The 230,686-nt window shown below is 70.9% G+C and carries 180 protein-coding genes, 4 tRNA genes and 1 pseudogene (2 of these 185 cut by a window edge); 63 read left to right on the forward strand and 122 right to left on the reverse strand.

Annotated features, from left to right (window positions below; translation table 11 throughout):
- The 3 genes and pseudogenes from OG410_RS14665 to OG410_RS14675 all read left to right on the forward strand — a co-directional run.
- Positions 1 to 90: the 3' portion of a helix-turn-helix domain-containing protein gene (locus OG410_RS14665; protein ID WP_329299545.1), read on the forward strand. 744 nt of this gene lie to the left of the window's left edge; the window shows 90 of its 834 coding nt (coding positions 745–834); its start codon lies beyond the left edge, outside the window; the stop codon is at positions 88 to 90.
- The gene (locus OG410_RS14670; protein ID WP_329299546.1) at positions 72 to 266 is read left to right on the forward strand and encodes a DUF397 domain-containing protein; all 195 of its coding nucleotides are present in this window, start codon (positions 72 to 74) and stop codon (positions 264 to 266) included. The genes OG410_RS14665 and OG410_RS14670 overlap by 19 nt, the downstream gene beginning before the upstream one ends.
- A 17-nt stretch (positions 267 to 283) precedes the next feature.
- Positions 284 to 1,059, forward strand: a pseudogene (locus OG410_RS14675) (PIG-L deacetylase family protein).
- 20 nt (positions 1,060 to 1,079) lie between these two features.
- On the opposite strand, the gene OG410_RS14680 reads toward OG410_RS14675, so the two are convergent.
- From OG410_RS14680 to OG410_RS14695, 4 genes are all read right to left on the reverse strand, one after another.
- The gene (locus OG410_RS14680) at positions 1,080 to 1,751 is read right to left on the reverse strand and encodes a response regulator transcription factor (protein WP_329299547.1); all 672 of its coding nucleotides are present in this window, start codon (positions 1,749 to 1,751) and stop codon (positions 1,080 to 1,082) included.
- Entirely contained in the window at positions 1,748 to 3,151 is a 1,404-nt protein-coding gene (locus tag OG410_RS14685) for a sensor histidine kinase (protein WP_329299548.1), read from the reverse strand. The genes OG410_RS14680 and OG410_RS14685 overlap by 4 nt, the downstream gene beginning before the upstream one ends.
- A 138-nt stretch (positions 3,152 to 3,289) precedes the next feature.
- Entirely contained in the window at positions 3,290 to 3,700 is a 411-nt protein-coding gene (locus tag OG410_RS14690) for a protein-tyrosine phosphatase family protein (protein ID WP_329304128.1), read from the reverse strand.
- A gap of 169 nt (positions 3,701 to 3,869) precedes the next feature.
- Positions 3,870 to 4,610, reverse strand: a complete 741-nt coding sequence (locus tag OG410_RS14695) for a FadR/GntR family transcriptional regulator (protein WP_329304129.1) — start codon at positions 4,608 to 4,610, stop codon at positions 3,870 to 3,872.
- 269 nt (positions 4,611 to 4,879) lie between these two features.
- Between OG410_RS14695 and OG410_RS14700 the strand changes: the two genes are divergently transcribed.
- From OG410_RS14700 to OG410_RS14720, 5 genes are read left to right on the forward strand one after another with little or no spacing between them, the layout of a single operon-like run.
- Positions 4,880 to 6,508, forward strand: a complete 1,629-nt coding sequence (locus OG410_RS14700; protein WP_329299549.1) for an ABC transporter substrate-binding protein — start codon at positions 4,880 to 4,882, stop codon at positions 6,506 to 6,508.
- A gap of 19 nt (positions 6,509 to 6,527) precedes the next feature.
- The gene (locus OG410_RS14705; RefSeq protein ID WP_329299550.1) at positions 6,528 to 7,487 is read left to right on the forward strand and encodes an ABC transporter permease; all 960 of its coding nucleotides are present in this window, start codon (positions 6,528 to 6,530) and stop codon (positions 7,485 to 7,487) included.
- Positions 7,487 to 9,463 carry a dipeptide/oligopeptide/nickel ABC transporter permease/ATP-binding protein gene (locus tag OG410_RS14710; RefSeq protein WP_329299551.1) on the forward strand — a complete coding sequence of 659 codons (1,977 nt, stop codon included), beginning with the start codon at positions 7,487 to 7,489 and terminating at the stop codon, positions 9,461 to 9,463. The genes OG410_RS14705 and OG410_RS14710 overlap by 1 nt, the downstream gene beginning before the upstream one ends.
- 49 nt (positions 9,464 to 9,512) lie before the next feature.
- Positions 9,513 to 10,613, forward strand: a complete 1,101-nt coding sequence (locus tag OG410_RS14715; RefSeq protein ID WP_329299552.1) for an ABC transporter ATP-binding protein — start codon at positions 9,513 to 9,515, stop codon at positions 10,611 to 10,613.
- Positions 10,613 to 11,548 (forward strand): dihydrodipicolinate synthase family protein, encoded by a 936-nt coding sequence (locus tag OG410_RS14720; RefSeq protein WP_329299553.1) that lies wholly within the window; start codon positions 10,613 to 10,615, stop codon positions 11,546 to 11,548. The genes OG410_RS14715 and OG410_RS14720 overlap by 1 nt, the downstream gene beginning before the upstream one ends.
- A 23-nt stretch (positions 11,549 to 11,571) precedes the next feature.
- On the opposite strand, the gene OG410_RS14725 is transcribed toward OG410_RS14720, so the two are convergent.
- The 6 genes from OG410_RS14725 to leuA all read right to left on the reverse strand — a co-directional run bounded on the left by OG410_RS14725 (position 11,572) and on the right by leuA (position 19,963).
- Complete coding sequence (locus tag OG410_RS14725) at positions 11,572 to 12,798, reverse strand: sialidase family protein (RefSeq protein ID WP_329299554.1); 1,227 nt, start codon at positions 12,796 to 12,798, stop codon at positions 11,572 to 11,574.
- A gap of 187 nt (positions 12,799 to 12,985) precedes the next feature.
- A complete protein-coding gene (locus tag OG410_RS14730) occupies positions 12,986 to 13,663 on the reverse strand; it encodes a response regulator transcription factor (protein WP_329299555.1) in 678 nt (225 codons plus the stop codon).
- Positions 13,660 to 14,991 (reverse strand): sensor histidine kinase, encoded by a 1,332-nt coding sequence (locus tag OG410_RS14735; RefSeq protein ID WP_443063887.1) that lies wholly within the window; start codon positions 14,989 to 14,991, stop codon positions 13,660 to 13,662. The genes OG410_RS14730 and OG410_RS14735 overlap by 4 nt, the downstream gene beginning before the upstream one ends.
- Positions 14,992 to 15,090: 99 nt before the next feature.
- Positions 15,091 to 17,172 (reverse strand): MMPL family transporter, encoded by a 2,082-nt coding sequence (locus tag OG410_RS14740; RefSeq protein WP_329299557.1) that lies wholly within the window; start codon positions 17,170 to 17,172, stop codon positions 15,091 to 15,093.
- Between the two features lie 158 nt (positions 17,173 to 17,330).
- Positions 17,331 to 18,026, reverse strand: a complete 696-nt coding sequence (locus OG410_RS14745) for a TerB family tellurite resistance protein (RefSeq protein ID WP_329299558.1) — start codon at positions 18,024 to 18,026, stop codon at positions 17,331 to 17,333.
- Between the two features lie 185 nt (positions 18,027 to 18,211).
- Complete coding sequence (gene leuA / locus OG410_RS14750) at positions 18,212 to 19,963, reverse strand: 2-isopropylmalate synthase (protein WP_329299559.1); 1,752 nt, start codon at positions 19,961 to 19,963, stop codon at positions 18,212 to 18,214.
- A 320-nt stretch (positions 19,964 to 20,283) separates the two neighbouring features.
- On the opposite strand from leuA, the gene OG410_RS14755 reads away from it, so the two are divergent.
- From OG410_RS14755 to OG410_RS14770, 4 genes are all read left to right on the forward strand, one after another.
- Positions 20,284 to 21,354: a M4 family metallopeptidase gene (locus OG410_RS14755; protein ID WP_329299560.1), complete on the forward strand. Its 1,071-nt coding sequence runs from the start codon at positions 20,284 to 20,286 to the stop codon at positions 21,352 to 21,354.
- A gap of 55 nt (positions 21,355 to 21,409) precedes the next feature.
- The gene (locus OG410_RS14760) at positions 21,410 to 21,676 is read left to right on the forward strand and encodes a protealysin inhibitor emfourin (RefSeq protein ID WP_329299561.1); all 267 of its coding nucleotides are present in this window, start codon (positions 21,410 to 21,412) and stop codon (positions 21,674 to 21,676) included.
- A gap of 128 nt (positions 21,677 to 21,804) precedes the next feature.
- Complete coding sequence (locus OG410_RS14765) at positions 21,805 to 23,109, forward strand: GH1 family beta-glucosidase (protein WP_329299562.1); 1,305 nt, start codon at positions 21,805 to 21,807, stop codon at positions 23,107 to 23,109.
- Positions 23,106 to 24,368 carry an MFS transporter gene (locus tag OG410_RS14770; RefSeq protein ID WP_329299563.1) on the forward strand — a complete coding sequence of 421 codons (1,263 nt, stop codon included), beginning with the start codon at positions 23,106 to 23,108 and terminating at the stop codon, positions 24,366 to 24,368. Before OG410_RS14765 ends, OG410_RS14770 begins: the two co-directional genes overlap by 4 nt.
- A gap of 78 nt (positions 24,369 to 24,446) precedes the next feature.
- On the opposite strand, the gene OG410_RS14775 is transcribed toward OG410_RS14770, so the two are convergent.
- Positions 24,447 to 25,325 carry an NAD-dependent epimerase/dehydratase family protein gene (locus tag OG410_RS14775; RefSeq protein WP_329299564.1) on the reverse strand — a complete coding sequence of 293 codons (879 nt, stop codon included), beginning with the start codon at positions 25,323 to 25,325 and terminating at the stop codon, positions 24,447 to 24,449.
- A 119-nt stretch (positions 25,326 to 25,444) separates the two neighbouring features.
- Between OG410_RS14775 and OG410_RS14780 the strand changes: the two genes are divergently transcribed.
- The 4 genes from OG410_RS14780 (at position 25,445) to OG410_RS14795 (ending at position 29,883) form a co-directional block, all read left to right on the forward strand.
- A complete protein-coding gene (locus OG410_RS14780; protein WP_329299565.1) occupies positions 25,445 to 26,299 on the forward strand; it encodes a helix-turn-helix transcriptional regulator in 855 nt (284 codons plus the stop codon).
- Positions 26,300 to 26,602: 303 nt separating this feature from the next.
- Complete coding sequence (locus tag OG410_RS14785; RefSeq protein ID WP_329299566.1) at positions 26,603 to 27,079, forward strand: hypothetical protein; 477 nt, start codon at positions 26,603 to 26,605, stop codon at positions 27,077 to 27,079.
- A gap of 326 nt (positions 27,080 to 27,405) precedes the next feature.
- Positions 27,406 to 28,734 (forward strand): beta-xylosidase, encoded by a 1,329-nt coding sequence (locus tag OG410_RS14790; protein ID WP_329299567.1) that lies wholly within the window; start codon positions 27,406 to 27,408, stop codon positions 28,732 to 28,734.
- A gap of 123 nt (positions 28,735 to 28,857) precedes the next feature.
- The gene (locus OG410_RS14795) at positions 28,858 to 29,883 is read left to right on the forward strand and encodes a WxL protein peptidoglycan domain-containing protein (protein WP_329299568.1); all 1,026 of its coding nucleotides are present in this window, start codon (positions 28,858 to 28,860) and stop codon (positions 29,881 to 29,883) included.
- Here the strand turns inward: OG410_RS14795 and OG410_RS14800 are convergent.
- Positions 29,777 to 30,115, reverse strand: coding sequence for a P-II family nitrogen regulator (locus OG410_RS14800; protein ID WP_329299569.1), 339 nt, complete (start codon positions 30,113 to 30,115; stop codon positions 29,777 to 29,779). The genes OG410_RS14795 and OG410_RS14800 overlap by 107 nt on opposite strands.
- Positions 30,112 to 31,416: an ammonium transporter gene (locus tag OG410_RS14805; protein WP_329299570.1), complete on the reverse strand. Its 1,305-nt coding sequence runs from the start codon at positions 31,414 to 31,416 to the stop codon at positions 30,112 to 30,114. The genes OG410_RS14800 and OG410_RS14805 overlap by 4 nt, the downstream gene beginning before the upstream one ends.
- A 259-nt stretch (positions 31,417 to 31,675) precedes the next feature.
- Here OG410_RS14805 and era point away from each other — a divergent pair, with 259 nt between their 5' ends.
- A complete protein-coding gene (gene era / locus OG410_RS14810; protein ID WP_329299571.1) occupies positions 31,676 to 32,668 on the forward strand; it encodes a GTPase Era in 993 nt (330 codons plus the stop codon).
- 89 nt (positions 32,669 to 32,757) lie between these two features.
- Here era and OG410_RS14815 read toward each other — a convergent pair whose 3' ends face one another.
- Positions 32,758 to 33,111, reverse strand: coding sequence for a cytidine deaminase (locus tag OG410_RS14815; protein ID WP_329299572.1), 354 nt, complete (start codon positions 33,109 to 33,111; stop codon positions 32,758 to 32,760).
- 43 nt (positions 33,112 to 33,154) lie between these two features.
- The gene (locus OG410_RS14820) at positions 33,155 to 33,976 is read right to left on the reverse strand and encodes a helix-turn-helix transcriptional regulator (RefSeq protein WP_329304130.1); all 822 of its coding nucleotides are present in this window, start codon (positions 33,974 to 33,976) and stop codon (positions 33,155 to 33,157) included.
- 141 nt (positions 33,977 to 34,117) lie between these two features.
- Between OG410_RS14820 and OG410_RS14825 the strand changes: the two genes are divergently transcribed.
- A complete protein-coding gene (locus OG410_RS14825) occupies positions 34,118 to 35,689 on the forward strand; it encodes an MFS transporter (RefSeq protein ID WP_329299573.1) in 1,572 nt (523 codons plus the stop codon).
- A 27-nt stretch (positions 35,690 to 35,716) separates the two neighbouring features.
- Here OG410_RS14825 and OG410_RS14830 read toward each other — a convergent pair whose 3' ends face one another.
- The 5 genes from OG410_RS14830 to OG410_RS14850 form a co-directional block, all read right to left on the reverse strand.
- Positions 35,717 to 36,076: an MmcQ/YjbR family DNA-binding protein gene (locus OG410_RS14830; RefSeq protein WP_329299574.1), complete on the reverse strand. Its 360-nt coding sequence runs from the start codon at positions 36,074 to 36,076 to the stop codon at positions 35,717 to 35,719.
- On the reverse strand, positions 36,073 to 37,377 hold the full coding sequence (locus OG410_RS14835; RefSeq protein WP_329299575.1) for a hemolysin family protein: 1,305 nt from the start codon (positions 37,375 to 37,377) through the stop codon (positions 36,073 to 36,075). Before OG410_RS14835 ends, OG410_RS14830 begins: the two co-directional genes overlap by 4 nt.
- Positions 37,374 to 37,871 carry an rRNA maturation RNase YbeY gene (gene ybeY / locus OG410_RS14840; protein WP_261702645.1) on the reverse strand — a complete coding sequence of 166 codons (498 nt, stop codon included), beginning with the start codon at positions 37,869 to 37,871 and terminating at the stop codon, positions 37,374 to 37,376. Before ybeY ends, OG410_RS14835 begins: the two co-directional genes overlap by 4 nt.
- Before the next feature lie 12 nt (positions 37,872 to 37,883).
- Positions 37,884 to 38,942, reverse strand: a complete 1,059-nt coding sequence (locus tag OG410_RS14845) for a PhoH family protein (RefSeq protein ID WP_328668973.1) — start codon at positions 38,940 to 38,942, stop codon at positions 37,884 to 37,886.
- A 141-nt stretch (positions 38,943 to 39,083) separates the two neighbouring features.
- Positions 39,084 to 40,187 (reverse strand): carbohydrate kinase family protein, encoded by a 1,104-nt coding sequence (locus tag OG410_RS14850; protein ID WP_329299576.1) that lies wholly within the window; start codon positions 40,185 to 40,187, stop codon positions 39,084 to 39,086.
- Positions 40,188 to 40,620: 433 nt separating this feature from the next.
- Here OG410_RS14850 and OG410_RS14855 point away from each other — a divergent pair, with 433 nt between their 5' ends.
- A complete protein-coding gene (locus tag OG410_RS14855) occupies positions 40,621 to 41,916 on the forward strand; it encodes an MFS transporter (RefSeq protein ID WP_329299577.1) in 1,296 nt (431 codons plus the stop codon).
- Positions 41,917 to 41,971: 55 nt separating this feature from the next.
- Here the strand turns inward: OG410_RS14855 and OG410_RS14860 are convergent, their stop codons facing one another.
- From OG410_RS14860 to hrcA, 10 genes are all read right to left on the reverse strand, one after another.
- Entirely contained in the window at positions 41,972 to 42,985 is a 1,014-nt protein-coding gene (locus OG410_RS14860) for an adenosine deaminase (RefSeq protein WP_329299578.1), read from the reverse strand.
- An 85-nt stretch (positions 42,986 to 43,070) separates the two neighbouring features.
- Complete coding sequence (locus OG410_RS14865; protein ID WP_329299579.1) at positions 43,071 to 43,976, reverse strand: ribonuclease Z; 906 nt, start codon at positions 43,974 to 43,976, stop codon at positions 43,071 to 43,073.
- 6 nt (positions 43,977 to 43,982) lie between these two features.
- Entirely contained in the window at positions 43,983 to 44,360 is a 378-nt protein-coding gene (locus OG410_RS14870; protein WP_329299580.1) for a histidine triad nucleotide-binding protein, read from the reverse strand.
- Between the two features lie 108 nt (positions 44,361 to 44,468).
- On the reverse strand, positions 44,469 to 47,681 hold the full coding sequence (locus OG410_RS14875) for a S41 family peptidase (RefSeq protein WP_329299581.1): 3,213 nt from the start codon (positions 47,679 to 47,681) through the stop codon (positions 44,469 to 44,471).
- A gap of 73 nt (positions 47,682 to 47,754) precedes the next feature.
- Entirely contained in the window at positions 47,755 to 48,318 is a 564-nt protein-coding gene (locus OG410_RS14880) for a hypothetical protein (RefSeq protein ID WP_329299582.1), read from the reverse strand.
- Between the two features lie 145 nt (positions 48,319 to 48,463).
- Entirely contained in the window at positions 48,464 to 48,856 is a 393-nt protein-coding gene (locus tag OG410_RS14885) for a VOC family protein (protein WP_328452625.1), read from the reverse strand.
- Positions 48,857 to 48,907: 51 nt separating this feature from the next.
- Positions 48,908 to 49,657, reverse strand: coding sequence for a 16S rRNA (uracil(1498)-N(3))-methyltransferase (locus OG410_RS14890; protein ID WP_329299583.1), 750 nt, complete (start codon positions 49,655 to 49,657; stop codon positions 48,908 to 48,910).
- On the reverse strand, positions 49,654 to 50,748 hold the full coding sequence (locus OG410_RS14895) for a nitronate monooxygenase (protein WP_329299584.1): 1,095 nt from the start codon (positions 50,746 to 50,748) through the stop codon (positions 49,654 to 49,656). Before OG410_RS14895 ends, OG410_RS14890 begins: the two co-directional genes overlap by 4 nt.
- Positions 50,749 to 50,857: 109 nt before the next feature.
- Entirely contained in the window at positions 50,858 to 51,994 is a 1,137-nt protein-coding gene (gene dnaJ / locus OG410_RS14900) for a molecular chaperone DnaJ (protein WP_328668994.1), read from the reverse strand.
- Positions 51,995 to 53,011 (reverse strand): heat-inducible transcriptional repressor HrcA, encoded by a 1,017-nt coding sequence (gene hrcA, locus OG410_RS14905; protein ID WP_326787891.1) that lies wholly within the window; start codon positions 53,009 to 53,011, stop codon positions 51,995 to 51,997. It lies immediately after the preceding gene.
- Between the two features lie 178 nt (positions 53,012 to 53,189).
- On the opposite strand from hrcA, the gene OG410_RS14910 reads away from it, so the two are divergent.
- Positions 53,190 to 53,933 carry an MBL fold metallo-hydrolase gene (locus OG410_RS14910; RefSeq protein ID WP_329299585.1) on the forward strand — a complete coding sequence of 248 codons (744 nt, stop codon included), beginning with the start codon at positions 53,190 to 53,192 and terminating at the stop codon, positions 53,931 to 53,933.
- A gap of 184 nt (positions 53,934 to 54,117) precedes the next feature.
- Positions 54,118 to 54,924, forward strand: coding sequence for a DUF3097 domain-containing protein (locus OG410_RS14915; RefSeq protein ID WP_329299586.1), 807 nt, complete (start codon positions 54,118 to 54,120; stop codon positions 54,922 to 54,924).
- Positions 54,925 to 55,074: 150 nt separating this feature from the next.
- Here OG410_RS14915 and hemW read toward each other — a convergent pair whose 3' ends face one another.
- Positions 55,075 to 56,307: a radical SAM family heme chaperone HemW gene (hemW, locus tag OG410_RS14920; protein WP_329299587.1), complete on the reverse strand. Its 1,233-nt coding sequence runs from the start codon at positions 56,305 to 56,307 to the stop codon at positions 55,075 to 55,077.
- 209 nt (positions 56,308 to 56,516) lie between these two features.
- Positions 56,517 to 58,745: a SpoIIE family protein phosphatase gene (locus OG410_RS14925; RefSeq protein ID WP_443063753.1), complete on the reverse strand. Its 2,229-nt coding sequence runs from the start codon at positions 58,743 to 58,745 to the stop codon at positions 56,517 to 56,519.
- A gap of 456 nt (positions 58,746 to 59,201) precedes the next feature.
- Between OG410_RS14925 and OG410_RS14930 the strand changes: the two genes are divergently transcribed.
- Positions 59,202 to 59,786 carry a response regulator gene (locus tag OG410_RS14930; RefSeq protein ID WP_329299589.1) on the forward strand — a complete coding sequence of 195 codons (585 nt, stop codon included), beginning with the start codon at positions 59,202 to 59,204 and terminating at the stop codon, positions 59,784 to 59,786.
- Between the two features lie 171 nt (positions 59,787 to 59,957).
- Here OG410_RS14930 and OG410_RS14935 read toward each other — a convergent pair whose 3' ends face one another.
- Complete coding sequence (locus tag OG410_RS14935) at positions 59,958 to 61,829, reverse strand: AMP-dependent synthetase/ligase (RefSeq protein ID WP_329299590.1); 1,872 nt, start codon at positions 61,827 to 61,829, stop codon at positions 59,958 to 59,960.
- 224 nt (positions 61,830 to 62,053) lie between these two features.
- Positions 62,054 to 63,922, reverse strand: coding sequence for a translation elongation factor 4 (gene lepA / locus OG410_RS14940; RefSeq protein WP_329299591.1), 1,869 nt, complete (start codon positions 63,920 to 63,922; stop codon positions 62,054 to 62,056).
- Between the two features lie 315 nt (positions 63,923 to 64,237).
- On the opposite strand from lepA, the gene rpsT reads away from it, so the two are divergent.
- The gene (gene rpsT, locus OG410_RS14945; protein WP_261702665.1) at positions 64,238 to 64,504 is read left to right on the forward strand and encodes a 30S ribosomal protein S20; all 267 of its coding nucleotides are present in this window, start codon (positions 64,238 to 64,240) and stop codon (positions 64,502 to 64,504) included.
- Between the two features lie 415 nt (positions 64,505 to 64,919).
- Here the strand turns inward: rpsT and holA are convergent, their stop codons facing one another.
- The 8 genes from holA to leuS all read right to left on the reverse strand — a co-directional run bounded on the left by holA (position 64,920) and on the right by leuS (position 76,477).
- Positions 64,920 to 65,906 (reverse strand): DNA polymerase III subunit delta, encoded by a 987-nt coding sequence (holA, locus tag OG410_RS14950; protein ID WP_443063754.1) that lies wholly within the window; start codon positions 65,904 to 65,906, stop codon positions 64,920 to 64,922.
- Between the two features lie 368 nt (positions 65,907 to 66,274).
- Complete coding sequence (locus OG410_RS14955; RefSeq protein ID WP_328669008.1) at positions 66,275 to 66,520, reverse strand: hypothetical protein; 246 nt, start codon at positions 66,518 to 66,520, stop codon at positions 66,275 to 66,277.
- A 91-nt stretch (positions 66,521 to 66,611) separates the two neighbouring features.
- The gene (locus OG410_RS14960) at positions 66,612 to 67,442 is read right to left on the reverse strand and encodes an arylamine N-acetyltransferase family protein (RefSeq protein ID WP_329299592.1); all 831 of its coding nucleotides are present in this window, start codon (positions 67,440 to 67,442) and stop codon (positions 66,612 to 66,614) included.
- A gap of 4 nt (positions 67,443 to 67,446) precedes the next feature.
- Complete coding sequence (locus OG410_RS14965) at positions 67,447 to 70,116, reverse strand: ComEC/Rec2 family competence protein (RefSeq protein WP_329299593.1); 2,670 nt, start codon at positions 70,114 to 70,116, stop codon at positions 67,447 to 67,449.
- 299 nt (positions 70,117 to 70,415) lie between these two features.
- On the reverse strand, positions 70,416 to 71,246 hold the full coding sequence (locus OG410_RS14970; RefSeq protein WP_443063755.1) for a ComEA family DNA-binding protein: 831 nt from the start codon (positions 71,244 to 71,246) through the stop codon (positions 70,416 to 70,418).
- 564 nt (positions 71,247 to 71,810) lie between these two features.
- Positions 71,811 to 72,656: a DegV family protein gene (locus OG410_RS14975; RefSeq protein WP_329299595.1), complete on the reverse strand. Its 846-nt coding sequence runs from the start codon at positions 72,654 to 72,656 to the stop codon at positions 71,811 to 71,813.
- Positions 72,657 to 72,728: 72 nt separating this feature from the next.
- Positions 72,729 to 73,460, reverse strand: coding sequence for a hypothetical protein (locus OG410_RS14980; protein WP_329299596.1), 732 nt, complete (start codon positions 73,458 to 73,460; stop codon positions 72,729 to 72,731).
- Positions 73,461 to 73,585: 125 nt separating this feature from the next.
- The gene (gene leuS / locus OG410_RS14985; RefSeq protein ID WP_329299597.1) at positions 73,586 to 76,477 is read right to left on the reverse strand and encodes a leucine--tRNA ligase; all 2,892 of its coding nucleotides are present in this window, start codon (positions 76,475 to 76,477) and stop codon (positions 73,586 to 73,588) included.
- 407 nt (positions 76,478 to 76,884) lie between these two features.
- Between leuS and OG410_RS14990 the strand changes: the two genes are divergently transcribed.
- Positions 76,885 to 78,168, forward strand: coding sequence for a cytochrome b/b6 domain-containing protein (locus OG410_RS14990; RefSeq protein ID WP_329299598.1), 1,284 nt, complete (start codon positions 76,885 to 76,887; stop codon positions 78,166 to 78,168).
- A complete protein-coding gene (locus OG410_RS14995) occupies positions 78,165 to 79,784 on the forward strand; it encodes an NADH-ubiquinone oxidoreductase-F iron-sulfur binding region domain-containing protein (protein ID WP_329299599.1) in 1,620 nt (539 codons plus the stop codon). The genes OG410_RS14990 and OG410_RS14995 overlap by 4 nt, the downstream gene beginning before the upstream one ends.
- Before the next feature lie 132 nt (positions 79,785 to 79,916).
- On the opposite strand, the gene OG410_RS15000 is transcribed toward OG410_RS14995, so the two are convergent.
- The 10 genes from OG410_RS15000 to OG410_RS15045 all read right to left on the reverse strand — a co-directional run bounded on the left by OG410_RS15000 (position 79,917) and on the right by OG410_RS15045 (position 86,023).
- Positions 79,917 to 79,989, reverse strand: a tRNA-Ala gene (locus OG410_RS15000).
- 602 nt (positions 79,990 to 80,591) lie between these two features.
- Positions 80,592 to 80,825: a hypothetical protein gene (locus tag OG410_RS15005; RefSeq protein ID WP_037618755.1), complete on the reverse strand. Its 234-nt coding sequence runs from the start codon at positions 80,823 to 80,825 to the stop codon at positions 80,592 to 80,594.
- Positions 80,826 to 80,828: 3 nt separating this feature from the next.
- On the reverse strand, positions 80,829 to 81,002 hold the full coding sequence (locus OG410_RS15010) for a hypothetical protein (RefSeq protein ID WP_261702676.1): 174 nt from the start codon (positions 81,000 to 81,002) through the stop codon (positions 80,829 to 80,831).
- Positions 81,003 to 81,464: 462 nt separating this feature from the next.
- Positions 81,465 to 81,537, reverse strand: a tRNA-Ala gene (locus tag OG410_RS15015).
- A gap of 117 nt (positions 81,538 to 81,654) precedes the next feature.
- The gene (locus tag OG410_RS15020; RefSeq protein WP_329299600.1) at positions 81,655 to 82,341 is read right to left on the reverse strand and encodes a histidine phosphatase family protein; all 687 of its coding nucleotides are present in this window, start codon (positions 82,339 to 82,341) and stop codon (positions 81,655 to 81,657) included.
- Positions 82,338 to 82,781 (reverse strand): ribosome silencing factor, encoded by a 444-nt coding sequence (rsfS, locus tag OG410_RS15025; RefSeq protein ID WP_326787839.1) that lies wholly within the window; start codon positions 82,779 to 82,781, stop codon positions 82,338 to 82,340. Before rsfS ends, OG410_RS15020 begins: the two co-directional genes overlap by 4 nt.
- Positions 82,782 to 82,907: 126 nt before the next feature.
- Entirely contained in the window at positions 82,908 to 84,725 is a 1,818-nt protein-coding gene (locus OG410_RS15030) for an LCP family protein (RefSeq protein ID WP_329299601.1), read from the reverse strand.
- A gap of 17 nt (positions 84,726 to 84,742) precedes the next feature.
- Positions 84,743 to 85,474 carry a nicotinate-nucleotide adenylyltransferase gene (nadD, locus tag OG410_RS15035; protein WP_329299602.1) on the reverse strand — a complete coding sequence of 244 codons (732 nt, stop codon included), beginning with the start codon at positions 85,472 to 85,474 and terminating at the stop codon, positions 84,743 to 84,745.
- 68 nt (positions 85,475 to 85,542) lie between these two features.
- On the reverse strand, positions 85,543 to 85,704 hold the full coding sequence (locus tag OG410_RS15040; RefSeq protein WP_037618764.1) for a hypothetical protein: 162 nt from the start codon (positions 85,702 to 85,704) through the stop codon (positions 85,543 to 85,545).
- A 127-nt stretch (positions 85,705 to 85,831) separates the two neighbouring features.
- Positions 85,832 to 86,023, reverse strand: a complete 192-nt coding sequence (locus tag OG410_RS15045; protein ID WP_329304481.1) for a hypothetical protein — start codon at positions 86,021 to 86,023, stop codon at positions 85,832 to 85,834.
- 70 nt (positions 86,024 to 86,093) lie between these two features.
- Between OG410_RS15045 and OG410_RS15050 the strand changes: the two genes are divergently transcribed.
- Complete coding sequence (locus OG410_RS15050; protein ID WP_329299603.1) at positions 86,094 to 87,272, forward strand: M48 family metallopeptidase; 1,179 nt, start codon at positions 86,094 to 86,096, stop codon at positions 87,270 to 87,272.
- 105 nt (positions 87,273 to 87,377) lie between these two features.
- Here OG410_RS15050 and OG410_RS15055 read toward each other — a convergent pair whose 3' ends face one another.
- The 5 genes from OG410_RS15055 to proB all read right to left on the reverse strand — a co-directional run bounded on the left by OG410_RS15055 (position 87,378) and on the right by proB (position 92,665).
- A complete protein-coding gene (locus OG410_RS15055) occupies positions 87,378 to 88,445 on the reverse strand; it encodes an SCO2583 family membrane protein (protein WP_329299604.1) in 1,068 nt (355 codons plus the stop codon).
- Between the two features lie 122 nt (positions 88,446 to 88,567).
- Positions 88,568 to 89,173: an SCO2584 family spore wall biosynthesis protein gene (locus OG410_RS15060; protein ID WP_443063756.1), complete on the reverse strand. Its 606-nt coding sequence runs from the start codon at positions 89,171 to 89,173 to the stop codon at positions 88,568 to 88,570.
- A 237-nt stretch (positions 89,174 to 89,410) separates the two neighbouring features.
- On the reverse strand, positions 89,411 to 90,697 hold the full coding sequence (locus OG410_RS15065) for a glutamate-5-semialdehyde dehydrogenase (protein ID WP_329299606.1): 1,287 nt from the start codon (positions 90,695 to 90,697) through the stop codon (positions 89,411 to 89,413).
- A 61-nt stretch (positions 90,698 to 90,758) separates the two neighbouring features.
- Entirely contained in the window at positions 90,759 to 91,226 is a 468-nt protein-coding gene (locus OG410_RS15070; protein WP_443063757.1) for a hypothetical protein, read from the reverse strand.
- Between the two features lie 332 nt (positions 91,227 to 91,558).
- On the reverse strand, positions 91,559 to 92,665 hold the full coding sequence (gene proB / locus OG410_RS15075; protein WP_329304133.1) for a glutamate 5-kinase: 1,107 nt from the start codon (positions 92,663 to 92,665) through the stop codon (positions 91,559 to 91,561).
- 256 nt (positions 92,666 to 92,921) lie between these two features.
- On the opposite strand from proB, the gene OG410_RS15080 reads away from it, so the two are divergent.
- Positions 92,922 to 94,322 carry a polysaccharide pyruvyl transferase family protein gene (locus OG410_RS15080; RefSeq protein ID WP_329299607.1) on the forward strand — a complete coding sequence of 467 codons (1,401 nt, stop codon included), beginning with the start codon at positions 92,922 to 92,924 and terminating at the stop codon, positions 94,320 to 94,322.
- A gap of 61 nt (positions 94,323 to 94,383) precedes the next feature.
- Here OG410_RS15080 and OG410_RS15085 read toward each other — a convergent pair whose 3' ends face one another.
- From OG410_RS15085 to OG410_RS15135, 11 genes are all read right to left on the reverse strand, one after another.
- The gene (locus OG410_RS15085; RefSeq protein ID WP_443063888.1) at positions 94,384 to 95,574 is read right to left on the reverse strand and encodes a glycosyltransferase family 2 protein; all 1,191 of its coding nucleotides are present in this window, start codon (positions 95,572 to 95,574) and stop codon (positions 94,384 to 94,386) included.
- Positions 95,575 to 95,871: 297 nt separating this feature from the next.
- The gene (locus tag OG410_RS15090; protein WP_329299609.1) at positions 95,872 to 97,968 is read right to left on the reverse strand and encodes a hypothetical protein; all 2,097 of its coding nucleotides are present in this window, start codon (positions 97,966 to 97,968) and stop codon (positions 95,872 to 95,874) included.
- Positions 97,969 to 98,136: 168 nt separating this feature from the next.
- Entirely contained in the window at positions 98,137 to 99,636 is a 1,500-nt protein-coding gene (locus tag OG410_RS15095; protein WP_329299610.1) for a bifunctional cytidylyltransferase/SDR family oxidoreductase, read from the reverse strand.
- A gap of 192 nt (positions 99,637 to 99,828) precedes the next feature.
- The gene (locus OG410_RS15100; RefSeq protein WP_329299611.1) at positions 99,829 to 101,013 is read right to left on the reverse strand and encodes a hypothetical protein; all 1,185 of its coding nucleotides are present in this window, start codon (positions 101,011 to 101,013) and stop codon (positions 99,829 to 99,831) included.
- Positions 101,014 to 101,094: 81 nt separating this feature from the next.
- On the reverse strand, positions 101,095 to 102,645 hold the full coding sequence (locus tag OG410_RS15105) for an alkaline phosphatase D family protein (RefSeq protein WP_329299612.1): 1,551 nt from the start codon (positions 102,643 to 102,645) through the stop codon (positions 101,095 to 101,097).
- Positions 102,646 to 103,159: 514 nt separating this feature from the next.
- Positions 103,160 to 104,596: a GTPase ObgE gene (obgE, locus tag OG410_RS15110; protein ID WP_329299613.1), complete on the reverse strand. Its 1,437-nt coding sequence runs from the start codon at positions 104,594 to 104,596 to the stop codon at positions 103,160 to 103,162.
- Between the two features lie 225 nt (positions 104,597 to 104,821).
- Positions 104,822 to 105,076 (reverse strand): 50S ribosomal protein L27, encoded by a 255-nt coding sequence (rpmA, locus tag OG410_RS15115; protein ID WP_037618784.1) that lies wholly within the window; start codon positions 105,074 to 105,076, stop codon positions 104,822 to 104,824.
- Positions 105,077 to 105,092: 16 nt separating this feature from the next.
- Complete coding sequence (gene rplU / locus OG410_RS15120) at positions 105,093 to 105,413, reverse strand: 50S ribosomal protein L21 (protein WP_164320786.1); 321 nt, start codon at positions 105,411 to 105,413, stop codon at positions 105,093 to 105,095.
- 211 nt (positions 105,414 to 105,624) lie between these two features.
- A complete protein-coding gene (locus tag OG410_RS15125) occupies positions 105,625 to 105,930 on the reverse strand; it encodes an SUKH-3 domain-containing protein (protein ID WP_329304134.1) in 306 nt (101 codons plus the stop codon).
- Positions 105,931 to 106,107: 177 nt separating this feature from the next.
- Entirely contained in the window at positions 106,108 to 106,521 is a 414-nt protein-coding gene (locus OG410_RS15130; RefSeq protein WP_329299614.1) for a type II toxin-antitoxin system VapC family toxin, read from the reverse strand.
- Positions 106,518 to 106,787 carry a hypothetical protein gene (locus OG410_RS15135; protein WP_329299615.1) on the reverse strand — a complete coding sequence of 90 codons (270 nt, stop codon included), beginning with the start codon at positions 106,785 to 106,787 and terminating at the stop codon, positions 106,518 to 106,520. Before OG410_RS15135 ends, OG410_RS15130 begins: the two co-directional genes overlap by 4 nt.
- An 808-nt stretch (positions 106,788 to 107,595) precedes the next feature.
- On the opposite strand from OG410_RS15135, the gene OG410_RS15140 reads away from it, so the two are divergent.
- Positions 107,596 to 107,799: a hypothetical protein gene (locus OG410_RS15140; RefSeq protein WP_329304135.1), complete on the forward strand. Its 204-nt coding sequence runs from the start codon at positions 107,596 to 107,598 to the stop codon at positions 107,797 to 107,799.
- Between the two features lie 174 nt (positions 107,800 to 107,973).
- On the opposite strand, the gene OG410_RS15145 is transcribed toward OG410_RS15140, so the two are convergent.
- The 4 genes from OG410_RS15145 to OG410_RS15160 form a co-directional block, all read right to left on the reverse strand.
- A complete protein-coding gene (locus OG410_RS15145) occupies positions 107,974 to 108,309 on the reverse strand; it encodes a hypothetical protein (RefSeq protein ID WP_329299617.1) in 336 nt (111 codons plus the stop codon).
- 81 nt (positions 108,310 to 108,390) lie between these two features.
- Complete coding sequence (locus OG410_RS15150) at positions 108,391 to 115,365, reverse strand: polymorphic toxin-type HINT domain-containing protein (RefSeq protein WP_329299618.1); 6,975 nt, start codon at positions 115,363 to 115,365, stop codon at positions 108,391 to 108,393.
- 145 nt (positions 115,366 to 115,510) lie between these two features.
- Positions 115,511 to 119,131, reverse strand: coding sequence for a LamG domain-containing protein (locus tag OG410_RS15155; protein ID WP_329299619.1), 3,621 nt, complete (start codon positions 119,129 to 119,131; stop codon positions 115,511 to 115,513).
- A 260-nt stretch (positions 119,132 to 119,391) separates the two neighbouring features.
- Positions 119,392 to 120,894, reverse strand: a complete 1,503-nt coding sequence (locus tag OG410_RS15160; RefSeq protein ID WP_329299621.1) for a VCBS repeat-containing protein — start codon at positions 120,892 to 120,894, stop codon at positions 119,392 to 119,394.
- A 659-nt stretch (positions 120,895 to 121,553) separates the two neighbouring features.
- On the opposite strand from OG410_RS15160, the gene OG410_RS15165 reads away from it, so the two are divergent.
- Positions 121,554 to 122,156, forward strand: a complete 603-nt coding sequence (locus OG410_RS15165; RefSeq protein WP_329299622.1) for an acyltransferase — start codon at positions 121,554 to 121,556, stop codon at positions 122,154 to 122,156.
- Positions 122,157 to 122,301: 145 nt separating this feature from the next.
- Here the strand turns inward: OG410_RS15165 and OG410_RS15170 are convergent, their stop codons facing one another.
- From OG410_RS15170 to OG410_RS15205, 8 genes are all read right to left on the reverse strand, one after another.
- Positions 122,302 to 123,585 (reverse strand): nucleotide sugar dehydrogenase, encoded by a 1,284-nt coding sequence (locus tag OG410_RS15170; RefSeq protein WP_329299623.1) that lies wholly within the window; start codon positions 123,583 to 123,585, stop codon positions 122,302 to 122,304.
- Between the two features lie 9 nt (positions 123,586 to 123,594).
- Positions 123,595 to 125,274: a glycosyltransferase family 2 protein gene (locus tag OG410_RS15175; protein WP_329299624.1), complete on the reverse strand. Its 1,680-nt coding sequence runs from the start codon at positions 125,272 to 125,274 to the stop codon at positions 123,595 to 123,597.
- Positions 125,271 to 126,854 (reverse strand): glycosyltransferase family 4 protein, encoded by a 1,584-nt coding sequence (locus OG410_RS15180; protein ID WP_329299625.1) that lies wholly within the window; start codon positions 126,852 to 126,854, stop codon positions 125,271 to 125,273. Before OG410_RS15180 ends, OG410_RS15175 begins: the two co-directional genes overlap by 4 nt.
- Complete coding sequence (locus tag OG410_RS15185; protein ID WP_329299626.1) at positions 126,844 to 127,869, reverse strand: Gfo/Idh/MocA family protein; 1,026 nt, start codon at positions 127,867 to 127,869, stop codon at positions 126,844 to 126,846. Before OG410_RS15185 ends, OG410_RS15180 begins: the two co-directional genes overlap by 11 nt.
- Positions 127,866 to 128,981 (reverse strand): DegT/DnrJ/EryC1/StrS family aminotransferase, encoded by a 1,116-nt coding sequence (locus tag OG410_RS15190; protein ID WP_329299627.1) that lies wholly within the window; start codon positions 128,979 to 128,981, stop codon positions 127,866 to 127,868. Before OG410_RS15190 ends, OG410_RS15185 begins: the two co-directional genes overlap by 4 nt.
- 401 nt (positions 128,982 to 129,382) lie before the next feature.
- Positions 129,383 to 133,345, reverse strand: coding sequence for an Rne/Rng family ribonuclease (locus OG410_RS15195; RefSeq protein ID WP_329299628.1), 3,963 nt, complete (start codon positions 133,343 to 133,345; stop codon positions 129,383 to 129,385).
- A gap of 262 nt (positions 133,346 to 133,607) precedes the next feature.
- Positions 133,608 to 134,396, reverse strand: coding sequence for a TIGR03936 family radical SAM-associated protein (locus OG410_RS15200; RefSeq protein WP_329299629.1), 789 nt, complete (start codon positions 134,394 to 134,396; stop codon positions 133,608 to 133,610).
- A 48-nt stretch (positions 134,397 to 134,444) separates the two neighbouring features.
- Positions 134,445 to 135,674, reverse strand: coding sequence for a hypothetical protein (locus OG410_RS15205; RefSeq protein WP_329299630.1), 1,230 nt, complete (start codon positions 135,672 to 135,674; stop codon positions 134,445 to 134,447).
- 327 nt (positions 135,675 to 136,001) lie between these two features.
- Here OG410_RS15205 and OG410_RS15210 point away from each other — a divergent pair, with 327 nt between their 5' ends.
- Together OG410_RS15210 and OG410_RS15215 are read left to right on the forward strand one after the other, a co-directional pair.
- The gene (locus OG410_RS15210; protein ID WP_329299631.1) at positions 136,002 to 136,733 is read left to right on the forward strand and encodes a hypothetical protein; all 732 of its coding nucleotides are present in this window, start codon (positions 136,002 to 136,004) and stop codon (positions 136,731 to 136,733) included.
- A 226-nt stretch (positions 136,734 to 136,959) separates the two neighbouring features.
- Positions 136,960 to 137,133 carry a hypothetical protein gene (locus tag OG410_RS15215; RefSeq protein ID WP_326787821.1) on the forward strand — a complete coding sequence of 58 codons (174 nt, stop codon included), beginning with the start codon at positions 136,960 to 136,962 and terminating at the stop codon, positions 137,131 to 137,133.
- 131 nt (positions 137,134 to 137,264) lie between these two features.
- On the opposite strand, the gene OG410_RS15220 is transcribed toward OG410_RS15215, so the two are convergent.
- Positions 137,265 to 138,605, reverse strand: a complete 1,341-nt coding sequence (locus OG410_RS15220) for a hypothetical protein (protein ID WP_329299632.1) — start codon at positions 138,603 to 138,605, stop codon at positions 137,265 to 137,267.
- 409 nt (positions 138,606 to 139,014) lie between these two features.
- On the opposite strand from OG410_RS15220, the gene OG410_RS15225 reads away from it, so the two are divergent.
- Together OG410_RS15225 and OG410_RS15230 are read left to right on the forward strand one after the other, a co-directional pair.
- The gene (locus OG410_RS15225; RefSeq protein WP_329299633.1) at positions 139,015 to 139,341 is read left to right on the forward strand and encodes a carboxymuconolactone decarboxylase; all 327 of its coding nucleotides are present in this window, start codon (positions 139,015 to 139,017) and stop codon (positions 139,339 to 139,341) included.
- Positions 139,342 to 139,455: 114 nt separating this feature from the next.
- Positions 139,456 to 140,886 carry a DUF2252 domain-containing protein gene (locus OG410_RS15230; RefSeq protein ID WP_329299634.1) on the forward strand — a complete coding sequence of 477 codons (1,431 nt, stop codon included), beginning with the start codon at positions 139,456 to 139,458 and terminating at the stop codon, positions 140,884 to 140,886.
- A 33-nt stretch (positions 140,887 to 140,919) separates the two neighbouring features.
- On the opposite strand, the gene OG410_RS15235 is transcribed toward OG410_RS15230, so the two are convergent.
- Entirely contained in the window at positions 140,920 to 141,444 is a 525-nt protein-coding gene (locus OG410_RS15235; RefSeq protein WP_329299635.1) for a potassium channel family protein, read from the reverse strand.
- Positions 141,445 to 141,641: 197 nt separating this feature from the next.
- On the opposite strand from OG410_RS15235, the gene OG410_RS15240 reads away from it, so the two are divergent.
- The gene (locus OG410_RS15240) at positions 141,642 to 142,355 is read left to right on the forward strand and encodes a hypothetical protein (protein ID WP_329299636.1); all 714 of its coding nucleotides are present in this window, start codon (positions 141,642 to 141,644) and stop codon (positions 142,353 to 142,355) included.
- A gap of 100 nt (positions 142,356 to 142,455) precedes the next feature.
- On the forward strand, positions 142,456 to 142,926 hold the full coding sequence (locus OG410_RS15245; RefSeq protein ID WP_329299638.1) for a VOC family protein: 471 nt from the start codon (positions 142,456 to 142,458) through the stop codon (positions 142,924 to 142,926).
- A gap of 91 nt (positions 142,927 to 143,017) precedes the next feature.
- Here the strand turns inward: OG410_RS15245 and OG410_RS15250 are convergent, their stop codons facing one another.
- From OG410_RS15250 to OG410_RS15315, 14 genes are all read right to left on the reverse strand, one after another.
- Entirely contained in the window at positions 143,018 to 145,003 is a 1,986-nt protein-coding gene (locus OG410_RS15250) for a hypothetical protein (RefSeq protein WP_329299639.1), read from the reverse strand.
- 281 nt (positions 145,004 to 145,284) lie between these two features.
- A complete protein-coding gene (locus OG410_RS15255; protein ID WP_329299640.1) occupies positions 145,285 to 146,649 on the reverse strand; it encodes a glutamate decarboxylase in 1,365 nt (454 codons plus the stop codon).
- 362 nt (positions 146,650 to 147,011) lie between these two features.
- Positions 147,012 to 148,436, reverse strand: coding sequence for an APC family permease (locus OG410_RS15260; protein WP_329299641.1), 1,425 nt, complete (start codon positions 148,434 to 148,436; stop codon positions 147,012 to 147,014).
- A gap of 519 nt (positions 148,437 to 148,955) precedes the next feature.
- Positions 148,956 to 150,920: a TIGR03960 family B12-binding radical SAM protein gene (locus OG410_RS15265; RefSeq protein ID WP_329299642.1), complete on the reverse strand. Its 1,965-nt coding sequence runs from the start codon at positions 150,918 to 150,920 to the stop codon at positions 148,956 to 148,958.
- A gap of 134 nt (positions 150,921 to 151,054) precedes the next feature.
- Complete coding sequence (locus OG410_RS15270) at positions 151,055 to 152,563, reverse strand: CYTH and CHAD domain-containing protein (RefSeq protein WP_329299643.1); 1,509 nt, start codon at positions 152,561 to 152,563, stop codon at positions 151,055 to 151,057.
- A gap of 172 nt (positions 152,564 to 152,735) precedes the next feature.
- Entirely contained in the window at positions 152,736 to 153,932 is a 1,197-nt protein-coding gene (rodA, locus tag OG410_RS15275) for a rod shape-determining protein RodA (protein ID WP_329299644.1), read from the reverse strand.
- A gap of 34 nt (positions 153,933 to 153,966) precedes the next feature.
- Positions 153,967 to 156,225, reverse strand: a complete 2,259-nt coding sequence (gene mrdA / locus OG410_RS15280; RefSeq protein WP_329299645.1) for a penicillin-binding protein 2 — start codon at positions 156,223 to 156,225, stop codon at positions 153,967 to 153,969.
- Positions 156,226 to 156,439: 214 nt separating this feature from the next.
- Positions 156,440 to 157,111 carry a rod shape-determining protein MreD gene (mreD, locus tag OG410_RS15285; RefSeq protein ID WP_329299646.1) on the reverse strand — a complete coding sequence of 224 codons (672 nt, stop codon included), beginning with the start codon at positions 157,109 to 157,111 and terminating at the stop codon, positions 156,440 to 156,442.
- Positions 157,112 to 157,129: 18 nt separating this feature from the next.
- Positions 157,130 to 158,068 (reverse strand): rod shape-determining protein MreC, encoded by a 939-nt coding sequence (gene mreC / locus OG410_RS15290; RefSeq protein ID WP_329299647.1) that lies wholly within the window; start codon positions 158,066 to 158,068, stop codon positions 157,130 to 157,132.
- 217 nt (positions 158,069 to 158,285) lie between these two features.
- Positions 158,286 to 159,305 (reverse strand): rod shape-determining protein, encoded by a 1,020-nt coding sequence (locus OG410_RS15295; protein ID WP_328669105.1) that lies wholly within the window; start codon positions 159,303 to 159,305, stop codon positions 158,286 to 158,288.
- 440 nt (positions 159,306 to 159,745) lie between these two features.
- Positions 159,746 to 160,159: a nucleoside-diphosphate kinase gene (ndk, locus tag OG410_RS15300; protein ID WP_329299648.1), complete on the reverse strand. Its 414-nt coding sequence runs from the start codon at positions 160,157 to 160,159 to the stop codon at positions 159,746 to 159,748.
- A gap of 303 nt (positions 160,160 to 160,462) precedes the next feature.
- A complete protein-coding gene (locus tag OG410_RS15305; protein WP_329299649.1) occupies positions 160,463 to 160,834 on the reverse strand; it encodes a DUF4233 domain-containing protein in 372 nt (123 codons plus the stop codon).
- Positions 160,835 to 160,839: 5 nt separating this feature from the next.
- The gene (gene folC / locus OG410_RS15310; protein ID WP_329299650.1) at positions 160,840 to 162,375 is read right to left on the reverse strand and encodes a bifunctional tetrahydrofolate synthase/dihydrofolate synthase; all 1,536 of its coding nucleotides are present in this window, start codon (positions 162,373 to 162,375) and stop codon (positions 160,840 to 160,842) included.
- Positions 162,376 to 162,552: 177 nt separating this feature from the next.
- Positions 162,553 to 165,177, reverse strand: a complete 2,625-nt coding sequence (locus OG410_RS15315; protein WP_329299651.1) for a valine--tRNA ligase — start codon at positions 165,175 to 165,177, stop codon at positions 162,553 to 162,555.
- A 137-nt stretch (positions 165,178 to 165,314) separates the two neighbouring features.
- Here OG410_RS15315 and OG410_RS15320 point away from each other — a divergent pair, with 137 nt between their 5' ends.
- Positions 165,315 to 166,283: a hypothetical protein gene (locus OG410_RS15320; protein WP_329299653.1), complete on the forward strand. Its 969-nt coding sequence runs from the start codon at positions 165,315 to 165,317 to the stop codon at positions 166,281 to 166,283.
- 155 nt (positions 166,284 to 166,438) lie between these two features.
- On the opposite strand, the gene clpX is transcribed toward OG410_RS15320, so the two are convergent.
- The 5 genes from clpX to OG410_RS15345 form a co-directional block, all read right to left on the reverse strand.
- Entirely contained in the window at positions 166,439 to 167,725 is a 1,287-nt protein-coding gene (gene clpX, locus OG410_RS15325) for an ATP-dependent Clp protease ATP-binding subunit ClpX (RefSeq protein ID WP_151471405.1), read from the reverse strand.
- Between the two features lie 160 nt (positions 167,726 to 167,885).
- Positions 167,886 to 168,566 (reverse strand): ATP-dependent Clp protease proteolytic subunit, encoded by a 681-nt coding sequence (locus OG410_RS15330; RefSeq protein ID WP_261708770.1) that lies wholly within the window; start codon positions 168,564 to 168,566, stop codon positions 167,886 to 167,888.
- 117 nt (positions 168,567 to 168,683) lie between these two features.
- Positions 168,684 to 169,289, reverse strand: coding sequence for an ATP-dependent Clp protease proteolytic subunit (locus OG410_RS15335; RefSeq protein ID WP_060897745.1), 606 nt, complete (start codon positions 169,287 to 169,289; stop codon positions 168,684 to 168,686).
- 468 nt (positions 169,290 to 169,757) lie between these two features.
- Positions 169,758 to 171,146: a trigger factor gene (gene tig / locus OG410_RS15340; protein ID WP_329299655.1), complete on the reverse strand. Its 1,389-nt coding sequence runs from the start codon at positions 171,144 to 171,146 to the stop codon at positions 169,758 to 169,760.
- Positions 171,147 to 171,347: 201 nt separating this feature from the next.
- Positions 171,348 to 171,424 (reverse strand) — tRNA-Pro (locus OG410_RS15345).
- Between the two features lie 151 nt (positions 171,425 to 171,575).
- Between OG410_RS15345 and OG410_RS15350 the strand changes: the two genes are divergently transcribed.
- Positions 171,576 to 171,649: transfer RNA gene (locus OG410_RS15350), tRNA-Gly, on the forward strand.
- A gap of 246 nt (positions 171,650 to 171,895) precedes the next feature.
- On the opposite strand, the gene OG410_RS15355 is transcribed toward OG410_RS15350, so the two are convergent.
- Positions 171,896 to 172,090, reverse strand: a complete 195-nt coding sequence (locus OG410_RS15355; protein WP_189314022.1) for a hypothetical protein — start codon at positions 172,088 to 172,090, stop codon at positions 171,896 to 171,898.
- Between the two features lie 646 nt (positions 172,091 to 172,736).
- Here OG410_RS15355 and OG410_RS15360 point away from each other — a divergent pair.
- On the forward strand, positions 172,737 to 173,921 hold the full coding sequence (locus OG410_RS15360; protein WP_329299657.1) for an acyltransferase family protein: 1,185 nt from the start codon (positions 172,737 to 172,739) through the stop codon (positions 173,919 to 173,921).
- 106 nt (positions 173,922 to 174,027) lie between these two features.
- Here the strand turns inward: OG410_RS15360 and OG410_RS15365 are convergent, their stop codons facing one another.
- Complete coding sequence (locus tag OG410_RS15365; protein ID WP_328669120.1) at positions 174,028 to 174,483, reverse strand: HD domain-containing protein; 456 nt, start codon at positions 174,481 to 174,483, stop codon at positions 174,028 to 174,030.
- A 59-nt stretch (positions 174,484 to 174,542) separates the two neighbouring features.
- Entirely contained in the window at positions 174,543 to 175,715 is a 1,173-nt protein-coding gene (locus OG410_RS15370; RefSeq protein WP_329299658.1) for a PP2C family protein-serine/threonine phosphatase, read from the reverse strand.
- A gap of 171 nt (positions 175,716 to 175,886) precedes the next feature.
- Here OG410_RS15370 and OG410_RS15375 point away from each other — a divergent pair, with 171 nt between their 5' ends.
- On the forward strand, positions 175,887 to 177,116 hold the full coding sequence (locus OG410_RS15375) for a GNAT family N-acetyltransferase (protein WP_329299659.1): 1,230 nt from the start codon (positions 175,887 to 175,889) through the stop codon (positions 177,114 to 177,116).
- A 138-nt stretch (positions 177,117 to 177,254) separates the two neighbouring features.
- On the opposite strand, the gene OG410_RS15380 is transcribed toward OG410_RS15375, so the two are convergent.
- Positions 177,255 to 178,064, reverse strand: coding sequence for an Fpg/Nei family DNA glycosylase (locus OG410_RS15380; protein ID WP_329299660.1), 810 nt, complete (start codon positions 178,062 to 178,064; stop codon positions 177,255 to 177,257).
- A 113-nt stretch (positions 178,065 to 178,177) separates the two neighbouring features.
- Positions 178,178 to 178,672, reverse strand: coding sequence for a ribose-5-phosphate isomerase (locus tag OG410_RS15385; RefSeq protein ID WP_329299661.1), 495 nt, complete (start codon positions 178,670 to 178,672; stop codon positions 178,178 to 178,180).
- A 259-nt stretch (positions 178,673 to 178,931) separates the two neighbouring features.
- Here OG410_RS15385 and OG410_RS15390 point away from each other — a divergent pair, with 259 nt between their 5' ends.
- The gene (locus OG410_RS15390) at positions 178,932 to 180,428 is read left to right on the forward strand and encodes an amino acid permease (RefSeq protein WP_329299662.1); all 1,497 of its coding nucleotides are present in this window, start codon (positions 178,932 to 178,934) and stop codon (positions 180,426 to 180,428) included.
- A gap of 150 nt (positions 180,429 to 180,578) precedes the next feature.
- Here the strand turns inward: OG410_RS15390 and OG410_RS15395 are convergent, their stop codons facing one another.
- Positions 180,579 to 182,585, reverse strand: coding sequence for a protein kinase domain-containing protein (locus OG410_RS15395; protein WP_329299663.1), 2,007 nt, complete (start codon positions 182,583 to 182,585; stop codon positions 180,579 to 180,581).
- A 186-nt stretch (positions 182,586 to 182,771) separates the two neighbouring features.
- Here OG410_RS15395 and OG410_RS15400 point away from each other — a divergent pair, with 186 nt between their 5' ends.
- Positions 182,772 to 183,491: an LPXTG cell wall anchor domain-containing protein gene (locus OG410_RS15400; protein WP_329299664.1), complete on the forward strand. Its 720-nt coding sequence runs from the start codon at positions 182,772 to 182,774 to the stop codon at positions 183,489 to 183,491.
- Positions 183,492 to 183,673: 182 nt separating this feature from the next.
- Here OG410_RS15400 and OG410_RS15405 read toward each other — a convergent pair whose 3' ends face one another.
- A complete protein-coding gene (locus tag OG410_RS15405) occupies positions 183,674 to 184,258 on the reverse strand; it encodes a biotin transporter BioY (RefSeq protein ID WP_328669128.1) in 585 nt (194 codons plus the stop codon).
- Between the two features lie 563 nt (positions 184,259 to 184,821).
- Between OG410_RS15405 and OG410_RS15410 the strand changes: the two genes are divergently transcribed.
- The 6 genes from OG410_RS15410 to OG410_RS15435 all read left to right on the forward strand — a co-directional run bounded on the left by OG410_RS15410 (position 184,822) and on the right by OG410_RS15435 (position 191,885).
- On the forward strand, positions 184,822 to 186,048 hold the full coding sequence (locus OG410_RS15410; protein WP_329299665.1) for an ROK family transcriptional regulator: 1,227 nt from the start codon (positions 184,822 to 184,824) through the stop codon (positions 186,046 to 186,048).
- A gap of 549 nt (positions 186,049 to 186,597) precedes the next feature.
- Positions 186,598 to 187,698, forward strand: coding sequence for an ABC transporter substrate-binding protein (locus tag OG410_RS15415; protein ID WP_329299667.1), 1,101 nt, complete (start codon positions 186,598 to 186,600; stop codon positions 187,696 to 187,698).
- Positions 187,699 to 187,703: 5 nt separating this feature from the next.
- A complete protein-coding gene (locus OG410_RS15420; protein ID WP_329299668.1) occupies positions 187,704 to 188,732 on the forward strand; it encodes an ABC transporter permease in 1,029 nt (342 codons plus the stop codon).
- Positions 188,708 to 189,565 (forward strand): ABC transporter ATP-binding protein, encoded by an 858-nt coding sequence (locus OG410_RS15425; protein WP_329299669.1) that lies wholly within the window; start codon positions 188,708 to 188,710, stop codon positions 189,563 to 189,565. The genes OG410_RS15420 and OG410_RS15425 overlap by 25 nt, the downstream gene beginning before the upstream one ends.
- Entirely contained in the window at positions 189,562 to 190,944 is a 1,383-nt protein-coding gene (locus OG410_RS15430; protein ID WP_329299670.1) for an LLM class flavin-dependent oxidoreductase, read from the forward strand. The genes OG410_RS15425 and OG410_RS15430 overlap by 4 nt, the downstream gene beginning before the upstream one ends.
- Before the next feature lie 47 nt (positions 190,945 to 190,991).
- The gene (locus OG410_RS15435) at positions 190,992 to 191,885 is read left to right on the forward strand and encodes a TauD/TfdA dioxygenase family protein (protein ID WP_329299671.1); all 894 of its coding nucleotides are present in this window, start codon (positions 190,992 to 190,994) and stop codon (positions 191,883 to 191,885) included.
- A 68-nt stretch (positions 191,886 to 191,953) separates the two neighbouring features.
- Here the strand turns inward: OG410_RS15435 and OG410_RS15440 are convergent, their stop codons facing one another.
- Both OG410_RS15440 and OG410_RS15445 read right to left on the reverse strand, forming a co-directional pair.
- Positions 191,954 to 192,580 carry a histidine phosphatase family protein gene (locus tag OG410_RS15440; protein ID WP_329299672.1) on the reverse strand — a complete coding sequence of 209 codons (627 nt, stop codon included), beginning with the start codon at positions 192,578 to 192,580 and terminating at the stop codon, positions 191,954 to 191,956.
- A 159-nt stretch (positions 192,581 to 192,739) separates the two neighbouring features.
- Positions 192,740 to 193,408 (reverse strand): mycothiol-dependent nitroreductase Rv2466c family protein, encoded by a 669-nt coding sequence (locus OG410_RS15445; RefSeq protein WP_329299673.1) that lies wholly within the window; start codon positions 193,406 to 193,408, stop codon positions 192,740 to 192,742.
- Positions 193,409 to 193,600: 192 nt separating this feature from the next.
- Here OG410_RS15445 and pepN (OG410_RS15450) point away from each other — a divergent pair, with 192 nt between their 5' ends.
- From pepN (OG410_RS15450) to OG410_RS15460, 3 genes are all read left to right on the forward strand, one after another.
- Entirely contained in the window at positions 193,601 to 196,195 is a 2,595-nt protein-coding gene (pepN, locus tag OG410_RS15450) for an aminopeptidase N (protein ID WP_329299674.1), read from the forward strand.
- Positions 196,196 to 196,561: 366 nt separating this feature from the next.
- Positions 196,562 to 197,617 (forward strand): hypothetical protein, encoded by a 1,056-nt coding sequence (locus OG410_RS15455; protein WP_329299675.1) that lies wholly within the window; start codon positions 196,562 to 196,564, stop codon positions 197,615 to 197,617.
- A 189-nt stretch (positions 197,618 to 197,806) separates the two neighbouring features.
- Positions 197,807 to 198,373, forward strand: a complete 567-nt coding sequence (locus OG410_RS15460; RefSeq protein WP_329299676.1) for a cysteine hydrolase family protein — start codon at positions 197,807 to 197,809, stop codon at positions 198,371 to 198,373.
- Here OG410_RS15460 and OG410_RS15465 read toward each other — a convergent pair.
- From OG410_RS15465 to OG410_RS15475, 3 genes are all read right to left on the reverse strand, one after another.
- Positions 198,370 to 199,587 carry a serine hydrolase domain-containing protein gene (locus OG410_RS15465; RefSeq protein WP_329299677.1) on the reverse strand — a complete coding sequence of 406 codons (1,218 nt, stop codon included), beginning with the start codon at positions 199,585 to 199,587 and terminating at the stop codon, positions 198,370 to 198,372. The genes OG410_RS15460 and OG410_RS15465 overlap by 4 nt on opposite strands.
- A 91-nt stretch (positions 199,588 to 199,678) precedes the next feature.
- Positions 199,679 to 201,463, reverse strand: a complete 1,785-nt coding sequence (locus OG410_RS15470; protein WP_329299678.1) for a TIGR03767 family metallophosphoesterase — start codon at positions 201,461 to 201,463, stop codon at positions 199,679 to 199,681.
- Between the two features lie 279 nt (positions 201,464 to 201,742).
- Positions 201,743 to 202,651 carry a pyridoxamine 5'-phosphate oxidase family protein gene (locus tag OG410_RS15475; protein ID WP_329299679.1) on the reverse strand — a complete coding sequence of 303 codons (909 nt, stop codon included), beginning with the start codon at positions 202,649 to 202,651 and terminating at the stop codon, positions 201,743 to 201,745.
- Between the two features lie 109 nt (positions 202,652 to 202,760).
- Here OG410_RS15475 and OG410_RS15480 point away from each other — a divergent pair, with 109 nt between their 5' ends.
- Together OG410_RS15480 and OG410_RS15485 are read left to right on the forward strand one after the other, a co-directional pair.
- Complete coding sequence (locus tag OG410_RS15480) at positions 202,761 to 203,330, forward strand: CGNR zinc finger domain-containing protein (protein ID WP_329299680.1); 570 nt, start codon at positions 202,761 to 202,763, stop codon at positions 203,328 to 203,330.
- A gap of 244 nt (positions 203,331 to 203,574) precedes the next feature.
- Positions 203,575 to 206,883 (forward strand): S8 family serine peptidase, encoded by a 3,309-nt coding sequence (locus OG410_RS15485; RefSeq protein WP_329299681.1) that lies wholly within the window; start codon positions 203,575 to 203,577, stop codon positions 206,881 to 206,883.
- 177 nt (positions 206,884 to 207,060) lie between these two features.
- On the opposite strand, the gene OG410_RS15490 is transcribed toward OG410_RS15485, so the two are convergent.
- Both OG410_RS15490 and OG410_RS15495 read right to left on the reverse strand, forming a co-directional pair.
- Positions 207,061 to 207,864, reverse strand: a complete 804-nt coding sequence (locus OG410_RS15490) for a hypothetical protein (protein ID WP_329299682.1) — start codon at positions 207,862 to 207,864, stop codon at positions 207,061 to 207,063.
- Between the two features lies 1 nt (position 207,865).
- Positions 207,866 to 208,387, reverse strand: coding sequence for a sigma-70 family RNA polymerase sigma factor (locus OG410_RS15495; RefSeq protein ID WP_326787758.1), 522 nt, complete (start codon positions 208,385 to 208,387; stop codon positions 207,866 to 207,868).
- A gap of 311 nt (positions 208,388 to 208,698) precedes the next feature.
- On the opposite strand from OG410_RS15495, the gene OG410_RS15500 reads away from it, so the two are divergent.
- Entirely contained in the window at positions 208,699 to 209,718 is a 1,020-nt protein-coding gene (locus OG410_RS15500; protein ID WP_329299683.1) for an aspartate-semialdehyde dehydrogenase, read from the forward strand.
- Positions 209,719 to 209,808: 90 nt separating this feature from the next.
- Here the strand turns inward: OG410_RS15500 and pepN (OG410_RS15505) are convergent, their stop codons facing one another.
- The gene (gene pepN / locus OG410_RS15505; RefSeq protein WP_329299684.1) at positions 209,809 to 212,388 is read right to left on the reverse strand and encodes an aminopeptidase N; all 2,580 of its coding nucleotides are present in this window, start codon (positions 212,386 to 212,388) and stop codon (positions 209,809 to 209,811) included.
- Positions 212,389 to 212,500: 112 nt separating this feature from the next.
- Here pepN (OG410_RS15505) and OG410_RS15510 point away from each other — a divergent pair, with 112 nt between their 5' ends.
- Positions 212,501 to 213,007, forward strand: coding sequence for a DUF1203 domain-containing protein (locus OG410_RS15510; RefSeq protein ID WP_329299685.1), 507 nt, complete (start codon positions 212,501 to 212,503; stop codon positions 213,005 to 213,007).
- A gap of 38 nt (positions 213,008 to 213,045) precedes the next feature.
- On the opposite strand, the gene OG410_RS15515 is transcribed toward OG410_RS15510, so the two are convergent.
- Entirely contained in the window at positions 213,046 to 214,560 is a 1,515-nt protein-coding gene (locus tag OG410_RS15515; protein ID WP_329299686.1) for an FAD-dependent monooxygenase, read from the reverse strand.
- A gap of 209 nt (positions 214,561 to 214,769) precedes the next feature.
- On the opposite strand from OG410_RS15515, the gene OG410_RS15520 reads away from it, so the two are divergent.
- A complete protein-coding gene (locus OG410_RS15520) occupies positions 214,770 to 215,369 on the forward strand; it encodes a TetR/AcrR family transcriptional regulator (protein ID WP_329299687.1) in 600 nt (199 codons plus the stop codon).
- Positions 215,370 to 215,535: 166 nt separating this feature from the next.
- Here OG410_RS15520 and OG410_RS15525 read toward each other — a convergent pair whose 3' ends face one another.
- The 3 genes from OG410_RS15525 to OG410_RS15535 are packed head-to-tail and all read right to left on the reverse strand — an operon-like array spanning position 215,536 to position 218,257.
- Complete coding sequence (locus OG410_RS15525) at positions 215,536 to 215,775, reverse strand: hypothetical protein (protein WP_329299688.1); 240 nt, start codon at positions 215,773 to 215,775, stop codon at positions 215,536 to 215,538.
- 56 nt (positions 215,776 to 215,831) lie between these two features.
- Positions 215,832 to 217,988 (reverse strand): 4-alpha-glucanotransferase, encoded by a 2,157-nt coding sequence (gene malQ, locus OG410_RS15530; protein ID WP_329299689.1) that lies wholly within the window; start codon positions 217,986 to 217,988, stop codon positions 215,832 to 215,834.
- Positions 217,988 to 218,257 carry a hypothetical protein gene (locus OG410_RS15535; protein ID WP_326787752.1) on the reverse strand — a complete coding sequence of 90 codons (270 nt, stop codon included), beginning with the start codon at positions 218,255 to 218,257 and terminating at the stop codon, positions 217,988 to 217,990. Before OG410_RS15535 ends, malQ begins: the two co-directional genes overlap by 1 nt.
- Before the next feature lie 321 nt (positions 218,258 to 218,578).
- Between OG410_RS15535 and OG410_RS15540 the strand changes: the two genes are divergently transcribed.
- The 4 genes from OG410_RS15540 (at position 218,579) to OG410_RS15555 (ending at position 224,529) form a co-directional block, all read left to right on the forward strand.
- Complete coding sequence (locus OG410_RS15540) at positions 218,579 to 221,788, forward strand: beta-N-acetylglucosaminidase domain-containing protein (protein ID WP_443063758.1); 3,210 nt, start codon at positions 218,579 to 218,581, stop codon at positions 221,786 to 221,788.
- 154 nt (positions 221,789 to 221,942) lie between these two features.
- A complete protein-coding gene (locus tag OG410_RS15545; RefSeq protein ID WP_329299691.1) occupies positions 221,943 to 222,476 on the forward strand; it encodes a PadR family transcriptional regulator in 534 nt (177 codons plus the stop codon).
- A complete protein-coding gene (locus OG410_RS15550) occupies positions 222,473 to 223,192 on the forward strand; it encodes an ABC transporter ATP-binding protein (RefSeq protein WP_329299692.1) in 720 nt (239 codons plus the stop codon). Before OG410_RS15545 ends, OG410_RS15550 begins: the two co-directional genes overlap by 4 nt.
- On the forward strand, positions 223,189 to 224,529 hold the full coding sequence (locus OG410_RS15555) for an ABC transporter permease (protein WP_329299693.1): 1,341 nt from the start codon (positions 223,189 to 223,191) through the stop codon (positions 224,527 to 224,529). Before OG410_RS15550 ends, OG410_RS15555 begins: the two co-directional genes overlap by 4 nt.
- A gap of 120 nt (positions 224,530 to 224,649) precedes the next feature.
- Here OG410_RS15555 and OG410_RS15560 read toward each other — a convergent pair whose 3' ends face one another.
- On the reverse strand, positions 224,650 to 225,186 hold the full coding sequence (locus OG410_RS15560) for an HNH endonuclease (RefSeq protein ID WP_326787747.1): 537 nt from the start codon (positions 225,184 to 225,186) through the stop codon (positions 224,650 to 224,652).
- A gap of 270 nt (positions 225,187 to 225,456) precedes the next feature.
- Here OG410_RS15560 and OG410_RS15565 point away from each other — a divergent pair, with 270 nt between their 5' ends.
- Entirely contained in the window at positions 225,457 to 226,560 is a 1,104-nt protein-coding gene (locus OG410_RS15565; protein ID WP_329299694.1) for a mechanosensitive ion channel family protein, read from the forward strand.
- Positions 226,561 to 226,772: 212 nt separating this feature from the next.
- On the opposite strand, the gene OG410_RS15570 is transcribed toward OG410_RS15565, so the two are convergent.
- The gene (locus OG410_RS15570; protein WP_329299695.1) at positions 226,773 to 227,336 is read right to left on the reverse strand and encodes a hypothetical protein; all 564 of its coding nucleotides are present in this window, start codon (positions 227,334 to 227,336) and stop codon (positions 226,773 to 226,775) included.
- A 388-nt stretch (positions 227,337 to 227,724) separates the two neighbouring features.
- On the opposite strand from OG410_RS15570, the gene OG410_RS15575 reads away from it, so the two are divergent.
- The 3 genes from OG410_RS15575 to OG410_RS15585 all read left to right on the forward strand — a co-directional run.
- The gene (locus OG410_RS15575) at positions 227,725 to 228,936 is read left to right on the forward strand and encodes an ROK family transcriptional regulator (protein WP_329299696.1); all 1,212 of its coding nucleotides are present in this window, start codon (positions 227,725 to 227,727) and stop codon (positions 228,934 to 228,936) included.
- Positions 228,937 to 229,017: 81 nt separating this feature from the next.
- Positions 229,018 to 230,358, forward strand: coding sequence for an ABC transporter substrate-binding protein (locus tag OG410_RS15580; protein WP_329299697.1), 1,341 nt, complete (start codon positions 229,018 to 229,020; stop codon positions 230,356 to 230,358).
- A gap of 10 nt (positions 230,359 to 230,368) precedes the next feature.
- Positions 230,369 to 230,686 carry the 5' end (the start) of a carbohydrate ABC transporter permease gene (locus OG410_RS15585; RefSeq protein WP_329299698.1) on the forward strand. The gene runs 624 nt beyond the window's last position, so only the first 318 of its 942 coding nucleotides appear in the window; it begins with the start codon at positions 230,369 to 230,371; its stop codon lies beyond the right edge, outside the window.

Genomic DNA, 230,686 nt, shown 5'->3' on the forward strand with positions numbered 1-230,686 from the left:
CTCAGGGCCGCCGCGCTACCGCCGGACGCGTCCCTGTCTCTGATCGAATCGGCGACGGAGGACCACAGACGATGCGCGAGTACGACCTGAGCCTTCCTCAGTGGCGCAAAAGTACCTACAGCGACGACAACGGCGGCAGTTGCCTCGAAGTCGCCGACGGAGTCCCCGGTGTCGTCCCCGTCCGGGACAGCAAGCTGCCGGACGGCCCCGTACTGCTGATCGGCGCCGACGCCTGGGCCGCGTTCGTGGCCGGCGTCGAGGGCTGAGCGAGGGCGCCCCGGCGATGGTCCTTCCGAGCCTTCTCGCGGTGTTCGCGCACCCTGACGACGAGTCCCTGTCGGCGGGCGGGGTACTCGCCCGGCACGCGGCCTGGGGAGCCCGGACCGCGGTCGTCACGGCGACCTGGGCGGAGGGCACCGGCGTGCCGCGGAACTGGCCGAGGCGTTGCGCGTCCTCGGCGCGGGCCCGCCCCGGCTGCTGGGCTACGCCGACGGCCGGGTGCCGGAGTCGGCCCCCGGAGCCGTGCCGTTCCGCGACGCTCCGCTCGACGAATCGGTGCGGCGGCTGGTCGCGCACATCCGTGAGGTCCGCCCGGACGTCGTGGTCACGCACGACGCCTACGGCGGACTGCCCGGCCATCCCGACCATGTCCACACCCACCGGGTGACCGTGCTCGCGGTCGAGGCCGCCGGGCTGGACCGGATGTATCCCGACACCGGCGCCGCGTGGCGGCCGCGTTCGCTCCTTCTGGCCACGCACCCCGAGTCCGCGGCCCGCGCCCTGGGCCCGCAGCTGCTCAGGGAGGGCAGGCCGATGTTCAGCGTCCCGGACGCGTGGGTCGGCGAGACGGTCGATGTACGTCCCTGGCTGGACCGGAAGATCGAGGCCGTACTGGCGCACCGCTCCGAGGTGGAACGGGGAGCGCTGCCGGGCCGGATCGCCGCCCTCCCCCCGGCCGGCCGGGAGAGACTGCTGGCCACGGAGTGGTTCATCCGCCACGAGCTCTTCTCCGATTCACCGGCCTCCGCGTCACCGGCCCGGAGGGACCTGACCCTCTGAGAAAGCCGACCGGTCCGCGCTCACCGGTTCACCGACACCAGCCCCGCCTCGTACGCGATGATCACGAGCTGGACGCGGTCCCGCGCGTCCAGCTTCGCGAGCAGGCGGGTGAGATACGTCTTCGCCGTGGCCACGCTGATGAAGAGCCGCTCGGCTATCTCCGTATTGGACAGCCCGCTGCCGACCAGTGTCAGGACCTCGCGCTCGCGGTCGGTGACGCCCTTCAACTCGGATCGTCCACGGGCGAGTTCCGGGCGGGCGGCGGTGAAGTCCTGGATGAGCCGACGGGTGACAGCGGGGGCGATGAGTGCGTCCCCGGCCGCCACCACGCGGACCGCCGCGATGATGTCGTCCAGGCCCATGTCCTTGACCAGGAAACCGGACGCGCCCGCGCGCAGCGCCCCGTACACGTAATCGTCGTCGTCGAACGTGGTCAGGATGACGATCCTCGATTCACCGTTCGGCCCCGTGGTGTCCGCGGTGATCCGGCGGGTCGCCTCGATGCCGTTCATGCCGGGCATGCGGATGTCCATGACGACTACATCGGGGCGCAGTCGACCGGCGAGCGCCACCGCCTCCTCGCCGTTCTCCGCCTCCCCGACCACCTCGATGTCCTCGATGTCGGCCATGACCATGCGCAGGGCCGTGCGGATGAGCTGCTGGTCGTCGGCGAGGACCACGCGGACCGTCATCGGGCGCCCACCTGGCCCGTGGCCGGGAGCGGAAGGCGGGCGCTCACCCGGAAACCGCCCTCGGGACGCGGGCCCGCGGTGAACTCGCCGTGCAGCAGGGCGGCTCGCTCCCTCATGCCGATGAGACCGAACCCCGTGTCCGTGGTGCTGCCCCTGCCCCGGCCGTCGTCGGTGATCTCGACCGCGATCTCTGTGTCCCGGTGGTCGACGGTCACCCGGCACATGGTCGTCGCCGCGTGCCGCAGGACGTTGGTGATGGACTCCTGGACGATCCGGAACGCGGACAGGTCGATCTCCGGCGGGAGTTGACGCCGCTCGCCGGTCCAGCGGATGTCCACGCGAACCCCTGCCGCGGTCGCCGCAGCGGCCAGCCGGTCCAGGTCGGCCAGCCCCTCGGCGGGGCTCAGCGGCACGGCCCGCGCGATGCGGGACCCGTCCTCGCCGGAAGACGGCGGACTTCCCGTCTCTCCGGTGCCGTGTTCGTGGGACCGGCCCTGCGGGGCCGGTTCGCCGTCGCCACTTGGGCAGTCCGGCGCTTCGGACAGGCCGCCGCGCCCGTCCGGGTACCCCGACGAGCGGGGCCGCTCACCCCCCTCCGTCCCGCCGGCCTGCTCCCCGTGGTCCGCCTGGCGCAGCGCGACGAGCATGCGGCGCAACCCGGCGAGGGTCTCGCGGCCGGCCGTCTCGACCGCCGCCATGGCTTCGCGCGCGGCGTCCGGCTGGGTGTGCGCGACCCGGGCCGCCGCGCCCGCCTGGAGGGCGATGATGCCGATGCTGTGGGCGACCATGTCGTGCATCTCGCGGGCGATGCGCAGGCGTTCGTCGGTGACGGCCTGGGCCGAGGCCCGGATCCGCAGTTGCCCGGCGTGGACACGGGTGCGGTGGGAGGCGTCGCCGAGCAGCCAGGAGACGACGACGGTCAGCGCCACGGTCAGCTCGACGAGGGTGCCGATACCCCAGCCCTGTAACAGCCGTACCGACAGCCAGGCGACCAGGACGGCGAGCGCCATGGCGAGCCCGGTGACCCCGGTGCGGCGGGGGCGGGTGGCCGCGATGAAGTAGAGGGCCACGTCGACGGCCAGGTACTGGGCGAGCTGGATCGCCGCGACGGCGAGGTTGACGGTGAGCAGGGCGGCCGCCGCGAGCAGCAGGGTCAGGGCGGTCAGGGGACGGCGCCCGAGCCAGACGCCGCCGGCCAGGGCCAGGACGCATGCCACGGTGAGGAACAGCAGGCCGTCCCAACGGTAGAACTGGGCGGCGACCAGTTCGTTCGGCCCGCCCTGGCCGGGGAGCCGGATACGCGCGAGGACCGTGAACACGGTGCTGGCGCACCAGGCCAGGGCCACCCAGGCGCCGGGCGGGACACGCTTGAGCGGGGGAAGCGACGGCGTGACATGCATGCGCCCGATCGTAGGCAGGCGGTGCGGCGCGGACATCGGACCGGGGACGTACAACCGAGGTCGACAACGCTCCGGCTCACTCCACGTCGTCCCGCCTCACCCGCCCCCTGGGCCCGGGGGCCGGGACGGCTGTCCGGATCAGTCCCGGGCGCCGAAGCGGCCTACGTACGCGCGCTGCCACGGAGTCTCCACCGCGTGCCGGTCGTAGTGTCCGCGCACGTACGCCACCGCCTCGCGGGGCGGTACGCCGTCGAGGACCGCGACGCAGGCCAGGGCCGTGCCGGTGCGGCCCCGGCCGCCGAAGCAGGCGATCTCGACGCGTTCACCGGCGGCCCGCCGCCAGGCCTTTGTGAGCACCTCGCGGGCCTCCGCCCGGTCGGCGGGCAGCCGGAAGTCCGGCCAGCGCAGCCAGTGGGCCTCCCAGGGGACCGGGGGCGGCTCCTTGCCGAGCAGATACACGGCGTACGTCGGCTCGGGACCTCCGTCGGCCGGAAGCGGGCGGCGCAGTGCCCGGCCCCGGATCAGCCGTCCGGAGGGCAGCGCCAGCACCCCGGCGCCGTCCGGGTCCCAGGTTCCGCCGTCGGAGCCGGTGCCTGATCGCGCGCCGGGTTCGGTTTCGGGTTCGGTTTCGGGTTCGGTTTCGGCCACGGGACCAGCGTAGGCCGGTGCGTGGGGCCTGGAGCCCGGGGTCGGGTGCGGAGGCGAACGGGGTCTTCGGTCAGCTCACGCCGCGGGCGCCCTGGGCGGCGCGGGCCTCGATGCCCCGGAAGTGGTCCGACATCGCGCGCTGGGCGCCCTCGACGTCCCGTACCCGCAGGGCCGTGAGGATGTCGCGGTGGCGGCGGGCCGTCACCTCCGGGGTGATGTCGTCGGTCCAGCCGCGCACCACGGCGACCCTCCGGAACACGGTCCAGAACGCGCCGAGCAACTGGGGAACGAGCGGGTTGCCGAGCGAGGCGTACAGCAACTCATGGAACCGGCTGTCGAGTTCGGGGAAGGACCGGCCGTCGTCGCCCGCCGTCTCCATCTCCGTGACGACGGCTTCGAGCCGGTCCAGCTCCTCCTCGGTCAGCACCTCGGCCACCCGGCTTATCAGCCCCTCCTCCAGCACTTCGCGGACCTGGAGGATCTCGGCCAGCGCCGCGGTCGGATCGTCCGGACGGGCGAGTGTGCGGAAGGTCAGTCCGTCGACGAACGGCGTCATGGACGCCTCACCCACATAGGTGCCGTAGCCGTGCCGGATCTCGACTATGTCGAGCGCCTGAAGGGCCTTGAGCGCCTCACGGACCGAATTGCGGCTCACGCCGAGATCGCTCATCAGCTCGGTCTCGGTGGGCAGCGGCGCACCGGCCCGAAGCCCCTGGTCGAGGATCAACTGCATGACCTCGCGCTGGATCTGGCTGCTCACCCGGCGCTCGGGCCGGCGCCGGTTCCCGGTCTCCTCAGGCATGCGCCGCATCGTACGCTCGCTGGACATCGGACGTCCCACCTCCGGGCTGATTAAACGCCAAGTTCGGCCAACTGCCCTGTTTCATACCGCCATTGGTCGCACCTGTGGAAGATACGCCATTCGTGTGCGGGCCCTTGACCCTCTCCGCGCCCCCTCCTATGGTCGCGCTGCCCCCCATGACGTAGGACGTCGTATCTCCTGCTTCCCGGGCCGGCCGCACCGACCGCTCCACCGCCTCACCGGACCGCTCAACTGGACCACTCCTTGCTGGAGGAACCGTGCGCGACGTGAACCGCACTCCGGCGCCGCACCGCCGGTCGTTCCTGAAGTACACCGGGGCCCTGGGCGCGGCCGCCGCCCTCTCCTCGTCCCTGTCCGCCTGCTCGTCGGGGCCGGAGTCCACGAACGACACCGGCGGCTCGGGCGGCGGACAGAACGCCACCCTGACGGCCGTGATCGGCTACGGGAACGACGGAAGCTGGGATCCGACGCAGACCGCGTCGGCCTTCTGCATGGCCGCCAACAACCACATCTACGAAGGCCTGCTCGACACCGACCCGATCTCCCGCGAGCCCTACGCCGCGCTCGCCACCCAGGTACCCGCCGACCTCACCGGCACGTCCTGGAAGTTCACGCTGCGCGCCGGTGCCACGTTCCACGACGGGAAGCCCGTCACCGCCGACGACGTGGTCTTCGTCTTCGACCGGATCCTCGATCCGAAGACCCAGACGCTCGCCAAGGGCTTCTTCGCGAGCTGGCTGAAGGAAGTCCGCAGGATCGACGCGCAGAACGTCGAGCTGGTCCTCAAGTTCCCCTTCCCGGAAGGGGTCTCCCGGCTCACCCTGGCGAAGATCATGCCCAAGCACGTCTTCTCGCAGCCGGGCGCCTGGGACGACGCGATCAAGGGCAAGGCGATCGGTTCGGGACCGTACCGGCAGACCGCGCACCACCCGAAGTCCAACACGACCTTCGAGGCGTTCGCCGCCTACAACGGGCCCCGCAAGCCCGCGTTCAAGAAGATGAACTGGCTGACCATAGTGGACGCCGCGCCCCGCGTCGCGAAGATCTCCGGGGCGAGCGCCGGGGCCCAGATCGCCGACAACGTCCCGTACGCCAACATCACGCGGCTCCGCGAGGGCGGCATGACCGTCCAGGGCGGCGCCGGCATGAACAACCTGTTCCTGATGTTCAACACCCGGCACAAGCCGTTCGACGACGTGCGCGTCCGGCAGGCGCTGCGCTACGCCATCGACACCGACAAGATGGTCGAGGTCGCGCTCAAGGGGCACGGGAAGCCGTCGAGTTCCTTCCTCAACGAGGCCAACCCCTCCTACCGGCCGGCGAAGACCGTCTACGCCTACGACCCGGAGAAGGCGAAGAAGCTCCTGAAGGAGGCCGGGGTCAAGGGGCTGAAGATCGAGATCCTGTCGGTGAACGTGAGCTGGATCGTCGACTGCCTGCCGACCGTCAAGGCGTCCTGGGACGCGATCGGCGTGCAGACGACGCTGGCCCCGCAGGAGACCACGGCCGTGTTCACCAAGATGGACCAGAAGCAGGACTACCAGGTCGTCGCCGCCGCCTCGAACCCCAACCAGTTCGGCCTCGACGCCGACCTGATCATGCACTACAACTACGGCCCCCAGAACCTCTGGATGGGCTACGCCCGCTGGGCCGGTGACCCGGTCGCCAAGCAGCTCTTCAAGGACATGGACCGGGCGACCCAGGAACCGGACGCCGACAGGAAGAAGGCGATGATCCAGGACTACATCGACGTCGTCGCCGAACAGGCCGTGCTCTACCCGGTCGTGCACAACGAGCTGATGACGGCGTGGAATCCGCGCCGGCTCGCGGGGATAAGGCCTCAGCCCTATCCGGGCATCAACCTGCTGCAAGCCAAGTGGGTCTAGGCGACAAGGGAGTTCGTACGTGGTCGCCATCGTCAGGATCCTGCTGCGCCGCGTCGCGCTGCTCGTGCCGCTGATGCTCGGGATCGTCCTGTTCGTCTTCCTGGTGATGCGGTTCTCGGACGTCGACCCGGCGTCCGCGTTCTTCCAGGGCGCCAACCCGACCCCGCAGCAGCTCCACGACTTCAGGGAACGCAACGGACTGCTCGACCCCCTGCCCGTGCGCTACTTCGACTTCGTGGGTGACCTGCTGCACGGCGACATGGGCACCAGCGCGCTGACCAGGGCGCCGGTCGTCGAACAGGTCACCACCGCGCTGCCGCTCACGCTCCAGCTCACCTTCCTGGGGCTCGGCATCGCGGTGGTGCTGGCGCTCCTCGGCGGGGTCACGGCCGCGATCCACCGCGACCGGCTGCCCGACCAGATCATCCGGGTGGTGTCCCTGACCGGGGTCGCCGCACCGGGCTTCTGGCTGGCCCTGCTGATGATCCAGTACCTCGCCGTCGACCAGGGCTGGTTCCCGACCGGCGGCTACATCAACCCGGCCGACTCGCTGACCGGCTGGCTGAAGACCATGGCACTGCCCGCGCTCGCGCTCTCCCTGCCGGTCGCGGCCCAGCTCACCCGGATCGTCCGGACGTCCGTGGTCGAGGAGCTCGACAAGGACTACGTGCGCACCGCGATCGGCAGCGGGCTGCCGCCCCGGGTGGTCGTCGGCCGCAACGTCCTGCGCAACGCCCTGATGAACCCGCTCACCGTGCTGGGCCTGCGCGTGGGCTATCTGCTGGGCGGCGCGGTCGTCATCGAGACGATCTTCTCGCTGCCCGGCATGGGCAAGCTGATGATCGACGCCGTGCAGAACGGGGACCCGGCCGTCGTGCAGGGCGTCGTGCTGACCACGGCCATCGGCTTCGTGGTCGTGAACCTCGTCATCGACATCCTGTATCTGCTGGTCAACCCACGGCTGAGGGAGGCGACCTGATGTTCACGCGGAAGGATCTCGCGGGGGCCCTCGCCCGGCCCGGCGTCCGGCTGCGGGGCTGGCGCAGGCTGCCGCCGCTGTCGAGGATCGCGGTCGGCTTCCTGGCCGTGGTGCTCGTGGTGGCGGTGTTCGCCCCGCTGCTCGCCCCGCACGACCCGCTCGACCAGCAACCGCAGGCGGACGGCACCGGGCATCCCTCGGCGGACCACTGGATGGGGCAGGACAGCCTCGGCCGGGACATCCTCAGCCGGCTGATGTACGGGGCGCGCTGGTCCCTGGCCATCGGTCTCGGCGCCACCGCCCTGGCCCTGGTCGTGGGAGCACTGCTCGGTGCCCTCGCCGCGACCTCGCGGAAGGCGGTCGACGAGACGCTGATGCGCTGTCTGGACGTGGTGATGGCGTTCCCCGGCATCGCGCTCGCCGCCGTTCTCGTCGCCGTGTTCGGCGGCGGCATCACCGTACTGATCTGCGCGATCGCGTTCCTGTTCACCCCGCCCGTCGCCCGGGTCGTGCGGGCGAACGTCCTCGACCAGTACGGCGAGGACTACGTCACCGCCGAGCAGGTGATCGGCGCCCGCACCCCGCACATCGTGCTGCGGCACGTGGCCGTCAACTGCGCGGCCCCGGTCCTGGTGTTCTGCACCGTTCAGGTCGCCGAGGCCATCGTGTTCGAGGCCTCGCTGTCGTTCATCGGCGCGGGCGTGCGGCCCCCGGACCCGTCCTGGGGCAGTGTCATCGCCGACGGCAAGAACATGGTGCTGACCGGCGGCTGGTGGGCCACCGTCTTCCCCGGCCTGCTGATGCTGGTCACCGTGCTGTCGCTGAACATCCTCTCCGAGGGTGTCTCCGACGCGTGGGCCGCGCCGGCCGCCCGCGAGGTGTCCGTACCTCCCGCCGAGGACCGGCTGGAAGCCCCGGAGCCGGGCAGCGGCACGGTCGTCGAACTGCCGGGACTGGCACAGGCCGCGGCCCGGCTGCGCGCCCGGGCCCGCCCGCCGGTCACGGACGGGCAGCCCGTTCTCGCCGTCGAGCGGCTGGCCATCGGCTTCGACGAACGGCACGGCGGGGTGGACATCGTCGACGGCATCAGCTTCGAGGTGTATCCCGGCGAAGTCCTGGGCCTGGTGGGCGAGTCGGGCTGCGGGAAGTCGCTGACGGCCCTGACGGTGATGGGCCTGGAACCGAAGGGCGCCCGGGTGCGCGGCCAGGTCCGGTTCCGTCAGCGGCAGTTGGTCGGCGAGCCCATGCGGGTCCGGCGCCGGCTGCTGGGCCACGAGATGGCGATGGTCTACCAGGACGCGCTGTCGTCCCTGAACCCGGCGATGACGATCAGGGCACAGCTCAAGCAGGTGATACGGCGCGGCGGCAGGCGCACGGCGGCCGAACTGCTCGCCCTGGTCGGCCTCGATCCCGAGCGGACCCTGCGCAGTTACCCCCACGAACTCTCCGGAGGACAGCGCCAGCGCGTCCTGATCGCGATGGCGTTGTCCCGCGAGCCCGCGCTGATCGTCGCGGACGAACCGACGACGGCCCTGGACGTGACGGTCCAGGCACAGATCATGGAGCTGCTGCTGCGACTGCGGGCGGAACTGGACTTCGCCCTGGTCCTCGTCTCGCACGACCTCGCGCTGATCTCGGCGGTCACCGACCGGGTGGTCGTGATGTACGGCGGCCAGATCGTGGAGACGGGGGTGACGGCGGACCTGGTGGAGTCCCCGGCCCACCACTACACGCGCGGCCTGCTCGGCAGCGTCCTGTCCCTGGAGTCGGCGGCCGAGCGCATGACGCAGATCAAGGGGGTCGTCCCCTCCCCCGCCGACTTCCCGGCCGGCTGCCGGTTCGCCGACCGGTGTCCGATGGCGGACGACGTGTGCCGGACTACGGCGCCGGACCTCGTCGGCACGCACACGCACACGGCGGCCTGCCACCACCCGGCCGTCGACCTGGTGACCGCGGAGAGCGAGGCCGTGACGTGAGGATTCCGCCCGACGTGAGGATTCCGCCGACGGCGACCGAGGCCGTCACATGACCGCGCCGGTGCGGGAGGCCGGGGACCGCCGGACGGACGCGATCGTCCGGCTCACCGACGCGCATGTCGTCCACAAGGCGCGCAGCGGCGGTGTGTTCACCCGGGACCGGGTGTACGCGCTGACGGGCGCCGATCTCACCGTCGCGCCCGGCGAGACGGTCGGCGTCGTCGGCGAGTCGGGCTGCGGCAAGTCGACGCTCGCGAAGGTGCTGGTGGGGGTGCAGCGGCCGACCTCCGGCACGGTGACCTTCCGCGGCCGCGACCTGTGGTCCATGAAGCCGGACGAGCGGCGCACGGCCGTCGGCGCGAGCACAGGCATGATCTTCCAGGATCCCTCGACCGCCCTGAACCGCCGGCTGCCCGTGAGCCGGATCCTGCGCGACCCGCTGGATGTGCACCGGCGCGGCACGGCGGCCGAACGGGCCGAACGGGTCAAGGAGCTGATGTCCCTGGTAGGCCTGCCCCGGGCGCTCGCGGACGCCCTGCCCGGCCAGCTCTCCGGCGGTCAGCGCCAGCGGGTGGCGATCGCCCGCGCCCTGGCCCTGGACCCCGGCCTGGTGGTGGCCGACGAGCCGACGAGCGCGCTGGACGTGTCGGTGCGCGCGCAGATCCTCAATCTCCTGCTCGATCTGAGGGAACGCCTGGGCCTCGCCCTGGTGTTCGTGTCCCACGACATCCAGACGGTCCGCCGGATGAGCGACCGGGTGATCACGATGTACCTCGGCCGGATCGTGGAGGAGTCCCCGGCCGACGAGGTCACCGACCGCTCCCGTCACCCGTACACCCGGGCGCTGTTCTCGGCGACTCCGGGGCTGCTGGATCCGATCGAGCCGATTCCGCTGACCGGGCCGGTCCCCTCGGCGACGCGCCCGCCGAGCGGCTGCCCGTTCCGTACCCGCTGCTGGAAGGCGGACGGGGAGTGCGCGACCCGGATGCCGGAGTTCACGGCCGCGTCGGCGCCCGGCCACCGCTTCCGGTGTCACCATCCTGTCGAGGAGGGCCGGTCGACGCGCGCCCTGGTCGCGCAGGCCGAGGGCGCCGCGGAGGCCGCCGCCCTGGCCGACGTTCCGTTCCAGCAGCACATCAGGGAGCCTTGATGACCTTCCCCGCCCCGCTGACCGGTGTCGTACCGCCCGTCTGCACGCCCCTGACACCGGACCGCGAGGTGGACGTCCCGTCGCTCACCCGGCTGATCGACCATCTGGTGGACGGCGGGGTGCACGGTCTGTTCGTCCTCGGCTCGACGTCCGAGGTGGCCTATCTGACGGACGCGCAGCGCAGGCTGGTGGTGGAGACGGCGGCGGGGCACGTCGCCGGTCAGCTCCCCGTCCTGGCCGGTGCGATCGACATGACGACGCCGCGCGTCCTGGACCACGCGCACACCGCTGGCGACGCGGGCGCGGATGCGGTCGTCGTCACGGCCCCCTTCTACACCCGCACCCATCCCGCGGAGGTCGACCGCCACTTCCGCCTCGTCGCCGCCCGCGCGTCGCTCCCCGTGTTCGCGTACGACCTGCCGGCCTCCGTCCACACCAAGCTGAGCCCCGAACTGGTCCTCGGACTCGCCGCCGACGGTGTCCTGGCCGGTCTCAAGGACTCCAGCGGCGACCTCGGCGCCTTCCGCACGGTCGTCACCGGCGCTCGTACGCACCCCGGTATCGACGGCTTCAGCACCCTCACCGGCTCCGAGGTGGTCGTCGACTCGGCGCTGGCCCTGGGTGCGGACGGCGTGGTCCCCGGCCTGGCCAATGTGGACCCGGCGGGCTACGTACGGCTGTACGAGCTGTGCGCGGCGGGCGACTGGCAGCGGGCGCGGGCGGAGCAGGAGCGGCTGTGCGAGCTGTTCGCCATGGTGGGCGTCGGCGACCCGGCCCGGATGGGCGGCAGCTCCTCGGCCCTCGGCGCCTTCAAGGCCGCGCTGTCCCTGCGGGGCGTCATCGCCTGCCCCGCGACGGCGGAACCCCAGGTGCCGCTGTCGCAGGGCGAGGTGGAGCGGGTCGGGAAGTACCTGGCGTCGGCGGGACTCCTCTAGGACCTGTCCGGGGCCGGACAGCACTACCCCAGCAGTCCGCTCACCGGCAGGCGCCGGAACTCGATGGTCTCGTACGGTCCCGCGACGCCCGTCTCGTAGAGGATGCCGACCCGGAAGGCGCCGAGCTGGACGAGGTCCGAGTAGGCGGCCCGCTGCGTGGACAGGGTGGTCGCCTTCACGAAGGCCGCGCCGCCGGTCGTGCTGCGCCAGACGGCCATGGACTGGCGGACGGTGGGGACGGAGGGACCGGAGAAGAGGAGCGGGGCGAAGCGGCCGGTCAACTGGAGGACACTGCCCTGGACGACGGGGACGTCGTCCAGGGCGGGCTGGACGGCGAAGGGGCGGTCCAGGGTTTCGGCGCCGTCGCTGGAGTAGGAGTCGAGGCGGTTGCCGGTACTCGCGCCGTTCTGGTCGCGCGAGGTGAAGTAGAGCCGTCCGTCGGGGAGTTCGGCCACCGAGCTCTCGTTGGCGTTGTCGAGCCCGTCGTAGGAGTCGTCGACGAAGCCGAGCCGCCAGGTGAGCCCGCCGTCGTCGCTGTAGAGCGCGTGCGCCCCGTAGTACCTGGACTCCTGGCCGGTGTCGGCGGACCCGGCGGGCGGGGCGGCGGAGTGGTTGGCGGGCACGACCAGGCGCCCCGCGTGGGGTCCGTGGCGCAGGGCGATCGCGTGGCCGGGCCCGGTGGCGTACCAGCGCCAGTCCGGCAGCTTCGCCTGGTCCGTGATGTCCCGCGGGTCGGTGAAGTGCCGCCCGTCGTCCCGGCTGGTCTGGACGAAGACGCGTCGGCTCTGCTCCGCCGTGACCTCGCCGCGCATGATCTGCGCCTCGGTCACCGCACCGCTGTTGTAGGACGTGAGCAGGACGATCCGGCCGGTCCGGCGGTCCACCACCGGCGCGGGGTTGCCCCGGGTGTCGCCGCCGCCCGACGCGACGACCTGGAGCGGGCTCCAGGTGCAGCCGCTGTCGAACGAACGCCTGAGGACGACATCGATGTTCCCCGTGTCACCGGCGCCGCTGTGCCGCCCCTCGGCGAAGGCGAGCAGCGTACCGGCCCTGGTCGTGACGGTCGCCGGGATGCGGTACGTGTCGTAGCCGTCCTGGCCCGCGGTGTACGGGACGGAGGAGGTGCAGACCCCGCCGGCCAGGGGCGCGGCCGAGGCGGTGCCGCCGGTGGCGGTGAGGGTCGTGAGCGTCGTGAGGGTGGTGAGGAGTCCGGTGGCGGCGAACGCGACCATGCGGCTCATGCTGGCCATGACACTCCCTGGACTACGTCGACTGCATGACTGCGTCGACTGCATCGGAGATGGAACATGGAACATGGGACGTGGGATGTCCCGGTGAACCTAATGTGCCCCGGGAGCCGCGGCAATACCCGTGTTCTCACGGCATGCTGAGGTGACGTCAGTTCGTCGCACCACGCTGTGGGCGGCCCCCGCCGGGTCAGGTGCGGCCGGTGTCTCCCGGGGCCACCAGGCCCGACTCGTACGCCACGATGACGAGCTGGGTCCGGTCGCGGGCGCCGAGCTTGCCCATGATGCGGCTGACATGGGTCTTCGCGGTGAGCGGACTGAGCCCCAACACCGCCGCGATCTCGGTGTTGTTGAGGCCTCGCGCGACCAGGGTGAGCACCTCGCGCTCGCGCTCGGAGAGTCCCTCGGGGCCGCCCACCGCGAGCGCGGGGACCGAGGGGGTGCGCAGGAAACGGGCGACCAGGCGGGCGGTGGGGCCCGGAGAGAGCAGCGCGTCCCCGGCGGCCACCGTGCGGATCGCGTCGAGGAGTTCGGCGGGCCGGGTGTCCTTGACCAGGAAGCCGGAGGCGCCCGCGCGCAGCGCCTCCACGATGTGCTCGTCGGTGTCGTACGTGGTGAGGACGAGCACCCTGACTCCGGCCAGGCTCTCGTCGGCCGCGATGAGCCGGGTCGCCTCGATGCCGTCCAGGTCGGGCATACGGATGTCCATCACGATCAGGTCGGCCCGCTCGCTGCGCGCCAGCTCGACGGCCTGCCGCCCGGTGGCCGCCTGCCCGACCACCTCCATGTCCCGCGCCGACTCCACGAGCATGGCGAACGCGGCCCGCACGAGGTTCTGGTCATCGGCGAGGATCACGCGGATGGTCATCGGGGCTCGCCCCTTCCGGGCTCGGACACGGCTACGGAATCGAGTCCGGAGCCGCGTACGTCATCGGCATCCCGTACGTCCTCGGAAGCGCCCGGCGCTCCGAGCCGGTCCTCGCTGTCCGCCGCCGTCCGCTGCTCCGGCACCGTCGTACCCAAGGGCAGTACCGCCACCACCGCGAATCCGCCTTCCTCCCGCGTCCCGGTCTCCACGGTGCCGCCCACACTGCGGGCCCGCTCCCGCATCCCCACCAGGCCGAAGCCGGGCGGGCCGCCCGCGTCGCCGATGCCGTCGTCCGTGACCGTCACGCGCAGGGCCCAGCCGTCCGTGCTCAGGTCCACCCGGACGCCCACCCCGGGACCCGCGTGCCGTACCGCGTTGGTCAGCGCTTCCTGGACGATGCGGTAGGCGGCGGCGCCCACGGCGGAGGGAACGCCGTCCGCCCGTAGCGCGGTCGGCGTCTCCACCCTGGCGCCCGCCGAACGGGCCGCCGCCACCAGATCGGGTACCCCGTCGAGGCCGGGCAGGGGCCCCCGCCCGTCGCTGCCGCCGTGCTCGGAGTCGCGCAGCACCTCCAGCGTGGACCGCAGTTCGCCGCGCGCGCTCCGGCAGGTCTCGGAGATGTCGTCGAGGGCTTCGGCGACGGCCTTGCGGTCGAGGCGGTCGGGGTCGGCGGCCAGGACGTGCGCGGCGACGGAGGTCTGCACGCCGATCAGGGTGATGCTGTGGGCGAGCAGGTCGTGCAGGTCCCGGGCGATGCGCAGGCGTTCCTCGGCGACCCGGCGGCGGGCCTCCTCCTCCCGGGTGCGCTCGGCCCGCTCGGCGCGTTCGACGACCGAGGCGAAGTACTGACCGTGCACCCGGACGTAAACACCGAGCACGATCAACGCGACGATCCAGCCGGTGATGCGCAGCGCCTCGGCACCCTCGGAGGCGCCCTGCCCGAACTTGACCGCGAGCATGATGCCGATGACACCGGCGCCGATGACCAGGGAACGCAGCGGGCGCCCCGTGACGGCGACGGTGAACAGCGCGGTCATCGAGACGAGCAGCGGCGCTTCGTGGTCGAAGTCGAGCGCGTGGTACGGCCCTACGCAGGCGACGAGCGCGAGGAACGCGGCGAGCGGGGCGCGCCGCCGCCAGACCACCGCGACGTGCGCGGCGATCAGCAGGGTCCAGCCGAGCGCGTCCGGTCGCCGGCCGTCCATGGGCACGGTGAGCGCCACGGTGACATCGGCGATCAGCAGCACACCGGCGAGGAACGCGTCCTGGCGCAGGACCCGCGCCGGGTCGACGTTCCCCCGGTGTCCGAAGCCGGTGAGGTGCAGCATGCGTTTGACGTCCACCGCTTCGTCCTCCGTGAGGGGGCGCCCCTCCGGGAGAGAGGGGCGCCCGATGTCCGTTGTCTGCGCAGGGGGCTGCCGGACCGCTCAGCCTACGGCGACGGGCTCCTGCTTCCCGGCCGCCTCGGTGTCCGGCTCGCGCGAGAGGCCGCCCGGCCACCACATCTTCCGCCCCAGCGCCACGCTCGCGCTGGTCACCAGGTACGTACGGACGAGGAAGGTGTCCAGCAGTACGCCGACCGAGATGACGAAGCCGAGCTCGACGAGCTGGAGGAGCCCCATGTTGGTGAGCACCGCGAAGGTGGCCGCGAGGACGAGGCCGGCCGAGGCGATCACGCCCCCGGTGGTGCGCAGCGCGGTGAGCGCGGCGGCGGCCGGTTCGGCTCCGGAGAGGGATTCCTCCCGCATCCGGTGCATGAGGAAGATTCCGTAGTCGACGCCGAGGGCGACCAGGAACACGAAGGACAGCAGGCCGAGGCCGGGATCGGTGCCATCGAACCCGAACAGCGGGCCGAAGACGAGGCCGCCGATGCCGAGTGCCGCTCCCCACACCGCGATGACGGCGGCGACGAGCAGCAGCGGCGCCACGAGCGAGCGCAGCAGCAGGACCAGGATCAGCAGCACCGAGACGAGCACGATCGGGACGACGACGAGCCGGTCGCGGGCGTTGGTGTCCTGGAGGTCGATCTGCTCGGCGCTCGGGCCGCCGACGTACGATCCGCGGAGGTCCGCCCGCAGGGACTTGATCGTGGCGGTCTCGGCCGCCGACTGCGGGGCGCCGCGCGCGATGACGGAGATCTCCGTCCAGCCTCCGCCGCTGCGTCCGCGTTCGGCGCTCGCGACACCGGCGTGCCCGCGGGTGGCGGACAGCGTCGTGTCCGCCCGTCCGGTCGGGGTGATCACGGTGATCGGCTGGGTGCCCCGCCCCGGGTAGGCGCGGGCGAGCGTCTCCATGGCGGTGACCGAGTCGGGCCGGTGGGCGAAGGAGTCCTGCTGCTTGAGCGGTCCCGGCAGGTTCAGGGTGCCGAGGGCGAGCGCCCCGAGCAGGGCCGCTCCGCTCGCCAGGACGACGAGCGGCCTGCGTCCGGCCGAGGACCCCATCGCGGCGAACAGGCTCCGCCGCTGCCTGGGCTCGGCGCCGTGGACGGGAACGAGCGGCCAGAACACCCGGCGCCCGAGCAGGACGAGTACGGCGGGCAGCAGGGTCAGCATGGCGACGAGGGCGCAGAGCACCCCGACGGTGCCCGTCGGGCCCATGCCCCGGCTGCTGTTGAGGTCGGCCGCGAGCAGGCACAGCAGTCCGGCGGCGACCGTGCCGGAGGAGGCGAGCACGGCGGGCCCGCAGCCGCGCAGGGCCTCCTTCATGGCGTCGTAGGGCCGTTCCACGCGCCGCAGTTCCTCCCGGTAGCGGGAGATGATCAGCAGGGCGTAGTCGGTTCCGGCGCCGAAGACGAGGATCGTCATCACGCCCGAGCTCTGGCCGGAGACGCTGGTGCCGAACGCCTGGTGGAGTCCGTAGGCGACGCCCATCGACAGATAGTCGGCGACGCCGGCGACGGCGAGCGGTACGAGCCACAGCAGCGGGCTGCGGTAGATGAGGATCAGCAGGATCGCCACCACGGCGACGGTGGTGTAGAGCAGCGGTCCGCCGAGCGAGTCGTACACCTCGCCCGCGTCGGTGGCCAGGGCGCCGGGACCGCCGACGACGACGTTCATCCCGTCCGTCGGCCGGGCCACGTCGCGGACGTCGTTCACGAACGCGTCGCGCTTCTTCTCGTCGGTGCCGGGCGCGGTGCTGGCGACCGGGTACATCAGGGTGCTGCCGTCGTCGGACGGCACGGCACGAGGGGTGCCGGTGAGCGGGTTCGCCCGGGTGATCGCGGCGACCTGGCGGGCCGCGGTGTCCCGGTCGGCCGGACGGAGCCCCCCGTCGCGGTGGTAGACGAGCACCAGCTCGGTGGTCTCGCCGCCGGGCAGCCGGTCCTCGGTCTTCGCGACCCGGGTGGAGTCGGCGCTCGACGGCAGATAGTCGACGGCACGGTCGTGCTGCACGTCCGACAGCTTCGCCGCGAACGGGCCGACCACGGCCAGCAGCCCGATCCACAGCGCGAGCACCGCCCACGGCACGGCGCGTCGGCGTGACCGCGTACTTGTCTCCCCAGCCCCCATGGACAGGGCCTCCCTTCGCTCCGGTTGTCTGTTTTCCGTGTTCCAGACTTCCGGACCGGGAGATCCCTTTCGTCGCTCGAAGGACCGAGCCGGGCCCTACTGCGCCGGGTGTGCCGGGGCTGTCGTTACTCCCTGGGGAGTAGTGCGGCGGAGGGCGTCTACGACGGTGTCCGCGCCGTTGCCAGGAGGCGGGTCACGTCGTCCGAGCAGATCGTCAGGGCCGCGCCGACGGTGGCGAGGACGTCCCGTTCGGCGGGGGTGTAGGGGCCGTCGGCGAGGGCGATGCGGGCGCCCTGGAGGAGGATGGCCTCGCGGCCGGCCGGGGCGAGGTGCGGGGCCAGCGGGTCCAGGGCCTCGTGGAGCTCTATGGCCAGGCTCGCTCCGCAGGGCTCGCCGAAGAAGCGGCCCGTGTCGGCGGCGAGGGCGTCGACGAGGGCGCCGAGCTGGTCCTCGGTGCAGTCGTCGAAGCCGGCCGAGCGGACGGTCGCGGCGGCGGTCTCCAGGGACGCGCGGGCGCAGCCGCCGCCCGCCGCGAGGACCGCGAGGGCGACGGTGTGGACGGCGTCGCGGAGCATCGCGGAGAAGCGGGTGGTGGTGGGGTGGTCGAGGACGTCGGCGCCGTAGTGGCTGCTGCAGGCCGCGCACTCGACTACGGGCCCCGTCTCGCCGCGCGGGAGGACGGGGACACCCAGAAGGGTGAAGCGGCGCCGGCCGGTGAGCCGCTGATAGTTGCGGTCGCCCCCGCAGCCGGGGCAGAAGAACTCCCCGTCGCCGACGGTGCTCCACGCCGTACGGGTGCCCAGGATGCGGGGAACCTGAACTGCACGACCGTTTCGTCCCCATCCTGGCAGCACGTCGCACACCTCCGTAACGCCACGGCAACATCGCCGCGCTGGCGTGATGTTAGCCACATTGTTGAGGTGTAGTCAGTACCTGGGACGAGACCTGCTCGTGACCTGCACATGGATTGGCCGGGATACGACCGGGCCCCGCCCGCCTCGAAAGGCGGACGGGGCCGGAAAGAACCAGGTGAAAGAGGTCAGCGGGCCGCGCGGTTGACGGCGGAGACGACGGCCTTCAGCGAGGCACGTGTCGTATTCGCGTCGATGCCGATTCCCCACAGGACCTTGTCGCCGATCGCGCACTCGATGTAGGAGGCGGCCTGCGCGGAGGCTCCCTCGCTCATCGTGTGCTCCTGGTAGTCCAGCAGGCGTACGTCGACGCCGATGGACTGCAGGGCGTCGAAGAAGGCGGAGATCGGACCGTTGCCGGTACCGCTCAGGACGGTGTCCGTGCCGTCGACCGTGGCCTCGACGGTCAGGGTGTCGACGCCGTCCTTGTCCGTGGTGGACTGGCCGGTCCTGACCTGGATACGACCCCACGGGTTCCCGGGGTTGGGCAGGAACTCGTCCTGGAAGGTCGCCCAGATGTCCTTCGGCGTGACCTCGCCGCCCTCGGCGTCCGTCTTGGCCTGGATGATCTTCGAGAACTCGATCTGCATCCGGCGCGGCAGGTCCAGCTTGTGGTCGTTCTTCAGGACGTACGCGATACCGCCCTTGCCCGACTGCGAGTTGACCCGGATGACGGCCTCGTAGGAGCGGCCGACGTCCTTCGGGTCGATGGGCAGGTACGGGACGGCCCACTCGATGTCGTCGACGGTGACGCCCTTGGCGGCCGCGTCGGCCTCCATCGCGTCGAAGCCCTTCTTGATGGCGTCCTGGTGGGAGCCGGAGAAGGACGTGTAGACCAGGTCGCCCACGTACGGGTGGCGCGCGTGGACCTCCATCTGGTTGCAGTACTCCCACGTACGGCGGATCTCGTCGATGTCGGAGAAGTCGATCTGCGGGTCGACGCCCTGCGAGAACAGGTTCATGCCCAGGGTGACCAGGTCGACGTTGCCGGTGCGCTCGCCCTGGCCGAACAGGCAGCCCTCGACGCGGTCGGCGCCGGCCATCAGGGCCAGTTCGGCGGCGGCGACGGCGGTGCCGCGGTCGTTGTGGGGGTGGATCGACAGGCACACGTACTCGCGGCGGGACAGGTGACGGCCCATCCACTCGAAGCGGTCCGCGTGCGTGGAGGGGGTCGAACGCTCCACCGTGGCGGGCAGGTTGAGGATGATCTCGCGGCCCGGACCGGGCAGCCAGACGTCCATGACCGCCTCGCAGACCTCCAGGGCGAAGTCCAGCTCGGTGTCGGTGAAGATCTCGGGGCTGTACTGGTACCCGAACTCGGTCTCGGGACCCAGCAGCTTCTCCGCGTACTCGACGACCAGACGCGTGCCGTCGACGGCGATCTGCTTGATGTCGTCCTTGGAGCCGCGGAAGACGACGCGGCGGAAGACCGGGGCGGTCGCGTTGTACAGGTGCACGTTGGCGCGCTTGGCGCCCTTCAGCGACTCGACGGTCCGCTCGATCAGGTCCTCGCGGGCCTGGGTCAGTACGGAGATCGTGACGTCGTCCGGGATCGCGGTCTCGTCCTCGATGATCGAGCGGACGAAGTCGAAGTCCGTCTGGCCCGACGCCGGGAAGCCGACCTCGATCTCCTTGTAGCCCATCTTGACCAGCAGGTCGAACATCTCGCGCTTGCGCGCGGGCGACATGGGGTCGATCAGTGCCTGGTTGCCGTCGCGCAGATCCGTGGAGAGCCAGCGGGGGGCGACCGTGATCCGGTTGTTCGGCCAGTCGCGGTCGGGGATGTCGACCTGGTCGTACCGGCCGTACTTGTGGACCGGCATCGACGTGGGCCGCTGACGGTTGGCGCGGGTCTGCTCGCTGCTGTGGCTGTTCGCCATGATGCGTGGGCTCCTCAGGATGTCCGAAAGGACGGCCGACGGCGCAACGCCAGACTCCGCGGGGAGGGGGTCGGCCTCGACTACAGGCCCTCGCCGCGGCAGCTAAGGAGAAGCAGCCCGAAACGCATGATGCTCCGCAGCCTAGCGGAGCCGCGCTCCGTACGGAGGGCTGTATCAGTATGCGGGATCACGCGCCCCGAAAGGGACAAAACGTGCGCCATACCACTTCCAGCCGGAATCTCCGGCTCCTTATCCCCCCATTTCACCAATCATGGTTGCACGTAGTGACATACACATCACTCAGTGCAAGGGTGCCGGGCATGACGACCAACGGGGGCTTCGAGCCCGTCCACTGCACCATCGTTCCGCCCCATGTCCTCGACCGGCTCGCCCGGCACGAGGACCCCGCGCTCTCCGGTCCCGCGCGCCAGACCCTGGAGCGCGACGCCTACGAGCGCACCCACCGCCGGCTGACCACCGTCATCGGCGCGCCCGCCGTCGCCCCGCCCGCGGGCGCCCCCGACAACGCGCCGCACCGCACGATCTACGACGCCCGCCACCGCCAGGACCTCCCGGGCAAGAAGGTCCGCGGCGAGGGCGACAAGCCGGGCAAGGACGCCACGGTCAACCGCGCCTACGCCGGCCTCGGCGCGACCTTCGACCTCTACCTCAACGCCTACGGGCGCACCTCGATCAACGGTGAGGGCCTGCCGCTCGACGCCACCGTGCACTTCGACAGGGACTACAACAACGCCTTCTGGAACGGCGAGCAGATGGTGTTCGGCGACGGCGACGGCGAGATCTTCCTCGACTTCACCCTCCCGGTCGACGTCATCGGCCACGAGCTGACCCACGGCGTCACCCAGTACACGGCGAACCTCACCTACTACGGCCAGCCGGGCGCCCTGAACGAGTCCATGTCGGACGTCTTCGGCTCGCTGATCAAGCAGTACACGCTCGGCCAGACCGCGGGCGAGGCCGACTGGCTGATCGGCGCCGGGCTGCTCGCCTCGCGGGTCACCGGCACCGCCCTGCGCTCCATGAAGGCGCCGGGCACCGCGTACGACGACGACGTGCTCGGCAGGGACCCGCAGCCCGGGACGATGGACGGCTATGTCAGCACCGGCCGGGACAACGGCGGCGTCCACATCAACTCCGGCATCCCCAACCACGCCTTCTACCTCGTCGCCCAGGCCCTCGGCGGCCACGCGTGGGAGCGGGCCGGACAGATCTGGTACGACGTGCTGACCGGAGGGGAGCTGCCGGAGCAGGCCCTCTTCTCGGACTTCGCGCGGCTCACGCTCGCCGCCGCCCGGACCCGGTACAACGAGGGGGAGGAACTGCAGGCGGTGACGAAGGCCTGGGAACAGGTCGGAGTGCCGTCCGCGTAGGCCCGGCGGAAAGCGTCACGGCCCCGGGCGCCCGACTCGTACCAGAGAGGACCCCATGCGTATCGAAGTGCGGCGTACGGGCGGGTTCGCGGGCATCGAGCGCCGTGCCGGGGTGGACACCTCGGCACGGCCCGACGCCCCCGAGTGGCACGCCCTGGCCCAGCGGGCACTCGCCGCCGGACGGAACACGCCCCCGGCCGGCGTCCCGGACGGCTTCCACTACGAGATCACCGTGGACGGCAGGACCGTCCACGCCGCCGACCCGGTACTCACGGAGGACCAGCGCGAGCTGATCTCCCGCGTATTGAAGGAGGGGGCCTGAAGAAGGGGGCCTGAAGAAGGGGGCCTGAAGGGGCGTGACGAGGGATGTCCCGGGGCGGTGAGTGAACGGCGGCCGCGGGTTCACGCCGACCCGTTGACTTCCGTTACCGCGGGTACAGATGATCGCCCATGGCGACGAACCCCCTCCCGCAGTTCCCGGACGGCTTCCTCTGGGGCGTGTCCACCTCGGCCCATCAGATCGAGGGCGCCGTGGCCGAACGCGCCCCCTCGGTGTGGGACACCTTCACCGCCGGGCCCGGACACATCAAGGACGGCTCCACGGCGGCGGTGGCCTGCGACCACGTCCACCGCTACCCCGAGGACGTGGCGCTCCTCGCCGGCCTCGGCGTGGACGCGTACCGCTTCTCGGTCTCCTGGCCCCGGGTGAGCTCCCCCGGCGGCCTCGACTTCTACGACCGCCTGACCGACGCGCTGTGCGCGGCCGGCATACGGCCCGTGCCGACCCTCTTCCACTGGGATCTGCCGGCGGAGCTGGACTGGATGGACCGGGACACCGCCGAGCGGTTCGCCGAGTACGCCTCGGTCGTCGCCGGACGCCTCGGCGACCGCGTCAAGAAGTGGATCACCCTCAACGAGCCCGCCGAGCACACCCTGCTGGGGCACGCGCTCGGCGCGCACGCCCCCGGCAAGCGGCTCCTGTTCGACGCCCTGCCGGTGGCCCACCACCAGCTCCTCGCCCACGGTCTGGCCGTACGGGCCCTGCGCGCGGCCGGGGCGGGCGACATCGGGATCGCCAACTCGCACGGCCCGACCTGGGCGGCCTCGGACCGTACCGAGGATGTGGAGGCGGCCGACTTCTACGACCTCCTGCTCAACCGGCTCTTCGCCGACCCCGTCCTACTGGGCCGCTACCCCGACGGCATCGGCGAGTTGATGCCCGGCGACGTCGAGTCGGACCTGAAGATCATCGGCGAGCCGGTCGACTGGTACGGGATCAACTACTACCAGCCGACGAAGGTGGGCGCCCCCGAGGGAGCCGAGATCGAGTTCGGCGGACTCACCCTGCCCGCCGAACTGCCCTTCACCGTCAAGGAGCTGGAGGGGTACCCGGTCACCGACTTCGGCTGGCCGGTGGTGCCCGAGGCGCTCACCGAACTGCTGGTCGGCTTCCGCGAGCGCTACGGCGACCGGCTCCCGCCCGTCGTCATCACCGAGAACGGCTGCAGTTACGACGGCATCGACGACCAGGAGCGGATCGCCTTCCTGGACGGTCATGTCCGGGCGCTGCACCGGGCGTTGGAGCACGGCGTCGACGTACGCGGCTATTTCGTGTGGTCGCTGATGGACAACTTCGAGTGGGCGGAGGGGTACGAGCGCCGCTTCGGTCTCGTGCACGTCGACTACGACACGCTGGAACGGACTCCCAAGGCCTCGTACAACTGGCTGCGGGACGCCCTGCGGGCGCAGAGATGACCGCAGCCGACAGGGTCGCGCCCCTGCCCGCGCTCGCCGAGCCCGTCGAACGGGTCGGCCGGGGCTGGACCTCGGCGCTCTCGCTCGCCAACGGGGCGATCTGGGTGGGCTGGTACGGCCCGCTGCAGATCCTCCTCGCCTCCCAGGCGGAGGACTTCGCTCCCGGCACCGGCATGTCCAAGGAGACGATGCTGGCCTGGGTGACAGGTGCGGGCGCGGTCGTGTCGCTGGTCGCCAACCCGCTCTTCGGCGCGCTGTCCGACCGTACGACCGGACGGTGGGGGCGCCGCACGCCGTGGATCGTGGCCGGAGCGGCCGGGGGCGCGCTGTCCCTGCTGCTCCTCGCGGGCGCGGGCGGCGTCTGGACGATGGCGGCGGGCTGGTGTCTGGTCCAGCTCACCCTGAACGCCGCGTTCGCCGCCGTCACCGCGGCCGTGCCCGACCGGGTGCCGCGGCTCCAGCGCGGCAGCGTGGGCGGCTGGCTGGGGGCGGCGCAGATCCTCGGCGTGGTCGGCGGCACGGGGCTCGCGACGGTCGCCGGGGGCATCGGCGGCGGGTACGCGGCGTGCGCGGTGTTCACCCTGGTGGGCGTCCTGCCGTACGTACTGCGCCACGAGGACCTGCGGCTGCCGGTGTCGGCCCGGCCGCCCTGGTCGGGGCGGGCCTTCCTCGCCTCCTTCCGGCTGAGTCCGCGCGAACACCCCGACCTGGCGTGGGCCTGGCTGACCCGCTTCCTGATCAACCTCAGCAACGCCCTCGTGCTGCTGTACCTGCTCTACTACCTGCGTGACAGGCTGCGCCTCGACGACCCCGAGCAGGGGGTTCTCGTCCTCACCGCCGTGAACGGGATCACGCTCCTCGCCACGGTCGTGGTGGGCGGGGTCTGGTCGGACCGGCTCGGCCGCCGCAAGCCGTTCGTGATCTGGTCCGGCGTCCTGATGGCGGTGGCCACGGCGGCGCTGGCCTCCTGGCAGACCTGGCCCGGCGCGATCGCCGCCGCGGCCGTCCTCGGCATCGGCTTCGGTGTCTTCACCTCCGTCGACTTCGCCCTGATGACCGATGTCCTGCCGAAGGCCCTCGACCGCGGCAAGGACCTCGGCGTCATCAACATCGCCAACGCCCTCCCCCAGGTCGCGGCCCCCGTGCTGGCGGCCCCGATCGTGACGTACCTGGGGGGCTACCGGGTCCTGTACCTGGTCGCGGCCGTGATCGGCCTCGCGGGGGCGGTGCTGGTGGTGCGGATCAAGGGGGTGGACTGAGGGACCGGCCCGGATCCCCGGGACGGCCCCCGGGCCCGGTCACAGGGCCCGGTCACAGGGCCCGGTCACAGGGCCCGGTCACAGCGCTCCGGCGTCCCTGGCCGTCCACAGGGACGGGTACACCGGGCGGAAGCCCAGGTCGTGGCGGATGCGATCGGTGGACACGATGCCGTGCCAGGGGTCCGGGTCCGTGAGCTCGTACAGGGCGGGCGGTACCTCGACGCCGTTGATCAGGTGGAGGTCGACGGTGGTGACGGGGGCGTCGTCGGCGATGTTGTAAATCCGGTTGCCGTCCACCCCCGGGGCGTACAGCAGGCGGCACAGGCCCTGGGCGACATCCGCGTGGTGGACCATCTGGAGCCGTCGGCCGGCGGCCCAGTGCGCGGCCCACGTCATCGACGCGGCGAGATGGGGGTCGCCCTCGCCGTAGACGAAGGCCAGGCGGCCGATCCGGACGTCCATGTCGCCCTCCAGGGCGAGCAGACCGTCCTCCGCCGCCTTCTTGGACTCCGGGTACGCACCCCACATCTCGGCACCGGGGACGGTCGGGTCGTCCTCGGTCAGCGAGCGGCCCCGACCCTTCCCGTACACCAGATTGGTGCTGACCTGCACGAACCTGCGCACTCCGGAGGAGAGCGCGGCGCGGCCCAGCTCCAGCGCGGCATCGCGGTTGACCGACCGGGCCTCCTCGTCGGGCACTCCGCGGAAGGCGGCGGCGATGTTCACGACCGCGTCGACGCCCACGAGGGCCTTGCCGAGCGTCCCGGAGTCGCGCAGGTCCCCGACGGCGATCTCGACCCCGAGGCCGGTGGGGCCGGCGAGGTCTGCCAGAGCCGTCGCCCGGGACTCGTCCCGGACCAGGACCCTCACCCGGTCGCCGGGGGGTGCCTGCTTGAGGAGGCGGGGTACGAAGCGGCGTCCGACCTCGCCGGTGGTTCCGGTCACCAGTGTCAGCATGATCTGCTCCTCTCGTCGGCCTCCACCGTCCCCCCGTACCGGGCGGGGCGGGAGAGACCTCCTGATCCAGGGACCGGCGGTCCCTGGATGGGACCGCCGGCCTGCGTCACGCTGGAGGGGTGAACCGAACCGAGCTCGCCGACTTCCTGCGCCGCGGCCGCGCCCGGCTGGAGCCCTCCGACGTGGGGCTCCCGGCCGGTTCCCGGCGCCGCACCCCCGGCCTGCGCCGCGAGGAGGTGGCGGCGCTCACCGGCATGTCCGTGGACTACTACACCCGGCTCGAACAGGCGCGCGGGCCGCATCCCTCACGTCAGATGCTGGGCGCGCTGGCGCGGGCCCTGCGGCTCACCGGCGACGAGCGGGACCACCTCTTCCACCTGGCCGGGGAGGAACCGCCGCGCGCCACGAGCGCCTCCGCACACGTCCGCCCCGGACTGCTCCTGATCCTCGACCGGCTGCACGACGCGCCCGCGATGGTCATGACCGACTACGGCGACGTGCTGGCGCAGAACGCGATGGCGGTGGCACTGGCGGGCGAGGCGACGGCCGGGAGCAATCTCGTACGGCGGTTCTTCACCGACCCACGGGCCCGTGCCCTCTGCCCTCCCGAGGACCGCCCCGAGCACGCCCGCTCTCATGTCGCCAACCTGCGCGCGGTCACCGCGGCCCGCCCCGACGACCCGGCCCCCGCCGCCCTGGTGGCCGAACTCCGCTCCACGAGCGAGGAGTTCGCGCTCCTCTGGGAGTCCCACGAGGTCGCGGTGCGGCGCGCCGCGACCAAGCGGTTCCTGCATCCCACGGTGGGTCTGCTGGAACTCGACTGCGAGCTCCTGCTCAGCTCCGGCGACCACCAGCAGCTCATCGTCCACACGGCGCGCCCCGGCACCGAGTCGTACGAGCGCCTCCGGCTGCTGCGCGTGGTGGGCCTGCAGAACATGGCTCCGGCCGCCGGGCCGCCGACCGGTCCGAGGTGACGCCGGGCGCCCGCCCCGGGCCCGGGAGCCAACTTCGGCCACTTTTCCCAACCGTTGAAGGAAAGGGTCCCCTTCCCTTGCAATCGTGAGGCACCCGCGACTCAATGGAACCGCACGTTCCGACGGACCGTCAGTTACGCCTCCGCACGGCGTCCCGCACCCCACGAGCGGACGGTCCGCGTACACGTCTCCCCGCACCCTCACCGGGCACAGAGGTGAGGAGCCCGTGTGCCCGGACCAGGGCGGACGGCTCCGTCCCGACCATCCCCACATGGCAATTCCCCCACAAGGGAAGGGATTTCGATGAGAGGCAAGCGACTCGCAACGGTCTCGGCGTTAGCCGTCGGCACCCTGGCCGCGACCGGTCTGGCCTTCGCGCCGGCCGCCGCGGCCGTCACTCCCCAGTCGGCCACCATCAACGCGACCTGCACCATCGGTGGCGGCGGTGCGGCCACCCTCACGGCCACCCAGGACGGCACGGCCGCGACCATCACCCTCAGCTCCACCGCCATCACGGCCCCGATCCCCATCGCCGCGGACTCGGTCACCTCGACCCTCTCCCTGGTGAACGCGAACGGCGGGACCACCGCGTTCAGCGGCAAGAAGAACCCGGCGATGGCCGCCGGCAGCGGAGTGTCGGTGGGCCCCCTCGACGGCACCGTCGCCTCCGGTGACAGCCTGGAGTTCTACGGTGGCTCACTGAAGATGACCATCTACGGCATCACGATCACCTGTACGGCGGACGCTCCGCAGTCCCCGGGCCCGTTCGTCTTCGACTGATCCACCGAGCCCCGGCGTGAAGAGGGCCGGTGCCGCCCGCGCGCAGCGACACCGGCCCGGTCCGACTCGGCCCGGCCAGGTTCGAATCGGCCCGGCCCGGCCAGGTCCGACTCGGGCAGGCCCACCCGGTTCGGCTCTCCGCGGCCGTCTCGCGATTCACCAACTCCGCATCCAGCGAACCCAGTTGCTGACCATGACAGAAACTGATGGGCCATCAGTCACTGCACCGGGACTCCATTGACTTCTCACACGACCAGCACATCAATGTCCCCCTGGCGGCGCAGAAGAGCCGCTGCGCCCGCATCCCTCAGGAGGGGGCAACAGCCATGTCAACCACGGGTCCGACAACCCGAAGACGCCGCCTCGCGGCACTGCTCGGGGCGACCGTACTCGCGCTCACCGCGGGAGGTGCGCTGGCCGCCCCGGCCGGCGCCGCTCCCGTGAACGTGGACTTCGCCACGCACTGCATCCCACCGGCGATCGCGGGTCTCCCCCCGATCGACGGCACCACCACCGCGAAGATCACGGTGGACAACGGGAGTCCCAAGGTCGGCGACACGGTCACCGTGACCTACACGGTGGTCACGCCCGCCGCGAGCAACCCCACCGACCTCGCCCTGCCGGCCGACATCATGACGCCGACCGGCAAGGTCACCGTCGGCGGGGCGCAGACGGGCAGCGTCACGGTCGCGGGGCCGAAGAAGAACGACCCGGTGCCGGGGCGGGGCGCCTTCCCGTCGTTCTCCATGACCGGCACGTTCACGGTCACGGCGCCCGGCGCGATCACCCTCTCGCCCGGTGACTACAACATCCACACCAGCTACATCCTGGAACTGGACACCCCGTGCACGGTCACCAACCCGCCCGCCCCGGTGTCGGAGACGGTCACCGCGACCGGCGGCGGACAGACCAACACCCGGGCCATCCAGCTCGGTTCGGCCTCCGGGAACCCCGGTGACAGCGTGACCGTCACCGGAAGCGACTTCACCCCGGGTGCCAGCGTCACCCTCGCCGGACGGTCCGGGACCACCCAGACCGCCGACACGGCGACCGTGACAGCGAACGCCCAGGGCTCCTTCAGCGGCTCGCTCGTCGTCAACGACAAGACGACGACCGGCGTGGTCGCGTACGAGGGAGGAAGCTGGGACCCGGACACCGGAGCGGGTCCCGCCGCGTATGTCGTCGTCGACAACACACCCGTCCCCGACGGCAGCCAGAAACTCACCACCACGGTGAGGGCGGGAACCCTGTCGATGGCCCAGGCCGGGGACGCCGTCGCACTGTCGGCGGTCGACTACGGCACGGGCGGTGCCTCCACGGGCGCGCTGCGGACGGTGACGGTCAAGGACTTCCGCGGTGGCCCCGCGGGCTGGTCCCTGACCGGCAAGGTCACCGACTTCACCGGCCCCGGCGCGAAGATCGGCGCCGGTGCCCTGAGCTGGACCCCGGCCTGCGTCACCAAGGCCGGCAGCCCGAGCACCTGCCAGGCCGGCTCGTCCGGCACGGTCGGCATCTCGGGAGCGACCCTGGCGTCCACCCCCAACGGGACCCTCACCGGTGGTGAGTTCACCGTCGACGCCGGACTGTCGCTGAACGTACCGGAGTTCACGCCTCCCGGCTCCTACTCCGGTGTGCTCACGCTGACGCTCAGCTGACCGGTCCGCACCTCGACCGGTCGTCCGCACCCCGGTGGCCGGGCGCGCACCCGCCCGTCCACGCAGGGGTTGTCACGACGACAGCCGCCAGTCCGCCGATGCCGTCCGCGGGGGTCCGCACCCATGCGCAAGCCGTACGCCCTCCTCCTGAGCGTGTTCCTGGTCCTGCCCGCCCTCGTGACCCTCATGGCCACGCCCTCGTACGCGGCCGACAACGGGAGCTGGTCGGTCTACCCCGTCTCCTCGCGCATCGCCGCGCGGCCGTACTTCTATCTCTCCGCCGACCCCGGCCAGACCCTCCGGGACAAGGTCACCGTCGCCAACAAGACCGATGGTCCGCTGACGTTCCGGCTGTACGCCGCCGACGCCTACAACACCGCCCGCGACGGCGGTTTCGCCGTGCGCACCCTGGCGGAGAAGCAGCGCGGGGTGGGGGCATGGGCCCGGCCCGCGCGCTCCCGGGTCACCGTGCCCGCGCACGGCGAGGTCACCGTGCCGTTCACCCTGCGGGTTCCGGAGCGGGCCGAACCGGGCGATCATCCGGGCGCGCTGGTGGCGCTCGACGAACGGATCGAGAAGGGCTCCGGCTCCCTCTCGGTCGGGGTGCGCCGCGCCGTCGCGGCCCGGGTCTATCTCCGGGTCGGCGGGCCGACGGTCCCCGCCCTCGCGGTGGAGAAGGTCCGCCTCACCCACCACCAGCCGCTCATCCCCGGCACGGGCCCCGGCACGGCCACCGTCTCGTACACCCTCCACAACACGGGCAACGTCACGCTGAACCCGAAGGTCCGGCTGAGGGCCGAGGGGCTCTTCGGGCGGACCCTGCTGTCCCGCGAGCTCGACGGCATCCCCTCGGAACTGCTCCCCGGACAGCGGGTCCGGCTCACCGCGCCCTGGCACGGGGCTCCCCAACTCGACTGGGGCGACGTGACGTTGACGGCCAGCGCGGCCGGGACCAGGGAGTCGGCGCGGGTGTCGTTCCTCGCGCTGCCGTGGCTCGTGGCCGTGCTGACGGCGGCCGCGGCCGCCGCGGCCGTGGTGACGCTCAGAGTGCGTCGGGCCCGCGTTCGCCCGTCCGTACCCGGACGACCGTCTCCACGGGTACGGACCACACCTTTCCGTCCCCGATCTTCCCGGTCTGCGCGGCCCTGACCACCGCGTCGATGACCGCGTCGGCCTCCGCGTCCTCGACGACGACCTCGATCCGGACCTTCGGGACCAGGTCGACCTGGTACTCGGCGCCGCGGTACACCTCGGTGTGCCCGCGCTGACGCCCGTACCCGCTGGCCTCGGTGACGGTCATCCCGTGCACACCGAGCTCCTGGAGGGAGGACTTGACCTCGTCGAGTCGGTGCGGCTTGACGATCGCGGTGATGAGCTTCATACCTGGGGCTTGACCTTCTGCGTGGCGGGAAGGGACGACACCGGAGCGCCGTGGCCCAGGACCCCGTGATCGTAGGCGCTCTCGGCGTGCACCGTAAGGTCCAGGCCGGTCCGCTCGTGCTCCTCCTCCGCCCGCAGCCCCATGAGCCGGTCGATCACCGTGCCGATGCCGTACGTGGCGGCGAACGCGTACCCCCCGACGGCCGCCACCCCGACGAGCTGCCGGCCGAACTGCCCGAACCCTCCGCCGTACAGCAGCCCCTCGGCCCCGCCGGTCATCCCGTGGACGGCGAAGACGCCGATGAGCAGCGTGCCGATGACCCCGCCGACCAGATGGACACCGACGACGTCCAGCGAGTCGTCGTAGTTCAGCCGGAACTTCCAGCCCACGGCGTACGAGCAGACGGCGCCGGCGGCGAGCCCGACGGCGAGCGCGCCCAGCAGGGACACCACCCCGCACGACGGGGTGATGGCCACCAGACCGGCGACCGCGCCCGAGGCCGCGCCCAGGGTGGTCGGGTGGCCGTCGCGGCGCTGTTCGACGAGGAGCCAGCCGAGCAGGCCCGTGCAGCCGGCGGCGAGGGTGTTGAGGAAGGCCGCGGCGGCCAGACCGTTGGCGCCGAGGGCGGACCCGGCGTTGAAACCGAACCAGCCGAACCACAGGAGACCGGCGCCGAGCATGACCATGGGCAGGTTGTGCGGCCGCATGGCGTCCTTCTTGAATCCGAGCCGCGGTCCGAGCACCAGGCACAGCGCGAGCCCGGAGGCTCCCGAGGTGATCTCGACCGGCATACCGCCCGCGAAGTCGAGGGCGCCGAGTCCCTCGCGGATCCAGCCGCCCGGGCCCCACACCCAGTGCGCGACGGGAACGTATACGAGCAGGGCCCAGACGGGCACGAACACGAGCCAGGCCCCGAACTTCGCCCGGTCGGCGACCGCCCCGCTGATCAGCGCGGCGGTGATGATCGCGAAGGTGAGCTGGAAGGTGGCGAAGAGCAGGGTGGGGACACTCCCCCGGACGCTGTCCGGCCCGAGCCCGGCCATCCCGGCGTGCTCCAGCCCGCCGACGAGCCCTCCGAACGCGTCCGGACCGAACGCGAGGGAGTATCCGGCGGTCAGCCACACCACGGTGACCAGGGCGATCGATACGAAGCTCATCATCAGCATGTTGAGCACGCTCTTCGCGCGGACCATGCCGCCGTAGAACAGGGCGAGGCCGGGGGTCATCAGGAGCACGAGCGCGGTGGCGGCGAGCAGCCAGGCTGTGTCGCCGCTGTCGATCCGGGAAGCGGCCAGAGTCACGGTCTCTCCAACGGAGTGGGGGCACGAGGTGGGGGCGCCGTCAGAGCGTCGTGGGCGCGCGTTTCCGGTTGCGTTCGCCCGCGTTTCCGATGTGTTTCATTGCGCCGTCATTTCCGATTCCTCACCGTGAGGACACATGGCCCACGGCTCCGGAACGCCTCTCGCGCATGAACCGGAATGATCGCTTCACGCGTGCGGGGGCGACCGCTTCACGGCTGTCGAACACCTTGGTACGGCGGGCGCCCGACGATCAGGGACAATGGGCGCCATGAGCGTTCGCAACCAGTCATCCGAGCCGTCCGAGGACGGGGGCACCTCCCGCCCCCTCGATGCGGTGGGCGACCACCGTGCCGGCTTCGCCTGTTTCGTGGGCCGCCCCAACGCGGGCAAGTCCACCCTCACGAACGCTCTGGTCGGCCAGAAGGTGGCGATCACCGCGAACCAGCCGCAGACCACGCGTCACACCGTGCGCGGCATCGTGCACCGGCCCGACGCGCAGCTGATCCTCGTCGACACCCCTGGCCTGCACAAACCGCGCACCCTGCTGGGCGAGCGGCTCAACGACATCGTCCGCACGACCTGGGCGGAGGTCGACGTGATCGGCTTCTGTCTGCCCGCGAACGAGAAGCTCGGCCCGGGTGACCGTTTCATCGCGAAGGAACTGGCGTCGATCAAGAAGACGCCGAAGATCGCGATCGTCACCAAGACCGACCTCGTCGACAGCAAGACGCTCGCCGAGCAGCTCATCGCGATCGACCAGCTCGGCCGGGAGCTCGGCTTCGAGTGGGCCGAGATCGTCCCGGTGTCGGCGGTCGGCGACTCGCAGGTGGGTCTGCTGGCGGACCTGATCGTCCCGCTGCTTCCGGAGGGGCCCGCCCTCTACCCCGAGGGCGACCTGACGGACGAGCCCGAGCAGGTCATGATCGCGGAACTGATCCGCGAGGCCGCCCTGGAGGGCGTCCGCGACGAGCTTCCGCACTCCATCGCCGTCGTGGTCGAGGAGATGCTGCCGCGCGAGGACCGCCCCGCCGACAAGCCGCTCCTGGACATCCACGCCTTCGTCTACATCGAGCGCCCCAGCCAGAAGGGCATCATCATCGGCCCCAAGGGCAAGCGCCTGAAGGACGTCGGCATCAAGTCCCGCAAGCAGATCGAGGCCCTGCTGGGCACGCCGGTCTTCCTCGACCTCCACGTGAAGGTCGCCAAGGACTGGCAGCGCGACCCCCGGCAGCTCCGCAAGCTCGGCTTCTGAGAGGGCTCCGCCCCGGGGGAATCAGCTCCGCCCGGGGGGCAGCTCCGCCCCGGGGGGAGTGAGTCGACTCCGCCCCGGGGAGACCGTTCTCAGCCCGCGGTCACCGTCGTGTGCACGGCACCGTCGAGCCCGGCCAGCAGCACCGGCGTCGCGGGCCCGCCGAGATCCCGTACGGCCGCGCGGTCCGCGTCGGCGACGGCCCCGGCCTCGGACACCACGGCCGCCGACTCCAGGGACTTCGCCCCGGACGCCACGGCCATCGCCACGGCCGTCTGCAGAGCGCTCAGCCGCAAGGACTCCAGCTCCACGGTCCCGGCGACGTAGGTACGTCCCGTCTCGTCGCGAACGGCCGCGCCCTCGGGCACACCGTTGCGGGCCCGCGCGGAACGGGCCAGGGTGACGATCTTGCGGTCCTCGGGGTCGAGCGCGCTGCTGTCGGTCATGACCAGAGCATACGAAGTGCCGGTGCCCTCTCCCTCCGAAGGGTCAGCCGGCCACCGGATACATCGACCCCCGGCGCCCCTCGGGCGAGGCGAGCCACTCCAGCTTCGCGGCCGTGTTCGCCTCCGGCAGCGGCGTGTGCAGCACGATCGTGAGGTCGGGCCGGACCGGCACCTTCATCGCGGTGGACTCGACGGCGAGCAGTCCCACGAGCGGATGGTCGAGTTCCTTGCGGATCTGCCCGGCGTCCTCGATGTCCCGCCGCTCCCACAGCTCCGCGAACTCGGCGCTGGCCTCGGTCAGCCGGGCCAGCACCTCGCGGAGCCCCTCGTCGTCCGGCGCGGCGGCGCACGACGCGCGGAACTGGGCCACGACGGTACGGGCGTTGTGCTCCCAGGTGCGCGAACGGCCCCGGTAGAGCGGGTCGGTGAAGAAGTCGACGATGCAGTTCTGGGTGTTCTCCGGACGCATGCCGAGGACCACGGCGGCCGCGTCGTTGTACATGACGCAGTTGTAGTACGGGTCCATGATGTGCGCCGGAAACGGCATCCACGTGTCGATCAGCCGCCGCAGCCCGTCGCACATGTCCCGGTCCCCGGGGGCGACTTCGGGCGCGGGAGGGTTCAGTCCGGCCAGGGTGTACAGATGGCGCCGCTCGGTGTTGCTGAGCCGCAGCACGCGGGCTACGGCGTCCAGGACCTGCGGCGACACGGATATGTCCCGCCCCTGCTCCAGCCATTGGTACCAGGAGGCACCCACGCCCGCGAGGACGGCGACCTCCTCGCGGCGCAGCCCCGGTGTGCGGCGGCGGGCGCCGCCGTCCGGGAGCCCGGCCTCGGCCGGTGACACCCGTGCCCGGCGGCTCATCAGGAACTCGCGCAGTTCCGGGCGCCGTTGGGTCTTCGTCGCATCCTCCGCCACGTGTCTCCCCCTTCGGTGACTGGTGGTGCGGCCACCAGCATAAGTTGCGGCTCCCCACGGATATTCCGGCCGCCGCACGCTCTTGCCATGACCGCAGAGACGACCACAGACACGACCACGAAGACGACCGCGGAGTCCACCGCCCGCACCCCCGGCACCGGCACGCCGGGCATCGATCCGGGCACCACGAACGGCCCCCGGGCCGACACCTCCACCGCTTCCGCCGCCCGCCCGGAGGACGGCCGGCCACCGCGCCCGGACCGCCTGTCGCGGCGCGACGCCCTCGTGCTCTTCGTGCTGTGCGCCGCCCAGTTCATGGTCGCGCTGGACTTCTCGGTCCTGAACGTGGCGCTGCCCGTGCTCGGCCGGGACCTCGGCATGAGCCCGTCCGCGCTCCAGTGGGCGGTCACCGCCTTCGCGCTGCCCTCCGGCGGCTTCCTGCTCCTCTTCGGCCGTATCGGTGACCTGTTCGGCCGCCGGCGGCTCTTCCTCGCCGGGCTGACCGTGTTCGGGACGGCCTCGCTGCTCGCGACCTTCGCCTGGGACCCGGCGTCGTTCCTGGCCGGACGGGCCCTGCAGGGGCTCGGCGCGGCGGCGATCGTGCCGACCGGCATGTCGCTGCTGACCACGACCTTCCCCGAGGGTCCCGCACGGGACCGCGCCCTGGGCATCTCCGGCACGCTCCTGTCGCTGGGCTTCACCGTCGGCATGGTCGCGGGCGGCGTCCTGACCGACGTGCTGAGCTGGCGTTCGACGATGGGGCTGCTGTCGCTGTTCGCGCTGGTCGTCCTGCCGCTCGCCACCGGCCTGCTGCCCTCGTCCGGCCCGCGGCACACGGACGCGGCCGGTGCCGGTGCCCCGGACCGACCGCGCCTGGACATCCCCGGCGCGGTCACCGTCACCGGTGGCCTGCTGGCCCTGATCTACGCGCTCTCGACGGCGGCGGACCGCGGTTTCGGCGGCGCTGACGTCGTCACGACGCTCGCCCTGGGCGTGCTGCTGCTCGGCGCCTTCGTCCGGATCGAGTCCCGTGCCGACGCCCCGCTCGTCAGCCTGAGGATGCTGCGCCGCCGCACGGTGGCATGGGGCAACCTGGGCGGCCTGGTCACCTTCTCGATGATGTCGACGGTCGTCTTCGCGCTGACCCTGTACCTCCAGGAGACGCTCGGACTCTCGGCCTTCGAGACCGGCCTGGTCTTCGGCGCGCAGGGCGCGCTGTCGGCGGTCGCCGGGATGTACGCCCCGAAGGTCATCGGCCGCTTCGGCGCCCGGCGCACCCTGGCGGGCTCGCTGGCGGGCCAGGGCCTGTTCGTGGCGGGGATGCTGCTGCTGAACGCGCACACCTGGTCGGTCTGGATCGCCACCGCCGGGGTGTCGCTGGCCAGCATGTTCCACCTGGGCGCGATCATCTCGTACGGCCTGACCGTCACCTCGGGCGTCCCCGACGAGGAGCAGGGCCTGGCCACCGGGCTGGTGACCTCCACCCAGCAGGTGGGCATCACCGTCGGCATCCCGCTCCTCGGAGTCCTCGCGACCACGTCGGACGACCTGCTGGCCGGCGTCCACACCGTTCTCGCCCTGGACGCGGCGATCGTGCTCGCGGCGGCCGCGCTGGTCGCGGTCGGACTCGGGCGGCAGGGCGCGGCACGCACCCGCTGAGGGCGGCGCCGGACCGCGAGGGGTCGGTCAGGGACGGTCGAGGCGCAGCCGCTCGGCCCGCGGCAGACCGGCCACGACGAGATCGTACGAATCCTCGACGAGCTCCCGGACCAGGCGGTCCGGGAGCTCGCCGTCGACGGTCACCGTGTTCCAGTGCCGCTTGTTCATGTGATAGCCGGGGACGATCAGTCCCGGGTGCTGCTCGCGCAGCCGGATCGCGTCCTGCGGGTCGCACTTCAGGTTGACCTTGAGCGGGCGCGCGTCCAGGTTCGTCAGCGCGAAGAGCTTGCCCAGCACCTTGAAGACCGAGGTCTCGGGGTTGAAGGGGAAGTCCTCGACGGCGGCGTTGAAGGACAGACAGAACGCGCGCAGCTGCTGCGGGGTCACTCCGGTTTGTCCTCCTGAGGAGGCCCGGCCGGGCCGACCGGCTCGACGAGCACCGTGACGATCTTGTTCCGGCGGCCTGCGGCGGCCTCCGCGGTGAGCCCCAGCCGGCGTCCGTCGGGCAGTTCGACCACCGAGGAGGCGCCGGCGATGGGTACGCGTCCCAGTGCCTTGGCGAGCAGCCCGCCGACGGTCTCCACGTCCTCGTCGTCGTAGGCCTCGAAGCCGTACAGCTCCCCGAGGTCGCCGATGTCGAGGCGGGCGGTCACCCGGAAACTGTCGTCACCGAGGTCCTGGACGGGCGGGAGCTCGCGGTCGTACTCGTCGGTGATCTCGCCGACGATCTCCTCGAGGATGTCCTCGATGGTGACGATTCCGGCCGTGCCGCCGTACTCGTCGATGACGACGGCGACGTGGTTGCGCTCCTGCTGCATCTCGCGCAGCAGATCGCCGGCGTTCTTGGTGTCCGGCACGAACGTGGCCGGCCGCATGGCCGTGGACACCAGCTCGGACTCGGCGTCGCGGCTGATGTGGGTCTTGCGGGCCAGGTCCTTGAGATAGACGATCCCGACGATGTCGTCCTCGTTCTCGCCGGTGACGGGTATGCGCGAGAAGCCCGAGCGCAGGGCCAGGGTGAGGGCCTGCCGGATCGTCTTGTAGCGCTCGATGACGACGAGGTCGGTGCGGGGCACCATGACCTCGCGCACGAGGGTGTCGCCGAGCTCGAAGACGGAGTGCACCATGCGGCGCTCCTCGTCCTCGATGAGCGACTCCTTCTCTGCGAGGTCGACCATCGCCCGCAGCTCCGCCTCGGAGGCGAACGGGCCGCGCCTGAACCCCTTGCCGGGGGTGAGCGCGTTGCCGATGAGGATCAGCAGCGGCGGGATCGGGCCCATGATCCGGGCCAGCGGCAGCAGGACGTAGGCGGCCGCGGTCGCGGTGTTCAGCGGGTGCTGGCGGCCGATGGTGCGCGGCGAGACACCGACCGCGACGTACGACACGAGGACCATGACGGCGATGGCGACGGCCAGGGCCTGCCAGGTCTTGTCGAACTCCTTGAGGCAGGCGAAGACGACGAGCGCGGCGGCCGCCATCTCGCAGACCACGCGGACCAGCAGCGCCACGTTCAGATAGCGCGTCGGGTCCGCGGTGACCTGGGCGAGTTTGGCGCTGCCGCGCCGGCCGCCGCGGACCGCTTCCTCGGCGCGGAAGCTGGAGACACGCGCGAGGCCCGCCTCCGCGCAGGCGGCGAGCCAGGCGACGACGACCAGCACGATGGCACCGATGACCAGCTGTGGGCTCATGACACGGTCGGGGCCGGAGACGGACCCGTGATGCCCTTCTCCGCACGCCAGCCGTCCACGATGGCGGCCTGAAGGCCGAACATCTCGGCCTTCTCGTCGGCTTCCTCGTGGTCGTAGCCGAGGAGGTGCAGCACGCCGTGGACGGTGAGGAGCTGGAGCTCCTCGTCCATGGTGTGCTGCGTCGGGGCGTCCTTGCCCTGCTGCTCGGCGACCTCGGGGCAGAGCACGATGTCGCCGAGCAGCCCCTGCGGCGGCTCGTCGTCGTCCTTCGACGGCGGACGCAGCTCGTCCATCGGGAAGGACATGACGTCCGTCGGACCCGGCAGGTCCATCCACTGGATGTGCAACTGCTCCATGGCGTCGGTGTCCACGACGATCACCGAGAGCTCGGAGAGCGGGTGGATGCGCATCCGTGCGAGCGCGTAGCGGGCGATGTCGAGGATCGCCTGCTCGTCGACCTCGGTTCCGGACTCGTTGTTGACGTCGATCGACATGGCGGTGCTGGTCTACTTCCCTTTGTGGCCCCGGCTCTTGTGGGAGCCGTTCTCGGTGCCGTTCTCGCTGTCGTACTTCTCGTACGCGTCGACGATACGGCCGACCAGCTTGTGCCGGACGACATCCTGGGACGTGAGCCGCGAGAAGTGGACGTCGTCGAGACCCTCCAGGATGTCCTGGACCTGCCGCAGACCCGACTTCGTACCGCTCGGGAGGTCGACCTGCGTCACGTCACCGGTGATCACGATCTTCGAGTCGAAGCCGAGCCGGGTGAGGAACATCTTCATCTGCTCGGCGCTCGTGTTCTGGGCCTCGTCCAGAATGATGAAGGCGTCGTTCAGGGTGCGGCCGCGCATGTACGCGAGTGGCGCGACCTCGATCGTGCCCGCGGCCATCAGGCGCGGGATCGAGTCCGGGTCGAGCATGTCGTGCAGCGCGTCGTAGAGCGGGCGCAGATACGGGTCGATCTTCTCGTAGAGCGTGCCGGGCAGGAATCCGAGCCGCTCGCCGGCCTCGACCGCCGGGCGGGTCAGGATGATCCGGTTGACCTGCTTGTGCTGGAGCGCCTGGACGGCCTTCGCCATGGCGAGGTACGTCTTGCCGGTACCGGCGGGGCCGATGCCGAACACGATGGTGTGCTTGTCGATGGCGTCGACGTAGCGCTTCTGGTTGAGCGTCTTGGGGCGGATGGTGCGGCCTCGCGAGGACAGGATGTTCTGCGTGAGCACCTCGGCCGGAGTCTCCTGGCCGTCGCCCTCCCCGTTCTCGCTCGCCCTGAGCATGGCGATCGAGCGTTCCACTGCGTCCTCCGTCATGGGCTGCCCCGTGCGGAGCACCAGCATCATCTCGTCGAACAGGCGCTGGACGAGCGCGACTTCACCGGCGTCGCCCACCGCACTGATCTCGTTTCCCCGGACGTGGATGTCGGCCGCCGGGAAGGCCTTCTCGATCACGCGCAGCAGCGAGTCTCCGGAACCCAGAACGGTCACCATGGGGTGCTTGGCCGGGACGGTGAAGTGCGCGCGTGCCTGCCCCTGAGCGGGGCCGTGAGCTGTGGGTGTCTGAGTCATGGGCCGGCTCTGTAGGCCTGCGTATCCTCCTCGGTCGGCACGCTTGCCACACGGGCAGCCTTGCGTTTCCCAGCGTACGTCGCGGCGCTCACGGACCCGTAGGGCTTTTCCCGTGGTGACGAGGTCGTGACATGAGGACGCTCAGGCCGAGCGGCCGAAACCGATCGTCGGCACCGCCCGGCGCAGCGGCCAGGGGCGGGTGACCTCGGGGAGCCGGCCCTCCAGGAAGGCGTACCGGCTCAGGGCCGCGGGATCCTGGTCGGCGACCGACTGGACCCGGCGCCACCAGGCTGCGATCTCCGACCAGCCGGGCGCCGACAGCGATCCGCCGAACTCCTGGACCGAGAGCGCGGCGGTCAGCCCGGCGAAGGCGAGCCGGTCGGCGAGCGGCCAGCCGGCCAGGGTCCCCGTGACGAAGCCGGCGACGAAGACGTCCCCGGCGCCGGTGGGGTCCAGTGCCTCGACGGCGATCGCCGGGACCTCGGCGCTCTCCCCGGAGCGCCCGTCCACGGCGTAGGCGCCGTCGGAGCCGAGGGTGACGACCGCCAGCGGCACGTGCTCGGCCAGCGCGTGCGCCGCCGCGCGGGGGCAGTCGGCGCCGGTGTAGCGCATGGCTTCCTCGGCGTTCGGCAGGAACGCCTCGCAGTGCGCCAGATCGGCGAGGCCCGCCAGGTCCCAGCGGCCGGTGTCGTCCCAGCCGACGTCCGCGAAGATCCGGGTGCCCCGGCTCGCGGCCTGCTCGATCCAGGGCGCGGTGACCCCCGGGGTCAGCGAGGCGACGGCGGCACGCGCGTGCGGCGGGGAGTCCGGCGCGGGCTCCTCCGTGGGTGCCTCGTGCCCGTGGCTGACCATGGTCCGCTCGCCCTCGTACGCCATCGACACGGTGACCGGCGAGTGCCAGCCGGGCACGGTCCGCGACGCCGAAAGATCGATGTTCTCGCCCTGCTCCAGGGCGTCCCAGCAGTACTCGCCGTAGTGGTCGTCGCCGAAGGCGGCGGCGAGGGAGGTCCGCAGGCCCAGCCGGGCGAGGGCGGTCGCCATGTTGGCGACGCCGCCGGGGCTCGAACCCATGCCCCGCGCCCAGGACTCGGTGCCGCGCACCGGGGCGGAATCGAGCCCGGTGAAGATGATGTCCAGGAAGACCGTGCCGGTCAGGTAGACGTCCCAGGGCGGGTCGCCGGCCGTGCGCAGCCCGGCGAGCGGGTCGACATGGGCCTGGAGGAACGGTCCCTCGCCGTTGATCACGGTGCGCTCCCTGGGGTGGTGCGGATCTGGCCAGTGTGCACCACACCGGCCACGCGGGCCGTGCTTCACGCGGGGGTATCCGTGGTCCCGTGGGGCGGCCGGGGCACGTTCCGCCCGCCGCGCGCCCGGTGGCCCGCCCGTCCCGCGTCCGGGGCCCGCTCCGGCCCGCTCACCTGCCCGAACGCCTCCGCGTCCGCCCGCGCGCACGGCGAGGGCAGCGGCCCGGCGACGGGCTCCGCTTCGCGCCCGGCACCCCGAAGGGAGCGCGGCTACCCCGGCTCCGCCTCCGCAAACGAGAAGTGCCCCAGATCACACCGTCACGCCTTCTTCGCGGACCCCCACCTTGATACAAATTGCCCGCGCGTTCCTGTCCGTCGACAGCCGCCCCTCCCCCTCTCTTCTTGAGCCGCTCTCGCCTGCCCTGGGAACGCCCGTGTCCGCCCGCACCCCCACGCCCTGGCCCCTCGTCGCCCTTTTCACGGCCGGGTACCTCGCCGCGTATCTGCTCCCCACCACCGTCGGCCGCCTCGACGCGGGACTCCCGCTGTCGGCCACCCAGGCCGGAGCCGTCGGCAGCGTCCTGCTGCTGAGCTCGGCCTCGGCCGGATTCCTGCTCGCCTCCCGCGTGGACCGTTTCGGCCCGCGCGCGCTGGCCCGCGCCGGGCTGCTCCTCGCGGCCGCCGGCTTCGGTGCCGCCGCGCTCTCGGCGGCCGTCCCCCTGGTGGTCACCGGCGCGGTCGTCGGCGGCTTCGGCTCCGGTACGGCCACCACGGTCGCCGCGACCGGGATCGCCGGCCGGCGCGATCCCCACCGGGTCACCACGCTGGGTCTGCTCGGCGTCTCCGGCCTCGCGGGCGCGCTGTACCTGACCATCCCCCGTCTGGGCCCGGGGCACGGTCTCCCGCTCGCCGCGATCGCCTGCACGGCGCTGCTCGCGCTGTGCCTGACGGGACGGCTTCCCGCCCGCGCGCCGGCCGACCGCGCCGTGCGCGTCACCGCCCCGCTCCCGCACCGCCGTTCCGGCCTGCTCCTCGCCGGGGCCATGCTCTTCTGGTCCCTCGCGCAGAACTCCCTGTGGGGCGTGAGCGGCCGGATAGGCCTGACGCAGGCGGGGCTCACCGAGGTGAAGGTGGGCGCGGTCTTCGCGGTGGCGCTCGGCGCCGGACTGCTCGGGACGATCGGCGCGGGCGCCCTCGGCCCGCGACTCGGCCGGGCGCTGCCGATCGGTCTGGGCACGGCGCTGATCGCCGGCTGCATCGCGCTGAGCGCGGCGGCCACCGATCTGACGTCCTTCGCGACGGGCGAGATCGCCTGGAACGCGCTGTACCCGGTCGTGCTGTCGTACGTGATCGGCCTCGCCGCGTCCATGGACCCGCGCGGCCGGTGGGCGGTCCTCGTCGGTTCCGCCTCCTCGCTCGGCACGGCGTGCGGCCCGCTCACCGGCAGCCTGCTGTCCGCGTCGGCGGGTTACCCGGCGATGGGAACGGTCCTGGCGGCCGGTCTGCTGCTGGTCGGCGTCCCGATGACGCTCGTGGCCCTGCGCCCGCGCCGCGCCGGCCAGATCGTCGAGATCCCCGTGACGGAACTCCCCGTCGTGGAGATCCCCGTGGCCGAACTCCCCGTGGTCGAGATCCCGCTGGAGGGCGTGCCCGCCCAGCGGAAGGCGTACGGCACCGCGGGGCCCCTGCACACGGCGGCCGCGCCCGCGTCCGGCCCCGTGAGCGTCTGACTCCCGCGAGCGCCCGCCCGCCCCGAGGAGGGGAGGTGGGCGGGCGCTCGACGGGCTAGGGCCTGTCTGACAGGCCCTGGGGGAACTCGTACGCCTCGACCTCGGCGATGTACCGCGCGCGCCGCTCCTCGTCGTGCTCCAGGAAGGACGCCTCGAAGGAGTTGCGGGCCAGCTCCCGCAGCCGCTCCTCGCCGAGGCCGAGGGCCTCGCGCACGGCGCCGAAGTTGTCGCCGGCGTACCCGCCGAAGTAGGCGGGGTCGTCGGAGTTGACCGTGCACAGCAGCCCGGCGTCCATCATGGCGGGCAGCGGGTGCTCCGCCAGGACGTCCACGGCGCGCAGCCGCACGTTCGACAGCGGGCACAGGGTCAGCGGCACCCGTTCCCGGACCAGCCGTTCGACGAGCTCGGGGTCCTCCATGCAGCGCAGCCCGTGGTCGACGCGCTCGACGCCGAGGATGTCGAGGGCCTCGGTGATGTACGCGGGCGGCCCCTCCTCGCCGGCGTGCGCGACGCGCCGCAGCCCCAGCCCGGCGGCGGCCTCGTACACCGCGCGGAACTTGACGGGCGGGTGGCCGACCTCGGCGGAGTCGAGGCCGACGCCGACGATCCGGTCGAGGTAGGGCTTCGCGGCCTCAAGGGTGTCCATGGCGGACTCCGCGGACTCGTCGCGCAGGAAGCACATGATCAGCTGGGTGGAGACGCCGTGGGTCTCCTCGCTGCGCCCGAGCGCCCGCCACAACCCCTCGACGACCGTCCCCATCGGCACGCCCCGGGCTATGTGCGCCTGCGGGTCGAAGAAGATCTCCGCGTGGCGTACGCCCTGCGCGGCCGCGCGGGCGAGGTAGGCGTCGGCCAGGTCGGCGAAGTCCGCTTCCGTCCGCAGGACGGCCATGAGCTCGTAGTACAGGTTCAGGAAGGTCTGGAGGTCGTCGAAGAGGTACGCCTCGCGCAGCTCCTCGGTGTCCGCGTACGGCAGGGTGACGCCGTTGCGCGCGGCAAGCGCGAAGGCCAGCTCGGGTTCGAGAGTGCCTTCGATGTGCAGGTGCAGTTCAGCCTTGGGGAGGGACATCGAAGCATCGTACGGCCCCTCCCCCGAGGTATCGAAAACGGCACCTTCCCGGCACCGGGCGTCCCGGCCCCTGTCCGCCGTGTCCTCAGTGCCGCTTCGGGACCGGCACCCGCACCAGGTCGTGCGCCACGGTCAGCTCCCCGTCGAACCCCGCCGCGCGGGCCTCGCGCTCGAACTCGCCGGGGTCGGCGTAGCGCTGGCTGAAGTGGGTGAGGACGAGATGCCGCACCCCCGCCTCCTTGGCCACCCGGCCCGCCTGGCCTGCCGTCAGATGCCCGTGGTCGGAGGCCAGCCGGTGATCCCCGTCGAGGAAGGTCGACTCGATGACCAGCAGGTCGCAGCCCTCGGCGAGCGCGTCCACTCCCTCGCACAGCCGGGTGTCCATGACGAACGCGAACCGCTGTCCCCGCCGGATCTCGCTGACGTCGTCCAGGGTGACGCCCCGCAGTGAGCCCTCCCGTTGCAGCACCCCGACGTCGGGCCCCTTGATCCCGTGCTCCGCGAGCCGCTCCGGCAGCATCCGCCGCCCGTCCGGCTCGACCAGCCGGTACCCGAAGGACTCGACGGGATGGGAGAGCCTGCGCGCCTCCAGGGTGTACGCGGGGGTCGTCACGAGGACACCGTCGTCCGCGACCGGCGCCTCGGTCAGCGGGACGGTCTCGCGGTAGGCGGTGGCGTACCGCAGCCGCTCGAAGAAGTGCTGCCCGGAGAGCGGGTAGTGCGCGGTCACCTCGTGCGGAACGCGGTCGAGGTTGATGCGCTGGATCACCCCGCCGAGTCCGAGCGCGTGGTCGCCGTGGAAATGGGTGACGCAGATGCGGTGCAGGTCGTGCGCGGCGACCCCGGCACGCAGCATCTGGCGCTGGGTGCCCTCGCCGGGGTCGAAGAGGAGACCCTCACCGTCCCAGCGCAGCAGATAGCCGTTGTGGTTGCGGTGCCGGGTCGGAACCTGGCTGGCGGTGCCGAGGACCACCAGTTCACGTGCGGACAAGGCCGGCTATCCGGGGGGCCACTGCATGCCGCGGCCGCCCAGGAGGTGGGCGTGCGCGTGGAAGACGGTCTGGCCGGCACCGCTGCCCGTGTTGAACACGACGCGGTAGCTCTCCAGCTTCTCCTCGCCCGCGACCTCGCCGGCCTCGCGCAGGACGTCCGCCGCGACGGCGGGCTCCGCGGCGGCGAGAGACGCCGCGTCCGGGTAGTGCACCTTGGGAATGACCAGGATGTGGGTCGGCGCCTGAGGGTTTATGTCGCGGAACGCCACCGTCGTGTCGCTCTCGCGCACCAGCGTCGCCGGGATCTGCCCCGCCACGATCTTGCAGAACAGGCAGTCGTCCTGCGGCTGCCCGCCCGTGTCCCGCCTCGGCTCCTGCGCCATGCGTGTGCCTCCTCACGCCAGCCGATCATTACCTCCGCATGCTAGCGGCCCGGCGGTGCGGACGGCTCGCACGGGACTCGCCCCGCCGTACGCCCCGCCGGGCGAAGGTCACAGAGGCGGCAGCGTGGGCGCGGTCTTCGCCGGGTTCTCCTCCAGGGCGGCCAGCGCGATCCTGACCGCCTCGTCGAGCTGGGTGTCACGGCCGGCCGCGTGGTCCTGCGGCGCCTGGACGACCTCGACGTCGGGATCGACGCCGTGGTTCTCGACGTTCCACTCGTACCCCTCCATCCAGAAGGCGTACTTGGGCTGGGTGACGCTGGTGCCGTCGACGAGGTGGTAGCGGCTGTCGATGCCGATGACGCCGCCCCAGGTGCGGGTGCCGACCACGGGTCCGATGCCGAGCGCCTTGATCGCCGCGTTGACGATGTCGCCGTCGGAGCCGGAGAACTCGTTGGCGACGGCGACGACGGGGCCGCGCGGCGCGTCCTCCGGGTAGCTGTAGGGGCGCAGACCGCGGGGCAGGTCCCAGCCGACGATCCGCCGGGCGAGCTTCTCCACGACGAGCTGGGAGGTGTGGCCGCCGCGGTTCTCGCGGACGTCCACGACCAGGCCCTCACGGGCCACCTCGACCCGCAGATCGCGGTGGAGCTGCGCCCATCCGGCGCCGACCATGTCCGGCACGTGCAGATAGCCGAGGCGGCCGCCGGAGCGCTCGTGGACGTAGGTGCGACGGTCGGCCACCCACGCGTGGTAGCGCAGCGGCTCCTCGTCCGCGAGCGGTACGACGACCGCGTGACGCGGATCGCCGCCGCCCGAGGGCGAGACGGTCAGCTCGACGGGCTTGCCCGCGGTGCCGACGAGCAGGGGTGCGGGCCCGGCCACCGGGTCCACCGGCCGGCCGCCGACCGCGACGATCGCGTCCCCGGCGCGCACCGCGACGCCGGGCGCGGCGAGCGGGGCCCGCGCGTCCGGGTCGGAGGTCTCCGAGGGGAGGATCCGGTCGACGCGCCAACTGCCGTCCTCGTGGCGGGAGATGTCCGCCCCGAGGAGCCCCTGGGCGAGGTCGCCGCCGCGGTGTCCGCCGCGCGGGGTGACGTACGCGTGCGAGGTGCCGAGTTCGCCCTGCACCTCCCACAGCAGGTCGACGAGGTCGTCGTGGGTGGCGACCCGCTCCAGGACCGGCCGGTACCGGTCGAGGACGGCGTCCCAGTCGACGCCGCCCAGGTCCGGGCGCCAGAAGTTGTCCCGCATGAGGCGGCCGGTCTCGTCGTACATCTGACGCCACTCGGCGGCCGGGTCGACGCTCTGGCGCACCCGCGACAGGTCGACCGTGATGTTCGTGTCGCTCTCGTCGTCGTTCGAGGCGCGCCGGTCGCTGGGGACGACCTTGAGCTTGCCGTCGGTCCACAGCAGGACCCGCTTGCCGTCGCCGGTGACGGTGAAGTGGTCGGCGTCGGCGGCGAGGTGCTCGATGCGCTGCTGGGCGAGGTCGTACCGCTCCAGTTCGGTCTTGGGGTCCGGGTCGTCCGGGGTGGCGCGGGAGGCGCCGAGCACGCCCCGCACCGGGTGGCGCAGCCACAGCAGCCCGTCCTTGGCGGCGCGCAGCGTCGAGTAGCGGGCGGCCTCGACGGGGAACGGCACGATCCGGTCGGCGAGTCCGTCCAGGTCGATACGGGTGCTGGGGGCGCCCTCGCTGTCGGGTGTCTCGTCCTTGTCGGGGGCCTCGAAGGGCCTGCCGTGGCGCTGCGGTCCGAAGGGGGACGGGGTCGTCGCGGCCAGGGTGATCAGATACGGCCGGGAGCCGCCGACGAAGGCCAGGTCGAAGACGTGCTCGTCGTAGACGGGGTCGAAGGCGCGGGCCGACAGGAAGGCGAGGTGCTTGCCGTCGAGGGTGAACGCCGGTGCGTAGTCCCGGAAGCGCAGCGGGGTCGCCTCGGTCACCGACAGGTCGGTGGTGTTGGCGAGCTTGAGCTGGCGCAGCGGGCGCGGCCCGGGGTGTGACCAGGCGAGCCACGCGGAGTCGGGCGAGAAGACGAGGCCGGTGACGTCGCCGTCCTCGCTGCGGTCGACCTCGCGGACCTCGCCGCTCTCGCGCTCGACGAGGAGTACCCGCCCGTCGTGCGAGGCGACGGCGGCGCGGCTTCCGTCGGGCGCCATGGCGAGGCCGAGGACCCGGCCGAGGGCGCCGGCGGCGAGCCGTCGCGGGGTGGCTCCCGGGGCGACGCCGGTGGCGGGGGCGAATTCGAGGGCGTCGTCGCCCTCCGCGTCGGTCACCCACACCACGTGCTCCTCGCCCTCGGCGCGGAAGGTGCGGGGCAGCCGGGCGCGGACGCCCTGTTCGGCGGCGAGCGCGCGGGTGGGGCCGGAGCGGTGGGTGACCCAGTGGACGGCACCGCGCACGGAGACCGCGCTGCCGCGTCCGGTGTGGTCCGGCGCGGCGGCGGAGAACCAGCGCGAGGCGCTGACGGGGTGCGGCTGCTGGTCGACGCGCTGGCCGCCGAGCCGGATGTCGAGGCGGCGCGGCTCGGCGCCGTCGAGGCCGTCGAGGAGCCAGAGCTCACCGGCGGACGAGTAGACCACGCGGGTGCCGTCGGTGGCCGCGTGGCGGGCGTAGAAGGAGTCGAGGGGGGTGTGGCGCCGTAGGTCGGAGCCGTCGGCGAGGGAGGAGTACAGGGCCCCGACGCCCTCGTGGTCGGAGAGGAACGCGATCCGTTCGTCGGCCCAGAAGGGGTATTCGATGTTGCCGTCGATGTCCTCGTGCAGGCGGACGAACTCGCCGTCGCCGTCCCGGTCGATCCACAGCTTGCCGGCCGTGCCGCCGCGGTACCGCTTCCACCAGGCGGCCTCGCGTCCCATCGGGGCGGACAGCAGGACGACACCGCCCTCGCTGTGGGCGACATCACCGACGGGCCCGTACGGGAGCGTCGTCGCGGGGCCCCCGTCGAGCGGGACGGATCGGGCCCAGGTGCGGCGCAGGCTGGCCTGTCCCTGGGAGCTGAGGGCGAGCACCTGTCCGTCGGGGGTCCAGCCGCGCACCTGGGTCTTCGCGCTGCCCCAGTACGTCAGCCGTTTGGCGGGACCGCCGTCCAGGGAGGCCGCGTGGACCTCGGGGGCTCCGTCCCGCGTCGACGTCCAGGCGACGGTCGTGCCGTCCGGGGAGATGCGCGGATGGCTGACCGGGACGTTGTCGGCGCTGACCCGCCAGGCGCGACTCCCGCCGTCGAGCGGGGCGGCCCAGATGTCGTCCTCGGCCGTGAAGACGACCAACTCGCCGTGCAGATGCGGAAACCGGATGTACGCGGAGGCTGCGGACTCAGTCACCCGGTCACCCTACGCAGCGCGCGCGTGGCCCGACAGGGGTTTGGATCACTTGATCCCTGTACCGCCCGGCAGGTCACTTGCCCTGTGAGGGCCAGCAGGTGGGGTCGCCCTTGCACCACATCGTCCGGGTCACGGTGACGGTGACGGTGGGGTTGGGCTGCCCGTTCGTGGGGTGGTAGGTGACCGGCGGGGTGGGTCCCGCGTCGCAGTCGCCCAGGCCCTTGACGCGGAAGACCTGCCTGCCGCCGACGGTGGCGCGCAGATCGCCGCGTACGCAGGCGCCGTTGACGGCACGGGTGACCTTGCCCGTGACGACGATGTCCCGGCCGTCGCCGGTCTGGCCCTGGCAGTCGACGGTCGCCACGGTGTTCTCGCTCGGCGACGGCGACTTCCCCGGCGTGTAGGCCTTGCCGGCGTCGCCCAGGCGGGCGGTGCAGGTGAGCCAGCGCACGTCCACGTGCTGCCGTTTCAGTTCGCTGGTCGCCGTCTGGTCGGTCGTGTAGGCCACGGTCGCGGTGCTGAGTCCGTCCACGGGCTGGCACCCGGTCACCGCGAACACTCCGGCCGCGCCCAGCCCGACGGTCACCAGGACCCGCCCGTGCCTCGTGCGGCCTCTGAAATACCTCAAAGCCCCCATGGACGGCAGCGTCCCACCGCACGGCGACGCGCGGTAGACCGCATGCGGCCATCGGGGACACAAACACCCGAAGGAGTTGCCCGGCGGGCCGGGGAAGCCGTAAGGTCCCCGCTTCCCCGGCCCCGGGCGGGCTTCCGACCGCCCGTCAGCCGAGCAGCAGCAGCCACTCCTGGAGTTCCACCAGGTTGCCCTCGGGGTCCTTGAGGTGGGCGACGCGCATACGTTCCGTCATGGGCGCCGGGCCGTGCAGCAGGGTCGCGCCGCGCGAGACGACCTGTTCGCAGTAGGTGTCGAGGTCGTCCACCCGCAGCACCACCAGCGACCGGTGTCCGGCCACGGCGTCGCCGAGCTCACCCAGTATTTCCGTCATCATGGCCCGGTCCTGAAGCGCGATGCCCGCCGACCCGGTGACCGGACTGAACTTCTCGTACGGTCCCTCGGCCGCGCCCGACTGGGGCTTGAGGCCGAGGACCTCGGAGTAGAAGCGGTAACAGGTGGCGAAGTCGGAGACGAGCAGTCGTACCTGAGCTAGTTCCATGAATTCCCCGGTGAGGTGCGGACGGTGAGGTCGGGCCGGCGGGCCGGCGGGTCAGGACCAGCGGCCGGTGCGGGCCAGCAGCAGCGCCGTGGCCACGGTCCCGGCCGTCGAGGTGCGCAGTACGGTGCGCCCCAGGTGGAAGGTCTTCGCGCCGGCCTCGATGAACAGCGCGACCTCTTCGGCGGAGATCCCGCCCTCGGGGCCGACCACCAGGACGATGTCCCCGGAGCCGGGCAGCGCGGCGGTCGCGAAGGGCTCGGTGCCGAGGGCGGTGTCCTCGTGGAGCACGGCGGCGAGATCGGCTTTGGCGAGAAGTGCGGCAACCTGCTTGGTCGTCATCGCGTCCGCGACCTCCGGGAAGCGCGCCCGGCGGGACTGTTTGCCCGCCTCCCGGGCGGTGGCCCGCCACTTGGAGAGCGCCTTGAGACCCCGCTCGCCCTTCCACTGCGTGATGCAGCGGGAGGCGGCCCAGGGGACGATCGCGTCGACGCCGGTCTCGGTCATGGTCTCGACGGCGAGCTCGCCCCGGTCCCCCTTGGGCAGGGCCTGGACGACCGTGATGCGCGGCTCCTCGGGGGCTTCCTCGGTGACCGTGCCCATCCGTACGATCAGCCGGTCCTTGCCCTCGGTGCCGAGGACCACGCAGTCCGCGCGGCGCCCGGCCCCGTCGGTGAGCACGACGTCCTCGCCGGTGTGCAGCCGTTTCACGGAGACGGCGTGCCGTCCCTCGGGTCCGTCGAGGACATGGCGCCCCTCGCCGTCCGTGTCGAAGTGCTCGACCAGGAACACCGGTGCCGTCATCGGGCCGCACCCTCTTCCGGGATCTCGGCGGCGGCCGACAACGCTGTCTCGGCGGCCGCGATTTCTGCGTTCAGTACCTCCACGAGCTGCCCGGCGGGCAGGTCGCGGGCCATGCGGTGGCCCTGTCCCGCCCACAGTGCCATGCCCTGCGCGTCGCCCGCCTTGGCGGCCGCCTTGCGCAGCGGCAGGGTGAGGTGGTGGACCTCGGGATAGGCGGAGGGGGCGTACGGGCCGTGCTCGCGCATGAAGCGGTTGGCCAGCGCGCGCGCCGGGCGTCCGGAGAAGGCGCGGGTGAGTTCCGTACGTACGTACAGGGGGTCGGTCAGCGCCTGTTTGTGCACGGCGCTCGCGCCGGACTCGGGGGTGGCGAGGAAGGCGGTGCCGAGCTGGGCCGCGTTCGCGCCCGCGGCGAGGAGGGCGGCGATCTGGCTGCCGCGCATGATGCCGCCGGCCGCGACGACCGGGATCCCCACGGTCTCGCGGACCCGCGCGACCAGCGTGAGCAGGCCGACGCCCGTGCCGTCGGTCTCCGGGTTGTCCCGGTGGGTGCCCTGGTGTCCGCCGGCCTCGATGCCCTGCACGACGACCGCGTCGGCGCCGGCCCGCTGCACGCCGAGGGCTTCCTCGGCCGTGGTGGCGGTGACCAGGGTGAGGGTGCCCGCGCGCCGCAGCGACTCCAGCACCTCCGGCTTCGGGACGCCGAAGTGGAAGGAGACCGCCGCCACCGGGTTGTCGAGGAGGACGGCGAGTTTGGCGTCGTAGCCGTCGTCGCGGCCGCTGTCCGGATCGCCGAGCTCGGTCTCGTACCAGGCGGCCTCGCCGGCGAGCTGGTGGGCGTACACCTCGACCGCGGCCGCGTCCGCGTGCTCGGGCTGCGGCAGGAACAGGTTGACGCCGAAGGGACGGCCGGTCAGCCCGCGCAGCTGCTTGATCTCCTGGTACATGCCGTCGGCGGTCTTGTACCCCGCCGCGAGGAAGCCGAGCCCGCCGGCCTCGGACACGGCGGCCGCGAGCTGCGGGACGGAGACTCCGCCCGCCATGGGGGCCTGCACGATCGGGTGAGGGAAGAGATCGGTCAGCGCGGAGGACATGACGGCATGTTGTCACGTCCGCCGGACAAGTCAGAAACCGGTCGCCGGTCCGAATAGTGCCTCCGACATGGAGGGCACGGGGCGTGTCCCGCCCCGTGCCCCGCTTGGATCAGCGGCCGTTGAACGCGTCCTTCAGCCGGGAGAAGAGGCCCTGCTGACCGGGCTGGAACTGACCGGTGGGCCGCTCCTCGCCGCGCAGTATGGCGAGCTCGCGCAGCACCCGCTCCTGCTCCGCGTCGAGCTTGGTCGGCGTGGTGACCTCGACGTGCACGATGAGGTCGCCGCGGCCGCCGCCGCGCAGGTGGGTGACACCCCGGCCGTGCAGCGGGATCGACTGGCCGGACTGCGTGCCCGGACGGATGTCGACCTCCTCCATGCCGTCGAGGGTCTCCAGCGGCACCTTGGTGCCGAGGGCCGCCGCGGTCATCGGGAGGGTGACCGTGCAGTGCAGGTCGTCGCCGCGCCGCTGGAAGGTCGAGTGCGGCAGCTCGTGGATCTCGACGTACAGGTCGCCGGCGGGGCCGCCGCCGGGGCCGACCTCGCCCTCGCCCGCGAGCTGGATCCGCGTGCCGTTGTCCACACCGGCCGGGATCTTGACCGTGAGGGTGCGACGGGAACGGACCCGGCCGTCGCCCGCGCAGTCGTGGCACGGGGTCGGGACCACGGTGCCGAAGCCCTGGCACTGCGGACACGGCCGTGAGGTCATGACCTGGCCGAGGAACGACCGCGTCACCTGGGACACCTCGCCGCGGCCGCGGCACATGTCACAGGTCTGCGCGGAGGTCCCGGGCGCCGCGCCTTCGCCGTTGCAGGTGGCGCAGACGACGGCCGTGTCGACCTGGATGTCCTTCGTGGTGCCGAAGGCCGCCTCGTCGAGCTCGATCTCCAGCCGGATCATGGCGTCCTGGCCCCGGCGGGTGCGCGAGCGCGGTCCGCGCTGCGACGCCGTGCCGAAGAACGCGTCCATGATGTCCGAGAAGTTCCCGAAGCCGCCCGCGCCGAAGCCGGCGGCACCCGCGCCGCCCTGCTGGGACAGCGGGTCACCGCCGAGGTCGTAGACCTGCTTCTTCTGCGGGTCCGACAACACCTCGTACGCGGCGTTGATCTCTTTGAACCGCTCCTGCGTCTTCGGATCGGGATTGACGTCCGGATGCAGCTCGCGAGCGAGCCTCCGGAACGCCTTCTTGATCTCGTCCTGGGACGCGTCGCGGCGCACGCCGAGTACGGCGTAGTAGTCCGTGGCCACTTACGACTCCGCCAGGATCTGTCCGACGTACCGTGCCACCGCTCGTACCGCTCCCATCGTTCCCGGGTAATCCATGCGGGTCGGGCCGACCACGCCGAGTTTGGCTACTGCCTCAACGCCCGAACCGTAGCCGACGGAGACCACGGACGTGGAGTTGAGTCCCTCGTACGCGTTCTCGTGCCCGATTCGCACGGTCATGCTCGAATCCCCGGCCTCTCCAAGCAACTTGAGGAGCACGACCTGCTCCTCCAGCGCTTCGAGCACCGGCCGGATGGTGAGAGGGAAGTCATGTCCGAATCGCGTCAGATTGGCGGTACCGCCGATCATCAGCCGCTCCTCGGTCTCCTCGACGAGTGTCTCCAGCAGTGTGGAGAGCACCGTCGAGACCGTACCCCGGTCTTCCGCCTCGAAGGCGTCCGGGAGGTCCTGGACGAGCTGCGGGACGTCCGCGAAGGGGCGTCCCGCGACCCGGCTGTTGAGCCGGGCGCGCAGGTCCGCCAGCGACGTCTCACCGAACGGCGCCGGACAGTTGATCATGCGCTGTTCGACCCGGCCGGTGTCCGTGATCAGCACGAGCATCACCCGTGCGGGAGCCATGGACAGCAGCTCCACATGGCGCACGGTCGAGCGGGTCAGCGAGGGGTACTGCACGACGGCGACCTGCCGGGTGAGCTGCGCGAGCAGCCGCACGGTCCGGCCGACGACGTCGTCCAGGTCGACGGCACCGTCCAGGAAGTTCTGGATGGCGCGGCGCTCGGGCGCGGTCATCGGCTTGACGCCGGCGAGCTTGTCGACGAAGAGGCGGTAGCCCTTGTCCGTGGGGATGCGCCCGGCACTGGTGTGCGGCTGGGCGATGTACCCCTCGTCCTCCAGGACCGCCATGTCGTTGCGGACGGTCGCGGGCGAGACGCCCAGCCGGTGCCGCTCGGTGAGCGCCTTGGAGCCGACCGGCTCCTCGGTGCCCACGTAGTCCTGGACGATGGCGCGCAGCACCTCGAGCCTGCGTTCGCTGAGCATCGCGCACACCTCCAGAAGTCGACTCGGTGGCCTTCGTGGCCTTCGTGGCTTTCGTCTGGCACTCAGCGCACGCGAGTGCCAACGTTCCCCAGCTCAGTGTACGGCGGTGAGGCACGCCCCGGGCAAGGGCGGGCCTGCGATGTCGTGCACGGCACCTGGTCACCGTTAGCGTCGCCGCATGAGGCTGACTTGGGAAGGGCTCGGGTGGGAAAGGCTGGCGCCCCGGGTGGGGCGACGGCGGCTTCCGGGCTGGGACTGCACGGCCGGGCTCGTCGTCGGCGAGGGGGCGGCGCTGATGATCGACGCCGGGTCCAGTCTCGCGGAGGGCGCCGCGCTGTGCGCCGACGCGCGTGCCCTCACCGGCGGGCGTGTGACTCATATCGCGCTCACCCACCCGCATTTCGACCACGTGTTCGGCGCCGCGGCGTTCGCGGGCGCACGGATCCTCGTCGCGGACGGTTCGTCCGGGGCGTACGAGAACGGCCGCGACGAGCTCTGCGCGGACGCGGTGCGCAACGGTCTCGACCCGAGGGCGGCGGAGGAGGCGGCCGACACCCTCGTACGCCCCCGCGGCTTCGTCCGGAGCACCTGGGACCTGGATCTCGGCGGCGTCGAGGTCCGGCTGGTGCGGACGGGCGAGGGCCACACCGCCCACGACCTCGTGGCCGTCGTGTCCGGCGACCCGGCGGTGGTGTTCTGCGGCGACCTGGTCGAGGAGTCGGGCGAGCCTCAGGCGGGCCCCGACGCCGTACCGTCACGCTGGCCCGCGGCTCTCGACCGGCTGCTCGGACTGGGCGGCGAGAACGCGCTGTACGTCCCCGGGCACGGGGCGGTCGTGGACGCCATGTTCGTACGGACCCAACGGGACGCCTTGGCGGCACGTTTCGGCGCGACGACTTCCGGCACGGCGGGTTCCGGCTGAGCGCGTCCGGTACGCGGGGCCGGTACCACGGGTTCCGGCCTGGCAGGTTCCGGCCGAGCGCGTCCGGTACGGCGGGGCCCGGCGCGGCGGATTCCGGCCGAGCGCGTCCGGTACGGGGGTTCCAGCACGGCGGATTCCGGCGTGTCGTGGTGAGCGGCGCCGGGCTTCTCCTATCGTCATCCGAATGCGCCAGTACTCTCCGGACCTGACCCCGCCGTGGAAGAAGCCCCGGTCCGTGCCCGAGGTCCCGGCGGACCCGGGTCTGGTCGTCGAGGAGCCCGGCACCGGCTTCTGCGGCGCGGTGATCCGCTGCGAGGCGGGCACCGTGACCCTGGAGGACCGCTTCGGCAAGCACCGGGTGTTCCCGCTGGAACCGCGCGGCTTCCTCCTGGAGGGCAAGGTGGTGACCCTGGTCCGCCCGGCGCCCGCGGCTCCCGTACGCCCCAGCCGTACGGCCTCCGGCTCGGTGGCGGTACCCGGCGCCCGCGCCCGGGTCGCGCGCGCCGGGCGCATCTACGTCGAGGGCCGCCACGACGCCGAACTGGTCGAGCGGGTCTGGGGCGACGACCTGCGCGTCGAGGGCGTCGTCGTGGAGTACCTGGAGGGCGTCGACGACCTCCCGGCGGTCGTCGACGCGTTCGCCCCGGGCCCGGACGCCCGGCTCGGCGTCCTCGTGGACCACCTGATCCCGGGTTCGAAGGAGTCCCGGATCGCCGAGGCGGTCACGAGCGAGCACGCCCTGGTGCTCGGCCACCCGTACATCGACGTCTGGGAGGCCGTGAAGCCGTCCTCCGTGGGCATTCCGGGCTGGCCCCGGGTCCCGCGCGGCCAGGACTGGAAGACGGGCGTGTGCCGGGCCCTGGGCTGGCCGGAGAACACCGGCGCGGCCTGGCAGCACATCCTGTCCCGGGTCCACTCCTACAGGGACCTGGAACCGGCGCTCCTGGGCCGCGTGGAGGAACTGATCGACTTCGTCACCGCGCCGGAGTGACCGGTCGGCGGCCGGTTCCCCGGGTCCGGCGCCGGTGCCCCTTGATGTCCGGGTTCCCACCGGAGCCGGGTGCCACCGGGCAGATACGGTCGCGTCCTCGGCCGGCCATCCACCGGAAATCATGACCGAGAACCGTACGGGAACAGGTGTTCAGTCCACCAGATCCCGGACGACGGCGTCCGCGAGGAGGCGGCCGCGCAGGGTGAGGACGGCGCGGCCGGCGTCGTACGGACCGGCTTCGAGGAGTCCGTCGGACAGAGCGCGGCGGGAGGCCGCGAGGCCGTCGGGGCGGAGCAGCGAGAGCGGGCAGCCCTCGCGCAGCCGCAGTTCGAGGAGGATCCGCTCGACCCGGCGGTCCTCGTCGGACAGGAGTTCACGGCCGGCGCCCGGGGAGCGGCCCTCGGCCAGCGCCGCCGCGTACGCCCCCGGATGTTTCACGTTCCACCAGCGAACGCCGCCGACGTGGCTGTGCGCTCCGGGGCCCGCTCCCCACCAGTCGGCGCCGCGCCAGTACAGCTCGTTGTGCAGACAGCGGCCCGCCTCGGAGGTGGCCCAGTTCGACACCTCGTACCAGTCGAAGCCCGCCGCCGACATCACCTCGTCCGCGATGAGATAGCGGTCCGCGTGCACGTCGTCGTCCGTCATGGGGACCTCACCGCGGCGGATCCGGCGCGCGAGCTGGGTGCCCTCCTCGACGATGAGCGCGTACGCGGAGATGTGGTCGGGACCGGCGCCGAGGGCCGCTTCGAGCGATGCCCGCCAGTCGTCGTCCGACTCGCCCGGTGTGCCGTAGATCAGATCAAGGTTCACATGTGCGAAGCCGGCCGCGCGGGCCTCGGCGACACAGGCCTCGGGGCGGCCCGGGGTGTGCGTGCGGTCGAGCACCTTCAGGACGTGCTGCCGGGCGCTCTGCATACCGAAGGAGATCCGGTTGAAGCCGCCGGCGCGCAGGGTCGCGAGGTACTCCGGGTCCACGGACTCGGGGTTCGCCTCCGTCGTGATCTCGGCGTCGTCCGCGAGCCCGAACTCGTCCCGGATCGCGCCCAGCATCCGTACGAGATCGCCGGCCGCCAGCAGCGTGGGCGTACCGCCTCCGACGAAGACCGTGCGGACCGGGCGGGGGTCGTCGCCCAGGACCTTGCGGGCGAGCCGGATCTCGTCGGTCAGGGTGTCCGCGTAGTTGTCGCGGGAGGCGAGCACGCCCCCGCTGCCCCGCAGCTCGGTCGCCGTGTAGGTGTTGAAGTCGCAGTAGCCGCAGCGGGTCGCGCAGTACGGAACGTGGAGGTAGAACCCGAGGGGCCGATCGGCCGCCCCGTCCAGGGCGTGCGCGGGCAGCGCCCCGTCGTCGGGGACGGGCTCACCGTCGGGAAGTGCGGAAGGCATGCGTTCCATTGTCCAGCACGGCCGGGGTGGACGTGTCCGGCGCGGGCGGGGGACGTGCCAGGCGGGGCGGGGGCGTGTCCGGCAGGGGGGAGGGGGCGCGTGCCCTCGCCGGGGCGAGAGTGGGCCACCGAACACGCCTGAGGGGCGAGGGCCGGGCCACCGCACACGCCTGACGGGGTCCGGAGTCCCCGGGACCGCGACGGGCCCCGCTAGTCGGCCTGCAACACCAGCAGGGCCATGTCGTCCTCCGGCGGGCGGCTGCCGAACGCGTGCACCAGCCCGCGGATCCGTTCCGCGATCATCTCGGCGTTCAGGCCGGTGCAGCCCGCGAGGGCGTGCGCGAGACCGTCGTCGTCGTCGAACTGACGGGACCCGTCGCGCCGCTCCGTCACGCCGTCGGTGACGCACAGGAGGCTGTCCCCGGGATACAGCTCGAAGGACTCGGAGGCGTATTGGGGGTCCTCGAAGACGCCGAGCAGGGTCTGCGGCCGGGCCATCTCCCGAACACCGCCGTCGGGGCTCAGCAGCAGCGGCAGCGGATGCCCCGCCGAGGCGAGGGTGCAGCGCACTCCGCCGTCGAAGGGGACCAGCTCGCCGTAGAGCATGGACAGGAAGCGCGTCTGCGGGCCGAGGTCGGTGCCGAGCCCGGGTCCGCCCGCGGCCACGAGAGCGCGGGCCGCCGCGTCCGCGGCCTCCGTCGCGTCGTCGAGGAGGAGCTGGTTGAGACGGTCGAGGACGTCCGCGACGTCGTAGCCCTCACGCGCCAGCAGCCGCAGCCAGGGCCGCGCCAGGCCGATCACGACGGCGGCCTCGGGCCCCTTGCCCTGGACGTCGCCGACCGCGAAGCACCAGCGCCCGTCGCCCGCCGGGAACACGTCGTAGAAGTCACCGCTCGGCCCGCCCTTGTCGAGCGGCTCGTAGACGAGGGCGCTGCGCACCCCGGGGATCTCGGCGACCGCGCCCGGCAGCAGCCCGCGCTGCAGGACCCGGCTGATGGTGGCCTGGCGCGCGTACTGGCGGGCCGCTCCGATGGCCAGGGCGATACGGCGGCTGAGGTCCTCGACGAGTCCGGTGACCTCGTCGGGGAAGTCGGGCGGTCCGGCCCGCCCGATGACGAGTGTGCCCAGCGGCCGGCCGCCCGCGATCAGCCGGTACGCCAGCGCCGCCCCGCTCGCCCCGCGGGCGCCCAGCGCCTCGCCGGGCCAGGGCACCGGGACGGCCCGGGAGCGCACCGCGTCGGGCAGCCGCGGCGGGTCCTTCTCCAGGGCCTGACGCAGTCCCTCGATGAGGTTCTCGCTGCCGTGCCAGACGCGGGCGAGGCGGGGGCCGAGGGCCAGACCGAGACCGCCGGCCCGGTCGGTGGCCTCGTCCTCCAGCCATACGGCGCACCAGTCGGCGAGGCGCGGGACGAGGAGCTGACCGGCCAGCGCGGCGACCAGGTCCTCGTCGAGCTGTCCGGCGAGCAGGTCGGAGGCCTCGGCGAGAAAGGAGAGGGCTCCCCGGTCGAGCCAGTCGTGGCCCGACCCGGTGCTCCGGTTCGCCCCCGAGGCGGACAGGGCACGGTACGGCTCGACGCCGGCCCCCGGCCCGTACCCGGGGAGCGGCCCCTCGGCGTACGCGATGGCCCCGGCCCCGGTCGGCTCCGAGTCCTCCGCCTCGCCGGTGAGCCCGTCGGCTGCGGCGAACCCGCTCGTTCCCGCGAGCCCGTCGGCGTCCCCGAATCCCCCCGGCCCGGCAGGACCGCCCGCGGCCGCGAATCCCCCGGGCCCGGAAAGGCCGTCGTCGTCCGCGAACCCGCCCGGCACGGAGAAACCGCCCGCACCCGCGAACCCGCCCGGTCCGGCGAGTCCGCTCACGTCGTCGAAGCGGCCCGGCAGGCGCGGGTCGTCGGCGTCCGCGAAGACGCCCGCACCCGGCAGAGCGCCGGCGGCCCCGTCGACCAGCAGCCTCGACCACACGGTCTTGACGCCCGGACGATAGGTGATGCCCCAGGCCTCGGAGAGCGCGGAGACCAGACGCAGGCCCCGCCCGTACTCCGGTGTCCCGTAAGCCGGTTCGGCGCCGTCCTCCCGTATGGCCCGCGAGGGATGCCGGTCGGAGACCTCGACGACCAGCGGTCCGGGCGGGCCGTCGGCCGGGCACTCCAGGCGGCACAGCAGCTCGACGTCGGTACCCGCGTGCACGACGGCGTTGGTGACCAGCTCGCTGACCACCACGGCCGCGTCGCCGGTGAGCCGGTCGTCGATGATCTCGGTGCCGGGCAGGGCCAGTTCGGCCCAGCTCAGGAGTGTGTCGCGGAGGAATCGGCGCGCGGCCGCGGGGGCGAGCGGAGTGCCGGGCAAGGATGTACGCGACACGACGTCCCGGCCGGCGGGGTGGTGCGCGAGCACGTCCGGTGCGCATGGCGTGGAATCCCGTTGCGTCGGAATGGCCCCCACTGTGCGGCTCCCTGGGCAGTTCGGACGAAGACACCTCGGACGATGCGGCCAGGGTGACAGACTGGCGGCGCTCATAAGCACCGAGTCACCGAAGTGGGCCGGCATGAGTGAGAACAGTGGTATGGATGTGCTCGAAGACGGACAGAATCGAGCATCCGATCCGCGTCCACCGCCCGCCGCGACGACGACGGCGACACGGCACGGGACGGCGACACGGCACGGGACGGCGACACGGCACGGGACGGCGACACGGCACGGGACGGCGACACGGCACGGGACGGCGACACGGCACGGGACGGCGACACGGCACGGGACGGCGACACGGCACGGGACGGCGACACGGCACGGGACGGCGACACGGCACGGCGGCTTCGGCACAGCGCCCGGGGCGGGTCAGGACCGGTCGTCGTACCGCGAGGCACCGAGAAACCACGGACCGAGTGAGGCACCGTCATCATGAGCGCCCAGACGACGACCGACGAGGGAGCGAGCATCCTCCTGGTCGACGACATGGAGGACAACCTGGTCGCGCTGGAAGCCGTCCTGCGTTCCCTCAACGAACCGCTGGTGCGCGCGCGTTCGGGCGAGGAGGCGATGAGGGCGCTGCTGCGGCAGCGGTTCGCGGTCGTCCTGCTCGACATCCGGATGCCGGGCATGGACGGATTCGAGACGGCCGCGAACATCAAGCGGCTCGACCAGACCAAGGACGTGCCCATCATCTTCCTGACGGGCACGGACGCCGACGCGGGCTACGCCTTCCGCGGGTACGCGACGGGTGCCGCCGACTATCTGGCGAAGCCGTTCGACCCGTGGGTCCTGCGCGCCAAGGTCAGCGTCTTTCTCGACCTGCACCGCAAGAACCGTCAGCTGGAGTGCCTGCTCGCCCGTGAGCAGGACCAGTTCGACGAACTCGCCGCCCGCCTCAGGAGGATGGACACGCACCTGTCGGCCGACGCCGTCCCGGACATACCCGAACTCCGCGACCAGCTACGGCGGATGGACGAACTGCTGAGCAGGATGCGGCACAGGCGGGACGGATAGGAGAGACCGCGCGGGGCTCCGACGGGAGCGGGGACGCGCGGGGACCCCGACGGGGGGCGGGGACGCGCTGATACTCCGACGGGAGCGGGGACGCGCGGAAGCTCCGCCGCTCGGTCGCGGAGAGGTCCTGCGCGCCCCCACCCCGTACGGGCGATGGCCGATGGCTCCGGGCTACGCCTCGCGGGAGCCCGCGTACATCTCGTCGATCAGGTGCTTGTACGCCTTCTCGACGACCGGGCGCTTCAGCTTGAGGCTCGGGGTGATCTCGCCGTGCTCGACGTCCAGGTCGCGGGGCAGCAGACGGAACTTCTTGATGGTCTGCCAGCGCTGCAGGCCCGCGTTGAGCTCCTTCACGTAGCCCTCGACGAGGGCGACCGTGGCGGGCGCCGCGACGACGTCCGCGTACGACTTGCCCTCCAGGCCGTTGTCCTTGGCCCAGTCGAGGATGGACGGCTCGTCGAGGGAGATGAGCGCGGTGCAGAAGTTCCGGTCGGCGCCGTGCACGAGGATGTTGGAGACGTACGGGCAGACGGCCTTGAACTGGCCCTCGACCTCGGCGGGGGCGATGTACTTGCCGCCCGAGGTCTTGATGAGGTCCTTCTTGCGGTCGGTGATCTTCAGATAGCCGTCCACGGACAGCTCGCCGATGTCACCGGTGTGGAACCAGCCGTCGGCCTCCAGGACCTCGGCGGTCTTCTCGGGCAGCCCGTGGTAGCCCTCCATGATGCCGGGGCCGCGCAGCAGGATCTCGCCGTCGTCCGCGATACGCACCTCGGTGCCGGGCACCGGCTTGCCGACCGTACCGGTGCGGTAGGCCTCGCCCGGGTTCACGAAGGAGGCGGCGGAGGACTCGGTGAGTCCGTAGCCCTCCAGGATGTGGATGCCGGCGCCGGCGAAGAAGTAGCCGATCTCCGGCGCGAGCGCGGCGGAGCCGGAGATGCAGGCACGCAGGTTGCCGCCGAAGGCCTCGCGGATCTTGGCGTAGACGAGCGCGTCGGCGACCTTGTGCTTGGCGCCGAGCGCGAACGGCACCGAGGCCGAACCCGTGCGGCGGAAGTTGTCCTGGCTCGCCTTCGCGTACTCCCGGGAGACCTCGGCGGCCCACTGGAAGATCTTGTACTTGGCGCCGCCGCCGGCCCGCGCCTTGGCGGCGACCCCGTTGTAGACCTTCTCGAAGATGCGCGGCACGGCCGCCATGTACGTCGGCCGCACTACCGGAAGGTTCTCGATGATCTTGTCCACGCGACCGTCGACGGCGGTGACGTGGCCGACCTCGATCTGGCCGGAGGTCAGCACCTTGCCGAAGACGTGCGCGAGCGGCAGCCACAGGTACTGGACGTCGTCCTGGCCGAGCAGGCCGGTCGCGGCGATCGCCTTCGCCATGTACGACCAGTTGTCCTGCGGCAGCCGGACGCCCTTGGGACGGCCCGTGGTGCCGGAGGTGTAGATGAGGGTCGCGAGCTGGTCGGCGGTGATCGCGCCGACCCGCTCCTTGATCAGCTCGGGGTGCTTCTCCAGGTACGCGGAGCCGCGCGCCTCCAGCTCGGCGAGCGTCAGGACCCAGTCCTCGGTCTCCACGCCCTCCGCGTCGATGACCACGACGTGCGTGAGCTCGGGCAGCTCGGCGCGCTTCTCGCGGGCCTTGGCGAGCTGGGCCGCGTCCTCCGCGATGAGGATCCTGCTCGCGGAGTCGGAGAGGATGAACGCCGACTCCTCGGCGTTGGTCTGCGGATACACGGTCGTGGTGGCCGCGCCCGCGCAGAGGATGCCGAGGTCGGCCAGGATCCACTCGACGCGGGTCGAGGAGGCGAGCGCGACGCGCTGCTCCGGCTGGACGCCGAGCTCGATCAGCCCGGCGGCGATGGCGTAGACCCGCTCGGCGGCCTGCGCCCAGGTCAGCGACTTCCAGGTGTCCGGTCCGTCACCCGAGGCCGGTACCGGGTAGCGGTATGCCTCGGCGTCGGGTGTGGCCGCCACGCGCTCCAGGAAGAGTGCGGCGACGGACGGCGGACGGTTCTCGATCAGGGTCTGTGTGTCGCTCACGACATCCTCCGGGGCCCGCGGCAGTGCGGCTGGCTCAATTGCGGCTGTTGTTTAACTCGCGAGTAACTACCGAGCAGAGATCAGACTAGAGCGCGTCCGGCCGGTGCGTAAGAGGCGGCGGCCGGTCACTTCCCGGTCACTTCCCGCAGGACACACCCCTGAGACAAGCACAGGGCCCGCCGCGCCGAAGCGCGACGGGCCCTGAAAACCGGGATTCGGCGTGACTACTTCTTGCCCTTGGCCGCGGGGCCGCTGTCGTCGCTGGACAGCACGGCGATGAAGGCCTCTTGCGGAACCTCCACAGAGCCCACCATCTTCATCCGCTTCTTGCCTTCCTTCTGCTTCTCCAGCAGCTTCCGCTTACGGGAGATGTCACCGCCGTAGCACTTGGCGAGGACGTCCTTGCGGATGGCGCGGATGGTCTCGCGGGCGATGACCCGGGAGCCGATGGCCGCCTGGATGGGCACCTCGAAGGCCTGCCTCGGGATCAGCTCGCGCAGCTTGGCGACCAGCCGGACCCCGTACGCGTACGCCTGGTCCTTGTGCGTGACCGCCGAGAAGGCGTCGACCTTGTCGCCGTGCAGCAGGATGTCGACCTTGACCAGGCTGGAGGTCTGCTCGCCGGTGGGCTCGTAGTCCAGCGAGGCGTAGCCGCGGGTCTTGGACTTCAGCTGGTCGAAGAAGTCGAAGACGATCTCCGCGAGCGGCAGGGTGTAGCGGATCTCGACCCGGTCCTCCGAGAGGTAGTCCATGCCGAGCAGGGTGCCGCGCCGGGTCTGGCACAGCTCCATGATCGCGCCGATGAACTCCGAGGGCGCGAGGATGGTCGCCCGCACGACAGGCTCGTAGACCTTGTCGATCTTGCCCTCGGGGAACTCGCTCGGGTTGGTGACGATGTGCTCGCTGCGGTCCTCCATCTCGACCCGGTAGACCACGTTCGGGGCGGTCGCGATCAGGTCGAGCCCGAACTCGCGCTCCAGCCGCTCACGGATCACGTCGAGGTGCAGCAGCCCGAGGAAACCGACGCGGAAGCCGAAGCCCAGCGCCGCCGACGTCTCCGGCTCGTACACCAGCGCGGCGTCGTTGAGCTGGAGCTTGTCCAGGGCGTCGCGCAGCTCGGGGTAGTCGGACCCGTCCAGCGGATACAGGCCCGAGAAGACCATGGGCTTGGGGTCCTTGTACCCGCCGAGCGCCTCGGTGGCGCCCTTGTGCAGGGTGGTGATCGTGTCACCGACCTTGGACTGGCGGACGTCCTTCACGCCGGTGATGATGTAACCCACCTCGCCGACACCGAGCCCGTCGGCCGCCTTCATCTCGGGGGCCGAGACACCGATCTCCAGCAGCTCGTGGGTCGCGCCGGTGGACATCATCCGGATGCGCTCACGCTTGTTGAGCTGCCCGTCGATGACACGTACATACGTCACGACACCGCGGTAGGAGTCATAGACCGAGTCGAAGATCATCGCGCGGGCGGGGGCGTCCTGGACGCCGACCGGGGCGGGGATCTCGGCGACGACCTTGTCGAGCAGCGCCTCGACGCCCAGGCCTGTCTTGGCGGAGACCTTGAGAACGTCCTCGGGGTCGCAGCCGATGAGGTTGGCGAGCTCCTCGGAGAACTTCTCCGGCTGGGCGGCCGGCAGGTCGATCTTGTTCAGTACGGGGATGATCTTGAGGTCGTTCTCCATCGCCAGGTAGAGGTTGGCGAGAGTCTGCGCCTCGATGCCCTGGGCCGCGTCGACGAGCAGGACCGTGCCCTCACAGGCCGCGAGCGACCGGGACACCTCGTACGTGAAGTCGACGTGCCCGGGGGTGTCGATCATGTTGAGGATGTGGGTCTTACCCGGATCCTGGGTCGACGCCCAGGGCAGCCGGACCGCCTGGGACTTGATCGTGATGCCGCGCTCGCGCTCGATGTCCATACGGTCGAGGTACTGAGCACGCATCTGCCGCGCGTCGACCACCCCCGTCAGCTGGAGCATGCGGTCGGCGAGCGTGGACTTGCCGTGGTCGATGTGCGCGATGATGCAGAAATTGCGGATCAGAGCCGGGTCGGTACGGCTCGGCTCGGGCACATTGTTAGGGGTCGCGGGCACGCAGGGTCCTGTCTCTTGAGGCGCCTGTCGCCTCGGGTCGGATCGATACGTAGGTTCCATGGTCCCACGCGCGGCGGGCTGCGACCGGTTCGGGCCGCGTGAGCGGGACGTCGGCGGCCGGCCCGAAGTCCGTGACCAGGGCATCGGCGAGCGGTCCCCGGGCCGGGGACGCAAGGCCGGTTTGGGCCGGTCGTGCGGGGACTGGTAGCCTGGGTGGCTGTGTCTCGTGCCCTCTCTGCAGGAGACGCACCCAAGAAAATCAAACGGCGAGTGAGACGTGCTGTCTCGCGTGCCTGAACCTGTAAAGGCTCATTCGTGGCGAACATCAAGTCCCAGATCAAGCGGATCAAGACCAACGAGAAGGCCCGGCTGCGCAACAAGGCCGTCAAGTCCTCTCTGAAGACCGCGATCCGCAAGGCCCGCGAGGCGTCTGCCGCGGGTGACGTCGAGAAGGCCACCGAGTACACGCGCGCCGCGTCGCGCGCTCTCGACAAGGCCGTCTCGAAGGGCGTCATCCACAAGAACCAGGCCGCCAACAAGAAGTCGGCGCTTGCTTCGAAGGTCGCCGCGCTCAAGGGCTGAGTCGGCTGAGCTCTCCGGGGCTCAACCCCTGACTTGACCGTCGGCGGACCCGAGCGGGCCCTCTCTCCCGCTCCCGACCGACACCCCGGATTCACGCACGATCTGCGTTCGCCACGCGGGCGTGAATCCACCGGCTTGAACCGAAGGCCTCGCTCCTCCCTTCCCCGGGAGAACGAGCGGGGCCTTCGGTGTGCTGCGGGATTCGTGCTGCGGGATTTCCATGCGGCACCTCAGCTGCTGGTGCCTGCCGCGAGTCCCGGTGCCGGTGCTGGTGCCCGCCGCGAAGTTCCGGTGCCGATGCCCGTCGCGAGCTCCGGGTGCCTGTGCCGGTGGCGGGGCCTGCCGCGAGTGCCGGTGCCGGTGCCCAGCGCGAAGTTCCGGCGCCGGTGCCTTTCGCAGGGCTGGGGGCTGGGGGCTAGCGTCGGCCGGAGCGGGCGGCTCGGGCGACGGCCACGACCGCCTTCTCCAGGGCGTACTCGGGGTCGTCCCCGCCGCCCTTGACCCCGGCGTCCGCCTCCGCGACGGCCGTGAGCGCCATGGCGACCCCGTCCGGCGTCCAGCCGCGCATCTGCTGGCGCACGCGATCGATCTTCCACGGCGGCATCCCGAGCTCACGGGCCAGGTCGGCGGGCCTGCCGCCCCGCGCCGAGGACAGCTTTCCGATCGCCCGCACCCCTTGCGCGAGCGCACTGGTGATCAGGACGGGAGCCACGCCGGTCGACAGCGACCATCGCAGCGCCTCCAGCGCCTCCGCGGCCCGCCCCTCCACGGCCCGGTCGGCCACGGTGAAACTGGACGCCTCGGCCCGCCCGGTGTAGTACCGCCCGACGACGGCCTCGTCGATCGTCCCCTCGACGTCCGCGGTCAGCTGCGACACGGCGGACGCCAGCTCCCGCAGATCGCTCCCGATGGAGTCCACCAGCGCCTGGCAGGCCTCCGGAGTGGCCGCCCGGCCCAGCGCCCGGAACTCGCTCCGCACGAACGCCAGCCGGTCCGCCGGCTTGGTCATCTTGGGACAGGCCACCTCCCGGGCGCCCGTCTTGCGCGCGGCGTCGAGGAGCCCCTTGCCCTTGGCCCCGCCCGCGTGCAGGAGCACCAGAGTGATCTCCTCCGCGGGAGACCCCAGATACGCCTTGACGTCCTTGATCGTGTCGGCCGACAGGTCCTGGGCGTTGCGGACGATCACGACCTTGCGCTCGGCGAAGAGCGAGGGACTCGTCAACTCGGCGAGCGTGCCCGGCTGAAGCTGGTCCGGGGCAAGGTCCCGTACGTCCGTGTCGGCGTCGGCGGCCCTGGCGGCGGCCACCACCTCCTGCACGGCACGGTCGAGCAGGAGATCCTCCTGGCCCACTGCCAGCGTGACAGGGGCGAGAGGGTCGTCTTGTGCGGTCTTCTTGGCCATCACCGAAAGCATCCCACGCGCCACTGACACCAAGCGCCGCGAGCCACAGCCCGATACCGGCCCGGCCGGGCCGGCCTCGCGCGGCGTCACCGACGCGACCGGTCCGGGCGGCGCGGCGCGACCGACTCGCCCTCGCGGGCCCTGGCCGACTTGACCGGCTCGGCCTGGCGAGGCACTGCCCGGCACACCCTTGCTCGGCCTTGCTCGACCCGGCCGACCTGACACCGCGCGGCGCGGCGCGGCGCGGCATGGAGCGGCCTTGCCCCGCCTTGCCGGGCCCGGCCGGGCCTGCCGCAGCTCAGCCGGGCGCGGACCGGGCATATGGCGGCCCGGCGCGACTCGGCTCAGCCGGGCCGGGCCGGACCGGGCTACGGCTCCTCGTGCCAGCCGTCCCACTCGGCCGCGAACGCGTCCAGGTCCTTCGGGTCCAGCCGTGCCTCGGGGTCCGCCAGCACCACCAGCCACTGCGCGTCCTCGGCATCGTCCTCGCCCGCCAGTGCGTCCCGGACGAGCTGCGGTTCCTCCAGCAGCCCGAACCGGTCACCGACGGCCTCCGCCGCCTCTTCCGCGGCGTCACGGTCGGGCAGCACCAATACATGTCTCACATCGCTCACCCGAACATTTTCCGGTACGCCCGGCGCGGCCGACGCCGGGATCCGGGTCCGATGCGTGTGATCTACGCGGCTTGCCGGACCGCGGCCGCGGCTACCGGGCTTCCTTGACCTCCGGCACCCGGTCCAGTTCGATCCCGAACCGCTCGCGATACGTGGCCAGCACCTCCTCGTCACTTGCCAGTTCCGACACCTCCTTGGTCCCGTCGGCCGTCGACACGGTGAACCTGCGGCCGCTGAGCGTGATCCGGCCTCCGTCCTCGGTGACCCGTGAACAGACCAACGACCTGGTGAAGTGCGACAGCGGCGAGGTTGCGTGCCACCAGGCGCCGGCCACGAAGTCCCCGAGCACACGCGGCCGTACCTCCAGCCGGTACTGGCGCTTGTCGCCCAGGATCACGTCGAGGTCCTCGCACTCCCGGGAACTGCTCGCTCCCCGCACCCCCGCCGCGTCCGGCGCCGACTCCACGACCCGGAACATCCCTCCGGGGTCCCGCTGTTCGCCCCGCTCCGCGAACGACAGCGGGTAGTGGCTGTGGGCCCCGAAACCGACGTCGGTCAGCCAGTCGCCCCCGTCCACCGTCCGCACCCTCAGCGCAAGATGGTCGTAGGGGATCCCCGGCTTCCCGTCGTCCCCGTACACCCGCGCCGCGAGAAGCGTCACGTCGAAGCCCAGCGCACCCAGCAACGCCCCGAACGCGCCGTTCAGTTCGTAGCAGAACCCTCCTCTGCGCGCGCCCACCACCTTGTCCAGCAGCCTCTCCTCCTCCAGCACGATCTCCTCGCCGAGGTGGATCGACAGGTTCTCGAACGGCACCGTCCGCAGATGGCACAGCTGAAGGTCACGGAGCACATCGGACGTGGGCCACGCCGGGTGCTGGGCCCCGATGCGGCGTAGGTAGGCGTCGGCCTGTGCGGAATTCATGCGTTCAGTGTCGCGCCACCCCCAGCCCCTCGCCCTCACCGGTGACGGCGAGATCACCGTCCTCGTCTGTCCGCAGCACCACCGCGCCCCGGGCCCGCAGGGCCGCGACCGTGCTCGGAGCAGGGTGTCCATAAGGGTTGTCGCCGCCTACGGAGACGAGCGCGAGCCGCGGAGCCACCCTGCGTATGAGCTCGGGATCCTGATACGCCGATCCGTGATGGGCGACCTTGAGCACGTCCACGCCGGCCAGCTCGGCGGCGGCCGGGGATCTCGCCAGCGCCCGCTGGGCGGGCGGCTCCAGGTCGCCGGGCAACAGCAGCCGCAGCCCCGCGGACCGCACGAGCAGGGTGACACTGGCGTCGTTCGGGCCGTCCGGCGGCGGGAACGGATCCGGCGGCGGCCACAGCACCCGCCAGTCGAGGTCTCCCGCGCTCCGCCTCTCCCCGGCCACGGCCCGGGTCAGAGGGATGTGCCGTGCGAGCGCCTCCCGTCGTACGAACTCGGCCTGTTCCAGAGGCTCTTCGAAGCCGGTCGTCTCGATGGCACCCACCGAACGCCCCCGGAGCACACCGGGCAGGCCCGCGACATGGTCGGCGTGGAAGTGCGTCAGGACGACGAGCGGGATTCTGGTGACCCCGAGCGTGCTCAGACAGCGGTCGGCCAGCACCGGGTCGGGCCCGGCGTCCACCACCACCGCGCTGCCGTCCCCCACCGCGAGCACGCTCGCGTCGCCCTGCCCCACATCGCACATCGCGAACCTCCAGCCGGGCGGCGGCCATCCCGTGATCACCCTGGTGAGCGGCGGCGGCTGCACCACGAACAGCAGGAGCAGCACCGCGCCGACCCCACTGGGCAACGGATGTCTCAGCAGCCGTCGGCCGCCTGCGACGGCGGCCACCGTGACGAGGGCCAGCAGCAGCGCGCCCGTCCAGCTGTCCGGCCAGTCCACGCCCGCACCGGGCTGAGCCGCCCCCGCGCGCGCGATGTCCGCGATCCACCGGGCCGGCCAACTCGCCCACCATGCCAGGACCTCGGCCACGGGCATCGCCAAGGGGGCGGCCGCCAGCGTCGCGAACCCCAGCACCGTGGCCGGAGCGACCGCGAACTCCGCGAGGAGATTGCACGGCACCGCCACCAGGCTCACCCGCGCCGACAGTACGGCGACCACCGGTGCGCACAGGGCCTGCGCGGCGGCGGCCGCGGCCAGCGCCTCGGCCACGCGTGCGGGCACCCGGCGTCGCCGGAGCGCCGCGCTCCAGCGCGGGGCGAGCGTGAGCAGGGCCCCGGTCGCGAGGACGGAGAGCAGGAACCCATAACTGCGGGCGAGCCAGGGGTCGTACAGCACCAGGAGCAGAACCGCGGCGGCCAGCGCCGGGATCAGTGATCTGCGGCGCCCGGTCGCGATCGCGATCAGCGAGATCGCTCCACAGGCCGCCGCCCGCAGCACGCTCGGGTCCGGCCGGCAGACGACGACGAAGGCCAGGGTGAGCACTCCGCCGAGCAGGGCGGTCGCCCGGAGCGGAACTCCGAGCCGCGCGGCGAGGCCCCGGCGCTCCACCCGCTGGGCGAGGCCCGGCGGCCCGATGAACAGCGCGAGGACGATGACGAGATTGCCCCCGCTGACGGCGAGGAGATGTGTGAGGTCGGTGGCCTCGAAGGCGTCGTCCAGCTCCGGCGTGACACGTGAGGTGTCCCCCACCACCAGCCCCGGCAGCAGCGCCCGCGCGTCCGCGTCCAGGCCGTCGGTCGCCTTTCGCAGCCCTTCGCGCAGCCTGCCCGCGAACCGCTGCGGACCGGACGGCGCTCCGACCACGTCCGGCGGCGTGCTTCCCCGTACGCGCAGCACCGCCGCGATGTCCTCCCCGTCCGACAGCGCGGGCACGACCCGCGCGGCCACCCGCAACCGGGTCGACGGCAGCAGCGACAGCCAGGGCGAGCGCCCGCCGGTCTCCCGGGTCGCACCGCGTCCCGGGCGCCCCCCGAACCCCCGAGGCGCGCCTCGTCGCGAGCGGGCGTCGACGATCACCAGCACCGGTGTCCGGGTGGCCAGCACCGTGCCGTCCGCCTGGGTGACCCGCGTGACGTCGGCGTCGAACAGCAGGGCCGTCGGAGCGACGTGGTCCCCGCTGATCCGGGGCCGGGTGAGCCGGGGATCGGAGGTGATCTCCACCTCCGCGGTCACTTCGGCGTACCTCTCCGCGAGCGCGGGGACAGGTCCGCGTCGCAGATCCGCCGCGTGCAGCCCGGCGGAGGCCGCGGCGGCGGCGACACAGAGGAGCACGGCGGCGACGGACACCCACAACCCGCGGCGCGCCGCTCCACGCCCCTGCCCCGCGTCGGAACCTCCCCGCCCTGTGCCGGTATTTCCCTGCCTCGCACCGGAACCTCCCGGCCCCGGGCCCGCTTCTCCCCGCCCCGCACCGGAGCCTCCCGACCCCGCACCCGTATCTCCGTCTCCCCGTCCCGTCCGCCCGGCTCTCCGCCCCGCCACCGACAGCGCGCCGGCCGCGATCAGGGACACGGCCGCGACAGCCGCGACCCGGCCCGGCGACGCTCCGACACTCACGGCAGCCGTGAGCCAGACCGCCGCGGCGGGTGCCACGAGCCGGAGATCGATCGGACCCTCCGCCCTGGGGTGCGAGGCTCCCAGCCGCCGCCCCGAAGCCGCGTGCACGGGCCTCCGACCGGTTGCGCCGGGCAAACCCGCGGCGCGCGTCCGGGAACCTCGCGCCTCCCCGGGCTCCGTCGCCGTCCAAAACCGGGGCCCCGTCGCCGTCCGGGACCGGGGCTCCATCGACGGCCGGGACCGGGGCTCCATCGACGGCCGAGGCCCGGACTCCACCGTCGTGAGAGGCGCGCCCAAGCCTCTCGCCGCCGAGGACGTGGACTCCTCCGGCATCCTCCCCGGCCCGCCGGACAGCCCGCTCAGCGCCGGGCCCGCCCGCTCGCCCCTCCTCCCGGTACCGGAGCCGCTCATGGCAGCACCAGATGCCGGAGATCGGCGAAGCGGCGGTCTCCGATCCCGTTCACTTCGCGGAGCTCGTCGACCGAGCGGAACCCGCCGTGCGCCGTGCGGTAGTCGATGATGTGCCGGGCGAGGACGGGCCCGACGCCGGGCAGGCTGTCGAACTGGTCGACGGTGGCCGTGTTGAGGGGAATCGGCGCGGAGGGCACCGCTCCCGCCGCGGATCCTGCGGCACCGAAGGCCGCAGAGCCTCCGGAGCCGCCCGGTCCGGCCCCTGCCGGGGCCGCGCCGACCACGATCTGTTCGCCGTCCACGAGGATCCGGGCGCGGTTGAGTCCGTCGGTGTCCGTGCCGGGCCGTAACCCGCCGGCGGCCCGCAGGGCGTCCTCGACGCGGGATCCGGCCGGCAGGCGCTGGAGTCCGGGGGTGCGCACCTTTCCGCCCACGTCCACGACGACCACACTCCCGCCGACGGCGCTCGAAACTCCGGCCGGGGCACCGGATTCCACGCTCGGCCCGTCGCCCGGTGCGTGCTTCCCGCCGTACGGTGCGGCGGCGCTCACCACCTCCGGAGCCCGGACCGGTCGCGTCCGGCCCGCCCAGAAGTGCTGCACGGCGAAGGCGGCGGCCACGACCAGCAGCACGGTCAGCGCGGCCACGCTCCTGCGTTCCAGACCGCACCGCGACTGGAGCCACAACGGGAGCCGCTCCCGCACGGCGAGCCCGGCCCGGTCCTGCCACACGCCCGCCTCCCCGGCCGGATCATGCGAGGCCGGGGCACTCGCGGTGCCGGGGACCGGCCCACCGTCGGGCGCCTCGCTCGCGGTCCAGACGCTCACGGTCCGCGCGCTCGCCGTCGGATTGCTCGCCGTCGGAGTGCTCAGGGGCGCCGTCCTGTCGGCCCTCGAGCCCTCTGCCCGCAGGGTCCGGTCTGGGTCCGGGACGGTGTCGCGGCCGTGGGTCTCGGCCCTGGGGTTCCAGGGGTCCCGGACCGGATCGGCCATAACGCCCGTGGCCACTGCCGTGTTCGCCCTGGGGGCACCCCCGGCGTCGCGGTCCGTCCACGGCGGGCCGTTCCCCGACTCGCGCCGCCCCTGGGCGTGTTCCGTGAAGAGCGCGTCGGCGCGCAGCCGAAGGGCCGCGGCCGAAGCCTCGTGACGACGGGTCCGGGTTCGCCCGTCGCGACGGCGATGGCGGCTGCGGCTGTCGGAGTGGGGGCCACGACCCGGTCCACTGGTCGGGGTCGCGGTGCGTGAGCTCGATCGAAGTGCCATGCGGCGAGGATGCGGCAACCCGCCGCCCTCGCGATGATCATGCTCAATTCCGGTGGAAAGCACCCCAGTTGTGGATAACCCCGCCACCCGCACGAGCGACGCTCGCGAGTGACGCAGGTGCCGGCCTCCTCATCGAGGCGAGACGACCGCCGCCAGCAGACCGGGTCCGGTGTGCGCTCCGATCACCGCGCCCACCTCGCTCACATGCAGTTCGGCAAGGCCTGGCACCCGCGCCCGCAGTCGGTCCGCGAGGGCCGCCGCCCGCTCGGGGGCCGCCAGATGGTGAACGGCGATGTCGACCTGTGCGCTGCCCGCCCGGTCGACGACGATCTCTTCCAGACGCGCGATCGCCTTGGACGAGGTCCGGACCTTCTCCAGGAGTTCGATGCGGCCGTCGCGGAGCTGCAGCAGCGGCTTCACCGCGAGCGCGGAACCCAGCAGCGCCTGCGCGGCCCCGATCCTGCCGCCACGGCGGAGGTAGTCGAGAGTGTCGACGTAGAAGTGGGCGGACATGCCTGCGGCCCGCTTCTCGGCGGCCGTGACCGCGTCGTCGACGCTCCCGCCCGCCTCGGCGGAATCGGCGGCGGCCAGCGCGCAGAACCCGAGGGCCATGGCGACCATCCCGGTGTCGACGACACGCACCGGCACCGGGGCGTCGCGCGCCGCGAGCACCGCGGCGTCGTAGGTGCCCGAGAACTCCGAGGAAAGGTGCAGCGAGACGATCCCGGTGGCGCCGGACGCGGCGACCTCGCGGTAGGTCGCGGCGAAAGTCTCGGGGCTGGGCCGGGACGTCGTGACGGGGCGCCGCTTCTGCAGCGCCAGGGCCAGGGAGCGCGCCGAGATCTCGGTGCCCTCTTCGAGCGCCTGGTCCCCGAGGACCACGGTCAGGGGAACCGATGTGATGCCGTGGCGCTCCATCGTCCGCGGCGGCAGGTAGGCCGTTGAATCGGTGACGATCGCGACATGGCGGGACATGATCTGGAGATTACCTGGCGGGACGGGTGCGCGGCAGCCCGGCCCCTTCCACCTGCGGTCGCGACGGCCGGATCATGTCGTGCTCTCGGGGCGGGGCTTCTTCTGCCAAGGGTAGGTGGGCCGTTGGCCGGGCGGTGTGATGGCCGAAGGCCTCGACCCGTCCTCGGGACGGGACTGCGGGCTCCGAGGCCCGCTCTGTCCGTCGGAGGCGTCCGCGTCCGCGGCGGGAGCGTCGGGCCAGGACGTGGCCGGACCGGGCTCCTTGGTCCAGTGGCGCAGCGCGCCGGCCTCCACGTCGATCTGTGCGCTCAGTGTGTCCAGGTCGTCGCCGGCGAAGCGGTGGGCCCGGTCGCGGGCGGCCCAGCGCAGCGAGTCCGCCGACTGCGCGATCCGCTGGGTACGCTCGCGCAGACCCGGGAGCCGGGTGGCGAGCGTGTCCCGGTCGGGCTCGGCCTCCAGACGCTTCAGTTCGGCGTCCAGCTCGTGCCCGTGGGCGCTGAGCCGCTCGAAGAGACTCAGGGACTCCTTGAGGGACTCGTCCTCCGCCGCGCTCGCCTGGAGCGCCTCCTGGGTGGCGCGCATCGAGGTGCGCAGCGTCAGTCTGAGCTGGGCGAGCTCGCCCTGGGGTCCGAACTGGGTGAAGGTCTTCGCGCGCAGGGTGGTGTCCTCGACCGTGCGGCGGGCCTGCGAGATGGTGCGGTCCACACCGCGCTTGGCGGCGCCGATCACCTTCACCGTCGCATACGCGCCGAACACCACGAACAGCAGGAAGAGCAAGGCGATTACGGTGATCACGGTACCCATCACACTCCTCCTCCGACCGGCCGCGGCACCTTTCGCCGCGCTCTCAACGGTAAACGCTGCGGGCAGGTTCGGAGTTCCGGAAGGACCCCGAACCTGCCCGTAGGGGACTACCCCGAGCCGGTCGGCTACGCCGTGACGATGTTCACCAGCTTCGGCGCGCGCACGATCACCTTGCGGATCCCCGCGCCGCCCAGCGCCGCGACGACCTTCTCGTCGGCCAGCGCCACCTTCTCCAGCTCGGCGTCGGTGATCGACGGGGAGACCTCCAGGCGGGCCTTGACCTTGCCCTTGATCTGCACGACGCAGGTCACGGCCTCGTCGACGACGTACGCGGGGTCGGCGACGGGGAAGTCCTGGTGGACGACCGTGTCGGCGTGGCCCAGCTTGCGCCACAGTTCCTCGGCGATGTGCGGGGCCAGCGGCGCGACCATCAGCACCAGGGTCTCGGCGACCGGGCGGGCGACCGGGCCGCCCACCTTGGTCAGGTGGTTGTTCAGCTCGGTGACCTTGGCGATGGCGGTGTTGAACCGCATGCCTTCCAGGTCCTGGCGTACACCGTCGATGGCCTTGTGCAGGGCACGCAGCGTGTCCTCGTCCGGCTCGGTGTCGACGACCGTGACCTCGCCGGTCGCCTCGTCGACGACGTTGCGCCACAGCCGCTGCAGCAGGCGGTACTGGCCGACCACCGCGCGCGTGTCCCAGGGGCGGGACACGTCCAGGGGACCCATCGCCATCTCGTACAGGCGCAGGGTGTCCGCTCCGTACTCGGCGCAGATCTCGTCCGGGGTGACCGCGTTCTTCAGGGACTTGCCCATCTTGCCCAGCAGCCGGGAGACCTTCTCGCCCTGGTAGTAGTGCGCGCCGTCGCGCTCCTCCACCTCGGCGGCCGGTACGGCGATACCGCGGCTGTCGCGGTACACGTAGGCCTGGATCATGCCCTGGTTGAACAGCTTGTGGAACGGCTCGGCCGACGAGACGTGGCCCAGGTCGAACAGGACCTTCGACCAGAAGCGGGCGTACAGCAGGTGCAGCACGGCGTGCTCGGCGCCGCCGACGTACAGGTCGACGCCACCGGTCGGCTGGCCCTCGCGCGGGCCCATCCAGTACTGCTCGATGGCAGGGTCGACCAGCTTCTGGTCGTTGTGCGGGTCCAGGTAGCGCAGCTCGTACCAGCAGGAACCGGCCCAGTTGGGCATGGTGTTGGTCTCGCGGCGGTACTTCCGCGGACCGCGGCCGTCACCCAGGTCCAGGGTGACGGCGACCCAGTCCTCGTTGCGCGACAGCGGGGTCTCCGGGGACGTGTTCGCGTCGTCCGGGTCGAAGGTGCGCGGCGAGTAGTCCTCGACCTCCGGCAGTTCCAGGGGCAGCATCGACTCGGGCAGCGAGTGGGCGACGCCGTCCTCGTCGTAGACGATCGGGAAGGGCTCGCCCCAGTAGCGCTGGCGGCTGAACAGCCAGTCGCGCAGCCGGAAGTTGACGGTGCCCTCGCCGATGCCCCGGCGCTCCAGCCACTCCGTGATGCGCGCCTTGGCGTCGACGACGCCCAGGCCGTCCAGGGAGACCTCGTCCCCGGCGGAGTTGACGATCTTCGCGTCGTACGAGGCGAAGGCGTCGTCCCAGGTGGAGGCGTCGGTGCCGCGGTCGTCCGAGGGCTCGACCACACAGCGCATGGGCAGTTCGAAGGCGCGCGCGAACGCGAAGTCGCGGGTGTCGTGCGCCGGGACGGCCATGATCGCGCCGGTGCCGTAGCCCATCAGGACGTAGTCGGCGATGAAGACCGGGACCTTCTCGCCGTTGACCGGGTTGGTCGCGAACGCGCCGGTGAAGACGCCGGTCTTGTCCTTGGCCTCGGCCTGCCGTTCGACGTCGGACTTCGAGGCGGCCTGCGCGCGGTAGGCGGCGACGGCCTCGGCGGGCGTCGCGTGCCCGCCGGTCCACACCTCGTGGGTGCCCTCGGGCCAGGCGGCCGGGGTGAACTTCTCGACCAGCGGGTGTTCCGGCGCCAGCACCATGTAGGTGGCGCCGAACAGGGTGTCCTGACGGGTGGTGAAGACCGTGATCGCTTCGCCGTCGATCGGGAAGTCGACGCGCGCGCCCTCGGAGCGGCCGATCCAGTTGCGCTGCTGCAGCTTGATGGCCTCGGGCCAGTCCAGCGCGTCCAGGTCGTCCAGCAGGCGGTCCGCGTAGGCGGTGATGCGCATGTTCCACTGGCGCAGCTTGGCCTTGAAGACGGGGAAGTTGCCGCGCTCGGAACGGCCGTCGGCGGTGACCTCCTCGTTGGCCAGGACGGTGCCCAGGCCGGGGCACCAGTTGACCGGCGCGTCGGAGGCGTAGGCCAGGCGGTAGCCGCTCAGGACGTCGGCGCGCTCGACGGCGCTCAGCTCGTTCCACCCACGCGTGGTGCCGCCGACGGCGGGGACGCCACGCTCACCGCTCTCGAACTGGGCGACCAGCGCCGAGATCGGGCGGGCCTTGCCGGCCTCGTCGTCGTACCAGGAGTTGAAGATCTGCAGGAAGATCCACTGGGTCCACTTGTAGTACTCCGGGTCGATCGTGGCGAACGACCTGCGCTTGTCGTGGCCCAGGCCCAGCGCGCGCAGCTGGGACTTCATGTTCGTGATGGCGGCGACGGTGGTCACCCGGGGGTGCTCGCCCGTCTGCACGGCATGCTGCTCGGCGGGCAGGCCGAAGGCGTCGAAGCCCAGGGTGTGCAGGACGTTGTGACCCGTCATGCGCTGATACCGGGCGGATACATCGGTGGCGATGTAGCCCAGGGGGTGACCCACGTGCAGACCCGCACCCGAGGGGTACGGGAACATGTCCATGATGAACTTCTTGGGCCGGGCGACCAGCTCGGGGTCCCCGGCCAGGTCGCCGGAGGGGTTCGGGGCCTCGTACGTGCCCTCGGCGTCCCAGAAGTCCTGCCAGCGTGCCTCGATGTCGGCGGCCAGGGCGGCCGTGTAGCGGTGCGGCGCGGCCGATTCGGCGGTGGCGGCAGCGGTGTTCGTCTCGCTCATGTCCTCAAAGCTCCATCGATCGTCTCTGCCAGCAGAAATGAAAAAACCCCTCGCACAGGAGGGGACGCCGCGCTGATGCCGACCACGATGCGTCAGCGGTCGGGACTGATCAGCGCGGCTCGCTAAGCAGAAGGCGTACGGCACGCATGGCGTCAGGGTACCGCAGGGCCCACGCGGGCCGCGACGACCTTTCGGGCCCGTCGGCACCGCGCGCCGCCCGGACGGACGGCAAAAAATTGTTGACCAATGTTCAAATTTTACTTCGCTTAACGGACGCTTACGGACAACACAAAGACCTCATTGCCCTTTGGTAACAAGGCAATAACTCAAACGTGGAGCTCGGCGCCTTTTCTCGACCTAGAGTGCGCCTTCGGGACCGCTTCCCCGAACCGTAGGGAGTACCCCTCATGAACCCTCGTCGTAACAACAGCTCGCTTCCCCGGACGGGCCGTTCGGCCTACGGGGTGGCCTCGGCTGCCGCCCTGCTCCTCATACCCGTGATCGTGCTGGTGGGAGGCACCGCGGTTCAAGATTTCCTGAACTTCGGCGCCGGCGTCCTGTCGCTGGTCTCCCTGACCTGCTCGGTGATCTGGGGCCTGGTCGCCCAGGACCGGCTCCTCCTCGACACACGTCAGCGGATCATCGCGCAGGGCGTCCACCGCGTGACCGCCGTCGGCTCGATCGCGTTCCTCCTGGTGCACATCACCGTCAAGCTGGCACTGGACCACACCGTCCTGATCGCCGCGCTGATCCCCTTCAGCCTGGGCGTCACGGGCCTCGGCGGGCTCATCGGCCTCGGCTCGCTGGCCGGCCTGCTCATGATCTTCGTAGGCATCACCGGCGCGCTGCGCAATCAGTTCGCCGCGCCGGCCGTGGTCGCAGCCCGCTGGCGCGCGATGCACATGCTGGCCTACCCCGCACTGTGCGCGGCCCTGGTCCACGGCTTGTTCGCGGGGCGCCCGGCGAAGACCTTCTTCATGGTCTCGTACGAGTTGTGCCTGGTCGGCGTCATGGCCGCCCTCGTACTGCGTGCCGCCCCGAACGCCGTCAAGTACAAGGTCGCGGCGCGGATCCTGGCGCTCACCGGCGGCGGCAGCGCCCGCGGGTTCCGCGAGGACCTGGAGGCGTCCCGCGCGGCCGCGATGGAGTCGCCGCAGGGAGGTTCCGCGGGTCGCTCCGACCGGCGTTCCCCGGGCGCCGACTCCGTCCCGTCCCCGCGCAAGGAGCCCTCGTCCTCGCAGTTCGGCGGCGCGCCCGACCCCGCGGACAACGGCTTCGCGGCGGCCTACCGCACCGTGGCGACACCCGGCGACGGCCCCGCGGCCCCCGGGACCCAGCAGTTCCAGATGCCCATGAACGCGCAGCCCACCGAGACGTTTCCCCGCGTCGGCAACGGCGGCGCGCAGGCCGGCTGGCCCGTTCCCACGTCGGCCCCCGTCGGCGAGGCCCCGGCATCGGCCTACGACCCGCTCAACGACACCGGATACACCGTCCCCGTCTACGGCAATCAGCCCGCCGGGAACTACGGCACGAGTGATGTGTACAACACCGGTGAGACGAACGCGTCCTACCGCACGTACAACACCAATGACACGTACGACAGCGGTCCCACGACTGACGTACTGCCGGGCGCCTTCGACGCTCCTGGCTCCGGTGAATCATGGAATGCCCCTTCCGGAGGCTTTAAGTGAACGAGGCCCTGCCCGACGTCCCGGAAGTCCGTGTAGTCGGACTTCCGCAGCTCACGTCGGGTTTCGACCTGGTTGAACGTCTTGATCTGCCCATGCACCTCAAGGTGCACGGTCCGCTCGAACCCCTGGGCGGAGAAGAACTCGCGAGCCTCGCCGAGGACATCAACCTGAAGGGCCGCGGCGGGGCGGGCTTCCCGTTCGGCAAGAAACTGCGCTCGGTCGCCGAATCAGCCATCAAGAAGGGCATCCGCCCGGTGGTGGTCGTCAACGGAAGCGAGGACGAACCGGCCTGCCGCAAGGACACGGTGCTCATCAACCGTGCCCCGCACCTCATCCTCGACGGCGCCCTCCTGGTCGCGGAGGCCATGGGCGCCCGCCAGCTCGTGATCGGCGTGACCCGCGAGTCCACCCAGCGCTCCATGGAAGCGGCGCTGTCCGAGCGGGGGCTGAGCAACCGCAGGGGGTCACCCCTTCGCGCGCGCGTGCAGCGCAATCCGGTACGCATGGTGACCGGCGCGGCCGCGTCGCTGATCCGCTCGATCGACGGCGGCCCGGCCGTGCCGCCCGGCCGCAAGGTCAGCGCCTCCCAGTCGGGTGTCGGGGGCGCGCCCACCCTCCTGTCGAACGCCGAGACGTTCGCGCAGCTGGCCATCGCCGCCCGCATCGGCCCCGACCGCTACCGCAACACGGGCCTGTACGACGAGCCCGGCACCGTCATGCTCACCGTCTCGGGCGCGGTCGCGCGCCCCATGGTGATCGAGGTCCCCACCGGCGTACCCCTGCGATACGTGCTCCAGCTGGCAGGCGCCCCGGCGATGCCCCAGGGCGTCCTGACCGGCGGCTACCACGGCAAGTGGCTGGACGCGGCGACGGTCAACGAGGCGATCATCTCGCGGGACTCCCTGGCCGCGGTGGGCGGCGCGCTCGGCGCCGGCGCGATCCTCCCCATCACCCAGGAGACCTGCCCCCTCGGCGAGTCACTGCGCGTGGCGCAGTGGCTGGCCGACGAGAGCGCGGGACAGTGCGGTCCCTGCTACCTGGGTCTGCCCGCCGCGGCGCGCGGCCTGGCGGACATCCTCAACGGCGGCGGACCGGCGGCGCTCGAGGCGGTGAAGCAGGTCGCCAAGTCCGTGAAGCGGCGCGGCGCCTGCTCCCACCCGGACGGCTCGGCGATGTTCATCGAGTCGACCCTCAAGGCGTTCACGGACGACCTGGCCGCGCATGTCCTCGGAAACGGCTGCGGAAGGCCCGTGGAAGGCGTTCTGCCGCTCTTCGAGGACGGCCAGCTGCCCCTGAGCATCATGGGTGGCCAGAGCGAGCAGGAGGCGGGTCCCAGCCGCCAGAAGATCTTCGTCGACTGGACGCTGTGCCGCGGGCACGGCCTGTGCGCCGATCTCCTTCCCGAGGTCTTCGAACTGGGCGCCGACGGCTTCCCCACCGTCGCGCAGGCTCCGGTGCCGCGATTCGCCGAGGCGAAGGCCCTGCGCGCGGTACGCCGCTGCCCGGCGCTCGCCCTGCGGATCGAGGAGGACACCAGGGGCTCGTCCCCGTCGCGCAACAACCTGCCGGTCCTCTCCCAGGGGCGCGGGCGCCGCGCGCTCGGCAGCGGCCGCTGACACGAAGGAGCGGGCCACCAGGAACCGGTGGCCCGCCTTCGACACGTTCCGCGCGGTTGCCGGCCGTTCCGCGAGAGCACGGGAAACGAAGAAGCGGACCACCCTGATCGGGTGGCCCGCTTTCAACGTCTGTGGAGCTAAGGAGAATTGAACTCCTGACCTCCTGCATGCCATGCAGGCGCTCTACCAACTGAGCTATAGCCCCTTGTGGCCACGCGGTGAGACCGCGTTTTCACCGTGTCGCCGGTTTCCCCGGCGGCGACGCCAACATTACACGGTCCCCCTGGTGAACCACCAAATCGTTTCCCGTCTGTACCGATTCGGGCTTCATGTCGCATAGTGCGGGCCCCGCCGCGTGCCATGTCCGCCCGGATACGACCGCTGGGCCGAACGGGTTCGAGGAGGCGTTGGGCGGGGTTCTCCGGACAGCGACGGACGGGGAACGCCACCTGGGGCCGCTGCGCGGCTTCTGGCGGGCTTCAGGGGTCACGGCGGACTCCGCCCGGCCTTCCGGGGCGCGGACGATGCGCAGAGGCCGCTCCAGGGCGGCTGTGGTGTCCCGCTCGCGCGTACGCGCAGGGGCGGGTGCGTGCAGGGCGGGAACTGCGCCGGAACGGCAGCGGATTGACGCCGGCGGCTCGCCGAGGGGAATTCGCCCGCGCCCGTCGGGCCGACTGGGGCCGGATCGCCCCGCGGCGGGATGGACCCCGGGCCGGCCCGGCGCCGGGACCGGCCGTCACACGGGCAGGCCGTCCCGGGGTCGTACAGCGCCGGGGCACACGGCCCCGGGGGCACGCGGTCCCCGGGTCAGGCCGTGGCGAACGAATAGAAGCGCTTGAGCGTGCAGTGCTCGTCGAGGAGCCGTGCGTAGATCGGCTCGCCCTCCAGCTCGCGGTACGTCTCGATCGGGTCGCCTTTTATGATCAGCGCCCGCGCGCATTCCTCGCACCAGTACTGGTAGTCGTGGTTGACCGGTTCCATGTCGCGGACGATCGGCGTACCACTGCCGCACCAATCGCATTTCCGCCTGTGTGCACCCATCAATCAGCTCCAGCTGTGGCCGCAGGCCGTGCACACGTAGGAGATTCCACCGTTGTCACCGAGAACCTGGGCAACGTGGACCGATCCGCAGGAAGGGCAGTCGAGGAGGGTGGCTTTCTTACGGTTCAATGCCACTTCGAGGAGATCGTCGACCTCCTCGAGGATGCTGGCAGGCATCGCTACTCCCTCCCGTCGGGCCGCGCCCCCTTCCGGCCGTTTGATTCTGCCACGGCCGGAGCAATACGGTCAGCGACGCCTTCGTACCAGTCCGGACACGGGCACCCAGCACGCCCCTGGCGACCGGCGCATACGAGCACGCCAGGAGCGCGTCCGCAAAGGTATACGCCCCAGGGACCCCAAGTGACTCAAGCGGGTTCGAGATGAGTGTGCCCAAGACCACGGCCCCCCATGAGCCGGAGAGGGCGCGCGGCTCCTGACGGTGTCACGGAGGCTGCCGGGGCGACGCGTCCGGGGTGATCCACGACACGGCTTTCGGAGTCCGTCCGCCCAACTGCGCCCGCCTCGGCGCGTTCCTCCGAGGCCGGGCCCCAACTCCGGTGCGAGCAACGAAAAATCCCGCTCCCTCACGGGAACGGGATCTTTCATCACTCTGTCCGACAACTCGAGAGAGTCGGTCTGTGGAGCTAAGGAGAATTGAACTCCTGACCTCCTGCATGCCATGCAGGCGCTCTACCAACTGAGCTATAGCCCCTTGCGTTCTTCCCGCCCTGCGGGCCGAACAAGAAGAACTTTAGCCTGCGACCAGCCGGAAAGTGAAATCCGGTCCCTCCGGGCCCGCGCGACCGGACGGAGCGCCGTACGGCGCCCCTCAGTCGTCGTCGCCGAGGACCGGTTCCGGCAGCGTGCCGGCGTTGTGCTCCAGCAGCCGCCAGCCGCGGACGCCCTCGCCGAGAACGGACCAGCAGCAGTTGGACAGGCCGCCGAGGCTCTCCCAGTGCCGGGACTCCAGACCGAGCAGACGGCCGATCGTGGTGCGGATCGTGCCTCCGTGGCTGACGACGACGAGGGTGCCGTCGTCCGGGAGCTTGTCGGCGTGCCGCAGCACCACGGGGGCGGCGCGGTCGGCGACCTCGGTCTCCAGCTCGCCCCCGCCGCGCCGCACCGGCTCACCGCGCTTCCACGCGGCGTACTGCTCGCCGTGGCGGGCGATGATCTCCTCGTGCGTCAGCCCCTGCCAGACGCCCGCGTAGGTCTCGCGCAGGCCCTCCTCGTGGGTGACGTCGAGGCAGGTGAGGGCGGCCAGCTCGGCGGCCGTCGCGGCGGCGCGCTTGAGATCCGAGGCGACGATGGCGTCGGGCTTCAGGGAGGCGAGCAGCCGGGCGGCGCGGACGGCCTGCCCGACGCCCGTCTCGGTCAGCTCGACGTCCGTCGAACCCTGGAAGCGGCGGTCCACGTTCCAGGAGGTCTGGCCGTGCCGCCACAGGATGACCCGACGGCCCCTGCCCGGCTTCGCCTCGGCGGTCGCGCCCGCGGCCTCGCGGGCCTCGGCGGTCACCGCAGCTCCTCCATGCCGACGGAGTCCTCCTCGGCCTGGAACTTGGCGTGCTCGGCGGCCTTGCCGCGGGTCGCCTTGGCCTCGGCGGGCAGGTCGAGCTCGGGGCAGTCCTTCCACAGCCGCTCGAGGGCGTAGAAGACGCGCTCCTCGCTGTGCTGGACGTGCACCACGATGTCGACGTAGTCGAGCAGCACCCAGCGTGCCTCGCGGTCGCCCTCTCGGCGCACCGGCTTGGCGCCGAGCTCCTTGTTCAGGCGCTCCTCGATCTCGTCGACGATCGACTTGACCTGACGGTCGTTGGGCGCGGACGCCAGCAGGAAGGCGTCGGTGATGGAGAGCACATCGCTGACGTCGTAGGCGATGATGTCGTGCGCGAGCTTGTCTGCGGCCGCCTGTGCGGCGGCATTGATGAGCTCGATGGAGCGGTCCGTGGCGGTCACTACGCGGCTTTCCGTCGGCGGTCGGTTACGACTCAAGGGTCTCACGGACCGCCGACGACACCCCACGCGTTTCCGCGGCCACGCCCCGGGGCCGGGCCCCGGGGCGTGATGCCGGTCACCCGCGGGTCACCCCGTCGAGCGGCTGGTGATCTTGTAGTCCTGGCCGAGGACGACGGACACGTCCGCGTTGCCGGTGGCCTTGCCCTTCTTCACGCTGCTGGTGGGCAGACCCAGGGTCTTGGCGACCTCGACGGCGTCTTCCTTCTTGGCGGCATCGCTGTAGGTGATCCGGGACACGCTCTGGGCGGCGGCCGAGGTGCCGGAGTCCAGGAACGTGTAGCCGCCGTTGACCAGGGCGACCCTGGCCTGGCCGGTGGCCGCCTTGACGCCGGTGGCGTTCTCGATGCCGACGCGGACCGCGGAGCCCGCCTCGGGGCTCTTCGCCGTACCGCCCAGGACGTTCTTGATCACGCTGTCGGAGGTGCTCGCGGTCAGCGTGCCGTCCTGCTGCACGGGCAGCAGCGCGGTCTTGTAGTCGCCGCCCTTGGCGAGGTCGGCGAGCTTGGCGAGGAAGGCACCGAGGTCCTGGTCGGTCAGGGACGGGTCGAGGATCTGGGCCAGCGTCTGCACGGTGGTGGTGGCGGCCTGCTTGTCCGAGGACAGCTTGCGCATCACCCCCTGCATGACCTGTCCGAACCGTTCCAGCTGCGCGTTCTGGGCCTCGTCCGCGGCCTGGTAAGTGGCGTAGGCGACGGCCATCTTGCCGCTGAGGGTCTGGTCCTCGCCCTTCTTGACGAGCGGGGGGTCGCTCTTCTTCTTGGAGGCGGGGTCCGGAACGTCGGTGTCGGTGGTGACCTCGATGTCGCCGACGAGTTCGACGAGGTTGTTCAGGTAGGGGGTGTCGAGCCGCCAGGTGCCCTGGATGCTGGTTCCCAGCACGGTGTCGAGCGCTTCCCGTGTCCCGGAGGAGCCGTCCGTGTCGACGGACTTGGCGAGCGTGGTCGTCGAGCCGTCGTCGTCCGTCAGGGCGAGGGAGTTGGGCAGCAGGACGGTGGTGCCCTGCTTGGTGGTGGTGTTGTCGACGAGCAGGGCCGTGGCGGTATCGCCGCCCTTGGTGTTGTGCAGGTGGACGACGACCACGTCGCGCTTCTGCGCGGCGACGGGCGTCGTGACCCCCGGCTTGGCGTCCGAGGCGGCGCCGGGAAGCTTGCCCGCGTACCAGAGGTAGCCCGCGCCACCGGCCACGACCAGGGCCACGACCACGACCAGGGCCACGATCCTGCTGCGGGCGCGGCGCTTGGCCTCCTCGCGGCGCTCGGTGCGGTTCTCGGTGAACTTCAGCCAGTCGATGACGTCCTCGGACTCGGTCTCCTGGTCCTCGACGAAGGCGAACTGCTCGGTGCGGTAGTCCCGGTCGGCCCGGGGAGCGTCGTCCTCGGCCGGCCCGGCCTGCTGCGGGATGCGGGCGGTCTGCTCGGCGACCCGGGGCCGGCGGCCGGTGCTCGCGGCGCCCGCCGCGTCGGCGCTCCGCCCGTGACCGTCGTACGGAGTCCGGGTGGTCCCGGTCCCGCCGGCCGTGGGCGCACCCGTGCCGAACGGGTCGAAGGAGTCGTACGAGGACGCGGCCGGCTGCTGACCGGTGTCGTACGGCGACACCGTCTCCTGCCTGCCGGTGTCATAGGGAGACACCGTCTCGTGCTGACCGGTGTCATAGGACGGCACAGGTGGCTGGTGGCCCGTGTCGTAGGGCCGGACAGGTTCCTGACGGCCCGTCGCATAGGGGTCGTAGCCGTAGCCGGGCTGCTGCCCGGCGTCGTAGCCGTCGTACCCCTGGGCGGGCTGCTGCGGGATCTGCCGGTACACAGGCTGCCCGTACTCGTCGTAGCCGACGAGTTCGTACTGCTGGTCGCCGCCGCCCGCGTATCCGTCGTATCGGTCGTTCACCGGGTGCCCCTCTCGGCTCACTGGCCGCGGTACAGCTCACGCTTGTCGATGTAGCGCACCACACCGTCCGGCACCAGATACCAGACGGGGTCGCCCTTGGCGACTCTCGCACGGCAGTCTGTGGACGAGATGGCGAGCGCGGGAACCTCGACCAGCGAGACACCGCCCTCCGGGAGTCCCGGGTCGGTCAGCGTGTGACCGGGCCGGGTGACCCCGATGAAGTGCGCAAGGGAGAACAGTTCTTCCGTGTAGCGCCAGGTGAGGATCTGGCCGAGCGCGTCCGCGCCGGTGATGAAGAAGAGATCCGCGTCGGGGTTGAGCGCGTGCAGGTCGCGCAGTGTGTCCGTCGTATAGGTCGGGCCGCCGCGGTCGATGTCGATCCGGCTGACCGAGAACTGGGGGTTCTCGGCGGTCGCGATGACCGTCATCAGATAGCGGTCCTCGGCCGGGGTGACCGTGCGGTCGGTCTTCTGCCACGGCTGCCCGGTCGGCACGAACACCACCTCGTCGAGGTGGAACTGCGCGGCGACCTCACTGGCCGCGACCAGGTGTCCGTGGTGGATCGGGTCGAAGGTGCCGCCCATGACGCCGAGCCGGCGCTTGCCCGGATTCGAGGGGCCGTTGCCGGTGCCGGTCACGAGACGCTTCACCGCGCCGCCGGCCGCCGCGCCCGCGCCGCCCGTGGCGTCGCCGGCGGCGCCGCTCTCCGTGTCACTCGCCGGACCGGTAGGCATGTCCTGCTCTCCCATGCGTGCAGACCCTACCGGCCCGGCCGACGGGCTCCGGCCGACAGGGGCCCCGAGCGGGCCCGGGAGGCTCAGCGGTCGCGGTTGAAGCGCGTGGTGATCCACAGCAGCAGAAGCAGGATGAACAGCGCCCCGCCGCCGGTCAGGTACGGGCTGAGGCTCTCGTGGTTGCCGCCGTTCTCGCCCTCGGCGACGACGGTGGCCAACTGTGCGGCGGTGTGCTGGAAGCTCATCTCGGCAGAACCTATCCAGTGGGTGCGGGATAAAGATGTCGGCCCATCGTATGCGGGCGCCCACACAGCGAACACGCCGACTCCGCCGTTGGGGACGGCGCTCCGCCCGTCGGTCCGCGGCCGGTCGTCAGTCGTCGCGCTTGTAGCCGCGCAGCAGGAACCAGGCGGCCAGGACCACGCCGACGACCATGACGATCAGCACGACGCGGAGCAGATCGCCCGGACCCTGCCTGTCTGCCGCCGCGGCGGCCTCCGTGAGCCACGCGGCTGCGGGGATGTGCTCCATGTCGTACGACTCCTTCTCTGTACTGCCCGTCAACGGTATCTCCGCCTAGGCTGGGCTCTGCCTCGGGGGAACAAAAGGCACTCAGACGCACATGGGGGAAGACATGTCCGACGGCGACCAGGGACGGAACGGGCACGAGAACGTGCCGAGCAGGCAGCGCAGGCGCTTCGAGGGGATCTCCTCGCGGGCCTACGAACACCCGGCGGACCGCTCGGCCCTGGTGGCCCTGCGCAAGCTCAGCGGTTTCGACACGGTCTTCAAGGCACTGAGCGGTCTGCTGCCCGAGCGCAGTCTGCGGCTGCTCTTCCTGTCCGACTCGGTGCGGGTCTCGGACGCCCAGTTCACGCACCTCAACGACATGCTGCGGGACGCCTGTTACATCCTGGACCTGGAGAAGGTCCCGCCGATGTACGTGAACCAGGACCCGCAGCCGAACGCGATGTGCATCGGGCTGGACGATCCGATCATCGTGGTGACGACCGGGCTCGTCGAGCTGCTGGACGAGGAGGAGATGCGGGCGGTCATCGGCCACGAGGTCGGCCACGCGCTGTCCGGTCACGCCGTCTACCGCACGATCCTGCTGTTCCTCACGAATCTCGCGGTCCGGGTCGCCTGGATCCCGCTGGGGAACCTCGCGATCATGGCGATCGTGACCGCGCTGCGTGAGTGGTTCCGCAAGTCGGAGCTGTCGGCGGACCGGGCGGGGCTGCTGGTCGGCCAGGACCTGCGGGCCTCGATGCGCGGTCTGATGAAGATCGCGGGCGGCAATCACCTGCACGAGATGAACGTGGACGCGTTCCTCGCGCAGGCCGAGGAGTACGAGTCGGCGGGCGACCTGCGGGACTCCGTGCTCAAGATCCTGAACGTGCTGCCGCGCACCCACCCCTTCACCGCGGTCCGCGCGGCCGAGCTGAAGAAGTGGGCGGAGTCCCGCGACCACCAGCGGATCATGGACGGCCACTATCCGCGGCGCGACGCGGACAAGGACACCTCGGTGTCGGACTCGTTCCGGCAGTCGGCGGCCAGCTACGCCAACGACATGAAGAACTCCAAGGATCCGCTGATGAAGCTGGTCAGCGACCTCGCGGGCGGCGCGGGTGACCTCGGGGGCCGGGTACGGCGCGGCTTCGGGGGCTTCGCGGGCGGCGCGCCCAAGGACGGCGCGGCCGACGGGGACACCGGAAGCACCGGCACCGGCACCGGCAGTGGCGGCGGCACCGGGCAGGCGCCGCGCGAGGACCGCTCCGGGGACGAGGGCACCGGCACCGACGGCCGGGACTGATCGCCCCCGCCGGATCGCGCCGCCCCGCCGGGTAGCGCCGCCGGCCGCCGGACCCCGCCGGGGGTGCCGCCGACCGCCGCCGGGCGGCGCCGCCCGGTGACCCGGCTACACCCTCGGCTGCGCGCTCCTGGCCAGCGAACCGCACACGGCGGTGGCGCTGCCGGTGGCGTACGGGTCGGTACCGGCCGGCCCGCCCGCCTTGGCCGTCTCGCCCGCGAGCAGCGGCCGCAGCCGGCTCACCGGGTCGTCGGAGCAGGCGAGCGGGCCCGCCTGGACGTAGGAGACCACCAGTTCGGCCTGGTGCATGCGCAGGTCGTCGCGGTCGAAGCGGAAGGTCAGTTCGCGCCGCACGGTGAACAGGGAGGCCTCGGCCCCGGCGTTCGCACCCGTCGGTTTCAGCGCGTAGACGAAGGTGTGGTCGGCGACGACCTCCAGGGTGTTCGCGTCGGACTCGGCCGCCTGGAGGGTTCCCTGCACCCGGATCCCCTTGTCGGCGAGCTGCGTCCGGGTCGCGTCGAAGCGGATCAGCCAGCCGGTGGGGGCGTGCCGTCCGTCGGCGGCCGGGTGGTCGAAGCTCCGGTCGAACTGGTCGAGCTGCCGCGGGTCGAGCAGGATCCGTACGGGCCGGGTGGCGCCTCCGGTCAGCACGCTCGGGTCGAGGGAGGACTCGACGAGGTAGTCCTTGGCGGTGGTCAGGGCGGTGACGACCTGGCTGTCGGAGAAGTGCGCGGTGCGCCGGACGGCGGGCATGGTGATGCCGTCGGCCCCGGTGCGGAACTGGGCGGCCGGGCTGCCGGTGAACAGCTCGTCGGTGCTGGCCGAGCCAGGGACGGCGGTCCCCGGAGCGAGCGGGATCACCGTCATGCGCAGCGGTTCGACCGACCGGGTGGCGGTGGTCGGGTACGGGTGGTGTACCCCCATGTAGATCGCGGTGCCGAAGGCGATGGCTATCAGCAGGACGAGGATCAGGGCCTGCCGGGACAGCCCGCGCTGAAGGGGCGGGCGGCGGCGTACGGCCGGGCTGTGGTCGGCCATGCGTTCCCGGGCGGAGAACTCCTGGAGGCGGGCAGCGCGGACGAACGACTCGTCGAAGACGACGGATCGGTACTCGTCCTCGCCACCGGCGGGAGCACCCTCGGGTGTCCCCTCAGGTGGGTCTCCAGGCCCGCCCATACCTTCAGAGTAGGTCTCCGGAGGCTCCGGTAAACGCTGTGGTGTGCGACAAGTTCTGACAGGTTCCCACCAGGTGGTCACGCTGTGCGACGAACGTCGGTGCCTCGGTGGGGAGACCGGTGTCAGGGTGTGCGCGGCACCGCCGACACCGCAGGGCGGGAAGCACCGGCGGAGGCGGAGGGGCCCGGGCCGGTGATCTTCTCCTGGCCCTGTTCGAGGCCGGAGGAGGCGGGTGAGGGGACCTGGTCCTGGCCGTCGGGGGAAGCGCCCCGGTAGACCGCCGTGAAGGCGAGGGCGACCATCCCGATGCCCATGACGAGGGCGAGGAGCCAGGCGACGTGGCGGTGCCAGCGGGCCTGTCTGCCGTAGGGCCGGCCGTACATCCCCGGGAAGCCGTGGCGGCCCTCCAGGATCTCGGAGTCGTCCGGATCGTCCAGGTCGGGATCGTGGGCGAAGTCGCCGTGGCCGAAGCCGTCCTCGTAGCGTTCGTCGTCGCCGCGGGCGCCGCGGGCGCGTGCCCGGCGGGCCTCGGCCTCGGAGGCCTCCGCGCGGGCCTGGGCGGCCGCGAGCAGCCGCTCCACGGCGGTCGGTTCATGGAACGCCGCCGCCCGTACGAAGTCCTCGTCGAAGACCACGGAGGCGAACTCTTCGTCCGCGCCCCCGCGGTCGTGGTCGTCGTCGGGCTCCCAGCCGTCAGGGAACGGCGTGCCCCCCACGTCCTCCGGCACGGATCCAGAGTAGACCTGAGGGGTCAATTTGGGCAGACGGTACGGAAATTCGGCCGCAGGACGAGACAGCGCCTCGGTGGACCGCGGGCCGTGAACGGTCCGCCGCGCGCCCCGGCGCCCGGCGCCGCGCCGTCCTCGCGCCCCGGCGGACCTCCGGGCGGGACCGGGCTCCAGAGCTCTCACGGGGCCGCCGCCGGGTTCGGGGACGCCTCCGTGGCCGGCGCCCCCGCCGGTGTCTCAGCGGCGGATGTGGCCGTCGCCCGTGACGATGTACTTGGTGCTCGTCAGCTCCGGCAGTCCCATCGGACCGCGCGCGTGGAGCTTCTGCGTGGAGATGCCGATCTCGGCACCGAAGCCGAACTGGCCGCCGTCGGTGAAGCGGGTCGAGGCGTTCACGGCGACGGTCGTGGAGTCGACCAGCTGGGTGAAGCGGCGCGCGGCCTGCTGCGAGGTGGTGACGATGGCCTCGGTGTGGCCGGAGCTCCACAGCCGGATGTGGGACACGGCCTTGTCGAGCGAGTCCACGACGCCCGCCGCGATGTCGTAGGACAGGTACTCGGTGTCCCAGTCCTCCGCCGTGGCCTCCACGACGGTGGCCTTGGAGTCCTCGGCATAGGCGAGGACGCGCTCGTCGGCGTGCACGGTGACCCCGGCGTCCGCGAGGGCGTCCAGGGCGCGCGGCAGGAACGCGGCGGCGATGTCCTGGTGGACCAGGAGGGTCTCCGCGGAGTTGCAGACGCTGGGCCGCTGGGCCTTGGAGTTGATCAGGATGTCGATCGCCATGTCGAGGTCGGCGTTCGCGTCGACGTACACATGGCAGTTGCCGGTGCCGGTCTCGATGACCGGGACGGTGGACTCCTGGACGACGGTGCGGATCAGGGAGGCGCCGCCGCGCGGGATGAGGACGTCGACCAGGCCGCGGGCGCGCATCAGTTCACGGACCGACTCGCGGCCCTCGCCGGGCACGAGCTGGATGGCGTCGGCGGGCAGTCCGGCGCCGCCCACGGCGTCGCGCAGGACCCGCACGAGGGCCGTGTTCGACTCGTAGGCGGAGGACGAACCGCGCAGCAGGACCGCGTTGCCGGACTTCAGGCACAGAGCTGCCGCGTCGACGGTCACGTTCGGGCGGGCCTCGTAGATGATGCCGACGACGCCGAGCGGGACGCGGACCTGGCGCAGGTCGATGCCGTTCGGGAGGGTCGAGCCGCGGACGACCTCGCCGACCGGGTCGGGCAGCGCCACGACGTCGCGGACGTCGGAGGCGATCGCGCGCACGCGCTCGGGGGTGAGCGTGAGCCGGTCGATGATGCTCTCGCTGGTCCCGGCCTCGCGGGCCTTCGCGATGTCCTTGGCGTTGGCGGCGACGATTTCGCTCGTACGCACTTCCAGCGCGTCCGCGATCGCGAGCAGCGCGTCGTCCTTCTCGGCCCGCGGCAGCGGCGCCAGGTCGGCGGCGGCGGACTTCGCGCGATAGGCGGCCTGGGCGACCGGGGACATGGAGTCGTACGGCGAGAGCGTGGTCATGAGGGAAGCGTAGTGCGCCCGGCGGGCCGGTCCTGCGGTCGTCCCATACGACGAGACGGGCTCAAAACGGGTGAACTCCCACAGGGGTCGCGGGCAGCGGTCCGTACCCCTCGGCGATCCGCTGGTGGTACGTCTCGCGGTCGACGACCTCCAGGCCGACGATCTCCCAGGGCGGGAGTTGGGCGGTCTGGCGGTGCTCGCCCCACAGGCGCAGCGCGACGGCCGCCGCGTCGTGCAGGTCGCGGGCCTCTTCCCAGTAGCGGATCTCCGCGTGGTCGTTGGCGTACCGGCTGGTCAGCAGGAAGGGGTGGTCGTGGGCGAGCTGTTCGAGACCGCGCCGCACCTCGGTCAGCGGGGCCTCGCCGCCGGACACGCTCAGCGTCACGTGCCACAGCCGGGGCAGGTCGGCGGGCTGCTCGCCCTCGTAGGTGTCGCCGGCCGCGACACTGGTGAGGGCCCGCTCCTCGCCCACCGCGCGGGAGGCGGGACCACCGCGGGACGCCGCCACCCCAGGGCGCACTCGTCTCACGACGGCCTCCTTTACCCGATGGTCGTACCGAATCCCGGACTCTCCCTGCCACAAAGTTGAGCAGGTGAGAAGCCGCCGTGTGGCGGTTTTACGGAACGTCCACCGGTGGGGGCGGGGGATTCGGCCGTTTACGGATGTAGCGGACAGCGGTCCCGGCGGCACCCCTGGGGCGCCGGTACCGGTGCCTGGCGGACGAGGCCACCGTGCCATCCACCGGTCGGGACGCGGATCTCACCGAAGCGCCCGGCCGGACGCTTCGTCCACGGGTGCGGCGGGACCCGGTACGGCACGCGTTCCAGGGGTTCGGCGGTACCCGGCGGGGAGCGCCTGCCCTACGGGTTCAGCAGGACGAGGTCGTCGCGGTGCACGACCTCGCGCTCGTACGCGGGGCCCAGCTCGCGCGCCAGCTCCCGGGTGGAGCGGCCGATCAGCTGGGGGATCTCCTTGGCGTCGAAGTTCACCAGCCCCCGCGCGACGGCCCGGCCCGCGCTGTCGCGCAGCTCGACCGGGTCTCCCGCGGTGAACTCGCCCTCGACGCCCGCGATGCCCGCGGGCAGCAGCGAGGTGCGCCGCTCGACGACCGCGCGTACGGCGCCGTCGTCCAGGGTGAGCGCGCCCTGCGGCGTGGAGGCGTGCTGGAGCCACAGCAGCCGGTCGGCCGACCGCTTGCCGGTGGCGTGGAAGAAGGTGCCGGTGTCCCGGCCCGCGAAGGCGTCGGCGGCGTGGACGGCGCTGGTCAGCACCACGGGGATGCCGGCCGCGGCGGCGATCCTGGCCGCCTCGACCTTGGTGACCATGCCGCCGGTGCCGACGCCCGCCTTGCCCGCGCTGCCGATCTCGACGCCGGCGAGGTCCGCGGGCCCGCGCACCTGCGCGATCCGTGAGGTGCCGGGCTTGCCGGGGTCGCCGTCGTAGACCCCGTCCACGTCGGAGAGCAGGATCAGCAGGTCGGCGCGTACGAGGTGGGCGACGAGGGCGGCGAGACGGTCGTTGTCGCCGAAGCGGATCTCGTCGGTGGCCACCGTGTCGTTCTCGTTGACGACCGGGAGGGCGCCCATCGCGAGGAGCTTGTCCAGGGTGCGCGAGGCGTTGCGGTGGTGGGCGCGCCGGCTGGTGTCGTCGGAGGTGAGGAGCACCTGCCCGACGCGGATGCCGTAGCGGGCGAAGGAGGCGGTGTAGCGGGCCATCAGGAGGCCCTGGCCGACACTGGCGGCCGCCTGCTGGCGGGCGAGGTCCTTGGGGCGGCGGCGCAGTCCGAGCGGCGCGAGGCCGGCGGCGATGGCTCCGGAGGAGACGAGGACGATCTCCTTCTCGCCGCCGTCACGGGCTTTGGCGAGGACGTCCACGAGGGCGTCGACCCGGTCGGCGTCGAGGCCGCCGGAGGCGGTGGTGAGCGACGAGGAGCCCACCTTGACGATGATCCTGCGGGCCTGCACCACAGCGTCCCTGTCGGTGTGCGTCTCGGTCTGCCTTGCCGCTGCCACCTGCGGTGTGTCCCCTCGCGTTGGTCCCAATGCCCCGCCCCGCAATCTACGCGAAGGGGAAAGAGGCCGACCGGTCGTTCCAGCAGGCGGACGCTGCCACATAACCGCGCGATCACGAGTCGCACACGATTAAAAGATTGTATGCGTTCCTCATGGAAATAAAAGACAGAGCAAAGTTAAGTTGAACCTTGTGTCATCTACTGTTCCCCCCGTGAAGCGCATCCTCCTGAGATCCGGAAAAAGCCCGTACGACGTCGTCCCCATGGAGCAGGCCCTCCACCAGGACGTCATCGCGACCAACGCGGGCAACCTCATCTTCAGCGACGCCGCGCACAAGATCCTCGAAACACCTCACACCGAGGTGGTCTCCAACGGCATGCGCACCGACGTAGCCGCGGCAGGCCGTATCAACGAGGAGTTCGACGCTTTCGTCATCCCGCTGGCCAACGCGTTCCGGCCCTCGTTCGAGGTCCCGCTCAAGCGGCTGACCAAGCTCATCGGCAAGCTGAAGATCCCGGTGATCATCCCGGGCGTCGGAGCGCAGGCCGGCCTGAACTACGACCCCGCGCGGCTGAAGTCGATCGAACCCGCCGTGCGGGAGTTCGTCGCCGCGGTGCTCGACCACAGCGCGTCCATCGGGGTGCGGGGCGAGTTCACCGAGAAGTACCTGCGGGACATGGGCTTCAACGACGTCGAGGTCATCGGCTGCCCCTCCCTGTTCATGTACGGCGACCGACTCGACGTACAGAAGCGGGCCGACGCGCTCGGGCCCGAGTCCCGGATCGCGGTCAACGGTTCGCACAGCGCGATGCGGACGCAGGGCCTCGACCCGATCGTCCGGAACGCCCACGCGCGCTACCCGCACCTGCGCTTCATCGGCCAGAACATATCCGACGCACGGCAACTGCACTGGCGCGATCTATCGGATCCGAACGGTGCCGTGACCGCGATGCCCACGCATCCCGACCACCCGATGTACCGGGAGGACAAGGTCCGCGTCTACATCGATCCCGTCACCTGGATCGACGATCTGCGCGACTTCGACTTCTCCTTCGGCTCCCGCATCCACGGGAACATCGCGGCGCTGCTCGCCGGCACGCCCGCGACGGTGCTGTGCGGCGACTCCCGCACGCTGGAGCTGTGCCGCTACTTCGACATCCCGCACCGGCCGATCACCAAGCTGCCCGCGGACCTCGATCCGGCCGAGCTGTACGAGGCGGCCGACTTCGGCCCGCTGGTCCGCGGACACCAGGAGCGCTTCGAGCGTTTCACCGGGTTCCTGACCCGCAACGGCCTGGAGAACACCTTCACGCACGGCGACGGGGGCGCGGCCCACGAGAAGCGCGTCCGCTCCCTCACCTTCCCGCCCGGTGCCCGTCCCTGGAACGACGCCGATATCGCCTCCCTGACCACGCGCTTCGGCTGGCTCCAGAGCCGTCTCACCGAACTGTCCACGGAGAACGTCCGTCTGAAGCGGGAGCTGACGCGGGCACCCAAGGCGCCCAAGCCCGTCCCGGAACCGGTGGCCACGCCCGGACGCTCGGTCTACCGGCTGGCGCGCCGCGCGGTGGGCCGGCCCCTGCGCAAGGCGTTGCAGTCGGGCCGCCAGTAGACCGGCAGGCACCCTCCGGGCGGCCGTCTTCGCGCCGGACGCCCGGAGGCACCTCAGGGGCTCAGGCCCGACGCCGCGCCCCGAGCACCCGCCGGGCCTGTGCTCCGAGCACCCGCCGGGTCCGTGCCCCGAGCACCCGCCGGGCCACCCGGCGCAGTCGCGGGAAACGTGCCGGACCAGGTTTGAAGCCCTCGATGGCGACCGTTTCCCGGGTCGTCGGGACGTAGTAACTGTCCGGGATGCCGGCGGCCCGGTCACGGAAGTGCGGGTAGGCGAGGTAGGGCTTACGGCCACGGGAGTCCAGCACGAGCCCGGGAGTCTTCTTCGCCTTGACGAACTCCACCACGTCCCGGAGGAGATCGCCCCGGCCCTGGGCCACCAGATGCAGTCGCAGCCGCTCGTTGACCTTGAGCCGGGCGGCGACGCCCTTGCCCCAGTAGGCGTCCATCAGCGGCTTGGCCAGGTCGAGTTTGTGACGCCACTCCTCCTCGGTCTGCTTCAGCAGGACCGGGCCGAACTGCGGGAGCAGCGTGATCAGGAACGGTCGGACCATCAGGCTGTCGCGGCGCGGCCCGGCGGGTACCAGCTCGGCTATCAGGCCCATCAGGGCGCGGGCCGAGTCGAAGCGCAGGGTGTAACTGCCGCTCTTGGTCACGTGCTTGCCGTCGTCACGGCCGACCAGGTGGTAGCAGTCGTAGTCGGCGACGACGGAGACGCCGTCGGCGCGGAGATAGGCCTCCATCGTGAACAGCGCGTCCTCGCCGGTCTTCAGCGACTCGTCGAAGACCATCCCGTGCCGAGTGAGTAAGTCACGGCGGAAGAGCTTCTGCGCGCTGAGCGTGAACTTGATGTTGGAGGAGAAGACATCGGTACGGGGCTGGTTCTTGCCCCACATCGATTTCGGAGCCGACCTGTTGATCCCGACGACCTTGCCGAGCACGACGTCCGTGCCCTGTTCGTCGGCCATGGCGACCATGCGCTCCAGGGCCTCGGCGCCGAAGTAGTCATCGGCGTCGAGGAAGAAGACGTAGCGCCCCCGTGCCTTGCCGAGGCCGACGTTGCGCGGACCGCTGGGGCCGCCCGAGTTGGCCTGCCGGATGACCGTCACGGACATGGCCGCCCGCTCGGCGAACTCCTCCAGGTACTCCCCCGTGCCGTCCGTGGATCCGTCGTCGACGGCAATGACCTCGATGCGTTCGGGTCCGAGCGTCTGGTTCTCCACTGATTCCAGGCACTTGACCAAATACGGCATCGCTTCGTACGCCCCGATGACGATCGTCACATCAGGATGCGGCACGTTTCCCCCTTGTTAGGGAAGTGTCACAAGAACATTTCCCGCTATTACCTCAATCGCTGCATAGAAGACAGCCGGAAGGACTGTTAGGTTGCCCGACCAACCCATTTCGTGACGCAGCTCACAGGAAACGGTGCGTGACTTACCCACGAAGGCTCGGCGAAGACTCGGCGAAGAATGGTGGTACGCGTAAGAAAGGGCATGGCCCCGGGGAGAAATCCCCGGGGCCATGCCCGCTTGCGCATGCGGACCGGATCAACCGGTGACCGCGGCACCGTCCGTCTCGCCGGTCACCCGCTGGCCGGGCAGCGCGGCCGCGAGGTTCACGGCGGCGGCAGAAGCGCCGTTCTTCTGGCCGAGGTTGCGTCGCTCGGCCTGCCGCGCCAGCTCCCGTACCGCGGAGTTGAACTGGTCGATCGAGGCCGGCTCGTCCGGTCCGAGCAGGTAGCGCTTGAGCTCCTGGCGGCCGGTGGCCTGCGCGTCCGCGGCCGGGTCGATGACCGCTTCGAGCAACTCGTCGAGCTCCGCAGCAGAGTTGGACAGGATCACGGCGCCGCGCACCGCGGTGTTCTGGCGCTTGAACTCCTCGGCGCCGAGTTCCGCGGAGTCCGTGACGGCGTACGGCTTGCCGCTCGCGATGAAGTCGGAGACCACACTGGAGATGTCCGAGACCATCGCGTCGGAGACGTTGAAGCAGTCGTACAGGCGCGGTTCGGCACCCGTGATGACGCGGTGCTCGGCGGTGCCGAAGGAACGCCAGTAGGCGTCGTTCCACTCTGCACGCAACCGGGCGACCTCGGCGTGCAGGGCCATGTCGATGAGGCCGTCGCGCGTGGCCTCGGCCTCGTCGCTCTTCCCCTCGGAGCCGGTCAGGACCGCGATACGGGCCTCGATACGGGCCAGTTGCTCCTTCGCCGCCGCCTGTCCGGCAATGTCGGACACGAACTGCGGGTTGACGGCGCGCCCGGCGCCCGCGGCCTCCACCAGCGCGGTGATCCGCTGGTGCGCGGCCTTGGCCGCCCCACTGCGGGTTCCGGTGAACGGGTGCGGCTTGTAGAGAACGCGGACCGGCGGCTCGGCCTCCAGCAGAGAGCGCACGATGTTCTCGCCCGCGAGGAGGATCGAGGTGTTGCCGGGGTTGTCGTCCCAGCCCTCCCAGGTGGGGGCGTACAGCACGGTCGGGATGCGGCCCTCGGGCACGCCCTTCCAGGTCTTGATCGGGGCCAGCTGCGGGCGGCCGACCTCGACGATGTCGTCGTCACGGACGCCGACGTCGGCTATCGCGTAACGGTCGCGGCCCGCGCGGCCCGCGGTCCACACCTCGTCGTAGACCTTGCTGAACGGGTTGACGCTGGCGAGCTTGTCGCTGTCGCCGTGGCCGATGAAGACGTGCTGGATGGTGGGCACGCGCAGCATGTGGATGTTCTTGCCGACGTTCGCCGCGTAGAGCGCGACCCGCACCGTCGACAGGTCCATGTTCATCAGGTGCACCCCTCCGGGCACGCAGATGACCGGCACCGTGGTGGACGCCATGCGTTCCAGGATCGCCCGCTCGCGGAGGATGATCAGCGGCCGGGTGTCCAGCTGCTCCATCGTCTCCAGCCACATGTTGACCTGGTAGGCGGAATCCTTGGAACCCGAGAAGTAGAGCACCGTCTCCGGACGGTACGCGCGCAGCCAGTCGTCGAGAGCCTCGAGGACCTTGTCGGCGTTCGGCGGGATCTTCCGGCCGCGCACGAACGGGACGAGAGCCACGACGTAGCCGAGGGCCAGGAGCAACGTCACGGCGATGCCCGCGAAGCCGTAGACGGTGGCGTCGGTCGCCCCGGAGATCAGGAGGCCGGCGACGGCCACCAGGTCGAGGTGGAGCATCTTCTCGGTGGACCGGGAGAGCAGCCGGCGCGGCGGCGCGTCCGGGATACGGACACGTGCGCCCAGGTCGACGTTGCGGGTGGCGACGGGCATCTTGCGGCGCAGATCGATCAAGGTGACCAGCGCGGCGTGCGGTGCCTGGAAGCCGTAGAAGGTCAGGAAGCACGCGATGGCCGCGTAGAAGACCATGCTGCCGGACAGGTCGAGTCGCGCCAGGAGCAGGACGAGCAGCAGCTGCCGGATCAGGAACCTGATGGACAGACCGGCCCGCACCTTGCTGAGGCGGTTGACCAGGTAGCTGCCGCGCCGGTGCAGATAGTGGTCCGCCAGGTACGTCACGGCGGCCGCGGCCGCGAAGGCGCCCACGCTCGGCAGCAGCGCGGCAAGCATCAGGCAGGGGAAGCCCAGCATCATGAGGGCCGCCGCCGCCAGCTCGGCCGCGCTGCCCACCCGGGCAACGCGAATAGCGGTGGAAATCACGGAGAAACCTGCTCTTGAGGGGGTGAGTGCCGGTTTGATACCAAAAGTTCTTTTGATACCGATATGAACTGAAAGCGGAAAGTGAACTCTACGGATTCAGGCCCTTGTGAATACGCGATGAACGCGCGGACACAAAGGCCTGAATTCCGAAAGGCTATTCGTTTTTGATTATGCCACGCCGTCCTGGCGGTCCAGGACGGCGGCCAGAGCCGCCTCGAAACCGGTGGCGCGGCCCGCGCCGGCCGTCGGGTCCTGCTGGCGGACGTCGATGACGTGACCGGTCAGCTCGGAGAGCAGGACGTCCAGCGAGGTCCGCGCGACGGCCTCGGAGGACAGCAGCGAGCCCGCGGGCTCCTGGCCGAACGCCTTGGTGCGCATGGGGGTCGCGGTGCGCTCGGGGTTGATGCAGTTGACGCGGACACCGTCCCCGGCCCACTCGTCCGACAGCGCCTGGGTGAGGTTCACCATGGCGGCCTTGGTGGAGGAGTAGAGGCTGTACTCGGCGCGGCCGCGGGTGTAGCTGCTGGAGGTGTAGAGCAGCAGCTGGCCCTTGCTCTCGGCCAGGTACTTGTACGAGGAGCGGGCGATCTGCACCGGGGCGAGGTAGTTGACCTTCAGCGCTTCCTCGATGGTCGCGTTGTCCGTCTCGGCCAGTTTGCCGATGCGCAGCACGCCCGCGGTGTTGATGACGTAGTCGATGCGCCCGGTCTCCGCGTACGCCGTGGAGAGCGCGTCGTCGACCTCCTCGGGGTTCTCGACGTGCGTGCCGGTGGTGGAGCGGCCGAGCGCGTACGTCTTCGCGCCGTAGCCCGCGGCGAGCTCGGCTATGTCCTTGCCGATGCCGTACGAGCCGCCGAAGACGACGAGGGTCTTGCCGGTGAGCAGCTCGCGGTAGGCGGCCTCGTCGGCCTGCTCGGGCGCGGTGGTCGAGGCGAGCTGGAAGAGCTTGTCGGCGATGAAGACGTCGACGGGCTGGGTGACCTTCATGTTGTACTCGTCGCCCGCCACGACGTGGATCGGCACGTCCGGCAGGTACTTGAGCACGACCGAGCAGTCGTCCGTGGCCTGGAAGTTGGGGTCGCCGGCCGCGACCCGGTAGGCGCGCCGGATGGTGGACAGCTTGAACGCCTGGGGCGTCTGGCCGCGGCGCAGCCGGGAGCGGTCCGGGATCTCGGTGATGAACTCGCCGTCGTCACCGTGGGTGCGGGTCACGATGATCGTGTCCGCGGACGGGATGGCGACGTCGACGGCCTGGTAGCGCTCCAGGGCCGTGACGCAGTCGTCTATGACGCGCTCGGACAGCAGCGGGCGCACGGCGTCGTGGAACAGGACGTTGGCGTCCTCGCCCTCGGCCAGACCCTCACCGAGGGCGGCGATGGCGCGCTCGGTCGTCTCGTTCCGCGTCGAGCCGCCCTCGATGACACGGGTCACCTTCGTGAAGCCCGCCTTCGCGACGATCTTCTCGACGTCCGGCACATAGCCGGGGGCCATGAGCACGATGATGTCGTCGATCGAGTCGGCCTGCTCGAAGGTGGTCAGCGTGTGCTCGATGACCGCCTTGCCGGCGATCTTCAGCAGCTGCTTCGGAATCGACAGACCCACGCGCTGACCGGTCCCACCGGCCAGGATCACTGCGGTGGTACGGGGCTTGGCAATGTGCTCAGACACAGGTGACCTACCTTGGGGCGACAGGGAACCCAGGAATGGTCCCACCTACGGTTACCGCCGTGCAAGGTGAGCGCCGCCTGCCGCATATGTGCGCGCAACCGGCTATTCACCTTGCCTGCAGGCTACTTCGAGTACGCCGGACAAATTGTCCGGATTTGCTGTGAGTAACTGCACACGTCTCGCGCGCGATTCTCACCTTCGCTTCATGCGCTTGAGGATCCGGTGACCCAGGACACGGACGAGTTCCCCCGACGGCGTCTGATGAACCGACCGGATCGCGGCAGCACGCACGGACTCCGCGGCGACCACGGCGAGCGCTCCGTACAGCGCCTGGGCGGCGGCCTCGGGGTCGATCCGCGCCGTACCCCGCGCGGGGCCGGGCGGCGGCGACGGCACGGCGGACAACAGAGCCGGGTCGCCCAGAACCCGTACACGCGTGGCGCCGATCCGTTCGGCCATCTCCTCGCCGATGGCCGCAGCCGCCTCCAGAGCCCACGGCGGAGTACTGATCCGGACGTCGTCCGACGACGGACGGCAGGCGTTCTTCATCCGCGGGACCGCGCCGTTGCGCACGAGTTTCGAATAGATCTCGTCCGGAAGTCCATTTCCGCGGAATTCCCTGTTGAGTATCCGCAGCATTTCGGTCTCGGCCGGCGTGAGGGAACGATGGGAGGTGTCCGGGACCTCCGCCAGGAGACCGCAAGGCAGCCCGAGCAGGGACTCGAACGTGCGCATCAGGCCACCGCGGTCACGGTCGTCGACCACCACGACCGTGAGGTTCGCCGCGCCGACGACCCGCGCCCAGCGCTCGACGAGCCGGTCGTGACGGTGCCGCCGCCAGAAACTCGGGTTGGGCTTCTCGTACGGAGCCCTGCGCAGCATGTGGTCGAGCCAGTCCTCGTACCCCATGCGCAGACCGTTCTGCACGTACTGCTGCCACTGCGAGGGCATGATCTTCGTCAGCGGGCGCAGCGTGACCAGGACATGCACGCGATCGCGGCCCAGCGCGTCGACGATCCGCGCGACGGTCGCGTCGTCGGGGGCGTCCGCGAAGAACTCGCTGCTGATCAGTGAGGTCCGGCCGCCGGTGGCGTGCACCGCGTCGACGAGCCGCCCCCAGTGCCGCTCGGCCGGCCGGGCGTCGCCCATCATCCCGGGCCGGCCGCAGACCGCGAGGGCGGCTTCCATCGGGTGCCTGCTGTGCGCGGGGAAGTCGACGCCCCGGGCGGCCATCGCGTCCTTCGCGGCGAACAGCGCGCCCTGGATCGAGGTGGTCCCGGTCTTGTGCGGGCCGATGTGCAGCAGCCGGGTTCCGACAGGCAGCGGCGCGGCGCTCACGGGGGCTGTCGTGTCAGGTGTCGAACAGTCGGTCTCCATGATGAGAGGACGTTAGGGACGGATGCTGAGCACGACCTGAGAATGCCCTGGGACTCCGGTGAGTCCCAGGGCATGCCCACGTCACACGAGCCGTACGCCCGGCTCCCCCGCCTCCACCCGCAGACGGGCCAGAGTGCTGGAGGCGGCGTCCGGCTTCAGCACCGTCTCAGGGACGCGCACCTGAGCGTCGATCCCGTCCCGTCGGATGTCGAAGAGGTGGTAGCCGCGGTGGGCGTCGATGAACTTCCAGTGCGGGTTGTCCGGCATCCGCGGGTCCCACTGCTTGTGGAAGGCCACCTGGTCCTGGTCGCCGCCGCTGGAGATGGAGGTCCCGACGAACTCGGCGCCGACGACGTCGGAGTCCGGGTCGGCGAAGTCCTTCTTGAGGTCGCTGATCATCGTGAGGTGCCGGTCGCCGGTGAGGACGACGGGGTTGCGGATGCCCGCGAACTCCTTCATGAGGGCATTGCGTTCGGCCTGGTAACCGTCCCAGGCGTCGTAGTACCAGAGCTTGCCCTCGCCGACCTGGAGGTCGGTCTCGGCCATCATGATCTGCGAGGCGACGATGTTCCAGCGGGCCAGTGAGTGGCGCAGGCCGCCGAGCAGCCATTTCTTCTGCGCCGCGCCGAGCATGGTGAGCGAGGGGTCCTCGGCGCCCGCCTGGCCGGTCGCCTGGTCGCTGCGGAACTGCCGGGTGTCGAGGACGTTCAGCCGGGCGAGGCTTCCGAAGTCCAGCCGCCGGTACATCCGGATGTGCGGCCCGTTCGGAATCGCGGTGGCCCGGACCGGCATGTGCTCGTAGTACGCCTGGTAGGCGGCGGTCAGCCGGGCCGTGAACGCGTCCTGGGTCTGCTTGTCCGGGTCCTGCGGGATCTGCCCGGCGAAGTCGTTGTCGACCTCGTGGTCGTCGAAGGTGACCACCCAGGGGGCGTTCGCGTGCATCGCCGCGAGGTGCGGGTCGCTGCGGTACTGGGCGTACCGGTTGCGGTACTGGACGAGGGTGTACGGCTCCCCGGTGCCCTCGTGCCGGCGCACCGCCGTCGCCGACGGCGAGGACTCGTAGATGTAGTCGCCGACGAACAGGACGACGTCGGGATCCTGGCGGAGCATGTCGGCGTACGGGGTGAAGTAGCCGTTCTGCCAGTTCTGGCAGGAGGCGAGCGCGACGCGCAGCGAGCCGGCCGCGCTGTAGGGGTGCGGCGCGGTACGGGTGCGGCCGGTCGGCGAGAGCCGGCCGCCGACGCGGAAGCGGTACCAGTACGCGCGGTCCGGGCGCAGCCCGCGTACGTCGACGTGGACGCTGTGGCCGTACTCCGGACGCGCCTGCGCGGTGCCGCGGCGCACCGACTTGCGAAAACGGGCGTCCTCGGCGATCTCCCATTCGACCGGTACCACGCGGTCGGGCATGCCGCCGCCGTTCAGCGGGTCCGGGGCGAGCCGGGTCCACAGCACGACGCCGTCCGGCAACGGGTCGCCGGAGGCGACACCGAGGCTGAACACGCCCTCGGGCAGGGGGGTTCCGGCCGCGCGGGCGGTGCCGGGCAGCCAGAGCTGGGGGGAGGCGGCGGCGCCGAGCACGGCGGCCGAGGCGGTGAGAAAGTGGCGTCGATCGCGTGAGACGGCTCCGGACATCGGCGAACTCCCTTGCGTCGGTTGCCTCTTGGACACCGAAAAGCTCACACCGCGCAGCAGCCCGCCTCTTGAACAAAACGCATCATAGGCATGACAAATGCACGAGCAACGAACGACTCGCCGCGGCAAGGGGTTTTGACGTTCCTTCAGCGGACTCCGCCGGAAACTCCCCGGCGGCCCGGCCTCATCGACGGAGTCGGCCCGCCCCTGGGACTCCGGGGCGGAAGGGAACGGCTGCGCCGAAGGCCACCGGGTCGGCCGAAGCGGCGGGGAATCGCGGCACCCGCACGGGGCCGCGCCCGAAGGGGACGGGAAGGACGGGGAACGACGGCACCCGCACGGGCCGGCGCCGGGTGATCGCGACGGCGACCGGCGGGCGTGGCCTCGGTCGTGCGGACCCCGGGCACGTCGGCTCGGGGCACGTCCGCTCCGGCGGCCCGGAACGCGGAACGGGCGCGGAGAGGAAGATCCTCTCCGCGCCCGTCACATCTCCCGGCCAGGGTCGGCCGGTCGCCTAGAACGGCTCGAAGTCGTCGTACTCCTTCTGCGACTCGTCCCGCTCCGCCTGCTTGTCGCGGCGGCGCTGGGCGGCGGGGCGAGGCTCCTCGAGGCGGTGGTCCTCGCCACGGCGGCCGAGCATCTCCGCACCGGCCATGACCGTCGGCTCCCAGTCGAAGACGACCGCGTTCTCCTCGGGGCCGATGGCGACGCCGTCGCCCGAGCGGGCGCCCACCTTCATCAGCTGCGCCTCGACACCGAGACGGTTGAGGCGGTCGGCGAGGTAGCCGACGGCCTCGTCGTTGTTGAAGTCGGTCTGGCGGACCCAGCGTTCGGGCTTCTCGCCGCGCACGCGGAAGAGGCCGTCCTCCTCCTGCACCACGGTGAAGCCGGCGTCGTCGACCGCCTTCGGGCGGATGACGATCCGGGTCGCCTCCTCCTTGGGCTTCGCGGCACGCGCGGCGGCGACCATCTCGGCGAGCGCGAAGGACAGCTCCTTCAGGCCCATGTGGGCGACCGCGGACACCTCGAAGACGCGGTAGCCGCGGCTTTCCAGGTCGGGGCGGACCATCTCCGCGAGGTCCTTGCCGTCCGGCACGTCGATCTTGTTGAGGACGACCATGCGCGGACGCTTGTCCAGGCCGCCGTACTGCTTCAGCTCCTCCTCGATGATGTCGAGGTCGGAGATCGGGTCGCGCTCGGATTCGAGGGTGGCCGTGTCCAGGATGTGGACGAGCACGCTGCACCGCTCGACGTGACGCAGGAACTCCAGGCCGAGGCCCTTGCCCTGGCTGGCGCCGGGGATGAGGCCGGGCACGTCCGCGATGGTGTAGACGGTCTCGCCCGCCGTCACCACGCCCAGGTTCGGGACGAGGGTCGTGAAGGGGTAGTCCGCGATCTTCGGCTTGGCCGCGGACAGGACCGAGATGAGCGAGGACTTGCCGGCGCTCGGGTAGCCGACGAGCGCCACGTCGGCGACGGTCTTCAGCTCCAGGACGATGTCCTGCATGCCTCCGGGCACGCCGAGCAGCGCGAAGCCGGGCGCCTTGCGGCGGGCCGAGGACAGCGCCGCGTTGCCGAGGCCGCCGCGGCCGCCCTCGGCGGCGACGTACGTGGTGCCCTGTCCGACGAGGTCGGCGAGGATGTTGCCCGCCTTGTCGAGCACGACCGTGCCGTCCGGCACGGGCAGGACGAGGTCCTGGCCGTCCTTGCCGGAACGGTTGCCGCCCTCGCCGGGCTTGCCGCTGGTCGCCTTGCGGTGCGGTGAGTGGTGATAGTCGAGCAGCGTGGTGACGGACTGGTCGACGACCAGGATCACGTCACCGCCACGGCCACCGTTGCCGCCGTCCGGGCCGCCGAGCGGCTTGAACTTCTCCCGGTGTACGGAGGCACAGCCGTGACCTCCGCTACCCGCGGCGACGTGCAGCTCGACGCGGTCCACGAAGGTGGTCATGTGGGGTGCCTCCAGCACTTCGGTTACATCGGTTACTTCAGTGCGTACGTACTTCGGATACTTCAGTACGTACGGGAATGTCTCTTGCGTAACACGCGAAAGGCGGACCCTCTTCCCGTGGGGGAAGTGAGGTCCGCCTCGCGAGGAACTCTGTTCTACGGAGCCTGGGCCCCGAGGCACCCGACCCGGTCCGCGTGGAACCGGATCAGCCTCGACGGGACTCGATCAGGCGACCGGAACGATGTTCACGACCTTGCGGCCACGGTGCGTGCCGAACTCGACCGCACCGGCGGCCAGCGCGAACAGCGTGTCGTCCTTGCCACGGCCGACACTGACGCCGGGGTGGAAGTGGGTGCCACGCTGGCGGACCAGGATCTCACCGGCGTTGACGGTCTGACCGCCGAAGCGCTTCACACCGAGCCGCTGAGCGTTGGAGTCGCGACCGTTCCGAGTGGACGATGCGCCCTTCTTGTGTGCCATGTCTCAGTCCCTACCCTTACTTCGCAGCCGCGGGGATCTCAGTGACCTTGATCGCCGTGTACTGCTGGCGGTGGCCCTGACGACGGCGGTAGCCGGTCTTGTTCTTGTAGCGAAGGATGTCGATCTTGACGCCCTTGTGGTGGTCCACGATCTCGGCCTGGACCTTGATGCCCGCGAGGACCCAGGGGTCGCTCGTCACGGCTTCGCCGTCGACAACGAGCAGGGTCGAGAGCTCGACCGTGTCGCCAACCTTGGCGGTGGGAATCTTGTCAACCTCAACGATGTCGCCGACAGCAACCTTGTGCTGGCGACCACCGCTGCGCACGATGGCGTACACGCGGATCTCTCTTTCGCTCGGAACGGGACCCCGCAGTCCAGCCGCCCGGTAACGAACACGGGCGAGCCTCTCCCAGCCACTACGGCAACCGAAGCGACCGGGAGGAAGAGGTTTACGGGGATGTGGCAGGTCATTCGACATGCCGACGATCCAGGTTACGGGGCCCGGCTTGAGGGGTCAAACCGGGCTCCGGGGCTTCAGGGCCGTGCGTTCAGCCGGAAAGCCGCAGCTTCTCCGCCTTCACACCCCTGATCAGGTTCTCCAGCGCTTCGTCCGAGGGTCCCAGACGGAACACCCAGGCGGCGAGAAGGTACAGGACGCCGTCTTCGTCGATCGCCAGGAAGAACTCCGTCCCGGCCTCGCCCAGCGGAAGGAACCGGCGGCCGGAACGCTCCGACAAGTCCGCGAACCTGTACTCCTCCCCAACGGCCAGTTCGGGATCGATCTCGAACGGCTCCCGCGCGCAGCTGACACCGGGCCCGCTGACGTCGACCAACAGACCGCCGAACTCCATCAGGGCAGTTGTCGCACGGACCGATGCCCACTTGGAAGTTCTTGTTGGCCCTGGCCCGCCTTCTCACGGCGGCCGCGGAGGCTCCCGTGGGATCCTGGTCGGCGCTTGCAAGGCCTGCGTGAGGCATTCCACCAAGCCGCATCCACCGTGGTTGTCGCCCTGGGCGCCGTCAACCGTGATCTACGGCAGCAGCGTGAGTGCGGATACGTGTTTCGGCTTGACGACGGTGAAGTGCCGACGGTCGATGGTCGCGACGCGGTCGATGCCGTAGCGCTCCGCGATGGCGATCACTGAGGCGTCGACCGCGCCGAGTGGGAAGTCTGCGTACTGGCGGACCAGTTCGCTCATCCGCTCAATGTCCTCGGTGGTGGGGTGGACGAGTTCGAAGCGGCCGCGTGCGACGAGGTCGAGGAAGGATGCCTCGATATGCGGCCAGGTCTCGAAGATCCAGCAGACCTCGGTCATGACGGGACTGGGCAGCAGGCGGCGGCCGGTGGTGGTGGCGAGGAACTGGGCGCACTCGGCGTGACGGTTGTCTCGCCGATCCAGCGCCGCAACGATCGGACCGGTATCGAAGACAGTGGTGGTCGTCATACGGAGCGCGGATATCGTTGCCGCATCCGCTCTCGGATGTAGTCGTCGTGCCGCTCGGCGGCGTCGGTCCGTCCGGTGTCGACGGAACCGATCAGCGCGAGGAGATCGTCGGGAACGGCCTGCTCGTCCTCTACTGACTCTCGGTGAGGAAGGACTTCGGCGAGTTCCTCGTCCTGGCTGATGATCAGCCGCAGTCGCCGCGCCTGCTGCGGGTTGAGGTGCTCCAGCGCGTAGCGCAGGTCTTCGAAGTCGTGTGCTGCCGTCATAGGTCAAGTCTGGCACGGTACTGCTCTGGCTGTCCTGGCTCTTTGACCTCCCATTCCGGGGCCCGTCGGATACCCACAGCAGGGTTGAGGAGGGACATTGGGTCGGGGTCCTGCCCGGCGTGGGGCCGGCCGCGTTCCGGGGGCCATACGCTCGCCCGCGAACGGGTGGGCTTGCCCCTGGCCGCGTTTCCATCCCGCAGCCTCCGGAATGCCGTCGGCGCAGGAGCCGTACCGAGTGGGCGGCTCAAGGTGCCCTCGGCCCCCGCCCCAGCCACCGACACCCGAACGCGCAGGGTCTCGGAACTGGTCACGGTGATCGTCTCGGAGGAATCCATACGGGTCTCTCGGCCTCGGTTCGCTGTCGGTGATCGGGGGTGGGCGCGCGTGGATGGCTTGACGGTGGGAGGGACGACGGGGCGTCCCTCCGCACACGGGCACTGCAGCAACCAGCATCTGCTGGCGCAGGGCCCGTGGCGGGCGCATCGGCGAGATGGACCACCCTCATCCGCCGCACCCTCCAACGCCTACCGGCGAGGGTCTCGCCCCGCTCCCCGTCAATACCTGCTCCTCCGAGCAACGCATCGACCTCCCTGCTGCGTGCATCGGCTCCCTGAAGCTGCACCAGGAGAGGCGGGACACCGAACGCGCAGCCGACGGAACCTGGCCCGATACCGCCTACGTCTTCACCAACCACTGGCCAGCCGATCGAGCAGACCAACTCACACGCACCTTCCAAGCCCTGCTCCGCTAGGCCGGGCTCCGGCGCATCCGCTTCCACGACCTATGTCACTCAACGGCCACCCTGCTACTGGAGCAGGGCATCGAACTCGTCGTCATCAAAGAACTGCTGGGCCACGCCCACATCGGCGCCACCGCCACCGTCTACGCCCACGTCCGACTCCAGTGTGACGCCATCAACCTCCTCGACCACGCCATCCGCAACCCCGCCGAGACCACTGGCCAGCCCGACGACGGCGACGACCCATCGCTCTGCGCGATCCCCGTCCGCTGACGTTTCCTTCAACTACTGCCGTCAGACCGCCCTGAAAAGTCGCAGTAGCCCCTCCGGAAAACCGGCGGGGCTACTTTCTTGCACACATTACGGTTAGCCGTCAGTGCGCCTCAGGTCGACGAGAAGATAGAATTCAGACTCGTCCACGATCAACCAAGAAATCGAAATTCCTCATCATTGATCATTCTCTCTACTCGCAAGTAGGGATCGAAGGCGTCTAACCTCATCCACAAGGCGCGGCACAACCTCCCGCGCCATTACAATGAAGGCCGCATTTTCGTCCCAGCGTTCGTCGGCAGAATCAACGTATCGCGGATGCTGAACCAACGTTGCGGCAATCATGTCTCGATGATCAAAATTCGGCCACCTCTCGGCAGCGCCAGTATCGGGAACCGTGCTCACCGCCACAAGATTCATGGCGGAGTCATCATCCAAGGTTCTGACGAACCAAGGCGCCGGAGTGGCTGCAGAGCACAACTCCTCGATCTCTTCGAGTTCACCTTCACGCATACAGCCACCTTCTACCAGCCCGTTTACCTGGTCGAGGGTGCCCCGCAAGCTAGCAAGCGGGGCACCCACAAATGCGATCAACTAATATCGCTCACTCGAATACCCGAGCCTTTCGATATTCTTATAGAATCTCTTGTCATTTGTAATGATTGACAATCCATCCTGTATCGCCGAATGCAAGACCGAAGCATCGTCGTCGGCAATCATCGGATTGAATGACTTACCCTTCCACATGCCCCTGAGACTAGCCTGCAAGGAGGCGACGCCTTCACTGGTGGAAGCCGGTCCCATGCGCCCCCCTCGCTCCGACAGCCAGCTACCAATGGAGTCTGCCGAGTGTCCACCTTCGAGTAGTTCACGATGGGCAGTCGGCGAAAGCACCGGGGCACGCCCCGCCAAGGCGGCGTCTACTTCAGCAGTCTTTGCACCGGACAAGGCATCCGTCACAGCATTCGTGTCAACCGCCACCTCGCCGCAATTGTGAACGAGAACCGGCGTAGCCCCCGCCAGCACATAGTACGTATGGACACTCTCGACCGTCAGGTCGTGCGTGCGCTGACGCTTGTCGAAGGATCGGACGGCGGCGAGTTCGACCGTGTCGCCGTTCACCGCGTGCAGGCGCATGCCCGGCTTCAGGTCACCGGCCTCGATCCAGGCCTGCTCGGAATCGGACCAGAACGGGTGGGTCGTGGTGGAGACCAGGTTCTCGTCTTTACCGGACTTCTTCTTGACCGTCAGGTCGACGAAGTGCTTGTCGTCCTCGGTGACGATCGTGCCGACGACCTCACGGACCGCCGTCCCGCCACGCTTCGGGTCGGTCACCTTGACCTTGTCGCCGAGCCGGATCTTTTCGATCGGCTTGGTCTTGCCATTGGCAAGCAGGACTTTGGTGCCGGGCAGGAAACTATGGGGATTCTTGCAGGAAGTCTTACCTCTCTTGAGGGCCGCCGCTGCCTTCGCCCTGGCTTCCGCCAGTTTCTCCATGGCCTTGGCTGCGCCGATTCTCGCCTTGCCCAGCGTCTTGCTCGCCTTGAAGTAGGCCGTCGCGCCGCCGATCAGGTCCTTGACCAGTCCGGTGACACGCTTGACGAGCTTGAGGCCCTTGGCCCACTTCCACGGGGCGCCGTACTTGGCCATGATCTTGCCCGCGAGACCGCCCGCGAAGCTGCCGGCGATGTTGAGCAGGGTCTCGCCGCAGGCTCCTAGGTCACCGCTGGATATACAGTCCAGAGCCGCGTCCACGCCCAGGATGTCCCGGGCGATCTTGATGAGTATCTTGCCCGCGGACGTGATGCGCTTCTTGGCGGAGGACTGCTGGCGCTCGGCGTCGGCAACCTTGTCCTGCGCGTCCTTGGCCCCTTGCTCGTCGGCATTGCACAACGGTTCGCAGCCGCCTACGCCTGGGCAGCTGATTCCCGCGAAGAGGCCGCACGATGTCGACGTCAGTCCGCTCGGGTCGGACTCCGTGACCGGCGAGTTGTTGGCGTAGTTGTAGCCGTTGATCTGTTGCGGCTGGGTGTAGTCGATGACCGGGTCGACCGACATGAATTTGCCGATCCCCGGGTCGTACTCACGCGCTCCGAGGTGTGTCAGGCCGGTCGAGGCGTCGATCGTGCCACCGACAAACCCCTTCTCCCCCGGCCAGACACCGGTCTTGTCGCCGCGGTCGACACCGAAGGGGTCGAAGCGGCGCTGGGTGACCGCGCCGGTGGCGGAGTTGATGGCCAGCTCGCCCGTGCCGTGGTGGTCGGAGGCGGTGAAGGAAAGCTTCGCCGCCGTACGGACCGCGATGGTCTGGCCCGCGTAACTGTAGTAGCGGGTGGCCTCCTTCTTGGTGCCGTCCGCCGACAGCTTCAGCTCCGTGCCCGGGAGATAGACCGTCGTACCGGTCGGGTCCTTGCGCACGAGACGGTTGCCGGAGGCGTCGTACACGTAACTGGTCTTGGAGCCGCTCGCCTCGGTGACCTCGCCGACCTTGCCCTGGTCGTTCCAGAGGAGGGCCTGTGCGTTGCCGCCGATGGTGCGCTTGGTGGTGTTGCCGGCGTCGTCGTACTCGTACGTCGACTGCTTGTCGCCGGTCGGGGTCTTCTCGGTGACCTTGGTGACCTGGTGCGGTCCGTCGCCGAGGGCGCCCGCGCCGCCGTACTCGTAACTGCGGGTGATGTTGTTCGCCGCGTTCAGAGCGGTGTCGTGGTGGGTCTCGGAGACGCGGTTGCCGATGGCGTCGGTCTCGTACGACTTCCAGTACGGGGCCGGACCGCCCAGCGGGCTCGACCCGGCGGCGGAGTCACAGGCCGCGGGGCCGGTGCCGTTCACCGGTTCGGTGGAGCCGCGGGTGCCCGAGCCGGCCGCGGTCGCCTCGGTGGCCGCCGGGGTCCAGGCGTCCGACAGACGCTGACGGCTGTCGTAGGCGAAGCACTGCACGTCCGGTACGGCCGTGTTGGCCGTGTCCGCGATCGACAGGACGTTGCCCGCCTGGTCGTAGGAGTACCGGGAGTCCTTCGCGGGGGCGGTCGTGCCGTAGACGCCGACCGTCGAACGAGTCAGCCGGTCGGTGCCCTTCTCGTAGAAGAACTCCTGCCCCACCTTCTTGCCGCTGCCCGTGGACAGTTCCAGCTGCTGCAGCTGGCTGGTCCTGGAGTAGACGGTGTTGGTGACGTACGAGTTGGCACTGCCCGTCATCGTCGTCGGACGCTGCAGGGCGTCGTACGTGTAGGTCAGGCTCTCCGCCGGCAGGTCGCCCGTGGCGGGCATGCCGGTGGTCCGGACCGTTCCGTCCGAGTTGTACGTGGTGGTGAAGGCGTACGTTCCGGCCAGCGAACCCTGGGAGGCCGGGACTTGGTAGGCGGTCTGCAGCGGGCGGTAGAGCGAGTCCATCGACTGGACGGCCGTGGCGAAGTACTCCGTCGCGGAGGTGTAGCTCAGCGTGCCGTAGAGCTGGCCCAGCCAGCCCGCCTTGTCGTACTTGTTCTCGCTCAGCTTCGTACCGGTACCGGCGCCCCCCTGCCAGGTCGTGAGCACACGCCCGAGCTTGTCGTACACCGTGGAGGTCTGTTTGTTGCGGCCGTCGTACTCCACGACCGGGCGGTCGAGTTCGTCGTACTCGGTACGCGAGGTGCCCGCATCGGGGTCGACCGACTTGGTCTTGCGGCCCAGCTGGTCGTACTCGTAGCGCCACACGTTGCTCTTGGCGTCGGTGACCGTCTCCAGCAGACCGGCCTTGTTGTACGTGTACTTCGTCGAGTCGTACGGCACCCCCACACCCGGCGAGGCGCCGCGGTAGTGCCGGACCTCCGAGGCATTGCCCTGGGCGTCCGTGATCGTGGTCGTGGGCACACCGCCCACCGGCGGGTCGACATGCGTCAGTTCACCGTCGTAGGTCGTCGTGCTGCGCCACTGCTCCGCGCCCGAGACCGCGAAGATCTCCGCGGTGACACGGCCCAGACCGTCGTACTCCTGCAGACTCTGCGCACCGACCTGGCCGTTGCTCACCAGCAGCAGCTCGTCCGAGGCGGCATCGGCCGCGTTGTAGGTCGAGTTGGTCTTCCGCACGTTTCCGGTCGCGTCGTACCAGGTGTCGGCGACCATGCGAGTGCCGTCCGGACCCTCCGTCTGGATCTGGCGGGCCCGCAGCATGCTGTCGTAGAGCTGGTACTCGGCGCCGTAGCTGCCGTCGTTCTCGATCTTCTCCGTCTTGATCGAGGTGACCTTGTCCTTGCGGACGTTGTACGAATACTTGATGCTCGGCGTCTGGGTCGACGCCCGGTCCGGCAGCCACACCGACGTCAGACGGCCCAGCGCGTCATAGGCGAGGTCCGTCCTCTTGCCGTTGGGGTCGGTCTGCCCCGTCGACATACCCCACGCCTGGGCGTAGTCGGTGATCGTGTTGTGGCCCAGCGCGTTGGTGACCGTCGTCCTCGACAGCAGGCCGTTGGTCTCGGCGTAGACCGTCTTGGTCTGGTCCGCCGTCCCGTACTGCTTGGCGTCCTGCTGGGTCGCCGGGCGGCCGAAGCCGTCGTAGGTCGTGGAACCGGTGACCTGGTAGGTCGCCGTGGTGCCGTCGTGCGAGGTCAACCGCTCGGTCTTGGTCGCGTCACCCTTCGTGGGCGCCGCGCCGAACGCGCCGAGGTCGTACGAGGTGCGCTCGTCCCCCAGGACCTGAGTCTTGCGGTCGGGCGTCGTCGCGCACTTCACCGACACGACCTCGCTGCGCGCGGGCAGCGACAGCATGTTCTTCGCCGTGTTGTCCGCGTACGTGGTGCGGGTGCAGGTGTCGTCCGTGGCCGTGGAGACGTCTCCGAGGTCGTCGACGGTCAGGACGCGGCCGGTGCCGTTGTCCGTGTCGTACGTCCTCGTGGACTTCGTCTCGTTCCAGGTCCCGTCGGACTTCAGGCTGAAGCCGCGGGCCACCTGAGGCTTGACGATCGCGGAGTGGGTGGTGCCCCAGCTCTTCGTCTGCGTTGCCGTGTAGTGCTTCCAGGGCACGTCTATGGTCTTGGAGACGAGCTTGCTTCCGTCGTAGGTCGCCGCCTCCAACTGGTGGCCGGTGAACTCCTCGTCGTCCGTGTAGGACGCCCCGGTGGAGTCCTTCACGGTCACCGAGCGGGTGTTGCCGTCGGCGTCCTTGTCACCGTCCATCCCCTGCATGAACGTGTAGTCGACGCGCGTGGTCTGCTTGTCGGACGAGCCGCTGGTGACCTTGACCTTGCCGTAGCCCTGCCAGCCGCCCCAGGTGAGGTACTTCTCATCGGTGATGCCGTCCGGCTTCGCCTTACGCCAGGCGGCGTCACCCTGGTAGTCGTAGCGCGTGACCATCGAGTCACTGCCACCGGTGCGGTCGGTCTCGATGACCGCCGAGACGACGTACTTGTGGAACCAGTCCGTGATCGGCTCGATGTAACCCGGCGGGGCCCACTTCACGGGGTAACAGCGCTTGGTCGACTCCCCCGGCCTGGGCAGCGACGCCTTCGCACAGTCGGCCGGCGCGTAGGTGACGTCGAGCTGCGCGCCGGTGTCACTGAGCACCATCGACAGCCGATAGCGGTAGAAGGGCGCGATATTGTCGCCGATCGCGTCGACGCGGTTGGCGAGCTGCTCACCGAAGAGGTCCACCGACGGCAGCTTCACCGCCGTGCCGACGCGGCCCTCGTGGTCGATCTTCGACAGCCACAGCGTCTTGGAATCGTCGCCGTTGTCCGTGAACAGGTGCGTGAACGTCCAGGCGTCCACGTCCTGGTAGTTGGTGGCGTCCTTGCGCATCTGCGTGACGACCGACGTCAGCCGCTTGGTGGTGAAGAAGGTCGGCACCGGCGACGTGCACTTGGTGGCGGACTTGCACTCCTGGTCGACCGGCACGTCCGGCCAGTAGGAGGCGTTCGCCTTGGTCCGCTTGCTCTCCGCGCAGTCGAAGTCGGAGGTGGTCAGGCAGCGTTCGGCGGTGTTGAACACGATCCGGGCCGGAGCCTTCGCCGCGTAGACCTTGGTGTCCTGCTGACCGTAGTCGATGCGCTTCAGCCAGCCGCCACGGTGGTACGCCGTGCCGTTGACGTCCGTCTTGCCGTTCAGCGCGTAGTAGTTCGTCTCACGGTCGTAGAAGTAGGACATCACGTTGCCGTGCGTGTCCTTGACGTAGTCCAGGCTCCAGCGCCACGCCTGCTGGCAGTACGCGCTGGTGAACGTCGCGTTGTAGCAGGGCTCACCGGAGTCGTCACCGAAGACCGGAGTCGTCCAGGTGGAGTTGGTCTCCTCGTTCCCCGTCGCCCAGCCCGGCAGCCGGTTCAGGCCGAAGTAGTACTCCGTGCCCTCCGAAGTCGTGATCTTCCAGTGCTCGCCCTTGTCGCCCGAGCTGCCGTCGTCACCGTTGGTGGCGCCCGTCAGCCGCTCGACCTTCGCACCGCTGTCGGACGACAGGTGCCACTTGCCGGTCGTGTCGTCCTTGACCAGCTCACCGGACGAACCGTCGAGCATGACCGTGGCGTTCTCGAACGCCCAGCACTGCTCGGCCGAGCCGTCATGGCCGTCATCGGAGCACGGCTTGTAGCGGCGCTCGATGTAGCCCGGGTCGTAGGAGAAGCCCTCGCCGATCCAGGAGCCCTGGTTGTTGGTGGCCGAGGTGCGGCCGTCCGCCGACTGGGAGGAGTAGCCGAGGCCCACGGTCGGCGTCAGGCCACCCGGGGTCGGAACGGATTTCAGCGGGTAATTCCAGCTGAACCCGCCGGAGGAAGGGGCGACGCTCCAGCTCGCGGACGGGGACAGGGCGGTCGCCTTGTACGTGCCCTGCGCGCTCGACGGACCCGCGGCCACCGCCACGAGGGAGGTCGCGGTGCCCGCCATCGTCGAGACGCCGTCGGCGGGAGCCGGGGCGGCCGTCACATCGGCGGAGACCGTGCCCGACTCGACGTCGTTCACCGTCGGCAGCACCTTCGGCTGCTCGGGGCAGGCCTTGCTGCCCGGAGTCGCGACCACGGCACACGCCGGGAGCTGCACCAACTGCAGACGCGAGGCATAGGAGCCGCCGAAACCCTCGGCGAACTCCGAATAGTCCACCGTGAGACGCACCTTCGCGGCCGCGTCCTCGCCATCGGCACGCTCCACGCCCAGAAGGACGCCGGCACCGAGCTTCGCCGCGCGCTTCGGATCGAGGACGTCTACACGCACCTTGTCGACGGCCCCGGTCGCGTCGGCCGCCGCAGCACCCTTCGCGGCCTTGGACGCCTTGGACGCCTTGGACGCTTTAGATGCCTTGAGCGCCTTGCCGACCTTGACCGGCAGGCCGCCGGTCTCGGTCGCGCCGGCCGCGCCCACTGTCACATCGGCGCCGCCCTGCTTCGGCCACACCGCCTTGTCCAGCCCCTTGACCGCGGCCTTGCGCGCCGGGTCGGAGGGACGGGACTTCGCTTTCGCGTCGGACCCCTTGGCGGGATCCCCGTCGTCCCGGACGCCGGGGCGGCCGATGCGGCCCCGATCGCCATCGTCGAGCACCGATGCCTGGACAGACGAAGCGGACAGCGCGAGCGTGAGCCCGAGCACTGTCGCGACAACCGTCTGTCTGGGCATGCGGCGGCTCAGTGAGCGGCCACGCATGAACATTCGGCAACTTCCTGAGAGTAAGAGAACATCATGAGAGAAAGAGGAAAAAGGGGGACGGAGCAGGTGTGCCGGGCCCTCAACGGGCCCGGCACACATCATTTGTGATGGATCGTCACATGTCGGGGGTCGCTGTCAGGCTGGACATCAGCTGCACCGCGATCTGGTCGGCGGCGCCGCTGTAGACGCGGACCTCGTCGATCGCGCCGGCGAAGTACTCGCTCGCCCCGCGCAGCGAACGGCCCACCTGGAGGCCGCCGGTGGCGGGCCACAGGGTGTTGTCCGTGCCGTAGGCGCCGGCGACGAGCTCGCCCTCCACGTACAGCCGGATCGAGTTGGAGAAGGCGTCGTAGACGACCGCCAGGTGCTGGCCGGAGCCGCCGGTGTCGGGCAGTTCGTGGTCGTTGGTGAAGGTGACGACCTCGGCCGCGGCAGCGTCGGTCTTCGCGACGGCCAGTTCCCACTGGCCGGTGGCCGCCTGGTAGCGGACCTGGACGCGGTTGGCGTTGGCGCCCGGCAGGGACAGCACCGTCTGCGACTTCACCGGGTCCAGCGAGGTGAGCTGGGCGCGGACGGTCACGGTGAAGCTGCTGTTGCCGGTGACCGGGGCGGTGGCGGTGGACGCGTAGTCCCCGTCGCCGTCCAGCACCAGGTTGCCGTCGCCGACCAGGGGCGCATTGTCGAACAGGTCGGCCGGGCGGTAGACGGAGGCATTGCCCGCCAGGGTCAGCGCCTGGCCGCCGCCGGTCTCGGCGGAAGCGCCGCTGGTGGCGTCGTCGAGCTGCCAGTAGCCCTTGCGAGTGGGCTTGACGGTCATCAGCTCGGAGACCTCGGCCGCCGTGAGGACCCGCTTGAAGACCCGGACCTCGGCGAGGTCACCGGTGAAGTTGTCGCGGTAGCCGCTCTTGGCCGTGGCACGGCCGATCTGCAGCGGTCCGTACGACTTCCAGGTGGAGCGCCGCGCCACGGAGCCCTTGAGATCCTTGTTGATGTAGAGCTGGAGCTGCGGGCCGCCGGTCTTCTGCGCGTCGTACACACCGGTCAGCAGCACCCACTGGTCCTTGACCACGGAGATTCCGCTGGAGACTGCCTTCCACTCGCCGAGCGAGTCCACGTCGTTGACCGGGACGGAGAACTTCCAGGTCTGCGCGGACGCGTCATAGCCGAGGAAGAAGCCGGGCTCACCGGTACCGTCCTGGCTGATCACCGCCATGTTCTTGTCCAGCGCGGTGGGCCGCACCCAGGCGCTGACGCTGAAGCTCTTGGTGGTGTCGAGGACACTCTCGCTGACGTCGAGGTAGGACTCGGCGGTGCCGTCGAAGTGGGCGGCCTTGTCGGCCTTGCCGCCGGGGCCGTCCACGCCGAAGCCGACGGCGCTGCCGGCGGTCGCGGAGTAGTCGCCGCTCTCGTCGTGCGCTTCGTGCACTTCGCCGACCGCCTTGTCGGCGAGGTTCCACTGGCCGACGGCCGGGGCGCCCTCGGCCACCAGGAAGTCGTAGGAGTTGCTGCTGGCGTGTGTCGCCTTGTCGATGGCGATCACCTCGAGCACATGCCGTCCGGCGCGGGTCGGCACCCACGGCGGCGTGGTGACGGAACCGCCCCCGGTGGTCGGGGTGAGGGTGCTCAGCGCCGCACCGTCGAAGGAGTACTGGTACTTGATGACATCGGTGTCCGGGATGGAGTCGTTCGGGTTGGGCGAGAAGGTGAAGGTGCCGTACGTACCGACGCCGTCGTGGTAGACGGTGTCCGACGGGTACTGATCCGACTTCACGAGCGGCTTGCCCGGCCACGTCTTGTCGTAGATGAACTCGCAGCGCTGGGGGGTGTCCCCCTCCGAGCTCCACGGTCCGTTGCCGTCACCGTCGTTGGCGCGTGCGCTCCAATAGATGACGGTGTTCTGCGGGATGGACGACTTGACGGTGTGCTCGAACCTCGTGCTGGCCGTCGGGGAGAGCGCGTCCTTCGTGATGTAGGTGTACGAGCCCGGGGTGGTCCCGCCCCACTCGATCTTGAACTCGACCTTCACCTTGTCGGTCTGGCCGTTGCCGTGGTCGGGGTCGCTCGCGATGGCCCGCAGCTTCGGCGGAGTGTCGACGTAGGCACGGCTCGTGCCCCACTTGCACACGCCACCGGGGTCGGTCGACATGTCGGACGTCTTGATCTGCCGCGGCAGGTTGTTGTACTTGATCGACAGGTACGCGTTGCCGCAGATCCGCTTCCACTCGGCGAAGCGGGACTCGTCGGCCGCGCGCAGACCCAGCGTCATCGAGTTCCAGCCACCCGCGGCGGCCGTCTTGACCTCACTGGTCAGCTCACCGGTCGCACCGCTCTCGAAGTGCAGGTTGGCATCGCTGGAGCAGGAGGTCGGGGAGATCGCCTTGTCGACGGTCTGGAGGTAGTCGTCCCAGTCGTCCGAGGTGTTGGACCAGTTGCTGGACGACGTGACGTTGTAGTTCTGGCCGCCGATCCGGTAGAGCTGGATGGGCTCCGCGGTCGGGGTGGCGCTGTAGATGAACTCGACCCGCGCGGAGAAGGTCGCGCCGAGGATCTGCTTCCCCTTGTAGAAGGACAGCGGCATCGTGAACATCACGCGCCGGGTACCGACCCCGTTGCAGGAGACCGGGTTGTAGTCGGTGGGGCACTTGCCGACGCCCGCGCTGCCCGAGTACTTCCAGTCCTGCTCGCTCGGCATCCCCGACATGACGCCGGTCCAGGCGGCACGCGAAGTGGTGTGCTGGATCGGGTCGATGACGACGGGGAAGACCGTGTCCTCGCCCTTGAGGAGCGTCTGGTCGGGGACCAGGCTCAGCTTGCCCTTGCCCACCTCGACGTCCAGCGGGGCGACGTGCCCGCCGCCGCCGGGGCCTTCGAGGGCGGCGGCGGGGGCCGCCGTGGTCCCGGTCGCCCCCGCGGCTGCGGCGGTCAGTGCCTTCGCGACGGCCTTCGGGCCCTGCTTCCTGGCGGTGGCCTCCTTGACGGCGGCCGAGTCCCACATCGCCGGCTTGCCCGCCTCGAAGACGGTGCCGCCGACCTCGGCGTCCTCCGCGACGATCGCGCCGGAGGCGTTCTCCGCGACCTTCAGGCCGTCGGTGGTCATGCCCAGGTCGAGCCTGGCCAGCTTCGGGTCGGCCGCAGCCTCGGGCGTCTTGACCACCAGCAGGTGGCCGAAGCCGTCGGCCTCGGCCCGGACGGTCAGGTCGACGCCGGGCAGGGCGTCCACGTAGGTGGCGGTGTCCCCGTCGACCGCCGGCGCGGGCAGCTTGCCGTACGGCCAGGTCAGCGCGAACTCGCGGCCCGCCCGCTGCATGGTCACGAAGGGCTTGCCGGCCTGCCCGGCGGAGAAGGCCAGGTCGACGGTGGCGGCCTTGGGGCCCCAGCTGCCGTCGGAACGCTTCACGAGCGTCGCGTCGATGTCGACCCACTTGCCGCCCTGGACCGTGCGGACGGGCTCGGTGTACTCGCGAGCCGTGAAGGTGCCGTCGGGCTCGGCGAAGATCTCCCTGCGCTCCGTGCGCAGTCCGACGACCTCGGTCTTCTTGCCGCTGTCCTGCGCAGCGGCCATGGCCTGCTGCTCGGTCTGCATCGGCTGGTCGGCGGCGACCGGCGCCTGCGCCTGACCACCACCGTTGCCCGGCAGGACCGCCAGGGTGCCCGCCACCACCGCTCCGGTGACGGCCGCCGCAGCGGCGGCACGCACCATGCGCCGCCGTATCGGTCTGTGTCTGTCTGCGGACACGCGTCCACTCTCCAGTCGGTTCATGTCTGTGTCGAAAGTCCGGTTGCCGGAAAGCCAGGTCCGGCAAAGTGTGCTGATGCGCGGAGTAGTTGACGTGTCGTCAGCGACCGGTCGCGCCGGGCGCGGTGCCCCCGCTGCCCCGAGCTGTGGAAATCGGGATGCGTGCGGGAGGACGGGCGGGCAGTACGGCACCGCCCGCCCGCCTCTTGCGGCGACCGTCGCAGGGCGCCGTTCGGCGCCCTGACGTCGTCGGCGAACCGTCAGCGAACAATGGCCCCGAAGGCGACGCCGGTCGCCGGAATGCCACCCTGACCGGGTTTGAACGTCTGGGTCGGCGCCCCGCCCGAGGCGACACCCCACGGGAAGCCGTAGACCGCCTGTCCGTCGGCCGTGCCGTAGGGCTCGCCCACGTACAGCAGGGAGGGGGTGGCGGCCAGGGAGAGGCCGGTGAGCATGCGGGGTGCAGGGGCGGACGGGATGCCGTACCCGGGGTCGATCCACTGGTCGGAGGCACCGGGCGCGCCGACCAGCGGGACGATCTGGACGCCTCCCACCTCCGGGTTCTCCTCGGTCGACTCCTCGCCGGGCACGCCGATCGCCACCCTGGTGGTCGTGCCGGTGGAGGTGGCGTTCGGGGAGGTGTTGACGGCGGCGAGCCGTCGGCCGAAGAAGTCGCCGGCCTCGGCGCTCTGGTCCAGGTCGGCGCCGTTCTGGTCGATCCAGGCGGTCTCGGTGAAGGTGCCGTTGGCGGCGAGCTTGAAGACCTGGACGGCGCCCGCGTCGACGGTGGTCTTCAGGTCCTCGCCGGGGATACCGACCACGAGCAGCGACTCGGTGGTGGAGGTGGCGCCGGAGGCCCGGTAGGGGACCATGGCGAGCGCCGCGCCGAACTGGTCGCCGACCTCCCCGTCCCCGTCGATCGCGTCCTGGTCCTGGGCGAGTCCGCCGAGCGGCTTGGGGTAGCCGGAGGTGAGGGTGTGGTTGAAGTAGGCCACGCCGCCCGCGAAGGTCGCGGTGTCGAGCGCCTCACCGGGCGTGCCGACGGCGAAGTGGGTCGGGGTCGCGGCGATGCTGGAGCCGAAGCGGTCGTCCTGTTCCGCGATACCTGCCACGGCACCGCCGGTCTCGGTGTCCTGGTTGATGCTGGTGACCGTGAACGCGGTGCCGCTCACGTAGTAGAAGTCGCCCGCGTCCTCGATGGTGCCGATCGACTCACCGGGGGCGCCGATGAGCAGGTAGGGCGTGCCGGCCGAGGTCTTTCCGGCCGCGACCGCGTAGCCGACCCAGTCGTCGGTCTCCGGGGTGCCGCCCAGCGGCTTGTCGCTGCCCTGGTAGAACTCCGAGACGGCCTTGGTGCCGGCGCCCAGCCCGGCCGTGGCGCCGTAGATCACATGCACCAGTCCGGAGTCGGGCGCGGTGCCGATGTCCTCGTACGGAGCGCCGACCACCAGGTCGCTGCACCCGTCGAGGTCGGCGTCGTAGACGGCAAGCGCGGAACCGTACTGGTCTCCCGTCTCGGGAGTGCCGGGTATGCCGTCGGTGGCCTGTGAGAGGGCGAGGGCACCCTTGCCACCGCCGTAGACGACGTGCACGACGCCCGCCTTCGCCGCACCGTCGACGGCTGCCTCCGGATCGGCGATCGCCGTGTCCCTGATTCCGTCGCCGTTGAAGTCCGATTCGATGCCCGAGGGGCACGCTACGGCGGCCGCGGCAGGTGTTCCGCCGGTTCCGACACCCCAGATGAGCAATGCCCCTGTCAACACGGTGGCAGCGCTGTGCCGCCACGTGTTCCTTGCGTAAGACACAGATCTCCCACAACTAAAGAACACCTAAAGAAGGTCAAGAGATCATTTCTTTACGTGAAGTGCACATGCAATACCGACAACGTTTCCTGTTGCGTGAAATGAGTCACAGGAGTCACACGCGTAACCCACAGATCATGGCGCGCCGTATACAGGGGCGACACCCCGGTCACTGACGGAGCGCCAGTTGCGAATCCTTGAAGCGTGGTTCCGGGCATCAGCCGCCGTGACGGGGCGTCACACAGTGACCCGCACGCCCTCTCGCTCCGCCCACCTCCGCACCCGACACCCGGCCCGGTAGCACCATTCGCATTCTTTGCATTCGCTACGATCGTCGAAGTTGCCGCACGCCTCGGCAGACCGAAGCGCGGGACCAAACGTTCATCCAGCGCCCACCTGTTCAAGCAGTCGCGCCTGCAGCACGGGTTCATGGGCTTGCCGGAAACAGTGAGAGGCACTGACCCGTCCTGCCCGGGTCAGGGCCGCGAGGTCTCTCCCGGTGGTTCCGCCGAAGCCGGTGGAACCACCGGATCCACCGGCTTCGGCCCGCGAGATGAACGGTCCGCCCGGGACACGTATGCTCACCGGGCGTAGCCATCACCCCCAGAAGCGAGAACGAAGTGAACTACAGGGTCCAGCCCAGCGCGCAGGTCGACGAGAGTGCCGAGATCGGCGCCGGAAGCAGCGTCTGGGACCTCGCGCAGATCCGCGACGGCGCACGGCTCGGCGAGGGCTGCGTCATCGGGCGTGGCGCGTACGTAGGCTCGGGCGTCCGCATGGGCGACAACTGCAAGCTGCAGAACTACGCGCTCGTCTACGAGCCCGCCGAGCTCGGTGACGGTGTCTTCATCGGCCCGGCCGTGGTCCTCACCAACGACCACAACCCGCGCTCCGTGGACCCCGAGGGCAAGCAGAAGCGCGGCGGTGACTGGGAGGCCGTCGGCGTGAAGATCGCCGACGGTGCCTCGATCGGTGCCCGCGCGGTCTGCGTCGCGCCGATCGGTATCGGCCGCTGGGCCATGGTCGCCGCCGGTGCCGTCGTCACCAAGGACGTGCCGGACTTCGCCCTGGTCGTCGGCGTTCCCGCGCGGCGGGTCGGCTGGGTCGGCAGGGCCGGCGTCAAGCTGGTCGAGCACGCGAGCGAGGCCGGTGTGTGGGAGTGCCCGCAGACCGGCAGCCTCTACGAGGAGAAGGACGGCACCCTCGTCGAACGGAACGTCTGAGGTCGGGCGAACCGGTTGGACGTCGTCCCGTTCGTCGGGGAAGGCGTCGGCCCAGAGGTTCTGCTCCCCCTGACTCTTCCCCTCCACGTCATGACAAGGGCCCGTCCGGTACGTCCGGACGGGCCCTTGTCGTGCGGGTGGGGTGTCAGCCGCCGATGACAACCCGGCGGACGCCCTTCCAGGCCTCCGCGTCGGTCGTACGGCGTCCGTCGACCAGGACCGTGACGTCCGGCAGGTCCGCCGGGGTCAGGGTGCGGTACTCGGCGTGGTCGGCCTGGAGGATCGCGGCGGTGACCTTCTCGCCCGCGTGCGGGGTCAGGCCGTGTGCCGCCAGCTCCTCGGCCGTGTACATCGGGTCCGAGACGAACGGGACCGCGCCGCGCGCCTTGAGCGCCTCGACGGTCGGGAAGACGCCGGAGAAGGCCGTCTCCTTGACGCCGCCGCGGTAGGCCGCGCCCAGCACGAGGACGTTCGCCCCGGTCAGGTCGCCGTAGGCGGCCGCCAGCAGATCCACGGCGTACTCCGGCATCGCCGCGTTCGCCTCACGGGCGGAGCGGACGACGGTCGCGGACGGGTCGTTCCACAGGTACATCCGCGGGTAGATCGGGATGCAGTGGCCGCCGACGGCGATGCCCGGCTGGTGGATGTGGCTGTACGGCTGCGAGTTGCAGGCCTCGATGACCTTCTTGACGTCGATGCCGTTGCCGTCGGCGAAGCGCGCGAACTGGTTGGCCAGGCCGATGTTGACGTCGCGGTAGGTGGTCTCGGCGAGCTTGGCGAGCTCGGAGGCCTCGGCGGTGCCCAGGTCCCAGACGCCGTTCGGCTGCGCCAGGTCGGGGCGCTCGTCGAAGTCGAGGACCTGCTCGTAGAACTCCACACCGCGGGCGGCCGACGCCTCGTCGATGCCGCCGACCAGCTTGGGGTAGCGGCGCAGGTCGGAGAAGACGCGGCCGGTGAGGACCCGCTCCGGGGAGAACACCAGGTGGAAGTCCTCGCCGGCGGTCAGGCCGGAGCCCTCGGCCAGCATCGGCGCCCACCGGGTGCGGGTGGTGCCGACCGGCAGCGTGGTCTCGTAGGAGACGAGCGTGCCGGGCTTGAGGCCCTTGGCGATCGCCTTCGTCGCCGCGTCCATCCAGCCGAAGTCCGGGGTGCCCTCGGCGTCCACGAACAGCGGGACGACCACGATGACGGCCTCGGACTGCGCGACCGCGTCCGCGGTGTCCGTCGTCGCGCTCAGGAGCCCGGCGTCGACGGCCTGCTTGAGCTTGACGTCCAGGTCGTGCTCACCGGGGAACGGCTCGGTGCCGGCGTTGACCAGCTCGACGACCTTCTCGTTGACGTCCGCGCCGATGACCCGGTGCCCCTTGGACGCGAACTGCACGGCCAGCGGGAGCCCGATCTTGCCGAGGGCTACTACACAGATGTTCATGGACGGTCGCTACTTCCTTTTCGAACGGCTCGTGGGGGAACCGCTCGGCTTCGGGCCGGCGGATCGGGTTTTCAGTCGCCGGGCGAGGGCCGACTTCGCCTTCGCGACCAGCGACCGCTTCGGCGAGTGCAGGGGACCCGTGGTGATCACCACGCGGCCCTTGGGGTTCACCGTCGCCCGCGCGTAGTACGGGTCCTCATAGGCACCCCAGCGGCGGGCCAGCGGCATGGGCTTGCCCTTGCCGCGCACGGGGATCTCGTACGTCGAACCGGCGACGTCGAGGTAGACCCGGACACCCAGTTTGACCGAGCGCCGCTCCAGCGGGATGCGCGCGTGCAGCACCGTGGCTGTGCCGTCATCGGCGAGTTCGGTCGTGAACTCACCCACAGGAGCGGGGAGTTCGTGGCCCTCCGGAAGGCTTCTGGCTCCGGGCTTGTCCGCCGACTTCGGCATGGCGCCCTGGGCGAGGCGCAGGACGGCTCCGTCGACTTCGCCGAGGACCGGCAGCCGCAGGGTGGCCGTGTACGTGATCTTGTCGTCCGCCTGCTCCCAGGTGGAGGCGAGCAGTTCGGTGCCCTTGGCGAGGCGGCCGGGAACCGCTTCCCCGACGAGCTCGTAGCAGCGGTCGGACAGTCCGATGCGGGGATCGCGGAAGCCCGGGTAGCGGGCGTAGGCGCGCTCGCCCTCGACGACGAACGGCGGCGCTCCGTTCGCCTTCTCCGAGGCGATCGCCTCGCACAGTTCGTCGACCGCGCCCGCCTGGGCCAGGCAGATGCGCACCCGGCGCTTGACATCCATGGCGTCGCGGATGCCGTCGGTGAGGTAGGCGTCGGCGAGCCGCGCGACGCCCGCGCAGAGGTCGCGCTGGAGTTCGCGGTCGAGCGCGGGGAAGTCGTCCTGGACGAGCTTGGCCACTTCCCAGGTGAAGTGCCGGCGCAGTACGGCGTCGCGCTCCGGGCCCGCCTCGAGGAGACCGGCCGTGAAGTCCATGATCTCCACCGCGCACTGCAGCCGCGCCAGATGGTCGGCGCGGTAGGTGATGTTGCTGGCGTCGCCCCGCTTCACCGCGTAGTAGCAGGTGTAGTCGGCCACCACGGAGATCTTCCGCGCACGCACGCAGGCCTCGATGGTGAACGGCTGGTCACTGCCCACGGGCAGGTGCTCGGGGAAGCGCAGCTTGTGCTGTTCGACCATCTCGCGCCGGAACAGCTTGGTGTTGGCGAGCGTCCACGGCAGGGCGGAGTCGGCGAGGCCGACGTCCGGGTTGTTCTCCTTGTAGAGAGCCTGGTGGACGTACCGGCCGTTCGTTCCGACCATCTTGCCGACGACGACGTCGGAGCCGTGCTCGTCGGCGCAGGCCACCATGCGCTCCAGCGCTTCCTCGCCGAGGTGGTCGTCGGAGCCGATGAAGTAGACGTAGCGGCCCGTGGCGACGTCCAGCGCACGGTTGCTGGGGGCGGCCGGGCCACCGGAGTTGGCCTGGTGAAGCACCTTGACGGTGCCCGGGTACCGCTCCGCGAAGCGGTCGAGTTCGGCACCGCTGTCGTCGGTGGAGCCGTCGTCGACCGCGACGATCTCCAGCCTGTCGCGGCCGATGCTCTGCCCGATCAGGGAGTTCAGACACTCCGTCAGATAGGGCATGGTGTTGTAGACCGCGACGACGACGCTGACGTCGGGTGTGCCACTCATATCCGCGCCTCCGCCGGTCTCCGCTCGGCCACCTGCCGGGCCCCGCTGCCGGGCAGCAGCCCGCTGTAGACCTCGTCCAGCACGTCGGCCTGGGCCTCCCAGGTCCACTGGTCGAGGAGCCCCGGCTTGTCGTAGACGCTCCGGTAGCGCTCGGCGTCGCCCAGAACGGACTTCACCGCGCGGACGTAGTCCTCCACGTCCTCGGCCCGGAACACCTCGCCCTGGCGGGTCTGCTCGACCATGGAGCCCATCGTCTTCACGTCGCTGACCACCAGCGGCAGCCGGGCGTGGGAGTACTCGAAGAACTTGGTGATGAGCGCGATCTCGTGGTTCGGCCAGTGGTGGATCGGGATGACCCCGAGGTCCGCGGCCGCGAGGAAACGCACGACCTGGTAGTGCGGCACGTACGGCAGGATGTGCAGCCGGTCGCCGACGCCCAGCTCCTCCGCCCGCGCCCGAAGGGCCCGCATGTACTCGGATTCGGTGTTGAGCACGACGAACGCGGTGTGCACGTCGGGCAGCTGCGGCAGCGACTCGACCATCGTGTCGAGGCCGCGCTGCGGAGCGGCGGCACCGCTGTAGACGGTCAGGGGCACATCGTGTCCGATGCCGCACAGCTCCCGCAGGTCCGGAACGGGCTCGGCCGCCTGCTCCGGCGCGACCTCGCCGTCGGGCGCGTTGAGGACGACGGTGGGGCGGGCCTTGAGACCGTGCCGCTCCTGGAGCATCCCGGCAAGGGTGTCCGAGACCGTCGTCACGGCGTCGGCGTGCCGCGAGTACTCCAGCTCGTGGGCGCACTGGGCGACGTGCCAGCGCGGGTGCGAACTCCACGGCTTGATTCCGGGCAGGAACTCGTGGGCGTCCCAGACGAGCTTGACCTTCCGGCCCTTGGCGCGGGCGCGCAGCGTGGCGCGGGCTCCGACACCCAGCATGCGGAAGTCGTTGGCGTGGACGAGGTCGGGCTTCAGCTCGTCGATGACCTTGCCGTACGCGAGCTCGTAGTCCCAGAGATGAGGGTCGAGCCTGCGCCAGGCGCGGGTGCCCATGGTCTTCTTCCAGAAGGCGGTGGTGAACCTGTCCAGAGCGGAGTCCATGTCCTTGCGCCGCTTCTCCAGCGCCAGGGTGCTGCGGTGGCGCAGTTTCACCCAGGAGTACAGGAAGCGGGCCAGGAAGCGGGGCGCCAGGAGCCTCAGCCGGCCGAGGGCCGAACCCTCCTGCTTGGCGAGGATCAGCCGGATGTTGAGGTCGGCACGCCTGGCCTTGATCTTCTGACGCCGGTACGCGGCCAGCGGACCGGGCCGGTACGCCAGCGGGGCGCGCAGCACGGCACGCCGGTACTCGTGGCGTCGGCGGGACATCGGACCGGGCACCGGCAGGAGCCGGACCTCGGCGTCACCGATCTGCCAGGTCTGTTCCTTCTTCCCCTTGGCCTTGCCCAGCAGTACGACGTCCCAGCCCGCTTCGGCGGCCGACCTGGCCTCCTTCTGCACGCGCGAATCGCCGTTGACCCCGTTGTCGACGAGCATCACGATCCGCCCGCGCACGGGCCGGTTCGTCGACTTGTTGTTCTCAGCTGCCATGGATGGCCAGGTCCTCCGAAAGAAGCGAAACGCTGCGGTTTTCCAACGCCGACTCCAGCACAGCCGCCGCCACTTCCACCGTCCGCGTGCCCTGGCGCAGGGTGCAGATGTCGGCCGGCTTGCCGAGCACGGCGTCGCGGAACAGCTCGTGTTCGACGAGGAGCGGCTCGCGCTTCGGGATGGCGTAACGGATCATGTCGCCCTCGGAGACACCGCGGAAGGCCTGGAGTGCCTCCCACTCCGTGGAAATCGCGGCGTTGGAGTGGAACGTCAGGTCGGCGGTGAGCGTGTCGGCTATGAAGCAGCCGCGCTCGCCGGTGACCGACGTGAAGCGCTCCTTGAGCGGGCTCAGCCAGTTGACCAGGTGGTTGACCATCGTGCCGTCGTCGAGGCGGCCGACCGCGGAGACCATGTCCTCGTGCTCGCGGCCGCTCTTGGAGACGGTGTGCGCGGCGATGGAGACGTACTCGCGCCCGGTCACCCAGCCGGTGAGGTCGATGTCGTGGGTGGCGAGGTCCTTGACCACGCCGACGTCCGCGATGCGGTGCGGGAAGGGACCCTGGCGGCGGGTGACGACCTGGTAGACGTCGCCGAGCTCGCCGGCCTCCAGCCGGGCGCGCAGCGAGCGCAGCGCCGGGTTGCACCGCTCGATGTGGCCGACGCCGGCCACCAGGCCGCGCGACTCGAACGCCTCGACGAGACGGTGTGCGCCCGCCACGGTGTCGGCGACCGGCTTCTCGATCAGCGCGCAGACACCGGCCTCGGCGAGCTGCATGCCGACCGGCTCGTGCAGCGCCGTGGGACAGGCCACGACGGCGTAGTCGATGCCGAGAGCGATGAGCTGCTCGACGGTGTCGAGGACCGGCGCGCCCTGGGCGGCGCCGAACTTGTCGCCCATCGGGTCGACGACGGCGACGAAGTCGACGCCCTCCAGCCCGGACAGGACACGGGCGTGGTGACGCCCCATGGAGCCGAGACCGACGAGGCCGGCCCGCAGCTTCTTCCCGCTGCTCACAGCTGGGCCCCCAGCGCGTTCACGGCGGACACGATGCGCTCCAGGTCCCCGGCGGACAGACCCGGGTGGACGGGCAGCGAGACGACCTCGGCGGCCGCGCGCTCCGTCTCGGGCAGGTCCCAGGTGCGGCCGGCCTTCTGGTCCGGCTCCCAGTACGGCTTCAGCCGGTGGATCGGCGTCGGGTAGTACACGGCGTTGCCGATGCCGGCCTCGGTCAGGCTCGCCATGGCGGCGTCGCGGTCGCCCCGGACCCGCACGGTGTACTGGTGGAAGACGTGACGCGCGCCCTCGGCGACGCTCGGCGTGACCACGGACGGCGCGCTGATGTGCTCCGTCAGGTACGCGGCGTTGGCGATGCGCTGCTCGGTCCAGCCGTGGAGCTTCGCGAGCTGCACCCGGCCGATGGCGGCGGAGACGTCCGTCATACGGACGTTGGCGCCGACGATCTCGTTGGCGTAGCGCTGCTCCATGCCCTGGTTACGCAGCAGCCGCAGGGTGCGGGCGATCTCCGCGTCGGCGGTGGTGACCATGCCGCCCTCGAGGCTGTGCATGTTCTTGGTCGGGTAGAAGCTGAACGTTCCCGCGCTGCCGAAGGCGCCGACCGGCGTTCCGTGCAGGGCGGCCGCGTGCGCCTGGCAGGCGTCCTCGACCACGGCGAGCCCGTGCCGCTCGGCGATCGCCATGATCTTGTCCATGGCGGCGGGGTGGCCGTAGAGATGGACCGGCATGATCGCGGCGGTGCGCGGCGTGATGGCCGCCTCGACCGCGGCCGGGTCCAGACAGAAGCTGTCCGCCTCGATGTCGGCGAAGACCACGTCGGCGCCGACCAGCCGCACCGCGTTGGCGGAGGCGGCGAAGGAGAACGACGGCACGATGACCTCGTCGCCCGGGCCGACGCCCAGAGCGAGCAGCGTCAGGTGCAGCGCGGAGGTACCGGAGTTGACCGCGGCGCAGTGCCGCCTGTCCACCACGTCCGAGAACTCCGCCTCGAAGGCGGCAACCTCGGGGCCCTGCACGACCCGGCCGCTGCGCAGTACGCGCACCGCGGCCTCGATCTCCTCTTCGCCGATCACGGGCCTTGCGGCGGGTATCAACTCATGGGCGTCGGTCATCGACATTCCCTTTCATCAGCGACCTCTAGGGCGCACCACTTTGTGCATGGGCCGGGAAGGAACGGTGTCGAGCCAGCACGTCCGCATCCCTGGAAGTCCACCGGCGTCTTGCGTCGGCGATCGCTTCCCGCAAGACCCTGCCCCCTGGGGTATCTCGCGTGGTCTACGGCCGTATGTCACCAGCAGCCGAGTCCGCGGTCAGATTACCAGCAGAAGTGCAAAGCCTTTCCTCATGGTTACGAAAGGGAAACCCCAAGTTGGCGTGCTGCCAGTCACAGGGTTCACCGGGAGTGACCGCACCCCGCACCAGCTGCGGCGAAGCAGCCGGTGACACGCGAGGAACGACGAAGCGCGGGACACCGGCCTGCCGGTGTCCCGCGCTTCGGTATGCGATCCGGAGGTCAGTCCTCTGTCGTCGCCGAGACAGACGCCGCCGTCTGCTCGGCGGCCACCGTGGACTTCTTGACGGCCGCCTTCTTCGCGGTCGCCTTCTTGGCCGTGGCCTTCTTGGCGACCGTCTTCTTGGCCGCCACGGCCTTCGTGGCGGCGGCCTTCTTCGCCGTCACCTTCTTGGCCGTCTTGCGGGCGGCCGTCTTCTTGGCGGCCGGGGCCTCGGCGTCGGCCTCGACGGCCTCCGGCTCGACCTCGGGCTCGGCGACCGGCTCCGCGGCGGCCGACGGGACGACCACGACGGCCGCCTCGGCGGACGCGGTGGGCGCGGTGGCCTTGCGCACGGCACGGCGGCGCGGGCGGGCCGGCGCGGCGCTCTCGGCGGGGGCCTCGGCCACCGGCTCGAGCGCCGTCTCCGTCTCGTCGGCGGTCTGCGCGGGGGCCTCGGCGACGGGCGCCGCGACCGGCTCCGTGACCGTCACGACGGCCTCCTCGGCCGACCTGGGCGAACCGGCCGGCGCCGACACCTTGCGGGTCGCACGACGGCGCGTACGGCCCTGGGGAGCGGCCTCGGCCTCCGCCACGGCGGCCACGGGGGCCTCGACCGTCTCGGCCGGAGCCTCGACGACCGGCTGCTCGGACACCGGCTGCTCGGCGGCCGGCGCCTCGACGACCGGGTCCTCGGCCGCGAACGGCTCGGCCTCGACGGCCTCACGGGACCGGACGGCGGCGCGCTCGGCGCGCTCCTCGCGCCTGGTCCGGGGAGCGCGCTCCTCGGTCTTCGGCGCACCGGCGGGAGCGGACGCGCGCCGGGAGGCACGGCGCCGCGAGCGGCCACGGGTGGCTGCGGCCTCCGCCTCGGCGGCACTGCCGTAGAACTCCTCGTCCGGCTGGAACTCGGTCTCGACCAGAGCGACGGGCGCGGCGACCTCGGCGGCCACCTCCGCCTCGGTCTCGATCTCGGTCTCCAGCTCCTCGGCCACCTCGTGCTCGTGGTCGTGGTCGTGGTCCTGGACCTGCTCGGCACCGCCACGGCCGCGCTTCTTGCGCTTGCCGCCGCCACCGACGGACGTCGGCTGCTCCATGTGGACGATGACACCGCGGCCGTTGCAGTGGACACAGGTCTCGGAGAAGGACTCCAGCAGACCCTGGCCCACCCGCTTGCGGGTCATCTGCACGAGGCCCAGCGAGGTCACCTCGGCCACCTGATGCTTCGTACGGTCACGGCCCAGGCATTCGAGCAGGCGCCGCAGCACCAGGTCCCGGTTGGACTCCAGGACCATGTCGATGAAGTCGATGACGACGATGCCGCCGAGGTCGCGCAGCCGCAGCTGACGCACGATCTCCTCGGCCGCCTCCAGGTTGTTCCTGGTGACGGTCTCCTCGAGGTTGCCGCCCTGGCCGGTGAACTTTCCGGTGTTGACGTCGACCACGATCATGGCCTCGGTCTTGTCGATCACCAGCGAGCCGCCGCTGGGCAGCCAGACCTTGCGGTCCAGCGCCTTCATGAGCTGCTCGTCGATCCGGTACGTGGCGAAGACGTCGACCTCGGAGGTCCACTTCGACAGCCGGTCGGTCAGGTCGGGCGCCACGTGGGAGACGTAGCCGTGGACGGTCTCCCACGCCTCGCCACCGCTGACGATGACCTTGGAGAAGTCCTCGTTGAAGATGTCGCGGACGACGCGGACGGTCATGTCCGGCTCGCCGTAGAGGAGGGTCGGGGCGTTGCCGCTCTTCGCCTTCTTCTCGATGTCCTCCCACTGCGCCTGGAGACGTTCGACGTCACGGCGCAGCTCGTCCTCGCTCGCGCCCTCGGCGGCGGTGCGCACGATGACGCCCGCGTCCTCGGGGACGATCTTCTTGAGGATGGTCTTCAGACGCGCGCGCTCGGTGTCGGGCAGCTTGCGGCTGATGCCGGTCATCGAGCCCTCGGGCACGTACACGAGGTACCGGCCCGGGAGGGAGACCTGGCTGGTCAGACGGGCGCCCTTGTGACCGATCGGGTCCTTGGTGACCTGCACCAGGACCGACTGGCCGGACTTGAGGGCGGCCTCGATCCGGCGCGGCCCGTGAGCCATGCCGAGCGCCTCGAAGTTGACCTCACCGGCGTAGAGCACCGCGTTGCGGCCCTTGCCGATGTCGATGAACGCGGCCTCCATCGACGGCAGCACGTTCTGGACCTTGCCCAGGTAGACGTTGCCGACGTACGAGGTCGCCTGCTCCTTGTTGACGTAATGCTCGACGAGCACGTCGTCCTCGAGGACACCGATCTGGGTGCGCTCACCGCTCTGGCGGACGACCATCACCCGCTCGACGGCCTCGCGGCGGGCCAGGAACTCGGCCTCCGTGATGATCGGAACACGGCGGCGGCCCTGCTCGCGGCCCTCGCGGCGGCGCTGCTTCTTCGCCTCGAGACGGGTCGAGCCCTTGATGGACTGCACCTCGTCCGAGGGCTGCTCCTCGCGCCTGCCGCGCGGTTCGCGGACCTTGACGACGGTGCGCTCGGGGTCGTTCTCGCCGGGCTGCTCGGCCTCGCCACCGGAGTCACCGGCGCGACGACGGCGGCGACGACGGCGACGGCTGCTGCTGGAGCCGCCCGACTCCTCGCGCTCGTCGTCCTCCTCGGCGTCCTCCTCGGCCTGCTCCGCGGTGTCCTCGGCGTCCTGCGCGGCCTGCTCGGCGGCGTAGTCGTCCTCACCGGCCTCGCTGTCCGCGTCCGACTCGGCGGACTCGCCGCGACGGCGACGGCGGCCACCGCGACGGCGACGGCGACGGGAGCCCGCGGACTCCTCCTCGCCCTCGTCACCCTCGACGGCGTCCTCCGCGTCCTCGGCGGATTCCGCGTCCTCGACGGGCTCCGCGTCCTCGACGGGCTCCGTGTCCTCGACCGGCTCCTGCGTCTCCTCGGTCACGGCCTGCGGCTCGTCCTCGAAGCCCCGGCGACGCCGGCGCCTGCGGCCGACGGCCGGCTCCTGGACGGTCTCGGCCGGTTCGGGAGCCTCAGCGGCCTCGGCCGCCTCGGCGGCAGCCGCGGCGGCGGCGCGCTCGGGCGTCTGGAACATCGGCTCGGTGAACACCGGCGCCTGGAACACGGCGACGGCCGGACGGGCCGGGCGCCGCGAGGACCCCTCGGTCTCCTTCGGCGCGGGCGCGGAGAAACCGACGGCGGCCTTGCGGGTGGCACGGCGACGGCTACGGCGCGGGCCGCCGTCCTCGGTCTGCGCGGCCTCGGTCTGCGCGGGCTCGGTCTGCGCGGGCTCGACGGCCTGCGGCTGCGCGGTCTCCTCGGACTTGCTCTCGCTGCTCACGGGCGCCTCCACACGCTCGTCGGCGGTGTCGCCCTCGGGCGCTCCGGCGGGCGCGGAGACCCGGCGGGTGGCACGACGGCGGGTCGTGCGGCGCGGGGCGGCCTCCTCGGCGGCGGGCTCGGCGGCGGGTGCCTCGGGCTCGGCTTCCGCGGTGGCGGGGGCGGCCACCGGCTCGGCGGTCGTCACGACCTCGGCGGCCTCGGCCGCGGCGGGCGCTCCGGCGGGCGCGGAGGCCCGGCGGGTGGCGCGACGGCGCGTACGGCCGGCGGGCGCGGTCTCCTCGACCGCGGCCGGGGCCTCCTCGACGGGCCGGTTCTCGGGCTCGGCGACGGCGGCGGGCTCGACGGTCTCGGCGGTCCCGTCCGTCTCGGGCGCTCCGGCGGGAGCGGAGACACGACGGGTGGCACGACGGCGCGTACGGCGCGGTGCGGCGTCGTCGGAAGCCGCGGTGGCGGCGGCCTCGACCTCGGCCGGGGCCTCCTCGGCCGCGAGGTCGGCGGACGCCACGGCCGGTATGGCCGGCGCGGTGGTCTCGGCCGCGGCCTCGGTGGCGGCGGTCGGCGGACCGGCGGGGCGCGACGCCGCACGGCGGCGGCGCCGCGGCGGCAGGGTGTCGCTGGGTGTGTTGTTGTCGGAACCCTCGGTGGGTTCGGTCGGCTCGAGCATGCGGGTGGATCTCCCGTCAGGCTCCCGGGCGCCGCGCCTGGTCCGGCGATGCCGGTGACGTCCGCGGCTCGCGCGATGCGCGGTGCCGCCGTCCGGGGCGCGGGCGCCGCACGGGAGCTCTCTTTGTCCTGTCTCGCCGGTTCCGTACGCCATGTGTGCGTACGGCCTGGCGAAAGTCTTTAAGGTCGGTGCGCTGCCCGACCCAGGTGGCTCCCGGATACGAGGGCGACGCTACGACATCGGTCCTTACGCGGGACCTTCCTTACGCCGACGCCTTCGCGGCGGCAGTTTCGGCGGCCCCTGCGCGATCGGCTGGGGCGGCTGCGACTGCCTCGCGGTCGGGCGCGAGCGGGTCGGTCACCGTGCCGGTCTCTTCATCGAACAGCCCCTGCGCCAGCCTGGTCACCGCTGCGGCGACCGGCGGCGCCAGGTCGGCCACGGCGCTAAGACCGGACAGGACGTCGTCGGGTCGAACGGCAGGCGTCACGTGCCGAACAACCAGCCGCAGTATCGCACAGGGCTGGTCGGTCGGCCTATCAGCCTGTGGACTGTCCGTCTCGGAGGTCGATTGGAGGCTTGCCACGGCACCGCGGGCGTCGAACGTCCGCATGCCGTTCTTGGTCTTGCGGCTGACCTCCACGGTCTCGGCCGTATTGAAGGCCTCCACCGCGCGCTCCGCGTCCGCCGGGTCCACGCCGTCGAGGCGCATCTCCCACACGGAAGCGGTGAGCCGGTCGGCGAGACCCGAGACGCTGGCCTCGACCGCCTCGATGATGTCGAGCCCCTGGGGCATCGACTCGTCGAGGAGCTCGCGCAGCTTCTCGGGGTCGCGCTTCGCGGTGAGCGCGATCTCCAGGTACTCCGCCTCGCTGCCGGTGCCGGTGGGTGCGGCATTGGCGTACGACACCTTCGGATGCGGCGTGAACCCGGCCGAGTACGCCATGGGTACGGCGGCACGGCGGAGGGCACGCTCGAAGGCGCGCTGGAAGTCACGGTGGCTGGTGAACCGGAGGCGGCCGCGCTTGGTGTAGCGCAGTCGGATGCGCTGCACCGCGGGTGCGGGCGGCGGGCCTTCGGGCTGTCGCTTGCCCAGTGTCGCTCAGTCCTTCATGAGTGCGGTCGTACTGCTACCTAGAGTACGTGTGTCGGGCGCCGCTGGTTCCCGCCGGGCGACCGGCTGTGGTTCCGGGGGCGTTCCGAAGAGCATCCGCCGGAAGTCGGCGCGGGCCTGCCGCGCACTGTCCCGGGCGGCTTCCAGAGCCTGCCGCGCCGTCCGCCGGATCCCGCGCGCCGCCTCGGCCACGGGCTTCAGCACCAGATCGCGCACGGCGTGCCCGACCGGTGTCAGCACGGTCCGGTACGCCCAGCGCGCCGGTTCGACGAAAGTCCACCGGAAGAGACGCGCGAGGAACCGTCCGACGGCGAGCGAGACGTACCCGGCGATCCGCCAGGCGTGCCCGAGGGCCTCGCCGATCTCCCTGGCCACGACGGCGAGGGCCCGCCCGACGGGCACGAGGATCCAGCGCCACACGGCGAGAGCGGGAAGCACCAGCAGGATGCGGGCGGTCCAGTAGAGCGCGGTACCGATGCCCCCGAAGATCATCCGTACGAGCCGTACGAACCGGTCGGCGAGGAAGGCGACGGCCCTGCCGACGGGGGCCAGGACCCAGGCGTACAGCCACAGGGCGGGAACCACGAGCAGGTACCGCACCAGCCGGGCGAGGACGGTGTACACCCCGATCGCGACGGCCGCGAGGACCATGCCGACGCCCTTGAGCAGCCAGGCGACCGCGTGCCCGAGGGGCGTGAGCAGCCGCGCGTACACCCAGCCACACGCGGCCTCGACACCACCGAGGACCCAGTCGAGTGCGGTCAGGACGCCGCCGACGAACCACATGAACGCGGCCAGTGCCCCCGTGAACACCAGAGCGAGCAGGGCACCGGTCCCCCGGGCCGCCCAGGCGAGGGCATGCCCGACCGGGGTCAGGACCGTGCGGTACAGCCAGACCGCGGGCACGACGAGCAGCACCTCTCCGAGCCGGGCCAGTACGCGGCCGAGCGGGAGGGCGACGTAGCGCCACAGCGCCACCCAGGGCCAGACGAACAGCGCCCGTCCCACCCACCCGAGAGCCTGCCCGAGCGCTCGTCCCAGCGGCCGGAGCAGCGTGTCCCGAAGAAACCTTCCGCCGACGACGAGCGCGTCCCACACCATCCGCACCGGCACGACGAGGACGAGCACCACGATCCGCACCGGAAGGCGGATCGCGACGGCCAGACATCCCTCGGCCTGCGTACCGGGCGGGGCGGCGGACGGCTTTTCCAGATCCATACCCGCATAGACGCACCGGCCGCCACATTGGATGCGACATATCAGCACTCGCCATATCGGCACTCTGCGTATCGGCACTCTGCGTGTCGGCGCTCCGTGGCACACCGACGCCTTCGCCCTGCCGAGCAGACCCCCGGGCACGGCAAGTCCAACTTCGGATCACCGGCTGACAGTTGAGCCGGAGTCACCAGACGTTCCCGAATTGAGCTGATCTGATGATATATATGGCGAGTTCTGCGGAATGCGCCGGTCCGACCGGCGTCGACAGGTAAAGCTCGCGATCGGCTTCCGGAATTTCCCACCGATCGACGCAAGGAGCGCCCCCGTATGAATCCCGAGTCCCGGACCGCCCGCCTGCTGGGCCCGCCGGCCCGCGGCCGGTTCAAGAGGGCGGGTGTGGTCGCCTCGCTGGCGCTGGTGACGGCGTCGGGCGTGGTCGGCCCCGCGACACCGGCGGACCTCACCCCGTCCGATCGCACGGCGGCGGCCCCGGACGGCAGCGACGGATGCAGACCGCACCGCCCGTGCAGGGGCCCGAGAGGCCCCAGGGGCGCGACCGGGCCCGCCGGACCCCAGGGCCCGCCCGGCCAGACCGGAGCCACCGGCGCGACCGGCGCGACCGGTCCCCAGGGCGAGACCGGCCCGGTGGGCCCGACGGGCCCCTGCGTCGGGATCGACGCCGCGCAGGAATCGGCGGACTTCGAGATCCGTCTCGCGCTGACCGGCGGAAGGACGTACGCGGGCATCCGCGACCAGCGGGCGGGCGAGCAGCAGACCCTCCTGTGGACCGACCTCAGCGCCCGTCCCGACTATCCCGCGGGCGGTGCGGCCGGCCTGCCCTGCGACGTCACGGTCAACGCGCACAACCGGTCCGAGACGGTGAAGCGCATCAAGTTCGACGTCATCACCACCACCGGTCAGGTCTGGGAAGCCGCCTGCGTCGCGTTCACCACCACCCACCCCGCGACGCTGAACTGCGCCGACCGCACGGGCCTTCCCAAGCCCTGGATCCTGGTCGCCCGGCAGCCGACGCCCGACGCCCTCAACGGCGGGGCATGACCGACACGCGGAGGGGTGTCCGAGGGCGGGCGACCGGCGCCGGCTCGGACACCCCTCGCGGCATGCCCGGCCGGCGGTCACTCCCCCGAGGCCCCCGGAAGCGGGCCGGTCCGGCACGACGAAGCCGCCCACCCTGATGTCCCGGCCTCACCGGCGAACCGGCGTGGTCCGGTTTTCCCGCCTGCCACCGGGGAACCCGGCCGTTGAGATGTGCGGAGGTACTGCGATGAGTGCCGGAGAACGGGCCAAGGCAAAGGCGGAACAGGTCGTCGGCAGGACCGTGCGAAAGGCGGCCCACGCGCTGCACAAGGAAACCCTCGCGGCAAAGGGCGCCGCACTGGAGACACGGGGCAGGATGCGCGGCACGAAGGAACAGGCCAAGGGAACCTTCGACCGCTGACGGCTCCGCCGCTCGTGATGCCTCGGACCGGTCGCCGGGCCCGGAGGAGGCCCCGTTCGGCCTCCGCGATCGTGCGGACCATGCCGGTGACGGGTTCCACCCGCCGAGCGGTGACCGGTGTGGCCGACCGTTCATCGACCGCCTTCGGGCGCCGGCGGCGCGGTCTCCTCCGCCTCGGTCGTGGCGCGCCCGGAGGCCGCGAGGAGCGCGAGGAGCGCGAGCAGGGCCAGGAGGATGAGGACGAGCAGCAGGATCGTCAGGACCGTGGGGTGGTTCCAGAGGGCGAAGACCAGGGCGACGATCAGCAGCGCGGCCAGGGCGATCCAGTGACGGTGCGCCTGGGTCCAGGTTCCGGCCCGGCCGGTGCGGACCTGATGGGCGTACGCCCACTGGGCCGCGGAGTCCGCGGCGCGCTCGGACGTGCCGCGGACCGCGACCGGCAGCCGCCCGGGACCGATGAGGTAGGCGCCGAGCGCGATGACGACGCCGAGCACGATCGCCGTGCGGAGGCTGACCTTCAGGAAGTGGAGCAGCGTGTCGAAGACCGCTGCCGCGGCGGCCTCCGACTGGACCTGGGCGGGGAGGTGGTCCAGGTAGTAGCGGCGGGCGACGACCAGGACGATGGCCACGATCAGGCAGGCGAAGGCCGCGCCGAGCGCCGTACGGGCCAGGGCTCGTCGGCGCCGGTGGGCCAGCAGCACCCCGGCGGCGCCGATCAGCACGACGATCACGGGGAACCAGTTCCCGATCACGTCCAGCAGATGAGCTCCGCCGCGGATCTTCTCCAGTTGGTCGGACTGGAGGAGCACCATCTGTTTGTCGACGTCGGGGATGGCGGCCGCCGGGGACAGGCCGGCGTCCACGAGCGACTTTTTGACCTGGTCGACGGCTTCGCCGACGTTCAGGGTGACCGTTCCGCCGTTCACGCCGATGGCGCCCCGGCCCTGGCCGGTCAGCGCGTGTACGAGCGCGGCGTGGGCCTCGCGGTTGGCGCCCGTCCAGATCTTCTCGAAGCGGTCGCTCCGCACGAAGCGCGTGGCCACCTTCTGAACGGTGTCGGTGACCGCGGAGTCGAGCTGGGGACCGAGCCCCTTCACGGCCTCTGCGGCCTTCGGAGGCAGGCCCTGCGACTGGAGCCACGCGGCGATGTCGGAGGCCGCCTGGTTGCCGTCGACCCGCACGGCGGCGGCATGGGTGATGCGCTTGATCGCCGCGTCCTCGATCGCGGGGTCGGAGGCCAGCGGGGAGACCGTCGCCACGTACCGGTCGGTGTCCAGCGCGATGTCGTGCACCCACACGGTGAGCAGCGCGATCGGTACGAGGATGCAGGTGAGGACGATGAGCACCGCGGAAGCGGTGTTCCTGGCGATCCGCGCAGCCGTCGAGCCGCCTTTGTGTCCACTCCCCACCGCATCACTCGCGTCCTTCTCCGGGGCTGCGTCGGGCTCGGACGGATCGCGGGGGCTGGTCATGGATGCTCCGGGGCTCATCGGGGGCGGCCTGCCTCCATTTCCGTCGCTGCACGGCGAGACGGCACGCCCAGACGGGCCGTACGGGCTAGAGGGCGGCCTGGCAAGAGGGGGCCGGGCAAAAGAGATGGCTGGGCAAGTGGGGTGGCCGGGCAAGTGGGGTGGCCTTTGGCAAGGGGGGTGGCCGGGCCGCCGACGCCCGGTAGTCGTCGGGGCCCGCGCTTCCGACCCCATGGCGGCCGATCTGTCCGTGCCCGGCCCGCGGCGCCTGCGCTGACCGGGGGCGATCCGCGCCGCCATGCGGGGCACCTGGGACGGATCTACCGTTGAGGAGAACCCGGCGCTCGCGGATGCTCGATGCTCCGCCACCGTTGCCCACCGGCGCCGGAAGTCCACCGGAAGGCACCCAGACATGGCCACTGCGTCGGAAACCCCTGTCCTGGACACGCTCGCCGCGATGACGGTCGACTCGATCGAACGTTGCGGGCTGGCCCCGGACATGCTGCTGCTCACGCGTATCGCGGCCCTGGCCGCCTCGGACGCTCCGCCGATCTCCTACATGGCCCATATCGGCCCCGCCATGGAAACAGGCATCACCTCGGCCCAGTTGCAGGACGTGCTGGTCGCCATCGCCCCCATCGTGGGCACGGCCCGCGTCATGACGGCAGCGGGCAACATCACGGCGGCACTCGGCATCGCCATCGCCGTCGCCGAAGCCGAGATCGAAGAGCAGGGCTGAGAACCGACGCCACCAGGAACAGCCGATCGGCACGGCACACCAGGTGAGGGGACCACGGCAGCACTCCGACGCCGTGGTCCCCGGGGGCAGCAGAGCCAGACAGGAGAGCCGCCCATGCCCAAGCACGCGACCACGGCGATGCGTACGTCGCCTCACGCGACCCCCGAGGAGCGCGTGGCACTCGGCAAGGAGGCGCGTCGCCGCTGTCCACGGTCGGAGCACGCGGTGTACAGGCCCGGTCCGAAGAGACCGGACCCGCTGGCGATCCTGGAGGGGCAGTCCGCGGCCCGGGTGCAGGAGTTGGTGCCGATCCGGTACAGCCGGATGACCGAGTCCCCGTTCCGCTTCTACCGGGGCGCCGCGGCGATCATGGCGTCCGACCTGGCAGGCAGTCCCGTCTCAGGCATCAACGCCCAGTTGTGCGGAGACGCCCATCTGCTCAACTTCCGGCTCCTGGCCTCGCCGGAGCGGAAGTTGATGTTCGACATCAACGACTTCGACGAGACCCTGCCGGGTCCCTGGGAGTGGGACGTCAAGCGGCTGTCGGCGAGCTTCGTCATCGCCGGCCGGGCGAACGGCTTCGACGACGCCGAGCGTGCCCGGATCGTGAGCGGCACCGTGCGCTCGTACCGCGAAGCGATGATCCGTTTCGCCGGGATGAGCAACCTCGACGTCTGGTACGCGAAGATCGACGCCGAGCGCCTCAAGGACCTCACGACGGACCAGCTCCGCAAGAGCGGCCAGAAGAAGCTCGACCGCGCTCTGACGAAGGCCCGCTCGCGCGACACCGTGCAGGTCTTCGACAAACTCACCCGCCAGGTCGACGGCCGACCGAGGATCGCGCCGGATCCTCCGCTGCTGGTCCCCATCGCCGACCTGATGCCCGACGCCGAACGCGCCGCGCTGGAGCGCCAGTTCCGAGGAATCATCGAGCGGTACGGGACCACGCTGCCGTCCGACCGGCGCTTCCTCCTGGACGACTACCAACTCGCGGACGTCGCCCGCAAGGTGGTCGGAGTCGGCAGCGTCGGGACCCGGTGCTGGATCGTCCTGCTCCTCGGACGGGACGGCCGGGACCCGCTGTTCCTGCAGGCCAAGGAAGCCGACACCTCCGTCCTCGCCGACCACGTAGGGGCCAGCCAGTACCGCAACCAGGGCGAACGCGTGGTCGCGGGACAGCGGTTGATGCAGGCGGCGAGCGACATCTTCCTCGGCTGGGAACGGGTGGACGGGATCGACGGCAAGCGTCGCGACTTCTACATCCGGCAACTGCGCGACTGGAAGGGCATCGCGATGCCGGAGACGATGTCGCCCCTTCAGCTGGAGACCTTCGGCGGCGTCTGCGGCCTCACCCTCGCCCGCGCGCACGCACGGTCCGGCGACCGGATCGCGATCGCCTCCTACCTGGGAAAGAAGGACTCCTTCGACCGGGCCCTCGTCACCTTCGCGGAGGCGTACGCCGACCAGAACGAGCGCGACCACCAGGCACTCGTCGACGCGGTGAAGGCGGGACGACTGCCCGCGGAGGACGTTCCAGCCGACTGACCGACCCCTAGGACGCCCGGCGCGGCCGTCCGGCTATTCCGCTCCGCCCTGCGCCCGCCGGCCCTCTTCGACCGCGTTCACCAGGACCCGGGCGGCCACGCCGAGCAGCAGAAGGTTGGCCGTGATCTGTCCCGTGACAAGGAGGCGGGCCGGCTCGCTGCGCGGGCTGATGTCGCCGAATCCGACCGTGCTGAACACGGTCATCGTGAAGTAGAGGGCGTCGGTCCTCGACATCGCTTCGCTGAAACTGCCCGGTGCGCTGCGATCCAGCAGGTAGTCGGTCGTGGCGAAGAGCAGCAGGAACAGGGGAAGTGCCGTCGCCAAAGCGGCCATGGCACGCAGCCTGGGGCGCTCGGAACTCACGATCCCGCGCACCTGCCACCCCATGAGCAGCGCCACCGCCACCAGCCCGCCGAGGAGCACGAGGACGGACGTCGCCGTGAAGGCCGAGTCCAGCGGCAGCAGGTAATAGGCGGCGACCAGGGCGGCCGCGACCAGGACGCACCGCACCGTCGTGAGCACGACCGTACGACGTCCGCTGCGCCGCTTCCTGTCCACGATCCCCCCTCGGACGCACCCGATGCCGTACGACCCCGGCCGGCTCCTGGACAGCCACTCTCCCCGAGCGGTCCCGGTGCCGTACGGACGGCGCACCACAAACTCACCGAAATGGCTCGTGTGGACACGCTGCCCGCCCGGGAACAGACTGAGGAGATCCGCCGCGGAGGGGGCCGCCGACACCGGAGGAATGGACGATGCCCGCTTCCGGTACCGGCCCGGCGACGTCCTCCGCGAGCGGGTGGAACACCCGCCTGTACTGGCAGTGGATCGGCTACAACACGATCGCCTTCGTCACCGTCCTGACCGCCGGTTTCGTCCTGGCGCTGCTCGGCAGTGACGCCCTCCACCTCGATCTCGCCAGCGGCCACGTCCTGGTGGCACTCCTGATCGCCACCCTCGGGGCCATCCTGTTCGGGGGTGTTCTGGGAGCGCTGCAATGGCTGGTCGTCCAGCAGCGGGTCCCCCTCCCCCGCAAGGTGTGGATCACCGCCAACATCGGCCCGGCGCTGCTGGCCTGGCTCCTCGTGATCATGCCCGCGGTGATCAGCGCCCAGGACACCGACGGTGACGTGTCGACGACCTACCTGCTGGCCGCCAGCCAGAGCCTGGCCCTCGGCCCCCTGCTCGGCCTGTCGCAGTCCATGGTGCTCCGCAAGGTCACCGGACGCTGGGCCTGGTGGATCGGAGCCAACCTGGCCTCCTGGCTGATCGTCGACGCCGTCATCTACCTGCTGGGCCTCCTGACCAATGACCTCGACGTCCTCACCGGCGACGGATCGCTCGTCGAGATCTACCTGACCCTGATCGCCACGACACCCCTGACCGGCCGGGCGCTGCTCTGGGTACTGGCACCGTCCGCCCTGACCGTGCCCGAGGCCGCGCCTCCGCCTCCGCCGGTGACGAAATAGGCGAGCGGCCTCGACCTGGCCGCGATCCACCGATGAGTTCCGCCGGCCGCGCCGGTCTACCAGGACGTACGCCCATCGAACCACCGCCTGGAGGCCCGCCATGACCCGTCCCGCACACCCCGGCCGCATGCTGTTCGTGAACATCCCCGTAGCGGACCTGAAGCTCAGCAAGGCGTTCTTCGCCGAGCTCGGGTTCGGCTTCAACCCGAAGTTCACCGACGAGAGCTCCGCCTGCATGCTGGTCGGCGAGGACGCCTTCGTCATGCTGCTCAGCCGCGAGAAGTTCGCGGAGTTCGCGAAGCTGCCGATGGCCGATCCCACCACGCACACGCTGGCGCTGTACTGCTTCAGCGTGTCGTCCCGCGACGAGGTCGATACGGTCAGTGCCGCCGCGCTCGCGGCGGGCGGCTCCGAGGCGGACGGCGCGGAGGACTACGGCTTCATGTACTCACGCAGCTTCTACGACCTCGACGGCCACGGCTGGCAGGTCATGTGGATGGACCCGGCGGCGGCGGAGCAGGGCCCCGAGGAGTTCGCGGCCTCCGCTCAGGACGCCGACGCCCCCGCCTGACCCACCGCGTTCCGCACGTCCGCGTCGTCGTGCGGCCGACCGCCACACCGAGAGCCCCTCCCGGACGGGGAGGGGCTCAAAGGCCGCAGAGTTACGGCAGGCCGCCCACAGGGACGGTCAACGCGGTCGCTTCGGCCTCGGTCTCCGGGGTCACGGGGCTGTCCGGTGTGCGGAAGCGGTAGAGCAGGACGAGGGCCACGGCGGGGACGACCAGGTAGAGAAGCAGGATGATCAGGGCCTGTGTGGTGCCGTGGCCGTCGAAGTAGATCGTGTTGCGGAGCAGGATGTAGGCGTTGCGCGGTGGCAGGTACGGGCCGATGGCGCGCCAGAACGCCGGCAGGTACGGGACTCCGTTGGCTCCACCGGAGGACGGGTTACCGAAGAGCATGACCACGACGACGGTCACGAGGGTTCCGGCGGCGCCGAGGAGTTTTTGCAGGACGGCGGCGACGAGGGCGACCGCCGCGATGACCAGGGCGAGGATGGGCCAGACGATCCAGAACTTCTGGGCCGGGTAGCCCTTGAGCCAGGTGCAGACGACGAGGTTGACCAGCAGCGCGGCGAGGACGGCGAATCCGGCGAGTGCGGGCAGGCGCCAGCGTCCGACGGAGGTCCCCGTCGTGGCTCTCAGCATGGTCGCGGCCATGTAGCCGCCGACGAGCAGCGGGACGAGCATCATCGACTCGACCAGGCCGAAGGGGTCCTTCTTCGCCAGTGGATGGGGCGCGTACTGCTCGACGTGGAGGGGCTGTCGCAGCTTCTTCGCGGCTTCCTCGAAGTTGCCCGCCAGGTCGAGGGGGGCGACATCGCTGAGGGTGGGGACGACGAGGAGCGTGTTCGATGTCGTTCCGGGGATGATCGCGCCGTAGATCTTGGCCTGGTCGATCGCGTCTTTCACGGCGGTTTCGTCGGGGTACTGGGTGACCTTGAGGGAGAGGTTCTTGCGGGCCGAGTTCAGGATCGGGGACGCTCCGGTGGCACCGATCGGCAGGTCGGTCGCGACGGGCTCATGGGCGGAGCTCATGTAGTTCGCGGTGAACAGGCACTGCATCACCGCGGCGACGGCCAGAGCCGCCAGGACGGCCACGACAGGGCGCCCGGAGGATGCCGCGGGGGTCGAGTCCGCCCGGTGGGAGGGAGCTTTCCCCCCGACCTTCCTGACGGGTCGCCAGCGGCCCAGAAACCCGATGACGACGCCCCCGGCCAGCGCGTACAGACCGAGGACGATGAGCGGCGTGGTGATGTTGTTGCCGTCGAAGTAGAGGACGCTGCGCAGCAGGGTGACGGCTTGCTGGGGCGGGAAGACGGCGCCGATGTGCTGCCAGTAGACGGGCAGCAGGAAGAGCCCGACCCCGCCGGCGGCCGAGCCGCCCACGATGATGAACAGGGTCGCCACCAGGAGGGTGCCCAGCGGTCCGACCAGACGTTGGAAGGCCGCGGCGGCGAGGGTGACGGAGGCGGCGATCAGGATGAAGCAGGGGAGGAGCGGCCAGAAGTGGCTGTTCTCGTAGGCGCCGATGCCCGGCCCTGCGATCAGGTCGGTCAGTACGGCGCCGACGGTCGAGTAGCCGAGGAGCATCGCCACATGCCAGGGCGCGGCGGCCGTTCTGGTCGCTTTGAGCACCAGGACCGCGGCGAGATAGCCGCCGATGAGCAGCGGGATCAGGAGCAGTCCGGAGACCCCGCCGAGTCGGTCGCTCTTCGGCAGCGGCTTGACGGTCTTGACCGTCAGGGGCCTGTGGAGCTTCTTGGCCGCGTCCCCGAAGGCGGCTTCCAGTTCGACGCGGCCGAAGAAGCTCTTGGCCGGGACGACGATCAGCGTGTCGCTCCGGAGGCCGGGCAGATAGGCGCCGTAGAGCTTGCCCTGGCCGATCGCGTCGAGCACGGCGGACTCGTCCTGGTAGCTGAGCGTCTGGAGGGAGACCTTCGATGTCACCGCCTTCACGACCAGGGACGGTCCGGTCACGCCGACCGGGGCGTTGCGCAGCACGAGCAGTTGCAGCGAACTGACCAGACAGAGCGCGAAGAGGCTCTGCAGAACCAGCACGATCCCGAGCCCGGCCAGGATCTTCTTCATCACGGGAACACCACCCGCCCCACGCCGAACGGCCGGCCCGGACCGCGCCCAGGTCGGCCGAGCATGCGTCGGACCGGTAGCCCAGGCCTCCGGAAGACGCCACCACTTCCGACCTGACAGCTACGTGTCGCGCTCATACGGGCACGCTACGTTCGCCTCGTGCGGTGGGCACTCCACGCGCGGCAGATGAGTGGGCGGGCCGGTACGGGCCTTCTCGCCCGCCCCCGCCACACCCTCGGAGCCGGCAGGTGTGTGCGACCGGGGGCGGAGGCGGAGGTGCGTCAGTAACCGGTGCCGCGCTTGACCTGGCCCCGCTCGATCTCGTGGGTCGCGCCCTTGTCGTCCAGAGTCCGGCACGCGTCGGCGATGTCCTGGCCCAGGCGGTCGATCTGCTCGCGGCTCAGCGTCTCCTTGACCAGGGCACGCATGATCTTCACCCGCTCCGCGTTGGGCGGGAGCGTGTACGCCGGCACCATCCAGCCGCGCTCGGCCGAGAGCTGCCAGGCCACGTCGGACTCGTCGTAGGCGTGCTTGCCCGCGAGACGGAAAGCGACCAGCGGCAGCTGTTCGAGGTCGCCGCCGATCACTTCGAAGCGACCGCCGCTGCGCAGGTTGTCCGCCAGTGCGTGGGCGTTCTCCTGCATCATCTTCATGACGTACGTGTAGCCCTGACGACCGAGCCGGACGAAGTTGTAGTACTGCGCGAGCACCATCGACGCGCCGGTGGAGAAGTTCAGCGTGAACGTCGCGTCGGTCTTGCCCAGGTAGTTCTCCTGGAACACGAGGTGCTGGGCGAGGTCGGACTCCTCGCGGAAGACCAGCCAGCCGATGCCGGGGTAGACCAGGCCGTACTTGTGTCCTGAGACGTTGATCGAGCGGACCTGCTCCAGACGGAAGTCCCACTTGGAGTCCGGGTAGAGGAAAGGCCACACGAACGCGCCGCTGGCGCCGTCGACGTGGATCGGGATGTCGAGGTCCCGCTTCTTGCGGACGTCCCGCAGGAGCTTGTCGATCCCGACGATGTCGTCCTTGTGGCCGGTGAACGTGGTGCCGAGAACGGCGACGACACCGATCGTGTTCTCGTCGAGGTGGGGCTCCACGTCCTCCGGGCCGATGGTGTACTTGTCCTCGGCGAGCGGAATGATCCGCGGTTCGACGTCGAAGTAGCGGCAGAACTTCTCCCACACGACATGGACGTCCCCGCCGAAGACCAGGTTGGGCCGGTCGACCGGCAGATTGGCCGCCTGGCGGCGCTCCCGCCACTTCCACTTCAGCGACAGGGCTCCGAGCATGATCGCTTCGGAGGAGCCCTGGGTCCGGCACCCGGTCGTGTCGCCCGGCGCGTGGAAGAGGTCGGCGAGCATGCGCACGCAACGCTGCTCGATCTCGGCGGAGATCGGGTACTCCGCGTGGTCGATGAAATTGCGGTGGAGGTTCTCGGCGATGATCCGCTGAGCCTCCGGCTCCATCCAGGTGGTCACGAACGTGGCGAGGTTGCGCTGCGGGTCACCCTCCATCGCAAGGTCCGCGTCCAGCAGCCTCATTGCGTCCGTCGCGGCCATGCCCTCGTCGGGGAAGGTTTTCGAGGGGGCGGGCGCGGTCAGGAACCGGTTACCGAAAAGGGCCGAATCGTCACGCTTGCTCATGCTGCGATTCAAACAGCGGCGGAGCCCGCCGCGACGACGGACACGCCGCACCGGTGCGGCCGCGAACCAACTGTCGGCCCCGTTGAAACCTCCGCCACCCGGCGGGACGACCGTGGCCCTCCCTGCCCGGCACGACGGACCATCTCGCACGACTGCGCGGACCGGGGTCGTACGTGGCCGCCGTCCAGCGCGTCGACCAGCGGTGTCGCGGGACTGGTCCCTGAGGCGCACGTCAGTCGAGTTGCGGATGGCCCTGCGGGGACAGGCCGTGCGACCGGCCCGGACCGGGACCGTAGCCGTTGGTCGCCCCCACCTGGGGACGGACGCCAACAGGACTGCGTCCACTGCCTCTGTTCGGAAGATCAATGCTTGAAGGCACTCAGGTCTCCGGGCTCGGTCTCCAGCACCTCGCGGTCGAATTTCAGCATGAAGAGCAGGAACAGCCCGCCCGCGACGAGCAGGCCGACCACGATCACGACGGAGACGAGCGCTTCCCGGGGTGCCACCAGCACGAACAGTGCCACGAGCGTCCACACCAGCGCGCAGATCGCGACGGGCAGCTCGAAGCGCCCGAGGTCGAACGCGCCCTTCTTGCGGTCCAGCCGTTTGCGCACCGCCAAGTAGAGGACGACCGTCGAGCCGTAGGTGACCGCGGGGAGGATCGTCGACGCCGTGATCAGCTCCAGCAGCGCGGCACCCGGTAGGGCGACCATCAGGACGACCCCCAGGGCGAAGATCAGGACCGTCGCCGGGATCGGCGTCTGCGTGCGTGGATTGACGCGTCGCATCAGCTGGTGGGCAGGGAAGCGTGAGTCCCGCGACATCGCGAAAATCATTCGCGAGCACGCGACCATCACGACCATCCCGGCACCGAAGAACGCGAACGTGATCGCGACCAGCAGCGTCTTCTCCATCACAGGACCGAGCTGATCGCGCATGATCGCCGCGACCGGTGAGCCGTTGGCGGTGACCCGGGGGATGTCGTCGATCGCGACGGTGAGCGCGATCAGGAACAGCATTCCCAGCAATCCGGCCGCCACCACCGATCCGACGATCGCGCGGGGGACGCTGCGATGGGGATCCTTGGCCTCCTCGGCCAGGTTCGCCGCGGCGTCGAAGCCGACGAGCGTGGCGAGACCCATGATCATCGCGAGCATCAGCCCGCCACCGACGGCGAAGTAGTCGGGGGCGTTCTCGGTGACACCGCGCGAGACGAGGTTGCCGGCCGCACCGTCACCCGTGACCGCCACGGCGATGGTGAGCGCGATCGCCACCACCACGACCAGTGCCAGTTCGATTCCCACCGCGGCTGTGTTGATCAGGCTGACGATGCGGGTCGAGGCCACCGCGAGCAGGGCCTGGATGAGCAGCACCACGACCGTGATCAGGCGCGCAGTGCCCTCGTCCGGCTCGATGCCGGCGAGCGGCATGAACGCCTGGCTGGCCAGCGCGTTGTCGACCGCGACCACGCCGATCGCCAGATAGCAGAAGGCGAGCCAACCGAACCCCCAGCCGATCTTCGGGTTGGTCAACCGTGACGCCCATTGGTAGGAGGAGCCGCTGAGCGGGATGCGGGCGGCGAGCTGCGCGACCACCAACGCCACCAGGACCTGCCCCACCGCCGCGATGAGCCAGAGCCAGATCCCGACCGGTCCCGCAGTCTGCAGGACGTCGTCATAGGTCGCGAAGATGCCGACGGCCACCGAGATGAAGGCGAACGAGATCGCGAACACCTGAAAGGAGCCGAGCGTCCGTTTCAACTCCTGCTGGTAGCCCCCGAGCTCCACGGAAGTGTCTGCATGCTCGCCCGCCTGAGTTTCCGTCGGACCTTCGGCCACCTCAGCCACCACACCTTCCATCGGGGCCGCCCGACCATGCCCCTGCACGTGTCACGGCCGGTGCCCCATCTTCACCATCCGTGTCACGTCTCCTCCCTGTGCGACACGTCAGGGCAGCTGGTCACCCGCAAGCGGAACACGTATGCCGGGTACGCGTTTCACGTCCGGCTCAACCTGGTGCCCATGCTGCGCGGCCGGGGCGGAGACAAGAGCCGACGAGCCCCCTCCCGATCAAGGAAGGGGGCTCAATAGGTCTCGGTCGCACGGCAGCACCCGGGCTGCCCTCAGACCCACTCCATCTCGGACACGATTCCCGCAGTGACTCCAGGGCCCGGCTACGGCCTCCGGGAGGACTCCGCCGGCGCAAAGGGGCGAGGGCGAAGCGCCGACCGCGGCGAGCGAGCCCCCACCTCGTCCTCACTCGCCCCCGCAAGGGCGTAATTCACCCGCACGAGTGCCCCGTCGACGTCAGTGGCTGTGACCGCTCGGCGCCGGGGCCCCGTTCTTGACCGTCAGCGGCAGCAGCTTCTTGCCCGTCGGGCCGATCTGGATCTGGGTGTCCATCTGCGGACAGACGCCACAGTCGAAGCACGGAGTCCAGCGGCAGTCCTCGACCTCTGTCTCGTCGAGGGAGTCCTGCCAGTCCTCCCAGAGCCAGTCCTTGTCGAGGCCCGAGTCGAGGTGGTCCCAGGGCAGGACCTCCTCGTAGGTGCGCTCGCGGGTGGTGTACCAGTCGACGTCGACGCCGAAGGCCGGGAGGGTCTTGTCGGCGCAGCGCATCCAGCGGGCGTACGAGAAGTGCTCGCGCCAGCCGTCGAAGCGGCCGCCGTCCTCGTAGACGGCGCGGATGACGGAGCCGATGCGGCGGTCGCCGCGGGAGAGCAGGCCCTCGACGATGCCCGGCTTGCCGTCGTGGTACCGGAAGCCGATCGAGCGGCCGTACTTCTTGTCGCCGCGGATCTTGTCGCGGAGCTTCGTGAGGCGGGCGTCCGTGTCCTCGGCGGAGAGCTGCGGCGCCCACTGGAAGGGGGTGTGGGGCTTGGGGACGAAGCCGCCGATGGAGACCGTGCAGCGGATGTCGTTCTGGCCGGAGACCTTGCGGCCCTCGGCGATCACGTTCATCGCCATGTCGGCGATCTGCATGACGTCATCGTCCGTCTCCGTCGGCAGGCCGCACATGAAGTACAGCTTCACCTGGCGCCAGCCGTTGCCGTAGGCGGTGGAGACGGTCCGGATGAGGTCCTCTTCCGAGACCATCTTGTTGATGACCTTGCGCATGCGCTCGGAGCCGCCCTCGGGGGCGAAGGTCAGGCCCGAGCGCCGGCCGTTGCGGGTCAGCTCGTTCGCCAGGTCGACGTTGAAGGCGTCCACGCGGGTGGAGGGGAGGGACAGACCGATCTTGTCCTCCTCGTACCGGTCCGCCAGGCCCTTGGCGATGTCGCCGATCTCCGAGTGGTCGGCGGAGGACAGCGAGAGCAGGCCGACCTCCTCGAAGCCCGTCGCCTTCAGGCCCTTCTCCACCATCTCGCCGATGCCCGTGATGGAACGCTCGCGCACCGGGCGGGTGATCATGCCCGCCTGGCAGAAGCGGCAGCCGCGCGTACAGCCGCGGAAGATCTCCACCGACATGCGCTCGTGGACGGTCTCCGCGAGCGGCACGAGGGGCTGCTTCGGGTACGGCCACTCGTCGAGGTCCATGACGGTGTGCTTGGACACGCGCCACGGGACGCCCGACTTGTTCGGGACCACGCGGGCGATCCGGCCGTCGGGGAGGTACTCGACGTCGTAGAAGGCCGGGATGTAGACGCTGCCCGTCTTCGCCAGGCGGAAGAGGACCTCCTCGCGGCCTCCGGGGCGGCCCTCCGCCTTCCAGGCGCGGATGATCTCCGTCATGTCGAGCACGGCCTGCTCGCCGTCGCCGATGATCGCCGCGTCGATGAAGTCGGCGATCGGCTCGGGGTTGAAGGCCGCGTGGCCGCCCGCGAGGACGATCGGGTCGTCGAGCGTGCGGTCCTTGGACTCCAGCGGGATGCCCGCCAGGTCGAGGGCGGTCAGCATGTTCGTGTAGCCCAGCTCCGTGGAGAAGGACAGGCCGAACACGTCGAACGCCTTCACCGGGCGGTGGCTGTCCACCGTGAACTGCGGGACCCGGTGCTCGCGCATCAGCGCTTCGAGGTCCGGCCAGACGCTGTACGTGCGCTCGGCGAGCACGCCCTCGCGCTCGTTCAGCACCTCGTAGAGGATCATGACGCCCTGGTTGGGCAGGCCGACCTCGTAGGCGTCGGGGTACATCAGGGCCCAGCGGACGTCACACGACTCCCAGGGCTTGACCGTGGAGTTGAGCTCTCCGCCGACGTACTGGATCGGCTTCTGCACATGCGGGAGCAGAGCTTCGAGCTGTGGGAAGACCGACACGGCGGTTTCGGCAGGCATCTCGCGAACCTTCGTGAGCTGATGGTGGGGGTGACCATCTAGCGTAACGCGACCGGAGGGACCCGCCGCACCGCCGGACGGCACCGAGCGCCGGCCTTCCCCGCCCGCCCTTGCTCCGACCTGCGGCGACACCCTCAGACCGCCGCCTGTGCCTCGATCTTCTCCCAGGCCCCCGGCAGCGCCGACTCCGCCTCGGCGGCTCGCTGCTCCTCACGGCCGTAGAGCACCCCGTACGTGAACGAGCTCTCCCCCGCCGCGTGGGCCAGGGCGGCCAGTTCCCGCAGGGCTTCCCTGGTCATCACGCTGTCCTGGTGGTCGCCGAGGAGGCTCTGCAGCGACTTCATCGACTTGACCAGGCCGGCGGCCGGTCCGCCCAGGGCCGGGGCCGCGGCCTCGGCGGCGTAGCGGGTGCGCTTGGCCTTCTTGCGGGCGTCGTGCATCGCGTGGTCGCGGTCGGCGCCCGGCGGCCGGTCGAGGGCCTGCTCGACGAGGTCGGAGACCTTTCCGAAGTCCTTGCGGACGGCCTTGGCGATCACCTTGGCGGGGTCGCCCCCGGCCGCCTTGAGCAGCGGCGGGTCGGTCACGAGCGCGTCGAGCGCGGTCAGCAGCGCGAGGTAGCGCTTCCCGTCCAGGACCGCGATCAGGCGGCGCCGGGAGCCGCCGCGGCGGGCTTGCGCCCAGGTGCGCAGCCGGGTGCGGACGGGTCCGGAGAGCAGGGTGCGGGGCAGCCGGCCGAGGGAATCGGTGAGCCGCTCGGTGAGGACTTCCTGGTCGCGGTCGACGCCGAGCTCGCCGGCCAGCCATTTCAGCTCGTCGCCGATCGGGTCGGTGACGGCGCGGTCGAGGATCTTGCCGTACGAGCGGAAGGTGCTGCGCATCCGGCGGGTGGCGACGCGCATGCTGTGGACGGAGTCGGGGAGGTCGCGGCGGACGGCGGGGTCGAGTTCGACGATGGCGTCGTACTGGGCGCGGAGGTAGGTGAGGACGTGGTCGCCCGCGGTGGCGGGGTCTTTCCGGGGGGCGGGCTTCTTGGCGTGTTTGCCGGTCGTGCTCAGCGCCTTCGCCAGTTTGGAGGACGAGGTGGAGCGGCTCAGGCCGGCCTTGCGGAGTTTCTTCTCGACCTTGTCGAGGAAGGCGGGGTCGCCGTCGTCCGCGAGTTCCACCTCGAGCTCGGTCCATTCGGCGGTACCTTCGCCGCCGAGCCGGTCCGCGCGGACGCGGTCGAGGCTGACCTCGGCGAGCAGGGCGCCGGAGTCGTCGACGAGGTGGCGGATGTCGCGGGCGGACCGCAGGCGTACGAGGGGGACGAGTTCGGCGTCGCGGACGCGGGACCGGACGAGGCCGGTGACGGCGCGGGGCACGGTGTCGGAGAGGGGGGCCTGGATCTCGTCGCGCACGCCCTCGGAGACGGGGAGTTTCAGGTGCCAGCCGGCGTCGTCGCCGCCGGTGCGGCGGCGCAGGGTGAGGGAGGCGGCGGCGAGTCGCTGGTCGGGGGTGTCGTAGTAGGTGGCGTCGAGTTCGGCGACGCCTTTGTCGACGACACGCGCGACGCCGGGGACGCCGCTCAGGTCCGGCATCTCGGTACCACCGTCGGCCGCGGGACCTTCGTACTTGCGCTCGATCTCGCGCTTCGTGTCCGCCATGCACCGAATCTAGACGCGTTTGCGGGCCGTGGGCAGTACCCGATCGGCCCTGGCTTGACCGAAGGCCGTCTTTTCCCGTTGGGCCGGGTGTCACCTCGCGTTCCACGAGGCGACACCCGGGGTCCCGCCGTGGGGCCCGCCGACGCTGCCCGCCGCAGCCGTCGGACAGGCCTCAGGCCGACATCGGGCGCTGCACTCTGATCGACTGAAGGAGCCCGATCGCGACCCAGACCGCGAACATGGAGGATCCTCCGTAGGACACGAACGGGAGTGGCAGACCGGCGACCGGCATGATCCCGAGGGTCATGCCGACGTTCTCGAACGACTGGAACGCGAACCAGGCGATGATCCCGGCGGCGACGATCGTGCCGTACAGCTCGGTCGTCTCGCGGGCGATGCGGCAGGCGCGCCACAGGATGATGCCGAGGAGCAGCAGGATCAGGCCCGCGCCCACGAAGCCCAGTTCCTCGCCCGCGACCGTGAAGACGAAGTCCGTCTGCTGTTCGGGGACGAACTGACCGGTCGTCTGTGAGCCGTGGCCGAGGCCGGTGCCGAAGAGGCCGCCGGAACCGATGGCGATCCGGGCCTGGTTGGTGTTGTAGCCGACGCCGGCCGGGTCGAGTTCGGGGTTGGCGAAGGCCGCGAAGCGGTTGATCTGGTACTCGTCGAGGACCTGCAGCCGCCAGGCGGCGACCGCGCCGAGGGCACCCGCGCCGATGAGGCCGAACACCCAGCGGTTGGAGGCGCCCGAGGAGAGCAGCACGCCGAGCACGATGACGACCGCGACCATGATCGTGCCGAGGTCGGGCATGAGCAGCACGATCACCATCGGGACGGCCGCGAGACCCAGCGCCTGCAGCACCGTGCGGTGGTCGGGGTACTGCTTGTCTCCCGCGTCCACCCGTGTGGCCAGCAGCATCGCCATGCCCAGAATGATCGTGATCTTGATGAACTCGGCGGGCTGGAGCGACAGGCCGCCGGCGACGAGCCAGTTGCGCTGGCCGTTGATCGTCTCGCCGAGCGGGGTCAGCACCAGCAGGATCATGAAGACCGAGATCCCGTACAGGATCGGTACGGCCGTGCGCAGGGTGCGGTGGCCGAGCCAGATCGTGCCGATCATCAGGGCGAAGCCGATGCCGGTGTTCATCAGATGGCGGATGAGGAAGAAGTACGGGTCGCCCTGGTTGATCTCGGTGCGGTTGCGGGTCGCCGAGTAGACGAGGGCCGCGCCGATCACCGAGAGCGCGACGGCCGACAGCAGTATCGGCCAGTCGAGCCTTCGGGTGATCGAGTCGCGGGCGAACAGCCGTGTCCAGCCCGCGCGCTCGGGTCCGTACCGGGAGACGGAGAAGTTGTTGGCTCCGGTCATGTCAGGATCCTCAGTGCCTTGGTCGCCGCCCTCGTCATGTCAGGATCCTCTTCCCCCGCCCCTTCGGCGGGCGGGCCGTACGCCGTCGGGTGACGCGGTTGGCGGTGTTGGGCGAGGCGGTGGTACCGGCGGGCAGGTCCGGGTCCGTGGTGCTGTCCTTGGGGGCCTGGCTGAGCTGCTGGTCCTTGGCCGGGTCCTTGGAGATGGCCGGGGCCTCGATCGTGCCGTCGGTCTGGATCTTCGGCAGGCCCTTCTGCGGGGTGGGCAGGAGGGCGTTCTTCTTGTCGATGCTGCCGTCGGCGGCGACGCCGTAGAGCGCGTTGTAGATCTTGCGCACGGCCTCACCGGAGGCTCCCGAACCCGTACCGGCCTGGGAGATCGTCATGATGATCGCGTAGTCCTTGGAGTACGTGGCGAGCCAGGACGTCGTCTGCTTGCCGTAGACCTCGGCGGTACCGGTCTTGGCGTGCAGCGGGATCTTGTCCTGCGGCCAGCCGCCGAACTTCCAGGCGGCGGTACCGCGGGTGACGACGCCCGCGAAGGCCTCGTTCATGCCCTTGAGCGTCGCCTTGCTGACCGGCAGCTTGCCGTTGACCTTCGGCTTGATCTCCTGGACGGTCTTGCCGTCGGCGCTGACGATCGCCTTGCCGATGGTCGGCGCGTACATGGTGCCGCCGTTGGAGACCGCGGAGTAGATGGCGGCTTCCTGGATGGGCGTGACGAGGGTGTCACCCTGGCCGATGGAGTAGTTGATCGAGTCGCCCTCGCGCATCTTGTTGCCCTCGAGGCAGTTCTCGTACTCGATCTGCTGGACGTAGGTGCCGCCCTTCTTGCCGCTCTTGCACCAGGCGTCCTTGTTCGCCTTCCAGTAGTCCTGCTTCCACTTGCGGTCCGGGACACGGCCGGTGACCTCGTTGGGGAGGTCGATGCCGGTCTCCTTGCCGAGTCCGAACTGGTGGGCCGTCTTGTAGAAGTAGTCCTTGGGGGTCTTCTTCGGGTTGATGCCGCCGTCCTTCTTCCACTCGTTGTCGGCGAGTCCGTAGAAGACGGTGTCGCAGGAGACCTCCAGCGCCCGGCCGAGCGAGATCGGGCCGAAGCTCTCTCCCTCGAAGTTCTTGAAGACCTGGCTGCCGACGGAGTACGAGCTGGTGCACGGGTAGTGCCCGTCGAAGGCGTATCCGGCCTGGACCGCGGCGGCGGTGGAGATCACCTTGAACGTCGATCCGGGCGCCGACTGACCCTGTATGGCGCGGTTCAGCAGCGGGTAGTTGGACTTCTTGCCGGTGAGCGCCGTGTAGTCCTTGCCGGAGATGCCGCCGACCCAGGCGTTCGGGTCGTACGTCGGCTGGGAGGCCATGGCGACGACGCGGCCGGTCTTGGCCTCCATGACCACGACCGCGCCGGAGTCGGCCTTGTAGTTCTCGCCGGTGATCTTGTCGAACTGGGTCCGGGCGACCTTCATCGCGTAGTTCAGCTCGTACTCGGCGACGCGCTGGACGCGGGCGTCGATGCTGGTGACGAGGTTGGCGCCGGGTTCGGCCTTGTCGGCCTTGGCCTTGCCGATGACCCGGCCGAGGTTGTCGACCTCGTAGCGGGTGACGCCGGCCTTGCCGCGCAGGGCCTTGTCGTACTCGCGCTCCAGGCCGGAGCGGCCGACCTGGTCGGAGCGGAGGTAGGGCGAGTCGGTGTCCTTGGCCTTGGTGATCTCGTCGTCGGTGACGGGCGAGAGGTAGCCGAGCACCTGCGCGGTGTTGGCCTTGCCGGGGGCGGCGTAACGGCGCACGGCCTCCGGTTCGGCGGTGATGCCGGGGAAGTCCTCGGAGCGCTCGCGGATCTGGAGGGCCTGGCGCGCGGTGGCCTTGTCGGTGATGGGGATCGGCTGGTAGGGCGAGCCGTTCCAGCACGGCTGCGGCGTCTTGGCGTCGCAGAGGCGGACCTTCTGGATGACGTCCTGGGGCTTGAGGCCGAGGACGCCGGCGAGCTTGGTGAGGACGGCCTTGCCGTCGTCCGCCATCTTCATCAGGTCGGTGCGCGAGGCGGAGACCACGAGCCGGGTCTCGTTGTCGGCGATCGGGACGCCCCGGGCGTCGAGGATCGAGCCGCGTACGGCGGGCTGGACGACCTGCTGGACGTGGTTGCCGGAGGCTTCCTTGGCGTATTCGTCGCCGTTGCGGATCTGGAGGAACCAGAGGCGTCCGCCGAGGGTGCCGAGGAGGGAGAGTACGAGGATCTGGATGACGACGAGGCGGATCTGGACCCGTGGGGTCCGGCCGGTCTCGGGAATGTTGGTCATGGGCGCGGCCCATCCGCTGGAAGGGTGGTGGTGGGCGACGGGTGGGCGCTGGTCACAGCTGCTGCCTCCCCCTCTCAGTGCGTGTACGAGTCATACGAGTCATACGAGTCATACGAGTACACGGCGAACCTGTGCGCGATGACCTGGCGGCCGGTCACGTCACGTGCCGTCCGGGGCGCTTGGGCTCTTCGCCGGGCGGGGCGCGTCGCTGTCGTCACAGTCGCTTGACCCCCTTGATGCGTCCGGCGCGGGCGACCCGTGCCTTGGCCGCCTTCACGCGCAGTCCGCCGCGCTGGCTGCCGATGCGCAGGCCGGTGCCGGAGGACAGCCAGCCCGAGGAGACGTCGGCCGACTTGGAGGCCGAACCGCCGTCGGCGAGCGGATCGTTCTCGGCCCGCCGGGCCAGCGCCATCAGTACCGGCACGACGAAGGGCGCGAGCAGCAGGTCGTAGAGGGCGGCCGTGACGAGCAGGCTGCTGAGTCCGACGTGGCGGGCGGCGGTGTCGCCGACGAGCGCGCCGACGCCCGCGTAGAGCACGGTGGAGCCGATCGCGGCGGCGACGACCACGATCATGGGCCCGGTGGCCGACTTGAGCCTGCCGTTCTCGGGCTTGGCGAGGCCGGCGAGATAGCCGACGACGCAGAGCACGAGGGCGTAGCGTCCGGCGGCGTGGTCGGCGGGCGGGGCGAGGTCGGAGAGCAGGCCCGCGCCGAAGCCGATGAGCGCGCCGCCGACATGGCCGTAGACCAGGGCGAGGGCGAGCACGGTCAGCAGCACCAGGTCGGGGACGGCGCCCGGGAGATGGAGTCGGGCGAGGACGCTCACCTGGATCACCAGGGCGACGACCACCAGGGTGACGGAGAGCAGCATCCGGTTGAAACGCATGGGATTCGGCTCCTCCTGCTACTGCTGCTGGCCGAGGTCGGTGGCGCTCGCCGAGGGAGTGACCGTCACGGTCACCGTCGGCGTGGGCGTCGGTTTGGGTTTGGGTGGCAGCACGGTGTCGCGCGGGTCGCTCTTGGGGGCCGCGACGACGACGCCGACGATGTCGAGCTTGGTGAACGAGACGAACGGCGTCACGTAGATCGTGCGGGTCAGGTCGCCGCCGGAGGGGTCGATCCGGGAGACGACGCCGACCGGGACGCCGGGCACGAACGGCTTGTCGGACTGCGAGCCGAAGGTGACCAGCCGGTCGCCCTTCTTGATCTTCGCCTTGGCGTTGAGGAGTTCGACGCGCAGCGGGCGGTCGCCCTGCCCCGAGGCGAAGCCGAGTTCGTCGGTCGACTCCATGCGGGTGCCGACGGTGAAGTCGGGGTCGTTGGCGAGGAGCACGGTCGCGGTGTCGGGGCCGACGGTGGTGACCCGGCCGACCAGTCCGTCGCCGTTCAGGACGGTCATGTCGCGCTGGATGCCGTCGTTGGCGCCGACGTCGATGGTGACGGTCCAGGAGAAGCCCTGGGCAGCCCCTATGGCGATCACTTCGGCGCCCTTGATGCCGTACTGGCCCTCGCCCGCCACCTTGATCATCTTGTCGAGCTGCTTGAGGCGGCTGCGGTTGCGTGCGTCGCTGCCGAGCTTCGCCTTCAACTCCGCGTTGTCGTGCTCCAGTTGGGCGACGCGATCGTGCCGTTCGCCCGAGTCGCGGACCGCGGAGATCGCGTTGCCGACGGGGTCGACCGCGGACGCCACCCCGTTCTCGATCGGGCCGAAGACCGTCGCGGCGGCCTGGCGGGCACCGTCGACCGGTGAGTCCTGCCCGCCGCGGATGTCCACCGTGATCAGTGCGAACGCGATGGCGATCAGCAGCACCAGGAGCAGCCGGCTCTCTCGTGTGTCCCTCACGTGCGGCGGCCGTGCCTTCCTCGTCGTATTGGGTCAACAGGGGCGCGCCCTGGGCGAAAAGGATGCCCACGGGTGCGATGAGGCTGGAGCGGGGGGTGTGACGGAGTGGCTGTTATGGGGGAGGTTATGACTCTATGTCACAGGAGTTTATGCCTCCATACCAACGATCCGCCGCACGAGAAGGGCTGATCTCGTACGGCGGAATCGAAGTGTTACCTCATCTGCGGGGCTGGGCGTCCAGGACCTGCTGGAGCGCCTCGAACTCCTCGACACACTTGCCGGAGCCGAGCGCCACGCTGTCGAGCGGGTCCTCCGCGATGTGGATCGGCATGCCGGTCTCGCGTCGCAGCCGCTCGTCCAGGCCGCGCAGCAAGGCTCCGCCACCGGTCAGGACGATACCCCGGTCCATCACGTCGCCGGAGAGCTCGGGCGGGCACTTGTCGAGCGTCGTCTTCACGGCGTCGACGATCGCGTTGACCGGCTCCTCGATCGCCTTGCGGACCTCCGAGGCCGAGATGACGACCGTCTTGGGCAGTCCGGAGACCAGGTCCCGGCCACGGATCTCGGTGTGCTCCTCGGTGTCGAGGTCGTACGCCGAACCGATCGTGAGCTTGATCTGCTCGGCCGTCCGCTCACCGAGAAGGAGGCTGTACTCCTTCTTGATGTACTGGATGATCGCGTTGTCCAGCTCGTCGCCCGCGACGCGGATGGACTGGGCGGTGACGATGCCGCCGAGCGAGATGACCGCGACCTCCGTGGTGCCGCCGCCGATGTCCACCACCATGTTGCCCGTGGCCTCGTGGACCGGCAGGCCGGCGCCGATGGCCGCGGCCATGGGCTCCTCGATGATGTGCACCTGGCGGGCGCCGGCCTGGGACGACGCCTCGATGACGGCACGGCGCTCGACGCCCGTGATGCCGGAGGGCACACAGACGACGACACGGGGGCGGGCGAGATAGCGCCGCTTGTGGATCTTCAGGATGAAGTAGCGGAGCATGCGCTCGGTGATCTCGAAGTCGGCGATGACGCCGTCCTTCAGCGGGCGCACGGCAACGATGTTGCCCGGCGTCCGCCCGATCATCTTCTTGGCTTCTGCGCCCACCGCGAGGATCCCGCCGGTGTTGGTGTTGATCGCGACGACGGACGGCTCGTTGAGTACGATCCCTCGACCCCTGACGTACACCAGCGTGTTGGCGGTCCCGAGGTCGACAGCCATGTCACGGCCGATGAACGACATTGAGTTCCCCATCAGGATTCGTCTGGCCTTCCCAAACGGAGCTTTGACGGCTTTTTAGGGACGGCGCGAGGTTGGTGCAGCGACGTGAACGCTTCCATCGTAGACGCGCCTGCACGAACACTGCGCGAGGGTCTTGGCCATTGTCAGCAGATGGCGGAGCGACTCGCTTGTGGAGACGAGCCATCGGGGTCACGGGTTCCCTCGATCAGCGCGCATATGCCACGGGACGGCCGGATTTTTCACGGCCGTCCCAGGTCAGACTGTCGCGGTCGCACTGACGCAGTCTCAGAAAATTCTTTGAAAAATGTACTGCCCGGCGTGCTCCGGAGCTCGCTCGGACGGCCTCGGCGAGGCCGTCCGTGACCTCCGCGAGGCCGTCCGTACGCGAGACCGTGACCGTCCGTACACGCGGACGCCCCGGGGAGCCGTCGTCCGTACGCTCAGGCGCGGCCGGGGAAGAAGATCTTCACCTCGCGCTCGGCGGACTCCTCGGAGTCGGAGGCGTGGATCAGGTTCTCGCGGACGATCACGCCGAAGTCACCGCGGATGGAACCGGGGGCGGCGGCGATCGGGTCGGTCGGACCGGCCAGGGCGCGCACGCCCTCGATGACCCGATCGCCCTCGACGATCAGGGCCACGACCGGACCGGAGGCCATGAACGCCACCAGCGGCTCGTAGAAGGGCTTGCCCTTGTGCTCGCCGTAGTGCTGCTCCAGCGTGTCCTGGTCCAGGCTCCGCAGCTCCAGCGCGGTGATCTGCCAGCCGGCCTTGCGCTCGATACGGCTGATGATCTCGCCGGTCAGGCCGCGACGGACGGCGTCGGGCTTGAGGAGGACGAGGGTGCGCTGGCTCACGGGAAAGCTCCTTCAAGTCACACGGGTGCGGATGACCGAGGCTACAGGGCGTGTCCTGGCGACTGTCACACAGTGTCAGGTGCTACGGGCCCACGCTTCCGTCCGCCGGTGCCGCGCGCCCGCGCGCCCCACGGCCGGTACCCGCCCCGCGCGGGGGCGGCGCGGGCTCCGTACGCCACCGGTACGGGCGGGCGCCCGCGAGCCGGTGACGGCGTGACGCTGACGGAGGGGCGGGGACCGCGGGGCGCTGACGGCGTGCCGGTGACGGTCCGCCACCGGCACCCCGCACCCGCCCGGGCCCGGCTACGCCGGGTTGCCGCCCGGCTCGCCCTGCGCCGGGCTCTGCGCCTGCGCGGCGAACCGGGCCTTGGCCTCGTCGATCTTCCGGCCGTAGTGGACCGAGGCCCACCACAGGGCGGCGAAGGCAGCGCCGAGGATGAACATCGAGGGCACGACGAACCCGCCGGCGATCAGCAGGATCTGGAGCGCCCAGCCGAGCTGGACACCGCCGGGCCGCGTGATCATGCCGCACAGCAGCACGCTCAGCGCCATCAGGATCCCGCAGACCGTCCAGACCGTGGCCGTGGACAGATCGGGTTCCTTCATGGCGACGAGGCCGGCGAAGCCGATGACGAAGAACTCGCCGATCAGCGTGGAAGCACAGAGCGTACGCACGAGAATCAGCCCCTCCCCAGGAGCAGTCGGACCTCGCCGACCGTGATGACGGATCCGGTGACCAGCACGCCGCCGCCCGCGTACTCGCCCTCTTCCTCGGCGAGCGTGATCGCGGCCTCCAGCGCGTCGTCGAGCCGCGGTTCGACCTGCACCCGGTCCTCGCCGAAGACCTCGACGGCGATCCCGGCGAGCTCGTCCGCGTCCATCGCGCGATGGCTGGAGTTCTGGGTGACGACGACCTCGGCGAAGATCGGCTCGAAGGCTTCGAGCAGCCCCCGTACGTTCTTGTCGCCGCTCGCGCCGACGACGCCGATCAGCCGGCTGAAGTCGAAGACCTCGCTCACCGCCTCGGCGGTGGCGCGGGCACCCGCGGGGTTGTGCGCGGCGTCGAGCACCACGGTGGGCGAGCGGCGCACGATCTCCAGGCGGCCCGGCGAGGTGACCGCGGCGAACGCCTTGCGCACGGTGTCGATGTCGAGCCGCTGGGTGTGCGCCGAACCGACGCCGAAGAACGCCTCGACCGCGGCGAGCGCCACGGCCGCGTTGTGCGCCTGGTAGGCGCCGTGCAGCGGCAGGAAGACCTCTTCGTACTCGCCGCCCAGGCCGCGCAGCGTGAGCAGCTGCCCGCCGACCGCGATCTGCCGCCCCACGACACCGAATTCGAGGCCCTCGCGGGCCACCGTCGCGTCGACCTCGACAGCCTTCTTCAGCAGCACCTGGGCCGCGTCGACCGGCTGCTGCGCCAGGATGACGGTGGCGTCCTGCTTGACGATGCCCGCCTTCTCGGTGGCGATCTCGCCGGGTGTCTCACCGAGCCGGTCGGTGTGGTCGAGGTCGATGGGGGTCACCACGGCGACGTCCCCGTCGATGACGTTCGTGGCGTCCCAGCTGCCGCCCATGCCGACCTCGACGACGGCGACGTCCACGGGCGCGTCGGCGAAGGCGGCGTACGCCATGCCGGTCAGCACCTCGAAGAACGACAGCCGGTACTCCTGCTGCCCGTCGACCATCTCGACGTAGGGCTTGATGTCGTTGTACGTCTCGACGAACCGCTCGGCGGGGATCGGCGCCCCGTCCAGGCTGATCCGCTCGGTGATCGACTGCACGTGGGGACTGGTGTAGCGGCCGGTGCGCAGGTCGAAGGCGCCGAGCAGCGCCTCGATCATGCGGGCGGTGGAGGTCTTGCCGTTGGTGCCCGTGATGTGGATCGAGGGGTACGCGCGCTGCGGCTCGCCGAGGATGTCCATCAGCGCCGCGATCCTGCTGACGGAGGGCTCCAGCTTGGTCTCGCCCCAGCGGGTGGCGAGTTCGGCCTCCACCTCGCGCAGCGCCTTGTCGACCTCGGGGTCGGAGGGTCGCCCGGGTACGTCGGCCTGCGGCTCGCCGCCGCCCTTGGTGCGCAGAGTACGGCTGCCGGCCGCGATCACCGCGAGGTCGGGGTCGCGTTCGGTCTCGGCCTCGACGATCTCGTCGAAGAGACCGAGCGGATCACGCTCCGAGTCGTCGGACGCGCTGCTGTCGTGCGGGGGGAGGTCGCTCACGGGGCCAGTCTACGGAGGCGGCGGGGTGTGGGGGCGTGTGGGGCCGTGTGGGGTTTTTCGCCCCCTCCGCCCCTACCCGTCCCGGAACGGGGGCGCAGTCCCCAGGGTCTGGCCGGGTACGGCGGAAGGCCCCCGGACCGAACGGTCCGGGGGCCTTCGCTCGGGCGGGGCGAGCCGCTACGCCTCGGGCAGGCGCTCCAGCTGCGCCTGGATACGGGCGATGTCCTCGTCCGCCTTGGCGAGCCGTCCGCGGATCTTGTCCACGACGTTGTCCGGGGCCTTGGCCAGGAACGCCTCGTTGCCGAGCTTGGCGTTGGCCTGGGCCTTCTCCTTCTCGGCGGCGGCGAGGTCCTTGGCCAGACGCTTGCGCTCCGCGGCGACGTCGATCGTGCCCGACAGGTCGAGCGCGACCGTGGCGCCCGCCACCGGCAGGGTCGCCGTGGCCGAGAAGCTCTCGCCCTCCGGCTGGAGGCGCAGGAGCTGGCGGATGGCCGCCTCGTGCGGGGCCAGCGCGGTCCCGTCGAGGCTCAGCCGGGCGGGGACCCGCTGGCCCGGCTGGAGGCCCTGGTCGGCGCGGAAGCGGCGGACCTCCGTGATGACCTGCTGGAGCTTCTCGATCTCCCGCTCGGCGGCCTCGTCCCGGAAGCCACTGTCCTTCGGCCACTCCGCGATGACGACCGACTCGCCGCCCGTGAGGGTGGTCCAGAGGGTCTCCGTCACGAACGGGACGATCGGGTGCAGGAGGCGCAGGGTCACGTCCAGGACCTCACCGAGGACCCGGCCGGAGACCTTCGCGGGCTCGCCGCCCGCCATGAACGTCGTCTTGGACAGCTCGACGTACCAGTCGAAGACCTCGTCCCACGCGAAGTGGAACAGCGCGTCCGACAGCTTGGCGAACTGGAAGTCGTCGTACAGGGCGTCGACTTCGGCGACCGTGGCGTTCAGCCGGGACAGGATCCAGCGGTCGGTGGCCGACAGCTCCTCGACGGGCGGGAGGTCGCCCTCGACCGTCGCGCCGTTCATCAGCGCGAAGCGGGTGGCGTTCCAGATCTTGTTGGCGAAGTTGCGCGAGCCCTGGACCCAGTCCTCGCCGATCGGCACGTCGACACCGGGGTTGGCGCCGCGCGCGAGCGTGAACCGCAGTGCGTCACTGCCGTACTTGTCCATCCAGTCCAGCGGGTTGACCGCGTTCCCGAAGGACTTGGACATCTTCTTGCCGAACTGGTCGCGGACCATGCCGTGCAGGGCGATGGTGTGGAACGGCGGGGTGCCGTCCATCGCGTACAGGCCGAACATCATCATCCGGGCGACCCAGAAGAAGAGGATGTCGTAGCCGGTGACCAGGACGGAGTTCGGGTAGAACTTCGCGAGGCTCTCGGTCTGTTCGGGCCAGCCGAGCGTGGAGAACGGCCACAGGCCGGAGGAGAACCAGGTGTCGAGGACGTCGGTGTCCTGGTGCCAGCCCTCGCCCGTCGGGGCCTCGTCGTCGGGACCGACGCAGACGATCTCGCCGTTCGGCCCGTACCAGACGGGGATCCGGTGGCCCCACCACAACTGCCGCGAGATGCACCAGTCGTGGAGGTTGTCGACCCAGTCGAAGTACCGCTTCTCCATCTCCTGCGGGTGGATCTTGACGCGGCCGTCGCGGACGGCGTCGCCCGCGGCCTTCGCGAGCGGGCCGACCTTGACCCACCACTGCATGGACAGCCGCGGCTCGATCGTGGTCTTGCAGCGCGAGCAGTGGCCGACGGAGTGGCTGTAGGGCCGCTTCTCGGCGACGATCCGGCCGTCGGCGCGCAGGGCGGCGACGATGGCGGAACGGGCCTCGAGACGGTCCAGGCCCTGGAAGGGGCCGGGGACCGTGATGATCGCGTGCTCGTCCATGACGGCGATGTTGGGCAGGTTGTGGCGCTGCCCGATCTCGAAGTCGTTCGGGTCATGAGCGGGCGTCACCTTGACGGCGCCGGTGCCGAACTCGGGGTCGACGTGCTCGTCCGCGACGACGGGGATGGAACGCTCGGTCAGCGGCAGCCTGATGAGCTTGCCGACGAGGTGCTTGTACCGCTCGTCGCTCGGGTGAACCGCGACGGCGGTGTCACCGAGCATCGTCTCGGCACGGGTGGTGGCGACGACGATGGAGTCGTCCCCCTCCCCGTACTTCATGGAGACGAGCTCACCCTCGTCGTCCTGGTACTCGACCTCGATGTCGGAGATGGCCGTGAGACAGCGCGGGCACCAGTTGATGATGCGCTCGGCGCGGTAGATCAGCTCGTCGTCGTAGAGCTTCTTGAAGATGGTCTGGACGGACTGGGACAGCCCCTCGTCCATGGTGAAGCGCTCACGCGACCAGGCGACACCGTCGCCGAGGCGGCGCATCTGCCCGGAGATCTGCCCGCCGGACTCGGCCTTCCACTGCCAGACGCGCTCGACGAACGCCTCCCGGCCGAGGTCGTGCCGGGACTTGCCCTCCTTGCCGAGCTCCCGCTCGACGACGTTCTGCGTGGCGATGCCGGCGTGGTCCATGCCGGGCTGCCACAGCGTCTCGAAGCCCTGCATGCGCTTGCGGCGGGTGAGGGCGTCGATGAGGGTGTGCTCGAAGGCGTGTCCGAGGTGCAGGCTGCCCGTGACGTTCGGCGGCGGAATGACCACCGTGAACGGAGGCTTGTCGCTCTTCGCGTCGGCCTCGAAGTAGCCGCGCTCCACCCAGCGCTCGTACAGCGGCCGCTCTACATCGGCCGGCGCGTACTGGGTCGGCAGTTCGGTGTTGGGCTCTGATGGCTGCTGCTGAGCGTTCTCGGTCACGGGATCAGTTTAGGGGCGTCACGCCCGTGTCCCGAAACGGGATTACTTCGTAACGGTGCACCCCCTGCGGACCTGGGGGCTTGACCTGTGCGTCAGGATGTCAGGAACACATAAGGCCTCTGGAGGGGAACCCAGAAATGAGCTACAACCAGCCGGGCCCGTACGGCGGGCAGCCCCAGCAGCCCGGACCCTACGGTCAGCCGGGCGGCCAGCCGGGCCCTTACGGCCAGCAGCCGCCGGCTTCCCAGCCCGGCTACGGCTACCCCCAGCAGGCTCCCCCGGCGCAGCCCGGCTACGGCTACCCGCCGCAGGCGCCCGGTGTGCCGCCGCAGACTCCCCCGTACGGCCAGCCGCCCGCCTACGGGCAGCAGCCTCCCTACGGCACGGTCCCGATGCCGCCCGAGCCGTCCGGCGGCAAGAAGAAGACGGCTCTGATCATCGGCGGCGCGGCCGTGGTGGCGGCCATCGCGGTGGGCGCGTACCTCGTGTTCAGCGGCAGCAGCAGCGGCGCCGACGTGGCCGACGACGGCCCGCACAAGCTGACGACGCCCGCGTCCGTCCTCGGTGGCGAGTACAAGAAGTCCACCAACAGCAGCGACAGTGGCGGTGGCATGACCAAGGACGACCTGAAGGACGCCGAGGGCTGGGGTGTGAAGAGCCCCAAGGACGTCAACGCGGCCTATCAGTCGGGCGACAAGGCCAACCCGCTGGCGATGAAGCAGATCTCGTTCGGCGGTGTCTGGGGAACCATCGACAACCCGGAGAAGGCTGTCGACAGCATGTTCGCCGACATGAAGAAGAACCAGGAGAAGGAAGGCACCAAGGACGGCGAGCTCATCGGCAGCCCGAAGGCGTACACGCCGGGCGCGCTCGACGGTGCCGTCCTCAAGTGCCAGGAGATCAAGGTCAAGAACGACTCGTCGAGCACCGGTGCCGCCGGGCCGAAGGAGTTCACGATGCCGGTCTGCATCTGGGGCGACCACAGCACGCTGGGGTTCGTGATGCCGATCGACTTCGCGAGCATGATGGCCGGCAAGGGCAGCACGCCCGAGTCCGCGGCCGAGATCGCCGCGAAGCTCCGCAAGGACGTGCGACAGAAGGTCTGACGTCACCCGCGGCAGGGCTCGACTCGTGGGGCGCGGCCATCGGGCCGGGCCCCACGCGGGCGTCGTACCGCTCCGGGTGAGACACCCGGACGGACGAAAGAGGGGCGCCCGGCGATGATTCGCCGGGCGCCCCTCTTTCGTCTTCGGTGCGTCGTCTAGGCCGTCTTCTGCTCGCCGGGGCCGCCGCGGCGGGCGTCCCTCGGGATCAGGGTCGGGTTGACGTTGCGCAGGACCACGTCGGCGGTGATGACGACGCGGGCCACGTCCTTGCGGGACGGGACTTCGTACATCACGGCCTGGAGGACTTCCTCCATGATGGCGCGCAGGCCTCGGGCGCCGGTCTGGCGCAGGATGGCCTGGTCGGCGATGGCTTCCAGGGCCTCACGCTCGAAGTCCAGCTCCACGCCGTCGAGTTCGAAGAGGCGCTGGTACTGCTTCACCAGGGCGTTGCGCGGCTCGACCAGGATCTGGAGGAGGGCCTCGCGGTCCAGGTTGTGGACCGAGGTGATGACCGGGAGACGGCCGATGAACTCGGGGATCATGCCGAACTTGACCAGGTCCTCCGGCATGACGGCCTCGAACTGGTCCTTGGACTCCAGCTCGCGCTTCGAGCGGATCGTCGCGCCGAAGCCGATGCCCTTCGCGCCGGCCCGGGACTCGATGAGCTTCTCCAGGCCCGCGAAAGCCCCGCCCACGATGAACAGGACGTTCGTCGTGTCGATCTGAATGAACTCCTGGTGCGGGTGCTTGCGTCCGCCCTGCGGCGGCACCGAGGCCGTCGTGCCCTCGAGGATCTTGAGCAGGGCCTGCTGCACACCCTCACCCGACACATCGCGCGTGATCGACGGGTTTTCGCTCTTACGGGCGACCTTGTCGATCTCGTCGATGTAGATGATCCCGGTCTCGGCCTTCTTGACGTCGTAGTCGGCGGCCTGGATCAGCTTCAGCAGGATGTTCTCGACGTCCTCGCCGACGTATCCCGCCTCCGTCAGCGCCGTCGCGTCGGCGATGGCGAACGGAACGTTCAGCATGCGCGCGAGGGTCTGGGCGAGGAGCGTCTTGCCGGAGCCCGTGGGGCCCAGCAGGAGGATGTTGGACTTCGCCAACTCGATGGCGTCCTCGCGGTTCTGGCCCGTGCTGTTCTCGCCGGCCTGGACGCGCTTGTAGTGGTTGTACACCGCGACGGAGAGGGCCTTCTTCGCCGACTCCTGCCCGACCACATACCCCTCGAGGAACTCGTAGATCTCGCGGGGCTTGGGGAGTTCCTCCCAGCGCACCTCGCTCGTCTCCGCGAGTTCTTCCTCGATGATCTCGTTGCAGAGATCGATGCACTCGTCGCAGATGTACACACCGGGGCCTGCGATGAGCTTCTTGACCTGCTTCTGGCTCTTGCCACAGAACGAGCACTTGAGCAGATCGCCGCCGTCACCGATGCGTGCCACGGTGTGCTTCCCCTTCGCCTGGGAGCCGCCTGGATCCAGCGGCTCCTGGTGCTGCCTTATGTCCGACGGTACCTTGCCGAGCCCCTCGTTCGGGCCCCCCTTGGCGCGGTTCACTTTGTCGTGAACCGCGCCAAGGAGCGGCAGACGATACAGCGATACGTCACACGACTGCGGAGTTGTTCATCTTCCGGGTGGAGATGATCTGGTCGATCAGGCCGTAGGCCAGTGCGTCCTCGGCCGTGAGGATCTTGTCGCGCTCGATGTCCTCGCGGATCTTCTCGATCGGGGTCGTCGAGTGCTTGGCCAGCATGTCTTCCAGCTGCGCACGCATCCGGAGGATCTCGTTCGCGGCGATCTCGAGGTCCGAGACCTGCCCGCGGCCGGTCTCGCTGTAGGGCTGGTGGATCAGCACACGGGCGTTCGGAAGTGCCATGCGCTTGCCAGGCGTACCGGCTGCGAGAAGGATCGCGGCGGCCGAGGCGGCCTGGCCCATGCAGACCGTCTGGACGTCCGGCTTCACGAACTGCATGGTGTCGTAAATGGCCGTGAGGGCCGTGAACGAGCCACCGGGGCTGTTGATGTAGACCGAGATGTCACGGTCGGGGTCCATCGACTCCAGGCACAGCAGCTGCGCCATGACGTCGTTGGCGGAGGCGTCGTCGATCTGCACGCCGAGGAAGATCACGCGCTCCTCGAACAGTTTCGCGTACGGGTCGTACTCACGCACGCCCTGCGAGGTGCGCTCGACGAAGCGCGGGATGACGTAGCGGGACTCCGCGCGAGGACCGGTGTACTCGGCCTGCGTGCGGGCGAAGAGGCCGCTGCCGGGGAAGTCGTTCACTGTGTCTCCTGAAAAGCCTGAAAAGGGCTGAGCGGTCGGCTGAGGGCGCGCTGGGGGCCCCGGGCCGCCCGGGAGCGGGAAAGGGTCCTGCGCCGCCCTCGGGGGCGCTGGAGGGGCTTACGCCGCCCCGGTGCCGCCGCCGCCCGGCATACCGGCAGCGGTGGGCATGATGTCGTCGATGAGGCCGTACTCCTTGGCCTCGATCGGGTCGAACCAGCGGTCGCGGTCCGAGTCACGAGTGATCTGCTCGACGGTCTGACCGGTGTGGAAGGAGGTCAGCTCCGCCATCCGCTTCTTGGTGTGCAGCAGCCGCTCGGCGTGGATCTTGATGTCCGACGCGGAGCCCGCGAGACCCGCGGAGGGCTGGTGGATCAGGATCTCGGCGTTCGGCAGGGCGAAGCGCTTGCCGGGCGTACCGGCGCTGAGCAGGAACTGGCCCATCGAGGCCGCCATGCCCATGGCGATCGTCACCACGTCGTTCTTGATGTACTGCATGGTGTCGTAGATCGCCATGCCGGCCGTGATCGATCCGCCGGGGCTGTTGATGTAGAGGTAGATGTCCTTGTCCGGGTCGGAGGCAAGGAGCAGCAGCTGTGCCGTGATCTTGTTGGCGATGTCGTCGTCGACCGCCTGGCCGAGGAAGATGATCCGCTCGCCGAGCAGTCGGTTGTAGACCTGGTCGCCGAGGCCACCACCGATAGGGTCGCCGGCAGCTGTGGGCATCAGATTCGTCACGTATCCACCTGCTCGTCTTGCGACGGCGCCGGGCCGTCTCACGTCTTCTGCAGGGGCCTGGGACCCCGGGTTCCGCGCCGCCTCCCGACGGCGTCCGGAGACTCCCCTGCCCTCGTATTCATGGACCCTAACGCGCGGGTCCCCCCGGGGAATCCCGCAGAGGGAACTGTTCGCTGTGAGCGCATGCGCTGCGCTGAGCCGACCGGGCTCCCGGGGCCGCCCCTGGAGGGGCTGGGGGCCTCTGTGCCGGGCCTGCCGGAGCCGGTCGCGTTCACCGGCGCGGGGTCGGCCACGCGCCCCCTATGGCCGCACCCGTGGGGCACCGGGGCTCATGAACGCGGCTGCGGCCGGGTGGGGGTTTCCCGCGCCGTTCCTCGCGCCCCCGAAAAGCCCGATGGGCCCCGGGGGACAAAGCGCCCCGGGGCCCATCGACGTACTTGCTCACACGCGAGGCGGTCAGGCCTCGGTGTTCTCCTCGGCCTCGGCCTCGGTGGCCGCCTCGGTGGCCTCGACGGTCTCGGCCGTCTCGTCCTCCTCGTCGTCCAGGTCGACGATCTCGCCGTTGGTGTCCTTGACCGTGGAGGCCTCGACGACGACCGCGAGGGCCTTGCCGCGGGCGACCTCGCCGACGAGCATCGGGACCTGGCCACCCTCGACGACGGCCTGGGCGAACTGGTCGGGGGACATGCCGGAGGAGGCCGCGCGACGCATGAGGTGCTCGGTGAGCTCCTCCTGGTTGACGTTCAGCTTCTCCTTGTTGACGAGCTCGTCGAGGACGAACTGCGTCTTGATGCCCTTGACCGCGGCTTCCTTGGTCTCGGCGTCGAACTCTTCCTCGGTCTTGCCCTGGATCTCCAGGTACTTCGCGAGGTCGAGACCCATCTGGCCGAGCTGGTGGTGCTCGAGGTTGTGCTTACGGGTGTTGATCTCGTCCTCGAGCAGCTTCTCGGGGACCGGCACCTCGACGAGCTCCAGCAGCTTCTCCAGGACGCGCTCCTGGGCCTGCGTGGCCTGGTCGAACTGCTTCATGTTCTCGAGGCGCTTGCGGCTGTCCGCCTTGAGCTCGTCGAGGGTGTCGAACTCGGAGGCGAGCTGCGCGAACTCGTCGTCCAGCTCGGGCAGCTCACGCGCGGCCACCTGGGTGACCTTGACGGTGACCTCGGCCTCCTTGCCGGTGGCGGAGCCGCCCTTGAGCTCGGAGGTGAAGGTGGCCTCGCCACCGGCCTCCAGGCCCTTCACGGCGTCGTCGATGCCCTCGAGCAGCTCGCCGGAGCCGATGGTGTACGAGACACCGCTGGCGACACCGTCCTCCAGGACCTCGCCGTCGACCTTGGCCTCGAGGTCGAGGGTGACGACGTCCTCGTCCTGGGCGGCGCGCTCGACCGGGGAGGTCGAGGCGAAGCGCTCGCGCAGTTCGGAGACGGCCTTCTCGACGTCCTCGTCGCTGACCTCGATGGCGTCGACCTCGACCTCGATGCCGGAGTAGTCCGGGATCTCGATGGTCGGGCGGACGTCGACCTCCGCGGTGAAGTTCAGCGTCTCGCCGTCCTTCAGCTCGGTGATGTCGACCTCGGGCTGGCCGAGGACGTTCAGCTCAGCCTCGTTGACCGCTTCGGTGTAGAACTTCGGGAGCGCGTCGTTGACGGCCTCTTCGAGCACGGCGCCGCGACCGAACCGCTGGTCGATGACGCGCGCCGGGATCTTGCCCTTCCGGAACCCCTTCACCGTGACCTGCTGGTTGATCTTCTTGTACGCCGCGTCGAGGCTGTCCTTGAGCTCCTCGAAGGGCACCTCGACAGTGAGCCGAACCCGGGTCGGGTTCAGGGTCTCCACGGCGCTCTTCACGGTTCGGTCTCCTTGTGGCTGACTTCTTGGGGGTTCTGCTGCGTGCTGTTGCCGGCCAGGCAGAGCCCTGGGCGGATTCCGCGGCCCTTGAGAGACGCACACACTGCAGACATACGGGCACGCAGCTTGCATAGTAACCGCAGGCAGTACACGCCCCAAAAGGTGATCTTGTCCGGGCGGATCCTTCGCGGGTCCTGCCGGTGGTCGGGGTGGCGGGATTTGAACCCACGGCCTTCCGCTCCCAAAGCGGACGCGCTACCAAGCTGCGCCACACCCCGTCGGTGCGACACGTAGGGTACATGCCCGCAGACAGTGCGGCTGCCGCATTTCGCGAGCTCCGACGCGGACGGGAACGGGGTGTGCATAGCGGGCCGTCGACCCGCTACGATGCATTCTGTGCCGGGGTCGCTGACCTGCGGCGCGCGCTGTGCGGGCGTAGCTCAATGGTAGAGCACTAGTCTTCCAAACTAGCTACGCGGGTTCGATTCCCGTCGCCCGCTCCAAAAGACGTAGAGCCAGGCCGGAGGATGGATTCCCCGCCTGGCTCTCGTCGTTTCCGGGGGCTGTTCCTGTCCGCCGTGTTTCCCTCGCGGCCCGTGGCTTCCGGCCTCGAGGGCGCGGATTCCCGGGCGTGGGAGTTTCGGGCGCGGAGATGTCCGCGGCCGGCGCGCACGGTCGGTGGCGCGCCCGGCGTGGGCCGCGCCGGGCGTGTCCGCACTCCGGCGTCGGGCGCTTTCGACGCGCCCCGTTCAGAAACTGATCGAGTTGATGGTCTCCGCTATCGAGTCGAGGAACCGGTTGATGGACGGAGCCATTCCGGTCGACGCGAGGAAGAAGCCGAAGAGCACCGCGACGATGGCGGGTCCCGGCTTGATGGATCCCCCTCGGATCAGCACCACGAGGATGATCGCCAACAGCAGCACCACTGACAGCGAAATGGCCACAACTGATCACACCCTACGGTCGGTCGCTCTCCCGGCCCGGGGGTGCAGCCCCGCACACCCCCGCCAGAACCATCGTGCCACCAACCGGCCACTCGTATGCGGCAGGTGACGCATCGTTGGCCAGGCATGGACCCCGGGGCAAGCCGGTGTCCCACCGGTGCGACCCCGTCCCGCGCCGCCCGCGCCGCACCGGGAGACAGCCGGGACACGGCCTCGCGCCGCAATTCGAAGGCGCGCCGCAGCGGCGAATTCCCGACGACCGTTGCCGTGTCCACACATCCTGTTCGCAGGTAATTCGAATTGTTGCCACAGGCACACCGCGAGCGTGACATGAGGGTACCTAAAAGCACGCGAACCGGACATATAACCAGAGTCGCCCGCGGGTGTTATGCACCGCTTAGTCGGCATGAATCAGGACAGAACGACCTTCAGTGGTAAGCGAATCGATATACGGAACCACTTGCGGATCGACAGGCACACATCTCCGAATCCTGGGTACGCGCAGACGATAAGCAGAAATGACATCGGGCGTTTTACTAGAACGCACAGACGACGCTAGGGTGCCTCAAATGTTCCACGCCGCCATGCCCCCCGTTCGCGCAGCGAGGTCCGGAAACGTCCCCCTGAATTCTTGGCGGGCGGGCCTGTGACCGACTCGCTCCGGCCCCACGGCCACCACAGATCACCGCTCCCCCCGGCCCAGCGGCCGGCGGACGGGGTGCCGAGCCCGCGTTCGTCGCGGACGTCCGCGACGGCGCTCGCCGCGAAGGGCACCACACCGGGCGCCGAGCCCGCGAAACAGCGCGACGCCTTCTTCGACAACGCCAAGTACCTGGCGATCGTGCTCGTGGCCATGGGTCACGCGTGGGAGCCGCTGAAGGGCGGGAGCCGCGTCCTGGAAACGCTGTACACGGTTGTGTACACCTTCCACATGCCGGCCTTCATCATCATCTCCGGCTACTTCTCGCGCAGCTTCGACATGCGCCCCGACCGCCTGAAGCGGCTGGTCACCGGAGTGGCCGTGCCGTACGTCCTGTTCGAGACGGCGTACTCGCTCTTCGCCCGCTTCGCCTGGGGTGCCCCGGACCAGGCGATCAGCCTGCTCGACCCCTGGTACCTCACCTGGTTCCTGGCCGCGCTGTTCGTCTGGCGGCTGACGACCCCCCTGTGGAAGCTGGTCCGCCGGCCGATTCCGCTGGCGGTGTGCCTCGCCCTGCTCGCGTCCGTCTCACCCGAGATCGGTGACGACCTGGACCTTCAGCGGGTACTGCAGTTCCTGCCGTTCTTCGTCCTCGGTCTGTTCATGAAGCCCGAGCACTTCCAGCTGGTGCGCCGCCGCGAGGTGCGCGTCCTGTCGGTGCCGGTCATCGCCGCGGCCCTGCTCGCGGGCTACTGGGCGGTTCCCCGGATGAACACCGCCTGGTTCTTCCACCGCAACAGCGCGCAGGAGCTGGGTGCCCCCTGGTGGGTTGGTGTCGTCATGACGCTCGCGCTCTACGGCTGCTCGCTGGTGCTCACCGTGTGCTTCTTCGCCTGGGTACCGCGGCGCACGCTCTGGTTCACGGCGCTCGGCGCGGGCACGCTGTACGGCTATCTGCTGCACGGTTTCGTCCTCAAGGCGTCCGCGTACTGGGGCTGGTTCGACCACGGGTGGCTGCACAAGCCGCTCGGCGAGCTGCTCGTGACGGTGTTCGCGGCCGCGCTCGTCACCGCCCTGTGCACCCGGCCCGTCCAGCGGATCTTCCGGTTCTCGATGGAGCCGAAGATGGCCTGGGCGTTCAAGCAGGACCCGGCGGAAGCCGCCCGGGAGCGGGCCAAGGCCGGCGTGTAGCCGCCGGGGCGTGGCCGGCCGGCGACCGCGTGGCCGGCCGGCGGACGAGACACCTACGAAAAGGGCGGGCCCGGATACCGCGGGCCCGCCCTTCTTCGTGTCGCGCTCAGCCCGGCGGCAGCCCCAGCAGGGTCCGCATCGTCGCGTACTTCCTCGTCAGACGGGCCCGGGTGTGCTCGTCGAGGACCGCGAGCCGGCGCGGGTCGGAGTTGTGCGCCAGGTCGGACGCCTTGACGAGCAGGGCGCCCCGGGTGCCGCGGATGCGTCGCGCGTACGACTCCGGGGGCTCGCCGTCCACCCTGGTGAGCGCCCGCACGATGTCCTTCGTACCCGGGCTCAGCGCGGCTTCGTCCAGCCAGTCCTCGGTGAGGGCGTCGTCCTCGACGGCGTCGTGCAGCCAGGCCGCCGCGATCTGGTCGTCGTCGCCCCCGCGCTCACGGACACCGTCCGCCACGGCCTGGAGGTGCTCGGCGTACGGCCGGCCGGCCTTGTCCGTCTGGGCCGCGTGCGCCGCGCGGGCGAGCGCTTCGACTTCGGCCAGGGTCAGGAGAGGTCGGGTCACGCGATCAGTGTCTCCTCGGTACGGGCCGCCGCTTCCGGAGCGGGAATCGGCGGGGGCGGTCAGCGTACCGGGGCCAGAGCGTCGCGGCAGATGAGAAGGAGGGCCCGGTCGTCGTTGACGTCCCTGGCCACCGCCTCGATGAGGTGCCAGGCGGCGCCGTGGAAGCCGCCGGCGACATAGCGGTCGGCCTCCCCGGTGAGCCGGTCGATGCCCTCGACGATGTCCCGGTCGGCGGTCTCGACCAGACCGTCCGTGAACAGCATGAGCACGTCACCGGATCGGAGCGAGCCCTTCACCGGGTCGAACTGGGCGCCGTCGTACACCCCCAGCAGGGGGCCTTCCGCCACCTTCTCCTCCCAGCGACCGCTGCCCGCGCTGAGCTGAAGGCCCGGCGGGTGTCCGGCCGAGAAGAGCTCGTAGTCGCCCGAGTCGAGGTCGAGCACCAGATGGATCGAGGTCGCGAAGCCCTCGTCCCAGTCCTGGCGCAGCAGATAGCCGTTCGCGGCGGGCAGGAAGGCGTGCGGCGGCAGGGAGCCGAGGAGGCCGCCGAAGGCCCCGGACAGCAGCAGGGCGCGTGAGCCCGCGTCCATTCCCTTGCCGGAGACGTCGGTCAGGACGACTTCGAGGGTCCGGCCGCCGTTCGTCCGGGCGGCCACGACGAAGTCCCCGGAGAAGGACTGGCCGCCCGCCGGGCGCAGCGCCATCTCGCGGTGCCAGCCCACCGGCAGCTTCGGCAGCTTGCTCTGCACGCGGATGCGTTCGCGCAGGTCGAAGAGCATGGTGCCGCCGCGCCGCCAGGGCACACCCACGCGGCTGCGGAACTGTGCGATCAGCAGTCCGAAGAAGCCGCAGGCCGCGACCACCAGGACCACTCCGGGCGTCACCCGGGAGGGGCCCTCCGTGTACGGCCCGAGCTTCACGGACTCCACTATCAGCGCGGTGGCGGCGGCCGCGTACAGCCCGAGCAGGCTGGCGGGCCGCAGCAGCAGTCCGCCGGCCACGATCGGCAGGACCAGGGCGGCGGGTGAGCACCACACCGAGTTGACCAGGGTCGTGGAGGCGATCACCGGGATCATGATCAGCAGACCGGCCAGCGCGATCCAGTCGGAGCCGTCCCCGCGGAAGTAGTCGACGGCGGATCTGCGCAGCCCTGTGCGGGCCCGGTGCCATTGCATCTTCAACCGGGCCGTGAACGTATCGGCTTCAGCGCGCCGCGCTCGTCCTGCTGCCATTAGTTCGGGACCCTATCCATCGGACCAGGCGCTTGGCACGGGAGGTCCCACTTGTCCCCCCTCCTAGCGCTCAACTTCACAGAGAACTGCACCGGAGCATTCCGGTCGGGGGCCGTCGCGGCCCGGCGAAATTGCCTCGCTCGTACCGCATTGCCCTGGTAGGCATGGGCTATGACGACTGACGTTCGGGTGCTGCGGCAGGCCGACTGGGGCGAATGGTACGAGAACCTGATCCGCGCGTTCGGAGGTGTGGCGGAGTCGTCCGAGGAGCGCGAACTGTGGAACGCGCTCACAGAGTACGACCGTTCGCTGGGCGTGTGGGACGGGAAGAACTGTGTGGGTACGGCGGGGGCGTTCTCCTTCCGTGTCACGGTCCCGGGCGGCGCCTCGGTTCCGGCGGCCGGCGTCACGATGGTGAGCGTCGCCGCCACGCACCGGCGGCGCGGGGTGCTCACCGCGATGATGCGGCGCCAGCTGGACGACGTGCGGGCCGCGGGTGAGGCGCTCGCCGTCCTGGTCGCGTCGGAGCCGATGATCTACGGACGGTTCGGCTACGGCATCGCGACCTCGTCGATGAGCGCCGAGATCGACACCGCCCGCGTACGACTGTCCGTACCGCCCGGGACGGACGACGTACGGCTGCGCTACACGGCGCCCGAGGATGCGCTGGAGGCGTGCGAGGCGGTGTACGCGCGGATCGTGCCGCGGCGGCCCGGGATGCTGGCCCGCCGGCCCGGCTGGCAGCGGCTCATGGTCCTCGACCCGGCGAGCGAGCGGAACGGCGCCTCGCCGTTGCAGTGCGTGGTGGCCGAGCGGGACGGTGAGGTGGTGGGGTACACGCGCTTCCGGGTCAAGCCGGAGTGGGGCCCGGCCGGGCACAACGGCGCGGTGACGATGGCGGATCTGGAGGGACTGGACCCGGCGGCGCGGGCCGCGCTGTGGCGGTTCCTCTTCGACATCGACCTGACGTCGACGCTGCGGACCCGGGGCCGCCCGGTGGACGAGGCCTGGCAGCACCTGGTCTCCGACATCCGCCGCTGCCAGCTGCGGGTGAAGGACTCGCTGCATGTGCGGCTCGTCGAGGTGGGGGCCGCGCTGGAGGCGCGGACCTATCAGGCCCCGGTGGACGTGGTGTTCGAGGTCGAGGACTCCTTCTGCCCCTGGAACGAGGGGCGTTGGCGGCTCACCGGCGACGTCAAGGGCGCGGTGTGCGCGCGGACCGAGGACGCCCCGGATCTCGCCCTGTCCGTGCGGGAGTTGGGGGCCGCCTATCTGGGCGGTGTGTCGCTGGCCTCGCTCGCGGCCGCCGGCCTGGTGCGTGAACTGCGGCAGGGGGCGCTGGCCGAGGCGTCGACGGCGTTCGCCTCGGTGGTCGCCCCCTGGCTGCCGCACGGTTTCTAGGACCCGGCACCCTTCGACGGCGACCCCGGCGCGTCCGGCCCGGGGCGGTCCGTCTGCCTCTGTCCGGGCCGCTCCGGTCCAGTGCGCTTCGGTCCAGGTCCAGTCCCGACGGTCCAGTACGGTCCGGTCCGTCGGGATTCAGGCTTTCTGGCAGGCCGGGCACCAGAAGAGATTGCGGGCGGCGAGATCGGCGGTGCTGATCTCGCCGCCACAGATGTGGCAGGGCATGCGGGCCCTGCGGTACACGTAGACCTCGCCGCCGTGGTCGTCCACGCGCGGCGGGCGGCCCATGGCCTCGGGGGTGTGCTCCGGACGAACCGTGTCGATGCGGTTGTTGCGGACGCCCTCGCGCATGAGGTCCACGAGGTCGGCCCAGATCGCGTCCCACTCCGTGGTGCCGAGGTCCTTCCCCGCGCGGTACGGGTCGATGCCGTGCCGGAAGAGGACCTCCGCGCGGTAGACGTTGCCCACACCCGCGATGACCTTCTGGTCCATCAGCAGCGCGGCGATCGTCGTACGGCTGCGGACGACCCGGCGGTAGGCCGCCGCGGGATCGGCGTCCGGGCGCAACGGGTCCGGGCCGAGGCGGGCGTGTATCGCGTGTTTCTCGTCGTCCGTGATCAGTGCGCAGGTGGTGGGTCCGCGCAGATCGACGTACGCGGTCTCGTTCACGAGACGCAGGCGGACGGTGTCCGTGGGCGGCGGGGCGGGTGTGCCGCCGAATCCGACCTTGCCGAAGAGACCGAGGTGGATGTGGATCCACCGCTCCGGACCGAACCCGAGGAAAAGGTGCTTGCCGTGGGCCTGCGTCGCGGTCAGGACCGATCCGTCGAGGAGGGCCGCGGCGTCACCGAACCTGCCCTGGGGGCTGGTGACGCGGACACCGCGGCCACCGAACGCGGCGAGGTAGTCCTCCGCGAGCCGGTGAATGGTGTGCCCCTCGGGCACCGTTCCTCCTGCTGTCTCTCTCGTACGACGGACAGGCGAACCGACAGCCCGACAGCCCGGCGGCTCGCCGACCCCTCGGACTTACAGACCTGCCGACCGGCGGCCCGTCGGTGCTACGTCTGCGGCTGCTGCGGGTGGTGGGCCGGGATCGGCGGGAGTTCCCGGGTCGTCTCGTAGTCCGCGAGCATCTCGATGCGGCGGACGTGGCGCTCCTCGCCGGTAAAAGGTGTGTTGAGGAAGGTCTCGACGAACTTCGTCGCCTCCTCCTCGGTGTGCATACGGGCGCCGACGGAGATGACGTTCGCGTTGTTGTGCTCGCGGCCCAGCGCGGCGGTCTCCGCACTCCAGGCGAGGACGGCCCGTACGCCGGCCACCTTGTTCGCGGCGATCTGCTCGCCGTTGCCGGAGCCGCCGATGACGACACCGAGGGAACCCGGGTCGGCCACGGTGCGCTCCGCCGCACGGAGGCAGAACGGCGGGTAGTCGTCCTGGGCGTCGTAGATGTGGGGCCCACAGTCGACGGGCTCGTGGCCGGCGGCCTTGAGCCACTCGACGAGGTGGTTCTTCAGTTCGAGACCGGCATGGTCGGATCCGAGATACACGCGCATGGTCCGAGTGTGACACGGCCGTTTCGGGTCGGCCGAGCCGGGTCCCGCCTCGCAAAACTGCGACTCAGCCTACAGAACCTCAAGGAAACCTCAAGTAACGATCTGGATTCAAAGGTTCACGAATTCGATTGCCTCCGTTTCACTGGACCAACTTGTACGCCGGTCCTCACAACGGACCGGTGAGCGCTCCGTACACCGCTCGTACGGGTTGGGCGCTCTGTACGGGAATCTGCTCATCCGGCGCAAAGGAATCCCCCTCATGACCTCGCAGCCGACCCCCACGAAGGCCGCACAGGCCCCCGGAGGCCCCGGAGAACCCGGCAACGGCCTCCAGGCCGGACTCAAGAACCGCCATCTGTCGATGATCGCCATCGGTGGCGTCATCGGCGCAGGACTCTTCGTCGGCTCCAAGGCCGGCATCGCCACCGCGGGCCCCGGCATCCTTCTCTCGTACGCCCTCGTCGGCACGCTCGTGGTGCTGGTGATGCGGATGCTCGGTGAGATGTCCGCCGCCAACCCGACCTCGGGCTCGTTCTCCGCGCACGCCGACCGCGCGCTCGGCCGCTGGGCCGGCTTCTCCATCGGCTGGCTGTACTGGTTCTTCTGGGTCGTGGTGCTGGCCGTGGAGGCCACCGCCGGCGCGGACATCCTCGAAGGATGGATTCCCGCCGTACCCCAGTGGGGCTGGGCGCTCATCGTGATGGTGGTGCTGACGGCCACCAACCTGGTCTCCGTCGGCTCGTACGGCGAGTTCGAGTTCTGGTTCGCCGGGATCAAGGTCGTGGCGATCGGCGCGTTCATCGTCGTCGGCGGCCTCGCGATCTTCGGTGTGCTGCCCGGTGTCGACGCCGAGAAGGCCGGGTTCGGGAATCTGACCGACCACGGCGGATTCCTTCCGCACGGCCCCGGCTCGATCCTCACCGGCGTTCTGCTGGTCGTCTTCTCCTTCATGGGCAGCGAGATCGCGACCCTCGCCGCCGGTGAGTCCGAGGACCCGCAGCGGGCCGTCACCAAGTCGACGAACAGCATCATCTGGCGTATCGCCGTCTTCTACCTGGGCTCGATCCTCGTGGTCATCGCCCTGCTGCCGTGGAACGACCCGTCGATCGCGGACAAGGGCTCGTACGTCGCCGCCCTGGACTCCCTCGGTATCGACCACGCCGGTCAGATCATGAACTTCATCGTGCTGACGTCGGTGCTGTCCTGTCTCAACTCCGGCCTCTACACCGCCTCCCGCATGGCCTTCTCGCTCGGCCAGCGCGGGGACGCGCCGAAGGCGTTCGCCAGGACCACGCGGCGCGGTGTGCCGATGACCGCCATCGTCGTCTCGGTCGTGTTCGGCTTCGTCGCCGTCTTCTTCAACTACAAGTTCCCGGACTCGGTCTTCCTCTTCCTGGTCAACTCCTCCGGTGCGGTGGCCCTGTTCGTGTGGCTCGTCATCTGCTTCTCGCAGCTGCGGATGCGGAAGATCATCCAGCGCGAGGCGCCGGAGAAGCTCGTCGTGCGGATGTGGCTCTACCCGTACCTGACCTGGGCGACGGCCGCGATGATCGTCTTCGTGCTCGGCTACATGCTGACCGACACCGAACACGACGGCCGGGAGACCGTGCTGCTGTCGCTGCTCGTCGCGGCGATCGTGCTGGTCATCGCGTTCGTCCGGCAGAAGACCGGTGCGGCTGCCCGTACTTCCGCGCAGCCGGTCGCCGGCGAGTCCAGCGACTCCAGCGATGAGACCCGGGCCGGGGTCGGCGCCTGACCCGCCACCGAAGCCCGAGTGAGGAGGGGCCCGCGGCCGACCGCCGCGGGCCCCTCCCGCCTTCTCCCGCACGCTTGCCTCCGCCTTTCACCCCGCCTTCTTCTCCACCTTCTTCTCCGTCCTTCCGCAGGGCCGTCGCTGCGGAGGCGCTCACAGCACGGTGAAGCTGGTCTTGACCCGGTCGTAGACCGTGAGGGCCCGGTCCTCGATGTCCTGGTGGTACCAGGTGTTGATCTGGTACGACTTCCCGTCGGCGTCGAAGCCGAGCAGCCGCGCGTGCCAGCTCACGCCCTCGAGCGTGAAGGTGTACTCCCAGACGACCGCGGTCCGGCCGCGGAACGTCGTCTGCGCCAGCCGGATCTTCCGGTAGTCCCGCCCCTGGCGGGCGTTCCGCTCGGAGGTCGTCCAGGTGTCCAGGAGATTCCCCTTGGCGATGGACGACTTGGCCGCCAGTTCCTGGGTGCCGTCGGGCGAGGTGTAGTGCACCTCTGAACCGGTCTGCGGATCGCGCCGCCAGCCCTTGGGCGTCGCCCAGGCGTAGCCGCCGGCTTCGCGGTGCGCTCCCGGCGGAAGACTGGGCGGGCGTGAGGTGCCCTCGACCGTGGGGGCCGGGGACGAGGGGCCTCCGGTGCCGGAGGCAGTCGACGCGGACGAGCCCGTCGCGGCACCCGTGCCGCCGGGCGATCCGCCGGTCATGCCCACGACCGCCCAGGCGAGGGCTCCCGCCGCGACGACCCCGGCGGCGGCGAATCCGATGCGACGCCGGACACGGAACCTGCTCCGATCCCGATCCCGGTCCCGGTCCTGGTCTTGGTCTTGGTCCCGGTCCTGGCCCTGATCGCGGCTCCGGCTCGGGCCCTGGCTCTCGCCCTGCCCCTGCCTCTGTCCCTGGTCAGGACTCCGGCTCCGGGTGCCCGCGGAACCGGACGGTACGGCGGGATCCGGGAGTTCGTCCGGCGCCCGCACCACGGGCACGGGTGTCGTGGGCCGTCGGGAGGGAACGCCCGAGCCGGGCTCCGCGCGCGGTCCGGAGGCGACTTCGGTGGAGGCATTGGCGGCAGCCGGTGGACCGGGGTCCCGGGCGGCGGCTTCCCTTCCGGGGCGGGACCCTCGTCCGGGTTCGGATCCTGGTCCTTGGGCTGGTCCTTGGGCTGGCCCGAGTCGCGGGTCCGATCCGGGTCGCGGGTCCGGGGTGGATACGGCGGCGGGGTCCGTGACGGTCGTGGGTTCGCGGCGGCGCAGGTCGCTCGTCTCGTCGCGCCGTTCGTGCGCGGTCCCGTGCCCGGAGGTGGCGGCCACCTCGTGCTCGGGCGACACGACTGTCGGTGGTCCGGCAGGGCTCGGAGTGCTCGTGCCCCGTGGGCCGACCAACTCCGCGAGTGCCGCCTCCAGTTCCTCCAGACCGGGCCGCGCGGTCGGGTCCTTCTCCAGAAGGGCGGCCAGGATCTCCCGCAACCCGGCTGCCCCGGAGGGGAGTTCGGGCTCCTCGTAGAGAACGGCGTGCAGCGTCGCGAGGGTCGTGGAACGGGAGAACGGGGAGCGCCCGCCGAGGGCCGCACAGAGCGTGGCCCCGAGGGACCACACGTCGGAGGGCGGGCCCTGCGGGCGGCCGGAGATCCGCTCGGGCGCCATGTAGTCGGGGGAACCGACCAGCATGCCGGCCATGGTGAGCGCCTCGGCGTCCTGAAGCGCGGCGATGCCGAAGTCGGTGAGGACGACACGGTTCCGTCCGGTGCCCTCGATCAGTACGTTGCCCGGCTTGATGTCGCGGTGCAGCACACCCTGGGCGTGCACCTGCCGCAGTGCCCCGACCAGTTCGAGGCCGACGCGGGCCGCCTCGCGCGTGTCCAGCGGCCCGCCCTCGACCACCATTCGTTCAAGTGAGCGGCCGGCGACGAGTTCCATGACGATCCACAGCCGCTCGCCCGCGTCCACGACGTCATAGACGCGGACGACGCCCGGGTGGTCGATCCGGGCCGTCGCCCTCGCTTCGCGCAGGGTGCGTTCCCGGCGGGTTCGGGTGTCCTCCGGATCAAGTCCGTCTATGCGCATTTCCTTGACCGCGACCTGCCGGTCGAGCATTTCGTCGGCGGCTCGCCACACCCGCCCCATTCCCCCCTGCCCAATACTCTCGACCAGCCGATAACGTCCGGTCACCAATAATCCCGGAACACCACCCTGGACATTCGCCGACAATCCCTGCACCCCCTCAACAGCAATCACCATCGCCCGTCACAACGGAACCACAATGGTCACACTTCGGGCCGTACCAGCATAGTGCGGAGAAATCTTGTGGTACCTCTTCAAGTACTGCGAATTCAGGCGCAGCCAAGGGGGGCGAACATGAGTTCTCGTCGGACGGCCACCATTACGGGATCCCTGCTCACGGCATGCTTCTCGACCGTGATGATTCTTTCCTACTCCGCCACGGCGGACGACGGGGGACCGGGGAGCGGCAAGGGCGGAAAGGCGGTGGACGAAGCTCCTGCGGGCGTGAAGGTGACCACGCTGCTGCCGGAGAAGATCTCGGTCGACAACAGTACTCAAAAGACGGCTGTCACCGCCACGGTGAAGAACGAGGGAACCGAGGAGAGCGGCGATATCAGGCTACTGGTGGTCGGATTCGAAGGCCTGAAGGTCAAGAACGTCAAAGGCTGCACCGCCATGACCGAAAAGAATCTCCCGAAGGGGTCGAACAGCGGTTTCATCTGTTCCACGGGGAATCTCGCGGCGGGTGAATCGAAATCGTACGACGTCGAGGCGACGTTCGATCTGAGCAGGACCGGCAGGATCTGTCTCCCGGTCCAGACGGGCGACGGGAAGAAGACGTACTGGCAGCAGGGCCCGGTCCCGTTCGGTACGACGAATCCGTCCCCGAACGCCCCGGCGACCCCGCTGTTGCTGGGCACCGACAACAAGCCGGTGGCACCGGGTGGCGACCGGCTGCCGAAGACCGGTCCCGGAACCGAGGCCGTGCCGCTCGGCATGGCGGGCGCGGCGCTGATGTCGGCCGGAGCGGCGGGGCTGTGGTGGGCCGGCCGCAGGCCGCGGCGGGAAGACTGACCTCCGGGCGCGGTACGCGCCGGAACGCGCGAAGGCCCGTCGGGTCCGGTCGGAAACCGGCCCGGCGGGCCTCGTACGCGCGGCCGCCGCGTCTCGGACGCCAGCGTCGGGCGGGCGGTGACGTCAGCCGACGGGCGGGTGACGTCATGGCCGGTGAGGGCGTCGCCTCACCGGCGTGGACGTCACTTCTTGTCGACGAGCTTCCACGCGGCGGGCAGGATGCCCATCGCCAGGGCGGCCTTGAGGGCGTCGCCGATCAGGAACGGGGTGAGGCCCGCCGCGAGGGCCGCGCTCGCCGACATGCCGGTGGCCATGCCCAGGTAGGGGACACCGACCACGTAGATGATCGCCTCGCCGAGCAGCATCGTGCCCGCCATGCGCAGCACGGAGCGGTCGGCGCCGCGGCGCGCCAGGGCACCCACGACGGTCGACGCGAGCAGCATGCCGAGGATGTAGCCGAAGGACGGCGCCGAGGCACCGGAGCTGCCCTGCGCGAACCACGGGACGCCGGCCATGCCCACGAGCGCGTACATCGCGAGCGAGAGGAAGCCGCGGCGCGCGCCGAGCGCCGTGCCGACGAGCAGCGCGGCGAAGGTCTGGCCGGTCACCGGCACCGGGGAACCGGGGACGGGCAGCGAGATCTGGGCGGCGAGCCCGGTGAGTGCGGCACCGCCGAGCACGAGGGCGGCGTCACGGACGCGGGAGGCCGGAAGAAGGTCGGCGAGGACCTCGCCGGGTCGGGAGGGCGTGGCGACAGCGGTGCTCATGAGGACTCCGGCGAACAGGGGTTACCCCCTCGGCCCATGGAGAGCCCGGGGGGAGGACGGGTGGGAACACGGCGACGCTATCCCAGGGGCTCACGGGTGATCACCGTCAGCGATCGACAAAGCGCGGATCCGGGGCTTGGTGGGCTCCTTACAAAGAGTGCCCGGTACACCTGCCCGAAGGTGATGCTGGTCACTGAGGTGAAGTCGTTTTCGCTACGGAGCTGTTCGGGGCGGGGACTGTGGAGACTCACCAAAGGCCGCAGCGAGCGTCACGTCGTCGGGCGGGCGGAGTGTCCGGTCCTTGGGCGTTCCTGGCGGGTCCCCCGGCCGACCCCTACCCTTCACCCCATGGTTCCCCAGGCCCTGAACTTCGCGTCGCGTCGCTATGTCGACCTGCGACGCCAGGGCACTGCCACCTGTCGCCGCCCCTCCTGAGGCGGGACGGAGCCGATCCGGCCCGCCGGGACGAGACCACAGCGGACCACACCAGGCGCATGCCGCACCCGTTGCGGCGTGGCGTACGTGACGGCGCTCGGCCGGACCAGCTCCCGAGGAAGAACTCCATGGCCAGTACGGTGGCACCTCCTTCCACATTCACTCCCTCTCCCTCCCCTTCCCCCTCCCCCGTCCTCGACCGGCGCCGGGCGAGCGCCAGCGTGATCCTGCGGTCGGTGCTGGAGCACGGGCCGATCGCGCGCAGCACCATCTCCCGGCTGACCGGGCTCTCCCCGGCGTCGGTGACCGACTACTGCGCCCGGTTCACCGAGCGGGGCCTGATCCGGGAGGCCGCCGCACCCCGGCGGTCGGGCGGGGTCGGGCGGCCGCATCTCCCGGTCGACCTGGACCACTCCCGTTTCGTGGTCGGCGGGGTGCACGTGGCCGTGCCGTACACGACCGTCGCGCTGCTCGACCTGCGCGGACGGGTTCTCGCCGAGAGGCGTCTGCGGCACGACCGCACCGAGCCGGGCCTCGTTCTCGCGAACGCCGCCGCCGCCATCACCTCTCTCCTCGCCGGTGTCCCCGGCCGTTCCGCCCTCGGCATCGGGGTGGCGGCCGGGGGCTGGGTGGACCCGGACTCGGGGACGATCGTGGAGCACCCGCTGCTGGGCTGGCGTGACGTGGCCGTCCGGGAGGCCGTCGGCGCGCTCACGGGGCTTCCGGTCCATGTGGACGGCCACGCGCGGGCGTTGGTCAACGGGGAGCGGCTGTTCGGGCGGGCCAGGGGCAGCCGGAGCGTGCTGCATCTCTTCGTCGGCAACGTGGTGGACGCCGCCTTCGCCACCCACGACCAGGTGCACTACGGACCTCGCTCGCAGGCCGGCTCGATCGCCCATCTGCCCCTGACGGGCGGGTCGGAGCGATGCGACTGCGGCCGGACGGGGTGCCTCCAGGCCGAGCTGAGCGAACGGACGCTGTGCCGGCGGGCCCGGGAGCTCGGTGTCACGGACGGCTCGAATCCGATGCACGTGGTCGCCGCGGCGGCCTCCGGCGATCCGCTGGCCGTGGGACTGCTGACGGAGCGGTCCCGGATGGTCGGGCGGGCGGCGGGGCTGCTGCTCGACGTCCTCAATCCGGAGACGGTCGTCGTCACCGAGATAGGGGCCATGCACCGGGAGGACTGCCTCGGCGCGCTGCGCGAGGCGGTGGGACCGGAGCGGGCGTCCGCGGTCGTCCCCACCAGCTTCCCCGATTCGGTGCTCGCCGTGGCGGGCGGGTCGGTCGTTCTCGACGTCCTGTACCGCGATCCGCTGGGCTCTCCGGACTTCTCCGGGCCGCTCACCGGGCGTTAATTAATTCAGAAAGTCGCAAAGTTGACAGGGCTCGTTCCGGGACAGGAGCATCATGGGCATGAGCAGCGCGCGGGTGCAGGTTCCGCTCACCAAGTGCCGTGTGGTCGACCTGATGCGGGTCGCACGCACACGTTGTTGCTGACCCCTTGTCGCTGACCGGTCGCCGCTGACGCTTCGTCACCGGCATCGTGGTCACCGATCCTCCGAGACGCCGATCCGCTGACGCGCTGATCCGTCGACCGGCCGGTCCCTTCTCCGGCTGACCTCTTCTCCGACTGGTCCGCCGCAGCGCCCGGGTGTGCTCCGCGGCCTTCGACCCGAGGGTCTCCCGGCCGTCGTCACGCGTTCACGCGTCACACCGCCCCGCCAAGGGCCGGCCGGCCGACATCCTCCGTCGCGCGGGCCGTCCGGCCGTCGTCGCCTCGGTCACCCGTCTCCTCCACCACGCCACCGGCGTGTGTCCTTTCGGCGCGCCTGCATCCCTTCCGGCTTCGCCCTGCCCGGAACTTCGCGCGCTCTCCCGTCACCTGGAATCTCCGGAGTCCTTCCATGCCACCACTGTCCGCACGGTCAACGCGCCCCTCCTCGCCCCTGTCCGCGTCCGGTGTCGACCGGCGCGTGTTCCTGTCCTCCCTCATCGGTGTCGCGGCGGCGGCCGGACTGAGCGGATGCGCCGGTGCCAGTGCGGCCGGCAGCCGGTCCCAGGGGGACCTGTCGGCGCCCCTGTCCGACAAGGTGCCGCGGGGCACCAAGCTCTCGATCGCCTCGTACCAAGGCGTCCAGGAACTCCAGTTCAAGCTGGCGGGGTTGGCCGATCTGCCGTTCGCCGTCTCCGACTGGGTGAACATCGGCGCCGGACCCGATGTCATCAACGCCTTCCGCTCCAAGTCCCTGGACATCGGCAACAACGCGGGCATCCCGCCGATCCAGGCGCACTTCCAGGGTTTCGACGCGAAGATCGTCGCGATCAACATCACCCGCAAGCCCAACTACCTGTTCGCCACCAAGCCCGGCAGCGACATCCGGGACGTGCGCGGGTTCAAGGGGAAGAAGCTCGCCTTCTCCCAGGGCCAGGCGCAGGGAGTCGTGCTGCTGCGCGCCCTGAAGCAGGCCGGCCTCGCCTACGACGACGTGAACCTCGTACCGCTGACCAGCAACCAGTTCCTCACCGCGCTCCAGGCGGGCCAGGTGGACATCGCCCCGCTCGCCAACAGCCAGGTGCCGGCCTATCTCAAGCAGTACGGGTCCAAGGGCGCCCACACCATCGCCACCGACGTGGTGGACCTGCTCAACCTGCTCTGGGCGCCGTCGTCGGTGCTGGCCGACCACGCGAAGGCGGCCGCGGTCGCCGCGTACATCCCGCGCTGGGCCAAGGGCCAGGTGTGGACGTACGAGCACCCCGACGCCTGGAACGAGGAGTTCTACGTCAAGACGCAGAACCTGACGCTCGCCCAGGCCCAGTCGATCACCGAGCTCGCCAACAAGCCGTTGTTCCCGCCGAGTTGGGACGAGGCCGTCAAGTGGGAGCAGGAGACCGCCGATCTGCTGGCGGAGGGCGGCTTCGTGAAGGGGTTCAAGGTCGACTCGCTCTTCGACCGGCGCTTCGAGGACATCGCGGCCAAGGCCGTGACCGCGGAATACCGGAGGTGACGGCCATGACGACCAGAATCACGACCACGGACCGGACCTCGACCGGGGCCCCACATCCCTCACCGCCGACCGGGACCACCCTCCCCTCAGCTCCGACCGCGGTCACGGACGACCCCGCGACCGACGCCGGAACCGGCACCGGATCGCCGCCGGCCACCGCTTCGGCCGTACCGGACAGGACGGAGGCGGTCGAGGCGAACGCCGTCGACGGGGCCGTAACCGGCGGTCGCCGGTTCCGGCGGGCTCCCCGTGCCCGGCGCCGCGGTCTCGCGCCCGGCAAGCGGCTGCCGGCCTCCCGGCTCATCGGTCCGGCGCTGTTCCTCGCCCTGTGGGCCGTGGCGTCCGCCGCGGGACAACTGGATCCCGGCGCGATCCCCGCGCCCTGGACGGTGCTGAAGACCACCGGTCATCTGTGGACCGACGGCACGCTGCCCACCGACGTGCTGACGTCCCTGGAGCGCGCGGGATACGGCTTCGCGTTCGGCCTGACCGCCGGCGTCCTGCTCGCCCTCGCGTCCGGGCTCAGCCGGGTCGGCGAGGCGCTGATCGACGGGACCGTGCAGCTCAACCGGGCGATCCCGACCCTCGGTCTGATCCCGCTGTTCATCCTCTGGCTGGGCATCGGCGAGACCTTCAAGATCGCGATCATCGCCATCGTCGTCTACATCCCGATCTATCTGAACCTGCACTCCGCCCTGTCGGGCATCGATCACCGGTTCGTGGAACTCGCGGAGGTCCAGGGGCTGTCGCGGCTCCGTTTCGTCCGGGAGATCGTGATCCCCGGCGCGCTGCCCGGCTTCTTCGTCGGGCTGCGGCTCGGCGTGACCGGCTCCTGGCTCTCCCTGGTCGTCCTGGAGCAGATCAACGCCACCAGCGGCCTCGGCTACATGATGTTCCAGGCCCAGAACTACGGCCGGACCGACATCATCCTCGTCGGCCTGCTGATCTACGGCATCTTCGGTCTCATCTCCGACAGCGCGGTTCGTATCGTCGAACGAAAGGTGCTGTCGTGGCGACGCACACTCAGCAGCTGACCCGCTCCCACACGGTCCGGCTGCGCGGGCTCACCCGGTCGTTCGAGGGCCGCACGGTGCTCGACCACGTCGACCTCGACCTCCCGGCGGGCCAGTTCACCGCCCTGCTGGGCCACAGCGGCTCCGGCAAGAGCACGCTGCTGCGCGCCATCGCCGGCCTCGACCACGGCGTGGCCGGGAGCGGGGAACTCACCGCCCCGGAGCGGGTGTCCGTCGTCTTCCAGGACTCCCGGCTGCTGCCGTGGCGCCGCGTCCTCGACAACGTCCTGCTGGGCGCGGACGGCCGGGAGGCCGCGGACAAGGGCCGCTCCGCCCTCGCCGAGGTGGGACTCGCGGGGCGCGAACGGGCCTGGCCCAACGAGCTCTCCGGCGGCGAGGCCCAGCGCGCCGCCCTGGCCCGCTCGCTCGTCCGGGAACCCGAACTGCTGCTGGCCGACGAGCCGTTCGGGGCGCTGGACGCGCTCACCCGGATCCGTATGCATGTGCTGCTGCGCGAACTGTGGGAGCGACACCGGCCCTCCGTGCTGCTCGTCACGCACGACGTGGACGAGGCGATCGTGCTGGCCGACCGGGTGCTCGTGCTCGACCACGGCCGCATCGGCGTCGACCTGTCCATCGACCGCCCGCACCCCCGCTCGTACCGCGATCCGCTGCTCGGCGCCTACCGCGAGCGGCTGCTGAACGCCCTCGGGGTCACCGAGGACGTGACAGGGACCGCGGCGAGGACGGAACCCGGGGCGGCGGCGGCACACACCGCGGCCGAACCGGAAACGACGGCGGACGGCGGCGGCGGGCACGGCGTGTCCGCGCACCAGAAGGAGAAGCACCTGTGACCAGCCCTCGCCGGCTCCATCTCAACGCCTTCCTGATGAACACCGGCCATCACGAGGCCTCCTGGCGGCTCCCGGAGAGCGACCCGTACGCCCATGTCGAGACGGCCCACTACGTGCGTCTCGCGCGGATCGCCGAACGCGGCACCTTCGACTCCCTCTTCCTCGCCGACGGCCCGGTCCTCTTCAACAGCGTGGGCCAGCGCCCGTCCGGGGCGCTCGAACCCATCACCCTGCTCACCGCGCTGGCCACCGCGACCGAGCACATCGGCCTGATCGCCACCGCCTCCACGTCCTACAACTCCCCCTACAACCTGGCCCGCAGACTCGCCTCCCTCGATCACATCAGCGGTGGCCGAGCGGGCTGGAACATCGTGACCACGGCGGGCGCGGAGGCCGCCCGCAACTTCGGTCTCGACGACGAGCCCGCGCACGCCACCCGCTACGAGCGCGCCGCCGAGTTCCTGGACGTGGCGCTCAAGCTCTGGGACAGCTGGGAGGACGACCTCGTCGTCGCCGACAAGACGGCGGGAGTCTGGGGCGACCCCGGCAAGATCCATCCCGCGCGGCACAAGGGGACGTACTTCAGTGTGGAGGGCGCCCTCAACGTGCCCCGCACACCGCAGGGTCACCCGCTTCTCGTGCAGGCGGGCTCCTCGGAGAACGGCAAACGGTTCGCGGCCCGGTACGCGGAAGCGGTGTTCACCGCCCAGCAGACCCTCGCGGACGCCCAGGACTTCTACGCCGACCTCAAGTCCCGTACCGAGCGGGCCGGCCGGAACCCGGACCACCTCAAGGTTCTGCCCGGCATCGTCCCGGTCATCGGCTCGACCGAGGCGGAGGCGCTCGCCCACGAGCGGGTCCTGGAGGACCACATCGTGTACGAGCACGGGGTGAACCGTCTGGAGCACCTGCTCCACCTGGAGCCGGGGACCCTCCGTCTCGACGCGCGACTGCCCGCCGACCTGCCGCCGGAGAGCGCGATCGAGGGGGCCAAGAGCCGCTACACCCTCGTCGTGGAGCTCGCCCGGCGCGAGCGGCTCACCGTCCGCGAACTGATCGGCCGGCTCGGCGGCGGGCGGGGCCATCTGACCTTCGCCGGCACACCCGAGCAGGTCGCCGACGCGATCGAGGAGTGGTTCCGCGGCGGCGCCGCCGACGGATTCAACATCATGCCGGCCGTACTGCCGTCGGGGCTCGACCTCTTCGTGGACCACGTGGTGCCGATCCTGCGCGACCGGGGTCTGCTCCGCCGGGAGTACGGGCCCCGGCAGACCCTGCGGGAACGCTACGGGCTTCCGCGCCCTGCCAACCGGTACGCGACACCGACCACGACGGCGACGGCGGCCACGCTCCCCGCACCCGCGATCGCCCTCGCCTGACCCCGCTCACACCTGCCCGAACCGCCGAACCGAGAGGACCCGTACCCATGTCCGACATCGAGATCCAGAAGGTCACCGCACACATCGGTGCCCGTGTCCTGGGCGTCGACATCTCCAAGCCCCTGGACGACATCACCGCCGCCGCCCTGCGCACCGCCCTCAACGAGCACAAGGCGCTGGTCTTCGACGACGTCGACCTGGACGACGAGGGCCAGCAGGCCTTCGCCCGCCACTTCGGCGACCTCACCACCGCGCACCCCACCGTGCCCGCCGTCGACGGCGCCCCGAACGTGCTGCCCGTCGACAGCGAGCGGGGCCGCGCCAATCACTGGCACACCGACGTGACCTTCGTCCTCAACCCGCCGCAGGCCAGCACCCTGCGCAGCATCACCGTCCCGCCGTACGGAGGCGAGACGCTCATCGCCAACTCCGCGGCTGCCTACCGCGATCTGCCCGAACCGCTCCGCGCCTTCGCCGACACCCTGTGGGCCGAGCACACCAACGACTACGACTACGCGGTGCCGGACGAGAACATCGACGAGGAACAGGCCGCGCAGCGCGCCCAGTTCACGTCCATCAAGTTCCGCACCGTGCACCCGGTCGTCCGGGTGCACCCGCTGACCGGTGAACGCGGCCTGTTCATCGGCGGGTTCGCGCAGCGGATCGCCGGGCTGTCGGTGGGCGAGTCCCGCAAGATCCTCGACCTGCTCCAGGCGTACGTCACCCGGCCCGAGAACGTCCTGCGCTGGCGCTGGTCCCCGAACCAGCTCGTCCTGTTCGACAACCGGATCACCCAGCACTACGCGATCGACAACTACGACAACCTGCCGCGCCGTCTGCACCGAGTGACGGTCGCCGGTGACGTGCCGGTCGGCATCGAGGGCAAGGAGAGCCACTCGATCACGGGCGATGCCTCGCACTACACATCGGTGGCCGGGTGACGCCGTCCCGGCTCATGTGACGGGCGACGACGGCCCCCGCGCGAATCCCTCGCGCGGGGGCCGTCCCGTCAGATCCCGCACGGCACGTTGAACGAGAGCAGGGCGGCCGACCCGTCCTCCACCCGGAGTTCGGTGACCGCCGCGTTGCGCAGGCTCGGCAGGACGCGGCGGTACTCGCCCAGCGGGATGGACAGCGCGGTGCACAGCACCAGGCGCAGCAGGCTGTTGTGGGCGACGACCAGCACGCGTTCGCCGGGGTGGATCTCGGCGATGCGGCGCAGAGCGCGGGTGCCCCGGGCCGCCGCCGCGCGCGGATCCTCCGCCTCGGGAAACGGGTAGGACACCGGATCGGCGCGGTACGCCTTGGCCCGGACGGGGTTCTCCAGCTCGAACTCGGCGAACGTGCGGCCCTCCAGGACCCCGAAGTCGCATTCGCGCAGGCCCGGTTCACGCCGGGGGGCCAGCCCGAGGGCTTGGCACGCGGGCTCGGCGGTGGCGACGGCACGGGACATGGTCGAGGTCCAGATCGCGTCGACGGGGTGCGCGGCGGCCCAGCGGCCGAGGGCCTCCGCCTGGGCGCGGCCCTCCTCGGTGAGGCCGACGTCGCTCACTCCGGCGTAGCGTTTTTCCGCGTTCCAGACGGTCTGCCCGTGCCGGGCCAGGAGGAGGGTCGTACTGCGGCTCGTTGTACTCATGAGGCCGCAGTATCCAGGTCGGGCCGGGCCCCGGGGGTGCGCCACGGAAAGTCCCGGGCCCGGTGACGGGACACGACGCGTCCCGTCACCGGGCCCGGTCCGCGCGGGACCGGGCCGGACCCGGGGTCCGGCCCTGCCCGGGCGCGGTGTCGGCGGTGCCTACAGGTTGCTGAAGTCCGGTCCCGCCGTACGGGTGCGCTTGATCTCGTAGAAGCCCGGTACCGAGGCGACCATGAGCGTGCCGTCCCAGAGCTTGGCGGCGTCCTCGCCCTTGGGGGTCGGGGTGACGACCGGGCCGAAGAAGGCGAGCTGCTCGCCGTCGGAGCCGGGGACGGCGATGACCGGGGTACCGACGTCCTGGCCGACCTTCTCGATGCCCTCCTTGTGGGAGGCGCGCAGCTCGGCGTCGAACTCGAAGTCCGCCTGGTCGGCGTAGTCGATCAGGTCGGCGGGAAGTCCGACCTCCTCGAGGGCGCCGGCTATGGCCTCCTTGGTCGGGCCCGTGCCGTCGTTGTGGAAGCGGGTGCCGAGCGCGGTGTACAGCGGGCCGAGGACGTCGTCGCCGTGCTTCTGCCAGGCGGCGGTGACCACCCGGACCGACTCCCACGCCGTGGTCGTGAGCATCTCGCGGTACTGGTCGGGAAGCTCGTCGAGCTTGGGCTCGTTCAGTACCGCGAGGCTCATGATGTGCCAGCGGACCTCGATGTCGCGGACCTTCTCCACTTCCAGCACCCAGCGCGAGGTCATCCAGGCCCAGGGGCACAGCGGGTCGAACCAGAAGTCGACGGGGGTCTTGCCGGTACTGGTCTGAGCGGTCTGCTCGGGCATGGCTCTCCTCGGAATGCGGTGTTTCCCTTGGCAACACCGGCACTCGCCCACCCCATTCCCGCGTGTCTGTGCGATTCCGACGGGTCCTAGGGATTCCCCTGTGTCTGCGCCGTCGCAGCGTCCGCCGTAAGGAGCACATGGCAGGATCGGCCCTGTTCGCACATGTCTATGACGCCATGAGGGAGTGCAGTCGTGCCCGGAGAGAATCTGTCCCGCGACGAGGCCCAGGAGCGGGCGGCACTGCTGTCCGTCGACAGCTACGACGTCTTCCTCGACCTGCGCTCGGCCGTCGGGGAGCCGGAGCCCGGCGCGGCGGCCGGCGAGCCCCGCACCTTCCGCTCGGTCACCACGCTCCGCTTCCGCTGCGTCGAGCCGGGCGCGGCGAGCTTCGCGGACCTGATCGCGCCGAGTGTGACGGCCGTCTCGCTCAACGGCAGGGACCTCGACCCCGGTGAGGTGTTCGACGGCTCCCGGATCCGGCTGGAGGACCTCGCCGCCGAGAACGAGCTCGTCGTGGACGCGCAGTGCGCCTACTCCCGCACCGGCGAGGGCATGCACCGCTTCGTCGACCCCGAGGACGGCGAGGTGTACCTGTACACGCAGTACGAGCCCGCCGACTCGCGGCGCGTCTTCGCCAACTTCGAGCAGCCCGACCTCAAGGCGCCGTTCCGTTTCGAGGTGCGGGCCCCCGAGGGCTGGACGGTCTGGAGCAACGGCGTCGGCGAACTCACGGACGGCGTGTGGAAGTTCGCCGAGACGAAGCCGATCTCCACGTACATCACGGCGGTCGTGGCGGGCCCGTACCACTATGTGACGGACTCCTACTCCCGCACCTTCGACGACGGTACGACGCTGGAGATCCCCCTCGGCGCGATGTGCCGCAAGGGCCTGGCCCCCCACTTCGACGCCGACGACGTGTTCCTGGTGACCAAGCAGGGGCTGGACTTCTTCCACGACCACTTCGACTACCCGTACCCGTTCGGGAAGTACGACCAGGCGTTCGTGCCCGAGTACAACCTCGGCGCGATGGAGAACCCGGGTCTCGTCACCTTCCGCGAGGAGTACATCTTCCGCGGCAAGGTGACGCAGACGTCGTACGAGGCCCGGGCGAACGTCATCCTGCACGAGATGGCGCACATGTGGTTCGGCGACCTGGTCACCATGGTCTGGTGGGACGACCTGTGGCTGAAGGAGTCCTTCGCCGACTTCATGGGGACGTTCGCGAACGTCGGCGCGACCCGTTTCACCGACGCCTGGATCACGTTCGCCAACCGCCGCAAGGCCTGGGCCTACCGCGCGGACCAACTGCCCTCCACCCACCCGATCACGGCCGACATCCGCGACCTGCAGGACGCCAAGCTGAACTTCGACGGCATCACCTACGCCAAGGGCGCCTCGGTCCTGAAGCAGCTGGTGGCGTACGTCGGGCAGGACGCCTTCCTGGAGGGCGCCCGCCGCTACTTCAAGCGGAACGCGTACGGGAACACCCGCCTCGGCGATCTGCTGTCGGCCCTGGAGGAGACGAGCGGACGGGACATGGCCGCCTGGTCCCGGTCCTGGCTCCAGACCGCGGGCGTCAACTCCCTGACCCCGCAGGTGCTCCTGGACGCGGAGGGACGCGTCGCCGAGCTGGCGGTGCTCCAGGAGGCGCCCGAGTCGCACCCCGAACTGCGCCCGCACCGCGTGGCCGTGGGCCTGTACCGCCGCGAGGACGGCGATGGTCCGCTCGTGCGGTACGCGCGCGCCGAGGTGGACGTCGACGGGCCGCGCACGGTCGTCGCCGAGCTGGCGGGCGCGGAAGCCCCGGCGCTCGTCCTCGTCAACGACGACGACCTCACGTACTGCAAGATCCGCTTCGACGAGGGCTCGCTCGCCACGCTGCGCGACGCGCTCGGCGAGATCACGGACCCGCTCGCGCGGGCGCTGTGCTGGTCGGCGCTGTGGAACCTCACGCGCGACGCGATCGTGCCCGCCAGGGACTTCATCGCCCTGGTGCTGCGGTTCGCGGGCCGCGAGTCCGACATCGGCGTCCTGCAGATGCTGCACGCCTGGGCGAACTCCGCGCTCGTCAACTACGCGGCGCCCGACTGGCGCGAGCAGGGCGAGGCGCTGCTCGCCGAGGGCGCGCTGAAGGAGCTGCGGCTGGCCGAGCCGGGCGGCCAGCACCAGCTCGCCTGGGCCCGTTTCTTCGCCGCCGTCGCATCGAGCGAGACCGATCTCCAGCTGCTCCAGGGCCTGCTGGAGGGGACGGCGAAGATCGACGGCCTCGAGGTCGACCAGGAGCTGCGCTGGGCGTTCCTGGAGCCGCTGGCCGCGCGGGGCGTGGCCGACGAGTCCGTCCTCGCCGCCGAACTCGCCCGTGACGACACGGCGTCCGGCAAGCGGCACCAGGTCCGCTGCCTGGCCGCCCGGCCCTCCGCGGCGGTCAAGGCCCAGGCCTGGGCGGCCGTCGTGGAATCCGACGCGTTGTCCAACGCCCTCGTCGAGGCGACCATCTCCGGCTTCGCCCGGCCGTCCCGGCGGGACCTGCTGGCGCCGTACGCCGCCAAGTACTTCGCCGCCATCGACCGCGTCTGGGCGGAGCGCTCCATCCAGATCGGCATGGACGTGGTCAGGGGCCTGTTCCCCGCGCTCCAGGACTCCCCGGAGACCCTGGCGGAGACGGACGCCTGGCTCGCGGCGCACGAGGACGCGCCGCCGGCGCTGCGCCGGCTGGTGCTGGAGTCCCGGGACGATCTGGCGCGGGCACTGCGGGGGCAGGCCTGCGACATCGCCGCCGCGGGCTGATCACCCGCACCACGCGGACCACACCGCGGAGGTCGCCGGCGCCACGGCGTCCGGTGCCCTCCGCGGTGGCATGTTTGGTGCTCTCCGCGGTGGCATGTCCGGCGCCCTCCGCCGTGGGCACGTCCGGCATCCTTCGCGGTGGGCACGTCCGGTGCTCTTCGCGGTGGGCGGTGGGCAGTGGGCTGATCCGATGCGCACACTGGTTACGAAATGCATGTATTCAGACCCGTGACCCGTACTGATCCGCCTCCGGACCAGCGCCTTTCGGCAGTCGAACATCCGCACCAGAAGGCGCATTTGTCCCGATTCGTCGACGAGCGGGTAACAGCGGTTAGAAGACGGCTCCCCGGCGGAAGACCCCGGACCATGAGCCACCGCACCCCCGACTCCCCCCGCACCCTGCGCCACTCGTCCCCCGTACGGCACCGGATCCTGACCACCGCCCAGTTACGCGACCGCCAGGTGACGGCCGCGGACGTCAACGAGCGGTGCCGGCCCGGCGGCCCCTGGCAGCGGATCCTTCCCGGCGTCTTCCTTCTGCGTCCCGGCCCTCCCACGCCCGAGGAGCGGCTGCACGCGGCGCTGCTCTACACCGCGCGTCCCCCCTCCGCCCGCACGGCACCCCGCGTCCCCGTCCAGCCGGGCTCCGAGGAACCGCGCGACGACCGGCCCTGGGCGGACGCGCTGATCACCGGTCTGGCGGCGCTGGCCCTGCACGGCTTCTCCTGTGTCCCGCCGTTGCCCTCCCTCGGCACGATCGACGTGCTCGTCCCCCGGCTGCGCCGGGTGCGCTCGACCGGCTGCGTCAGCATCGTGCGCACCACCGTGCTGCCGACGCCCACGTTCGTGGCCGGGGTCCCGGTCGCCGCCGTGCCCCGCGCGCTGGCCGACGCGGTCGCGGAGCTGACCGACGCGGAGGCCGTGCGCGAGCTGCTGGCGGAGGCGGTGCGCCGCGGCTACTGCGAACCGCGTTCGGTCGTGGAGGAACTGACGGCGGCCCGGCTGCTGGACCGCCCGCACGTGGTGGACGCCGTGGACTCACTGGTGGCGGAGGGCAGGGCGATCGCGGAGCACCGTCTGTACCGGATGGTCTTCGAGCACGGACTGCCCGACCCGGTCTGGAACGTCGACCTGCGGCTGCCCGGAGGCCCCCACCTCGGTGGCCTCGACGCGTACTGGCCCGAGCAGGCGGTGGCGGTCGAGCTGGTCACCCGGACCCCGCTCCAGGACGCGGACGCCCAGGGATCCGAGCAGGCCCGCAGGCGCGAGCACCTGGAGCGGCTGGGCATCACCGTCGTCCACGTCACTCCGCGGAAGCTCAGGGACGCGATGGAACAGCAGGCCACGATCGTACGGACCGCGCTCATGGCCGCGGACGACCGCGATCCGGCCGCGCATGTCGTGGTGCTGCCCCGGTCGTGACGGACAGGGCCGCGCCCGGAGGTGACGAACGAGGCCACGTGCCGTTCGGGAGGCCCACGTGCCGTTCGCGCGGGCCCGCTCCCGCGTTCCGGCGGCGTTGTCAGTGCCCCGATCTACTGTGGGGCGGGCAGGAGTTCCCCGTCCGGACACACCTGCCCTGACGAGCCGGACCAACGACAGGAGAGCGTGATGACGACCCTGCCCGAGCGCCCGAAGACAGCGCTGCTGGTGATCGACATGCAGCACGGAGCCGTGAACGGCACCCACGATCTCGAGGCCGTGATCGCGAACATCGGCACGCTCGTCGCCCGGGCCCGCGCCGAGGCGGTGCCGGTGATCTGGGTGCAGCACTCCGACGATCAGATGAAGTACGGCAGCGAGTCCTGGCAGTACGTGCCGGAGCTGGTCCGCGAGGACACGGAGCCCGTCGTCCACAAGAACTACGGCGACTCCTTCGAGGCCACCGATCTGGAGGACCTGCTCGCCGAGCGTGCGGTCGGCCATGTCGTGATCACCGGCGCCCAGACCGACATGTGCGTCCGCTCCACACTCCACAGCGCCTTCACCCGTGGGTACGACGTCACGCTGGTGGGCGACGCCCACACCACGGAGGACCTCACCGCGTACGGCGCCCCCACCCCGGCCGAGGTCGTCGCCCACACCAACCTGTACTGGAAGGAGCAGCGCGCGCCCGGCCGGCGCGGGGACACCGTCGAGACGGCGAAGGTGAGCTTCGCCGCCCGAGCCGCCGGCTAGAGCCGGTCGGACAGACCCTGGGACAGGCCCTGGGACGGGCTCCCGAACCGGTCCGGGGACGGGCTGGTCGCGGGCGGCCGCTTCCCGCAGAACTCCGCCTCGACGACGGCTTCGGCGTCGCCCGCCCAGTCGCCGTTGAGGTTGAAGGCGAGGGAATGGCGGCCGTCCGCGGTGGTGAGGGCCACGCTGGACGAGCCGTGGATGCCGCCGTCATGGCCCCAGAAACGGACGCCGCAGCTCAGTTCGCCCTCCAGGAGGCCGAGGCCGTAGCGCATGCCCGGGACGCCGTCGACGGCGACCGTCGTCCGCATCTCCCTGAGCTGCTCGCGCGGCAGGAGCCTGCCGCGCAGGAGTGCGGTGTAGAAGCGGTTCAGGTCGGAGCTGTCGGAGATCATCTCCCCCGCGGAGGAAGCCCAGGAGGGGTTCAGCGCGGTGACGTCGTAGGTCGGTCCCGTCGTGGTCTCGGCCAGTTTGGAGTACCCCCTGCTGCTGGGCGAAGGGAGCGTGACCCGGGTGCCCGGCAGCGAAGTGGCGTGCAGGCCGAGGGGCTTGATGATCCGGTCGCGGATCTGCGAGGCGTAGGAACGGCCGGTGACCTTCTCGATCACCATGCCGGCCAGGACGTAGTTGGTGTTGGAGTAGTTCCAGGACGTGCCCGGCGCGAAGTCCGGCTTGTGGGACAGGGCGACGGCGACGAGCTGTCCGGGGGGCAGTGTGTCGTAGCGGTGCCGGAGGAATCCGTCCCTGGTGAAATACGTGGCGCCGAAGCCGTCGTCGGCCGTGTAGTTGAAGATCCCGCTGGTGTGGTTGAGGAGTTGGCGGACGGTGATCCCGGTGCCGTCGTTGCCGTTGCCGCGCACCACGCCGGGCAGCCAGGTGTCCACGGTGTCGTCCAGGGACAGCCGTCCCTCGGCCTCGAGCTGGAGCAGGACGGTGGAGATGAACGTCTTGGTGATGCTGCCCACGCGGTAGCGGTCGGCCGTGGACCGCGGTGCACCGGTCCTCAGATCTCCGACGCCCGCGGTGGCCGACCAGGTGCCGTGCCGGTCCACGGCCGTCGCCGTCACCCCCGGCACACCGTCGTGCACGGCCGCTTCCAGTGCCTGCCGTGTCGGCGCGTGGCCGTCCTTCGTGGGCGCCGCCGCAGCGATGCCCGCCTGCGTCACCGCGATCCCCGCGGCGATCGCCCCCACCAGTGCCGTACGAACCCTCATGTCTTCCCCGTCTCGCTGTGGGACTCGGTCGACGGGAGGGACCCGAGGGCACGGCCGGCAGGTTGCCCGGGCCGCGCGGGTTGATCCCTTTTCAGCCCTTCTTCAGGATCAGCTCGGTGTTGCGGTCGCGTGAGGTGCCCGACAGGTCGGTGCGGGCGCCGGGGGCGTTGAAGGAGAGTTCGCGGTACAGCGCCGCGAGGCCCGTCTGGGTGAGGTCGGAGAAGTCCGTGGCGTGCGGGGCCGCGGACTCGATGAGGGTGGTGAACAGCGAGAGCGTGCCGTCCTTGTTGTCCACCAGCTCGATGACGCGGGCGAGCTGGGGGAAGTCGACGTGGGAGGCGGTGCCGATCTCCCAGAAGGAACGGTTGCCGGCGGCGGCGTGCGGGATGATCTCGTTCCTGTGGGTGTGGCCGTTCACCCAGGCCAGCGTGTTGCTGAAGCGGGCGAGCAGGGAGACGACCTCGCTGCCGCCGTGCCGCGCCTCGGCCGGGTGGGCGGGGTCGGCGTGGGTGTTGTGCATGCTCTTGCTGGTGTGATGGCTGAAGACGATGACGTACGAGTCCGCGTTGTCGCGCAGCGTCTTCTCCAGCCAGCGCAGCTGAGCCGTGCCGATGGAGCCCTGGTAGTGGCCGCCGGGGTCGGTGGTGTCCAGGCTGACGCCGATGACGTCCTCGGCGATCCGGAACGTGTAGTACTGGGTGCCCGCGGAGAGGTTCGCGGACGAGTAGCCGTGGCCGAACGGGCCCGGCCCGGTGTACGCCGGGTCGAGGTGCGCCTTGATGTACTCGGCGGGGGTGAACGGGGCGCGCTTCTCGTCGGGCGTGACCGAGCGCATCTCGCGGGCGTGCGCCCTGAGCAGGTCGTGGAACGCGGCGCCCTTGGGGCTGCTGCCGTTCTTGATGCTCTTGGCCAGCGTGGTGGCCTCCGCCGAGCCCAGTGACATCAGCTTCCTGCCGCCGACGGCGAACTCGGTGAGGTAGGAGTCGCCGCGTGATCCGTAGCAGCCGAGCGGGAGCGCGTCATGGTTGCCGACGGTGGAGTACCAGGGCAGCTTCAGGCCGGGGCTGCGCAGTTCGCGGATGGCCGCCTCCAGGAAGCCCTGGAGGCGCGGGAAGCCGAGCTGCTTGTCGGCGTCGCGCAGGGCGGCGTCGGGCTGCCAGTAGGTCTTCAGACCGCTGGCCTGGACGCCCTCGTAGTGCCGCGGGTCACCGCTGTTGGGGGTGATGCGGCCGCCGCTCATGACCTTCAGGAACCACTCCAGCTCCGTCTTGGAGTTGTTGTCGGTGTTGTCCCCGGTGGTCATGACGAAGCCCAGCGGGGTTCCGGTGGCGGGAGCTCCGTGCAGCGAGTTGACCCGCTCGATCAGGGAGACCGCGCCCGCGACGGTCAGCGCCTCCTGCGGGCGCCACGAGCTCTTGTTCTGGGAGCGCAGGTACTCCAGGCGCAGCGGGTGCTGGGCGTCGACCAGGTGCAGGTCGGTGAGCTGCACGAACGCGGCGAGCGCGGTGCGCCGGTCGGCTCGGCCCGTCTTGGCCGTGGCCAGTTCGTCGCGCACGACCCGCTTCCAGCCGGCGCCGTCACCGAGCCTGCGGTACCCGGTGGAGCCGGAGCGCGGGGTGGCGACGGAGCCCAGGGTCGTGCCGCGGGTGTACGGGGCGAGCGCGGCAGGTCCCTTCGGGCCGGTGGTGGCCGACCGGCCCTCGGCGTGGGCGCCGGAGCCGGCGGCGGGCGCCTGGGCGGCCGTCGCCGCCTGCGCCGGGGACTGGGGGCGCAGGGCCAGACCGATCCCCGCGGAGAGGGACACCGCTCCGGTGGCGGCCAGCAGGGTGCGGCGGTTGAGGGCGGGTACGGTGGCGACAGAGCGTATGCGCGGCATGGCGCGGTCTCCCCGAGTGCGAACGCGTCGGCAGTGGCAGCGGGGCGCTCGACCGGCGAACTCCCCGCTTGTACTGGATCGTTGGCACTGGGGATGACCTGCGCGTTAACTGGACGGCAACGGGCGACGCCGATCACCGTACGTCGATCTTCGCGCACCCTGGGCATCCATGGAGTCCTGTCCGAACGGCCGGTGGACGGTCACTCCGCGTTCATCTTGCGGGGTAGGGGAGGTGGATCCGGGGGCGACGCACGCCCGTTCACGGCGACGCCTGCCCGTTCACGGATTCGCCGGTGAGTACGCGGGCGGGGACCAGCGCAGCGGGCTGGCGGCGGACGTCTCGACGGCTTCGGCGAGGGTGAAGCGGACGGTCCGTTCGCCGTCGGGGGTGAACTCCGTGCGGGCCGTACCGGTGAGCTGGAGCGCCGTTCCCGATGTCCAGTCCAGGAAGAGCAGACCGGCACGCGGATCGGCCGCGAGGTTGCCGAGGGTCAGGAACATGGAGTTCCCGGGGTAGTCGGGCCAGCTCAGTTCGCCGGGTGTGTCGACATGCACGAAGCCGGGGTTGCCGCCGCGGTGGCTCGCGTCGGCGCCGTGCGCGTGGACCGTGGCGAGAAAGAAGGTGTCGGCGGCCTCGACGAACTCCCGCTGGAAGGGGGTGAGTTCACTGCCACGCCGGGCAACGCCCGCCGTGCGGCCGGTCACCGTCTCGTACATCTGCCTCTTCTGGAGGTACTTGGGGCAGTTGGCGAAGACCTGGTCGGCCTCGACGGCGAAGCCGCGCGGAGTGGGCCGGACCCGGCCGTTGAGGCGCATACGGCGACGGGTGCGCGGGTCGAGTGCGATGGTGCCGACAGCGGTGCCCGGGGTGGTGAGCGCGGCGGTGAGCGGATCACCCGCCGCGAGGCCGCCCGCGACCGAGATCTGCCGGGCGCCGGTGGCCCGCACGAATCCCGGCTCCCCGGTGAGCAGCGAGGCCCACACCCCGCCACCGGCCGTCCCGGGGTCGCGGTCCCCTTCCGTCCCGCCCTCGGGGACCGCCGCGCCGACGACCAGCATGGGCTGGAGTTCGAGGAACGCGGCGACCACCGGGCGGATGCCCTGGCCGACGGACCGGCCCACATGGTCGGCGAGGTCCCGGACGCCGACACGGTCCTGGATCGCCCGCGAGCCGGAGTGATACGTCATGACGCCTCCAGGTGCGAGAGGCTAACCTTTGTCATCGATATTAGAGGTTAGAGTCGAGAGCGTCAACCGGTGACCTACCCTTGAGGGGTTAGTCGCGAAGGGAGACCCCATGTCCACCAGCCCCGACCCCCGCCCCCTCACCGGCGAGCCGGTCTCGCTCGACCTGCTCAACACCCGCTGGGTCCACGAGGGCGCGGTACGGGACCTGCTGGCCGACACCGAGGGCCTCGCGGTGTGGCTGGCGGGCAACGGGCTCGGCTTCCCGGCCGACGACACCGTCCTGCGGCACACGCTCGAAGCCCGCGACGCCCTGCGCGCCGCGGTCGACGCCCCCCACGGCGAGGCCGCCCGGCCAGGCTCCCGGTTTCCGGCACAGGCCGCCGCCCGCGTCGACGCCGTCCTCGCGCACGGACGCGTCCGCCTGACGCTGACCGATCAAGGGCCGGGCGGAACACCGGAGTTCGACGACCCCGCCTGGGGCCCGGCCTGGCTCGCCGCGCGCGACTATCTGGAACTGCTCCAGGCCGCTCCGGACCGCATCCGCCGCTGCGCCCACGAGGCGTGCGTCCTGCACTTCTTCGACACCTCACGGAACGGCACCCGCCGCTGGTGCTCGATGGCGGCCTGCGGTAACCGCGCGAAGGCGTCCCGCCACTACGCGCGCACAAAAGAGAGCTGAATCGACAAAGCGAGACATCCACCCCGCCCTGGATATCCACCTATAGCGCACGATCCTCGACGTGACGCATGGCGGAAGTACGCCATGGCTGTATCCCGCCACGGTCAACTCTCCCCAAACAACTGTCCCTTGGGTAAAGCTGAGCGGTCATCCGGGTTCACATTCCGGACTGATGCGACCGGTCCCGCTGGAACCACCGGAACCGGCCGTTCCACGCTCGTTCCTTTACCTCCAAGGGATGCAGATGACCTCCGACCCTCAGCGCGCCCCGATATCCGGCGCGAGACGCGTGGCCCGCCTGGCCATGGCAGCGGGCCTGGTGGCCGCGCTCTCCGCGGCCGGGCCGATACCCATGGCCTTCTCCGCGGACACGGACGCGCCCACGGCCGACCCGGGCACCAAGTCCGCCGCCGCCAAGCTCGGTTCGGCCGACGCCGACCTCCTGACCGAGGCCAAGGCCAACGGCGACAAGAACGTCACGATGATGATCGCGACGGCTCCCGGCCAGACCGAGCAGGTCGCCGAGGAGCTCGACGCGGTCAAGGGCGGCTCGGTGGGCCGCACCTACGACAAGCTCGGCTACGTCCGGGCGACCGTCCCGACGGGCAAGGCGGACTCGGCCATCGCCGCCGCCGCGAAGCTCTCCTCGGTGCACGGGATCGACCTGCGCCAGGAGATCGCGCTGGACGACCCGACCCCGAGCGCCGACACGGCCAAGCACGGCAGCAACGCCTCCACGGCCGCCACCTACCCGGGTCCCGGCAAGAAGACCCCCGCCGAGAACCCGTACAACCCGTCCTTCGAGACGGGCGCCGTGGACTTCGTGCAGGACCACCCGAAGGCGGACGGCCGGGGCGTCACCATCGGCATCCTGGACTCGGGCGTCGACCTGGGCCACCCCGCCCTGCAGAAGACCACCACCGGCGAGCGCAAGATCGTCGACTGGGTCACCTCGACCGACCCGATCCTCGACAGCGACGGCACCTGGCGTCGGATGACCAACCCGGTCAGCGGTCCGTCGTTCTCCTACGGCGGCGTCAGCTGGAAGGCACCCGCGGGCGACTACCAGGTCAACCTGTTCCGTGAGTCCGCGACGGCCGGAGGGGACGCCGCGGGCGACGCCAACCGGGACGGCGACACCACCGACGCCTGGGGCATCCTCTACGATCCGGCCGCCGGTACCGTCCGCGTCGACCTGAACAACAACTTCGACTTCACCGACGACACGCCGATGAAGCCGTACAAGGACGGTTTCCAGGTCGGCTACTTCGGTACCGACAACCCGGCGACGGACGTCGTCGAGCGGCAGCCGTTCGTCGTGGAGATCCGCAAGGACGTGCCCACCGACCCGTACGGCGGCGACTGGGTCGGCAAGAAGGCCGACTTCGTCAACATCGGCGTCATCGAGTCCGAGCACGGTACGCACGTCGCGGGCATCACCTCCGCCAACGGCCTGTTCGGCGGGAAGATGAGCGGCGCCGCGCCCGGCGCGAAGATCGTCTCCTCGCGTGCCTGCACCTGGACCGGCGGCTGCACCAACGTCGCGCTCACCGAGGGCATGATCGACCTCGTCGCCAACCGCGGCGTGGACATCGTCAACATGTCCATCGGCGGTCTGCCCGCGCTCAACGACGGCAACAACGCGCGCTCCGAGCTCTACACGCGTCTCATCGACACCTACGGCGTCCAGCTCGTGATCTCCGCGGGCAACTCCGGCCCCGGCGCGAACACGATCGGTGACCCGGGCCTGGCCGACAAGGTCATCTCGGTCGGCGCGACCATCTCCAAGGAGACCTGGGCCGCCAACTACGGCTCGCAGGTGGAGAAGAAGTACGCGATGCTGCCCTTCTCCTCGCGCGGCCCGCGTGAGGACGGCGGCTTCACGCCGACGCTGAGCGCGCCCGGCGCCTCCATCAACTCCACCCAGACCTGGCTGCCGGGCTCCCCGGTCGCCGAGGCGGGCTACACCCTTCCGGCCGGCTACTCGATGCTCCAGGGCACCTCGATGGCGTCCCCGCAGGCCGCGGGCGCCTCGGCGCTGCTGCTGAGCGCGGCGAAGCAGAAGGGCATCAGCCTCACCCCGGCCACCCTGCGCACCGCGCTGACCTCGACCGCCGACCACATCAAGGGCGTTCAGGCGTACGCGGAGGGTGCGGGTCTCATCAACATCGGTGACGCCTGGGACTCCATCAAGGACGGCGCCACCGCCCACGACTACACCGTCAAGGCCCCGGTCGACACCGCGATCGACTTCGCGCTGAAGACCCCGGGCTTCGGTACCGGTCTGTACGACCGCGAGGGCGGCCTCAAGGCGGGCCAGCGCAAGACGTACGACATCACCGTCACGCGTACGTCGGGCTCGGACCGGCCGGTCCGGCACGAGCTCTCCTTCGAGAACAACGCCGGCGGCACCTTCCGGATCCTCGGCAAGGACGAGGTGTACCTCCCGCTGAACCAGCCGGTGACCGTCAAGGTCCAGGCGGCGCCGGAGTCGGCCGGGCTCAAGAGCGCGATCCTGGAGGTCGACGACCCGCGCACCGAGGGCGTCGACAAGCAGATCCTCTCGACCGTCGTCGTCTCCTCGCCGCTGAAGTACACCTACAGCGCGTCGAGTTCGGTGCAGCGCAACAGCACCACCTCGTACTTCGTGACGGTCCCCGAGGGCGCCAAGTCCCTGGAGGCCGCGATCGGCGGGCTGAAGGACAAGAGCCAGACCCGGTTCATCGCGATCCACCCGTACGGCGTTCCGGTCGACAACACCAGCACCCCGTACTGCTACAACAACTACCTCGACGGCAACGGCTGCAAGCCCGACGTGCGTTCGTACGCGGACCCGCAGCCCGGCGTCTGGGAGATCGAGGTCGAGGCGCGCCGCACCTCGCCGCTGCTCGACAACCCGTACAAGCTGGATGTCGCCGTGCTCGGCGCGGCCTTCGACCCGGCCGTCGTGACCGTCCCCGAGGCCAAGGTCGGCACCCCGGCCACCGCCTCCTGGAAGGTGACGAACAACTTCGCCGCGATCGACGGCAAGCTGAAGGGCGGTCCGCTCGGTTCCTCCAAGAACGCGCGGCCGACCATCGCCGACGGCGCGACGCAGACCACCACGGTCGAGGTGCCCGCGGGCGCCGCGTCGCTCGACGTGGTCATCGGCAACGTCTCCGACAACGCCGCCGACCTCGACCTGACGGTGTACAACGCCGCCGGGGCCGTCGTCGGGCAGTCCGCGGACGGTGACTCGGAGGAGGCCGTCTCCATCGCCTCCCCCGCCGCCGGTACGTACACCATCGAGGTCGCGGGCTATTCGGTCCCGTCGGGTTCGACGGCGTACGACTACCAGGACGTGTTCTTCTCCAGCGCGCTCGGCACGGTCACGGTCGACGACTCCACCCCGGTGAAGCTCGCCACCGGCGCGTCGGCCACGGTGTCCGGCTCGGTCACCGCCGCCGCGGCGGCACCCGAGGGACGCGAGTTCTTCGGTCAGGTCCAGCTGGTGAACGCGCGCGGCACGGTCGCGGGCCTCGGCAGCGTGAAGATCGAGAAGGTCACGCCGTAGCGGTGTGACGCCCGGCCGCGCGAGCGGCCCGGGGACCTGGGGCGGGCGTCCGGAAACGGACGCCCGCCCTTTCGCGTGCCTCCCGCCCGCGGACCGTCCTGCCCCGTGCCCGGACAGCCCTTCCCGTGCCCCCGCCGGGCCGCCGTCCCTTCCGGGCCGCCCGGCCCCGACCGCGGGTCACCGCTCGTCGGTGGCGCACCTCATCCCCCGGGACTCGGGCAGCGCCTTGACGATCCAGGACCGGTCGCGGGCGATCTGCTGCTCCCCCGTGGTCCAGATGTCGGGCGTCGAGGTGTGCCGCTGGATGCCGATCAGGACCTCGTCGCCCCGGTGCAGCCGCGGGTCGACGGCCTGGTCCATCAGGAAGGTGACCTCCTTCTCGCCCCTGGCCGGCTTGTAGTAGTGAAAGACGTCCAGGGTGATCCGGTCCTGTGCGGTGCCGGGGACCGCGGCCACCTTGGTGACCGTGCCCTCCACGATGAGCCGGGAGCAGGCGATGTAGCCGGGGGCGCTGAGCGAGCCCGAGTCGCCGCTGTCCTGCACCTTGTCGTCGGAGGCGGCCGAGTTGCTGCTCGTCACGTCCGACCCGCCTGTCGCGGCCAGCCAGCCCATCCCGACCACCAGCGTGGCCACCGCGGCCGCCGCCAGCGTGCCGACGACCGCGGCACGCGAAGGCCGGAAGCGCTTCTTCGGGGCGCCGCCGGGCCGCCCGCCCCCGGACGCCCGCGGCCCCTCGGCCCGCCGGTACTTCCCGGACCTCCCTGACTTCCCCGGCTTCTGGGACGCCGGGACCGGCCCGGCCGACCGCCCGCTGTCCGCCAGCGCGTCACCGATGATGACCAATTGCTCCCGGAGCACGTCCACGTCCGCGGCGGCCGACCGGTGCTCGGCCATGAACACGACATCGTCGCGCGCGCCCTCGGGCAGTTCGGCGTCCGTGATCGCGGCCAGCAGCGCGTCCACACCTTCGTACTCGGCCACGTCACACCACCTCGTCCTCGTGCAGGCGGGCGCGCAGCGCGCGGACCGCCGTGTGCAGCCTGCTCTTGACCGTGCCCTCGGGTATGCCGAGCTCGTCGGCGATGTCCCGCACCGGCAGGTCGGCGTAGAACCGCAGGACGAGAACCTGGCGCTGGGGGTCGGGCAGTTCGTCCAGGCCCTGGGCGACGGCCAGCGAGAGCACACTGGACTCCTCGTCCGAGGGCTGCGCCGGCTGGCGCAGCGAGGCGAGCCGTTCCCCCAGCCGCTCCTGCCGGCGCTTGGCCCGGTGCCAGTCCATCGCCAGGTTCGAGGCGACGACCGCCGCCCAGGCGGACACGTCCCGTGGCGCCTCGTCCCCCTTGGCGGCCCGCTCCAGCAACCGCAGCCGGACCTGCTGTACCCCGTCCGGCAGGTCCGCCTGCGGTACGCCGCCGAGCGCGAGCACCGCCCGTACCCGGCGTTCCTGCGTCGCGTCCAGGGGGTCGTCCGCCCCCGGTGCCCGACGTGTCCTTCTGCGCAGCACAGCACCCCTCCCCTCCCCGCGTCCCCTCTACGACGCCGGTGCGGGCCAAAACGTTCGGCCCGGTTCGAGTCGTACGTCACACCGGGCCCCGTGCCGTGACCGCGCCCACACCGTACGGCTTGCGGTCACCCCGCGTCGCCGGGCGATTTCTTCGTACCCGGACACTCGGATGCCGCAGGATCGGGCACCTCGGCGCGTTTCCCGGCGTCCCACGTCGTGAGCGGCCCGGCGAATGGATTGGACACGCGGGCCCGGGTCAGACGCATGATGGAAGCGTTGGACCACGTAGAACGCACGTCAAGGGAGTCGCCGTGAGGGTCGGAATCGTCGGAGCCACCGGTATGGTCGGCACAGCCATGCGCAAGATCCTCGTCGAGCGGGACTTCCCGGTCGAGGAACTGCGTCTGTTCGCCTCGGCCCGTTCGGCCGGGACGGTCGTCGACGGGGTCACGGTGGAGGACGCTTCCACGGCGGACTACTCGGGCCTGGACATCGTGCTGTTCTCTGCGGGCGGGGCCACCTCCAAGGCGCTGTGCGAGAAGGTCGCCTCCCAGGGCGCCGTCGTGATCGACAACTCCTCCGCCTGGCGCAGGGACCCCGAGGTACCCCTCGTCGTCTCCGAGGTGAACCCGCACGCGATCGCCGACCGCCCCAAGGGCATCATCGCCAACCCGAACTGCACGACGATGGCCGCGATGCCGGTCCTGAAGCCGCTGCACGAGGAAGCGGGCCTCGAGGCGCTGGTCGTCGCCACCTACCAGGCGGTGTCCGGCTCGGGCGTCGCCGGTGTGGCGGAGCTGCACGGCCAGGCACTGAAGGTCGTCGGTGAGGCCGACGGGCTGACCCACGACGGCGAGGCGGTCGACTTCCCCGAGCCGCAGGTCTACAAGCGCCCCATCGCCTTCAACGTGCTCCCCCTCGCGGGTTCGATCGTCGAGGACGGTCTGAACGAGACGGACGAGGAGCAGAAGCTCCGCAACGAGTCCCGCAAGATCCTGGAGATCCCGGCCCTCAAGGTCTCCGGCACCTGCGTCCGGGTCCCGGTCTTCTCCGGCCACTCCCTCCAGGTGAACGCCCGCTTCGCCCGCCCGCTCTCGGCCGAGCGCGCCACCGAGCTGCTCGCGGGCGCCCCGGGTGTCGTCCTCTCCGACATCCCGACCCCCCTCCAGGCCGCCGGCAAGGACGCCTCGTACGTCGGGCGCATCCGGCCGGACGAGACCGTCGAACACGGGCTCGCGCTGTTCGTCTCCAGCGACAACCTCCGCAAGGGTGCCGCGCTGAACGCGGTCCAGATCGCGGAGCTGGTGGCGGCCGAGCTCAACGAGGGCTGACGCCCGGATCCACACACGCCCGAGGGGGCGGGCACCGACCGACCGGTGCCCGCCCCCTCGGGTTCTCCTGCGACGCGTCGCGTCCGCCGGCTAGGCGGTCGCGGCCCGCGCGTCCGCCGCCTGCGCCTTCAGGGCCCGCTCGACGCCCGAGCGGGACTCCGAGACCAGGCGCCGCAGGGCCGCGTTGGGCTCGGCCGAGGCCAGCCACGCGTCCGTCCGCGCGAGGGTCTCCTCGGCGATGTGGATGCCCGGGTAGAGGCCGGTCGCGATCTGCTGCGCGATCTCGTGCGAGCGGGCGTCCCAGATCTCCTTGACCACGGAGAAGTACTTGTCCGTGTACGGGGCCAGCAGCTCACGCTGGTCGGCCTGCACGAAGCCGCCGATGACCGCTTCCTGCACGGCGTTCGGGAGCTTGTCGGACTCGACGACCGAGGCCCACGCCTCCGCCTTCGCCTCCTCGGTGGGACGGGCCGCCCGGGCGGTGGCCGCGTGCCGCTCGCCGGCCGCCGTCTTGTCACGCTCGTACTCGGCGGCGATCTCCGCGTCGTCGAAGCGTCCGACGGCCGCGAGCCGCTGCACGAACGACCAGCGCAGCTCGGTGTCGACGGCGAGGCCCTCGATGGTCTCGCGGCCTTCGAGCAGGGCCTCCAGGAGGTCCAGCTGCTCCGGCGTGCGCGCGGTCACCGCGAAGGCGCGCGCCCAGGCCAGCTGGTGGTCGCTCGCGGCCTCGGCCGAGCGCAGGTGGGCGAGCGTCGCGTCCGTCCAGCGGGTCAGCAACGCCTCGCGGGCGGTCGGGTCGGCGTACAGCTCGATGGCGAGCTTCACCTGGCGGTGCAGCGACTGGACGACACCGATGTCGGACTCCTTGCCGATGCCGGACAGCACCAGCTCCAGGTAGTCGCGGGCGGCGAGTTCGGCGTCGCGGGTCATGTCCCAGGCCGAGGCCCAGCACAGGGCGCGCGGCAGGGAGGACGCGAAGTCGCCGAGGTGCTCGGTGACGACGGCCAGCGAGTCCTCGTCGAGGCGGACCTTGGCGTACGACAGGTCGTCGTCGTTGAGCAGGATCACGGCGGGACGGCGCTTGCCGACGAGCTGCGGTACGGCGGTCAGTTCACCGTCCACGTCCAGCTCGACGCGCTCGTCGCGCACCAGCTTGCCGCTGTCGCCGTCGAGCTCGTACAGGCCGACCGCGATGCGGTGCGGGCGCAGCGTCGGCGCGCCCTGGGCGCCGGCGGGCAGGGCCGGGGCCTCCTGGCGGACGGCGAAGGAGGTGACGACACCGTCGGCGTCGGTCTCGATCTCGGGCCGCAGGATGTTGATCCCGGCGGTCTGGAGCCACTTCTGCGACCAGGTCCCGAGGTCGCGTCCGGAGGTCTGCTCCAGGGCGCCGAGCAGGTCGGACAGCTGGGTGTTCCCGAAGGCGTGGGCCTTGAAGTAGGCCTGGACGCCGCGGAAGAACTCGTCCATGCCGACGTAGGCGACGAGCTGCTTGAGGACGGAGGCGCCCTTGGCGTACGTGATGCCGTCGAAGTTGACGAGCACGTCGTCGAGGTCGCGGATCTCGGCCATGATCGGGTGGGTGGAGGGCAGCTGGTCCTGCCGGTACGCCCACGTCTTCATGGAGTTGGCGAACGTGGTCCAGGAGTGCGGCCACCGGCTGTCGGGGTGGTAGGCCTGGCAGGCGATGGAGGTGTAGGTGGCGAACGACTCGTTCAGCCACAGGTCGTTCCACCACTCCATGGTCACGAGGTCGCCGAACCACATGTGGGCCAGCTCGTGCAGGATCGTCTCGGCGCGCAGCTCGTACGCGGCGTCGGTGACCTTGGAGCGGAAGACGTACTGGTCGCGGATGGTGACCGCGCCCGCGTTCTCCATCGCGCCCGCGTTGAACTCGGGCACGAAGAGCTGGTCGTACTTCGTGAACGGGTACGCGTAGTCGAACTTCTCCTGGAACCACTCGAAGCCCTGCCGGGTGACCTCGAAGATCGCGTCCGAGTCGAGGAACTCGGCGAGCGAGGGGCGACAGTAGATGCCGAGCGGGACGGTCTGGCCGTCCTTCTCGTACACGCTGTGCACGGAGTGGTACGGGCCGACGATCAGCGCGGTGATGTACGTCGAGATCCGCGGCGTCGGCTCGAAGACCCAGACGTCGTCCTTGGGCTCCGGGGTCGGCGAGTTGGAGACGACCGTCCAGCCGTTCGGCGCCTTCACGGTGAACTGGAAGGTCGCCTTGAGGTCGGGCTGCTCGAAGGACGCGAAGACGCGGCGCGCGTCGGGCACCTCGAACTGGGTGTACAGGTAGGCCTGCTGGTCGACGGGGTCGACGAACCGGTGCAGTCCCTCACCGGTGTTGGTGTACGCGCAGTCGGCGACGACACGGAGGACGTTGCGCCCCTGAAGGAGCCCGGGCAGCGCGATCCGCGAGTCCTCGAAGACCTCGGCCGGGTCGAGCGGGTCGCCGTTGAGGGTGACTTCGTGGACGGCCGGGGCCACCAGGTCGATGAAGGACTCCGCGCCGGTCTCGGCGGAGTCGAAGCGCACCGTGGTCACGGACCGGTAGGTGCCGCCCTCCTGCGCGCCGGACAGGTCGAGATCGACCTCGTACGAGTCAACGGTGAGCAGCTTCGCGCGCTGCTGCGCCTCTTCGCGGGTCAGGTTTGTGCCAGGCACGCGGTCATCTCCTCGTTATGTGTGGGTTGCGTCATCCTTCCACGGGACCCGCACACAGCGCGATGTCCGTTTCCCGCCGGTGCCGGTCCGTCGCGGGCGCGAGCCTGGACGCATGACCACGTACACCGCACAGCCCATCGGCGCGGCCGTTCTCGAGGAGCTCCGCGCCACCGACGACGCGGGCCGCCGGCCCGCCCCGCTGACCGACGAGGAGGGCGGATCCCCGTTGCGCTGCTGCCTGCGCCGCAGCGAGCCCGGAGAGCGCGTCGCCCTGGTCTCCTACGCCCCGTTGCGCCGCTGGGCGGAACGGACCGGCGCCGAGCCCGGCCCCTACGACGAGACGGGCCCGGTCTTCATCCACGCGGACGTGTGCGCGGGCCCGGCCACGGAAGCCCTCCCGTTCACGAACGCCCACCGAACGGTCCGCCGCTACTCGGCCCAGGGGCACATCCTGGACGGCCGAATGGTCGAGGCACCGTCCGCGTTCGACGAGACCTTCACGAAGGCGTTCGCCGAGGCGTTCGCGGACCCGGAGGTGGCACTGGTCCACGTACGGGCGGTGGAGTACGGCTGCTTCCTGTACGAGGTGCGGCGGGGCCAGGGCGTGTTTCGACAGTAGCGTCCTCCGCCCGGAGGGCTGAGCGGGGCCGCCGCTCCCTAGGCCATGACCTCCGCGGCCCCGACGGCGGCGGTGAGGGCCGCCTCGACCGCGGCGGGATCGGGGGACTCGGCGGCCCAGGCCACATATCCGTCGGGCCGCACCAGCACCGTGGTACGGCGCTCACCCGCCCAGCGCTCCACGGCGAGACGGCCCGCACGCTCCCCGGCCCGCCCGGTCTCCCCGGTCTCGTACGTCTGCGGGGCGATCAGGACGAACCTCCCGCCCCGCAGTGCCTCGTAGAGCCGGCCGCTCCTCAGCGGGATGTCGGTGGCGCGGGTGCCGACCGACGGGTGGGCACCGCGCGGCGCCCCGTAGGCGTACCCGATGCCCGTGATCCGGCCGATCGCCTTGCGGCGCGCGGGACCGACGTGGCCGAGAACCGCGGTGATTCCCGCGCGCAGCGCCCGCGTCCAGGGGTACTTGGCCATCGCGAGGCGTACGATGCCGCCGCTGCTGCGCAGCACGGACGCGCCGACGGGGTGGCGTTCGGCCTGGTAGGTGTCCAACAGGGCCGCGTCCACCTGCCCGTTGAACACGGCGGCCAGCTTCCAGCCGAGGTTCGCCGCGTCCTGGAGTCCCGTGTTCATGCCCTGGCCGCCGGCCGGGGTGTGCACATGCGCGGCGTCGCCCGCGAGGAAGACCCGGCCCACGCGATAGGCGGGTGCCTGGCGCTCGTCGCTGTGGAAGCGGGACATCCAACGGGCGTCGCGCATGCCGTAGTCGTGCCCGAGTGCGAGCCGGGCGATCTCCTTGACCTCGTCGAGTTCGAGCGGCTCGCTGTCCGGGACGTCCCGGCCCCGGTGCCAGCCGATCACGCGGTAGTAGCCGTCACCGAAGGGGGCGATGAAGGCGAACGCGTCCCCGACCGCGTTGGCGGTCAGCAGCGACTCCGGCTCCTCGTCGAGCCGGACGTCCGCGAGCACGACGGACCGGATGACCGACCGGCCGGGGAACGGCAGCCCGATCGCCGTCCGCACCGCACTGCGCATTCCGTCCGTCCCGACGACGTAGTCGGCCACCAGCTCGTCCGGCTCCCCGTCCGGACCACGGACCTCGAGCGTCACCCCGTCCGCGTCCTGCCGCAGTCCGGCGACCTGCGTCCCGTGCAGGAACCGCACCCCGGCGTCCTCCGCCCGCTGCAGCAACGCCTTCTCCACCTCGTACTGCGGAATCACCAGGAGGTGGTTGAAGCGGGAGGGCAGCGTGTCCAGCGCGAGCGCGAGTCCGCCGAAGAGCCGGATGCGGTCGAGGGCCTCGCCCTCGCGCTCCAGGCCGTCGGCGAGCCCGCGGGCGTCGAGCTGCTCCAGAGTGCGGGCGTGCAGGACGAAGGCGCGGGAGAGATTGCTGATCCCGCGGGGGCGCTTCTCGACGAGGGTGACCGGGACGCCGGCGGCGGCGAGGTCGCCGGCCAGCAGCAGGCCGGTCGGGCCCGAGCCGACGACGACCACCCGACGGGGAGTGGAGGTGCTGGGTGCGGTCGTGGTGCTGGGCGTGTGCGTGTCGCCGGTCATGACGGCCTCCTCCTGATGCTGATGCCAATGCCAGTCGGTCAACGCCTGCCGACCGACACCTGTCGGCCGACGAGCGTTGACCAGCACCCGCCGACGCGCCTCGGGCTCATCCGGCAGACAGCTTGCCAACACCTGTTGGCCAACGCTTGTTTGCAACCATAGGGGGGCGCCACTGGACCGTCAACACCTGTTGGCATACGGTTGTTGGCATGCAAGTCGAGCAACAGCACGAGTCCGGCACCGCGCCCACGGCGGCCCCCCGCCGGTCCGACGCCACCCGCGGCGCGATCCTGGCCGCCGCCCGCGAGCGCTTCGCGGCCGACGGCTACGAGCGCGCGACGATCCGCGCCATCGCCAGAGAAGCGCGCATCGACCCCTCGATGGTCATGCGCTACTACGGCTCGAAGGAAGGGCTGTTCGCGGCGGTGCTCGACGTCGATCTGCGGCTGCCCGATCCGACGGCCCTCGACCCGGACGACGCGGGCCGTGTCCTGGTGAGCCATTTCCTCGACCTGTGGGAGGAGAACGAGGTCCTCACCGCGATGCTCCGGGTCGGCGTGACCAACGCGTCCGGCGCCGAACGGATGCAGGGCATCTTCCGGGACCAGCTCACGCCGGTGGCCAGGCTCGCCTGCCCCGACCCGGAGCAGGCTCCTGCCCGCGCCACGCTCTGCGCCTCGCAGCTGCTCGGGCTCGGGCTCACCCGCTACGTCCTGCGGCTGCCCCCGGCGGTCGCGCTGCACCGCGAGGAGATCGTGGCGTGGCTGGGCCCGACGGTGCAGCGCTATCTGACGGCGCCACACCCGTAGGCGCCGGACCGGGCGAAGGGCGGACCTGGGCGGTTCACCCGGGACCGGCGGCGGGCCGGGGCGACTCGCCCCGTTCGGGGCGCCGCCAAAAACGCGACGGGGGAGTTCCCGCGCCGGTCGGCGCGGGAACTCCCCCGTCGGAGAGCCGGTGTGGACCGAGCGGGGCTCAGCCCTGCTTCGGCAGCTTGTGGGACTTGTCCAGGACCATCACGAGGGCGGTGATGCCCGCGAACAGCGCGATCGGCAGCACGACGTAGAGGCCGAGCGTCTCGATCGCGCTCAGGCCGGAGCCGGGGTCGTCGCCGTCGTCGCGGGTCAGCGCGAGCGCGGGGGACGACATGAGCAGCATCATCAGCGTCGTACCGGCCGCCAGGGCACCGGCGCGCAGAGCGTTCTTCTTGTCCACGGTGCAAACGTAGCGAACACCCGACCGGGCCGCGCGTCCGGGGTGCCGTACGGAGGTCACGGGGCACGGCGCGGCGGGTCCGGAGGGGTCCCGGGCGCGGCCGTCCGGACGGTCTGCGCCCGCACCACGTCGATCAGGGCGTGCAGCCGGGGCGAGGCGGCCAGCTCCTCCAGGGTCACCGGGCGGCCCTCGGCGTCGGCGACGGGCAGGCGCCAGTTGGGGTACTCGTCCCAGGTGCCCGGAAGGTTCTGCGGGCGGCGGTCGCCGACGGCGTCCGGGAGCCAGACGCCGATCAGACGGGCCGGGGTGCGCATCAGGAAGCGGTGCACAGCCTGGATCTCGGCCTCCTCCACGGAGGCGGGCGCTCCGCCGCTCGGGCCGCGCAGCAGCCCGAGCCGGGAGAGCAGCGCCAGCCAGTCGCGGACGTCCGCTGCGGCGGCCGCCCGTTCCATGTCGAGGGAGCCGGTCAACAGGCCGAGCCGGTCGCGCAGTTCGACGTGCTCGCCGGTGAACCGGGCCGCGGTGGGCGGCAGGTCGTGGGTGGTGGCGGTGGCCAGGCAGTCGGCACGCCAGGCGTCGGGCGGCAGGGGCAGTCCGTCCCCGTCCCAGTCGCGTTCGAACCACAGCACCGAGGTGCCGAGCACTCCGCGTTCCTGGAGCGTCTCGCGCACCCCGGATTCGACCGTGCCGAGGTCCTCGCCGATGACCAGCGCTCCGGCCCGCGAGGCTTCCAGGACGAGGATCGCGAGCATCGCCTCGGCGTCGTAGCGGACGTACGAGCCCTCGGTGGGCGGCTGTCCCCCGGGGATCCACCAGAGCCGGAACAGGCCCATGACGTGGTCGATGCGCAGGGCGCCCGCGTGGCGCAGGAGCGCGCGCAGCAGGCGGCGGTAGGGGGCGTATCCGGAGGCGGCGAGCCGGTCGGGCCGCCAGGGCGGCAGGCCCCAGTCCTGGCCGCGCGCGTTGAAGGCGTCGGGGGGCGCGCCGACGGACATGCCCGCCGCGAAGTACTCCTGCTGGGCCCAGGCGTCCGCTCCGTCGGGGTGGACGCCGACGGCGAGGTCGTGGACGAGCCCGACGGTCATGCCCGCGTCGCGCGCGGAACGCTGGGCGCGCGCGAGCTGGGCCTCGGTGAGCCAGGCGAGGCGGCTGTGGAAGTCGACCCGGTCCATCAGTTCGGCCCGTGCGCGGGCGGTCGCGGGCGAGCGGGGGTCGCGCAGGGCCACGGGCCAGTTCCGCCAGTCGGAGCCGTGCGCCTCGGCGAGCGCGCACCAGGTGGCGTGGTCCTCCAGCGCCTGGCCCTCCTCGGCGAGGAAGTCGGCGTAGGCGGCCTGCCGTCCGGGCCCGAGCGGCACGGTGCGCACCACGGCGAGCGCCTCGCGCTTCAGCTCCCACACGGCGTCGCGGTCGATGAGCGCGCCCTTGCGCAGCACGGAGTCGCGCAGCCGTTCGGCGCGCTCCCGCAGCGTGCGCAGCCGGTCCTGGTCCTCGGCGTAGGGGTACTCGGGGATGTCCTCGACGCGCAGGTGCACCGGGTCGGGGAAGCGGCGGGAGGAGGGCCGGTACGGGGAGGGGTCGGTGGGGTCGCCGGGTACGGCCGCGTGCAACGGGTTGACCTGGACGAATCCGGCGCCCAGCGCCCGCCCCGCCCAGGCGGTCAGTTCGGCGAGGTCGCCGAGGTCGCCCATGCCCCAGGAGCGGCGGGAGAGCAGGGAGTAGAGCTGGACGAGCAGGCCGTGGGCGCGTCCGGGCGGCGCGGGCAGCCGGGTGGGGGCGACGACGAGGTGGGCGGTGGCGGCGCGGCCGTCGGGGGCGGTGGCGTGCAGGCCGTGGACGCCGGGCGGGAGGTTCTCGGCGGAGGTCCGGGACTCGCCCTGTTCGGTGGTGACGCGCAGGCGGGTGCCGTCCGGCAGTGCGGCGACCTCGGCGGGGACGAGTCCGCCCCAGCACACCAGGGTCGGCGGCAGCAGCCGCTTCGCGGCCTCGTCCTCGTGCAGCGCGAGGGCGGCCCGGACGGCGTCCGGGGTGCTCGCGTCGACGCCGAGCGCCGCCAGGATCGCCACGAGCGCGGTGTCCGGGGCCGCGACCGTGCGGCCGGGGGACGGGCTGTATTCGGGGGCGACACCGTGCAGTTCGGCGAGTTCGGACAGGGGCGTCCGCGGCGCCGGCTCCGATGCCGGCCGCGGCGGCCCGGCGGGCCCGGTGGGTGCCATCAGACCCCCGACGCGGCGCCGGTCGAAACGGGCTCGCTCGTCAGATGCGCGGCGTCCGCGAGCGGCGGCTCACTGGTCAGCGGCTCGGCGTCGGGCAGCGGGGGTTCGCTGGTCAGCGGCGCCGCGGAGCAGGCGCCTTCCGAGCTGAGCAGACACAGGTGGGCGCCCTCGGGCTCGGCGGCCGCCCGCCCCGCGCGCGGGCCGGGGACGGACGGCTCCGCCGCGCGTTCGGACAGGGCCGTGAGGAGCAGGTGTGCCGATGCGGCCACGGGGGCCTCCTTGTCGAGGTCGGATACGGCGGCCGGGGCATTCCGGCGGTTCGTGCCGGAAACGGATGCCCCGGGCGGTCACCGCAGCCCTACCCCGTGGGCGCGACGGCAGACGCACACGGGCGGACAACGTGCTTCCGGTCACACTCCGTCGCCGCCCCACGGGCCTGGGCCACGCCTCCAGGCTGGGGTAATCCCGGCACTTCGGCCACTCTCGTTGACACCTTCACCACCCGAATGGTGGGGTCGACGGCACACCTAAGCCGCAGCCGAGATGGCGGGCCACGAGGGGGAACCGTGCGACTCGGGCGTGGAAAAGGAGTGACCGCACTCGCGTTCGCCGTGGTCGCGAGCACGTTCGCCACGGCCCCCGCGGCCGTCGCGGCGGCACACGGTCCGGCGGCCTCCGCGGACCGCGAGACCACCGGGAGCGGGGTGCCCGCCGTCTGGCCCCGCCCGCAGTCGCTGCGCGCGAACGGCACGGCGGTCACGGTCACGGACGAGGTCGTCCTGGTCACCCCGGCGCCGGGCACCTCTGGCGGCTCGGGCCCGGCGGGTTCGTACGCCCCGGGCGTCACCCTGATTCCGTACGCCCCCGGCGTGAGCGTCGCCGCGTACGCCCCGGACAGCGACCTCGACCCGTACGCCCTCGAAGCGTTGCGCGCGTTGCTGCGGCAAGCCGGTGCCCGCACGATCACGACGGCGCGTGACGGTGACGCGCTCCCGGCGCACGCGCTGGTGGTGCGCCTGGGCACGGAACCGGCGGACACCGGCCGGTCGGGCGCGGGCTCCTTCACCGGCGCGCGCGCCGCGTCGGGCTCCCTGGAACGGGCGCTCACGGCGCTCGGCGCCGCGCCCCGCGCCGATCTCCCCTCCGGCGGCTACCGGCTGGCCGTCGGCCGCACCGACGGCCGGGACACCGTCGCCCTGGCGGGAGTCGGCGAGGACGGCCTGTTCCACGCGGTGCAGACACTGGGCCGGCTTCTCGGCGCCGGCCGCCGGATCGCCGGTGCCGTCGTCCGGGACTGGCCCGGCACCGCCGTGCGGGGCGTCACCGAGGGGTTCTACGGCAGCCCGTGGACTCCGGAACAGCGTCTCGCGCAGCTCGACTTCATGGGCAGGACCAAGCAGAACCGCTATGTGTACGCGCCCGGCGACGACCTCTTCCGGCAGGCGCGCTGGCGTGAGCCGTACCCGGCCGGGGAGCGCGCCCGCTTCCGGGACCTGGCGGAGCGGGCGCGCCGCAATCACGTCACGCTGACCTGGGCGGTGGCCCCCGGGCAGGCGATGTGCTTCTCCTCGGACGCCGACGTGAAGGCCCTGACGCGCAAGCTCGACGCCATGTGGGCGCTCGGGTTCCGGGCCTTCCAGCTCCAGTTCCAGGACGTCAGTTACACCGAGTGGCACTGCGAGGCGGACGCGGACGCGTTCGGCTCCGGCTCCGAGGCGGCGGCGAAGGCACAGGCACGGGTGGCGAACGCCGTGGCCCGGCATCTCGCGGCCCGCCACCCGGACGTGGCCGCGCTGTCCCTGATGCCGACGGAGTACTACGAGGACGGCTCGACCGACTACCGCCGAAAGCTGGCGGGCGCCCTGGACAGGAACGTCGAGGTCGCGTGGACGGGCATCGGTGTCGTGCCGAAGACCATCACCGGCGGCGAACTGGCGCGCACCCGTTCGGTGTTCGCCGGCCACCCGCTCGTCACCATGGACAACTATCCCGTCAACGACTACGCGCAGGACCGGGTGTTCCTCGGCCCCTACCAGGGGCGCGACCCGGCGGTGGCCACGGGTTCGGCGGCTCTGCTCGCGAACGCGATGCCCCAGGCGGAGGCCTCCCGCATCCCGCTGTTCACGGCGGCCGACTACGCGTGGAACCCGCGGGACTACCGGCCCCGGGAGTCCTGGGAGGCCGCGATCGAGGATCTCGCGGGCGGGGACGCCCAGGACGCGGACGCGCTGCGCGCGCTGGCCGGGAACGAGGCGTCCTCCGTCCTCGGCGGCCAGGAGTCGGCCTATCTGCGCCCGCTCATGGAGGCGTTCTGGCAGGCGCGGACGGCCACGGACCGGGCCGCGGGCGAGCATGCGGCCGAGCGGCTGCGCGCGGCTTTCACGGTGATGCGCGAGACACCCGAGCGGCTCGCGGGCCGCCCGATCGCCACCGAAGTGGTGCCCTGGACCGAGCAGTTGGCGCGCTACGGCGAGGCCGGTGAGACGGCCGTCGCGCTGCTGGAAGCCCAGTCGGACGGTGACGCGACGGCGGCGTGGACGGCGTACCGCGCGCTGAACGGGCTGCGCGCGAAGCTCGCGGCGAGCGAGGTGACGGTCGGCACGGGCGTGCTCGACCCGTTCCTGACGCGGGCCCGCACGGCGTACGAGAAGTGGGCGGGCATCGAGGACGAGTCGTCCGCCGGCCACGACACCCCGAAGGGCCACGGAGCCGCGGGGGACGGCGGCGCGAAAACCGGTGACCCGGGCACGGCGGAGACCGGCGGAGGCGACGGCGGCGCCGCGGACGGCGACGGGACCGCGCCGGGCGACGGCACGACGGGGGACGGCGGGCAGGACGGCAGCGTCGTCCTGCTCCCGCGCACCCGCACCCTCACCGACGTGAGCGTGCTCACCGACCCCGGCGTGACGGGGTTCGTCGAGGCGTACGTACCGGGCGAGGGCTGGCGGTACCTCGGCGCCCTCGCCGCCGGGGGCGCGACGGAGCTCGGAGCCGCGGAGATCGGTGCGGCGGGCGTGCGCGTGGACGCGCTGCGGGTGGTCGGCCCCGCGCGTTCGCAGGTCCGCCATCTCGTGCCGTGGTTCGCCGACGCGCCCGCCGCGGCACTGGACCTGGCCCGCTCCACGGCGGACGTGGAGATCGGCGGCACGGAGCGGATCACGGCCCGGCTGACGTCACTTCGTCCCACCGGCGTCAGCGGTGAGCTGACCGCGCGGGCCCCCGAGGGCATCGAGGTCAAGGTCTCACGGCCCTCGTCGACCCTGGCGCGCGGCGCCGTCGTCGACAGCGTCGTCGAGGTCACGGTCCCGGCGGGAACGCCGTCGGGCACGTACGAGGTGACGGTCGCCTTCGGCTCGCAGACCCGCACGCTGACCGTCCGCGCCTTCCCGCGCACGGCGGGCCCCGACCTCGCCCGCACCGCGGCGGCCTCCTCGTCCGCCGACGAGACCCCCGACTTCCCGGCCTCGGCGGCCAACGACGGCGACCCGGCGACCCGTTGGTCCTCCCCCGTGGACGACGGCGCCTGGTGGCAGGTGCAGTTCGCCGAGCCGGCGCGCCTCGGCCGGCTGGTGCTGACCTGGCAGGACGCGCACCCGTCCGCGTACCGCGTCCAGGTCTCCGCCGACGGCCGCGTGTGGCGCACCGCGACGACCGTGAACGACAGCCGCGGCGGCCGGGAGTCCCTCCGCTTCGACGAGAGCGACGTCCGCTACCTGCGCGTTCAGGGGATCCGGCGGGCCACGGCGTACGGGTACTCGCTGTGGTCGGCGGAGGCGTACGCGGTCGCCGTCACGGACTGACGCCCTTCGGCGGTTCTCGGCGCTCCCCGGCGGTCCTTCGCACTCCCCGGCATCCCCCGGCACTCCTCGGCAACTCGCGTCCAGCTTTTCGCGTCCAGATTTTTTCGCGCCCAACTATTCACTCAGTACATATCTTGAGTACATACTGATCTCCATGAGCACCCGTCACATCCTGTTGGGGCTGCTCGCCGGAGGGCCCAGCCATGGGTACGACCTCAAGCGACGGCACGACGAACGCTTCCCGCAGGCCCGCCCGCTGGCCTACGGGCAGGTGTACACGACCTTGCAGCGGCTGGTCCGCGACGGCCTCGCCGCGGTCGACGGCACCGACTCGGACGGGGGTCCCGAGCGGACCCTGTACCGCTCGACCGGGGACGGATCGCGTGAACTGACCCGCTGGGCCGGCGAGATCGCACCGCCCGCGCCCTTCGTGACGAACGAGATCTTCGCCAAGGTCGTCGTCTCGATCCTCGCCTCGGCCGACCCGGCCGGCTATCTGCGGGCGCAGCGCGCGGCGCACATGGCACGGATGCGCGAACTCACGGTGGTGAAGACGGCACCCGGCGCCGGCCTCGCGACCGTCCTGTCGGCCGACTACGCCCTCAACCACCTCGACGCCGACCTCCGCTGGATGACGACCACGGCGGCCCGGCTCACCACCCTGACCGTGGAGGTCGACACAGCATGAGCACCCCCCTTCTGACCTCCAGGGACCTGGTCAAGGCGCACGGCCCGACCCCGGCGCTGCGCGGCGCCTCGCTGGACCTGGCCGCGGGCGAGGTCCTCGCCGTCACCGGGGCCAGCGGCAGCGGTAAATCCACGCTGCTGCACTGCCTGGCGGGCATCGTGAAGCCCGACAGCGGCACCGTGGAGTACGGGGGCGAGCGTCTCGACCTGCTTCCCGAGAAGCGGCTCAGCGAGCTGCGCCGCACGGACTTCGGGGTGGTGTTCCAGTTCGGCCAGTTGATTCCCGAGCTGACCGCCGCCGACAACGTGGCGCTGCCCCTGCTGCTCGCCGGCACCTCCCGCGCGGCAGCGCGGGAGCGGGCGGGCGAGTGGCTGGAGCGGTTCGGCGTACGAGGGCAGGAGGCGCTGCGGCCCGGCGAGATGAGCGGCGGGCAGGCGCAGCGGGTGGCACTGGCGCGGGCCCTGGTGACGGCCCCGAAGGCCGTCTTCGCGGACGAGCCGACCGGCGCGCTCGACTCCCTCGCCGGGGAGCAGGTGATGACCGCCCTGATCCATACCGTCCGGGAAACCGGCACGGCGGTCCTGCTGATCACGCACGACGCCCAGGTGGCGGCGTACGCGGACCGGGAGGTGTCACTGCGCGACGGCATCGTCGCCGGCTCCGGCACCCTGCCGGAGGCCTCGGCCGCCTCGGCCGCGCCGGAGGTGTCCCGATGAGGACCGACCTTCGGCTCGCACTGCTCCTGACCCGCGGTTCCGACCGGCGCGAGTGGTGGCGGGTCACGCTCACGGCCGTGGGAGCGGCACTCGCCACCGCGCTCTGCCTTGCCGCCGGCGCCATCGCCTCGATCCGGGGGCAGTACTCCATGACCCTCGCCGCCGGCCTGCTCAATCGGCCCGGCGAGCGGGCGGGCGTGGTCCTCACCCTGCTGCTCCTGCTGGTGCCGGTGCTCGGCTTCCTCGGCCAGTGCGCCCGTATCGGCGCCGTGCACCGCGACCGGCGGCTGGCCGGGCTGCGTCTCGCGGGGGCCTCACCGGCGCAGGTACGGCGGATCGCCGCGCTGGAGGCGGGCCTCGCGTGCCTCATCGGCTCGGCCGTCGCCGCCCTCGTCTGTACGCGGGTCCTGCTGCGCCAGTGGCAGAACCCGCCGGCCGCCGTCTGGGCCGGCTTCGCCGGGGTCGCGGTCGCCGTGCCCGTGCTGGGCGCACTGGTGAGCACGCTCGCTCTGCGCCGGGTGGTGGCCTCGCCCCTGGGCTGGGTGCGCCGGGTGCGCCCGAGCGGCGGGCGGGGTCCGGGGATCGCCGTCCTCGTGACGGCCCTCGTGATGCTTCTCACCGGACTCGCCATCGCCCCGCGAATCTTCGGCAGGATCGCCCCGGCCCCGGTGCTCGTCTTCACCGTGGTGATTCTCACCGGCCTCGGAGCCATCTGGGCGGTGGGCGCGAGCGCCCGTCTGACAGGCAGGCTGCTCGCCGAGCGGACCGGGAACCCGGCGACCCTGATCGCGGCCGAGCGGCTGCGGGACGATCCGTGGGCGGGCGCCCGCACCCATGCGGCGGTGCTGCTGGTGACCGTCGTGGGGACGGGCTTCGTCGGCGTACGGCAGGTGCTGCTCGACGACGTCACCGGGCGCGACCCCGACGCGCTCTCCGAGCGCCTGTCCTTCTACACCACCGGTATCGACCTCACGGGCGCCGCGATCCTGCTCGCCCTCGCCATCACCCTGTCCGGGCTGGCCGTGGGGACCGCCGAATCGCTGGCCACCCGCCGCCGCGGCCTCGCCGCACAGGCCGCCGCCGGGGTGCCGCAGGCCGTGCTCGGCAGGGCCCTGCTCCTGGAGACGGCCCTGCCGCTCGCCCCGGCGGTCGCGCTGGCCGGTGCGGGAGGCCTCGGGATCAGCGTCGGGTACGGGCAGCTCGCGGGCGGCGGCATGGTGCCGGTGCTGCCGGTGGTCGTCCCCCTGGCTGTCTACGCGGCCTGCCTGCTGGCCGCGGCCACGTCGCTGCCCCTGCTGCGCCGCTCGGTGCGCCCGGCGGAGCTGCGCCACCAGTGAACCGCGCCGCCGTCCGGCCCACGGGCAGGGCCGGCTCCCCGGGAGGCACGGGGGTCCTCCTGGGAAGCCGGAACAGGCGGCGGCCACGGGTGCCGCGAGCCGACACAAAAGCCCGGATCGTCAGGCTGAAATGCCGTCGATCCGGGCCATGGCGTCGTCCGCGCCGTACGGTTGCAAGTAGGGCATCCAGCGCGGGTCCCTGTGCCCGGTTCCGATGATGCGCCAGGCGAGCCCCGTCGGCGGGGCGGGTTTGTGGCGCAGGCGCCATCCGATCTCGACCAGATGGCGGTCGGCCTTGGTGTGGTTGCAGCGGCGGCAGGACGCCACCACGTTGTCCCAGGCGTGCTGACCCCCGCGTGAGCGCGGGATGACGTGGTCGACGCTGGTTGCGACGCCACCGCAGTACATGCACCGGCCGCCGTCGCGGGCGAACAGAGCTCGCCTGGTCAGCGGGACGGGCCCACGGTAAGGGACCCGTACGAACCTCTTCAGCCGGACCACGCTGGGTGCGGGGACAGTAACGGTCGCGCTGTGCATGAAGGCGCCGGATTCCTCGAGAGAGACGGCTTTGTTCTCAAGGACGAGGACGAGCGCGCGGTGGAGCGGTACGACGCCGAGCGGCTCGTACGACGCGTTGAGGACCAGGACGTGCGGCACGGATGCCTCCTTGTACGCCGGCGGCGCGTGGCTCGCGCCGGGACGATCTGCAGTCAGTCTCCCCTCATGCCTGGTGATGGCGCCACCATGTCCCGGTAACGGGCTGGGAGTGTTTTCGACCACACCCCCTACATCCCCAGGTGAGTACGGTCTCTCCCCTGAACATGGCAACGATCCACACACGATGCCCCGTTAGTGTGGTGGTTCTGCCCGGACGGCACCCCTTCTGTCCCCGCCGCGGGCAGACCGCTACGCCTGGAGGTACCTGCTGTGTCCCTGCCCGTCCTATCGGCCCTGGCCGCCGGTCCGGCCCCGTCGCCGTCCCCCTCGACGTCGACCGGTGTGGTGACCCCCACGCTTCAGGACGCCCAGGAGAGTGCGACCCACGCGGCGAGCTGGGTCGAGGAGAACTGGTCGACCTGGCTGTCCATAGGCCTGCGTGTCCTGCTGGTGCTGGTGATCGCGGCCGTACTGAGAGTGTTCGTGCGCCGGGCGATCACCAAGCTCATCGACCGGATGAGCCGCACCGCCCAGGCCGTCGACGGCACGGCGCTCGGCGGTCTCCTGGTGAACGTGGAACGCCGCCGTCAGCGCTCCCAGGCCATCGGCTCGGTCCTGCGCTCGGTCGCTTCCTTCCTGATCATGGGCACGGCCGCGCTGATGATCCTCGGCACGTTCGAGATCAATCTGGCCCCGCTGCTCGCGTCGGCGGGTGTGGCCGGTGTCGCGATCGGTTTCGGCGCCCGCAACCTGGTCACCGACTTCCTCTCCGGCGTCTTCATGATTCTCGAGGACCAGTACGGCGTCGGCGACGTGATCGACGCCGGCGTGGCCTCCGGCGAGGTCGTCGAGGTGGGCCTGCGCGTGACCAAGCTGCGCGGTGACAACGGCGAGATCTGGTACATCCGCAACGGCGAGGTCAAGCGCATCGGGAACCTCTCCCAGGGCTGGGCGACGGCCGGCGTCGACGTCACGGTCCGCGCCTCGGAGGACCTGGACCACGTCCGGTCCGTCATCGGCGAGGTCGCCGAGACCATCAGCAAGGAAGAGCCCTGGAACGAGCGGCTGTGGGGCCCGATCGAGATCCTGGGCCTGGACAGCGTCCTCCTCGACTCCATGGTGGTCCGGGTCTCGGCCAAGACCATGCCCGGCAAGGCCCTCTCTGTGGAACGCGAACTCCGCTGGCGCATCAAGCGCGCCTTCGACGCCGCGCAGATCCGCATCGTGGGCGGCCCCACCGCGCCCGTGGAGGAGGATCCCCTCGACCCGACGGCCGCGGTGGCGGCCCCGTCGGTCTTCGCCAACGCGGAGTCCGCCCAGTCGACGGCGACCGCGCCCATCCCGGCCCCGGCTCCGTCGAGCGTGCCGAGGTAGGCCGACGGCTGTACGCGGAAGGGGGGCGGCACCCGGATGTTCCGGGTGCCGCCCCCTTTCTCGTACGCACTCCGACCACCGGAGACGTACGCACCCTGACCACCGGCTCGTACGCACTCCGGCCACCGGCTCGTACACCATCCGACCACCGGGACGATTCAGCACGTTCGTTCGAGTGAACGCCTCCGCAACCGCCGGTCAGACACCGCCGGTCAGACGGCCGGAACGCCCTCCAGCCCGGTCGCCCCGGCTATCTGGCACACCGCGGCGAACACCGACCCCTGGCCCAGTCCGACCACCCCCCGGAGTCCCTCACCGTCCCGGACGTCCAGGACGACGCCTCCCGAGGGCGCGTCGAAGGACATCGAGCCCCGGACGGACTCCTCCCCGCGCCAGGGGCGCCACCGGAAGTCGATCTCCTCGCGGCCCTTCTCGGCAACGAGGAACGACCGCTGCGAGGCCATCAGTTCCTCGCGGACCCGCTCCTGCCACCCGTCCGAGAGCAGCACCGGGCGCAGTACGTGCGTCTGCCGGTCGTCCAGCACCCCGGCGGAGAGCGCGATGCCGGCCGCACGCGCCCGCCGTCGCAGCGACCTCACCGCGAAGGCCGCCGCCCCGAGCGACACGACCGCGAGCACCGGAGGCACAACAGCCACCGCCTCCCTGACGGAGTCCCAGGTGAGGCCGTCGCCCACGACGTCGATGCCCGTCAGCACGAGCGTCATCGGCGCATACCTGGCCGCGGCCGCGCGCCAGCACGCCGTCAGCAGCTTCACGGGTGACCTCCCTGGCGGATCCTGTCCATGGTCTCGCGGAACCCCGCACGGGAACACCGCCAGGAGACCGATCGCTTCCCGCCGTCACCGCCCCCGCGGGACACCCCGCAGGCCGCGGCCCGACAGGCCGGCACACCCGTGACGAAGCCGTAATGAGCCTGGGCCGTCACGCTACTGACACACCGACACGGGCACGGTGGGGGCGGCTTCGCGCGTTCCGGCGCCTGCTCCGCAGCCGGGGCGGTGGTTGCTCTTGACGCCCGCGCCTCCTCCGGCCTACTTTCCTCGCACCAGCAATAGGAAACTTTCCTAACAATGATCTTGCGGTGGACTTCCCGAAGGCACCCCTGGGAAACTGGTCGGTCAAGAAGGGCAGGTGGCAACAGACATGGCAGCATCCGCCGGCACGCCGGGCACCCCGCGCGTCCTGCGCGCGATGAACGACCGCGCCGCCCTCGATCTGCTGCTCGCGCACGGACCGCTCTCGCGGACCCGGATCGGGAAGCTCACCGGGCTGTCCAAGCCCACCGCCTCCCAGCTCCTCGCCCGTCTGGAAGCCGCCGGACTCGTCCTGGCCACCGGTACCAGCGAGGGCCGGCCGGGCCCCAGCGCCCAGCTGTACGAGGTCAATCCGGGCGCCGCCCACGCGGCGGGGCTTGACGTCACCCCCGAGCGCGTCCTCGCCGCCGTCGCCGACATCACCGGCCGCACGGTCGGCACGTACGAACTGCCCACCCCCGGCCGCCGCCCGTCGCAGCCCGTCGTACGCCAGGTCACCGACGCCCTCGACGGCGCGGTGAAGGCCGCCGGGCTCGCCCGGGACGACGTCCGCCGCCTGGTCATCGGAACCCCGGGCGCCTTCGACCCCAACACCGGCCGGCTGCGCTACGCCTCCCACCTGCCCGGCTGGCACTCCCCCGCGCTTCTCGACGAACTGGCCGCGGCACTGCCGATGCCCGTCGAGTACGAGAACGACGTCAACCTCGTCGCCATCGCCGAGCAGCGGCTCGGCGCCGCCCGGGGCCACGAGGACTTCGTCCTGCTGTGGAACGAGGGCGGTCTCGGCGCGGCCCTCGTCCTCGGCGGCCGGCTGCACCGCGGCTGGACCGGCGGCGCGGGCGAGGTCGGCTTCCTGCCGGTGCCCGGCGCGCCCCTGGTGCGCCAGGTGACCCGGGCCAACAGCGGCGGCTACCAGGAGCTGGCCGGCTCCCAGGCCATCCCCAAGCTGGCCCGCGAACTCGGCATCCAGGACCTGCCCACGGGCCCGTACACGAAGGTCGCGGCCACCGTCGTCGAACGGGCCGCCGCCGTCGACGCGGGCCCCTACCGGCGGCTCCTGGAGATGTACGCGACCGGACTCGCCACCGGTCTGGCCTCCCTCGTCTCCGTGCTCGACCCCGAACTCGTCGTCCTCAGCGGCGCCTCGCTCACCGCGGGCGGCGAACCGCTGCGCGCCCTGGTCCAGGCCGAACTGGAGGAACTGGCCGCGTCCCGGCCGCGCCTCGTCGTCGGCGACGTACACGAACACCCCGTGCTGCGCGGCGCGTTGGAGAGCGCCCTGGCAGCCACCCGCGACGAGGTCTTCGACACCTCCCGCTGAGTCCGCTCCGCCCCGCAACGCCCACCGTCCCGAACCCACACCCCTCCTGTCCCGCCCCGTCCTTCGCAGGGAGATCTCGCCATGCCCGGAATATCCCGTAAGGCGGCTGTCGCGCTCGCCGCCTCCGCCTCGATAGCCCTCCTCGCCACCGCCTGTACCGGCCAGTCCGACGACGAGGGCTTCGGCGGGGACGCGTCCAAGGAGCAGACGATCAACTTCTGGCACGGCTGGAGCGCGCCGAACGAGGTCGAGGCCGTGAAGTCGCTGGTCGCGGGCTTCGAGAAGGCGCACCCCAACATCCACGTCAACGTCGTCGGCAACATGACCGACGACAAGATCAACCAGGCGCTGCGCGCGGGCGGCACCAAGGCCCCCGACGTGGTCTCCTCCTTCACCACCAACAACGTGGGCAAGTTCTGCTCGTCGGGCGCCTTCGTCGACCTGAACCCCCTCTTCAAGCAGGCGGGCATCGACCCCGAGGCGACCTTCCCGAAGGCGATGAACGAGTACACCCAGTTCGACGGCAACCGCTGCACGGTGCCGCTCCTCGGTGACGCGTACGGGCTCTACTACAACAAGACCGCCTTCGAGAAGGCCGGGATCGCCTCTCCCCCGAAGACCTGGTCGGAGTTCGAGAAGGACGCCGAGAAGCTCACGATCACCAAGGGCGACTCCTACTCCCAGCTCGGCTTCATGCCGAACTACCACGGCTGGGAGTCCACCACCGAGCACTACTTCGGGCAGTTCTCGCCGACGTACTTCGACAGCAGCGGCAAGTCGAACATCGCCAAGGACCCCGCGTTCACCGCCGGGTTCACCCTCCAGAAGAAGCTGGTCGACGCGCTCGGCGGCTTCAGGAAGCTGGAGACCTACCGTTCCAAGCTCGGTGACGAGTGGGGCCCCAAGCACCCGTTCCACACCGGTCAGGTGGCCATGCAGCTCGACGGCGAGTGGCGGCTCGGCATGGCCGAGGAGGCCAAGCCCGGCTTCGAGATCGGCGTCGCCCCGCTGCCCGTCCCGGACGACCGGGCGGACGAGTACGGCAAGGGCTACATCACCGGAACCATCGCGGGCATCGCGTCCACCAGCCAGAAGCAGGGCGCGGCCTGGGAGCTCATCAAGTACATGGCCACGAACACGGACGCGGTGGTCGGCTTCGCCAACGGCATCCACAACGTGCCCTCCACGCTCGCGGCCCTCAAGTCTCCGAAGCTGAAGTACGACCCGCGGTTCAAGACGTTCCTGGACATCGCCTCGAACCCGAACTCGACGACGACTCCGGCGTCCGTCAACGGCGGCACCTACCTCGTGACGCTCCAGCAGTTCGGATACGACTACGAGAGCGGCAGGGCCAAGGATCTGAAGGCGGGTCTGGAATCCACCGCCAAGCAGATCGACACGGACATCGCGCAGGCGAAGTAGCCGCACGGACATGAGTACTGTCACGCTCGCTTCGAAGCGCCGGCGCTCGGCGCTTCGGACCCTCGCCTTCATGTCGCCCTGGCTGATCGGTTTCGCGGTCTTCTTCGCCTACCCGCTGATCTCGACCGTCTACTTCTCCTTCATGCACTACGACGGCTTCAGGCCGCCGACGTGGAGCGGGACGAAGAACTGGCGTTACGTCTTCGAGAACTACCCGCTGTTCTGGCCCGCGTTGCGCAACACCCTGTGGCTGGTCCTCGTCATGGTGACCCTGCGGGTGGCGTTCGGGCTCGGCGTCGGACTGCTGATCACGAAGATCAGGACCGGC

The organism is Streptomyces sp. NBC_00659, assembly GCF_036226925.1.
In the GTDB taxonomy this organism is placed as follows: Bacteria; Actinomycetota; Actinomycetes; order Streptomycetales; family Streptomycetaceae; genus Streptomyces.

Coding starts and splice junctions, on each gene's coding strand:
- OG410_RS15400 (WP_329299664.1), top strand. CDS start 182,772: ATGAGTTCTCGTCGGACGGCCACCATTACGGGATCCCTGCTCACGGCA.
- OG410_RS14800 (WP_329299569.1), bottom strand. CDS start 30,115: ATGAAGCTCATCACCGCGATCGTCAAGCCGCACCGACTCGACGAGGTC.
- OG410_RS15460 (WP_329299676.1), top strand. CDS start 197,807: ATGACGACCCTGCCCGAGCGCCCGAAGACAGCGCTGCTGGTGATCGAC.
- OG410_RS14895 (WP_329299584.1), bottom strand. CDS start 50,748: ATGTCCTCCGCGCTGACCGATCTCTTCCCTCACCCGATCGTGCAGGCC.
- OG410_RS14910 (WP_329299585.1), top strand. CDS start 53,190: ATGAGGCTGACTTGGGAAGGGCTCGGGTGGGAAAGGCTGGCGCCCCGG.
- OG410_RS15145 (WP_329299617.1), bottom strand. CDS start 108,309: ATGCGTGAAGGTGAACTCGAAGAGATCGAGGAGTTGTGCTCTGCAGCC.
- OG410_RS14820 (WP_329304130.1), bottom strand. CDS start 33,976: ATGAGCCGCCGGGCACGGGTGTCACCGGCCGAGGCCGGGCTCCCGGAC.
- OG410_RS15420 (WP_329299668.1), top strand. CDS start 187,704: ATGACGACCAGAATCACGACCACGGACCGGACCTCGACCGGGGCCCCA.
- OG410_RS14755 (WP_329299560.1), top strand. CDS start 20,284: ATGACGACCAACGGGGGCTTCGAGCCCGTCCACTGCACCATCGTTCCG.
- OG410_RS15175 (WP_329299624.1), bottom strand. CDS start 125,274: ATGAGTGGCACACCCGACGTCAGCGTCGTCGTCGCGGTCTACAACACC.
- OG410_RS14710 (WP_329299551.1), top strand. CDS start 7,487: ATGTTCACGCGGAAGGATCTCGCGGGGGCCCTCGCCCGGCCCGGCGTC.
- OG410_RS14870 (WP_329299580.1), bottom strand. CDS start 44,360: ATGGCGCAGGAGCCGAGGCGGGACACGGGCGGGCAGCCGCAGGACGAC.
- OG410_RS15245 (WP_329299638.1), top strand. CDS start 142,456: ATGACCCGTCCCGCACACCCCGGCCGCATGCTGTTCGTGAACATCCCC.
- OG410_RS14975 (WP_329299595.1), bottom strand. CDS start 72,656: ATGTCCCGCCATGTCGCGATCGTCACCGATTCAACGGCCTACCTGCCG.
- OG410_RS15240 (WP_329299636.1), top strand. CDS start 141,642: ATGCCCGCTTCCGGTACCGGCCCGGCGACGTCCTCCGCGAGCGGGTGG.
- OG410_RS15190 (WP_329299627.1), bottom strand. CDS start 128,981: ATGACCGACGCCCATGAGTTGATACCCGCCGCAAGGCCCGTGATCGGC.
- OG410_RS15435 (WP_329299671.1), top strand. CDS start 190,992: ATGTCCGACATCGAGATCCAGAAGGTCACCGCACACATCGGTGCCCGT.
- leuS (WP_329299597.1), bottom strand. CDS start 76,477: ATGAGCGAGACGAACACCGCTGCCGCCACCGCCGAATCGGCCGCGCCG.
- era (WP_329299571.1), top strand. CDS start 31,676: ATGGGCGCCATGAGCGTTCGCAACCAGTCATCCGAGCCGTCCGAGGAC.
- OG410_RS14775 (WP_329299564.1), bottom strand. CDS start 25,325: ATGCTGACACTGGTGACCGGAACCACCGGCGAGGTCGGACGCCGCTTC.
- OG410_RS15150 (WP_329299618.1), bottom strand. CDS start 115,365: ATGCCCAGACAGACGGTTGTCGCGACAGTGCTCGGGCTCACGCTCGCG.
- OG410_RS14725 (WP_329299554.1), bottom strand. CDS start 12,798: ATGGCCAGCATGAGCCGCATGGTCGCGTTCGCCGCCACCGGACTCCTC.
- mrdA (WP_329299645.1), bottom strand. CDS start 156,225: ATGACCAACATTCCCGAGACCGGCCGGACCCCACGGGTCCAGATCCGC.
- OG410_RS14930 (WP_329299589.1), top strand. CDS start 59,202: ATGAGCGCCCAGACGACGACCGACGAGGGAGCGAGCATCCTCCTGGTC.
- OG410_RS14765 (WP_329299562.1), top strand. CDS start 21,805: ATGGCGACGAACCCCCTCCCGCAGTTCCCGGACGGCTTCCTCTGGGGC.
- OG410_RS14735 (WP_443063887.1), bottom strand. CDS start 14,991: ATGCTGCACCTCACCGGCTTCGGACACCGGGGGAACGTCGACCCGGCG.
- OG410_RS15475 (WP_329299679.1), bottom strand. CDS start 202,651: ATGACGTATCACTCCGGCTCGCGGGCGATCCAGGACCGTGTCGGCGTC.
- OG410_RS14685 (WP_329299548.1), bottom strand. CDS start 3,151: ATGCATGTCACGCCGTCGCTTCCCCCGCTCAAGCGTGTCCCGCCCGGC.
- OG410_RS14860 (WP_329299578.1), bottom strand. CDS start 42,985: ATGTCCCTCCCCAAGGCTGAACTGCACCTGCACATCGAAGGCACTCTC.
- OG410_RS15455 (WP_329299675.1), top strand. CDS start 196,562: ATGAGCCACCGCACCCCCGACTCCCCCCGCACCCTGCGCCACTCGTCC.
- OG410_RS15485 (WP_329299681.1), top strand. CDS start 203,575: ATGACCTCCGACCCTCAGCGCGCCCCGATATCCGGCGCGAGACGCGTG.
- mreD (WP_329299646.1), bottom strand. CDS start 157,111: ATGCGTTTCAACCGGATGCTGCTCTCCGTCACCCTGGTGGTCGTCGCC.
- OG410_RS15480 (WP_329299680.1), top strand. CDS start 202,761: ATGTCCACCAGCCCCGACCCCCGCCCCCTCACCGGCGAGCCGGTCTCG.
- OG410_RS15220 (WP_329299632.1), bottom strand. CDS start 138,605: ATGACCAGCCCCCGCGATCCGTCCGAGCCCGACGCAGCCCCGGAGAAG.
- OG410_RS15370 (WP_329299658.1), bottom strand. CDS start 175,715: ATGGCAGCAGGACGAGCGCGGCGCGCTGAAGCCGATACGTTCACGGCC.
- OG410_RS15415 (WP_329299667.1), top strand. CDS start 186,598: ATGCCACCACTGTCCGCACGGTCAACGCGCCCCTCCTCGCCCCTGTCC.
- ybeY (WP_261702645.1), bottom strand. CDS start 37,871: ATGTCGATCGACGTCAACAACGAGTCCGGAACCGAGGTCGACGAGCAG.
- OG410_RS15180 (WP_329299625.1), bottom strand. CDS start 126,854: ATGGCAGCTGAGAACAACAAGTCGACGAACCGGCCCGTGCGCGGGCGG.
- OG410_RS15575 (WP_329299696.1), top strand. CDS start 227,725: ATGGCAGCATCCGCCGGCACGCCGGGCACCCCGCGCGTCCTGCGCGCG.
- OG410_RS15255 (WP_329299640.1), bottom strand. CDS start 146,649: ATGAGCAAGCGTGACGATTCGGCCCTTTTCGGTAACCGGTTCCTGACC.
- OG410_RS15065 (WP_329299606.1), bottom strand. CDS start 90,697: ATGACCACGCTCTCGCCGTACGACTCCATGTCCCCGGTCGCCCAGGCC.
- OG410_RS15100 (WP_329299611.1), bottom strand. CDS start 101,013: ATGGAGACCGACTGTTCGACACCTGACACGACAGCCCCCGTGAGCGCC.
- OG410_RS15130 (WP_329299614.1), bottom strand. CDS start 106,521: ATGACGACCACCACTGTCTTCGATACCGGTCCGATCGTTGCGGCGCTG.
- OG410_RS15230 (WP_329299634.1), top strand. CDS start 139,456: ATGCCCAAGCACGCGACCACGGCGATGCGTACGTCGCCTCACGCGACC.
- OG410_RS14880 (WP_329299582.1), bottom strand. CDS start 48,318: ATGGGGGCTTTGAGGTATTTCAGAGGCCGCACGAGGCACGGGCGGGTC.
- OG410_RS14990 (WP_329299598.1), top strand. CDS start 76,885: ATGAACCCTCGTCGTAACAACAGCTCGCTTCCCCGGACGGGCCGTTCG.
- OG410_RS15410 (WP_329299665.1), top strand. CDS start 184,822: ATGGCCAGTACGGTGGCACCTCCTTCCACATTCACTCCCTCTCCCTCC.
- OG410_RS15550 (WP_329299692.1), top strand. CDS start 222,473: ATGAGCACCCCCCTTCTGACCTCCAGGGACCTGGTCAAGGCGCACGGC.
- obgE (WP_329299613.1), bottom strand. CDS start 104,596: ATGACCACCTTCGTGGACCGCGTCGAGCTGCACGTCGCCGCGGGTAGC.
- OG410_RS14960 (WP_329299592.1), bottom strand. CDS start 67,442: ATGAATTCCGCACAGGCCGACGCCTACCTACGCCGCATCGGGGCCCAG.
- OG410_RS15385 (WP_329299661.1), bottom strand. CDS start 178,672: ATGCGCGTGTATCTCGGATCCGACCATGCCGGTCTCGAACTGAAGAAC.
- OG410_RS15135 (WP_329299615.1), bottom strand. CDS start 106,787: ATGACGGCAGCACACGACTTCGAAGACCTGCGCTACGCGCTGGAGCAC.
- OG410_RS15440 (WP_329299672.1), bottom strand. CDS start 192,580: ATGAGTACAACGAGCCGCAGTACGACCCTCCTCCTGGCCCGGCACGGG.
- malQ (WP_329299689.1), bottom strand. CDS start 217,988: ATGGCACCCACCGGGCCCGCCGGGCCGCCGCGGCCGGCATCGGAGCCG.
- nadD (WP_329299602.1), bottom strand. CDS start 85,474: ATGGGAGAGCAGGACATGCCTACCGGTCCGGCGAGTGACACGGAGAGC.
- OG410_RS14740 (WP_329299557.1), bottom strand. CDS start 17,172: ATGGGGGCTGGGGAGACAAGTACGCGGTCACGCCGACGCGCCGTGCCG.
- OG410_RS14845 (WP_328668973.1), bottom strand. CDS start 38,942: ATGACTCAGACACCCACAGCTCACGGCCCCGCTCAGGGGCAGGCACGC.
- OG410_RS15265 (WP_329299642.1), bottom strand. CDS start 150,920: ATGCCTGCCGAAACCGCCGTGTCGGTCTTCCCACAGCTCGAAGCTCTG.
- holA (WP_443063754.1), bottom strand. CDS start 65,906: ATGGCCAAGAAGACCGCACAAGACGACCCTCTCGCCCCTGTCACGCTG.
- OG410_RS15390 (WP_329299662.1), top strand. CDS start 178,932: ATGACCTCGCAGCCGACCCCCACGAAGGCCGCACAGGCCCCCGGAGGC.
- OG410_RS15040 (WP_037618764.1), bottom strand. CDS start 85,704: ATGAGCTTCCAGCACACCGCCGCACAGTTGGCCACCGTCGTCGCCGAG.
- OG410_RS14815 (WP_329299572.1), bottom strand. CDS start 33,111: ATGACCGACAGCAGCGCGCTCGACCCCGAGGACCGCAAGATCGTCACC.
- OG410_RS15270 (WP_329299643.1), bottom strand. CDS start 152,563: ATGGCGGACACGAAGCGCGAGATCGAGCGCAAGTACGAAGGTCCCGCG.
- OG410_RS15470 (WP_329299678.1), bottom strand. CDS start 201,463: ATGCCGCGCATACGCTCTGTCGCCACCGTACCCGCCCTCAACCGCCGC.
- OG410_RS15465 (WP_329299677.1), bottom strand. CDS start 199,587: ATGAGGGTTCGTACGGCACTGGTGGGGGCGATCGCCGCGGGGATCGCG.
- OG410_RS15050 (WP_329299603.1), top strand. CDS start 86,094: ATGTCCGACGGCGACCAGGGACGGAACGGGCACGAGAACGTGCCGAGC.
- OG410_RS14790 (WP_329299567.1), top strand. CDS start 27,406: ATGTCAACCACGGGTCCGACAACCCGAAGACGCCGCCTCGCGGCACTG.
- OG410_RS14720 (WP_329299553.1), top strand. CDS start 10,613: ATGACCTTCCCCGCCCCGCTGACCGGTGTCGTACCGCCCGTCTGCACG.
- OG410_RS15295 (WP_328669105.1), bottom strand. CDS start 159,305: ATGTCGTTCATCGGCCGTGACATGGCTGTCGACCTCGGGACCGCCAAC.
- OG410_RS14785 (WP_329299566.1), top strand. CDS start 26,603: ATGAGAGGCAAGCGACTCGCAACGGTCTCGGCGTTAGCCGTCGGCACC.
- OG410_RS14680 (WP_329299547.1), bottom strand. CDS start 1,751: ATGACGGTCCGCGTGGTCCTCGCCGACGACCAGCAGCTCATCCGCACG.
- OG410_RS15445 (WP_329299673.1), bottom strand. CDS start 193,408: ATGCCCGAGCAGACCGCTCAGACCAGTACCGGCAAGACCCCCGTCGAC.
- OG410_RS15225 (WP_329299633.1), top strand. CDS start 139,015: ATGGCCACTGCGTCGGAAACCCCTGTCCTGGACACGCTCGCCGCGATG.
- OG410_RS15215 (WP_326787821.1), top strand. CDS start 136,960: ATGAGTGCCGGAGAACGGGCCAAGGCAAAGGCGGAACAGGTCGTCGGC.
- hrcA (WP_326787891.1), bottom strand. CDS start 53,011: ATGCTCAGCGAACGCAGGCTCGAGGTGCTGCGCGCCATCGTCCAGGAC.
- OG410_RS15405 (WP_328669128.1), bottom strand. CDS start 184,258: ATGAGCACCGCTGTCGCCACGCCCTCCCGACCCGGCGAGGTCCTCGCC.
- OG410_RS14980 (WP_329299596.1), bottom strand. CDS start 73,460: ATGGGTACCGTGATCACCGTAATCGCCTTGCTCTTCCTGCTGTTCGTG.
- OG410_RS14695 (WP_329304129.1), bottom strand. CDS start 4,610: ATGCGGCGCATGCCTGAGGAGACCGGGAACCGGCGCCGGCCCGAGCGC.
- OG410_RS15555 (WP_329299693.1), top strand. CDS start 223,189: ATGAGGACCGACCTTCGGCTCGCACTGCTCCTGACCCGCGGTTCCGAC.
- OG410_RS15545 (WP_329299691.1), top strand. CDS start 221,943: ATGAGCACCCGTCACATCCTGTTGGGGCTGCTCGCCGGAGGGCCCAGC.
- OG410_RS15320 (WP_329299653.1), top strand. CDS start 165,315: ATGAGCTACAACCAGCCGGGCCCGTACGGCGGGCAGCCCCAGCAGCCC.
- OG410_RS15105 (WP_329299612.1), bottom strand. CDS start 102,645: ATGTCCGGAGCCGTCTCACGCGATCGACGCCACTTTCTCACCGCCTCG.
- OG410_RS14795 (WP_329299568.1), top strand. CDS start 28,858: ATGCGCAAGCCGTACGCCCTCCTCCTGAGCGTGTTCCTGGTCCTGCCC.
- rodA (WP_329299644.1), bottom strand. CDS start 153,932: ATGACCGGAGCCAACAACTTCTCCGTCTCCCGGTACGGACCCGAGCGC.
- OG410_RS14825 (WP_329299573.1), top strand. CDS start 34,118: ATGACCGCAGAGACGACCACAGACACGACCACGAAGACGACCGCGGAG.
- OG410_RS15335 (WP_060897745.1), bottom strand. CDS start 169,289: ATGCCCACAGCTGCCGGCGACCCTATCGGTGGTGGCCTCGGCGACCAG.
- leuA (WP_329299559.1), bottom strand. CDS start 19,963: ATGGCGAACAGCCACAGCAGCGAGCAGACCCGCGCCAACCGTCAGCGG.
- OG410_RS15005 (WP_037618755.1), bottom strand. CDS start 80,825: ATGGGTGCACACAGGCGGAAATGCGATTGGTGCGGCAGTGGTACGCCG.
- OG410_RS14670 (WP_329299546.1), top strand. CDS start 72: ATGCGCGAGTACGACCTGAGCCTTCCTCAGTGGCGCAAAAGTACCTAC.
- OG410_RS15205 (WP_329299630.1), bottom strand. CDS start 135,674: ATGGATCTGGAAAAGCCGTCCGCCGCCCCGCCCGGTACGCAGGCCGAG.
- OG410_RS15010 (WP_261702676.1), bottom strand. CDS start 81,002: ATGCCTGCCAGCATCCTCGAGGAGGTCGACGATCTCCTCGAAGTGGCA.
- OG410_RS14835 (WP_329299575.1), bottom strand. CDS start 37,377: ATGAGCCCACAGCTGGTCATCGGTGCCATCGTGCTGGTCGTCGTCGCC.
- rpmA (WP_037618784.1), bottom strand. CDS start 105,076: ATGGCACACAAGAAGGGCGCATCGTCCACTCGGAACGGTCGCGACTCC.
- OG410_RS14730 (WP_329299555.1), bottom strand. CDS start 13,663: ATGACCATCCGCGTGATCCTCGCCGATGACCAGAACCTCGTGCGGGCC.
- OG410_RS14770 (WP_329299563.1), top strand. CDS start 23,106: ATGACCGCAGCCGACAGGGTCGCGCCCCTGCCCGCGCTCGCCGAGCCC.
- OG410_RS15210 (WP_329299631.1), top strand. CDS start 136,002: ATGAATCCCGAGTCCCGGACCGCCCGCCTGCTGGGCCCGCCGGCCCGC.
- OG410_RS15515 (WP_329299686.1), bottom strand. CDS start 214,560: ATGACCGGCGACACGCACACGCCCAGCACCACGACCGCACCCAGCACC.
- OG410_RS15170 (WP_329299623.1), bottom strand. CDS start 123,585: ATGAACATCTGTGTAGTAGCCCTCGGCAAGATCGGGCTCCCGCTGGCC.
- OG410_RS14715 (WP_329299552.1), top strand. CDS start 9,513: ATGACCGCGCCGGTGCGGGAGGCCGGGGACCGCCGGACGGACGCGATC.
- OG410_RS14915 (WP_329299586.1), top strand. CDS start 54,118: ATGCGCCAGTACTCTCCGGACCTGACCCCGCCGTGGAAGAAGCCCCGG.
- OG410_RS15195 (WP_329299628.1), bottom strand. CDS start 133,345: ATGCTCGAGCCGACCGAACCCACCGAGGGTTCCGACAACAACACACCC.
- OG410_RS15580 (WP_329299697.1), top strand. CDS start 229,018: ATGCCCGGAATATCCCGTAAGGCGGCTGTCGCGCTCGCCGCCTCCGCC.
- OG410_RS15520 (WP_329299687.1), top strand. CDS start 214,770: ATGCAAGTCGAGCAACAGCACGAGTCCGGCACCGCGCCCACGGCGGCC.
- hemW (WP_329299587.1), bottom strand. CDS start 56,307: ATGCCTTCCGCACTTCCCGACGGTGAGCCCGTCCCCGACGACGGGGCG.
- OG410_RS15055 (WP_329299604.1), bottom strand. CDS start 88,445: ATGGGCGGGCCTGGAGACCCACCTGAGGGGACACCCGAGGGTGCTCCC.
- OG410_RS15250 (WP_329299639.1), bottom strand. CDS start 145,003: ATGAAGAAGATCCTGGCCGGGCTCGGGATCGTGCTGGTTCTGCAGAGC.
- OG410_RS15085 (WP_443063888.1), bottom strand. CDS start 95,574: ATGCCGTATTTGGTCAAGTGCCTGGAATCAGTGGAGAACCAGACGCTC.
- OG410_RS14885 (WP_328452625.1), bottom strand. CDS start 48,856: ATGGAACTAGCTCAGGTACGACTGCTCGTCTCCGACTTCGCCACCTGT.
- OG410_RS15510 (WP_329299685.1), top strand. CDS start 212,501: ATGACCACGTACACCGCACAGCCCATCGGCGCGGCCGTTCTCGAGGAG.
- OG410_RS15375 (WP_329299659.1), top strand. CDS start 175,887: ATGACGACTGACGTTCGGGTGCTGCGGCAGGCCGACTGGGGCGAATGG.
- OG410_RS14890 (WP_329299583.1), bottom strand. CDS start 49,657: ATGACGGCACCGGTGTTCCTGGTCGAGCACTTCGACACGGACGGCGAG.
- OG410_RS14760 (WP_329299561.1), top strand. CDS start 21,410: ATGCGTATCGAAGTGCGGCGTACGGGCGGGTTCGCGGGCATCGAGCGC.